Source organism: Halomonas sp. SCS19, assembly GCF_040147015.1.
In the GTDB taxonomy this organism is placed as follows: domain Bacteria; phylum Pseudomonadota; class Gammaproteobacteria; order Pseudomonadales; family Halomonadaceae; genus Halomonas; species Halomonas litopenaei.
Map to the genome: position 1 here is coordinate 4119436 of NZ_JAMSHN010000001.1, position 230686 is coordinate 4350121.

The 230686-nt window shown below is 62.2% G+C and carries 210 protein-coding genes and 6 tRNA genes (2 of these 216 running past the window's edge); 88 read left to right on the forward strand and 128 right to left on the reverse strand.

The features are described 5' to 3' along the window. Positions 1-558 carry the 3' portion of an AI-2E family transporter gene (locus NFH97_RS17835; RefSeq protein ID WP_045992483.1) on the forward strand. Its footprint begins 537 nt before the window's first position, so only the last 558 of its 1095 coding nucleotides appear in the window; the start codon falls outside the window, past its left edge; the stop codon is at positions 556-558. After that, positions 555-1256, forward strand: coding sequence for a DnaA regulatory inactivator Hda (hda, locus tag NFH97_RS17840; RefSeq protein WP_045992482.1), 702 nt, complete (start codon positions 555-557; stop codon positions 1254-1256). Before NFH97_RS17835 ends, hda begins: the two co-directional genes overlap by 4 nt. Before the next feature lie 101 nt (positions 1257-1357). On the opposite strand, the gene NFH97_RS17845 is transcribed toward hda, so the two are convergent. Both NFH97_RS17845 and NFH97_RS17850 read right to left on the reverse strand, forming a co-directional pair. Beyond that, positions 1358-1957, reverse strand: coding sequence for a carboxypeptidase-like regulatory domain-containing protein (locus NFH97_RS17845; protein ID WP_108133089.1), 600 nt, complete (start codon positions 1955-1957; stop codon positions 1358-1360). A gap of 271 nt (positions 1958-2228) precedes the next feature. Next, the gene (locus tag NFH97_RS17850; protein ID WP_045992506.1) at positions 2229-2612 is read right to left on the reverse strand and encodes a phasin family protein; all 384 of its coding nucleotides are present in this window, start codon (positions 2610-2612) and stop codon (positions 2229-2231) included. A gap of 407 nt (positions 2613-3019) precedes the next feature. Between NFH97_RS17850 and NFH97_RS17855 the strand changes: the two genes are divergently transcribed. After that, entirely contained in the window at positions 3020-4399 is a 1380-nt protein-coding gene (locus tag NFH97_RS17855; protein WP_108448791.1) for a class II fumarate hydratase, read from the forward strand. A 189-nt stretch (positions 4400-4588) separates the two neighbouring features. Here NFH97_RS17855 and NFH97_RS17860 read toward each other — a convergent pair whose 3' ends face one another. From NFH97_RS17860 to NFH97_RS17875, 4 genes are all read right to left on the reverse strand, one after another. Then, entirely contained in the window at positions 4589-5665 is a 1077-nt protein-coding gene (locus NFH97_RS17860) for an endonuclease/exonuclease/phosphatase family protein (protein WP_045992479.1), read from the reverse strand. 109 nt (positions 5666-5774) lie between these two features. Then, positions 5775-7403, reverse strand: coding sequence for a glycerol-3-phosphate dehydrogenase/oxidase (locus tag NFH97_RS17865; protein ID WP_286985822.1), 1629 nt, complete (start codon positions 7401-7403; stop codon positions 5775-5777). A gap of 308 nt (positions 7404-7711) precedes the next feature. Further along, positions 7712-9214 carry a glycerol kinase GlpK gene (gene glpK, locus NFH97_RS17870; protein ID WP_108448789.1) on the reverse strand — a complete coding sequence of 501 codons (1503 nt, stop codon included), beginning with the start codon at positions 9212-9214 and terminating at the stop codon, positions 7712-7714. Positions 9215-9620: 406 nt separating this feature from the next. Then, positions 9621-10379 carry a DeoR/GlpR family transcriptional regulator gene (locus NFH97_RS17875; RefSeq protein WP_045992476.1) on the reverse strand — a complete coding sequence of 253 codons (759 nt, stop codon included), beginning with the start codon at positions 10377-10379 and terminating at the stop codon, positions 9621-9623. Positions 10380-10855: 476 nt separating this feature from the next. Here NFH97_RS17875 and NFH97_RS17880 point away from each other — a divergent pair. From NFH97_RS17880 to NFH97_RS17890, 3 genes are all read left to right on the forward strand, one after another. Next, positions 10856-10932, forward strand: a tRNA-Val gene (locus tag NFH97_RS17880). A gap of 24 nt (positions 10933-10956) precedes the next feature. Further along, positions 10957-11033, forward strand: a tRNA-Val gene (locus tag NFH97_RS17885). A gap of 61 nt (positions 11034-11094) precedes the next feature. Beyond that, positions 11095-11171, forward strand: a tRNA-Val gene (locus tag NFH97_RS17890). Between the two features lie 179 nt (positions 11172-11350). On the opposite strand, the gene msrC is transcribed toward NFH97_RS17890, so the two are convergent. From msrC to NFH97_RS17910, 4 genes are all read right to left on the reverse strand, one after another. Further along, a complete protein-coding gene (gene msrC, locus NFH97_RS17895) occupies positions 11351-11815 on the reverse strand; it encodes a free L-methionine (R)-S-oxide reductase MsrC (protein WP_045992475.1) in 465 nt (154 codons plus the stop codon). Between the two features lie 79 nt (positions 11816-11894). After that, the gene (locus NFH97_RS17900) at positions 11895-12689 is read right to left on the reverse strand and encodes a MetQ/NlpA family ABC transporter substrate-binding protein (RefSeq protein WP_045992474.1); all 795 of its coding nucleotides are present in this window, start codon (positions 12687-12689) and stop codon (positions 11895-11897) included. Between the two features lie 104 nt (positions 12690-12793). After that, positions 12794-13447: a methionine ABC transporter permease gene (locus tag NFH97_RS17905; protein WP_045992473.1), complete on the reverse strand. Its 654-nt coding sequence runs from the start codon at positions 13445-13447 to the stop codon at positions 12794-12796. Continuing rightward, positions 13428-14471 (reverse strand): methionine ABC transporter ATP-binding protein, encoded by a 1044-nt coding sequence (locus NFH97_RS17910; protein WP_045992472.1) that lies wholly within the window; start codon positions 14469-14471, stop codon positions 13428-13430. Before NFH97_RS17910 ends, NFH97_RS17905 begins: the two co-directional genes overlap by 20 nt. Before the next feature lie 415 nt (positions 14472-14886). On the opposite strand from NFH97_RS17910, the gene NFH97_RS17915 reads away from it, so the two are divergent. The 15 genes from NFH97_RS17915 to NFH97_RS17985 all read left to right on the forward strand — a co-directional run bounded on the left by NFH97_RS17915 (position 14887) and on the right by NFH97_RS17985 (position 29030). Next, the gene (locus NFH97_RS17915) at positions 14887-15507 is read left to right on the forward strand and encodes a riboflavin synthase subunit alpha (RefSeq protein WP_108133095.1); all 621 of its coding nucleotides are present in this window, start codon (positions 14887-14889) and stop codon (positions 15505-15507) included. 154 nt (positions 15508-15661) lie between these two features. Beyond that, positions 15662-16219 carry a cytochrome P460 family protein gene (locus NFH97_RS17920; protein WP_231498667.1) on the forward strand — a complete coding sequence of 186 codons (558 nt, stop codon included), beginning with the start codon at positions 15662-15664 and terminating at the stop codon, positions 16217-16219. Between the two features lie 318 nt (positions 16220-16537). Further along, on the forward strand, positions 16538-17869 hold the full coding sequence (locus NFH97_RS17925; protein WP_045992468.1) for an NCS2 family permease: 1332 nt from the start codon (positions 16538-16540) through the stop codon (positions 17867-17869). Between the two features lie 133 nt (positions 17870-18002). Further along, a complete protein-coding gene (locus tag NFH97_RS17930) occupies positions 18003-18548 on the forward strand; it encodes an adenine phosphoribosyltransferase (protein WP_108133097.1) in 546 nt (181 codons plus the stop codon). 3 nt (positions 18549-18551) lie between these two features. Further along, positions 18552-19028 (forward strand): xanthine phosphoribosyltransferase, encoded by a 477-nt coding sequence (gene gpt / locus NFH97_RS17935; protein WP_045994212.1) that lies wholly within the window; start codon positions 18552-18554, stop codon positions 19026-19028. Between the two features lie 5 nt (positions 19029-19033). Further along, complete coding sequence (gene ung, locus NFH97_RS17940) at positions 19034-19717, forward strand: uracil-DNA glycosylase (RefSeq protein ID WP_108448865.1); 684 nt, start codon at positions 19034-19036, stop codon at positions 19715-19717. 160 nt (positions 19718-19877) lie between these two features. After that, positions 19878-20507, forward strand: a complete 630-nt coding sequence (gene upp / locus NFH97_RS17945; RefSeq protein WP_045994211.1) for a uracil phosphoribosyltransferase — start codon at positions 19878-19880, stop codon at positions 20505-20507. Positions 20508-20731: 224 nt separating this feature from the next. Beyond that, positions 20732-21082, forward strand: coding sequence for a hypothetical protein (locus NFH97_RS17950; RefSeq protein ID WP_222516519.1), 351 nt, complete (start codon positions 20732-20734; stop codon positions 21080-21082). A 309-nt stretch (positions 21083-21391) separates the two neighbouring features. Next, entirely contained in the window at positions 21392-22546 is a 1155-nt protein-coding gene (locus tag NFH97_RS17955; RefSeq protein ID WP_349625270.1) for an ABC transporter ATP-binding protein, read from the forward strand. 1 nt (position 22547) lies between these two features. Then, entirely contained in the window at positions 22548-23651 is a 1104-nt protein-coding gene (locus tag NFH97_RS17960; protein ID WP_124804855.1) for an ABC transporter ATP-binding protein, read from the forward strand. Further along, positions 23648-24535, forward strand: coding sequence for a carbohydrate ABC transporter permease (locus NFH97_RS17965; protein WP_045994208.1), 888 nt, complete (start codon positions 23648-23650; stop codon positions 24533-24535). The genes NFH97_RS17960 and NFH97_RS17965 overlap by 4 nt, the downstream gene beginning before the upstream one ends. Continuing rightward, positions 24528-25421, forward strand: coding sequence for a carbohydrate ABC transporter permease (locus NFH97_RS17970; protein ID WP_124804854.1), 894 nt, complete (start codon positions 24528-24530; stop codon positions 25419-25421). The genes NFH97_RS17965 and NFH97_RS17970 overlap by 8 nt, the downstream gene beginning before the upstream one ends. 11 nt (positions 25422-25432) lie before the next feature. After that, positions 25433-25705, forward strand: coding sequence for a DUF2160 domain-containing protein (locus NFH97_RS17975; RefSeq protein ID WP_108133102.1), 273 nt, complete (start codon positions 25433-25435; stop codon positions 25703-25705). Between the two features lie 66 nt (positions 25706-25771). Then, the gene (locus NFH97_RS17980; protein WP_287165595.1) at positions 25772-27511 is read left to right on the forward strand and encodes an ABC transporter substrate-binding protein; all 1740 of its coding nucleotides are present in this window, start codon (positions 25772-25774) and stop codon (positions 27509-27511) included. Positions 27512-27776: 265 nt separating this feature from the next. Further along, complete coding sequence (locus NFH97_RS17985) at positions 27777-29030, forward strand: uracil-xanthine permease family protein (RefSeq protein ID WP_124804852.1); 1254 nt, start codon at positions 27777-27779, stop codon at positions 29028-29030. Positions 29031-29253: 223 nt separating this feature from the next. On the opposite strand, the gene NFH97_RS17990 is transcribed toward NFH97_RS17985, so the two are convergent. After that, the gene (locus NFH97_RS17990; RefSeq protein ID WP_045994203.1) at positions 29254-29835 is read right to left on the reverse strand and encodes a cupin domain-containing protein; all 582 of its coding nucleotides are present in this window, start codon (positions 29833-29835) and stop codon (positions 29254-29256) included. A gap of 175 nt (positions 29836-30010) precedes the next feature. Between NFH97_RS17990 and mobA the strand changes: the two genes are divergently transcribed. From mobA to NFH97_RS18025, 7 genes are all read left to right on the forward strand, one after another. Then, the gene (gene mobA, locus NFH97_RS17995; protein WP_045994202.1) at positions 30011-30622 is read left to right on the forward strand and encodes a molybdenum cofactor guanylyltransferase MobA; all 612 of its coding nucleotides are present in this window, start codon (positions 30011-30013) and stop codon (positions 30620-30622) included. After that, positions 30619-31188, forward strand: a complete 570-nt coding sequence (gene mobB / locus NFH97_RS18000) for a molybdopterin-guanine dinucleotide biosynthesis protein B (RefSeq protein WP_108133104.1) — start codon at positions 30619-30621, stop codon at positions 31186-31188. The genes mobA and mobB overlap by 4 nt, the downstream gene beginning before the upstream one ends. After that, positions 31185-32435 carry a molybdopterin molybdotransferase MoeA gene (gene moeA, locus NFH97_RS18005; RefSeq protein WP_349625271.1) on the forward strand — a complete coding sequence of 417 codons (1251 nt, stop codon included), beginning with the start codon at positions 31185-31187 and terminating at the stop codon, positions 32433-32435. Before mobB ends, moeA begins: the two co-directional genes overlap by 4 nt. 9 nt (positions 32436-32444) lie before the next feature. Continuing rightward, positions 32445-33257 carry a cyclic pyranopterin monophosphate synthase MoaC gene (gene moaC, locus NFH97_RS18010; protein ID WP_045994199.1) on the forward strand — a complete coding sequence of 271 codons (813 nt, stop codon included), beginning with the start codon at positions 32445-32447 and terminating at the stop codon, positions 33255-33257. A gap of 3 nt (positions 33258-33260) precedes the next feature. Further along, on the forward strand, positions 33261-33719 hold the full coding sequence (gene moaE / locus NFH97_RS18015; protein WP_108133107.1) for a molybdopterin synthase catalytic subunit MoaE: 459 nt from the start codon (positions 33261-33263) through the stop codon (positions 33717-33719). Further along, positions 33716-34708, forward strand: a complete 993-nt coding sequence (gene moaA, locus NFH97_RS18020) for a GTP 3',8-cyclase MoaA (RefSeq protein WP_287165591.1) — start codon at positions 33716-33718, stop codon at positions 34706-34708. The genes moaE and moaA overlap by 4 nt, the downstream gene beginning before the upstream one ends. Before the next feature lie 303 nt (positions 34709-35011). Next, the gene (locus tag NFH97_RS18025; protein WP_045994196.1) at positions 35012-35296 is read left to right on the forward strand and encodes an H-NS family histone-like protein; all 285 of its coding nucleotides are present in this window, start codon (positions 35012-35014) and stop codon (positions 35294-35296) included. Between the two features lie 216 nt (positions 35297-35512). Here NFH97_RS18025 and NFH97_RS18030 read toward each other — a convergent pair whose 3' ends face one another. Beyond that, entirely contained in the window at positions 35513-37099 is a 1587-nt protein-coding gene (locus NFH97_RS18030) for a ribonuclease J (RefSeq protein ID WP_045994216.1), read from the reverse strand. Between the two features lie 289 nt (positions 37100-37388). Here NFH97_RS18030 and purU point away from each other — a divergent pair, with 289 nt between their 5' ends. After that, complete coding sequence (gene purU / locus NFH97_RS18035; RefSeq protein WP_045994195.1) at positions 37389-38243, forward strand: formyltetrahydrofolate deformylase; 855 nt, start codon at positions 37389-37391, stop codon at positions 38241-38243. A 173-nt stretch (positions 38244-38416) separates the two neighbouring features. After that, positions 38417-39109: an energy-coupling factor ABC transporter permease gene (locus NFH97_RS18040; protein ID WP_045994194.1), complete on the forward strand. Its 693-nt coding sequence runs from the start codon at positions 38417-38419 to the stop codon at positions 39107-39109. 25 nt (positions 39110-39134) lie between these two features. On the opposite strand, the gene nadB is transcribed toward NFH97_RS18040, so the two are convergent. From nadB to NFH97_RS18055, 3 genes are all read right to left on the reverse strand, one after another. Beyond that, a complete protein-coding gene (gene nadB, locus NFH97_RS18045; protein ID WP_213227046.1) occupies positions 39135-40706 on the reverse strand; it encodes an L-aspartate oxidase in 1572 nt (523 codons plus the stop codon). Continuing rightward, on the reverse strand, positions 40687-41832 hold the full coding sequence (locus NFH97_RS18050) for an FUSC family protein (protein WP_045994192.1): 1146 nt from the start codon (positions 41830-41832) through the stop codon (positions 40687-40689). The genes nadB and NFH97_RS18050 overlap by 20 nt, the downstream gene beginning before the upstream one ends. Positions 41833-42188: 356 nt before the next feature. Next, a complete protein-coding gene (locus NFH97_RS18055; protein ID WP_045994191.1) occupies positions 42189-42407 on the reverse strand; it encodes a hypothetical protein in 219 nt (72 codons plus the stop codon). 1386 nt (positions 42408-43793) lie between these two features. Between NFH97_RS18055 and NFH97_RS18060 the strand changes: the two genes are divergently transcribed. The 3 genes from NFH97_RS18060 to NFH97_RS18070 are packed head-to-tail and all read left to right on the forward strand — an operon-like array spanning position 43794 to position 44879. Beyond that, positions 43794-44063, forward strand: a complete 270-nt coding sequence (locus NFH97_RS18060; protein ID WP_349625272.1) for a hypothetical protein — start codon at positions 43794-43796, stop codon at positions 44061-44063. Continuing rightward, a complete protein-coding gene (locus NFH97_RS18065; RefSeq protein WP_349625273.1) occupies positions 44063-44356 on the forward strand; it encodes a hypothetical protein in 294 nt (97 codons plus the stop codon). Before NFH97_RS18060 ends, NFH97_RS18065 begins: the two co-directional genes overlap by 1 nt. Before the next feature lie 22 nt (positions 44357-44378). Continuing rightward, positions 44379-44879, forward strand: coding sequence for a hypothetical protein (locus NFH97_RS18070; protein ID WP_349625274.1), 501 nt, complete (start codon positions 44379-44381; stop codon positions 44877-44879). Positions 44880-44919: 40 nt separating this feature from the next. Here NFH97_RS18070 and NFH97_RS18075 read toward each other — a convergent pair whose 3' ends face one another. The 25 genes from NFH97_RS18075 to NFH97_RS18195 form a co-directional block, all read right to left on the reverse strand. Beyond that, entirely contained in the window at positions 44920-45432 is a 513-nt protein-coding gene (locus NFH97_RS18075; protein WP_349625275.1) for an HI_1402-related protein, read from the reverse strand. A 10-nt stretch (positions 45433-45442) separates the two neighbouring features. Further along, on the reverse strand, positions 45443-47167 hold the full coding sequence (locus tag NFH97_RS18080) for a prophage tail fiber N-terminal domain-containing protein (protein WP_349625276.1): 1725 nt from the start codon (positions 47165-47167) through the stop codon (positions 45443-45445). A 39-nt stretch (positions 47168-47206) separates the two neighbouring features. After that, positions 47207-47566: a hypothetical protein gene (locus NFH97_RS18085; RefSeq protein WP_349625277.1), complete on the reverse strand. Its 360-nt coding sequence runs from the start codon at positions 47564-47566 to the stop codon at positions 47207-47209. Continuing rightward, a complete protein-coding gene (locus NFH97_RS18090; protein ID WP_349625278.1) occupies positions 47559-47945 on the reverse strand; it encodes a hypothetical protein in 387 nt (128 codons plus the stop codon). The genes NFH97_RS18085 and NFH97_RS18090 overlap by 8 nt, the downstream gene beginning before the upstream one ends. Further along, positions 47942-51244: a TipJ family phage tail tip protein gene (locus NFH97_RS18095; protein ID WP_349625279.1), complete on the reverse strand. Its 3303-nt coding sequence runs from the start codon at positions 51242-51244 to the stop codon at positions 47942-47944. Before NFH97_RS18095 ends, NFH97_RS18090 begins: the two co-directional genes overlap by 4 nt. Further along, the gene (locus NFH97_RS18100; RefSeq protein ID WP_349625280.1) at positions 51241-51813 is read right to left on the reverse strand and encodes a tail assembly protein; all 573 of its coding nucleotides are present in this window, start codon (positions 51811-51813) and stop codon (positions 51241-51243) included. Before NFH97_RS18100 ends, NFH97_RS18095 begins: the two co-directional genes overlap by 4 nt. Then, positions 51813-52532 (reverse strand): NlpC/P60 family protein, encoded by a 720-nt coding sequence (locus NFH97_RS18105; protein ID WP_349625281.1) that lies wholly within the window; start codon positions 52530-52532, stop codon positions 51813-51815. Before NFH97_RS18105 ends, NFH97_RS18100 begins: the two co-directional genes overlap by 1 nt. Then, positions 52532-53242, reverse strand: a complete 711-nt coding sequence (locus NFH97_RS18110; RefSeq protein ID WP_349625283.1) for a phage minor tail protein L — start codon at positions 53240-53242, stop codon at positions 52532-52534. The genes NFH97_RS18105 and NFH97_RS18110 overlap by 1 nt, the downstream gene beginning before the upstream one ends. After that, positions 53239-53595, reverse strand: coding sequence for a phage tail protein (locus NFH97_RS18115; protein WP_349625284.1), 357 nt, complete (start codon positions 53593-53595; stop codon positions 53239-53241). Before NFH97_RS18115 ends, NFH97_RS18110 begins: the two co-directional genes overlap by 4 nt. 3 nt (positions 53596-53598) lie before the next feature. Then, positions 53599-56112: a hypothetical protein gene (locus NFH97_RS18120; RefSeq protein ID WP_349625285.1), complete on the reverse strand. Its 2514-nt coding sequence runs from the start codon at positions 56110-56112 to the stop codon at positions 53599-53601. Between the two features lie 793 nt (positions 56113-56905). Beyond that, complete coding sequence (locus NFH97_RS18125) at positions 56906-57301, reverse strand: phage-derived protein YdaY family protein (RefSeq protein ID WP_213227016.1); 396 nt, start codon at positions 57299-57301, stop codon at positions 56906-56908. Between the two features lie 10 nt (positions 57302-57311). After that, the gene (locus tag NFH97_RS18130) at positions 57312-58226 is read right to left on the reverse strand and encodes a phage tail tube protein (RefSeq protein WP_349625286.1); all 915 of its coding nucleotides are present in this window, start codon (positions 58224-58226) and stop codon (positions 57312-57314) included. A gap of 61 nt (positions 58227-58287) precedes the next feature. Next, positions 58288-58686 (reverse strand): phage tail terminator-like protein, encoded by a 399-nt coding sequence (locus tag NFH97_RS18135; protein ID WP_349625287.1) that lies wholly within the window; start codon positions 58684-58686, stop codon positions 58288-58290. Beyond that, positions 58683-59078, reverse strand: coding sequence for a hypothetical protein (locus NFH97_RS18140; protein WP_052704536.1), 396 nt, complete (start codon positions 59076-59078; stop codon positions 58683-58685). Before NFH97_RS18140 ends, NFH97_RS18135 begins: the two co-directional genes overlap by 4 nt. Before the next feature lie 55 nt (positions 59079-59133). Further along, positions 59134-59514, reverse strand: a complete 381-nt coding sequence (locus tag NFH97_RS18145) for a helix-hairpin-helix domain-containing protein (RefSeq protein WP_349625289.1) — start codon at positions 59512-59514, stop codon at positions 59134-59136. Between the two features lie 57 nt (positions 59515-59571). After that, positions 59572-59949 (reverse strand): hypothetical protein, encoded by a 378-nt coding sequence (locus NFH97_RS18150; protein WP_349625290.1) that lies wholly within the window; start codon positions 59947-59949, stop codon positions 59572-59574. Further along, positions 59949-60323 (reverse strand): DnaT-like ssDNA-binding protein, encoded by a 375-nt coding sequence (locus tag NFH97_RS18155; RefSeq protein WP_108448750.1) that lies wholly within the window; start codon positions 60321-60323, stop codon positions 59949-59951. Before NFH97_RS18155 ends, NFH97_RS18150 begins: the two co-directional genes overlap by 1 nt. A gap of 3 nt (positions 60324-60326) precedes the next feature. Then, positions 60327-60680 (reverse strand): hypothetical protein, encoded by a 354-nt coding sequence (locus tag NFH97_RS18160; protein ID WP_349625291.1) that lies wholly within the window; start codon positions 60678-60680, stop codon positions 60327-60329. A 53-nt stretch (positions 60681-60733) separates the two neighbouring features. Further along, entirely contained in the window at positions 60734-61693 is a 960-nt protein-coding gene (locus NFH97_RS18165; RefSeq protein WP_108448748.1) for a major capsid protein, read from the reverse strand. Positions 61694-61704: 11 nt separating this feature from the next. Beyond that, a complete protein-coding gene (locus NFH97_RS18170) occupies positions 61705-62430 on the reverse strand; it encodes a hypothetical protein (protein ID WP_045994880.1) in 726 nt (241 codons plus the stop codon). Between the two features lie 95 nt (positions 62431-62525). Continuing rightward, the gene (locus tag NFH97_RS18175) at positions 62526-62678 is read right to left on the reverse strand and encodes a hypothetical protein (RefSeq protein WP_157033133.1); all 153 of its coding nucleotides are present in this window, start codon (positions 62676-62678) and stop codon (positions 62526-62528) included. 14 nt (positions 62679-62692) lie between these two features. Next, on the reverse strand, positions 62693-63853 hold the full coding sequence (locus NFH97_RS18180; protein WP_349625292.1) for a phage minor head protein: 1161 nt from the start codon (positions 63851-63853) through the stop codon (positions 62693-62695). After that, positions 63846-65228 (reverse strand): DUF4055 domain-containing protein, encoded by a 1383-nt coding sequence (locus NFH97_RS18185; protein ID WP_349625293.1) that lies wholly within the window; start codon positions 65226-65228, stop codon positions 63846-63848. Before NFH97_RS18185 ends, NFH97_RS18180 begins: the two co-directional genes overlap by 8 nt. Before the next feature lies 1 nt (position 65229). Next, positions 65230-66555: a terminase large subunit domain-containing protein gene (locus NFH97_RS18190; RefSeq protein WP_108448744.1), complete on the reverse strand. Its 1326-nt coding sequence runs from the start codon at positions 66553-66555 to the stop codon at positions 65230-65232. Then, complete coding sequence (locus NFH97_RS18195) at positions 66518-66976, reverse strand: hypothetical protein (RefSeq protein WP_222516476.1); 459 nt, start codon at positions 66974-66976, stop codon at positions 66518-66520. The genes NFH97_RS18190 and NFH97_RS18195 overlap by 38 nt, the downstream gene beginning before the upstream one ends. Positions 66977-67012: 36 nt before the next feature. On the opposite strand from NFH97_RS18195, the gene NFH97_RS18200 reads away from it, so the two are divergent. Beyond that, positions 67013-67297 (forward strand): hypothetical protein, encoded by a 285-nt coding sequence (locus tag NFH97_RS18200; RefSeq protein WP_222561336.1) that lies wholly within the window; start codon positions 67013-67015, stop codon positions 67295-67297. 128 nt (positions 67298-67425) lie between these two features. On the opposite strand, the gene NFH97_RS18205 is transcribed toward NFH97_RS18200, so the two are convergent. Then, positions 67426-67692, reverse strand: a complete 267-nt coding sequence (locus NFH97_RS18205) for a hypothetical protein (RefSeq protein ID WP_253029454.1) — start codon at positions 67690-67692, stop codon at positions 67426-67428. A 448-nt stretch (positions 67693-68140) separates the two neighbouring features. Here NFH97_RS18205 and NFH97_RS18210 point away from each other — a divergent pair, with 448 nt between their 5' ends. Continuing rightward, positions 68141-68314 carry a hypothetical protein gene (locus NFH97_RS18210; protein ID WP_349625294.1) on the forward strand — a complete coding sequence of 58 codons (174 nt, stop codon included), beginning with the start codon at positions 68141-68143 and terminating at the stop codon, positions 68312-68314. A 172-nt stretch (positions 68315-68486) separates the two neighbouring features. Here NFH97_RS18210 and NFH97_RS18215 read toward each other — a convergent pair whose 3' ends face one another. From NFH97_RS18215 to NFH97_RS18300, 18 genes are all read right to left on the reverse strand, one after another. Beyond that, entirely contained in the window at positions 68487-68948 is a 462-nt protein-coding gene (locus tag NFH97_RS18215) for a YfjT/YkfB family phage-associated protein (protein ID WP_349590711.1), read from the reverse strand. 128 nt (positions 68949-69076) lie between these two features. Further along, entirely contained in the window at positions 69077-69664 is a 588-nt protein-coding gene (locus NFH97_RS18220) for a hypothetical protein (RefSeq protein ID WP_349625296.1), read from the reverse strand. After that, positions 69664-69978, reverse strand: coding sequence for a hypothetical protein (locus NFH97_RS18225; protein WP_222516472.1), 315 nt, complete (start codon positions 69976-69978; stop codon positions 69664-69666). The genes NFH97_RS18220 and NFH97_RS18225 overlap by 1 nt, the downstream gene beginning before the upstream one ends. A 37-nt stretch (positions 69979-70015) precedes the next feature. Continuing rightward, entirely contained in the window at positions 70016-70519 is a 504-nt protein-coding gene (locus tag NFH97_RS18230; RefSeq protein ID WP_349625297.1) for a lysozyme, read from the reverse strand. A 270-nt stretch (positions 70520-70789) separates the two neighbouring features. Further along, entirely contained in the window at positions 70790-71722 is a 933-nt protein-coding gene (locus NFH97_RS18235) for a sensor domain-containing diguanylate cyclase (RefSeq protein ID WP_222516470.1), read from the reverse strand. A 318-nt stretch (positions 71723-72040) separates the two neighbouring features. After that, on the reverse strand, positions 72041-72655 hold the full coding sequence (locus tag NFH97_RS18240; RefSeq protein ID WP_289105743.1) for a hypothetical protein: 615 nt from the start codon (positions 72653-72655) through the stop codon (positions 72041-72043). 231 nt (positions 72656-72886) lie between these two features. Next, complete coding sequence (locus NFH97_RS18245) at positions 72887-73228, reverse strand: DUF1064 domain-containing protein (RefSeq protein WP_108133142.1); 342 nt, start codon at positions 73226-73228, stop codon at positions 72887-72889. Beyond that, positions 73225-73527, reverse strand: coding sequence for a hypothetical protein (locus tag NFH97_RS18250; RefSeq protein WP_204249012.1), 303 nt, complete (start codon positions 73525-73527; stop codon positions 73225-73227). The genes NFH97_RS18245 and NFH97_RS18250 overlap by 4 nt, the downstream gene beginning before the upstream one ends. Beyond that, the gene (locus NFH97_RS18255) at positions 73520-73963 is read right to left on the reverse strand and encodes a DUF968 domain-containing protein (RefSeq protein ID WP_349625298.1); all 444 of its coding nucleotides are present in this window, start codon (positions 73961-73963) and stop codon (positions 73520-73522) included. Before NFH97_RS18255 ends, NFH97_RS18250 begins: the two co-directional genes overlap by 8 nt. Then, positions 73960-74109: a hypothetical protein gene (locus NFH97_RS18260; protein ID WP_213226978.1), complete on the reverse strand. Its 150-nt coding sequence runs from the start codon at positions 74107-74109 to the stop codon at positions 73960-73962. Before NFH97_RS18260 ends, NFH97_RS18255 begins: the two co-directional genes overlap by 4 nt. Continuing rightward, positions 74106-74309 (reverse strand): hypothetical protein, encoded by a 204-nt coding sequence (locus NFH97_RS18265; protein ID WP_045993450.1) that lies wholly within the window; start codon positions 74307-74309, stop codon positions 74106-74108. The genes NFH97_RS18260 and NFH97_RS18265 overlap by 4 nt, the downstream gene beginning before the upstream one ends. Beyond that, complete coding sequence (locus NFH97_RS18270) at positions 74306-74749, reverse strand: recombination protein NinB (RefSeq protein WP_249742709.1); 444 nt, start codon at positions 74747-74749, stop codon at positions 74306-74308. Before NFH97_RS18270 ends, NFH97_RS18265 begins: the two co-directional genes overlap by 4 nt. Continuing rightward, positions 74746-74976, reverse strand: coding sequence for a hypothetical protein (locus NFH97_RS18275; protein ID WP_108133147.1), 231 nt, complete (start codon positions 74974-74976; stop codon positions 74746-74748). Before NFH97_RS18275 ends, NFH97_RS18270 begins: the two co-directional genes overlap by 4 nt. Further along, positions 74973-75536, reverse strand: coding sequence for a hypothetical protein (locus NFH97_RS18280; RefSeq protein WP_349625299.1), 564 nt, complete (start codon positions 75534-75536; stop codon positions 74973-74975). The genes NFH97_RS18275 and NFH97_RS18280 overlap by 4 nt, the downstream gene beginning before the upstream one ends. Next, on the reverse strand, positions 75533-76138 hold the full coding sequence (locus tag NFH97_RS18285; RefSeq protein ID WP_348814329.1) for a hypothetical protein: 606 nt from the start codon (positions 76136-76138) through the stop codon (positions 75533-75535). Before NFH97_RS18285 ends, NFH97_RS18280 begins: the two co-directional genes overlap by 4 nt. Beyond that, on the reverse strand, positions 76029-77126 hold the full coding sequence (locus tag NFH97_RS18290; RefSeq protein WP_349625301.1) for a replication protein: 1098 nt from the start codon (positions 77124-77126) through the stop codon (positions 76029-76031). Before NFH97_RS18290 ends, NFH97_RS18285 begins: the two co-directional genes overlap by 110 nt. A 64-nt stretch (positions 77127-77190) precedes the next feature. Further along, positions 77191-77655, reverse strand: a complete 465-nt coding sequence (locus NFH97_RS18295; protein ID WP_349625302.1) for a phage regulatory CII family protein — start codon at positions 77653-77655, stop codon at positions 77191-77193. Positions 77656-77743: 88 nt separating this feature from the next. Next, positions 77744-77953: a transcriptional regulator gene (locus NFH97_RS18300; RefSeq protein WP_213226967.1), complete on the reverse strand. Its 210-nt coding sequence runs from the start codon at positions 77951-77953 to the stop codon at positions 77744-77746. Here NFH97_RS18300 and NFH97_RS18305 point away from each other — a divergent pair. From NFH97_RS18305 to NFH97_RS18365, 13 genes are all read left to right on the forward strand, one after another. After that, positions 77952-78770, forward strand: coding sequence for an XRE family transcriptional regulator (locus tag NFH97_RS18305; RefSeq protein ID WP_349625303.1), 819 nt, complete (start codon positions 77952-77954; stop codon positions 78768-78770). The genes NFH97_RS18300 and NFH97_RS18305 overlap by 2 nt on opposite strands. 106 nt (positions 78771-78876) lie before the next feature. Continuing rightward, entirely contained in the window at positions 78877-79962 is a 1086-nt protein-coding gene (locus NFH97_RS18310) for an SDH family Clp fold serine proteinase (RefSeq protein ID WP_349625304.1), read from the forward strand. Positions 79963-80495: 533 nt separating this feature from the next. Then, the gene (locus NFH97_RS18315; RefSeq protein WP_349625305.1) at positions 80496-80774 is read left to right on the forward strand and encodes a hypothetical protein; all 279 of its coding nucleotides are present in this window, start codon (positions 80496-80498) and stop codon (positions 80772-80774) included. 476 nt (positions 80775-81250) lie between these two features. Then, positions 81251-81433, forward strand: coding sequence for a hypothetical protein (locus tag NFH97_RS18320; RefSeq protein ID WP_349590762.1), 183 nt, complete (start codon positions 81251-81253; stop codon positions 81431-81433). Positions 81434-81518: 85 nt separating this feature from the next. Further along, a complete protein-coding gene (locus NFH97_RS18325; RefSeq protein WP_349625306.1) occupies positions 81519-81770 on the forward strand; it encodes a hypothetical protein in 252 nt (83 codons plus the stop codon). After that, a complete protein-coding gene (locus NFH97_RS18330) occupies positions 81767-82018 on the forward strand; it encodes a hypothetical protein (RefSeq protein WP_349625307.1) in 252 nt (83 codons plus the stop codon). Before NFH97_RS18325 ends, NFH97_RS18330 begins: the two co-directional genes overlap by 4 nt. A 10-nt stretch (positions 82019-82028) precedes the next feature. After that, positions 82029-82175 (forward strand): hypothetical protein, encoded by a 147-nt coding sequence (locus tag NFH97_RS18335; protein WP_289105172.1) that lies wholly within the window; start codon positions 82029-82031, stop codon positions 82173-82175. A gap of 68 nt (positions 82176-82243) precedes the next feature. Next, positions 82244-82984 (forward strand): recombinase RecT, encoded by a 741-nt coding sequence (locus NFH97_RS18340; RefSeq protein WP_222569937.1) that lies wholly within the window; start codon positions 82244-82246, stop codon positions 82982-82984. Further along, on the forward strand, positions 82981-84600 hold the full coding sequence (locus NFH97_RS18345; RefSeq protein ID WP_349625308.1) for a YqaJ viral recombinase family protein: 1620 nt from the start codon (positions 82981-82983) through the stop codon (positions 84598-84600). Before NFH97_RS18340 ends, NFH97_RS18345 begins: the two co-directional genes overlap by 4 nt. An 84-nt stretch (positions 84601-84684) precedes the next feature. Next, positions 84685-85059: a hypothetical protein gene (locus NFH97_RS18350; RefSeq protein ID WP_348826623.1), complete on the forward strand. Its 375-nt coding sequence runs from the start codon at positions 84685-84687 to the stop codon at positions 85057-85059. A 228-nt stretch (positions 85060-85287) separates the two neighbouring features. Beyond that, on the forward strand, positions 85288-86244 hold the full coding sequence (locus NFH97_RS18355) for a recombination-associated protein RdgC (protein WP_349625309.1): 957 nt from the start codon (positions 85288-85290) through the stop codon (positions 86242-86244). A 97-nt stretch (positions 86245-86341) separates the two neighbouring features. Further along, positions 86342-86587, forward strand: coding sequence for a hypothetical protein (locus NFH97_RS18360; protein WP_108133166.1), 246 nt, complete (start codon positions 86342-86344; stop codon positions 86585-86587). Positions 86588-86680: 93 nt separating this feature from the next. Next, positions 86681-86887 (forward strand): hypothetical protein, encoded by a 207-nt coding sequence (locus NFH97_RS18365; RefSeq protein ID WP_157033157.1) that lies wholly within the window; start codon positions 86681-86683, stop codon positions 86885-86887. 194 nt (positions 86888-87081) lie between these two features. On the opposite strand, the gene NFH97_RS18370 is transcribed toward NFH97_RS18365, so the two are convergent. Then, positions 87082-87429: a hypothetical protein gene (locus tag NFH97_RS18370; protein ID WP_349625310.1), complete on the reverse strand. Its 348-nt coding sequence runs from the start codon at positions 87427-87429 to the stop codon at positions 87082-87084. On the opposite strand from NFH97_RS18370, the gene NFH97_RS21250 reads away from it, so the two are divergent. From NFH97_RS21250 to NFH97_RS18410, 9 genes are all read left to right on the forward strand, one after another. Further along, the gene (locus tag NFH97_RS21250) at positions 87350-87703 is read left to right on the forward strand and encodes a Lar family restriction alleviation protein (protein ID WP_502878704.1); all 354 of its coding nucleotides are present in this window, start codon (positions 87350-87352) and stop codon (positions 87701-87703) included. The genes NFH97_RS18370 and NFH97_RS21250 overlap by 80 nt on opposite strands. 139 nt (positions 87704-87842) lie before the next feature. Further along, the gene (locus NFH97_RS21255) at positions 87843-88115 is read left to right on the forward strand and encodes an ArsR/SmtB family transcription factor (protein ID WP_222516441.1); all 273 of its coding nucleotides are present in this window, start codon (positions 87843-87845) and stop codon (positions 88113-88115) included. A 62-nt stretch (positions 88116-88177) separates the two neighbouring features. Beyond that, on the forward strand, positions 88178-88501 hold the full coding sequence (locus NFH97_RS18380; RefSeq protein WP_162816551.1) for a helix-turn-helix domain-containing protein: 324 nt from the start codon (positions 88178-88180) through the stop codon (positions 88499-88501). A 50-nt stretch (positions 88502-88551) separates the two neighbouring features. Then, positions 88552-89394 carry a tyrosine-type recombinase/integrase gene (locus tag NFH97_RS18385; protein ID WP_349625312.1) on the forward strand — a complete coding sequence of 281 codons (843 nt, stop codon included), beginning with the start codon at positions 88552-88554 and terminating at the stop codon, positions 89392-89394. A 280-nt stretch (positions 89395-89674) separates the two neighbouring features. Beyond that, positions 89675-91315: a tyrosine-type recombinase/integrase gene (locus tag NFH97_RS18390; RefSeq protein WP_349625313.1), complete on the forward strand. Its 1641-nt coding sequence runs from the start codon at positions 89675-89677 to the stop codon at positions 91313-91315. Between the two features lie 101 nt (positions 91316-91416). Continuing rightward, positions 91417-92622, forward strand: a complete 1206-nt coding sequence (locus NFH97_RS18395; RefSeq protein WP_349625315.1) for a DNA cytosine methyltransferase — start codon at positions 91417-91419, stop codon at positions 92620-92622. Positions 92623-92626: 4 nt separating this feature from the next. Continuing rightward, the gene (locus NFH97_RS18400) at positions 92627-93541 is read left to right on the forward strand and encodes a NotI family restriction endonuclease (protein ID WP_349625316.1); all 915 of its coding nucleotides are present in this window, start codon (positions 92627-92629) and stop codon (positions 93539-93541) included. 424 nt (positions 93542-93965) lie between these two features. Beyond that, the gene (locus NFH97_RS18405) at positions 93966-96305 is read left to right on the forward strand and encodes a hypothetical protein (protein ID WP_349625317.1); all 2340 of its coding nucleotides are present in this window, start codon (positions 93966-93968) and stop codon (positions 96303-96305) included. Positions 96306-96663: 358 nt separating this feature from the next. Next, entirely contained in the window at positions 96664-97806 is a 1143-nt protein-coding gene (locus NFH97_RS18410; RefSeq protein ID WP_349625319.1) for a DUF2971 domain-containing protein, read from the forward strand. 52 nt (positions 97807-97858) lie between these two features. Here NFH97_RS18410 and NFH97_RS18415 read toward each other — a convergent pair whose 3' ends face one another. Next, positions 97859-98974, reverse strand: coding sequence for a site-specific integrase (locus NFH97_RS18415; RefSeq protein ID WP_349625320.1), 1116 nt, complete (start codon positions 98972-98974; stop codon positions 97859-97861). A gap of 1549 nt (positions 98975-100523) precedes the next feature. Here NFH97_RS18415 and NFH97_RS18420 point away from each other — a divergent pair. The 3 genes from NFH97_RS18420 (at position 100524) to NFH97_RS18430 (ending at position 103965) form a co-directional block, all read left to right on the forward strand. Continuing rightward, positions 100524-100811 carry a hypothetical protein gene (locus NFH97_RS18420; RefSeq protein WP_349625321.1) on the forward strand — a complete coding sequence of 96 codons (288 nt, stop codon included), beginning with the start codon at positions 100524-100526 and terminating at the stop codon, positions 100809-100811. A 179-nt stretch (positions 100812-100990) separates the two neighbouring features. Further along, complete coding sequence (locus tag NFH97_RS18425; protein WP_349625322.1) at positions 100991-101317, forward strand: hypothetical protein; 327 nt, start codon at positions 100991-100993, stop codon at positions 101315-101317. Between the two features lie 1796 nt (positions 101318-103113). Continuing rightward, a complete protein-coding gene (locus NFH97_RS18430) occupies positions 103114-103965 on the forward strand; it encodes a hypothetical protein (RefSeq protein ID WP_349625323.1) in 852 nt (283 codons plus the stop codon). Positions 103966-105710: 1745 nt separating this feature from the next. On the opposite strand, the gene NFH97_RS18435 is transcribed toward NFH97_RS18430, so the two are convergent. The 6 genes from NFH97_RS18435 to NFH97_RS18460 form a co-directional block, all read right to left on the reverse strand. Next, a tRNA-Leu gene (locus NFH97_RS18435) sits at positions 105711-105796 on the reverse strand. A gap of 390 nt (positions 105797-106186) precedes the next feature. Beyond that, positions 106187-106260: transfer RNA gene (locus tag NFH97_RS18440), tRNA-Cys, on the reverse strand. A 25-nt stretch (positions 106261-106285) separates the two neighbouring features. Next, positions 106286-106360 (reverse strand) — tRNA-Gly (locus tag NFH97_RS18445). A 92-nt stretch (positions 106361-106452) separates the two neighbouring features. Continuing rightward, positions 106453-107001, reverse strand: a complete 549-nt coding sequence (gene pgsA / locus NFH97_RS18450; protein ID WP_045994190.1) for a CDP-diacylglycerol--glycerol-3-phosphate 3-phosphatidyltransferase — start codon at positions 106999-107001, stop codon at positions 106453-106455. Positions 107002-107095: 94 nt separating this feature from the next. Continuing rightward, on the reverse strand, positions 107096-108910 hold the full coding sequence (gene uvrC / locus NFH97_RS18455; RefSeq protein WP_045994189.1) for an excinuclease ABC subunit UvrC: 1815 nt from the start codon (positions 108908-108910) through the stop codon (positions 107096-107098). A gap of 112 nt (positions 108911-109022) precedes the next feature. After that, positions 109023-109667, reverse strand: a complete 645-nt coding sequence (locus NFH97_RS18460) for a response regulator (protein ID WP_045994188.1) — start codon at positions 109665-109667, stop codon at positions 109023-109025. 537 nt (positions 109668-110204) lie between these two features. Between NFH97_RS18460 and NFH97_RS18465 the strand changes: the two genes are divergently transcribed. Continuing rightward, positions 110205-110954 (forward strand): hypothetical protein, encoded by a 750-nt coding sequence (locus NFH97_RS18465; RefSeq protein ID WP_052704470.1) that lies wholly within the window; start codon positions 110205-110207, stop codon positions 110952-110954. Between the two features lie 14 nt (positions 110955-110968). On the opposite strand, the gene NFH97_RS18470 is transcribed toward NFH97_RS18465, so the two are convergent. The 3 genes from NFH97_RS18470 to NFH97_RS18480 are packed head-to-tail and all read right to left on the reverse strand — an operon-like array spanning position 110969 to position 118769. Continuing rightward, positions 110969-116395, reverse strand: coding sequence for an ankyrin repeat domain-containing protein (locus tag NFH97_RS18470; RefSeq protein WP_349625324.1), 5427 nt, complete (start codon positions 116393-116395; stop codon positions 110969-110971). 22 nt (positions 116396-116417) lie between these two features. Continuing rightward, a complete protein-coding gene (locus NFH97_RS18475) occupies positions 116418-117890 on the reverse strand; it encodes a type IV secretory system conjugative DNA transfer family protein (RefSeq protein ID WP_045994186.1) in 1473 nt (490 codons plus the stop codon). A gap of 51 nt (positions 117891-117941) precedes the next feature. After that, positions 117942-118769 (reverse strand): hypothetical protein, encoded by an 828-nt coding sequence (locus NFH97_RS18480; protein WP_045994185.1) that lies wholly within the window; start codon positions 118767-118769, stop codon positions 117942-117944. Between the two features lie 229 nt (positions 118770-118998). Here NFH97_RS18480 and NFH97_RS18485 point away from each other — a divergent pair, with 229 nt between their 5' ends. The 3 genes from NFH97_RS18485 to NFH97_RS18495 all read left to right on the forward strand — a co-directional run bounded on the left by NFH97_RS18485 (position 118999) and on the right by NFH97_RS18495 (position 127525). After that, entirely contained in the window at positions 118999-122340 is a 3342-nt protein-coding gene (locus tag NFH97_RS18485) for an NAD-binding protein (protein ID WP_349625325.1), read from the forward strand. Between the two features lie 248 nt (positions 122341-122588). After that, positions 122589-126854: an ankyrin repeat domain-containing protein gene (locus NFH97_RS18490; protein WP_349625326.1), complete on the forward strand. Its 4266-nt coding sequence runs from the start codon at positions 122589-122591 to the stop codon at positions 126852-126854. 2 nt (positions 126855-126856) lie between these two features. Further along, positions 126857-127525, forward strand: coding sequence for a hypothetical protein (locus NFH97_RS18495; RefSeq protein ID WP_213226920.1), 669 nt, complete (start codon positions 126857-126859; stop codon positions 127523-127525). Positions 127526-127775: 250 nt separating this feature from the next. On the opposite strand, the gene NFH97_RS18500 is transcribed toward NFH97_RS18495, so the two are convergent. Next, the gene (locus NFH97_RS18500) at positions 127776-129635 is read right to left on the reverse strand and encodes a DUF4231 domain-containing protein (RefSeq protein WP_222516435.1); all 1860 of its coding nucleotides are present in this window, start codon (positions 129633-129635) and stop codon (positions 127776-127778) included. A gap of 441 nt (positions 129636-130076) precedes the next feature. Between NFH97_RS18500 and NFH97_RS18505 the strand changes: the two genes are divergently transcribed. The 5 genes from NFH97_RS18505 to NFH97_RS18525 all read left to right on the forward strand — a co-directional run bounded on the left by NFH97_RS18505 (position 130077) and on the right by NFH97_RS18525 (position 135147). After that, positions 130077-131075: a sialic acid TRAP transporter substrate-binding protein SiaP gene (locus NFH97_RS18505; RefSeq protein ID WP_045995038.1), complete on the forward strand. Its 999-nt coding sequence runs from the start codon at positions 130077-130079 to the stop codon at positions 131073-131075. A 46-nt stretch (positions 131076-131121) separates the two neighbouring features. Beyond that, positions 131122-131688: a TRAP transporter small permease gene (locus NFH97_RS18510; RefSeq protein WP_108133178.1), complete on the forward strand. Its 567-nt coding sequence runs from the start codon at positions 131122-131124 to the stop codon at positions 131686-131688. Positions 131689-131712: 24 nt separating this feature from the next. After that, the gene (locus tag NFH97_RS18515) at positions 131713-133092 is read left to right on the forward strand and encodes a TRAP transporter large permease (RefSeq protein WP_045995039.1); all 1380 of its coding nucleotides are present in this window, start codon (positions 131713-131715) and stop codon (positions 133090-133092) included. A gap of 105 nt (positions 133093-133197) precedes the next feature. After that, positions 133198-134274 (forward strand): Ldh family oxidoreductase, encoded by a 1077-nt coding sequence (locus tag NFH97_RS18520; protein ID WP_349625327.1) that lies wholly within the window; start codon positions 133198-133200, stop codon positions 134272-134274. Positions 134275-134415: 141 nt separating this feature from the next. Next, complete coding sequence (locus tag NFH97_RS18525) at positions 134416-135147, forward strand: FCD domain-containing protein (protein WP_349625328.1); 732 nt, start codon at positions 134416-134418, stop codon at positions 135145-135147. Positions 135148-135308: 161 nt separating this feature from the next. On the opposite strand, the gene NFH97_RS18530 is transcribed toward NFH97_RS18525, so the two are convergent. From NFH97_RS18530 to NFH97_RS18585, 12 genes are all read right to left on the reverse strand, one after another. Then, positions 135309-136457, reverse strand: a complete 1149-nt coding sequence (locus NFH97_RS18530; RefSeq protein ID WP_349625329.1) for a mannitol dehydrogenase family protein — start codon at positions 136455-136457, stop codon at positions 135309-135311. A 97-nt stretch (positions 136458-136554) separates the two neighbouring features. Beyond that, positions 136555-138255 (reverse strand): UxaA family hydrolase, encoded by a 1701-nt coding sequence (locus NFH97_RS18535; protein ID WP_349625330.1) that lies wholly within the window; start codon positions 138253-138255, stop codon positions 136555-136557. A 144-nt stretch (positions 138256-138399) separates the two neighbouring features. Beyond that, the gene (locus NFH97_RS18540) at positions 138400-139455 is read right to left on the reverse strand and encodes a zinc-binding alcohol dehydrogenase family protein (protein ID WP_349625331.1); all 1056 of its coding nucleotides are present in this window, start codon (positions 139453-139455) and stop codon (positions 138400-138402) included. Then, positions 139452-140303, reverse strand: coding sequence for a fumarylacetoacetate hydrolase family protein (locus tag NFH97_RS18545; RefSeq protein ID WP_108133184.1), 852 nt, complete (start codon positions 140301-140303; stop codon positions 139452-139454). The genes NFH97_RS18540 and NFH97_RS18545 overlap by 4 nt, the downstream gene beginning before the upstream one ends. A 183-nt stretch (positions 140304-140486) precedes the next feature. Beyond that, on the reverse strand, positions 140487-141236 hold the full coding sequence (locus tag NFH97_RS18550) for an SDR family oxidoreductase (protein ID WP_108133185.1): 750 nt from the start codon (positions 141234-141236) through the stop codon (positions 140487-140489). A gap of 743 nt (positions 141237-141979) precedes the next feature. Next, complete coding sequence (locus NFH97_RS18555; RefSeq protein ID WP_349625333.1) at positions 141980-142591, reverse strand: cytochrome P460 family protein; 612 nt, start codon at positions 142589-142591, stop codon at positions 141980-141982. A gap of 501 nt (positions 142592-143092) precedes the next feature. Further along, complete coding sequence (locus tag NFH97_RS18560; protein WP_108133187.1) at positions 143093-144253, reverse strand: fumarylacetoacetate hydrolase family protein; 1161 nt, start codon at positions 144251-144253, stop codon at positions 143093-143095. 39 nt (positions 144254-144292) lie between these two features. Further along, positions 144293-145714 carry an FAD-binding oxidoreductase gene (locus NFH97_RS18565; RefSeq protein ID WP_349625334.1) on the reverse strand — a complete coding sequence of 474 codons (1422 nt, stop codon included), beginning with the start codon at positions 145712-145714 and terminating at the stop codon, positions 144293-144295. Positions 145715-145772: 58 nt separating this feature from the next. Beyond that, positions 145773-147029, reverse strand: coding sequence for a TRAP transporter large permease (locus NFH97_RS18570; protein WP_124804836.1), 1257 nt, complete (start codon positions 147027-147029; stop codon positions 145773-145775). Then, positions 147026-147517 carry a TRAP transporter small permease gene (locus NFH97_RS18575; RefSeq protein ID WP_045995049.1) on the reverse strand — a complete coding sequence of 164 codons (492 nt, stop codon included), beginning with the start codon at positions 147515-147517 and terminating at the stop codon, positions 147026-147028. The genes NFH97_RS18570 and NFH97_RS18575 overlap by 4 nt, the downstream gene beginning before the upstream one ends. Positions 147518-147576: 59 nt before the next feature. Continuing rightward, positions 147577-148665, reverse strand: a complete 1089-nt coding sequence (locus NFH97_RS18580) for a TRAP transporter substrate-binding protein (RefSeq protein ID WP_349625335.1) — start codon at positions 148663-148665, stop codon at positions 147577-147579. A 119-nt stretch (positions 148666-148784) separates the two neighbouring features. Further along, the gene (locus tag NFH97_RS18585; protein ID WP_349625515.1) at positions 148785-150098 is read right to left on the reverse strand and encodes an L-fuconate dehydratase; all 1314 of its coding nucleotides are present in this window, start codon (positions 150096-150098) and stop codon (positions 148785-148787) included. Positions 150099-150329: 231 nt separating this feature from the next. Here NFH97_RS18585 and NFH97_RS18590 point away from each other — a divergent pair, with 231 nt between their 5' ends. After that, entirely contained in the window at positions 150330-151295 is a 966-nt protein-coding gene (locus tag NFH97_RS18590) for a LysR family transcriptional regulator (protein WP_349625336.1), read from the forward strand. A gap of 562 nt (positions 151296-151857) precedes the next feature. On the opposite strand, the gene NFH97_RS18595 is transcribed toward NFH97_RS18590, so the two are convergent. The 5 genes from NFH97_RS18595 to NFH97_RS18615 form a co-directional block, all read right to left on the reverse strand. After that, on the reverse strand, positions 151858-153435 hold the full coding sequence (locus tag NFH97_RS18595; protein ID WP_349622673.1) for an aldehyde dehydrogenase (NADP(+)): 1578 nt from the start codon (positions 153433-153435) through the stop codon (positions 151858-151860). Between the two features lie 131 nt (positions 153436-153566). Next, a complete protein-coding gene (gene araD1 / locus NFH97_RS18600) occupies positions 153567-154583 on the reverse strand; it encodes an AraD1 family protein (protein WP_349625337.1) in 1017 nt (338 codons plus the stop codon). Between the two features lie 176 nt (positions 154584-154759). Further along, a complete protein-coding gene (locus tag NFH97_RS18605; protein WP_349625338.1) occupies positions 154760-156064 on the reverse strand; it encodes a TRAP transporter large permease in 1305 nt (434 codons plus the stop codon). Next, positions 156064-156771, reverse strand: a complete 708-nt coding sequence (locus NFH97_RS18610) for a TRAP transporter small permease subunit (RefSeq protein ID WP_222516728.1) — start codon at positions 156769-156771, stop codon at positions 156064-156066. The genes NFH97_RS18605 and NFH97_RS18610 overlap by 1 nt, the downstream gene beginning before the upstream one ends. A 150-nt stretch (positions 156772-156921) precedes the next feature. Further along, complete coding sequence (locus tag NFH97_RS18615) at positions 156922-157956, reverse strand: TRAP transporter substrate-binding protein (RefSeq protein ID WP_108133327.1); 1035 nt, start codon at positions 157954-157956, stop codon at positions 156922-156924. A gap of 241 nt (positions 157957-158197) precedes the next feature. On the opposite strand from NFH97_RS18615, the gene NFH97_RS18620 reads away from it, so the two are divergent. From NFH97_RS18620 to NFH97_RS18635, 4 genes are all read left to right on the forward strand, one after another. Then, on the forward strand, positions 158198-160009 hold the full coding sequence (locus tag NFH97_RS18620) for an IlvD/Edd family dehydratase (RefSeq protein WP_253029530.1): 1812 nt from the start codon (positions 158198-158200) through the stop codon (positions 160007-160009). Positions 160010-160080: 71 nt separating this feature from the next. Continuing rightward, positions 160081-161883: an IlvD/Edd family dehydratase gene (locus NFH97_RS18625; protein ID WP_349625339.1), complete on the forward strand. Its 1803-nt coding sequence runs from the start codon at positions 160081-160083 to the stop codon at positions 161881-161883. A 514-nt stretch (positions 161884-162397) separates the two neighbouring features. After that, complete coding sequence (locus NFH97_RS18630; RefSeq protein ID WP_222516730.1) at positions 162398-163327, forward strand: LysR substrate-binding domain-containing protein; 930 nt, start codon at positions 162398-162400, stop codon at positions 163325-163327. A 261-nt stretch (positions 163328-163588) separates the two neighbouring features. Beyond that, a complete protein-coding gene (locus NFH97_RS18635; RefSeq protein ID WP_349625340.1) occupies positions 163589-164545 on the forward strand; it encodes a Gfo/Idh/MocA family protein in 957 nt (318 codons plus the stop codon). Between the two features lie 83 nt (positions 164546-164628). Here the strand turns inward: NFH97_RS18635 and NFH97_RS18640 are convergent, their stop codons facing one another. Continuing rightward, positions 164629-165855, reverse strand: a complete 1227-nt coding sequence (locus tag NFH97_RS18640; RefSeq protein ID WP_349625341.1) for an ROK family protein — start codon at positions 165853-165855, stop codon at positions 164629-164631. 727 nt (positions 165856-166582) lie between these two features. Here NFH97_RS18640 and xylB point away from each other — a divergent pair. Then, entirely contained in the window at positions 166583-167356 is a 774-nt protein-coding gene (gene xylB / locus NFH97_RS18645) for a D-xylose 1-dehydrogenase (RefSeq protein ID WP_349625342.1), read from the forward strand. A 45-nt stretch (positions 167357-167401) separates the two neighbouring features. Next, complete coding sequence (locus NFH97_RS18650) at positions 167402-168826, forward strand: sugar porter family MFS transporter (RefSeq protein ID WP_045994536.1); 1425 nt, start codon at positions 167402-167404, stop codon at positions 168824-168826. 103 nt (positions 168827-168929) lie between these two features. On the opposite strand, the gene NFH97_RS18655 is transcribed toward NFH97_RS18650, so the two are convergent. From NFH97_RS18655 to tmpA, 17 genes are all read right to left on the reverse strand, one after another. Further along, positions 168930-169559: a CDP-alcohol phosphatidyltransferase family protein gene (locus NFH97_RS18655; protein WP_213228006.1), complete on the reverse strand. Its 630-nt coding sequence runs from the start codon at positions 169557-169559 to the stop codon at positions 168930-168932. 104 nt (positions 169560-169663) lie between these two features. Further along, positions 169664-170428 carry a FadR/GntR family transcriptional regulator gene (locus NFH97_RS18660; protein WP_231498686.1) on the reverse strand — a complete coding sequence of 255 codons (765 nt, stop codon included), beginning with the start codon at positions 170426-170428 and terminating at the stop codon, positions 169664-169666. A gap of 168 nt (positions 170429-170596) precedes the next feature. Then, positions 170597-172822 (reverse strand): site-2 protease family protein, encoded by a 2226-nt coding sequence (locus NFH97_RS18665; RefSeq protein ID WP_349625343.1) that lies wholly within the window; start codon positions 172820-172822, stop codon positions 170597-170599. Positions 172823-172824: 2 nt separating this feature from the next. Next, positions 172825-174255, reverse strand: coding sequence for an efflux RND transporter periplasmic adaptor subunit (locus tag NFH97_RS18670; RefSeq protein ID WP_349625344.1), 1431 nt, complete (start codon positions 174253-174255; stop codon positions 172825-172827). Beyond that, positions 174252-175100: an efflux RND transporter periplasmic adaptor subunit gene (locus NFH97_RS18675; protein WP_349625345.1), complete on the reverse strand. Its 849-nt coding sequence runs from the start codon at positions 175098-175100 to the stop codon at positions 174252-174254. Before NFH97_RS18675 ends, NFH97_RS18670 begins: the two co-directional genes overlap by 4 nt. Beyond that, entirely contained in the window at positions 175090-176685 is a 1596-nt protein-coding gene (locus tag NFH97_RS18680) for a TolC family protein (RefSeq protein ID WP_349625346.1), read from the reverse strand. Before NFH97_RS18680 ends, NFH97_RS18675 begins: the two co-directional genes overlap by 11 nt. A gap of 23 nt (positions 176686-176708) precedes the next feature. Continuing rightward, a complete protein-coding gene (locus NFH97_RS18685; RefSeq protein ID WP_349625347.1) occupies positions 176709-186629 on the reverse strand; it encodes a VCBS domain-containing protein in 9921 nt (3306 codons plus the stop codon). Between the two features lie 461 nt (positions 186630-187090). After that, positions 187091-187831 carry an ABC transporter permease gene (locus NFH97_RS18690; RefSeq protein ID WP_253029240.1) on the reverse strand — a complete coding sequence of 247 codons (741 nt, stop codon included), beginning with the start codon at positions 187829-187831 and terminating at the stop codon, positions 187091-187093. 189 nt (positions 187832-188020) lie between these two features. Then, a complete protein-coding gene (locus NFH97_RS18695) occupies positions 188021-188734 on the reverse strand; it encodes an ABC transporter permease (protein ID WP_222516740.1) in 714 nt (237 codons plus the stop codon). Between the two features lie 138 nt (positions 188735-188872). Then, complete coding sequence (locus NFH97_RS18700; RefSeq protein ID WP_124804820.1) at positions 188873-189715, reverse strand: transporter substrate-binding domain-containing protein; 843 nt, start codon at positions 189713-189715, stop codon at positions 188873-188875. Positions 189716-189745: 30 nt separating this feature from the next. Then, positions 189746-190558, reverse strand: coding sequence for an amino acid ABC transporter ATP-binding protein (locus NFH97_RS18705; protein WP_349625348.1), 813 nt, complete (start codon positions 190556-190558; stop codon positions 189746-189748). Positions 190559-190565: 7 nt separating this feature from the next. After that, positions 190566-191750 carry a pyridoxal phosphate-dependent aminotransferase gene (locus tag NFH97_RS18710; RefSeq protein WP_349625349.1) on the reverse strand — a complete coding sequence of 395 codons (1185 nt, stop codon included), beginning with the start codon at positions 191748-191750 and terminating at the stop codon, positions 190566-190568. Next, complete coding sequence (locus NFH97_RS18715; RefSeq protein WP_349625350.1) at positions 191747-192502, reverse strand: class II aldolase/adducin family protein; 756 nt, start codon at positions 192500-192502, stop codon at positions 191747-191749. The genes NFH97_RS18710 and NFH97_RS18715 overlap by 4 nt, the downstream gene beginning before the upstream one ends. Further along, positions 192499-193449, reverse strand: a complete 951-nt coding sequence (locus NFH97_RS18720) for an ABC transporter substrate-binding protein (RefSeq protein WP_052704501.1) — start codon at positions 193447-193449, stop codon at positions 192499-192501. Before NFH97_RS18720 ends, NFH97_RS18715 begins: the two co-directional genes overlap by 4 nt. Before the next feature lie 94 nt (positions 193450-193543). Continuing rightward, on the reverse strand, positions 193544-195250 hold the full coding sequence (locus tag NFH97_RS18725) for a 5-guanidino-2-oxopentanoate decarboxylase (protein WP_349625351.1): 1707 nt from the start codon (positions 195248-195250) through the stop codon (positions 193544-193546). Next, entirely contained in the window at positions 195247-195870 is a 624-nt protein-coding gene (locus NFH97_RS18730; RefSeq protein WP_181248663.1) for an HD domain-containing protein, read from the reverse strand. Before NFH97_RS18730 ends, NFH97_RS18725 begins: the two co-directional genes overlap by 4 nt. Before the next feature lie 17 nt (positions 195871-195887). After that, positions 195888-197069, reverse strand: coding sequence for a 2-trimethylaminoethylphosphonate dioxygenase (tmpA, locus tag NFH97_RS18735; protein WP_349625352.1), 1182 nt, complete (start codon positions 197067-197069; stop codon positions 195888-195890). 163 nt (positions 197070-197232) lie between these two features. Between tmpA and NFH97_RS18740 the strand changes: the two genes are divergently transcribed. After that, the gene (locus tag NFH97_RS18740; RefSeq protein ID WP_349625353.1) at positions 197233-198426 is read left to right on the forward strand and encodes a GlxA family transcriptional regulator; all 1194 of its coding nucleotides are present in this window, start codon (positions 197233-197235) and stop codon (positions 198424-198426) included. 18 nt (positions 198427-198444) lie between these two features. On the opposite strand, the gene NFH97_RS18745 is transcribed toward NFH97_RS18740, so the two are convergent. Both NFH97_RS18745 and NFH97_RS18750 read right to left on the reverse strand, forming a co-directional pair. Then, complete coding sequence (locus NFH97_RS18745) at positions 198445-199713, reverse strand: TauD/TfdA family dioxygenase (RefSeq protein ID WP_349625354.1); 1269 nt, start codon at positions 199711-199713, stop codon at positions 198445-198447. A gap of 384 nt (positions 199714-200097) precedes the next feature. Beyond that, positions 200098-201057, reverse strand: coding sequence for a GlxA family transcriptional regulator (locus tag NFH97_RS18750; RefSeq protein ID WP_108450130.1), 960 nt, complete (start codon positions 201055-201057; stop codon positions 200098-200100). Positions 201058-201334: 277 nt separating this feature from the next. On the opposite strand from NFH97_RS18750, the gene NFH97_RS18755 reads away from it, so the two are divergent. Next, positions 201335-202330: a GlxA family transcriptional regulator gene (locus tag NFH97_RS18755; protein ID WP_045994548.1), complete on the forward strand. Its 996-nt coding sequence runs from the start codon at positions 201335-201337 to the stop codon at positions 202328-202330. Positions 202331-202342: 12 nt separating this feature from the next. Here the strand turns inward: NFH97_RS18755 and NFH97_RS18760 are convergent, their stop codons facing one another. Continuing rightward, positions 202343-203017 (reverse strand): Fe2+-dependent dioxygenase, encoded by a 675-nt coding sequence (locus tag NFH97_RS18760; protein WP_124804812.1) that lies wholly within the window; start codon positions 203015-203017, stop codon positions 202343-202345. 218 nt (positions 203018-203235) lie between these two features. Here NFH97_RS18760 and NFH97_RS18765 point away from each other — a divergent pair, with 218 nt between their 5' ends. Beyond that, positions 203236-204537, forward strand: a complete 1302-nt coding sequence (locus NFH97_RS18765; RefSeq protein ID WP_349625355.1) for a 4-helix bundle domain-containing protein — start codon at positions 203236-203238, stop codon at positions 204535-204537. A 168-nt stretch (positions 204538-204705) separates the two neighbouring features. Here NFH97_RS18765 and NFH97_RS18770 read toward each other — a convergent pair whose 3' ends face one another. From NFH97_RS18770 to NFH97_RS18790, 5 genes are all read right to left on the reverse strand, one after another. Continuing rightward, entirely contained in the window at positions 204706-206097 is a 1392-nt protein-coding gene (locus tag NFH97_RS18770; protein ID WP_349625356.1) for a BCCT family transporter, read from the reverse strand. 130 nt (positions 206098-206227) lie between these two features. After that, on the reverse strand, positions 206228-207046 hold the full coding sequence (locus NFH97_RS18775) for an alpha/beta hydrolase fold domain-containing protein (protein ID WP_349625357.1): 819 nt from the start codon (positions 207044-207046) through the stop codon (positions 206228-206230). A gap of 40 nt (positions 207047-207086) precedes the next feature. After that, entirely contained in the window at positions 207087-207539 is a 453-nt protein-coding gene (locus NFH97_RS18780; RefSeq protein WP_349625358.1) for a thioesterase family protein, read from the reverse strand. Beyond that, on the reverse strand, positions 207539-208492 hold the full coding sequence (locus tag NFH97_RS18785; RefSeq protein WP_349625359.1) for an L-carnitine dehydrogenase: 954 nt from the start codon (positions 208490-208492) through the stop codon (positions 207539-207541). Before NFH97_RS18785 ends, NFH97_RS18780 begins: the two co-directional genes overlap by 1 nt. Further along, complete coding sequence (locus NFH97_RS18790) at positions 208489-209409, reverse strand: beta-keto acid cleavage family enzyme (RefSeq protein ID WP_349625360.1); 921 nt, start codon at positions 209407-209409, stop codon at positions 208489-208491. The genes NFH97_RS18785 and NFH97_RS18790 overlap by 4 nt, the downstream gene beginning before the upstream one ends. A 234-nt stretch (positions 209410-209643) precedes the next feature. Between NFH97_RS18790 and NFH97_RS18795 the strand changes: the two genes are divergently transcribed. Beyond that, positions 209644-210219: a carboxymuconolactone decarboxylase family protein gene (locus tag NFH97_RS18795; RefSeq protein WP_349625361.1), complete on the forward strand. Its 576-nt coding sequence runs from the start codon at positions 209644-209646 to the stop codon at positions 210217-210219. Positions 210220-210545: 326 nt separating this feature from the next. Here NFH97_RS18795 and NFH97_RS18800 read toward each other — a convergent pair whose 3' ends face one another. Both NFH97_RS18800 and argF read right to left on the reverse strand, forming a co-directional pair. After that, entirely contained in the window at positions 210546-210848 is a 303-nt protein-coding gene (locus tag NFH97_RS18800; protein ID WP_349625362.1) for a hypothetical protein, read from the reverse strand. Positions 210849-210932: 84 nt separating this feature from the next. Next, the gene (gene argF / locus NFH97_RS18805) at positions 210933-211853 is read right to left on the reverse strand and encodes an ornithine carbamoyltransferase (protein WP_045994793.1); all 921 of its coding nucleotides are present in this window, start codon (positions 211851-211853) and stop codon (positions 210933-210935) included. Between the two features lie 237 nt (positions 211854-212090). Here argF and grxD point away from each other — a divergent pair, with 237 nt between their 5' ends. Next, positions 212091-212441, forward strand: coding sequence for a Grx4 family monothiol glutaredoxin (gene grxD, locus NFH97_RS18810; RefSeq protein WP_045994792.1), 351 nt, complete (start codon positions 212091-212093; stop codon positions 212439-212441). 172 nt (positions 212442-212613) lie between these two features. On the opposite strand, the gene rnt is transcribed toward grxD, so the two are convergent. Next, entirely contained in the window at positions 212614-213279 is a 666-nt protein-coding gene (rnt, locus tag NFH97_RS18815) for a ribonuclease T (RefSeq protein WP_349625363.1), read from the reverse strand. Between the two features lie 207 nt (positions 213280-213486). Between rnt and NFH97_RS18820 the strand changes: the two genes are divergently transcribed. The 6 genes from NFH97_RS18820 to NFH97_RS18845 all read left to right on the forward strand — a co-directional run bounded on the left by NFH97_RS18820 (position 213487) and on the right by NFH97_RS18845 (position 218843). Next, entirely contained in the window at positions 213487-214704 is a 1218-nt protein-coding gene (locus tag NFH97_RS18820; RefSeq protein WP_045994790.1) for an argininosuccinate synthase, read from the forward strand. Positions 214705-214739: 35 nt separating this feature from the next. Next, complete coding sequence (locus NFH97_RS18825; protein ID WP_349625364.1) at positions 214740-215042, forward strand: HlyU family transcriptional regulator; 303 nt, start codon at positions 214740-214742, stop codon at positions 215040-215042. Between the two features lie 194 nt (positions 215043-215236). Continuing rightward, complete coding sequence (locus tag NFH97_RS18830; protein WP_348814276.1) at positions 215237-215911, forward strand: glutathione S-transferase family protein; 675 nt, start codon at positions 215237-215239, stop codon at positions 215909-215911. A 314-nt stretch (positions 215912-216225) separates the two neighbouring features. Next, entirely contained in the window at positions 216226-217191 is a 966-nt protein-coding gene (locus NFH97_RS18835) for a sulfurtransferase (RefSeq protein WP_108449419.1), read from the forward strand. A 210-nt stretch (positions 217192-217401) separates the two neighbouring features. Further along, complete coding sequence (locus tag NFH97_RS18840) at positions 217402-218610, forward strand: YeeE/YedE family protein (RefSeq protein ID WP_349625365.1); 1209 nt, start codon at positions 217402-217404, stop codon at positions 218608-218610. A 38-nt stretch (positions 218611-218648) separates the two neighbouring features. After that, positions 218649-218843 carry a hypothetical protein gene (locus NFH97_RS18845; protein ID WP_045994785.1) on the forward strand — a complete coding sequence of 65 codons (195 nt, stop codon included), beginning with the start codon at positions 218649-218651 and terminating at the stop codon, positions 218841-218843. A 177-nt stretch (positions 218844-219020) separates the two neighbouring features. Here NFH97_RS18845 and NFH97_RS18850 read toward each other — a convergent pair whose 3' ends face one another. The 11 genes from NFH97_RS18850 to NFH97_RS18900 all read right to left on the reverse strand — a co-directional run bounded on the left by NFH97_RS18850 (position 219021) and on the right by NFH97_RS18900 (position 229657). Continuing rightward, on the reverse strand, positions 219021-219314 hold the full coding sequence (locus tag NFH97_RS18850; RefSeq protein WP_045994784.1) for a hypothetical protein: 294 nt from the start codon (positions 219312-219314) through the stop codon (positions 219021-219023). 238 nt (positions 219315-219552) lie between these two features. Next, the gene (nth, locus tag NFH97_RS18855) at positions 219553-220188 is read right to left on the reverse strand and encodes an endonuclease III (protein ID WP_124804801.1); all 636 of its coding nucleotides are present in this window, start codon (positions 220186-220188) and stop codon (positions 219553-219555) included. A gap of 62 nt (positions 220189-220250) precedes the next feature. Then, positions 220251-220958 carry an electron transport complex subunit E gene (locus NFH97_RS18860; protein ID WP_349625366.1) on the reverse strand — a complete coding sequence of 236 codons (708 nt, stop codon included), beginning with the start codon at positions 220956-220958 and terminating at the stop codon, positions 220251-220253. After that, entirely contained in the window at positions 220955-221497 is a 543-nt protein-coding gene (locus tag NFH97_RS18865) for an RnfABCDGE type electron transport complex subunit G (RefSeq protein WP_349625367.1), read from the reverse strand. The genes NFH97_RS18860 and NFH97_RS18865 overlap by 4 nt, the downstream gene beginning before the upstream one ends. 118 nt (positions 221498-221615) lie before the next feature. Then, the gene (locus NFH97_RS18870) at positions 221616-222638 is read right to left on the reverse strand and encodes an RnfABCDGE type electron transport complex subunit D (RefSeq protein WP_349625368.1); all 1023 of its coding nucleotides are present in this window, start codon (positions 222636-222638) and stop codon (positions 221616-221618) included. Further along, complete coding sequence (rsxC, locus tag NFH97_RS18875; RefSeq protein ID WP_349625369.1) at positions 222635-224389, reverse strand: electron transport complex subunit RsxC; 1755 nt, start codon at positions 224387-224389, stop codon at positions 222635-222637. The genes NFH97_RS18870 and rsxC overlap by 4 nt, the downstream gene beginning before the upstream one ends. Further along, positions 224376-224942, reverse strand: coding sequence for an electron transport complex subunit RsxB (rsxB, locus tag NFH97_RS18880; RefSeq protein WP_349625371.1), 567 nt, complete (start codon positions 224940-224942; stop codon positions 224376-224378). The genes rsxC and rsxB overlap by 14 nt, the downstream gene beginning before the upstream one ends. Then, positions 224939-225529, reverse strand: a complete 591-nt coding sequence (gene rsxA, locus NFH97_RS18885) for an electron transport complex subunit RsxA (protein ID WP_045994778.1) — start codon at positions 225527-225529, stop codon at positions 224939-224941. Before rsxA ends, rsxB begins: the two co-directional genes overlap by 4 nt. 63 nt (positions 225530-225592) lie before the next feature. Further along, positions 225593-227635, reverse strand: coding sequence for a methionine--tRNA ligase (metG, locus tag NFH97_RS18890; RefSeq protein WP_045994777.1), 2043 nt, complete (start codon positions 227633-227635; stop codon positions 225593-225595). A 120-nt stretch (positions 227636-227755) separates the two neighbouring features. Continuing rightward, complete coding sequence (thiI, locus tag NFH97_RS18895; RefSeq protein ID WP_349625372.1) at positions 227756-229243, reverse strand: tRNA uracil 4-sulfurtransferase ThiI; 1488 nt, start codon at positions 229241-229243, stop codon at positions 227756-227758. A gap of 132 nt (positions 229244-229375) precedes the next feature. Beyond that, entirely contained in the window at positions 229376-229657 is a 282-nt protein-coding gene (locus NFH97_RS18900; RefSeq protein ID WP_045994775.1) for a hypothetical protein, read from the reverse strand. Between the two features lie 398 nt (positions 229658-230055). Between NFH97_RS18900 and NFH97_RS18905 the strand changes: the two genes are divergently transcribed. Next, positions 230056-230686: the start of a TolC family outer membrane protein gene (locus tag NFH97_RS18905; protein ID WP_249742783.1), read on the forward strand. Its footprint extends 1313 nt past the window's final position; only the first 631 of its 1944 coding nucleotides appear in the window; its start codon is at positions 230056-230058; its stop codon lies off the right edge, out of view.

Genomic DNA, 230686 nt, shown 5'->3' on the forward strand with positions numbered 1-230686 from the left:
CTGCTGCCGCGTCAGTGGGAGCCGACGGCCGTTCGGCTGGCCAAGGAGTGCGACGAGGTGCTGGCGGCCTTCCTGCGTGGCCAGTTGATCGTGATGCTGTGTCTCGGCGTCATCTATGCCATCGGACTGACGCTGCTGGGTGTTCGCTTTGGCCTGCTGATCGGGCTGCTCTCAGGACTTGCCAGCATCGTGCCCTATCTGGGCGTGATCGTGGGGATCTCGGTGGCCGGTGTGGTGGCCTTCTTCCAGTTCGGCGACTGGCTGGTACTGCTGGGCGTGGGGCTGGTGTTCGGCTTCGGGCAACTGGTGGAAAGCACCCTGCTGCAGCCGAAGCTGCTGGGGGACAAGATTGGCCTGCATCCTGTCGCGGTCATCTTTGCGGTGCTGGCCGGCGGCCAGCTGTTCGGCTTCACCGGTGTGCTGCTGGCGCTGCCGGTGGCGGCCATGGTGATGGTCATCTTGCGCTACCTGCATGATACGTATAAGAATTCGTCGCTCTATGACGCGGAGCATGAATCCGACAAGGAGCCCTCCGCCGCCAACGAGGAGTCCTCATGAGTCGAGCCCCCGCGCAGTTGCCTCTGGGCGTCGGACTGCGCGACGACGCGACCTTCGACAACTACCATCCGGGAGCCAACGCCACCCTGGTGGAGTGCCTGAGCCATCAGTTCGATGACAACGGCGAGCCCTTTCTGTACCTGTGGGGGGGCGACGGCGTCGGTCGTAGCCACCTGTTGCAGGCGGCCTGCCACCAGGCCTCCGCGCGGGACCTGCGAACCCTCTATCTACCACTGGAGGAGCTGGGCCACTTCCCGCCGTTGATGCTCGAGGATGTGGAGCGTCTCGACCTGGTGGCCATCGATGATCTGGATCGAGTGGTGGGGCGCAAGCGCTGGGAGGAGGCGCTGTTCCATGCCTTCAACCGGCTGCGAGACAGCGGCAAGCGATTGTTGATCGCCGCGGATCGCCCGCCCCGGCAGCTCGATATCAAGCTGGCGGACCTGGCGTCACGGCTGACCTGGGGCATGACCTTCCACCTCAGGCAGCTGTCCGACGAGGACCGCATGCAAGCGTTGAAGCTGCGTGCCCACCTGCGTGGCATGGAGTTGCCCGACGAGGTGGCACGCTACATCCTGCATCGTGGTGCACGCGAGCTCAGTGAGCTGTTTCGCTCGCTCGAGGTGCTGGACAACGCCTCGCTGTCGGCGCAGCGCAAGTTGACCATCCCCTTCGTCAAGAAGGCACTGGACTGGTAGCGGTCTGGGCATCTCCAGGAAAGCTCTCCAGGAAAGCAAGACGGCGACCCGCAATGGGTCGCCGTCCTGTTGTCAGGGCCAGGTCGAATCGGTACGCGGTATCAGCGGCTGAGCTGAATCTCGCTGTGGCCACCATTTCTTAGCGTGACTTCCTTGATCACGATCTGGCGGCTGCCACTGGCCGGATCGACCACCGTGCCCGAAACGTAGAAGTCGCCGGGGGGCAGGTCGCGTAGCTGAAAGTAGCCGTTGGTGTCGGTGCGGGTGGTGTGGGTGTATTCGCGGGCCCGTGGGTCGGCGCGTTCCACCGCCCGGCCGGCCAGCGCCTGGGCCGCCGCCTCGGCGGAGTACTTGGTGATCGGTGCGACCGATACCGTCTCGCCACCGCCGATGACCGGGCCTGCGGGGGTGTTCAGGGTGAGTCTGCCGGACAGCACGGCGCTGCCGCTCTTCGGCAGCTGGGCGTAGACGTCGGCGGGGAAGGGGATCTCCCTGGGGACCCTGGCTTGATCGGCGGTGGGCTGGTCGTCTCTCGGGCCCGGCTGTTCGATCGGGGTGTCGGGTTCGCCGATATCGATGACCTCCGGGGCGCGGGACGTGCCGGTGGTGCTGACGCTCTGACAGCCGGTGATCAGCAAGGCGAGGATGGCGATTACCGCCAGGCGGAATCGGCGTGACAACAGCGGGTAGGGTGCCTTCATGGCGCGGTCTCCTTGCAACGAATGTCGTTGGGCCCTGTGTGCTGTCAGCTTATGGAATCGGCGTCGGAATTGCCACGCGTGGCGTGTGCGTGGCCGGACAGGCGTCTGCCCGAGCCAGTCATGATGACTTGGCGTTGGCGCTAGCCTTGGTGGCGGTGTCACAAGGCAGCGCCTTGATTGACGCTGGCTGCAGACGCAAAACGGCCCCCGATTGAAATCGGGGGCCGCTTGGTGAACGACCTGAGTCGTTCAGGCGTCTGCCGTAGCCAGATTACTTGGCGTTGGCGGTAGCCTTGGTGGCGGTGTCGGTGGCCTGCTTGACGTTCTCTTCGGCCAGCTTCTGGCTCTTGGAGACGAAGTCCTGCTGCAGGGCCACGACCTTCTCGGCGTCGCCTTTCAGGCGCTCGGTCAGGTCCTTGGCGACCTTCTGCTGGCCTTCCATGTAGGAGCGCAGACCTTCGACGTCCTTGACGGAAGTGAAGGCGCGAGCCTGGGCCAGACCGGTCTCGGTGTAGGCCTTGGCGGCTTCCAGCTGGGCGCTGGTCAGCTTCTCGGCGAAGTCGACGGTCAGGCTTGCGTAAGCGCGGGCCGGGCCGAAGAACAGGTTTTCGACTTGCTCGTTGTTGAACAGTGCTTTGGTATCGATAGTGCGCATCATGTGAACCTCCTGGGGTTTCGAACTACTTGTCGGCGATGACCGTGGGACCATTCCCAGTGGTCGATGCCGTTGCGTCGTCTGTTGCAGTGCACAATAGCAGAGGGTTTTGTGCATCGCAACATGGATTGGGTCGAGAATCGGGGGAAAAGGGGTTTGGATCCAAAGAATGCTTGAAACAGCGAAAAAACGACGAAAAGTCCGTTATCTAGCCTTCTTCGCCCTTTGATGGGATACCGGCGTGCAAGTTCACCGTGCCCCTGGATCGCCTTCAGCCTAGTGTGGAGACATGACAGCGATGTGATCCCTGCAAGCCTTGCAAGCAGGAAGTCTCGCCACCATGGTATTCAAGAGAAAACGAAGGACCGTACCTTTAACCCTTTGCCTTTGACGATCAGGAGTGATCCATGACGCAGACCCGTATCGAACGCGACAGCATGGGGGAGCTCGAGGTTCCCGCCAATGCGCTCTATGGCGCCCAGACGCAGCGTGCGGTCAACAACTTCCCGGTGTCGGGCCAGCAGATGCCGTCAGCCTTTATCCACGCCATTGCTCGCATCAAGCGAGCGGCGGCGGTGGTCAACGGCGACCTGGGATTGCTGGACGACGATCGTCGTCGTGCCATCGTCGAGGCGGCAGACGCGATCATCGCGGGTCAGCACGATGATCAGTTCCCCATCGATGTGTTTCAGACCGGGTCCGGCACCTCGAGCAACATGAACGTCAACGAGGTGATCGCCCACCTGGCGAGCTCCGATGACTTGAGCGTCGGACCCAACGACCACGTCAACATGGGGCAGTCGAGCAACGATGTCATTCCCACCGCCCTGCACCTGTCGGCGGCGCTGGAAGTTACCGGTACGCTACGCCCGGCGCTCGAGCACCTCAGAGGTGTCATCGACGCCAGGGCAGAAGAGCTGGACGAGGTGGTCAAGACCGGACGCACTCACCTGATGGATGCCATGCCACTGCGTCTTGGTCAGGAACTCGGTGGCTGGTCGAGCCAGGTGGGGCAGGCCATCGAGCGTCTCGACAGCGCCATGGTGCGGCTGTGTCGGCTGGCCCAAGGGGGGACTGCGGTCGGCACCGGTATCAATGCCCATCCGGAGTTTGCCGAGCGCATGGCCGCCGAGCTCTCCGCCCGCACCGGGCTCGCTCTGACGCCCAATGACAGCTTCTTTGCCAGCCTTGGCTCCCAGGACGCAGCGGTGGAACTGTCGGGTCAGCTCAAGGGTCTGGCGTGTGTGGTGATGAAGATCGCCAATGATCTGCGCTGGATGAACTCCGGCCCGCTGGCGGGGCTTGGCGAGATCGAGCTTGAAGCCTTGCAGCCGGGCAGTTCGATCATGCCGGGCAAGGTCAATCCGGTGATACCCGAATCCGCCGCCCAGGCCGCCGCTCAGGTGATCGGTCTGGACACCGCCGTGACCGTCGCCGGACAGAGCGGCAACTTCCAGCTCAACGTGATGCTGCCACTAGTGGCAAGCAACCTGCTGACGTCGATCACCCTGATGAGCCAGACATCGCGGCTGCTGGCGGACAAGGCGATCGCGACCTTCAAGGTGCGCGAGGACAACCTGAGTGAGCCACTGGCGCGCAATCCCATCCTGGTGACGGCATTGAACTCGGTGATCGGCTATAACGCCGCGGCGGCCATCGCCAAGAAGGCCTACCAGGCCGGCCGGCCGATCATCGACGTGGCCGAGGAGGAGACCGACCTCGGACGCGATGAGCTCGAACGCCTGCTGGATCCCGCCTCCCTGACCCGTGGCGGTATTCCCGAATAGAGGTGGCGAGGGCGCGGCCGACATGGCGCCTCTTGGAATAACGCCCCTTGGAGTAACGCCCCTTGAAGAAGAAGAGCCTTGCCACGACGGCAAGGCTCTTCTTTTCTACTGCTACCCGTCTTTTCTATTGCTGCGAGTCCATCGCCACACTTGTTACCACGACATGGACATCGCCTGGAAGGCGGGAACTCAACTCGACTGATCGCGCTCCCTGGCTTCCTCGACGGTTTCACGGGCGTCGTGATGCTCTTCGTTGTCGGCGTCCGGGGTGTCGTGCTCGTCGGCTCTGGAGGGGCGATAACAGACGGTGGCAAGGATCGGGAAATGGTCTGAGCCAAAGGCCCGCAGCCGATCCATCTTGGCAAGGGTGAAGTGCTCGCTGACGAAGACATGGTCCAGCGGCCAGCGCAGGAACGGATAGCCGGCGTGGAAGCTCGAGAACATGCCGCGGCCGCGCCGCAGGTCCAGCATGCCGCTGACGCGGCAGAACAGGCGCGTGCTGCGTGACCAGGCCACGTCATTGAGGTCGCCCGCGACCAGCGTCGGTACCGGGTTCTGGTGGATCTCTTCGGCGACCAGCGAAAGCTCCGCGTCCCGCCACAGCGATTCCTCGCTCTCGCTCGGTGCCGGTGGCCTGGGGTGAAGGGCGCGAAAGCGGATGTGATCTCCGCTTTCGAGTTCCACCTCACAGTGGATCGAGGGGATGTCATCCTGGATCAGCCACTTGACCTCGGGGTCGATCAGCGGGCGACGGGAATACAGGTGCATGCCGTAGAGGTTGTCCAGCGGGACCCGCACGGCGTAGGGGTAGCCGTCTGCCAGGCCGGCATCGAGCTTGTCGCCCCACCATTGGTCGGATTCCAGCGTCAGCACCATGTCCGGGTCGCGCTCGGCGATGATCTCCAGCAGGTCGTCGCTGCGCCGGTTCGGCGTGAGTACATTGGCGATCAAGAGCGTCAGGCAACGCTCCGGGGCGTCGCCCTTGGCGGCCATGACCTGCACCGGCCACAGCGGTGTCCAGGGCAGTACATAGAAAGCCTGGATGGCGAAGACGACCAGGCCGGCCGTGGCAATCCAGAGTGTCAGGGAGTCGCTCGCCAGCGGGCTTGCCAAAGCACAGAACAACCCGATGAGTCCGATCTGGACACGGGGGAACTCACAGGCCCTGAGCCACCACCAGTGGGACGGAATCCTGGCGATCAGGGTAGCGCCGGCGACGATGGTCACCACCGCGATCAGAAGGGTATCGATGACAAGTGAGAGCATGCAGGGGTCCCTTTTCGGTCCGGCGCACCGGCTCGGCGCAACAATGATGATGACGAGCCTAACGGTCCTCGGCCTTTAACGATAGAGCCAAGGAGCGCCGTTGAGGACCTCAGGCCCGTTCGCGCGATGTCGGTGTGGCACTCGCAAAGTATTCCTCGAGCCGTTCTTGGGCCTCGTCGCCGAACAGGATTCGGGCGGCCTCATCGAGGCCAGGTGACCCGTGCAGGGTCTGAGTGTCCACCACCAGGGCGATCTTGGAGCGGCGGCGCAGGAAGTCCTCGAGTCGTGTGATCATCTCTCGCCGGGCGGCGTGCTCGAGCTCGCAGCGCAGGTATTCGGTACCCTCGATCAACAGCTCTCCCTGTCGCGGGTCCTGGCGGATCTGCTCCAGCATGTCGAAGGCGTTGAGGCCGTAGCGACGCCACAGGCGCTTGCTCAGAGGTTCACTGGACGAGGAGGGGGTGCGCTCATCGAGGCCCAGCAGGCTTGCCTGGTGCAGGAATTCTCGCCTGTCCGTGTCCGAAGGTTCGCCGTACCAGCGGGCGCGCGGCTGTGGCAGCTCGAGGCCTAATCGTTGCACCTCTCTGACGATCTCCTCGCCGACGTTGAGGCAGTCGGTGAGCTTGCCGCCAAAGATGCTGATATGGCGCTCCGTGGCGTTGATGTCGATGGCATGCTTGCGCGACATCTGGAGAAAGTCGCGGCCATTGCCGGCGTTGGCCTTGACCGCCAGCGGGCGCACGCCGCAGCGGGTGGCGATGATGTCCGAACGGTCGAGCGGGCGTTTCAGACTCAGGCGCTTGTTGATGTTGTCCAGCACGAAATCGATGTCGGCGTCGCTGATCGCGACCTCCGGGCGCTCTTCCTTGGTGTCGGTGGTGCCGATGCAGGTGCGCGGCCCCATGGGAATGGCGAAGAACAGCCGCCCGTCGTCGGCAAAAAAGGCCAGCACGCGCTGGCGCTCCGACAGCCGTGGCACGATCAGGTGGATGCCCTTGGAATAGGCGTGGTGGTGATCGGTGGTCTGTCGGCTCAAGGCGTTATGGTCGTCCACCCAGGGGCCGGTGGCATTGATGATGATTCCGGCGCGCAGGCTGAAGGTCTCGCCGCTCTGGTTGTCCCGGGCGTCAACGACCCAGCCGTTGTCGCTGCGTCGTGCACCCCGCGACTCGACGTAGTTGGCCGCCGCCGCGCCGTAGTCCAGCGCCGAGCGTACGAAGCTGTAGACGAAGCGGGCATCGTTGTCATGCAGGTAGGCGTCGGAGTACTCGAAGCCACCGATCGCCGCACGCGTATCGACCAGTGGCTCGCGTCGGTTGATGCCTTTTGGCGTCAAGTAGCGCGGCAGTCGGGTGAAGGCGTTGCCCATCAGCCAGTACAGCCAGGTGCCCGCCCAGAGCATGCGAGGGTGATAGCGAAAGCCCCTGTCGATGGTGGTCAGAAAGCGAATTTCCTGGACCGTCGACGGAAAGCTCCTGATCAGGTGGTTGCGGCTCTTGCATAGCTTGCGCACCAGCGAAAAGTCATAGCTTTCCATGTACTTGATGCCGCCCCACACCAGATTGGACGAGTGCTGACTGGTCTCGCCGGCGAAGTCGCCACGGTCGATCAAGGCCACCCGGGCGCCCTTGCCGGCCAGCGCGGCGGCGCTGGCGGCGCCGTTGATGCCGGCGCCGATGATCAGTACATCGAAGTGCTCCTCCTTCAGGCGCTGAAGGTTGGCGTCACGTAGTTGCATGCATGTCCCCCGCGGTTCCTGAAGGAGTCGGGACGCAAGGCCCCGGTGTGGTCAGTCTTCGTCGCGCTCCCGGTTCTTGGGCCATAATTGCACGGCCTTCTTCTCAGTCTTCGTCGCGCTCCCGGTTCATGGGCCACAATTGCACGGCCTTCTTTTCAGTCTTCGTCGCGCTCCCGGTTCATGGGCCACAATTGCACGGCCTTCTTTTCAGTCTTCGTCGCGCTCCCGGTTCATGGGCCATAATTGCCCGGCCTTCTTTTCAGTCTTCGTCGCGCTCCCGGTTCATGGGCCGTTGTACTGCCTTCTTTTCACTCTTCGTCGCGCTCCCAGTTCATGGTCCGTCGCACGGCCTTTTTCCAGCCCTTGTAGCGTCGTTCCCGTTCGGCGTCTTCCATGGCGGGCGTAAAGGTGCGTTCGATGTCGCCCCGGGTGGCGAGCTCCGGCAGGTTCCACATGCCCACCGCGATCCCCGCCAGGTAGGCCGCCCCCAGGGCGGTGCTCTCGATGACCCTGGGGCGTTCGACGTCGACCGCCAGCATGTCAGCCTGGAATTGCATCATGATGTTATTGGCGACGGCGCCGCCGTCGACCCGCAGGGCCTTGAGGGTGATCCCCGAGTCCTTCTGCATGGCGTCGATGATGTCTCGCGTCTGGTAGGCCAGGGCGTCCAGGGTGGCGCGGGTGATATGCTCCTTGCCGGAGCCTCGGGTCAGGCCGAAGATCGCTCCACGGGCGTACATGTCCCAGTAAGGAGCGCCGAGACCGGCGAAGGCGGGGACCACGTAGACACCACCGGCATCCTCGACCTTGCTGGCGTAGTATTCGGAGTCTTCTGCCGAGTCGATCATCTTGAGTTCGTCGCGCAGCCACTGCACCGCCGCGCCGGCGATGAAGATCGATCCTTCCAGCGCATAGGTGACCTTGCCGTCGAGCCCCCAGGCGATGGTGGTCAGCAGGCCCGAGGTCGAAGGCACCGGGGTCTCGCCGGTATTCATCAGCAGAAAACAGCCGGTACCGTAGGTGTTCTTGACCATGCCCTTGTCGAAGCAGGCCTGGCCGAACAGGGCGGCTTGCTGGTCACCGGCGATACCGGCGATGGGGATCTGGGCGCCACCGAACATTTCCTTGGCGGTGGTGCCGTAGACCTCGCTGGATGGCCTGACCTCGGGCAGCATCGCCCGGGGAATATCGAGGGCCTCGAGCAGTCGGTCGTCCCAGTCGAGCCGTTTGATGTCGAACAGCATGGTGCGCGAGGCGTTGGAGACATCGGTCAGGTGGCGTTCGCCGCGGGTCAGGTTCCACACCAGCCAGCTGTCCATGGTGCCAAACAGCAGATCGCCGGCCTCGGCGCGCTGCTGAGCACCGTCCACCTGGTCGAGGATCCAGCGAATCTTGGTGGCGGAGAAGTAGGCGTCGACCACCAGACCGGTGGTGTCGCGGATATGGGTTTCCAGCCCCTGGGCCTTGAGCTCGTCGCATAGCGGTGCGGTGCGTCGATCCTGCCAGACGATGGCGTTGTGGATCGGTTTGCCGGTGTGCCGGTCCCAGATCAGGGTGGTCTCGCGCTGGTTGGTGATGCCGATGGCGGCTACCTGGGACGGCTTGACGCCCTGGGTTTCCAGCACTTCTCGTGCGACTCCCATCTGGCTGCCCCAGATCTCCATGGCATCGTGTTCCACCTGGCCTGGCTTGGGGTAGTGCTGGGTGAATTCCTTCTGCGCGATGCCGACGATGCGGGTGTCCTGGTCGAACAGGATGGCCCGGCAGCTGGTGGTGCCCTGATCAAAGGCGAGAATATAGCGTGTTGGCATGTTCCGGTGTCCTGACGGTTGTTGTGGTCGAGCGATACCTTCACCTTCGGTGAGCAGACGGTTTCCGTCTAGTGCTGCCGGCAGGGACATGGCCAGATGCAGCGACGTCGGGTGCCCCTATGCAACGTCGCCGCCGCGGGTGATCAATGGTCGTACGAGGCCACAACAAGTTCGTTATCGAAAATAAAGGTAGCGTTGAGGTCGTGAACGAACAACCAGAGCGCGAAAGTTTTCGCTAGCACTTTGGTCGTGGCGTCTGGAGAGCAGGCGAAGAACGTTGCCTCGGCTGGGTTGGTGCGCCAAGGCGTCCACGGGACCGAAGAGGAGTCGGGAGGGCCTGGCGTTTTCGCAAGATGACACAGAGCGGCTGTGGCAGGCCAGGTGCAGGGTCAGGCCAGGCGCAGGATCACGCAAGGTGCAGGGCGACCCCGTGGTCCTGCAGTAGCCGTGCGATGGCCTCCGGTGGCTCGCGATCGGTGAACAGGGCGTCGAGTTGGGATACGTTGCCCTGGCGCACCACCGGGTTGCGGTGAAACTTGGAGTGATCGGCGACCAGAAACACCTGACGTGAGTTCTCGATAATCGCCTGAGCGACGCGGACTTCCTGATAGTCGAACTCCAGCAGGGAGCCGTCCTGATCGATGCCGCTGATCCCGATCAGCCCAATGTCCACCTTGAACTGATGGATGAAGTCGATGGTCGCCTCGCCGATGATCCCGCCGTCACGGGGTCTGACCTGGCCGCCGGCGACGATCACCTTGAAGTCTTCCTTGTGATGCAGGATGGACGCCACATTGAGGTTGTTGGTGATGATCTCCAGGCCCTGATGCTCAAGCAGTGCCTCGGCCACCAGTTCGTTGCTGGTGCCGATATTGATGAACAGCGAGGCGTGGTGCGGCACCTGGCGCGCCACGGCATCGGCGATGCGTCGTTTGGCGTCGAGGTTGAGCGTCTTGCGGGTGGCGTAGGCGGTATTGACGGTGCTCGACTCGAGGCCCGCGCCACCGTGGACTCGGCGCAAGCGGCCTTCGCTTGCCAGTGTGTTGAGGTCGCGGCGGATGGTCTGAGGGGTCACCGCGAAGTGATCGGTCAACTGCTCGATGCTGGCGTATCCCTGGCGACTGACCAGTGCAATGATGGCGTCCTGACGCTGCTGCTGGTTCATCCCGATTGCCCTTGTGCTTGGAAGGCCTTGAAAGATGGAAAGCCCTTGTGCCTGAAAGGCCCCTGATAGACGGAAGGCCTCGATAGAAGAAAAGCCCTTGTGTCTGAAAGGCCCTGGTAGATGAAAGGCCTCGATAGATGGAAAGCCCTTGTGCATCGATGCCCTTGGAACAGGCAGGCCCTGGTGCATGGAACGTCCTGGTACATTGCAGGCGAGGACGTCGCTTTGGAGACGCCGATGAGGCTGTCGTGGATCTCGCTTCACCAGACGCATTCCCGATGATCGTAAACGAACGCGACCGGATTTGGCGATGGTGGAATCGCGCTGCGGTGAAGGCGTTCGAGACGCCGAACGCGACCCACGAAGGAAAAAATCATTCGGTGAACTCAAGGGCTTGCAAAATTCTGCCGAAGGCGTAGAATTCGCATCCGTTGTCAGCAGCGAGGGTGGTGACTCCCTCGTTTCGGCAGCCGTGTAGGACCATAGCTCAGTTGGTTAGAGCGCCACGTTGACATCGTGGAGGTCGGCGGTTCAAATCCGCCTGGTCCTACCAGCTAGATCGCACATCGAGTGATGCAGGACCATAGCTCAGTTGGTTAGAGCGCCACGTTGACATCGTGGAGGTCGGCGGTTCAAATCCGCCTGGTCCTACCAGCACTACCTCGCAGTGCCATTGCAAGGCGTATTGCGACGTGCCATCTCGCTTTCCTGCTTCAGGACCATAGCTCAGTTGGTTAGAGCGCCACGTTGACATCGTGGAGGTCGGCGGTTCAAATCCGCCTGGTCCTACCAGATTACAGACAAAAGCCCCGCGGCCTCGCCTCGGGGCTTTTGTCGTTTCTAGGGTCGTCGCCGTCGCCGGTGTTTGGCAACTGCTGCCATCGCCTGATCAACGCAGTGGCCAAGCCGCGGGTGGGCATTGAAGTGAGTGCGCCGCCTCTGGGGCGGCGCGATTCATCCGTTCGGACGGTTCAGGCGTCGCCGAGCCCGCTCAAGCGGCGGAAGGTGGCCACCAGGCGCTCGATGCCGGCCTGGTCGTCTTCGCTGAAGCGCCCCTGGTCGGGGCTGTCCAGGTCGAGCACGCCCCATAGTTCACCGTCCTTGTCGAGCACCGGTACCACCAGCTCGGAGCGCGAGGCGCTGTCGCAGGCGATATGGTCCGCGACCGCGTGGACGTCGTCGACGCGTTGGGTCTGGCGGCTGCGGGCGGCGGCGCCACAGACACCCTTGTCGAAGGGGATCGGATGGCAGGCTGGCTTGCCCTGAAAGGGGCCCAGGGACAGCATGCGCGGCTGGCGCTGCAGATAGAAGCCGACCCAGTTGAGGCGCGGGACTTCCTGCATGATGAAGGCCGAGGTCTGGGCGGCGTTGGTCAGCCAGTCGCCGGAGTCGAGCAGGGCGGTGAGCTGGCGGTCGAGAAGATCGTAGGAAGACATGTCGAGTGTGGCAGTGTCCGCGGGTGAAAACGGCGAGGCCGGCCCTGGGGCCGGCCTCGAGAGGGAGCGCGCGTCAGGCTTACTTCCAGCCAGGAACGGCGGCGCCCTTGAACAGCTCTTCTGCCTTGGCGGCGACTTCGTCGCTCTGGTAGGCGTCGACCAGCTGCTGGATCTCCTCGCGATCCTCGTCGCCACCGCGCACGGCGATGATGTTGACGTAGGGCGACTCGGGGCCTTCCTTGACCAGGGCGTCGTCCAGGGTCAGGCCGGCCGGCTGGGCGAAGGTATTGTTGATGAAGGCCATATCCACGTCGGGCAATACGCGCGGCAGCTGGGCCGCCTCGATCTCGCGGAAGTCGAAGTCGTGGGGGTTTTCCACGATATTCAGCGGCGTGGCTTCCAGATTTTCGGGGTCGTCCAGAGTGATCAGGCCCTCGTTGTGGAGCAGGATCAGTGAGCGGCCTTCGTTGGACGGGTCGTTGGGCAGCGCGATGGTGGCGCCCTCGGGCAGGTCCTCGATGCTCTCGTACTTCTCGGAGTAGGCGCCGATCGGGTAGACGAAGGTGCGCCCGGCGATGGCGAAGTCGTAGCCGCGGTCGTTGACCATGGCGTTCATGTAGGGCTCGTGCTGGTAGGCGTTGGCGTCGAGGCTGCCGTCGGCCAGGGCGGCGTTGGGCGTCACGTAGTCGGTGAACTCGATGATCTCGATCTCCAGACCATAGCGCTCCTCGGCCAGATCGGCGGCGACCTGCATGACGTCGGTCTCGGGGCCGGCGACGGTGCCCACCTTCAGGCTGTGCTCATCGGCGTTGGCCTGGCTGATCGCCAGTGACAGGGTGGAAAGCGCCAGGGCGCCCAGCAGTGTCTTGCGCATCTTCAGTGTCTCCCGAAACGGTGTGTGACGTGTGTGGCGATGTTAATGGAATAACACGTCTTTCGCTAATGCAATTTGGTTATTAAGGCCATGCAGGGTGCATGTCACTTGTGGTCACTCTTGCGCACCAGATAGTCACCCAGGCTCTGGAAGGCCTGAACCATGACCACCAGGATGGCAACGGTGATCAGCATGATGGTCGGATTGAAGCGGTTGTAGCCGTAGCGAATGCCCAGGTCGCCAAGACCACCTCCGCCCACGGCGCCGGCCATGGCCGAGTAGCTGACCAGGGTCACCGCGGTGACGGTCAGGGCGGTGAAGATGCCCCCACGGGCCTCCGGCAGCAGTACCTTGGTGATGATCTGCCAAGGGGTGGCGCCCATGGACTGGGCGGCTTCCACCAGCCCGGGAGAAATCTCGTTCAGCGCGCCCTCGACCAGGCGTGCGATAAACGGAATCGCGGCGATGGTCAGCGGCACGGCGGCAGCGTTGGTGCCGATGGACGACCCCACCAGCATGCGCGTGAACGGAATGATCGCCACCATCAGGATGATGAAGGGGATCGAGCGGCCGATGTTGGTGATGATGCCGAGGACCGACTGCAGCACCGGCTGGGCCAGGATCTGGCCCGGGCGAGTGACATACAGAAGCACGCCCAGAGGGATGCCGACCAGGGCCGCGATCACACCGGACACCGCCACCATATAGAGAGTGTCGAGGGTGGCTTCGAGGATGAGGTTAAACATCGCGCTGGACATGGCCAAGCACCTCCACTGTCAGGTCGTGAGATTGCAGGTAGGCGAGGGCGCGCCGGGTGTCCTCGGCATCCCCCATCAGTTCGGCGATCATCAGGCCCAGGGTTCGCTCCTGGATGGACTCGACCTTGGCCTGCAGGATGCTGACGTCCACGCCGCACTCCCGCGCCAGCCGCGAGATCAGCGGGGTGGACACGGCGTCGCCGGAAAACGCCAGGCGTACCACCGGATGCGAATTCGGCCCGGGTGTCTGCTCGAGGCGGTCGATCAGCTCCCTGGGCGGTTCGAGTTCGAGGAATTCGTTGAGGAAGTCGCGGCCGAGCTGAGTGCGCGGGGCGGTGAAGAAGTCACCGACATCGGCTTCCTCGACCAGCCTGCCACCGGAGATCAGGCTGACGCGATGGCAGATCGACTTGACCACCTCCATCTCGTGGGTGATCAGCAGAATGGTCAACCCGAGCTTCTGGTTGATGTCCTTGAGCAGTTCGAGGATCGAGGCGGTGGTGTGGGGGTCCAGCGCCGAGGTGGCCTCGTCGCACAGCAGTACCTGAGGACGGCTGGCCAGGGCGCGGGCGATGGCCACGCGCTGCTTCTGACCGCCGGACAGCTGTGCCGGATACTGCTGGGCCTTGTCGGCCAGGCCGACAAGCTCCAGCAGAGGCGTGACGCGCTTGGTGATCTCGTCGCGCTTGACGCCCATCAGTTCCAGCGGCAGGGCGACGTTGGCGAATACCGTGCGCGAGGTCAGCAGGTTGAAGTGCTGGAAGATCATGCCGATACGGTGGCGCGCCTGATTGAGGGCGGGGCCGGAGAGGCTGGTCAACGTCTGGCCATCCACCTCCACGGTGCCGGAGGTAGGCCGCTCGAGCAGGTTGACGCAGCGAATCAGCGTCGACTTGCCGGCGCCGGACAGGCCGATGACGCCGTGAATCTGCCCCTGGGGTACGTGCAGGTCGACGTCGGCTAGCGCCTTGACGGCGCGTGAGCCGGCACCAAAGGTCTTGGAAAGGTTGGTCAGTCGTATCATCTCAGCTACCGGGTGGGCACCGAGGGACCTGGGCGGGCAAGAGAACGGCAATGGGCAGGCATAAAAAAAGGCCACCCTGACGGGTGGCCATCAACGCTGGACACACCCTTTTAGCTGCACTTCATGCACCGACGCCTTGTGAGCGTCGCGGCACGGGCGCCCGCAATCCGGGTACAAATCGGCGCCTAAAAATGTAGCGGGCAAGGATAGGGCGAGCGAAGGACCCTGTCAATCGTTTACGCATAGCCACTGGCAAGGTCTTTCGAGGTAGGCGCCACGTCGTAGTGGAACCGCCCGCCGGACGCCGTGACTGGCGATAGGTTTTCTGAACAATAGCGCAAGCGTGGACCTTTGGAGGCGCGGCTTCTAGACTGGGCCGGTTCGGGGAAGGCCCCGTGATGGCAAGGAGACAAAGATGTTCACCGGTATCGTTCAGGGCACCGCCGAGGTGGTCGAGATCAAGGAAGCGGAGGCCTTTCGCAGCCATCTGGTGCGGATGCCGCGTCACCTGTGTGAAGGCTTGGAGCTGGGCGCATCGGTGGCCCACAACGGGGTCTGTCTGACCGTCACCGATATCGATGGGGATCTGGTCAGCTTCGACCTGATGCGCGAAACCCTGCGGGTCACCAATCTCGGCGGTCTGAGCGTCGGTGATCGCGTCAACGTCGAGCGGGCGGCGCGCTTCGGTGACGAGATCGGCGGGCACGCCATGTCCGGTCACGTCATGGGGCAGGCGGAGCTGGTGGAGCTCGACGAGGCACCCAACAACCGTCGCCTGTGGTTCCTGTTGCCGCAAGGGCTCGAGCGCTTTGTCTTTGCCAAGGGCTACATCGGCGTGGACGGCATCAGCCTGACCATTGGTGAGTTGCGCAACGATACCCGGGGGCCGGCCTTTTGCGTCGACCTGATCCCCGAAACGCTGGCCCGTACCACACTGGCCGACCGTCGCCCGGGAGACAGGGTCAATCTCGAGATCGATCCCCAGACCCAGGCCATCGTCGAGACGGTAGAGCGGGTCATGGCGGCCAGGGGCTGAGCGTCGACAAGTACCTTTGCAGCCAAGTGCTGTAGCTTTGTGCCGCAGCGCCCGGACGGGCGTCGGCGGTGGTCTCCCTCGCTTGAGAAGCTGCTAACTTAACCGGATGTAACATTCCTTTAAGTGCACCGACCGTGATCAGCGAGGGACTACCATGAAAATGACAGCCAAGGCATTGGCGACAGGCGTGTGCGCCGCAGCGGCGTTGGGAATTGCCACGGCTGCCGTGGCCCAGGATCTGTCTCCCTGGGTGGACAGCGAGGGCACCATCTCCTTGCCGGACAACTTCCGCACCGAGATGGCGCATCTGGGCTCCTGGTTCGTACCCGAAGGGGACGCCAGTGGCTTCCATAACGTCTATACCGAGCCCGAGAGCGTCGCGTCCTTCCGCGAGAACGGGGTCTTCCCCGACGGCGCCGTGCTGGTCAAGGAGTTGCGGGCACACAGCACCGGCGACTACACCACCGGCGCCGGGGTGAGCTACGAGAACGAGACCATCAAGCAATGGTTCGTGATGGTCAAGGACTCCACCGACCGCTTTGCCGACAGCAATGGCAGTTGGGGCGATGGCTGGGGTTGGGCGCTGTTCAAGACCGATGATCCTTCCACCAACGTTTCGGCCGACTACAAGGCCGACTGTCTTGGCTGTCATGTCCCGGCCCAGGACAAGGACTGGATCTATACCGAAGCCTATCCGATTCTGGTAGAGTAGCGCGCCTTCGAGAGTCGCCGACATCGGGCGCGGTACGGCGGACTCGCCGTACCGCGCCCGATGTGCGTTTGGCCCCGGCCGATCGTCGAGGGCTGGGATGCCGCTTTATGGGGCGGGCAGCCTTGCTTGACGTGGTGGCGCTGGAGGTCGCGCGGACGACCCTGCGTGCTCCCTGTGCGTTGGCCAGGTTGTGCAGGATCGTCGTGATTCCCTGGACGGCCTGCTATATGGTGTCACTAGTCGCAGGGTGGCAGGGCGCGTTCGGCGAACTCTCGTCCTGGACACTCCCCTATTGACTCCACGTGCAGGACCCAGCGCATGTCCAACCAGCAGCCTGAACCGAGCTCCGGCAAGAGCCCGCTCGATCGCTTCTTCAAGCTCAGTGAGCACCGCACCACCGTCAAGACGGAGGTGATCGCCGGGATCACCACCTTCCTGACCATGGCGTACATCATCTTTGTCAACCCGAGCATCCTGTCCGAGGCGGGCATGGACTACGGGGCGGTCTTCGTGGCGACCTGTGTCGCCGCCGCGGTGGGCTGTCTGGTAATGGGGCTGTGGGCCAACTATCCCATCGCCCTGGCGCCAGGCATGGGTCTGAACGCCTTTTTTACCTACGGTGTGGTGCTGGGCATGGGCTACACCTGGGAGGCAGCGCTGGGAGCGGTCTTCCTGTCCGGTGTTACCTTCTTTCTGCTCAGCATCTTTCGCATCCGCGAGTGGATCATCAACTCGATTCCGATCACCTTGAGACTCGGCATCGCGGCGGGTATCGGTCTGTTTCTGGCCATGGTCGCGATGAAGAATGCCGGCATCATCGTCGACAACCCGGCCACCCTGGTGTCGGTGGGCGATCTGTCCGAGCCGGCCCCGCTGTACGCCCTGGCCGGGTTCTTCGTGATTACCGCGCTGGCCCATCTGCGCGTCACCGGGGCGGTGATGATCGGTATTCTGGGGGTGACCCTGGTGGCCATGCTGCTGGGCCACAATGAATTCAGCGGGGTGGTGTCGATGCCGCCGTCGATCGCGCCGACCTTGATGTCCATGGACCTGGCCGGTGCCTTCGATGTGGCCATGATCAGCGTGGTCTTTGCCTTCCTGTTCGTAGATCTGTTCGACACCTCCGGTACCCTGGTGGGCGTTGCCCATCGCGGTGGCCTGCTCGACAAGGACGGCAAGCTGCCGCGCCTGGGTCGTGCGTTGATGGCGGACTCCACCGCCTCCATGGCCGGTGCTGCCCTCGGCACCTCGACCACCACCAGCTATGTGGAAAGCACCGCCGGCATCGCCGCCGGTGGGCGTACCGGTCTGACCGCCGTGGTGGTCGCGGTACTGTTTCTGGCCAGCCTTTTCTTCGCTCCGCTGGCGGGCTCCATTCCGGCCTATGCCACCGCGGGGGCGCTCCTGTACGTGGCGTCGCTGATGGCGGGAAGCCTTGCCCATGCCGACTGGGACGACGCCACCGAGGCGGCGCCGGTATTGATCGCCGCCCTGGCCATGCCGCTGACCTTCTCCATCGCCGAAGGTATCGCCTTCGGCTTCGTCAGCTACGTGGCGATCAAGGCCCTGTCCGGTCGCTTCAAGGACCTGAACGCCGCCGTGGTGATCCTCGGTGTGCTGTTCGCGATCAAGATGATCTACCTCGATTGAGCCCATCGGGCTGACCGGGGCTGGCTGGCCAGGACCGGCTGAGCCGGCAGGTTGGCCAGCCCCGCCGTGCGGCGCCGAGACAAGGCGCCGCATGTGTCATGCATTCTTCTTTCGACCCCTAGCGAGAACCGCCATGAGTATCTACGGCGACTACATCAAGTCCGTCATTCGCACCGTTCCCGACTGGCCCCAGCCGGGTGTCAACTTTCGTGACATCACCCCGCTGCTGCAGAACAGTGCGGCCTTTCGCAAGCTGATCGACAGCTTCGTGCACCGCTATCAGGAGATGGATCTGGACGCCATCGCCGCCATCGACGCCCGCGGTTTCATCGTCGGCGCGCCGGTGGCCTACGAGCTGGGCTGCAGTTTTGTGCCGGTACGCAAGAAGGGCAAACTGCCGTTCAAGACCATCAGTCAGACCTACACCCTGGAATACGGCCAGGCCGAGGTAGAGCTGCACTCCGATGCCTTCCGTGATGGCGACCGTATCCTGGTGGTGGACGACCTGATTGCCACCGGTGGCACCATGCTGGCCGCGGCCGAACTGATCAGCCGCAGCGGGGGACATGTGGTGGAGACGTCTGCCATCGTCGATCTGCCGGATCTTGGCGGCTCCCAGAGAATCCGTGACGCTGGCCACAGCGTGTTCGCCGTGTGTTCCTTCACCGAGGACGAGTGACCCATGAGCAGTCAACGCTACCATCGCCATTTCGTGGTGTCCTGGGACCAGCTTCATCGCGACGTGCGCGAGCTGTGTCATCGCCTGATCGAGCGCGATACCAAGGGCATCATTGCGATCACCCGGGGCGGGCTGATTCCCGCCGCGCTGATCGCTCGGGAGCTCAATGTTCGCCTGATCGACACCGTCTGCATCAAGAGCTACGACCATATGGAGCAGGACAGCCTCGAGGTGCTCAAGGGCGTGGATCACGACGGCGAAGGATGGCTGCTGGTCGATGATCTGGTGGACACCGGCAAGACCGCGCGCAAGGTGCGCGAGATGCTGCCCAAGGCGCACTTTGTGACCATCTACGCCAAGCCCGAGGGTCGTCCGCTGGTGGATCAGTACCTCACCGAGGTCGCCCAGGACTGCTGGATCCAGTTCCCCTGGGACATGGGCGTGGCCTACGTCGAGCCCCTGGCGGACCAGCGGCGGTGAGCGACATGGTTCAGGTATTGCCCGACAGCTGGGAGCGCTGGCTCGGAGCCGAGTTCCAGGCGCCCTACATGCAGCAGCTCAAGGCGTTTCTGGCGGCAGAGAAGGCCGCCAGGAAGACCATCTATCCGCACTCGTCGGACTGGTTTCGGGCCTTCGAGCTGACGCCGCTGGACGAGGTACGAGTGGTGATCCTGGGGCAAGATCCCTACCACGGTCCTGGCCAGGCTCATGGGTTGTGCTTTTCGGTGCGCGAGGGCATCAAGCCGCCGCCGTCACTGGTCAATATCTACAAGGAGCTGGCCCAGGACCTGGGGGTGACGCCGGTCAACCACGGCCACCTCGAGGCCTGGGCGCGCCAGGGGGTGTTGCTGCTCAACACCTCCTTGACGGTGGAGGAGGGCAACGCCGGCTCCCACCGGGGCAAGGGATGGGAGACCTTCACCGACCGCGCCATCGAGACCGTCAACGCCGAGGCGCCGCCCTGTGTCTTTCTGCTGTGGGGCAGCCACGCCCGCCAGAAGAAGGCGCTGGTGGATCAGGAGCGTCATCTGGTGCTGGAGTCGCCGCACCCGTCGCCGTTGTCGGCCCACCGCGGCTTTTTCGGCAATCACCATTTCTCTCGGGCCAACGCCTTTCTCGCCGAGCACGGGAGATCCACGGTGGATTGGCAGCTGCCGCCGACTCCCTGAACGTGTTGGGCGGACGGCCTGGACGTCCGCCGGCTTTCGGTGCACGCAGCGGGTTAACCTGACGCGGCGTTGCAGGTAGAATGGCGCGCAATTTGTCGCCCGCGTCCATGCGACGAAGGTCGTCCAAGCACCACCTCCCGTTATCAAAGAGGACTCGCCAATGAGCGTCCATGCCATCGATCACCCCCTGGTCCAGCACAAACTCGGTCTGATGCGTGAAGCCGGCATCAGCACCAAGAGCTTCCGTGAACTGGCCGGCGAGGTGGCAAAACTGCTCACCTACGAGGCGACCCAGGACCTGGAGTTGCAGGACTATGACATCGATGGCTGGAGTGGCGAGACCATCACCGTCAAGCAGCTCAAGGGCAAGAAGGTCACCATCGTACCGATCCTGCGAGCGGGACTAGGCATGCTGGAAGGTGTCACCGACCTGATTCCCAGTGCACGGGTCAGCGTGGTCGGTCTCTACCGCGATGAAGAGACCCTCGAGCCAGTGCCCTATTTCTCCAAGTTCGCCAACGACCTGGACGAGCGCATGGCGGTGGTCATCGATCCGATGCTGGCCACCGGAGGTTCCATGGTGGCCACCCTGGACATGCTGCGCGACCGTGGCTGCCAGTTGATGCGAGTGATCGTGCTGGTGGCAGCTCCCGAAGGCATCCGCCGCGTTCAGGAAGCCTACCCGGATATCGAGATCTACACCGCCTCGGTGGACGAGCGCCTCGACGAAAACGGTTATATCGTGCCGGGACTGGGCGACGCCGGGGACAAGATCTTCGGTACCCGCTAAGCACGCGATATCCCGCCAATGCCACGGCCAGACTATCCAGCGGTGGCATTTTACCCAGTGGTTTCATGCCTATGATCGAAAGCAGACATTTCAGGTGAAATGTCTGCTTTGCTGTGTCCGCAAGTCAGTTGGGCGGGAACGCAGTTCAGCCATTGTCCGTCTGGACAGACGCCGCGCTCTCGTTGTGGCTGTCGGTGGTTGATTCAAGAATCAAGGAGGCATGGATGAAGTTGTTGCGTGTGGCAGCTAGTGCTGCAGTAATTCTGAGTCTGGCGGCAAGCGTTCAAGCTGGGGTGATACGCCCCGACTGCGATGCTGAAAAGGTCGCCAAGAATGCGGCACTCGAGGCCACGGTGGGGGTGTCTGGTCGTTGCACCGCAGATCGCGCCGTGGAAAACGCCAAGGACAACGTCAATGATCGTGTCGATGACGCCCGGGACGGGGTCGCGGATCACGTCGACGATGCTCGGGGTGGGGTTTCCGATCGGGTGGATGCTGCACACGACAGCGTCGAGCGAGCGGGCGGGAAGGTCGATGATGCGCTGGATAAGCCAGTGCGTACGCTGTTGAACTGACGTCAGCGGGTTCTCCCGCCTCCGTCGTGCGCCCAATGTTCCTTTGCGAACATTGGGCGCTTTTTTTTTCTGGAAACAACATCTGCACCGAGGCTCAGCTATCAGGGCGGTGGCTTTTCGCATTAGACAAAAGTTGATGACATGGGAGAAGTAAAGCAAAAACAGAAAGATGGGAAATAAAAAGGGTGTCTTCTGGCGCGTGGTGGGCCCTTTCGTTTAAAAACATCACGGGCGAGTAGAGATTCTCTACTACCGTACAGATGACGCCCCTCGGAGACGAGGGGAACCTCTGCGCGAAAGAGTACGCCCATGTCCCTGATCCTCGACGGCGTCACCCGCAAGGTGGCGAGCGAGACCCACATCGATGACATCAGCCTGACCCTGGAGCCGGGTTCCTTCAATGTCCTGCTGGGCCGCACCCTGGCCGGCAAGACCAGCCTGATGCGCCTGATGGCCGGGCTGGACCAGCCGACCCGCGGGCGCATCCTGATGCAGGGTGAAGACGTGACCGGCAAGGGGGTTCGCCAACGCAACGTGGCGATGGTCTACCAGCAGTTCATCAACTACCCCCACCAGAGTGTCTTCGACAATATTGCCTCTCCGCTGAAGCTGGCCCGTGTCGCCAAGAGCGAGATCCAGCGACGTGTCCACGAGATCGCTGAGCTGCTGCACATCGAAGGCCTGCTCGACCGCCAGCCACTGGACCTGTCCGGTGGCCAGCAGCAGCGCACCGCCATGGCACGGGCGCTGGTCAAGGACGCGGACCTGGTGCTGTTCGATGAGCCTCTGGTCAACCTCGACTACAAGCTGCGCGAGGAGTTTCGCGAGGAGTTGAGTGCCTTGTTCGCCCGGCGTGACTGCATCGCGGTCTACGCCACCACCGAACCGGCGGAAGCGCTGGCGCTGGGTGGCAATACGGCAATTCTGCACGAGGGGCGCCTGGTTCAGCATGGCCCGACCACTACGGTGTTCCGCCAGCCGGCCTCCCTGACCGCGGCGGAGATGTTCTCCGAACCCCCCATCAATGTGCTGGAAGGGCGCATCCGCGACGGTGAGGTCAGCTTCGACGACGAGGTGCACTTCCCGCTCGATGAAGCTCTGGCGGCGCTTGACGAGGGCGGCTACCGCTTCGGTGTGCGGCCGGCTCATCTGGCCATGCAGCCCCGGGCAGACGATGACCTGGCGCTTGACGTCAAGGTCGAGCTGGCCGAGATCAGTGGCTCCGAGACCTTCCTGCACGTGGGCAACGAGAGGATGTCGCTGGTGGCGCATCTTTCCGGTGTTCACAGCTTTCGTGTGGATGAGCCGATCACACTCTATGTACCGGTGCATCGCCTGTTCGTGTTCGACATGGATGGCAAGACCCTGCACGTGCCGCCGGAAGCCGGTGACGGAGGGGTGCGTCCGCCGCTTCCGTCTTCACGGCAGGCACCGCCGGCGTCGGCGTCAGGGGAGGAGCGCTAGCATGGCCGAGATTCGCCTTTCACAGTTGGCGCACAGCTATTCGGCGTCGCCTTCGAAGCGCAGCGACTACGCCATCGAACAGATGGAGCACGTGTGGGAGCAGGGTGGTGCCTATGCCCTGCTGGGGCCATCCGGCTGCGGCAAGTCGACCCTGCTCAATATCATCTCCGGGCTGCTGGTACCTTCCCAGGGCGAGGTGCGCTTCGACGGGGTCATGGTCAACGAGCTGCCGCCGGAAGAGCGCAACATCGCTCAGGTGTTTCAGTTCCCGGTGGTCTACGACACCATGACGGTCTACGACAACCTGGCCTTCCCGCTGCGCAACGTGAAGACCCCGGAGGAGCGGGTTCGCGAGAGGGTCGAGGAGGTCGCGGACATCCTCGACCTGACCGACCGCCTGGCCAGCAAGGCGCGCAACCTCAGTGCCGACGAGAAACAGAAGGTGTCCATGGGGCGTGGCCTGGTCCGTGATGATGTGGCGGCCATCCTGTTCGACGAGCCACTGACGGTGATCGACCCGCAGCTCAAGTGGAAGCTGCGGCGCAAGCTGAAGGAGATCCATCAGCGCTTCGCCATCACCATGATCTACGTGACCCACGATCAACTCGAAGCCTCGACCTTTGCCGACAAGATTGCGGTGATGTACGACGGTCGAATCGTCCAGTTCGGTACCCCGCGCGAGCTGTTCGAAAGCCCCGCCCACACCTTCGTCGGCTACTTCATCGGTAGTCCCGGCATGAACTTCTTCACGCCATGCATCGATGGCGACAACATCCTGATCGACGGCCAGCGCCTCGAACTGTCCGCCGCGATGCACCGCTCGCTGCTTGATGCTCGTGAACGCAGCGACAACCTCAAGCTGGGCATTCGTCCGGAATTCATCGAGCTTGCCGAGGACGGCACGAGCGGGACCCTCAGCGCCGTGGTGGACCACTGCCAGGATCTCGGGACCTACTCGATCTTGACGCTGGCGCTAGACCAGGCGCGCTTCAAGGTGCGCGTGGAGGAGGGCGGGCTCGCGCTTTCCGGGCGCGTGTCGGTGCGTTTCCCAGAAAGATGGCTGACTTTGTACGTAGATGAATCCCGTGTAGAGGTGGCGTCATGAACAAGGTCCCCAACAATCGCGCCTGGTGGCTGGTGCTGCCGATGCTGGCGCTGGTCGCCTTTTCCGCCATCGTGCCGCTGATGACGGTGGTCAACTACTCGGTGCAGGACGTCTTCGACGCCAATACCCGGTTCTTCACCGGCACCGAATGGTTCGTCAAGATGCTCAACGATCCGGCGCTGCAGGCGGCGCTGGCCCGGCAGTTTGCGTTTTCGCTGACCATTCTGGCGATTCAGGTGCCGCTGGGGGTGGGAATCGCGCTGTTGATGCCCAAGCGTGGCTGGCGGGCGTCGCTGGTGTTGATCCTGGTGACCTTGCCCTTGTTGATCCCGTGGAACGTGGTGGGCAGCATCTGGCAGATATTCACCCGTGGCGACATCGGTCTGATGGGCTGGAGCCTGCGCCAGATCGGCTATCCCTACAACATCACCTCGAGTCCGCTGGACGCCTGGGTAACCATCGTGCTGATGGATGTCTGGCACTGGACCTCGCTGATCGCACTGCTCTGCTACAGCGGTCTGCAGGCGATTCCCGAGGCCTACTATCAGGCGGCGCGCATCGATCGCGCTTCACGCTGGGCGGTGTTTCGCTATATCCAGCTACCCAAGCTCACCAACGTACTGGTGATCGGGGTGCTGCTGCGTTTCATGCACTCCTTCATGATCTACGCCGAACCCTTCGTGTTGACCGGCGGCGGGCCGGGAAGCGCGACCACCTTCCTCAGTCAATCGCTGGCGATCATGGCCACCGCCCAGTTCGATGTAGGGCCTTCGGCGGCCTTTTCGCTGATCTACTTCCTGATCATCCTGCTGGTCTGCTGGGTGTTCTATACCGCCATCATGAATCTGCAGAAGGACCGGCAGGGAGGGGCTCGCCATGACTGATTCCACGCCATCCAGTCCCGACCAGGTGCGAAAGCGCGCGGAAAAGGAGGCGGCCCGCCGCCGTCGACAGGGCCGTTCGACAGGACGACGCTTTCGCAGTGGCTTCTTGATGCTGGCCTACATCGTGTTTGTACTGCTGCCGATCTACTGGCTGGTCAACATGTCGCTGCAGACCAATAGCGAGATCCTCGGCGAGCTGACCCTATGGCCGCAATCGCTGACCTTGGCCAACTACGCCAAAATATTCACCGACCCGAGCTGGTACATGGGTTACGTCAACTCGATCACCTATGTGTTGATGAACATGGCGATCAGCATGAGCGTGGCGCTGCCGGCGGCCTATGCCTTCAGTCGCTACCGTTTCATCGGTGACAAGCACCTGTTCTTCTGGCTGTTGACCAACATGATGGCGCCACCGGCGGTGTTCCTGCTGCCGTACTTTCAGCTCTACTACACGGTGGGCCTGTTCGATACCCACATCGCCGTGGCGCTGGCCCACTGTCTGTTCAATATTCCGCTGGCGGTATGGATCCTCGAAGGCTTCATGTCCAGCGTGCCCAAGGAGATCGACGAGACCGCCTTTATTGATGGTTACAGCTTCCCGCGCTTCTTCGTCCAGGTGTTCATTCCGATGATTCGCTCCGGCATCGGCGTGACGCTGTTCTTCCTGTTCATGTTCTCCTGGGTCGAGCTGTTGCTGGCACGCACTCTGACCTCCACCGAGGCCCAGCCCATCGCCTCGGTGATGACGCGAACCTCGACCGCCTCGGGCATCGACTGGGGCACCCTGGCGGCGGCCGGGGTACTGACCATCGTGCCAGGCATCGTGGTGGTGTTCTTCGTGCGCCATCACATCGCCAAGGGCTTTGCCCTGGGCCGGACCTGAGGAGCACCGACATGGACTGGATGGTATGGACCCTGCCCACGGCGATCTTCTTTGGTGTCATTGCGCTGTTGCTGGTGGTCATGACGACCTGGGAGCTGGTATCGCCGACGCGGGAACGGCGCGGTTTTCTGCCGATCAGCACCACCCGGGGGGACCGTTTCTTCATCGGCATGCTGTCGGCGGCCTACATCCATCTGGCGGTCGTGGGCTTCACCAGCCTGAGTCTGTGGCTGGCGCTGGGCGTATCGGTGGTGTGGATGCTGGTCCTGCTGCGATGGGGCTAGCGGGGGCCAGGCTCCCTTCGACGACAACGATCGACCTGACGGTCGACGACAACAATAGAGGTGACCATGAACGCTAGACTCAAGCTGACCAGACTAGGTGCTGTGGGGCTATTGCTGCTCAGCGGCGGCGCCCTGGCCCAGGACGATCGAACGGCGGTGATCGAGCGCTTGGCCGACGAGGTGTTCAAGGACTCGACCCTGAGCCGCGAGGAACGCATCGCTGAACTGGAATGGTTTGCCAAGGCTGCCGAGCCGTTTGAAGGCATGGAGATCAACACCGTCGCCGAGGGCCTGACCACCCACACCTGGGAGCGTGACGTGCTGGCGCCGGCCTTTACCGAGCTGACCGGTATCGAGGTAACCCACAACATCATCGGCGAAGGTGATGTGGTGCAGAACATGCAGACCCAGATGCAGTCGGGGCGCAATATCTATGACGCCTACGTCAACGACTCGGACGCCATCGGTACCCACATTCGCTACGGCTCGACCATCAACCTGAGCGAGGCCATGGCCAACGAGTGGAAGGACCTGACGCTGCCGACCCTCGATCTGGACGACTTTATCGGCATTCAGTACACCACCGGGCCCGACGGTAGCATCTACCAGCTGCCCGACCAGCAGTTCGCCAACCTCTACTGGTTCCGCTATGACTGGTTCCAGCGCGATGATCTGAAGGCAGAGTTCAAGGACATCTACGGCTATGATCTGGGTGTGCCCACCAACTGGACCGCCTATCAGGACATCGCCGAGTTCTTCAGCGAGCACGTCGGCGAGATCGACGGTCAGAAGGTCTACGGCCACATGGACTACGGCCGTCGGGATCCGTCGCTGGGGTGGCGCTTCCATGACTCCTGGCTGTCCATGGCCGGCATGGGCAGTCCCGGGGTGCCGTTCGGCAACCCGGTAGACGACTGGGGCATTCGGGTCGATGAAGAGAGCCACCCGGTGGGGGCCAGCGTCAGCCGTGGCGGCGCCACCAATTCACCGGCCTCGGTGTTCGCCGTCACCAAGATGGTGGAGTGGCTTCGAGACTATGCGCCGCCCGAAGCCCAGGGCATGACCTTCGGCGAGGCCGGGCCGGTGCCGGCCCAGGGCAACGTGGCCCAGCAGATGTTCTGGTACACCGCCTTTACCGCCGACATGGTCAGTCCCGATGTGGCGGTGACCGACGATGAGGGCAATCCCAAGTGGCGCATGGCGCCGTCTCCCACCGGCCCGTACTGGGAAGAGGGGATGAAAGTCGGCTATCAGGACGTGGGGGCCTGGACCTTCTTCGATTCGACGCCGGAGGATCGGCGCAGCGCAGCCTGGCTGTTTGCCCAGTTCACCGTGTCCAAGACCGTCTCGCTGGAGAAGCTGATGGCGGGGCTGACGCCGATCCGCCGGTCCGACATCTTCTCCGACCAGATGACCGAGATGGCGCCGAAGCTGGGTGGCCTGGTGGAATTCTACCGCAGTCCCAACGAGTCCAACTGGACGCCTACCGGCACCAACGTGCCTGACTATCCGCGCATGGCGCCGCTGTGGTGGCAGAATCTGGCCCCTGCGGTCAATGGCGACATCTCGGCCCAGGAGGCGCTGGATAATCTGGCCGGTGACCTCGACAACATCATGGCGCGTCTGGCGCGGGCCAAGGTGTTTGCCACCTACGCGCCGGTGCTCAATGAACCCAAGGATCCCGAAGAATGGTTGAGCCAGCCCGGCGCGCCCAAGGCCAAGCTGGACAACGAGATGCCCCAGGGCACCACAGTGCCCTACGAGCAGATGATGGAGGAATGGATGTCGGCCGGTACCCGTGAGTAGGACGGGGACTTGTGCGCAGGTGACGGCGCTTAGCAGGTCGCCTTTCGTGCATGGCCCCTGATGTGCAGGACGCCGGGCCCTCGCTGGAGACAGCGGGGGCCCGGTGCCTTGTGGGCAATACATGGCGCCGGGTGGATAGCACAGTCTGGATGAGAGGAGCGTCTGCCAAGCGTTGGCGGTGGCGTCGAAAGACGCGCAAAATTTTGCCGAAACGTTGCGCGTGCGTTGGTACCATAGCCGGCGTTTGTCCACCGCGGAGCCCTCCATGTCAGACCCCTCGTCCTCTTCCTCGCCCGTCGAAGCAACGACGGATTCCTTGCCTCGGCTGGTGCTGGTCGGTGCCCAGATGCTGTTCGTGGCGTTCGGCGCCCTGGTGCTGGTGCCATTGCTGACCGGCCTCGATCCCAACGTCGCCATGTTCACCGCCGGTATCGGCACCCTGGTGTTCCATCTGACCACGCGTCTGACGGTTCCGGTGTTTCTGGCGTCGTCCTTTGCCTTTATTGCCCCTATTCAGGGCTCCATCGCCCACTTTGGTGTCTCCGCCACCCTGGGCGGGCTGATCGCTGCCGGTTTCGTCTACGTGGCGATCTCCCAGGCGGTTCGGCTGAAGGGGACGGGGTGGCTGCATCGGCTGCTGCCGCCGGTGGTGGTAGGACCGGTGATCATGGTCATCGGTCTTGCCCTGGCACCAGTCGCGGTGAGCATGGCCACCGGCGAGAACAGCGAGACCATCGGTTACACCCAGGCCATGGTGCTGTCCATGTCGAGCCTGCTGGTGACGCTGATCCTGGCGGTCTTCGGGCGCGGTCTGTTGCGCCTGGTGCCGATCATGGGGGGGATCGTCACCGGCTATCTGATGGCATTGCTGATGGGAGTGGTCGACTTCAGCCCGGTACGTGAGGCGGCCTGGCTGGCGTTGCCATCCTTCACCGCGCCGAGCTTTCACTGGGCGGCGGTCCTGTTCATGATCCCCGTCGCCATCGCGCCGGCGGTGGAGCATATCGGTGATATGGTGGCGATCGGCTCGGTGACCCGACGCAACTACCTGGAGAAACCAGGCCTTCACCGCACCCTGTTGGGCGACGGCCTGGCGACCATTTCGGCGGCGCTGTTCGGTGGGCCGCCCAACACCACTTACTCGGAGGTCACCGGGGCGGTCACCCTGACCCGCGCCTTCAATCCGATGTTCATGGTGTCCGCCGCACTGGTAGCCATCACCTTGGCCTTCGTCGCCAAGCTGGGGGCAGTATTGCAGACCATTCCTACCCCGGTGATGGGCGGGATCATGACCCTGCTGTTCGGCTCCATCGCGGTGGTCGGCATGAATACCCTGGTGCGCGCCGGCAAACCCCTGACCGCCCCGCGTAACCTGGTGGTGGTCTCGCTGATCCTGGTGTTCGGCATCGGTGGTATGCAGTTCGGCGATGGCCAGTTCGCCCTGCAGGGGGTCAGCCTCGCCGCCTTGATCGGCATCGCCCTCAACCTGGTGTTGCCCCGGGCCAGCGAGGACGAATGAACCCTGCTATTACCATGGCCCGGCGTGACAGCCGGGCCATCGGCTGTTGGCGACCGGGCACTGACGATCATGCCCTGTCGTCGTCTTTGATCAATGATGTAGCTGCTCTCCGCCATCGGAAAAGGTGGGGGGAATTAATGGTGCAACTTCTCGCCACCACCGGAAAAGGTGGGGGCAATCAATGGTGCAGTTGCTCTCCGCCATCGGAGACGGTGGGGGGCAATCAATGGTGCAGTTGCTCTCCGCCATCGGAAAAGGTGGGGGGAGTGTTCGCACTGACAATCACGCATTCCTGATCCCCCAGGTTGCGAAACCGATGGGGCAGGCGTGAGTCGAAGTAGTAGGCGTCGCCGGGGCCGAGCAGACCTGTCTCGCCGTTGACGGTGATCTCGATCTCGCCGGCGATGATGACGCCGCCTTCCTCGCCGTCGTGTTCAAGCATCTCTTCGCCGGTATCGGCTCCGGGCGGATAGCGCTCGTGGAGCACCGACATGCGTCGGTCCGGGCGTCTGGCCGCGACAAGCCGCCAGGACAGATGGCCATCACCGATCTCGGTGAGCTCCGCGGCGCGATAGAAGGGGCTGGGGTGGTTCGGTTCGTCACCCGCGAAGAAAGCGCTGATCGATACCGGCAAGGCGTCAAGAATCTTCTTAAGCGAGCTGACCGATGGGCTCACATTGTTAAGCTCAATCAGCGAAATGGTGCTGTTGGTCACACCGGCTCTTTTCGCCAGTTCGCGTTGAGAAAGCTGCTTTTCCTGTCGTAGTTGGCGCAATCTGGCGCCGACGTCGAAACTGTCTTCCATCCTGTTTCCCGTCTCGGCAAAGCCGATGTTGTGCATAATGATGGACACATGATACCCGCTAACGCCGCTGTCCGACATCCCTGGCGTCTACTGTCTACCCCGATACGCTCATGGCAGCCTGCGGGTGGCTAAGGCATCATGGAGGATGCTGTCGACGACCAATAAAAGAGGTGCAATGGTGGCGAGGCTGGACGCGAAGGAGATAAGCGGCGTGGTTCTGGCGGGAGGCCAGGGGCGACGCATGGGGGGAGTCGACAAGGGGCTGGTGCCGTTCGACGGCAAGCCGCTGGCGGCGCACGCCGTTGCCTGTCTGAAGCCCCATGTGGCTAGCGTGATGATCAATGCCAATCGCCATCTGGACGAGTACGCGGCTCTTGCCGATCGAGTGGTCGAGGATCACCAGGCGGGCTACCACGGACCCTTGATGGGCATCTACAGTGGTCTGGTCGCGTCCTCTACGCCCTGGGTGGTGGTGGTGCCCTGTGACAGCCCGGCGCTGCCCGCCGATCTGGTGCCCCGGCTGGTGGCTGGCTGGCGCGATGGGCTGGATATTGTCGTCGCCCATGACGGCGAGCGGCTGCACCCCGTGGTGGCGTTGCTGTCCCGTCACCTGCATGAGGATCTGGCGGCGGTACTGGAGCAGGGCGAACGCAAGATCGACCGCTGGTACGATCGCCACCGCTGGGATCGGGTCGACGTCAGCGACTGCGCTGCCGCCTTCGCCAATCTCAACACCGAAGAGGAAAGACGACGGCTGGAGGCGTGTCGCCAGGAGCGTGACTCATGACGCAGGCGCTGAGCTTGCGCCCCGATCAGCCGCTGTTGGGCATCGCCGCCTGGAGCGGGACCGGCAAGACCACCCTGCTGGAACGTCTGGTACCGATGTTGAAGGGTGCCGGGCTCAAGGTGGCGGTGATCAAGCACGCCCACCACCGCTTCGAGGTAGACCAGCCTGGCAAGGACAGTCATCGCCTGCGTATGGCGGGGGCCGAACCTATCCTGATCGCCTCCCGCGCCCGGCTGGCATTGATGATGGAGACGCCGGGGGGCGAAGAGGCCGATCTGGCAACCCTGCTGGCCATGGTCGCGCCGCTGGAACCGCAACTGGTGCTGGTCGAGGGCTTCAAGGACTGGCCTTTGCCCAAGCTGGAGCTCCATCGGCCGGCGCTGGAAAAGCCGCTGATGGTGGAAGACGATCCATGGATTCAGGCCGTCGCCAGTGACGCGCCCCTGGCGACAAGGGGCGATGTGCTCGATCTCAATGATCATGACGCCATCGCCGCCTGGGTCCAGGCCTGGGTGAGGCGTTGGCCCGAGTGGATTGTCGCGCACCAGGGAGGAGAACCGTCATGACAACGCTCTCCTGTTTCGATCTTGGTGAGCGCATGCTCGGCGTCGAGGAGGCGCGCGATGCCCTGTTGACGCTGGTAGCTGGTCGCCTGGCGGCGGAAAAGGTGCCCCTGGCCAGGGCCCACGGCCGAGTGCTGGCCGAGGCGGTAGAAGCGCCTTTCGATGTGCCCGGGCATACCAACTCCGCGATGGATGGGGTGGCGCTCAACTGGTCGACCGAGGACCCCGGCGAGGTCTTTCTCCAGGTGGGAGAAGCCCTGGCGGGGCAGCCTTTTCAGGGTCGCCTGGGCGAAGGTGAGTGTATTGCCATCACCACGGGGGCGCCCTTGCCGCCAGGGGCCGACACCGTGGTCATGCTCGAACAGCTCGAGCGAGATGGCGATCGTGTGAGGGTGACACGCGCCGACCGCGTCAAGCAGGGGCAGAACGTGCGCCAGGCGGGCGAGGATCTGCGTGCCGGCCAGGTGGCCATTGCAGCAGGCAGGCGCCTCGAAGCCGCCGCGCTTGGCCTGTTGGCGTCTCTCGGGCAGGCCGAGGTCCGGGTGCGGCGACGTCCTCGGGTAGCCGTGTTCTCCACCGGCGATGAGGTCACGGCACCCGGTGAGGCACGCGCCCAGGCGGCGATCTATGATGCCAACCGCTATTCTCTGATGGGGTTGTTGCAGGAGCATGGCGCCGAGGTAATCGATCTCGGCATCGTCGCCGATGACACCGACGCCCTGGTCGAACAGCTCGCTGACGCCGCCCGGACCGCGGATCTGGTGGTCTCCAGTGGCGGAGTGTCGGTGGGGCAGGCCGACCACACCCGGGATGCGGTGGAGCGTCTTGGCAGGTTGACCCTGTGGCGGATCGCCATGCGGCCAGGCCGGCCCATGGCATGTGGGGTGATTGGCCCCGACGAGACACCCTTGCTGGGACTTCCGGGTAACCCGGTGGCCTGCATGGTGACCTGTCTGGTGTTTGTGGTGCCGATGCTGGCGGCTCTGGAAGGGCGCTCACCCACTCAGCCACGCTGGAAGGCCGTGGCCGGTAGCGCCTTTCGCAGCAGGGTCGGACGTACGGACTACAGTCGCGGTGTCTTTCACTGTGATGCGGACGGGACCTTGCGGGTGGTCAATACAGGCAATCAGGGTTCCGGTATTCTGTCGTCCATGGTCTCGGCCAATTGCTTGGTCGAGATTCCCGAGGATACGGACTCGGCGTCCATCGATGATATCGTGATGGTACTCCCTCTCTTTCGATTTTCCTGAGGCTTGAACATGACGCTTTCCCATCTCAACGCACGCGGCGAAGCCAACATGGTCGATGTCGGCGACAAGGCAGCGACCCGACGGGAGGCGACGGCGACCGGAAGCATCTCCATGGCGCCGGAGACTCTGGCGCTGTTGAGCGATGGCAAGTTGCCCAAGGGCGACGTGCTGGCGACCGCCAGGATTGCCGGTATTCAGGCCGCGAAACGCACCCACGAGCTGATCCCGCTTTGCCACCAGCTGGCGTTGTCCAAGGTCAGCGTCGACTTCGAGATCGACGCCGAATCCAGTTGTGTCAGGGTGTCCGCCACCTGCCGTCTGACCGGACGGACCGGGGTCGAGATGGAAGCCCTGACGGCCGTATCGGTGGCCTGTCTCACCCTTTACGACATGTGCAAGGCGGTGGACAAGGAGATGGAGATCGGCGAAATCCACGTGGATGCAAAACAGGGTGGCAAGTCCGGTGACTATCTGCGTCGGAGCGCGACCGCTGCGACGGCAACGCCGATCGTGACCAGCCCCGAGAACAGCCCGGCGTTGACCCTGGGGCTTGCGTCCGCCGCGGAGCAGTGTGTCAGGGTGAAGTGCCTGGCTGAACTGCGCGAAAGGCTTGGCGTCGGTGAAGCATCGGTGCCACTGGACAGGTTGCCCAGTGCCGATGTTGCCGGTCTCAAGCAGGCACTGAAGACCCTGGATGATCGCTTCAAGGGGCTGGATGAAGGGCGCGTGCTGTGCGCCGTCAATCAGGTGATGGCGAGTGACGGTACCCGTCTGACCTGTGAGGACGAGGTGGCCTTCTTCCCGCCGGTGACAGGAGGCTGATCGATGATACGCGTGCAGCATGAGACCTTCGATGCAGGTCATGAACAGCGCCGGATGCTCGAACATCGCACCGACATCGGAGCGGTGGTCAGCTTCACCGGACTGGTCAGGGACTTCAATGAACGCCCGGACGTCACGGCGCTGACGCTTGAGCATTATCCCGGCATGACCGAAGCGTCGCTGGCCGAGATCGAAGCTGAGGCGCGACAGCGCTGGCCGCTCGATGAGGTAACCCTGATCCACCGGATCGGTCGTCTGGAGCCCGGTGATCCCATCGTACTGGTGGTGGTGGCCAGCGCCCATCGGCGTGCCGCCTTCGAAGCCTGCGAATTCTTGATGGACCATCTGAAGACCCGGGCGCCATTCTGGAAGAAGGAGCACACCGAAAGCGGCGATTACTGGGTATCTGAACGTCGTCAGGATCATGATGACGCCAAGCGCTGGGAGGTCGCTTCGCAATGACACAACAGTTGATCGATAGTTTCGGTCGCCGGGTGACCTACGTCCGATTGTCTGTCACCGACCGCTGCGACTTTCGCTGCGTCTACTGCATGAGCGAGGAGATGACCTTCCTGCCACGTGCCCAGGTGCTGACGCTGGAGGAAATCGCTCAGGTGGCGCAAGCCTTCACCGAGCTCGGCGTGGAAAAGATTCGTTTGACCGGGGGGGAGCCGCTGGTCCGTCGCAATATCGAGCAACTGGTGTCCAGTATAGGGGCCTTGCCGGGGCTTCGGGACTTTGCCATGACCACCAACGGGGCGGGCCTGAGGCGGCATGCCGAGGCGCTGCGCCAGGGCGGCATGAAGCGTCTCAACATCAGCCTGGATTCGCTGGATCCCGAGCGCTTTCGACGGCTGACACGTACCGGTGACCTCGACAAGGTGCTGGACGGCATCAGCGCCGCTCGGCAGGCCGGCTTTGAGCGCATCAAGCTCAATGCGGTGGTGCTCAAGGGGCGCAACGAAGACGAGGTGCTGGATCTTGTCGAGTTCTCCAGGGCAGAGGGGCTGGATATCAGCTTTATCGAGGAGATGCCGCTGGGCGATGTGTCCGACCATTCCCGTGCCGAGACCTATTGTTCAAGTGACGAGGTGCGCGAAAGGATCGAGCAGCGCTACCCCCTGATGGCCACGACGGAAGCCACCGCAGGGCCTTCTCGCTACTACCGTATGGAGGATAGCGAGACGCGGGTCGGATTCATCTCGCCCCATAGCCATAACTTCTGTGCTTCCTGCAATCGTGTTCGGGTCACGGTGGAAGGGCGTCTGCTGCTGTGCCTTGGCAACGAGCATTCGGTGGATCTCAGGGCGGTATTGAGGCGCTACCCCGGTGACACGGAGAAGCTCAAGGCCGCCATCGTGGAGGCGATGCCGCTAAAGCCTGAGCGGCACCATTTCACCACCGATGGGGATGTTCAGGTGGTTCGCTTCATGAACATGACCGGTGGCTGACAGCGCTTTCGCCAAGTGACCGCTTGTCTCCTTACCTGCGCGGGCGCCTTGGGCGCCCGCTCTTTGTATCCTGGCCGCTGTCTTTTTTCCTCGAGGTGTCAGCGTTTCAACCAATATTGACCGGTCAAGGGGTGACTGGGCTCGTCCAATGAGCTCGCTGTTGACGTATAAAGACCGCCAATATTTCGGTAATTGACAAGGAAAAATCTCCAGCATTTCTTGCCAAGAGTGGCCGGTTGCATATACTTTTCTTCAAGTGAATTGCGGCGTGCGCCGCTTGGTGTCAAAGCTATGGAGTGAGCTATGTCCAGCGAATCATTGGAACGTATTGCGAGAAACAAGAACGTGGCACGGGCAGCGGCTCGTCAACTGAGCATGGAACAGCTGCAAAAACTGGCGGAAGTGGTCGAGGAGGTCATCGATCAGAAGCGCGACGAGGAGCGCCAGCGCCAGGAAGAAGAGATGCAGAAGGCCCAGAAGCTGGCGGAGATCCGTGAGCAGATCACCGAAGCCGGCCTGTCGCTGGATGATCTCGTATCGGAGCAGCCCAAGCGCAAGCGTGGACGTCCGCCCAAGAACGCCAAGTGATTCTGCTGGCGCAGGTGTGGTCACGCGAGTTCGGTTGACCTGACCTTGCACGGACGTGTCGCGTCGCCAGTGCAGCTTGGCCGCTGTGTCACCAAGGCGCGTGCATGACGCAAAGCGCGTGAATGGTGACGGCACGGCCACAAGTACGGCGAACGTCGAGCCGCGACCGGCCCTGGAAACGTCCAGGGCCGGTTGTTTTGTTTATAGGGGGGAGGCTCAGACGTCGCCGGCGATGCCTTCGATATCGCTCGCCATCAACTGGAGTTCGACCTGTGGCAGACGCTGTAAGTGTTCGCCCAGCCAGGCCTGAATACGAGGGTAGAGGCCACGACGGAGCGCCGACAGGGTATCGACGGCCAGGTCGTCGAGTTGTTCGTCGAGCCAGTCGATGAAATTGTCCTCGTCCAGGGGGCTGGTCTGGCTTGAGTCGATCATCAGCCGGCCAATTCTGGCCCAGCCGGTGTCGGTCGCTACCAGGCTGATGGCGAGGAAGAGTACGCCGTGGCGATTGCGCGCATGTGCCGGAGATTGACGCCGGTCGATGCCCCCGCGTTCGATGATGCACTGAGACAGAGGGAAGCTTTCCTCGCGGGTCAGGCCGCCCTGGTCGAACCGGATCAGATCGCCGTTGCGAGGTGCCAGCGGAGCCTCGATGCCCAGGCGACAGGCCAGTTCCTGATGAGCTGACTGATGGTTTTCCTCGCCATGGACCGGCAGCAGTCTGGTCGGCTGGAGCCAGCGATAGAAGCGTTCCAGTTCCTGCTGTGCGGGGTGCCCGGAGGCATGCAGTTCGGGGTGGCTGGCATCATCGATGATGGTGACCTGAAAGCGCGCCAGGCCGCGCTTGAGCCGCTCGATAAGGTGCTCGTTGCCGGGAATGGCCTTGGCCGAGAAGATGACGGTGTCGCCAGTGGTCAGCTCGAAGTGAGGATGCCTTCCCTGGGCAAGGCGCGACAGCGCGGCGCGGGGTTCGCCCTGGCTCCCCGTGGCAATGACCAGCACTTCCTCGGGTGGTAGATAGCCCAGGTCGCTGACGGGCACCAGCGCAGGAAAGTCGTCGAGATAGCCCAGTTGCCTGGCATGGCCCACCATGCGCTCCATGGAGCGCCCGAGCAGGCTGACCCGGCGTCCGCAACGAGCAGCGGCGCGGCCGATGGCCAGGACCCGTGCCAGATTGCTGGCGAAGCAGGAAACGACAACGCGGCCCTGGCAGCGGGAGATGGTAGACACCATGGCCCTTGCGACCTCGCCTTCACTTCGTGAATGGCCGGCCACGTTGGCATTGGTGGAATCACCCACCACCAGATCGACCGGCGCGAGAGCGCGAAACAGATCTTCGTTCACCGGTTGGCCGATCAGCGGCTCTGGGTCCAGTTTCCAGTCGCCGGTATGCAGGATGCGCGAGTTGCCTGCCTGAATGAGCAGAGCGCAGCTTTCCGGGATGGAATGGGTCAGCGGCAGGAAACGAAGGGAAAACCCTGCGATGTCCCTGGCGTCCCCGGGTTCGATGACGTCTATCGCGTCGGTGGGAAGTCCCCGTTCGCTGAACTTGACGCGCAACATGGCGGCGACCAGAGGGGTCGCCAGAATAGGGCAGGCCCAGCGTGGCCATAGCCAGGCGGCGGCACCGATATGATCTTCGTGGCCATGGGTAATGAGCAGCGCCTGCGGACGGATGCCGCGGGTATCCAGTATCGAGGTGTCTGGCACCTGGAGCGGCTCACCTGGAAGGTCCTGGCGAATAAGCATGCCACAGTCGACGGCAATCCAGGCGTCCTGATAGCCGTACAGGCTTAGATTCATGCCGATCTCGCCACAGCCTCCCAGGGGCAGAAAATGCACCGGTGGGCGGCGTCGTGGTCGAATCTGGGCTCGCGGAATCGGCATCATGCTCGGCATCGTGGACGGTGTTCATTTCACTATACGGGATCGACCGCGCACGACTCAACGCGAGAGGTCAAAGGACCCGTGCAGCGGTCGTTCGCCATCTCACTTTTCGCTACAATGCATGCCCCGAATGGGCGTGCTCATCGCCCCTCCCCATGGTGGTGCAAGGTTGGTCACCGAGAGTTGGTCCAAGGATACAGGTGTTATGTCCCATTTCTATCGTCTGGTCGTGTCGTGTCCCGATCGACTGGGTATTGTCGCCAGGGTGTCGAACTTCATTGCTGGCCACGGTGGTTCCATCACCGAGGCCAATCAGCACTCGGACCTGGCCTCTGGTCGCTTCTTCATGCGCTACGAAATCCTGGCCGACTCCATCGGCATGTCGAAGGAAGCCCTGTGCGAGGCCTTTGCGCCGGTAGCGCGTGAATTCGAGATGGACTGGGCGCTGCGCGACACTCGTCAGAAGCGGCGCGTCGTGCTGATGGTTTCCAGGGAATCTCATTGCCTGGTGGATCTGTTGTATCGATGGACCGCTGGAGAGCTCGATTGCGAGATCGCGGCGGTGATTTCGAACCATGACGACATGCGCAAGATGGTCGAGTGGCACGGTATTCCCTACCATCATGTGCCGGTTTCGGCAGACGACAAGAGTGCCGCCTTCGCCGAGGTCGAGCGTCTGGTCGAGGCGTCCGAGGCCGACAGTATCGTGCTGGCGCGCTATATGCAGATTCTTCCACCTGATCTGTGCGAGCGCTACAGTGGGCGAGTCATCAACATTCACCATAGCTTCCTGCCATCCTTTGCCGGGGCCAAGCCTTATCACCAGGCTTACCAGCGCGGCGTCAAGCTGATTGGTGCGACCTGCCACTACGTCACCGAGGAACTCGACGCCGGGCCGATCATCGAGCAGGATATTCACAGGGTCAGTCACTGTCATACGCCGGATGATCTGGTGCGTTTCGGGCGCGATGTAGAAAAGACCGTGCTGGCACGGGGGCTGCGTTGGCACCTCGAAGATCGGGTGCTGATCCACGACAACAAGACCGTCGTCTTTGCCTGAGTCGGCATCAAGGGCGCCGGCCGTTCTTTCGACGCCCGGCGCCTGGGCGGGAGTGGGTGAGCGCGGGAATGGGTGATCGAGGGGGTGTCGAAAGCCTGGTCCGGTCACTCACCCAGGCATGCCAACCGAGCCGGAATCGCCCGTACAGGTAGGCAGCAGGAAGAGGAGGGGTCATGTCCTTTGCTCAGGTGATCCTTGCCCCCTGGCTGATCTGGGTTTGCGCGGGGGTGGCGCTGTCGGCCCTGGTGCTTGCCCTTTTCCAGCGTCCCTGGCGCGCCCTCTTTCAAGATACTGGCCTGCAGCATCGCTGGCTGGCGGCAACGCTGATGGTGGCGATGCTGTGGCAACTAAGGGCCCAGGCGGTCGATTGGCTCAGTCTGCATCTGCTGTTCACCACTCTGATGACGCTGGTCTTTCGAGGCCCCCTGGCGCTCTTGAGCTGTCTGCTGGTCAATCTGTCACTGGTGCTGACCGGGCGCGTCGCCTGGCCACTGCTGGGCGTCAATCTGGTGGTCACCGGCCTGGTGCCGATGCTGGTGACGGTGCTGATCTGGCGCCTGGTCGATCGACGGCTGCCATCTCATCCCATGGTTTTCCTGTTTATCGGCGGGTTCTGGTGCGCGGCGTTGTCGGCACTGGCTTCGGGGCTCGCGGTGCTGGGGTTGACGCGGCTCGGCGCCAGTGACCCGTCAGCGTTATTCCAGGCCAGTGAGTACGCGCGTTTCCTGCCGCTGCTGATGCCGTCGGAGGCCTTTATCAGCGGCATGCTGCTGAGCATTCTGATGTTCTACCACCCACACTGGGTCGCCACCTTCAACGACAGCCGTTACCTGGACGACGATGGTCGCGGCGGCCGGGGCCCGTGAGCTGAGCAGGGCCGGCGACCTTGCCTCAGGCGGGTTTGATCTGGCGTGACGGTTGCGGTGTCGGGTCCGCGTGGCGGGCGCAGTCCGGATTGTAGTGCAGCCCCCGGGATTCTCGCCTTGTGCAGGCGCTGGCGACCGTCAGACTGGCCAGAGTGAGCGCCTGGCGACAGGCGTGCAGCTCGACACTCGCGGCGCCGCTCCGAGTCAGGTCATGAAACTCCGATTCCAGTTGCTCGAGGGTCGTGCGTGCCTCGGCCAGCCCTTCGTCCTGGCGCACGATGGCGACCCTCGCGCTCATGATCTGGCGGACGCGCTGGCGCAACGAGGCGAGTCTCTCGCTGGAAACCTGTCGATCTCCGGTTGTTGCGCTCGGCCGTGGTGTCAAGGTGCGTCCCGGCGCCGGCTCACTCAGGTGGCGAGCGGCGGATCTGGCGTAGACCAGGCACTCGAGCAAGGAGTTGCTGGCCATGCGATTGGCTCCGTGCAGTCCGGTGCAGGCGACTTCGCCGATGGCGTAGAGCCCCACCACGCGCGTGGCTCCCCGATGGTCGGTGGCGACGCCGCCGCAGCTATAGTGGGCCGCCGGCACCACCGGGATGGCCTGGGTGGTGATATCCAGGCCGCGCGCGAGGCAGTGGGCGTGGATGGTGGGGAAGTGGTGACGTATGGCGGCGTCGCCGAGGTGGCGGATGTCCAGCAGCACATGGTCGCTCGAGGTGCGCTGCATCTCGGCGTCGATGGCGCGGGCGACCACGTCTCGCGGGGCCAGTTCGGCGCGCTCATCGATGGCGGGCATGAACCGCTCGCCACGCACGTTCAGCAGCAGGCCGCCTTCGCCTCTTACCGCCTCGCTGACCAGAAAGGGCGGTCCCTGTGGATCGAACAGGCAGGTGGGGTGGAACTGCTGGAACTCCAGGTTCATCAGTTCGGCGCCGATCTCCCAGGCCATGACCATGCCCTCGCCACTGGCCGGGGCGGGGCTGGTGGTATGCAGGTAGAGCCCGCTGGCGCCGCCGGTAGCCAGGACGGTGTCCTGGGCGACAAGGTCGTGAGGACGCTGGTGGGCGTCCAGGCAACGAGCACCGCAGCAGGCACCCAGGTCATCGGTGAGCAGTTCGACCGCGATCAGGTCGTCGCGCAGCGCGATCTGCGGATGGGCGCGCACTCGGGCCAGCAGGGTGTCGGTCACGGCCCGGCCGGTGGCGTCGTCGGCGTGGATGATTCGGCGAGCGTTGTGGCCGCCCTCCCGCGTGAGGTGGTAGGGGTAGCCACTGGCCGCCTCGGGATCCGGTGTGAAGGGCACGCCAAGACTCAACAGCCAGGCGATGGCGTCGGGGCCGTTTTCCACGGTGAAGCGCACCGCCGCTTCATCGCACAGCCCGTCCCCGGCAATCAGGGTATCCTGGATGTGGGCCTCGATGTCGTCCTGAGGCGACAGCACCGCGGCAATACCACCCTGGGCCCAGCGACTGGCACCTTGCGCCTCGACACCGGGGCGCAGCAGGGTGACCGGCCGGCGATCGGCGATCTCCAGGGCCATCGCCAGACCGGCGACGCCGCCACCGATGATGAGGACGTCAAGAGGGGCGTTTGCCATGCGTGGTTCCTTCCTTGCGGTCGAAAGAGGGGGCTCGGTGGAGCCCGTGTCGGGGGGCGCGGCGGCGCAGGCGCCTGCTGGGTAGCCGCTCGAGTCCGCCCAGGCGGCGGGCGGTCGCTTCGGTCAGGCGGGCCAGCTCCCGGTTCAGCCAGAGATAGCCGCTGGGGCTGAACAGCATTCTGCCATCCTCGGCGCGTGCCGTGGAGGCGAGGTCGGCGAAATCGTCCAGCGCGAAGGGCGTGACCTCGAGCGTGACCGGGCGTCCGGTGCGCACCTCGAAGGCGAGGGTGCCGAGATCCCGCGCCAGGGCGTGCTGCTGATCGCGCAGCCCTGCCATGGCATCGATCTGTTCGTGACCGGCGCGCGTGGTCCAGTGGGTCTCGAGCAATAGCTCCAGGGTGGACAGCATGCGTCGCTGGTAGGAGATCAGCTCGTCGACCTCGCCGCGGGTCAGGCGTCCTTCGCGGTGGACCGCGTCGGTCAGTCCGCGCTGCTTGACCAGCAATTGGCTGGCGGCCTTGAACAGTGCCTGGGTATCGATGCCCGGTGCCGATGTGGCACTGGTGTGGGTGTGATACAACCGCGCCATGCGATCCAGACAGTCGGCCAGCAGGAAGCGCAGCATGTCGGTGGCCTTGTGTGGCAGGAAGACCAGGGTGGCGCCGATGCCGACCAGGGTGCCGAGCAGTACGTCGGCGCTTCGCCAGAGTGCCACGCTGAGCTGTTGCGAGCCGTCGCCGATCACCAGCAGCAGGCTGATGGCGAACATCAGTCCGCTGTAGGCCTGGCGACCGCCGAAGACCACCCAGGTGGCGATGGCGATGCCGATCAGCGCGCCGAGTTGTACGCCCCAGCCTGGCAGCGGGAGGATGATCAGCGCCAGGCCGAGGGCTGCGCCGATCAGGGTGCCGGCCAGGCGCTGGCGCCCCTTGTCCAGTACGCCCCCGATATGGGGAAGGTTGCCCATCACCATGACCGTGCTCACCAGCGCCCAGCCACTGTGCTGGAAGGGGAACGTCTGGACGATGGCAAAGGTCACGATCAGTGCCAGACTGACCCGGAGTACGTGGAAGAGGCGGCGATGGCGGTGATTGATGAAAGGGTCGCGCAGGCGTCCGAGCAGCATGGTTCAGCCTCTCTGTCGGCCTGGGGCCGGCTCTCGAGCCGGTTGAGGGTGGGCGGTGGGAGGCGCCGTCATACGCTGTCCGAGATCGTCGGGCAGGGGATCTCGGGGTAGAGAAGCATTGTCGCTCAAGATGCTGAAGACCGTGCAGTGCTGATGAAAATGGGGGTGAAGTTTACCACGCAGGCTCGCGTGCCGTCCCGAGCCAAATGATGTCTCGAGGGGCGGTGTCCAGGTGGCTGACAACGGAAAGGGGCCCCGTCCCTGGGGCCCCTTTCATCATGGTGAGTCATCGTGGTGGGTCATGGTCGCACGTTATGGCCGCACGTCATGACTTGGCAGGACTCAGCGCCAAAGGCTCAGGCGGCAGCGTCCTCTTCCATCATCTTGTGAATGAGCTCCTTGAGGTCCTCGACCTGTTGCTCGAGGGCTTCCACCCGGTCCTCTTCGCTGTTCTGCTGAGCTTTTTCCTCGATTTCCTGCATGTGCTCCTGCAGGGCTTCCGAATCCATGGCGAAGGTGCTGCCCGCCATCACAAATGCGGCGATCATGGTCGATCCGACTAGCGTGCGTTTCATGTGGCATCTCCTGGAAGTCGTCCCTGAACCCTGTGAAGGCCCGCGCTCACTCCATCGAGGCGATATGGCGCTCTGCCGTCCGTGAACTGAACCGGCACAATTCACTATAGGAGGTATTTCTTTATTCGCCATTATTGATATTTCGGCGCAAGCGATGAGCAAGGATGTGGGGAACGATGAGAAGGCGATGCGAAAGCGACAAGAGGGCGACCAGAACGCGACCAGAACACCACCACAAGGCAGGTCGTCGAGGGAGTGGGTCACGTAAGACATCGATAGGGTTGGTGCCCGGAGCCGGGCTCGAACCGGCACGGTGTTGCCACCGAGGGATTTTAAGTTCGATCTGATCTATTTGGCGGCCGCGCTTGCAATGCGGTTTTCATGAAAATCAGTCACTTAAAATTACGCAATGTTGGACACAACTGCCTGACAGGCAATATGCGTGCGACCAAATTGCGACCACCTACCAGCACAACGCGCCATGGGACACCTATGGCAGGTCGTGTTGCGTAGACCGCTTCCTGTGCAGCTCTGTTCTACGCTGAAACCTATCGCTTCGTTTATAGGGGACAGGGATGGTCACGCAGATGATCAGTTATCAAGTGGTGGAGAGCGGGCTGGAAATGCGGTGCTTGGTTTGCCAAGCCGTCGAATTTCAGGAGACAGGGCGGCAAGGCTGGAAGCACTTCGAAGTGGTGCCAGACGGCCCTTGGGGAAGATGCTTCATCATTACGTGCAGGGCCTGTGGCCACAAGAACCTGCGCGCCTCTATGCAGCCTGACTGGTATGGCTGAGGTGGGCAGTCAGCTACGACATCATGCTGTGACGCCATCTCAATGAGCCCCGGTGCTCGTGAGCCTGGTGTCTTTGGTAGTCAGCAGGCAGACGGCTGAGCCTGCACAGACTTACTCGGCTAGTACCGCTTCGGCACAGAAGCTGACATCATGTTCTACGCTAAGCACTAGGAGGCTAGACGTAGGATAGTCATGTTGGACATGCCGATGATCAATTTTGCGACCGTGGAAGGCGGCTGGGAAATGTACTGCCTGAAATGCCACTCTGCCGAGTTCAACGTCACCGATCGCTCACCGTGGAGCCAGTTCGAGATCCGGCCGGGTGCCCCGCATGGGAGGTGCTACATCATAAAATGCCGTTCATGTGGCCACGAGGCTCTCCGAAATACACTGCAGCCTGATTGATGGTCCCCTCTGCAGGACTGATACATGCCCGTGGTTACTGGGATGGCAGGAAGAAATGTGCTCTACCATACACCAGGCCATACACGGTGCCGTCGGCTAGGCTTGGGTGGGAGGCCGTTCCAGAGGAAATGGGAGCACGCCATGGACTACCCTATGTACTTCACCAAATGGCGATGGAGCTCAGGGCATGGCTGTATACGACATCATCTATTGGGGCTGGGACGACGGCGAGAAGCACCGGGGGCGTGACGCGATCAAGGTACAGTTGACCAGCCCGCTCGTTGTGGATCAAGAGGTACAGCCAGGACTGATCCCTGAGCTCGACAGAAAGCTGCTGAATAGGCCGGTGGTAGTTTTCGATGAGAGCCCCGCCGAGAATGCAGGTAGTGAGAAGGCTTTTCATGTGATCGAGAGCAAGCCGAAGCAGAGATATCCAGGCATTCCCAGTCGATCTTGATGCCCCATAGCCAGTACGAAATTACCCAGTGGCGCAAACGCCTCGAGCGGAAGGGCTGGCTCGGCCTGAGCCGGTCATCGCCGCCGATCGACAGGCTGGTCGAGTACCACCTCGTGTGGCAGGGTTGGCTGATCAGCGGGCGCTGCATCCTTGGCAATGAGGTCAAGGACGACTGGTGGGAGCCAGGCACGCCGCAGTATCTGCTTTCCCGCAAGCACGGCATCAGCGATGGCGTATGGCGGCTGGCGAAGGATCAGGGTGCCGAGGTAGGGCAGGTGAGGTGGAAGATGTAAAGTGAAGGGGGGGGGCAGATAGATGGAAAATTATTTTGCTGGGATAGCAGCGACCATTGCGGCTATTGTTAGTTTAATGAATTATTATCAATCAATCTCTATGCATAAAGATAATATACGAGTATCTTTATGGACTAGAAGATTTGAGGTTAGACCAGAGAAATTTCTTCATATAATAAACAGGAGAGGACACAAAACAGTTGTTGTTGATTACGGTTTCATTGATGTAGATGGTTATCTGCACTCAATGGTTGTCATAGATGAGCTAGATGATATGACAGGCGATACAATAGTATCTAGTGGCTCAACGGTGATGGAACAGCCCTCGGATTTTTTTGAGGCAGGATTTAATGGCGAACCCGATTACGTCGTGCGAGGTGCATTTGCTGTAACATCAAGTCGTGAAAAAATATTTATAATGATAGATTCCACAATTCCTTTGCACAGTAGAATTGTAGTCCATTTGAAGATTTTAAAAAATAGAATAAATAGGTTTTTTACAGGTGCTATAATTTATAGGTGATACTTTATCTTAGCGGCATGCCTTCCCTGGCCCCTTTGCCTCACTCCCAGCCTATCGACTCAACCGCTTCCACCGTCTCGGCGGCTTTCACCTGGTCCTCAAGAGCCTGGCGCTTCCCTGTAGCCAGGCCGCTTGCCTGCATCCAGGCATCGGCCTTGGCGATGATCCGCGTCGCTAGCTCGGTCTTATCCATGCCGCGACCAGTGGCCATGGCATCCAGTAAGGGCGTGGCAGTGCCAGAGTCAGCCAGGAATGCCCGCGCCTCGCGCTCCTGCTTGTCCCAGGTCATCTGTTCCGACTCGGGGTACTCGCTGCGGATGCTGGCCAGCTCGGCCTCGTAGGCCGCGTTGATGCGGCGCATGGCAGAATTTCTGGCTTGACTGAGGGCCTTCTGTTCATCCACGCGTACTTCACCTGCCTCATAGTCGATAATCCAGGCCTCTATCGGGGCCAAGGGCAGCTCGACTTTCTTCAGCAGTTCTTCCTCGGTGTCAACTTCGACGTTATCTTCGTAGGAGTAAATTTCTAAGTTTGGTGATATATAGCTTTTCATTATTGACTCCCTATCGCAGCTCGTACCAAGCAAAAATACTGCCTGCATATAGATTTAGCCTGTACGTACTCCCCTCAGGAACAACCGTGACCACCGGCACTCGGTGATTCCCGCTGCCGATGTCTATACGAGGGGGGCACACGGGTATGTCGTCAACAAGAAAACCTACGTCAACAGGGCCAGAGGCCCGCACGTCCACAGAGACCACTAGAGGTGCCCCCGATGTATTGGTGTACGTAACGCCGGATGTCCGGCTAGCGGTCACATCGCCCCATGCCCGCGTCGGGCCGGCGAGTGTTTTGAAGGCCTCGACTAAAGACTTACCGGCAACACTAGGCATCGTGTCGAAATCGTTAGATCCCGCCATGCGGGCATACCGTGCATCAGCCTGCGACGTCTTGGGAACGTCATCCGCACCTGTACCCACATTTACCGCTGCCGCCGTCCCGGCATCCGAGATAGTGCTCAGCGGCTGAGTGCCGGTGTGGTTGGCGCGCTGTACGGCGTAGGCCTGAGCCTCGCTAGCCTTGGTGTCAGCGTGGTCTTTGGCGGCTTGCTCGGCACTGGCGGCTGACCCCGCAGGGTCGGCGCCGACCTGTGCGGGAGTATGAGCAGAGCTTTTTGCCTCGTGCGCGGCGACGGCAGATGAAGCTGTTCCAGCGGGGTCTGCGCCAACGTCGCCCGGTACGAGGGTGACTGCGCCAGTTTTGCCGGCAACGCTGGCTACGCTGTCGGTGTTGTCGATCTTCGACCAGGTGCCACCGCCACCGCTCTCGTTGGGCGTCCAGAGCAGCATGTCCTTGTTGCGGTACTCGACACCGCCGATGGTCTCGCCATTCGCCGCGCCAGTGACCAGCCAGTAGCTGGCCCCGGTCGGCTCGGGCGGCAGGGAGCCGGTGCTCGCATCCCAGGCGCCTTGGGCGACCATGGCGTTAACAGCACGCTGCCGGGAAACTTCCGCCCAATGAGCGGCGGAAAACTGGGAGCCGTCACCCTCTGGCACCGGTGTGTCGTTCGGGTATTGGGCCCAGTGTTGGGCCTCTAGGGCGGAGTCATCTGCGGCGCTTTCTGACCCCGCAGCGTTTGACTCGCTGGCCGCAGCGGCGCTCGCAGAGTCCGCCGCGTTCGAGGCAGAGGTGGCCGCACTGCCCTCGCTCGCTGCTGCTGCACTGGCTGAACTGGCGGCATTCGCCTCGCTGGTCGACGCGGCGCCGGCACTGTCGGAGGCGCTGGATGCCGATGCGCTGGCAGCGCTGGCCGAGCTGGCGGCATTCTGCTCACTCGTGGCCGCATTTGAGGCTGATTCGCTGGCCGCCGTAGCACTGTCGGCAGCGCTGGATTCGCTTGCGGCCGCCTCACCGGCAGAGGCTCCCGCCTCATCCCGGTACCCGCGGGCTTCGTCCACCAATGCCCGGAACTCGATCACGATGCCAGGCGTCAGGTCCTGTTCGCCTTGCCACTCGACCACCAGCTCGTTCAGATCGGTGGCGGTGGAGTCAGCACGCACCTCCAGATTCTTGGCGAGCTCGAGGAATGACCGGCCCTGCATCACGCGCACGTCGTAACGACCCACCTCGACGGAGATGGAGTAGTCGCCCTGGGCGTCGGTGATCGCCTCGGCACGAATGTGGTTCAGGACGGTGGCGGATGTCCTGACGGCGTCAAAGCGAATGGTCGCCCCGGGCAGCGGATGCCCATAGGGGTCTTTCAGTACGCCGGTAAGCGTCACTGCCATGGTGTGTCTCCCACAAAAAAGCCCGCGCTTGGCGGGCTGTTAGAGTGCGTTTCGAAAGCGGGTCAGGGCCCGATGCATGTCGGCGGGTGTGCTTGATCGTCGAATATCGGCTTTGGCGGTGATACGCGCCTCCTCAATGGTGCCGGCGCGCTTTTCCCATCGGGTGCGAGCGCGCTTGATGCGCTGACATACGGTGGTCACGTCAGCGTTCGTGGCGTTGGCCTCGGCGTCGACCATTGGCCCCGAGCCTTGGGCCGCCTCGGCCAGCTTGAGCTGGTAGACGGCCTCTTGGGCGGGTGAGACGTAGCGGGCCGCCTCGGCCTCATTGTCCACCAATGCCAGATAGTGCCTCTCAGCCTCAGCCCGCGAGGAGAACCGGCGAACGCTCAACCTATCCATCGATCGTCACCTCCAGGGTTTCATCGAGGCGCCAGGCGGGACCGACCAGCTTGATCTGGTAGGTGCCCGGCACATCGACATCGAGCTGGGCGCTGTCGCTGGTGGTGACCATCTGGTGGCCGTTCATCGCCAGCAGGGTGCCAGGCTCCAGCCCAGTGATGGTGGCCGTTAAGCCCTCGACGGCAACCCGAGCATCCCGGTGCTGCTTTGGCTTGATCTGGCCGTCTGCCAGGTCCACGTAGTGGGCAGCGTCGTCGAAGCCTGCCTCGACCTCGACATAGCCTTCGTGCTCACCACACTGCATCTCGACATGGTCTTCGGGGCAGTCTGTGACGCGCAGGATGGCACCGGTCAGTTCGCAGTAGATTGCGACGATCATCGCTTTTTGCCCTCTGCTGTCAGGGTGGATTGTGTGGAATTGACGGTGCCGGCACCGCGACACTCAATGGCAATAGTGACGCCATGGCGGTTGCCGACATCGAGGGTGCAGGCGTGGTTGAGCTCGCCGGTGCCCGTGGGAATTTCGAACCAGACACTGCCATCGACCTTCCACCGGAAGTAGGGCCGGCCGCCGCCGCCTGTTGCATTCGTTGCTGCGAAGTTGGCGAAAACTCGGCCGCCTTCAGCATTGAGGTACACCGATAGCCAGCTGACCCAGCTCCCGTTGCTGCTTCTTCCAGAGGTTCGTGACGTGCCGACTGGGATGGTCACCGCCTGCCCGGCAATCTGCAGCGTGTCGACCTGTGCGTCTCCGATCTTGGCTCGCGTGATCGCTGCATTGCCGATCTTGGCGTTGGTGATGGCGCCATTGCGGATGTGGGCGTTCTGCACGTCGATGTTGAACAGCTTGCCGTAATCCACATGGAGCTCATCGGCCTGGATGTAGCTGGCCTTGACCTTGCCGTTCTCGACGATGAAAGAGCCATCGGACGCCTTGAGCTTGGTGAACGTCAGGTATTGGATCAGCGCTTCTTTCAGGTACAGCGCGCCATCGGTGAAGATGAACGGGATCGCCTCGGCGGCGCCGTCACCTGGCTGGGCGATGTAGAACCGGTCCGCCAGCACACCGAAGTCGAAGATGTCCTGATCTTCGTCGTAGGCCGTGCCAAAGCCCGCCACTCGACCGCCGCCGGTCACGTTCAGCACATAGCTGGAGTTGAGCCCGTCGATGTTCTGGCTCAGGTCCGTGAACAGATCCGTCTGTTTGATCTGGCCGCTGATCACCGACATGATCTTGTCGGGGTCGTTCTCGGTGGTGGCCTGCACCGGGTACCAACTCGAGACGCCGTAGGCGTTGGTGCCGCGCACGTAGTAGTAATAGGTGGTGTCGGGTTCGAGGTCGGTGTCGGTCAGGGTAGGCGCCACGCCGACGCGCACTGCATTCGACTCGATCAGTCCTGTGTCGAGTGCGACGTTGGAGCGCCAGAATTCCCACATCTGCCCAGGGTAGAGGCCATTCGGGATCAGCGTGATCTCGAAGGTTCCCGCTCGGATGTCCACGCTATCCGGCGGCGTCGGCAGCAGCAGGCCGGCCACGTTGGTGGTCCGGTACGCCCAGGGCGACGCGGAGCCGGTACCGGTGATGCCACGGACACGGATCTGCCATTCACCCGGCTCTGCATCGAGGATGTCGAACGACGTGCCCGGGCCTGTGAAGGCCTCACCCCATGACACGTCATTCGGCCCCTGCACCTCGGCAATGTAACGGACGACTCGAGCGTCATCGCTGGGCGTCCAACTGACGGTGATCTTCTGGTGCTCGGTGCCGCCGGCCAGGTACTTGGACGCCTCGACGGTAATGGAGTAGGGCGCCGCCACCGGGCCGGTCGGGATCAGCGTGTAATCCTCGTCCGGCAGGTTGAGGCCCTGCTCGACGCGATCGTACTTCGTCGGGTCATGCTCAACGGCGGTGATCTGGTATATCGCTGTCTCCTGCTCAGCAACGGACAGCACCCGGAACTTGCGCGGCTCTACGTCCTGGCTCGACAGCATCCAAATGGCGCCACGGATCGGCTCAGCTGAGAGCGGGCTGACCAGCTCGACATGATCACCGGCGAACCGGTCGACCTGCCGGCGCTCAATCCCCCCGGTGGGCAGCAGCACGTCCAGATACCAGTCGCTGCCGCTGACCTGCTCGGGCACCTGGTCAAGCACCAGGGCAGAGAGCCCCGGGCGAACGATCCGGCCAGAAAGCCGGGCGCCGGCCGTGGTCGGGTCATTCACTGCGATGATGTCGCCCGGACGCAGGTCGGCATGGTCGACGCTTGCCTGGTAGGTGATCGTCTCGGTTTCAGCGCGCTCGCTGTAGAGCATCCACTTGCCAAGGCGGTGTGCCTGGCCGCGACTGGTGCAGCCTACGGCGGTGACGTCGATCTGCTTCCAGCCGAATTGCTGGACGGCATCGGCATCCTCAACGACCTCGACCTGGAGGCGGTAGTTGTCGCCAGGGTCGTTCCAGCTCACCAGAGCGACCGAGTGCCTGGCCTTGAGCGCGGTACCGCTGTACTCGAATTCACCGTCGACGACATTGGCCGGTGACACCAACTTGACCGGGTCGGCCGGCATGTCAGCTGTCGCCATGACGGTATTGGCGCCCCAGTAGGTCATGCCGCGGAACGCAGTCGCCAGCGTATCGAGCGCCTTGATGGCTTCCTCTCGACTCGACAGCACGGTGTTGAAGGTAAAGCGAGGCTCTTGGCCGCCGAAGCCATCAGGGATCAGCTCATCGCAGTATTGGGCGATCTGGTAGAGACCCCACTTGTCGACGTTCTCCAGCCCGGCGCCGTAGCGCTCACTGGTAGCCAGATCGAGAAAACACCATGCGGGGTTGTCGGTCCAAGCCAGCTTGAACGAGCCATTCCACAGGCCGGTGTATTCGCGAGTCTCGGGGTTGTAGTTGGTCGGCACCCGGACGATCAAGCCCTTGACGTCGTAGCTCCGCGAGGGGGTCTGGCTGCCAAAGTCCTGGGCATCGACCTCGAGCCCGACCAGTGCGGTATCGGGATACTGCAGCTTGGCGTCGATGATCTCGGTGTAAGTGGCCCAGTACGTCGCGTTGCGCAGGGTGGCGCTGCCGTTGTCGGGCGTCACTCGGCGCACGCGGATGTCCCAGGGGCCATCGCCGGTGAGCGGCACACGATAGGACCGCTGGTAGGGGCTGGTGGTCTTGCCCTTGATGATGTCGTAGCGCTTCTCGGACCAGCTGCCTCCATTGGGGCGAACATCGACGGCCACCGCCACCTCGGTGGGCAGCAGATCGCCATTCTCGACGTTCTGATAGCTGAGCGCCTGCATCTGGACGGTAACGCGAGCGGCATCGGCCTCCGGGTTGGTGACGGTGCGAACGACTGGTGTGGCGTTGGTCACCTCGGTCGATACATCGTTGGCAGTCTCCACCGCAGGGAAGCCGGCGATGTGCGACTGATCAGGCTCACCAGTGCGGGTGTGAACGGTCACGCCTTGGAAGTTGAAGTCACCGCCCTCGTCCTGCAGCGGCGTCTCATCCAGATAGATGCTCTTGAGGCCATTGGTCAGGCCGACAATCGGCCCCTCGCCCAGCACGTCGATGATCCTGGCCTTGGAGGTGGAGCGAAGGGTGTTGGGCGCCTCGCGGGGCGTGCGGGCTTCATCGCCGCCGCCCTTGCCGCCCTTCGCGCCATAGACAACCAGATCGGTCATTCGTCCAGCTCCTCAGCAGTCATGCCGGCAGATGCCACTACGCTGCCGACCTTCACGCGGCCGTAGATCACCGGCACCGGAAGGCCCTGGGTGCTGGTGTTGGTGGGTCCATCGAACAGGAAAGAAGGGCGCTCGTCGGGGCGCTCTCGCTCGCCGTAGTCGCCTGTCTGCGGGGTGGGCGACAGCATCTGTGAGACGCCGCCGAGTGCTAGGGCCAACCCCGCATTGAAGACCGCTGTCTGGAAAGGCCCGGCCCAGAAGCTGGCAACCATCAGGACGGCGCCCGCAATGGTCTGCCACACGCCATCGCCCCCAGCCCCGGCGACTGCCGGGAGTAGGTGAATCTCGGTGGCATCATCCATGCCAACCATCAGCCCTTCTTCGTCGAGCGACACGCCGTCATCGAGGGGGCCGCGCACGACATGCCAGTCGCCATCACGGATGACAGCCTCGAAGCCGGGAATCTGGATCAGCAGCGCACGGATGGCCTCGGCAGGATCACGGACGTCCAACGAAAAGGACTCGCCGAAGCGAGCCCCAAGAAAGCCATGCAGATAGAGCGTTTTCATCAGTCCCTCGACGTGTGTCGGAGCCAGTGGGTGATGTAGGGGAGCCAGCGGGTAGCAGGGTCTCGGCGCGAGAGGCGGGAGGGATCGACAGGCTGCCGGCCAGACGGGTGGTGGAGGCATAACCCGTTCTCCACCAAGACGCCGCCATGGTTGGGTACGTCGCTGCGAAGCTGGGCGAACCACATATCGCCGGGCATGGCCTCGTCCGCCTCAATGACGCGGAATCCCGCCTGTTCAAAGCCCTGGCGGTAGAGGTCTTGCCCCTTGAGCCACCATTCCCATGAGCGAGGAAACTCAGGGAGGTCGACGCCCAGTTCTATCGCGTAGTAGTCGCGGATCAGGGCGTAGCAGTCGGTCACGCCGTGGACGAAGCCCCGGCCGACCAGGTCAGGCCGGTCGCCGCCGCCCCACCAGCGAATGGGTGTCGTGGTGTTGCCATCGGTGGCCACGATCCCCCACGGAACGCCAGATGCAAGCTGGCCGCGCATGTCGGCCTCGCTGGGGCAGTCCGGATAGTCCGGGTGTGAGTGAACAATGGCCCGCAGGCCCTGGGCGGTGGCCGCTGCCATGTCGCGCTTGGCGATGGCGAAGGTGGACCGGGGGGCGTCTGCCACATTGGCTACCTTCCGGCAGCCGTGATCGGTGATCAACCACACAGCCTCATCGGGATAGGCGGCCAGGGCCTCGGCCCGGATCTGGTCGGTGTGCTGCTCGAACATCAGCGAACCCTCCCGACGCCGGGGAAGGCTCGCGTCGGGAGAACGCCCGCTTGCCCGAACCTCAACCGGCAGTCGCTCAACCGCTTGCCGCACACATCGCGTCCCATGCCGGGCAGGGCATCTGACCCATCAGCCTCCCACTCGCCGGAGCCAGAGTAGGGGCAGGTCACGCCCTCGTAGCGGTACTGGGTGCCATCCCACCAGCGGTAACGATGCGTGCACGAGTCCCGCAGGATCTGCCGGTGGGGAATCATCCGGCCCTCCTGATCCATCTGTACCGACAGCTCAAACTGGATCTGCCGGCGGTTCTGCGAGGCCTTGCGTTCGATCACGTAGTAGTCGATCGGGAACAAGGCCTCGGGGTCGGGCGCTGTGCCGTCATCCAGGTGCCGGCGGTAGGTGCGCAGTCGCTTGACCGGGGCGCCGACCAGGTCGTCGGCGCTGATCACCAGCGACAGAAACGCGAGCTCCATGGCGGTGACCGTGAGCGTCGGCCGGGGCAGGGTGCCCTGGCCGTTCCACTCGAAGCCATCGGCCTTGATCGGCACCGGCTGGTACTCGTAGCCATTGAACCGAACTGGACCGCCGTCGACCGGGTAGGGCGCGAAGCGCAGAATTCCGTCGCCATAGTTGCGAGCATCAAGCTCGAACATGGTAACGATCGCGTCCTGCTCCAGGCGCTGGGTGTCGGAAGCGATGACCTGGCTCATAGCCCGAAGTCCTCGATGAAAGTGGCTGTCAGGGTGTGCCGCTTAAAGGTGTCCTCGGTGACCTTTGGGTGCTCTTTGCAGGCCACGCGCCATGCCTCGGGCTCTCCGGAGACCTGCCACAGGAAGGCGTAAGCACCCCGGCGCTCCACCAGGAAGTCCCGCAAGCGCTCCATCTGCTCTTGGGTGATGAGGCTCCACGTCACGGTCCACTCTCGCCTGGACGAGTTGATACCGGCGGGGCGACGCTGCTCATACCCGTCACCAAAGCTCACCGCATCCACAGCAAACGAGCCGCCGCCGATCAGCCCATAGTCAGGCTCCCGGCCAATATCGGGGAGGAAGTCGATCTCCATGGATTACCTCTTGGCGAGCAGCCCGCCGGGGCGCTGCTGCTCGATGATGAACTGAGCGAACTGGGCCTTGTTGGCGCGCTTGAAGGCATCAGCCTGGCGTTCTGCATCTTGCTGTGTGGCGCCTGGCTGGGCTTCAACTGTGATCTGCGGGGCGTAGGTGATCTGCGGGGCCATCGAGGACGATGCACTACCGCCCACCAGGCCGCCATTGGCGTAGCCGGGCATGTTGTTGAGGCGCTCGAGCATAGGTAGGACACCTGGCTGATCGACCACCGACTTTTTCACCACGTACTCACCGGCATGCACGATGCCCGCCGGGTCATTCTTGCCGCCCGGCCCGGTGTAGCCGCCGTCAGCGTACAAGCCGCCAACAGTGCCACCGCTGTACGTACCGGCTGAGCCGCCGCCGTAGGCCGCCATGCCTGCAGAAACGGCAGTTCCAAGCCAGTCCACCGCCGGCTCGGTGATGCTCTTGCGAACCGCAAGGCGAGCAATGTCCTCGGCAATGCCAGCCAGGACGTCCCGGAAACCTTCTCCGCCCACGATGGCGTCCTCAAACGCGCTGGAGAAGGTCAGGCCGAGATCCCGAGTGAGGTCGTCAGTCTCCTTGACCTTCTCCGCCAGCCCGCCGGTGGCGATCTGTTCCATGAAGCCGCCGGTCAGCTCTACCGAATACTGTGTGCGCAGTCGCTCCTGGGCCTCAGCAAGGCGAAATGTGTTGTCAGCGGCAGCTTTGAGGTCGAGAAGATCCATTTCCTCCCGAAACTGCCGGTGGGCAGCTTCAAGGGGGAATAAGCGATCGATCAGGCGCTGCTGGGACTCGGCGAGCTCTTTTGTGGCTTTGTCTGCTTCATCTGTGCTCTCAGCCAGGGCTCTTAAGCTGTTGGTGGGCTTTATGCTGCTTTCGCCCAGCGATTCCAGGCGATTCTCAAGCTGGACAACAGCCTCGTCGTAGCTGGCAATCTCTGTTTCGATTTGCCGCACGGCTTCCACTGCTTGATTCCGCCCCGGGCCAGCGCCTGGGCCGATGCCGACATAGCCCGGCCCAGGGCCTTGCATCTGGATGGCGTCTCGTTCCGCTCGCGCTGTCTGCGCAGCTCGCTGTAGGTCCGCGATATCAGCCGAGAGCTTGGATATGCCGTTCTTGAGCGCTGCTTCGCTGTTCATGTTGATTGAGTCTGTCAGCGCATCAACAGTGGAGGTGACTGACTCAATTCTAGGCTGCACTAGGCCCAGTTCTTCTCGGAAGTAGTAGATGCTTCCAGCCGCCACAACGGCTGCACCTACGGGCCCGCCAAGGAGGGCTACAGCGCCGGACAGACCACGAGCCGCAATGCTGGCTCGCCCCATTGCCGCTGCCGCTGCGTTTGTCGCAGCCGTGTGAGCTCCTGCTGCCTCTGCAGCTCGAACTCTTGACGCAGAAAGAGCGTCAAGAGCGAATCTGTGAGCTGCTGTGCCTCGAGTAGCTTGCTCTTCGATACGGTTGGAACTCAGCATGACTTTTGCTGCTGCCAGCTCAGCAGCCGTGCGACGGGTCACAGACTGCGCCGCCAGAGCATCAGCCTTGGCGCTGGAGAGAGCTGCAGCCGCCTGGGTGGCCGAGGCAGCTGCTGATGCAGATAGGGCCCCGATCAGGCGCCCTCCGATAACTATGGCCACGCCTCCCGCAGTATCGGCCATGACGTCCAGGTTGCTGACCAGTGTTGCTACGCCTTCACCGACAGTTCCAAGGACGTCACTCAGCTCGTCTCCATAGCCAGCGATCTGGCGAGATATCGATGTTGAGATAATGCGCTCAAGCTGTTGAAACTCCCCTCTCAGGTCGGCCAAGGCTTGTAGGTCGCTTTCAGAAAGGACGGCATTTAGTCGATCGGCTTCATCGGCCATAGCCTTGAAGCCTTCGCCACCATTGCGAAGAAGTGGGATGAGCTCTGTGGTGTCGCTGGCCAGCGCCTCCAGATAGAAGGTTGTCTCTGACGCTGAGAGATTCGCCTTCTCAAGGCCATTGTAAATCGCTTGCAGGGCCTGCGGGCCGGACATGCGGGCCAGCTCGTCCACAGTCAGGCCGATCTTTGGCGCAATGCCTTCAAAGAAGTCCGCGAATTCGCCAGCACCAGTCTGGAGGAAATCCCCGATGCGGTCCTGCGTGTCACGGAGAATATCTGCGAGCTTCTCCTGCTCCACGCCATAGGCTTCTGCGCCATAGGCTAGGCGCTGAAACTGCTCCGAGCTGGTGTCTGAGATGCGTGCAAGATTTTGGATTTGCCGAGCGGAATCAGACGCCTGCCTTGCGACCGCTCCAAAGGCAGCACCGCCAGCAGCAATGCTCGCGAGAGCTCCACTCGCAGCGAGAGCCGCTGCTTTTACGCGAGCAGCTGATTCAGTGACATCATTTAGCGAACCGGATGCCCTGTCACCAGCCCGATCGACATCGACCAGCCCACGTTCCACGCGCTTTAACGACCGCTCACCGCTACGGCTGTCGATCACCAACTCAAGGCGGCTGGAATAAGGCATCACAATCTCCGGGCATTAAAAAACCCGCACTATGGCGGGCTTCGTGTCGTGGTCTTGATTTATTCGATTGCGCTTTAGTGGCATGTCCGAGAAAGGCCTAAAACGCAGTGCGCGATAAATCGAGGGAACCGCTGGCGTCCATCGAAATCCGATATCGTTTGGTCTCGCCCGATTCCAAATCCGCCCCAAGCTCTTGAACAAGGCTGGCACAGATACCTCCTCCGGTTGTAATGCCCAGAACGCTATCACCAGGGGCAACGTAGAAGGAAGCCGTCTCTTCGGGTTCGAACTCGGCGACTTTCTTACCATCGACGTGCAAGCTGACGTTACACATCGAAAAGTTGATTCCCGAGTCTCTCGTCACTTGAACCGTCGCGTATGGGGAAGCCGGTACTGACTGGAGGCCGAAGAGCCTACTATCCGGAACTTGGTCGGCTTGCTCTGCTGGAATCGGTGAGGTTGCGCATCCCGTCAGAAGCGCAGCGGCCGCGAGTGACAGCCATCCCTTCATGTTGTTATCCCCTGCTTTCCATGTATGCCCAGTCCATCTCCCGAATGACAGAGATGAACTCGTCCGCTGAGCAGGGTAGCACCATCATCTGGCGCAAGGCAGCCATCTCAGACAACGGTATGGGTTGGATGGTACCGGAGCCGGCAGGCCTTGAAGGGGAGAGAAGGTCAAACAGATGCAGCCAGAAGGCGCAGCGCTCGTCGATCTCAGGCGGCTCAACCTGTCTAGAGAGATTGAGCGCCTTTGCAATCGTGGCGAGCTTGGTTTCTCGTCCGGCTGTTGTCAGGCGGTATTTGAGCGCTGCCGCGGCTTTTTTCCTTGGTCCTCAATGTCTTCACGACGAAAGTTGGACAGGTCGTTGGCCTGACTGAGAATGCGCGCCACCAGATCAGGATTGTCCAGCATCACCTCAACTGCATTTTCGATGCTGTAGGGGATCGGCTCGCCGCTGTCGTCTTCGACACCGCTCCAGTCTCGAAGAACGCCGGTGGCGATGGCCGTGTACAGGGCGCGCTCTTTCTCAGCAGGCTCGATCTTCTTCCGATAACCGGATTCCTCCAGCGCCTGCTCGTAAATGGGGTTGCCAGCTCGGGCGACCTTGAACTGGCCGCCCATGATTGCTAGCCAAACGCCCTGAGTGAAGGCGTCAGGTGAGTATCGTTTTGCATTGAAAGCCATCGAGGATTCCTTATGCCAGCACGCGGGTGACTTTGATGGGGGTGTTCTTGGCGGTGTAGTTGAGCGACACCTGCACGATGTCCTCGTTACCGCCGTCAGGCAGCTCGCCATCGATCTCGATCTCGGGCAGCTCGAAGGTGTAGCTGTTGCCAGCGGCATCGGTCAGAGGGAAGGACACAGCTATAGCTTCGCGGGTCAGCATCTTCTTCCACTGGTTCCAGGCCGCCTTACTCCAGGCCATGGTGAGCGACCCGGAGACGTTGGCCGATGTGGCAATCAGGGCGCCGGGACCGGTCTTGCCGAGGCAGCGCTGGGTTTTCATCGTGCTGTCGATCGACATGGACAGGGCGCTGATACAGGCCTCGCCGGCCAAGGTGGCGCCGTCGACCAGAATGTCGCCAACACTGGTGGCCGAGCCCATCGCCACGGTGGTTGTTTGAGGATTCACGGTGCCTGCTGCAGTCGGGTCGGTCTCGCCGTCCTCATAGCCGAGGCCCATGCCGGTGAAGCTGCAGGTCACCTTGCCTTCTTCGGGGATGTCGAGCTGCATGGCACCGATGTGCACGCCCTTGAAGGTTGAGTAGACGCCGATGTCCTTGAATGCCTTCACGATGGTGAAGGTGTGGCGGTCAGCACCAATCTCCAGCACATCAGTCGCCCAGGTGCCGTAGAAGGCTGCCTCGAGCAGCTTGTCGAACGTGCCCGCGCTCATCTCGCCAGCCAGGTCGCCGGAGTAGTCGAGGCTGGTGATGATGCTGCCGCCCTGCATGCGCGTCTCGCGGATCTCAGCAGAGACCTCGGTGGAGACGTTGGGCGTCAGGGTATTGCCGGTGAGGCGCAGAGTGTCCCAGGTCGCCGGATCGGGCGTTTCCCCGGGCGTGGACTCGGGAGCGAGGTAGGTTGCGATCTGAGAACCTGAGCTCATGATTTTCTCCAGGCATGAAAAAAGCCGCTCAAGGCGGCTCGGAGGTGGGCGGTGGGGCGGTTTAGCCGACGCGGAAGGGCGTCGATACGTTCAGTTGATACCAGCCGTCAGAGGGGCCTACGCGCTGCACTGAGGAGGCGAGAGTCTCAAGGTGCCCGGTACGCCAGAATTGTAGATGCGCGGCCAGGGAGTCGGCGATCTGGTACGCCTGCCGGCTGCCCTGATTGTCCTTGGTGAACACCTGGCACATGATCAGCCCGGGGCGGCGAACGCAGGGTTCGGAGCCGAGACCAGCGACGAAGCTGTCGCCGTGCTGGATGGTCAGCCTCACCCAGGGCTCTTGGTTGGCGATGGCCGCATCTACGTTCGGTCCGCTGGGGGCGCCGTCATAGGCCACGGGCACGCCATCCCACGCCACCATGCGCGACTCGATAGCGATGCGGATCTCGTCGAAGGTCAATTGATATACCTCGCACGCAAGGATTCGAAGGCAATGGAATAGACGCCTAGAGGCGCCTGCTGTGAATGCCCATGTTCCAGGCTCTCGCCGTAGATTATGTTTGACTGAAGGATCACAGCTTTGAAGGGCTTGCCCCGGGCGGCTGACAAAACAGCCTCGGCATCTCGCCGGACTCGGGCGCCTGACTTGTCCGGCTCGGGCACCGCTGAGTTGTCACTGCCATTCACGGTAACCAGATGACTCCCCTTGTAGGCTCCTGTGTCGACAGGTGAGTGAAGAATGAGCTGCTGCAGAGCGAACAGCACCATTTCACCCTGCTGTTTGTCCAGGGCGTACTCCACTTCTCGCGCAAAGCCGGAAAGTGATTTGGACCATCCCTTGCGCGTCGTCATTTTTTCTCCAGGCGTAAAAAACCCAGCACGTCGGCTGGGCAAGTAGCGGCAGGCCCTAGCGTGATCGCAGGCCACCGTAGGGTTTCAAAGCTTGCTGCAAATCTTCAATGAGGGCTGGACCAACCCCTTCCGTTCTGCGCAGCTCCTGAAGGGATAGCTTCATGGCTTGAGCAACGGTGGATATGCCAAAGTGACGCAGGAAAGACTTGGTCTTTGCGCGTTTGACGAGGTCGTGAACATTGACTGCAGACCATTCCTGCTCTTTGTGAGCCAATTCTCGCTCTTTCAACATCTCCGCCGCGATGCTGTACGCGGTTCTTGCGATCGCTGCCCGATGCCGGGTGTCGGTGTTGAGAAGCTCTACGCCCTCGGCCGTGACCAGAGACTTCATCGCCTCAACAGCAAATTGATCCAGTAAGTCGTTGTCATTGCCCATTCTATAACCGTCGGGTTTGGGAGGTGTAGCTATTGTAGCCGCTTGTTCCAACTCAGTTTACGGTCTCCTGAGCTGCAGAGTCCAAGTGGCTTTGGCTGGATCCTGCCCAACGTTAACCACCAGCATGCCGTCGATGGTGTCATCGACCTTGGGCGTGGCCGGGGCCTGCTCAGCGTCCAAGATCAGTTCATTCTGGAGTACGCCGGAGAGTTTCACGTCGGTACGCCTGATGTGCTGATCGTCGACCTCTTGGACCGAGTATCCGCTGAATACCCCTCGGCCAGAGTAGGCTACCGTTGTCGTACTGCTGCCAGTCACTGGATCGTACTCGCCGGCTATCTCGCGGGAGCCAGTGAAGGGCCGCACGGCGTCACTCAGCTTGCCGTCGAACGCCTTGGGCACCTTGGCGTTGATCTTATCCTGGATGTAGCCCATCACAACCTCTTGAGGATGGTGACCCCGTTGGTCTTCGGAAGGTACGGGGCCAGCAGGTCGGAGATCATCGACAGCGCGCCGGTCTGCGCCTGGGCGCCGTCCTGGTACTCGGTCTCCACCTCGACGGTGTCGGCCCTTACCCGCTCGCGCTTCACGGCGCCGTCGGTGTCGGCGTAGAGCCGGCCATTCGCCGCCTCCTGGGCCAGCAGGGCGCCGGCCATGACCACGTCATCGTCGACAGGATCGGCGAGCCGGGCCCGCTTGGCGGTGAGCCAGGTGTTGGCCTCCAGCACGGCGCGCGTCTTGTCGCCCGAGCCTTCCCAGCCGGCGCCCAGTTTGGTGTCGACATCGTCAACGGTGACGTAGGTGGCCATGGGTTACTCCTGCCCGTCTTCGTCCTGGCTGCCGGACTCGATCTCGGCCATCCGCTGTTCCAGGGTCTCGGTCTTGGTGTTGGCACCGGGGCGCTTGCCGGTGGCGTGCTCGATGGCGTTCATTAGCTCGGCGCGGCGGGCCCGCTCGTCGGACTCGGCATCGTCCGGACGCGGTTCTTCGGCGCCGATCACCTCGACCTCGATGCCGGCGGCCTCGTAGGCGGCGACCACGTCGGGGTGATGGCCCTCGACGGTGACGCTGGTGGCGGCCTTGTCGGCGCCGGCGAAGAAGCGGGGATTGCGGTACTGCCGCCCGGGCTCGAAGCCGCGGCGGCGCGTGGTGTAGATCAGGTGCATGGCTGACTCCTATCAGCTGGCCAGCGGGCGACCCGTAGGCCGCCCGCCAGGGATCACAGAGAGGTCACGATGACGCCGGCGGTGTCCTTAACATCGCTGGCGATCTGCGACCAGTTCCCGCCGGTGCCGATGGTGGCGTCGTCGGGCGACTTGGTGCCGCCATAGGAGTAGCCCTTGAGGCCGAGGTTGTAGGTGTACTCGGCCTGGAAGATCCGGCGGATGTTCTCGTCGCCGGTCTTCTCCTCGACGGTGGCGTAGTAGTCGTTGTTGTCCTCGACAACCGCGGCGCCTTCGGCCAGACCAAGGGTGTGGTAGTGGTCGGTGCCAGCACCGCCACCATCGGCCTCGTACAGCGCAGGAGAGTCGGTCATCACGAACCGGCGGCCGAACCCATCCTGGGTGACGCGCACGGTGCCGAATTCGAACAGCTGATTGCCGTTGGTCAGGGCGCCGTCGAACAGGTCGGTCATCGGCTTGGAGTGGAGCACCCAGACCATGATGTCCATCATGCGATCGCCGAACTTGCCGGCGCCCTTGTTGAGGGCGTTCAGATTCAGAGTGCCAGCAGTGGCGTCGTGTGCCACGGCGGAGTTGCCGATCATCGCGGTCTGCAGGGCCAGGATGGCGGTGTTCACCTCATCGGCGATGACGCCTCGAGCGACCTGCTCGCCGATCACCACACCGGCCTCTTCGGGCTGACGCTGAATCCACTGAAACTGCTGGGGCTGGAACTCCACCGGGGAGGTGCCGCCAGCGATCTTCACCGCCACATGGTCCATCTGGGCCAGAGTGGTCGGGGTGACGGCGCCGGTGCCGTAGGCGTTGCGACGACGCATCAGGTTGGCGATGGCCTTGTAGGAGGCCTCGTGAGCGAAATCGCCCACGTTGCCCGCCTGCTGGAGCTGCAGAGCACCGCCGGTGGCGGCGTTGAACAGTTCGATCTGCTGGCGGATGGTCTCGGTGGCTGCCGAGTACAGGAAGTCGTTGAAGACTTTCATATCAGAGAGTGCCATAGGGCGCTACCTCATTGGTTTTGCTTGCGTTTCAGGATTTCCACCTTTTCGGCGGTAGACTTCGCGTCCTTCCACGCCCTTGGCGCTGAGGAACCACCTCCGCCACCCGGCGCCCCCGACCCCTTGGGCTGCGGGAACCAGTGCGGAGCTTTCTCGCGCATGGACTCAAGCCATGCGGAAGGGGTGAGAGGCTTGCCGTCTGCATCCAGACCGGCCTCCTCTCGGGGCACAACGTTGCCCTCGTCATCGACTTCGAACAGCGAACTTGCGCGGTAGACTGCGTCTTGAACAGCCGAGTCCACGATGCCGACTTCGGCGGCCGCAGTTCGGATCTCGTCGCTCATGACCCGGCCGCGGAACTTGTCGGCGAACGCCTTGGCGCTCTCTGCGGTCTGCTGAGCCTCGCTCAGCTGGCGGTCATAGCCTTCCCGCATCCGCTCTGTGCGCTTGTTCAGCACCTCGTCGAGCTTGCCGTCGGCGATCAGCTGGGCCTCCTCGTTCTCGGCCAGCTGCTGCTCGAGCCTGCGGGCCCGCTCGGGGTCCAGCCCCTCGAATTGCTTGAGCTGAGACTTGAGCGTTTTCTGTGATTCGAGCAGTTGGTCGCGCTTTGACTTGAGGCCGCTGACCTCGCTGTTGAGCGCTTCCTCATGTTTGGCGTCCAGCGCCTCCTTGAGAGCCTTGGCCTTGTCTTCTTCCAGCTCGATGCCGAGTTCAGAGAAGTCGATTTCCAGTGGCATGGTGTTGTGCTCCTTGAGCGCGTTGAGGCCGCCCGCCTGGCGAGCAGCCATTAAAAAACCCCGCTCAATGGCGGGGCTTTGAATAAAATTGTTGGTCAGTCTTCGAAATCGCCTAGGCGGCGTCGAACCTCGAAAGAGAGGTTCCAGCAGAGGCGGGCCTGGAGTTGGTCGGCGAGCGTTCCGCTGCCGGACTGCAGCAGGCGCCATAGTCGCCACCAGGTGATGAAATCGGGATCGGCTGGGGTCATGCTGTCAGCCTACCTCATGCCGCCTCGCCAAACACCTCGGCGAATGTCTCGCGGTCGCGTGCTCTCAACTCGTCCAGCGTGTACTCGCGTTGCCGAGGATCGGTGAATCGGTCCAGGCTGTAGCCGCCCTCTTTGTAGAGTCGGTAGCGCCGGTCTCCCAGCCATTCGCGCTGATACCGGGCGCTCTGGCTCGCGAACCAGTCGGCGTATGTGGTGCCTGCGCTAACCTGACCAACCTCAAGGCCGGCAGCTTCGCGCTGCTTCTTGGTCATGTTGCCGATGCTGCGGAACTTGGCCTGGTCGTCGCGCCCCTTGACCTTAAGGGCGCGCACGTAGGGCCGCTGGCCCATGAAGTCGCCGTCGAGGGAGGGCGCCAGGCTGCATCGGCATCGGTGATGAAGCGGCGGTTCCGGGTGCGGCTCGTCGATCTTCCAGCGCCGACCGTCCAGCGGGGCACAGCGGCGACAGGTCCGGCCCTCAAGCTGAGCCACCCAGACCACATGCGTGACGCCCAGGGCGTTGTAGGTCTCCCGGTAGGCCTCGTTGCTCATGTGCTGCCGGGCCGTGCGAACCACGTTGTCGACGTTGTTGCGCGTCGTCTGCAGCACGCCGTCGCGGTACTTGAGCGCCGGTGTCCCGCGCAGGGCCCGGATGATCTGGCTGTTGCTCTGGCCCTCGCTGACGCCTTGGCGGATGGTGCTGTAGACCCGGTTGCGGGTGGCCGGCCCGATGTCGGCCAGCATGTCCTCGACGAACTCCCCCATCACCGGTCGGGAGAGAGCGGCCGATGCCACAGCAGGAGCCGGCGGGATCTCGCCCTCTACCGCCTGGGCGATGAGGTCGCGGACGTATCCCGCCTCCTGATCGGCTAGGGCCGCCAGCTCCTTGAGACTCATGGACTTGATGCGCTCGCCAAGCGTCGAGACCCAGCGGTCGATTGCGTCGCGCAACCCCTTGAGCCGAGTCGTGTGGTAGCGGCCCCGGGCGAACGCCTGGAGCTCGGCAGGCGTCAGGTTGTCGAGGCGCTCGCCGATCTCCCGAGGAAGCTCGGCGCTCATTTCGTCGATGATCGCCAGCGCCTTATTGACGTGCGCTGTGCCGGTGCGGTGCAGGTATGAGACATGCTGCGCCAGAGCGGTGACGATCCGGCGCTGTGCGTCCTCACGATCACTCATCGTCGGTTACCTGACCATCGAGCAGGGCCAACAGGTCCTGGTCGGCGAGATTGGTGACCCCGGCCTTGCGCAACGACTCGAACAGCACCGCCTGCGGCACCTCGTCGGCCAGGCGCAGATCGCGAACGATGCCCATCATTGCGGCATCGATCTCGGCCTTGGTGAATTCGGGCTCGACCTTGAACGCGATGGCATCGATGTCGGCCTGCGGCAGGTTCAGCCAGCGGCCGAAGTAGCGAAGCAGCTGCTCAATGCCCTCGGCCGCGGTAACCACGACGCTGTACAGGCTGGTGTGTTGATCGCTCTGGCGGGCCTTGCGGGCCTCGCCGGACTCGTCGGCCCCTGCATCAATCACTCTGGCCCCAGCCTCCAACGCGGTGTTTCGCTGGTCCTGCATCGCTGTGCGGTTGGCCTCGATGCCAGCACCCTGGAATTCCAGATACCCGACCTTGCCGTCCTTGCCCACATTCCAGGCGGCCATGGGGCCGCTGACACTGAATTGCTCGTCCTCGCCCAGGTCCGCGGCGATCCACGGTTGGGGATGCGAGGTGTAGTGGAGGCTGGTGTAGTAGTCTGCCGAGAGTTGGTAGCTCTTGAGCGCCGCCTTCGCCATGGTCAGCAGAGGAATCTCGTCGGTGTCGGCGTTGTTGTCGGTGCTGCCCAAGAAGACCAGGGGGATGAAGTCGAGCGGCGCCTGGTTAGTGCCCGGCATGTCTTCCTCGCCGACTGCTTCGCCATGCTCATCCAGCAGACGCACCCGGTATCGACCCTCGTTGAGGTCGAGCGCTCGGTAGCGGGCCTCACTGTCGTGACTGAACTCGTCACCCTGGTGCACGGCCTCGCGCAGCACGCTCAGCACCAGGTCGCGGCGTCCGTCGACATCAGCCTCGCGCCAGTTGATGGCGTCGAGAGCGCCGTAGGCGGCTACGTAGGGGCGGCCGCCGCCATCCCAGTCTGCGAGCAGCGGCTGCCGGCCGTAGGCCAGCAAGTCCCGCACGGCGCGCAGGAACAGTGTCTTGAGCGGGAAGCCGTCGGCCGTGGCCTCGTCCTGAAGGGAGGCTAGGGAGGTCGGTAGGTTTATCTCGGGTTCCTGGCGAGACACAAGCCCCATCATCGTGCGCAGCGAGTCCTTCACCCACAGCGGGTATTGGGCGCGCCGCTTATAGGACTGGTAGATCTCCCGGGCCTCGTCGAGCGACAGCATCGCGCTTTCGTCGGTTTTCGCCTGGTGCTCGAGGGCCAGCTGACCGCTGGTCTTCGGCAGGTAGCCGATGCCAGCACCCTTGATAGCGCCTTCCCCTTCGATGCTGTCGCGCATCAGCTCCCAATCGGTGAGCTTGTCGTCGTATTGGGGGTGTGTCGTGGTGACAGGCATATCAGGCGAGTCCTCGAATGCGTTTCATGCCGACCTTCGGCTTGTTGACCAAGTAATCCTTCACAATGAAGTACCCGGCAGCGTCGTTGGGGTGATCCTTGTCGTTCTCTTTGTCAGGTTCGCCTTGTTTGTTCCATGCCTGCTGCTCTAACGCGTCGGTATAGGCTGGGCATGCATAGGGGTTTACCTTGTAACGGCGCTCGCCCTTGGCGTTGCAAAACGCCGCATTCATCGAGTTGACGCGGTCCTTGACGGGTGGGTTGCTGGCGTTCACCACCACCCGAAAGCCGGCGTCACGCAATTGAGCAATGTCCGTTGTCGACGCATTCACTGACCGGCGCGAGTCGCCCGAGGCGTCGGGGTATACGTGGATTTCGCAGGTCTTGATGTAATCGTCGCCGTCATAGCGCCAATAGCGCTCTTTGATGCGGCGGATCATGTCGGGGGTGTCGTGCCCCCCCATGATTTCGTCCACCGCGCGAGGATCGCCGTCACGCTTCACATGGGTCACCGCCGCCATCTTGCCGACGTTGAAGTCCATGCCGATAAACAGCGGTTCGCCCTGCTGCACGGTGTCCATGCAAGCATTCAGCGCCCGATCGAACTGACGGTAGACCGTGCCAGTGGTCAGGTTGACGAATAGGCCACGCAGGTAGGCATCGATCAGCTGCGGCGGATAGGCCTCCAGCAGAGCGTCGATGTAGTCATCTGGCAGGTTCGCCTCGTTGTCATAGGTCGATGCCTGAACCAGACCGTAGCGTTGTGCCATAGACGGCTTATCACGCAACGCTTTGACGAACTGCTGGTGGACGAACTTGAACCCCTCGGGCGTCGTCGTCACGTCGATGCCGTTCTTGAGCCCGTCGACTTTGTAGCGCATCCGCGCCATGATCTTGCGCCAGGCCATTTCGGCCTTGGCAGTAGCCATCAGGTCGAGTTCGTCAACCAGGGCATGCCCGATCTTGAAGCCGACGATGCTGCCAGGCTTGTCCATCGAGCGGCATATCACCGTGGAGCGGTACTGCCGGCCGCTATACAGGTGGACCTCGCGGTTTGCCTCTCGCACCTCAGCGCGCAAGGCGAGTGAGTGTGCGACCTCCTCGATGGTCGGGTAGAAGATGTCCCGGATCTGAGGATAGGTCGGGGCGAAGTACCCCATGTTGATGCGCGGGTGCTGCCAAGCATGGGCGCCGATCCCGCTACAGCCGACCCAGGTCTTTCCAGAGCCAAAGCCGGCAACATAGGCCCGGAACTTCTGCTGCATCGCCAGGAACTGACCTTGCGGGCGATTAAGCGTCGCCTCGGTTTCGATCGGGGTCGCTGGCATCCTGCACCTTGAAGACGACGTTGACCGGTTGAGGCGCGTCGTCCTGTCCGTCTGGTTCGGGTTTGTTGCGCCACCTGTCTGGCTTGCGGTTGTTCAGCCATATGGCGGCGGCGGTAGTGTCAGGCGGGTAGTGCTTAGTCGTCTGGTGGGTGACGATCTCGCCCTGGTTGTTGAACACTTTCTCCTCGGGGTGGCTATAGCCGAGAGCTCTCTCATAGAGGCGAGTGGCTACCTCCGCATCTGCCATCACCTTTCCGCTTTTTATGGACTCCGAAAACCCCTTGTGATTGAGCTTCCACTTATTGATAGTGGATTCTGCCACTCCAAAAAAGTCAGCGAGTTCGGCGTCTGTGGCGCCCAGCAAGCACAGCTTGCGGGCCTGCTCGGCGAACTCCGCTTTGTACTTGGTGGGTCTGGCCATTATTGATATCCAACATTTTATTAGGCAGGAGGGAAAATGGCCCAGCTAGCTTTTAAGCAAATAAAATTGCCAAACGAACAAGCGCCTGATATTCCGCAAAATTTTTCTCTCCCCGTCGCGGAGATACTCGGCTTTACGTACGACGTAGGTTCTACAGCTGGCTATATCCACTACCGGTACATCGATGACTCGGCTAAACAGCTTTATGCCTTCGTCGTGAGACGGGCAGATAGCAAAGCATCTATGGTCGGTGAAGAGTTGATGGGCTCTTTTTACTTCGGGCGAGAAGGAATTCCATACCTTGTGTTTCGAACGAGATGAGGAGCGATGCTCCGATTTCGTCACCATCGCATAGAGGCCGCCTGAGAGTCGTCGGCGGCTACGGAGTGCAGTGCTTCACAGCGTCCGCACTTGGTAGTTGGGGACCACCTCCGGGTGCTGCAGGGTGTTCAGTCAGGCGTGAACACGACTTCGTTCATCTGCTCGTCAGTCATGCCTTCGGCTACACGGATGTTCTCGTCCTGGCTAAGGGCATGCGTCATGACCATCACTGTGTCGAGCAGGTCGCGGCGATCCCAGTGGCCTCGCTCATCCACTGCGCTGTTCTTCCAGCAGTGGGTGAACCTATCACCAGGCACCACCCGATCCTGCGGTCGGTTGTAGCCAACGCAGAGAAACGAACTGCCATCATCAGCCATCTGGCTGGATAGCGGCATGCAGTCGTCTCGCCCTCTCGGGCATTCGGCACATTGCATCTCTTACCTCGTCACGATCACGTGTGAACCTGCGGCCCCCTCACCGATCTCGAGCGTAGTGACTCGCTCCTAGTCGCAGGCATAAATTAGAAAGCGTTGATAGATCGATGATTAGCCTGTTGCCAGCAGCTCGTTCTGAGAATATTCTGCGACCGCTTTTGTCAACCACTAGGAGTGGTCGAGGTGAACAAGTATTTGGTTGAGAGCTACCTGACATCCAAACGTCGTCAGGTCAGGTGGGCGGTGGTCAAGTTGAGCCGGCACTACAATGAAGAATCCAGGGTGATCGTCTCGCGACATTCCCGCGAGGCAGAAGCCCGTGCCGAAGCGGCAGCTCTATCGTTCAATGTGGAGCCTGCCACCTAGGCTATGCTAGGGGTGACCCTTGTGATTGCGAGGTAGCTCCACAATGCCTGCCAGATTCCAAGTTCGCTCAGTGCTCACTGACCCCGACAGCACCAAGGTCGATTACTGGCAGGTGGTCGATACGCATCTGAACGACGATGTGATTGCTTCCTACCACGACTGCGAAGCAGCGGAGCGAGAAGCCGAAAAGCTCAACCGCGATACTGACTCTTACTGAGTGAACACGAATTCACTTCGTAGCTGACAAGTCCATGAATGCGAGGAATTTCGGACGCACGCAACGCCCCAATGCCCTAGGGTGGGGCGCAACCCGCTATCGTCTCAGTAACTTCGAGAACGGTTTCGAAAACGCCCTACAAGACATAGGGCGTGAAAGGCCAACCGGTCGGCTATAGATCGAACCCAGTGGTGCAAGGGAACGCCGGGCTTTCGGTCGAATCGAGTGCTTTTGCTGACCCATTGATAGGAAGCTCAACACGGGTTCCGTCTGCTGTCACAGCAATGATGGTTTGCGCTTTTCTTAGTGCTTCCCAGGCATAGTAGAAAGTATCTGAGCCGACCCTAGAGTCAGTTTCGTAGGGGTGCTGAATTTCTTGCCCGTCGATAAGCAGTGAGAATCCGCCGCCGCTGTTAGCGCCATAGCTCCGTTCGCCCACTGTTAGGCTCATGGAAACGGGAGAGTATGGGTCACAAGCAATGTAAAGCTCATCGCCGTTGGAGTTCACCGCCACGTACTCGGTCACCCCTTGGCCCCAGCCCGTGGACCAGCTATTGAGTTCACCGAAGGCCTGGACATACGTAGCGCTCAGCAAGGCGGCCATGGCCGTGAGAGTAATTGCGGACTTCTTCATTCTGGTTCCTAAAGTGTGCTGGAGCTATACCCATCGGCCTATAGCCGCATTACTTTAGCCAAAATGGCACTGAAAAGTGGATCCTACTAGGTATCATTGCACACCCTACGTACGGCTTGGATTTTCCACTACCTCTTCTGGATCGCGTCCATGAACGTGCGGGGCGCTTGGCTCTCTTGCCGCTGTCGGCGCCCGAGGAAGAATCCGGTAACGCTACTGATCAAGCCTGCGGCAATACCCGTCACCGCGATGTCGGCATACCGTTCCCCGGTGGGCGTCAGCTCGACGAACGTCACCGCGCCGATGTAGGCGAACACTGCGACGATCACCAGAGTGCCGAGCAGGTACACGAAGTTGCGGGCCAGCCAGCCAGCTTTGTCAGCCTGGAGCGTGGCGATCTGCATTGCTCGTGCGTCTTGCTGATCCTGCAGGTAGAGCCGGGTCAGTTCGATGTCGAGTTCGCGCAGCTTGGCCTTGGCCGCTTCCTGGTCAGTCTGTACTTGTCTCACTACCGCCTGCGGCGTGGCCTCAGTGCCCAGAGCGTCAGCGACGCGCTTACCCAGAGCAGCACCGACCAGGCCACCAGCGCCAGGTACAACGGCATTGCCAGCCGCGGCGCCTGCGACCTGAACCATGCCAGGGGCAGCCTCTTTGAGCGCTTGGCCAACGCTCGGTGCGATCTCTGATAGGAATCCACCAACTTCGCTCCAGTTCATCACCGGTTCTCCAAGCGCGACACCCTGGCGCCCAGGGCATCGATGCGGCTGTTGATCTGATCGCGGTACATGGCTGCGTCGTTGATCGTCATGTAGTCGTTGCCGACCTCTCGCAGGTCAGCGCGAAGCTGTTCGGTCAATGTGATCAGCTGGGATATGCGCTCGTCCTGGCGCGCTGATGTCTCGATCAGAGTCAGGGTGGTGTTTCCTGACCAGGCGAGCAGGCCGACGACGAGGGCTAAGAGCACGGTTTGGACGTGCCTCTCGAGAATAGGCTTGGCCTTCAAGGCAGTATCGGGACTCGTTTCAGACATCCCGCCTCCTGGGTGGGCCTGCGTAGACAATACGGATTTACGGCTTTGAAACTCTGACGGTCTCGTCAAGCCAGTGAAACTGGACGCTCTCAGGCGTCAGGAATAACTCGCGCTCAGCCTTGCGGCGTCGGGTCAGCCCAGCCAATACGCGACCACCAGCCTTGTTCCAGCGCGGCAGCTCGTCCGCGGCGCCACGGTAGTCGCCGGTATTAATCTTGCGCAGGAGGGTAGAGGTCTCGAGAGCTGTAGGGCCGACGTTGTAGGTGAACGAGACCAGGGCGTCGAACTGGTTCTGGTTGAGCGGTACAACCACCAGGCGCTCGACGTCATCTTCGAACCGGGCAACGTCATGACAAAGGAAGGCGAATGCCTCATCCTCGGTGATCGTGTCGCCGGGCTGAACGGGGGAGCCATCGGGGTAACGAGTTGTGCCCCGTCCGATGGTCCAAGGATGGCCGCCGGTCCCAGGATCGGGGTATGCCTCAAGCTCGAGGCCCTCGAACTCGGCGACCAGGTTCAGTCCGCGCTGGCTGGTCTGCATGGCAACACCTCGGGGAATAAAACAGCCCGCAGGAACGGGCAAAGACACCAGGTGGCGGCGTCAATCACGGAAAAGGGTGCCGCCCGACCAGGGCGAGGGAAGGCTCGCAGGGCGGCATAACGAACTACGCCCCGGCGGGAGGCCAGGGCGCAGGAAAGAACAAGTCTGCCTGAACTAACGGATCGAGTATCAAGGACGGTATGCGGTTACTAACTTCGAGGGATCATTGAGTCGTGCAACAGCCTGCTGCGCCGAATGAAGAGTTTAGAATCACACCTCATTCGAGGAGTAGACCTCCACGCGATCTCGCCCGTTTCTTTTAGCTTGATACATAGCAATATCAGCTTCTCTTAATAGTCGGGAGAGGCTCGAAGCTTCCTGTCCATTCGTGCCAGAAATTCCAAAGCTTGCAGTGACAGTAATGGAAAAATCTTTGTAATTAATAGGTGAGCTTTTGAGATTTTTTCGTAACCTGTCAGCCAATAATAAAGCTTCGTCTGTAGACGCCCCAGGCACCGCAAGGGCAAATTCTTCGCCTCCAAAACGACAAATGATGTCTGACGATCGCGTTAGACTTTTTAGGCGTTGAGCAGCAGCATGCAAGACATGGTCTCCTGCTGGGTGACCATAGGTATCATTAACAGCCTTGAAGCTATCCAGATCAATCATTACTAGAGAAAACGGGGCATTATCACCACTGGATGTAAGTACGTTGTCGCACTCAGCTAGAAAGGATCGGCGATTAGGAAGATGGGTCAACTCATCCTGTAATGCGAGCCTTTGTGCAGCCTTTTTAGATACACGAAGCTTCTCCTCAAGGTCCTTCTGCGCAGTAATGTCGATGGCTATTTCGATGCGAACCAGTCGGCCGTCAGGCCACACGGTTGCAATATCTCGGCATTGATACCACCGGTTATCTCTAGTGTTTCTAAACTCCCACACAACTGGATCTAGCGAGGGTTTGTTCCCTGGCGCTATCAGAGAATTTGTGCAGAAATTGCACGGACCGACTTGGTCTTGTTGTAAATATTGCCAACACTTTTTACCTAAAGGCTCTCCAAATTTACTTTGGAGTGCTTTGTTGACGAAGATAAGTTCGTGGGTATCTAGATCGCTGACGTAAATGAGCGCATCAAGACTCTGGAAAATGCAGCGTATCTCGTTCTCGCTGAGCTGATCTTCGTTTTTTGCAGATTCCCGCATGGCTCATCCCGGCATCAGTCTCTTTGACTTCTGTCTATATTGTACAACTTTCTTAACATTCGTATTAGATTTTCGTGAAGAATGCAGAATAGTGTCGAGCTGGTGTATTGGCCAAGAGTACAATTTCCGTGGCCTTCGGTATGAGGCAGAAGTATGTCGTTGTTTGAGCGGCCTGAATAGCTAAGCTATCGTGCAGCTTAGTGAAATACGAAAAAACCCCGCCGGAGAGGGCGAGGCTTTGATATGTGCTAGCTGTTTGGGCGTACGCTGTCCAGCTTACAGATAACGTACAACATCGGGGCTTAGAAATCCAGCACTTTATGCAGCCTTCCTGATATTTCTCACCATATCGCCGATCGTCTCGCTGATTGGCTCCATGGCTTCGCCCTCCCAGTGGTTGATCGACGCCTGGATCACGGACCACACCGGCATCCAGTCCTGGTGCCACTTCCGGGTGGTGATCGCCACGCCGTACCACTCGGCCATAGTGGCGCCGATACGCTCAGGGCCCCATGCCGGCTGCTCGTTCGACAGATTGCGCTGCCGCTCCAGTAGGGCGACGTGGATCAGGTAGTGCACGCGCTCTTTCTTCGCGGGGCGCCAGGCTCGACCATCGCCCCAGTTCGGGATGCTGGCGATCACCTTGCCCTCGACGGCTTCTACAGCGTCATCCAGATAGGCGTTCGCCTGCTCGGTCGAGGGATGGCACAGCACATGCCCGATTGCAGCCAGGGTGGGCTGCTCACGCTCCAGACGGCAGATGCGGGCGTAGACCGGCCCGTACTCAATGCCGTGGGCAGCGCCGGTGCCGCCTTTCTTCGTGAACTGCACGCCGCCACCGCTTTCCAGCTCCTCGAGGATGGGGCCCATCTGAGAGCGAACACCGGTGTCGAGTGCCATGGCCCATGCCAGTTTCGGATCAGTCGTAATCATGCCGCGCTCTCCCGTTTTGCTCGTGCCTTGGCCTCGTCGGCGGTGCCGCAGATGCCGATTGCTTCTGATTGCCGCCACAGGGTGAAAAGATCCTTCCCTTCATGGCGTGTCCTGCTGATCGTCCACTCGCCGCTCTGGATGCTGTGCGAGCTGCGCCGTGACCACTTCACGACCGGCGCCTCGGGTCGTTGTGGTAGCGCCGATCTGGCGGGCGCTCGCTCTGCTTGTCGCTCACTCGAACACCTCCTCGGACCAGCCGCCGCCATCCTTCTTGCGGCGCTTCATGACCGCGATGAACCGGAAGGGGTAGAGGTCGGCGGCAATCTTGATCTTTGCCCGGGCATCGTCCCGCCAGAAGCCCTTCACCTCGTGACACTCCATCAGCCCATCAGCTCGCATTACCGCGAAGTCTGGTGAGTAGAAGGTGTTGTCTGCGAGGCGCAGCTTGAGCCCTTCGAAGCGGTACCAGGCAATCTCGCCGGCGACGCGCTGCTGTTCGAGCAGGGCGGCATAGGCCGCCTCTGTCTGGTTCATCCTTCCGGCCTTCATGCGGCCCAGGGCTAGATCGCTCATTGCTCCAGCTCCTGGGCGCGCTTGGCGCTCGCCACGATGTCGGCCAGATCCTGCTCGCGGGTCTTGTGGCCCCGCTCGCCGGGCTGCAATGCCTTCTTGATCAGGTGTTGCAGCGCTGGATTGTCGACGGCCCAGGCGGCGAGGACGTCGTAGACATCAACCCACACGCCAGGCTTGATCTCGCGGTGGTACTTGTTGCGCGGCTTCTCGTCACCCATGCGGATTGGCCGGGCCAGATCCCTGACGCTGACGAGCGTCTCCTCGTGGCGGAGCAGGGCGTTGTCGATGTGGTCAGCCATGGGCATCCTCCTTGGCGGCGATGAACTCGAGGGCGTCGGCCAGGGCGCCGACGATGGGCTCGTCAGTGAAGTGGTCGAGGCCACGGTTGATGGTGTCGATCAGCCACCAAGGCTGTCGGGCCTGCATCTCGGGGCTGGCATGGATCGCCTGATGGCAGCCGCCGGGGCCGTCGCAGACAGGCATCGCCAGGGAATCGGGCGCCTTCAGGCCCATACCGCTGGCGTGCCAAATGCCGATCACGTGGTGCGCTGAATGCGCTTGGCCGCCGCACGCACAGCAGGGCAGGGACCGGACGAACGCCAGGTACCGCTCGCTACGCCACCGCGTGTCGCTCGACGCCTTCTGTGCCGCCTTGCGGCGCTTCTGCAAAGGCTTGCGGGCCATCGGCGCCCGGTTGCGGAGCGGTGTCTTCCGCTGGAGGGCTGAGCGCTTCATGAATCCCTCCTGTCGATCCTGTCCAACAGCTCCTGGATGGACTCGCGGGCCCGGCGCTTCTCCTCGCGCTGCGCCCAAGCCAGGGCGGCACAGGCGCCGAGGCAGGACACGATGGCTACGGCGAATAGGGCGAATGTCGGGTTCATGCGGTTTCCCCAAACAGGTCGAATTGCTCCTCGCGGGCTGGCCGATCGATCTCGCCGTTCATCCAGCGCTCCCAAGTCTTCTGCTCGATCAGCTGGCCCTGGTATTCATGGCCCCTGCATGTATGACAGAAGGTGTGACGCCGATCCTTCTGGCTGAAATCGCTTGTATTGCTCGATCCACATAACGCGCATCCGTTCATGCGGCCTCCCGGTATTCATCGAGCACTCGCAGGGCGGGGTCGCTCCACTGGACACCATGCTCGGCCCCGAAGGCATCGATCAGGGTCAGCAGGTCGGCGAAACGCTGCTTGGTCATCTTCGAGGTGCGGCCGCCGATCATGACGAAGCCGCCTTCCAGTCCCGGCACCACGTCCTGACGCTCCAGGGCGGCTGAAAAAATGTCCTTCCAGGCCTCCTTGGAGAGGTGCCGGCCATACCACTCAACCTGTCGGCTGACGTCGGACAGCACGGCCCACAGACGGCGGTTCTGGTCGAGGCTCCGCTGGTTCTTGGGCCGGCGAAGCACCAGCTCGACAGGGCCTGCTTCCAGGCCCCGGCCAGCCATTCGGGCCGCCATCTGGATGACGCCGCCCAGGTCCCGCAGGGTGGCGATCTGGTAGGTCAGCTCTTTGCTGCTCATACCACCTCCTCGCGGTACGCTTTGTCGTAGCTCCAGGAGGGCGTGATGATCTCCAGGGCGCTTTGAGGGCGGCCCTTGACGCGGCGGACACGAAACTTGCCCTCTCCGCATGAGAAAACGCCGTATCGCCTCCCGCTGATCTCGGCACGGTTCACAGCCATGTGCACGGCGTGCGCTGGGCAGTCAGTCATGGTTGATCGGTAGTTGCACTTGATGGCGGCGTTCATGCGGCGGCCCTCCTGCGCATACTCATGATCAGGGAGCGGCGGCGCTTGGCGTTCTCCCTGGCCCAACGGCGGTAGTTAGGGCCCAGCACGCCGATCTGCTTGTGGACCCACGAATTGCTGACCTCGTAGCCGATGGCATTGAGGTAGGCAGTGCACTCGGAGCAGTTCATGCCCTTGAAGTCGATGCAGTCGCCCAGGATGTCGTGGATCTCGGCCACCAGGGCTACGTCTTTCCGGCGAAAGGCCCCGACCCGCTCCGGGTTGCACAGCCCCATGTCGGCGGCCTTGCCCCGCACCGAAATGCGGGAGCGCCCCAGTTTGTCGGCTGCCTGTTGGTAGGTGGCACCGCTGGCAATGATCTGCTCGAGCCTGTCCAGCTCCTGGCGTGTCCAGGGTTGGCGGGGGCCGGCCTGGCGAGTCAGGCCCAAGTCCCACGCCTTGTGGTTGACAGAGCTCTTGGTCAGGCCAAGCTCCTCGGCAATGGCTCGGTGGGTAACGCCTTCGGCCAGGCGCTGGCGAAGGGTGGTCAACTCGGCCTCGGTCCAGATGCGCCCGCTCATGCATCACCCCCTTCGGCGAGAATCCCTTTGATTCGAGCGATGGTTTCTTCGGTGCTCTTCGGCGGCTCTTCGCCACGGGTTCGCCAGAAATCCTCCGCCTCCTGCTGAGCCTTTCGCTCACTGGCCTCTTGGGCCTTGCGGATATCGCTTTTCATCTCATCGCTTTCGAGAAGGGCTACCCGGTCATCCAGCTCGCCGCCTTCGAGGAGTCGATTGCACAGCGCCTCGTACTCGGCAAAGAACACCTTGCGCAGCCGGTATCGCTCGCCTTCGCTGGAGCAGTGGCGAAGATCCCAGGAGCCGGTGGCAGTGGTGGCGTCCATGACGGCCTGGTGGCTCCAGTGGTGCTCCATGATCCGGCCTGCGTAGGTGCAAGCCTCGCGGAAGGCGATCTCGGGTTCCGGCAGCCCGAAGTCTTTCAGGCTCGGTTTGAAGATTCGGCAGAGCTCAGCGATGGATGGCGGCCAGTTCCCGCCCTCGAGCTTGATTTCTTCAATGGCCATGTCGAGCGATTCCATCGTCGGCAGTGATGACCACCTCGCCATCGAAAATCCGAGCTCCCGCTTGGCCAGTTGAAGCATCTCGTTCGTCGAGAACGACATCCGCCAGGTCCTCGGAAAAATCGCCTCCAGCCGAGTAAACGCCCGGTTCACCAGCGCCTGAATCTCCTCCTTGCGCTCCTCCTTCGTCGAACAGGCCTTCCGCCCAGGAGGTGTCGTAGGGGTCTGCGAGGCTCGCTGCGACACGATCCTGCTCTGCGCGACGGTTGCCAGCTGAGATGCGGTTTTCATGACGAGACTCCTTGAGCTTCTTGACCTGGATTTCGAGCTGATCCCACTTGGCGCGCAGCTTGGCGGGGCTGAGGATGACGCCTGACCAGAACTGGTGTTGGGCAGTCCAGGTGATCAGGTAGCGGATTTGTTCGACGGTGCGCTCGTCACGGGTTCGCATCAGGCGAAACTCGTTTGCCCAGGAGCTCATGTTCGGACGCTTGGGGTTGGTCAGGTCGGCACTGATGGCGGCGAACATTTGCTCGGCCATCTCGTGGTCAACGGGGTCACCCCATTTCTTCGGCGAGGATTTCTTCGAGGACTTTCTAGAACCTTTAGGTTCTAGAGTGTCTGTATTTGTGTCCCCATCTTGGGGACGTTTTTCGTCCCCATTTTGGGGTCGGTGTCCCCAAGTTGGATCGGGCTTCCGTTTTGGGGACACCCGGGACTTTTGAGCCGAGAAATCCCACTCGCTGATGCGGGTATTGATGCCGATCGGTGCCTGCGAGCCGCCATCGCGACGAAGAACCTTCTTGGCCAACAGGCCGTTCACGGCTTCGCTGCAACGCTTCGACGTCAGGCCGGTCATCTTGGCCAGTACGCTTTGCGAGAGGCGTGCTGAGGAGCGATCCCACCCGAAGGTGGCTCGCTCTACTGCACGGACGACACGGGCCTCTCTACTCGTCAATGGCGCCTTGCAAAGCGCCTCGACGATAGCGTTGGCAGTACGGACATATCCGTCTTCCAACTGCGCACCTCTCTTTTCCCTGGGCGCCTCGGGCGCGCTTGGGAACTGGAATATCTGAGCGGTATCTGTCATGATTTACCTACTGTTTGTGATGAAGCCCGGTCCTTGCTCCCCAGCACGCCGGGCTTTGTTACGTTCACTGCCCGACTGAACGCAGGGCGGGTCTCTTCATCGACGCCAGGTCGGCTTTCAACTTGGCTGTCGCTGCCTCGATAGCGCGGAACTGCGCATCCAGGCTTGCTGCTTCGTCTTCGTCCACCTCGCCATCGGCGATCACTTGGTGGATCAGGCCGGCCAGGCGACCGGATTCTGTCTGGCTGTCCAGCACCGAACCCAGCACGTCGCCACGGCCTACGCCTTCCTCTGTGCGTTTCACAGCGACCATCCCCATGTCATCCAGGAACGGCTGGATCATTTCCTTGCGCGACTCGTAGTCGACACTCCAGAAGATCGACACGAAGTCCACGAAGCGCAGTGGCATCGCGTCGTTGTCGTCCAGGCGGCGATAAAGGCTCTTGGCAGACATGCCGACGTTTACGGCAAGGGCCTTGATGCAGTTGTTGAACGCCGCGTCGTGTACCGGATCGATGAAGGCGTCCATGTCGCGTACTGGTTGTTTATCCATGGGGAAATTCTCCTGATCGATACCGTGCCGCTCGCGGGCTTCGTTGGTTAATCTGTTGGTGTGGTTAGGCGGCGGATGCCAGGCGGGGGCAAAGCTCGACAGCCGTAACGGCCCCGCCCGTGAGTCGCTCAGCCTTCAATGCGTGAAGCTCGGAAATGCCGTGCTTTCCACTGGACCAGCCGGAAACGCTTGCCTGACTGACCCCGAGCGCCTCAGCGGTTCGCTCTTGGGTACCGAAGTGCTTGATGAGTCGAGAAATAGGAGTTTCCATCATGCCGGCCTTGGAAAAAAGGAATGCCTATATAGTAGATACAGGAAATCCTTTTTGCAACGGTATAGGTGCGCCTATATCTTTCTCTGGTATGAACATCGGAGATCGGGTTCGCCGCGCCCGGAAAAACGCAGGCTTAACGCAGAAACAGCTTGGGGACGCGGTAGGGGTTCGGCAGGCCACTATCTCTGATCTTGAGAAGGGGGAATCCCGCTCAAGCGCATACCTCGTCCAGATCGCTGACGTGTGCTCTGTCAGCGCTGAATGGCTGGCGACGGGCAAAGGTGAAATGCTCGGTGCCAGCAACGTTTCGAACTTACGCCCGCGCCGCCCAGCAGAAGGCAATGCGGAGCTGATTGATCACGAGATCATCGAGGGTAGCGAGCCGCTGCGTTCTGACGAGGTGATGTTGCCAGTGTTCAGAGAGGTGGAGTTTGCCGCTGGCGATGGCTGTGCCACCCAGGTCATCGAGAATCACGGGGCGGAGGAGCGCTTTAGCCTGCCGCGCCTGTCGAGGGCTGGAGTGCAGCCTGAGAACGCCGCTCTCGCTATCGTTAAGGGTGACTCCATGTTCCCGGCCATCAACGATGGCGCCACTATCGGCATCGACAAGGGAAGCCGAAGCATCGTAGATGGAAAGATCTACGCCCTCGACCATGACGGCATGCTGCGCGTGAAGCGCCTCTACCGCATGCCTCTGAACCGCGTGCGCGTGGTCAGCGAGAATAGCGTTGAGTACCCGGAGGAGGTGTACAGCCTTGCCGATCCGGATGCCCCGAAGATCCTAGGCAGGGTCTTCTGGTGGGAGAACTTTGACTGATCGGCATTGCTGGTCAGTGAGCCAGGGCAGATGAATCCGAGACTAGCTTTCAGGTAATGCAAGCCAGACAAAAATACAAAAGCCATTGATTTCAAGGAATTGAAACATGAATTCGCAGGCAGTCACTAATCTCGAGCCGCTTCTTAGACTTGAAGCCCACAACAATCAGAGCGATCCTTCCGAACAAGAGGGTGGTGCCTCGGAAGACGCTCCTTTCCCGGTTACAGCGGCTGTCTTGGAGCGTCTAGATTGTGATGTTTTCGTGTTTTCGGGAGGCATTGAGCAGGGGCTTGAACGGGTTGTGGCCAAGCTTCTAGGTGAGAATGAGAATAGACCGAATGAAGCAATTCTTTGGCTCACCACCCCTGGCGGTAGCCCAGATGCAGCTTACTTGGTAGCTCGAGCATTTCAAAGGCAGTACAAGAAATTTTCCATTTTTATCAATAGCTTTTGCAAAAGTTCAGGAACGCTCATGTGCCTAGGGGCCGATGAGCTGATCATGGATCAAAATGGTCATCTTGGACCGCTTGATATACAGATTCTGAATAGAGAAGAGTTTGGCGAGCACCATTCGGGGCTCAATCCGCTCGAAGCTCTCAACTCTCTCGGCACTCAAGCAACAGAATTCTTGAAGCAGCAGTTTCTAGATGTTCGGTTTGGGGGCGGGTTGAGCACGCGCCAAGCCTTAGAGGTTTCGACAAATTTAGCTGGACATTTGTTCAGTCCTATTACGGCTCAGCTTGACTTCATGAAGTACGGGCAGTTTACCCGATCAATGCGCATTGGTTTGGAGTATGGCAATCGATTAACCAAGCACCGTAAGTTTAAGAATTTAAAGACAAATGCGGTCTCGCGACTTGCTATGGAATACCCGTCACATGGCTTTGTAGTTGATCGCGAGGAAGCGCGCGCCGAGCTCTTCACATCAGTAGTGGATGCCCCCCGGCCTATCCAGATGCTGGCCGATGAGCTACAGCCACACATTGACAAAGCGTTGCTTAGCGCAGAAAATTCGCCGCTCCTCTTGGATTTGCGTCAGGCTTTGGGAGTCACTATACCTAAAGATGCTAGTGATGCTGGCCATCAACCAGGAGAAGCAGACCTGGAAACGGCCGTGCACGCCACTCCAGCTGAGGCGACCAACACCACTGAGGATGGACCCGATGAAAGCCATGACCTTGAAGACAAGTAGCAGCCATATCGACAGGATGCAGATTCCATCCATCGTCTCTGACGCTGTGCTTAGGAAGAATAGCGATATGGTTCGTCGAGCATCCCAAGCTTCTCGCATCCAGGCTCGTGGCACCCCCGTGTTTCATAAGGTTAATGGACGCGAGGAGATAGGTCTCTAACCTAGCCAGCCTCGGATAGCAAAAGCCCGCCCTCGAGGCGGGTTTTTTGTGCCCGCCTGTAGCGCCCCCGCCCGATAGCCTCCCTTGAGGCGGCTTTTCTTTGCGCGTTCCACATAGGGAAAACAATGAGATATAGGTGTTTGTGATAAAATATAGGGAAAGCTGTTGACGCGACAAATAGGTATACCTATATTTGGAAGCTTGGACAGGGCAGCAGCCCACCACCCGAGCTACCGGATGTAGCCGACCCGGAGACCCAGCGAAGTCGGAGCTGGCGAGGCGAGGCCCCAACAGAGGGCGAGCCGCGACCCTAAAGGGTTATCCACCAGCCTTCTCGCCGAGAGGGCTGACGGATGACAACGGGAGAGTCGAGATGCACATCACCGAAGACATGATCACCCCGCACCACCTGCTCGCCGCCGAGCGCTGGATCAGCGAGAACGGCATGCCGGAGACCGATGCGGAAATGGCCCGGATGGGTCGGGAAGTGGCGCAAGAGGCGCAGCGGGTCGTCGAGCACATGGCGTGCAAGGCCTTCGAAGCGCTGGATGCCCACAAGGAAGATCAGAAGGCGGGCGTCGAGACGCTGGCTGGAATGCAGGGCCGGGAGTTCATGCAGGACATCTACAGCGAGCTGCGCCGCAGGGCGTGACGACGGAGCCTCCGGGCGAGGGGGAGTGATGCATATCGAAGGACCAGAGGACATGCCGGTATGCCCCGGCTGCGACAACCCAATTGAGGCGCACGAGCCAGCCGAGGTCATCGTCGCTTTTGGGTACCAGGCGCTGGCTTGCCAGAGCTGCATAGACGAGATGGAAGAAGGCGACTGAGCACCACGCGATCCGCTGCGCAGTGCGGCCCAGTGCCCCGCCCCGGGCCAAAGTACGGGGCCATCGAAGAGGGTCTGGAGCGGTAGAGCGGAAAGCCACGCCGAGAAGCCAGGCGGAGTTCGAGGCCTGGGCTCTCTTCGATGCGGTGCAAGCGCCGGCTCGCTAAGCCGGAAATGCTGGTGGCAACACGGGATCAGGCCAAATGTCCCCGTGCCGCTGGAGGCATCCAGCCACCGCATCACCATCTGTTCCCTGCATTTGCCCGCCACCGGCGGGCTTTTTTATTCCAGGAGGTCGCATGACCGCAGACACAGCACGCCGTCGCCTCGGGCTGCGGCCTCTCATCGGCGAGCAATGGGCCGACAAGATCATCACGAGCGAGCACCGCAAGCGGTGGTTGCGCAAAGAGCGCTGGCAGCGTCGCAAGGCCATGGCGGCCCAGGGTGTGACGCCGCCGATCGAGATTTGGAGGGCGGTATGAGCCCTGATCACTGCTGGGTCGCGGTGGCGGCCCTTCTCTACGCCCTGGCATTCATCGGCGCCGCTTGGTGCGGCAGGAGGTAGGTATGTGCACGAGTGGATGGAGCAAACACTCGAGGGACATTGAGGCCCTGCGAGAAGCTGGCCGAGAGCCGGGGGCGCACCCGATCGATGACGACATCAAGGCCATTCTGCTGGCCGACCCGCTGTCGATGGATCGGTTGGTCATGGCCGCTGTCGAGGCGTTTTTGACCAACGGGTACCGGGGCGGCTCGGAGGTCAATCGAGCGATCGAGATCGCCCTGGATCAGCACTACCGGAGGAGGGCGGCGGCATGACGTTCACGACCACCGTTGCCGGTATTCCGTGCCGGTGCCGGGTGACGTTCTACAGCCATGGGGCGCCGATGCGCACCACCGGCTGGGGATACGGTGACGCCGATCCGCCGGAGCCGGAGGAATTCGAGTTCGACATCCTCGACCGCCGCGGTTATCCGGCGGCGTGGCTCGAGCGGAAATTGACCGACAACGATTACGACCGGCTGCTCAGCGAATACCGCGAGAAGCGGGACGCCTGGGCGGCATGAGGAGGAAAGCATGCGAGCACTGATCTTGATCACCGCCCTGGCCTTGGCCGGCTGTAGCAGCCAGCCGATCGACCGGGAATTCGGACATCGCCACGGCTACGACGCCATGCGGTCGATGATCCAGTCCACCGGAACGATCCATCACGGGGTTGACTGACGAGAAGCCCCAGCCGATGGCGGTCGGACTGGGGCGGATACCAACAGTATCGAGGAGAGGGTAGCAGCATGAATGCAATTACACGACCCAAGGGCGGCGGCTTTGCCCTGCAGCCAAACAGTATGAGCGAGGCCATGGAGATGGCTCAGATGCTGGCTAGCAGCCAGATGGTCCCGCAGGCCTACCAGCAGAAGCCGCAGGACACTTTGGTGGCCATGATGATGGGGTCGGAGTTGGGCCTAAACCCGATTCAGGCGCTGCAGAACATCGCAGTCATCAACGGCAAGCCGGCGATCTACGGGGACGCACTGCTCGCTCTGGTTCAGAGCCATCCAGCTTTCGGTGGGCACGAGGAGTCATTCGACGATGCCAGCATGGCCGCCACCTGCACCGTTTGGCGCAAGGGTGACGCCAAGCCGCACACGGTCACCTTCAGCCAGGCAGACGCCGAGCGCGCCAAGCTGTGGGGTAAAGCCGGTCCCTGGCAGACCTACCCCAAGCGGATGCTCATGTGGCGCGCCCGCGGCTATGCGTTGCGAGACAAGTTCGCCGACGCCCTGGGCGGCCTGATCACCGTCGAGGAGGCTCAGGACATTCCTACCGAGCGGGAAATCTATCCGGCAGGCAGCGAGCCGGCACGACCAGCGCTTGAGCATTATCCCGCCGACTCCTTTAACGCGAACTTCCCCAAGTGGCGAGACGCCATCGAAGCCGGCAAGCGCACGCCTGAGCAGATCATCAACATGGTCAGCAGCAAAGCCGAGCTGAGCGAAGAACAGAAACAGCAGATCTTGGAGGTGGCGGCATGAAGATCATCGACTTGGTTCAGGGCAGCGACGAGTGGTGCGCCTACCGCTCCCGCTATTTCACTGCCAGCGAGGCCTCGATCATGATGGCCTGCTCGAAGAACGTGAAGCGCAACGAGCTGCTTCACATGAAGGCTACCGGCTCAGAGCAGGAGTTCAGTGCGTGGTTCCAGAAGAACGTGCTCGAAAAAGGCCACCGCATCGAGGCCGCGGCTCGCCCCATCGCGGAACGCATCGTTGGTGAGGAGCTTTACCCGGTCACCGCGGTGTCTGATGACGGCACTCTGCTGGCCTCGTTCGATGGCATCACGATGCTTGAGGATGTTGGCTGGGAGTGCAAGCAGTGGAACGCTTCGAAGGCTGAGGAAGTGAGAGCGGGCGAGGTGCCGCAAGAGGACTACTGGCAGGTGGTTCAGCAGCTGGTAGTGAGCGGTGCAGACAAGTGGCTCTACATGGTCACGGACGGTACCGAGGAAAACACGGTCAGCACCTGGGTCGCTCTCGATGATTTCCATGCCAGCCAGCTTGTCGCCGGCTGGGAGCAGTTCAGCGCAGATCTCGAAGCCTACCAACCTACCGAGCAGACTGTCGCGCCCCAGGGCGAGGCGCCCGAAGCACTGCCGGCGCTCAAGATCAACCTCACCGGGGCGGTTCAGGCGAGTAACTTGCCCGACTTCAAGGCCCGTGCCATGGGCATGATCGAAGGTATCCGCACCAAGCTGACTACCGATCAGCACTTCGCCGATGCCGCCGAGACTGTGAAGTTCCTGCAGAAGGGCGAGAAGCAGCTTGAGGCCAGCAAGAAGGCCGCTCTGGAACAGACGGCAAGCATCTCTGAGCTGTTCAGCACCATCGACGAGTTGCGCGAGACCATGCGCCAGAAGCGCCTGCATCTCGACAAGCTGGTGAAGGCCGAGAAAGAGAACCGCCGACTAGAGATCCAGCAGAAGGCGCACCAGGCCTTTGACGACTTCTTGGCCAAGCTGGATTGCCCGGTTGAGCCCCGGCACAGCCTCAACGTAGCCGGCGCCATGAAGGGCAAGAAAACCATCGCCACCCTGCAGTCTGCGGCCGATGACGAGGTGGCCCGGGCCAAGGTCGAGTGCCAGCAGCTCGCCAACCAGATCAGCGAGAACAAGGCGCTGATCGAGAAGCACCAGGGCGACTACGGCTTCCTGTTTAGCGACTGGCGCGACCTAATCCAGCGGGATGCCGAGTTCATCAAGCTCCAGGTCGAGAACCGCATCGCGCACCACAAGCAGGAGGAGCAGAAGCGGCTCGAGGCGGAGCGGGAGAAGATCCGGAAGGAGGAAGAAGCCAAGGCGAAGGCACAGGCGGCCAACAAGGAAGCCATCGACAAGTCCATCGCCGCCGGCAAGGACGAGCCCGCTACCGAGGAGCGCCGCCCCCTCGACACCAGCAAGATCGCTGCCGCTGCCGAACGTGGTGCCGCACTCAAGCCAGCCCGCGAAGTCGAGCAGCCTGACACGGTGACGATCAGTCGCAAGGAGTACGAGGCGCTACTGGCTGCTCGGGACAAGCTGGATGCGCTGGAAGCCGCCGGCGTCGATAACTGGAGCGGGTATGACGATGCCATGGAGCATCTTCGCGCCGCTTGAGCAAACAGGCCCCACACCGGGGCCTTTTTTGTGGGAGGCGGTATGCCACGCAAATACCACCGCTGGCCTCGCGAGGATCTCGACATGCTCGAGCGCCTTGTGCTGGCAGGCTGGCATGACGAAGACATCGCTGACGAGATGCAGCGGGAACTGTTGTCTGTGCGCGGCGCCATTCAGCGCATTGGCCTATCCAAAGCCCGGCCTGCCAGCTTCTGGAACCGGCGAGACGACTGGCCAGAGATCGACACCATCATCGTCGATTGTCTCGAGGCCAGCTTGATGACGGTGCCTCAAGTCGCTGAGCACTTGGCCCGCATTGGGAGAAGGGTCTCGGTTCAAAGCGTGTACCGGCGAATCGCCAGTATGCCAACAGAGGTACAGAACCGAGCCAAGCGCAATGGCAGCCGGCGTCGCGCCGCTGTCTGCTCACGGATCAAAGGCCGCCGCAGGGCGGCATGAATAAACGCGCCGTGCCCGGTGGCGCCAATGACCGGAGCCGAGGCCAGGCCACCGTGTCTCAAAACGGAGTCAGCCCGCTGGCCGCCGTCTCCTCAGCTCCACCCGTGCTGAGCGCGGGCGAGCTCACTGCACAGCAGTAGGCGGCAGGGCGGGCCGGGTGCCGCACGTGAAGCGGCAATTTCTTTCCAGCCTCGGCACGCGCCGGGGCTTTTTCATGGGAGCACGATCATGTGGTTCAAAAATCTCCATCTCTACCGCGTTCACAGCGCCCATATCTCAAGCCTGGAGTGGCTCGAGCAAGCGCTGGGCGAGCAGGCGTTGCGCCCCCTCAGTGGCAGCGAAGCACGTCGCGTTGGCTGGGTGCCGCCGGTCGGGCGCGGCGGTGATCGCCACCTGCATGAGCTCCAGGGGCATCACCTCATGAGCATGTGCCGGCAAGAGCGAATCCTTCCCGCCTCAGTAGTGCGAGAGGAGGTCGAGGAGCGAGTCGATGTGATCGAGGCGGAGGAGTGCAGAAAGCTGCGTCGCCAAGAGAAGCAGGCAATCAAGGAGCAGGTTTACGAGGAACTGCTGCCGCGGGCATTAGTGCGGACGCAGCGAATCGACGTGTGGTGGGACGTGAGTCGCAACCTGATCGGCGTGGCCACCTCGAGCCGCAAGCGTGCAGAGGAAGCCCTGGACCTGATGCGCGAGACGCTGGGCAGCCTCAAGGTCACGCCGCTTGCTACGCAGACCCTTCCGATGCGCGCCATGACGACTTGGCTTACGGACCCCGGCAGTCGGCCGGCCGACATGCAGATCGGGGATCAGGTCGAGCTCAAGGCAAAAGGTGATGACGGAGTCGTGCGCGGCCGCCAGGTGGACTTGGACAGCGATGACATGCAGCACCTGCTGGAGAGCGGGCGCCAGGCAAGCAAGCTCGCCCTGGGGCTCGAGGGGCGTATGGCCTTCGTGCTCCACGACGACCTGGCAATCAAGGCAATTCGCTTCGATGACACGCTGATTGACGAGGCGAACGAGGCTGATGACGGCGATGACGCGGTAGCCCGCCTCGAGACCGACTTCCTGCTGATGGCGAAGGCCCTGGGCGAAAGCGTGGAGCGCGTCGTGGGGTGGATGGGCGGCGAAGCCCAGCAGTATGGCGCGGGCCACAAGGATGACTTGCTGAGGCAGGGCGCCGCATGACACCAGCCGAGTGGGTCGAAGACATCGAGGTCTGGGGCGAGGTCGGCGCCAGAGCTGTCGAGCAGGCGCTGGCCGATCAGATGTGGAGGGAGTGGGTATGCAGCGAGTAGACAGGCTGCGCGGCCTGGTGTCCGTGCAGCAGGAGATCAGGGTGAGGGAAGGGCTGCCGGTGCGTTTCAGCGCCCGGCATGTGGCGGCGGGCCTCGGTGCCGTGATGGGCCAGTACCGGTTGGTGAAAGCGCCAGAGGCGGCCCAAGAGGCGATACGGCAGTGGCACGAGCACGGGCGGATTCAGCGCGACGGCACGCTCGACGGAATCCCAGCATGGAGGAAGGCGGGGTGATCGCGGCCATCATTCTCGGCCTGCTGATCATGGCCGGCGGGGCGTTGGTCCTGAGAGAAGCGAGGCGGGCGCACAGAGAGCAGGAGAGTCGACATGGGTAGGTGCATCGAGAAGGCGCGGATGCCAGAGGGCGAGCTGGACCCCGATGGCAAGAGCGAACGGGAGCGGGTGCTGGAGCGGCAGCTCTGGCGGCTGCGTGAGGACGTCAGAGCGGCACGGGAATGGGCGGGCGACAACCTGCCGGCCAATGTCGGGCTGACGATGGTCGGCAAGCTGGAGAAAGCGCTGGAGGATCGGTGATGGCCACATTGCAATGCAGCCGCTGCGGCGGGGCGCGATACGACACCAGCCACAGATGCGAGAAGGGGTGCGGGGTGATGACAGCGAGTAATGAGGTGGAAAGTCTGTGGGAGCGGCTGGAGCAGGTGGAAGCCGAGAGGGATGCGCTGCGGTACGTGGCGTCCGAGGCGAGGGCCATGGGCTTCCTCACGCCATCAGCGGAAAGCGGAGCAGATCACCGCGCCTTGTGCGAATTTGCAAGAGATTTGCCCACCAGCCTCGCCCGCCGCGATGCCGAGCTTCTGAGCAGGCCGTTTGAAGGATTGCCAGGCTGTACCGATGGAGACTGCGTTGTGAAAAAGCCCAACGGCATGCACACAAACGGTGGCTGTCAGTGCATCAAGCACCAGACTGCCAGCACCATCGTTCAGCGTCTTGCGCACCTTCGCGACCAGCGCCGGCGTGAGGCCGAGGGAGGTGGCGATGAATAAGCTCTTGCCCTGTCCGTTCTGCGGAGGAGAAGCCGAGTTCGAGCGCATAGGCACGCCACGACAGTCCTGCATCGTGGCCTGCACTGACTGCGGTGGACGGCTCGAGTCCAACGAGGAGGGTGGCGCGTGCGGCTTTCAGTGGAACGATCGCCACGTGCCAGACGGCTGGCAGTGCGTACCAGCAGCGCCGACGCTGGAGATGCAAAAGGCCTACTTCGATTCCATCGATGAAAACATGCAGCGAGTGAAAGCCGATCTTAGGTTTGGGCGGTTCGATAATCAGCGCCTTGGCTACCAGCGCATGCTCGGAGCGGCGCCGAAGCCGGGAGGAGGCGATGAACCTTAGCTGGTGCGGTTCCTGGTATGCCAGGTATAGATTCAGCGGCGCCCGTGGAAAACAGAGTGAGCCTGGTGAGCATCATTGTGCCCACCCGAGCAAGGGTCGCGGGGTATAGTAGGTGAAACGCAAAAACTGGAAGCCATTCATGTCCTTCGATGTCGACGAGCTACTGTATCTAGCCGCTTTCCCTACTCGTGCCGAAATTCTTAATGTAGTCCAAAAATTCGATCCGATCTGTGTGTCTAGGATTTCTGAGGTGCTATCTCTGACCCAGAATCAGACCAGCAAGCATCTCACCAAAATGCGCGAAGCAGGTCTTGTAAAGGCGGATCGGTCAGGCCGTACCGTGTACTACCGCCTTGCAGATGAACCTTGTTTACGCGACTTCCTTGAATGGCGGCGACGATACCGCCAGTGAACTGCCGATCATCATGCCGCCCACCGAGACGGCTTTCTTTTGCCCTGAAGGAGAGCTTGATCATGACACCCCTGATGCCGCCGAGCGAGGTGGCGGAACTCTTGGCCATCAGTGAGCGCAAGGTCTACGCGATCAAGCACCTGATTGGCTATGTCGCCCTGGGCGGCAACGTACGGTTTGAGCGAGAGGCGGTCGACGCTTACATTGAGAGCTGCAAGCGCGGCCCCTCACGAGAGGAGCAACAAAAATGGGTATCACGGTTCGATACCGCGCATCTCGGAACAGGTGGGTCGTCACCGAGTCGGGTGAGCGCGGCAGATATCAGCGAACGTTTATCACGGAAAAGGAAGCAAGGCAGTTCGCCACGAAGCGAGAGGCTGAACTAAACGAGGCTCAATTCAATGGCCTCATGGGTCGGCAGGAGAGGAGGACCTTCATGGAGGGTCTTCTGCGCTGGGTCGACGAGTACGACACGAACAGCCAGGGCGCGAGCATTCGTGCAGTCGCCCGCTGGTTCGACGAGAACGCGCAAGACGTGCTTCTTGGTCAAGAGGTGTTGGATGCCGCCCGGTCGATGCAGAAAGATATGCGCAGGAAGCGGCTCAGCCAAAGCACAATCAATAACCGGACCCAGGTGGTCAAGCGAGTGCTGAGCCTGGCGTATCGGGAGTGGGATTGGCTGGATCAGCCGCTGGACGGCAAGCTGCGCAAGCCTACCCCGAAAAACGAGCGCCACGTCTACCTGACCGCAGGGGATATTCGGCGTCTGGTTGAGGCTGTGCCGGAAGAGTATCCGGAGGAGCGGCGAATCATCACGCTGGCTGCTTTGACGGGGCTGCGCCGCGGCGAACTTCTGGCGCTGGACCCTGGCAACATCCAGGGTGGTCGCATCGTGTTGCGACCAGGGCAGACCAAGAGTGGCAAGGCCAGGGTTGTGCCGCTGCCGGAGGATGGTGCGGCATTGGTGGCCAACCTGCCGTTTGCATCTGACGCTCATCAATTGCGTAAGGCGTTTGAAGCTGCCCGGCGGGCTATAAAGCGTGATGATCTGCGCTTTCATGACCTTCGCCACACCTACGCCAGCCTGCTGGCTGAGGCGGGGGAGGTGATGACGACGGTGCAGGCGCTACTTGGCCACAGCAGCTTGGTGGTGACCAGCCGGTACGCGCATATGTTCGACTCTCGTCTGGATCAAGTGGTTGGCAGGCTGCCGAAGCTTTGCGACCAAATTGCGACCAGAGAGGAGGGCGTCGAGGGACTAGGTAGCGTAAGGCATTGAAACTATTGGTGCCCGGAGCCGGGCTCGAACCGGCACGGTGTTGCCACCGAGGGATTTTAAGTAACTCGATAGAGATTCTTCTCCCTTTGTAAGAGCGAGAGATGTGGAGAATCACATTAGTACAAGTCATTGAAAAACAACAAAAATAACTTCCAATGGCAAGATCCAGCGACAGTATTATGTATAATAGAATATAAAATAATGTCGCTAAATCACCGCTCGATGTGTATGATCAGGGCATTTAGCGACAGCTTAGCGACTGCCCCACGAGGCCCAGAACATGCCCAAAAATGCCCATCTCTACAAGCGAACCTCGACCGGCCTGGTGCCAGCGACTGGGGTGCCACGCAATCCCATTATTGACACAGAGCTGAATGAGTACTTTCACAAGCGCTTGAGAGCTGAGCTGTCTGACAGAGATCCCGTGTACTCACTTTTTAGCTCAGTCACGTACAGAGAGACCCGCAGCGGGATGGCACAGGTCTGCGTCCGAGTGACGAGCAAGCATAAAGCAACGTGGATGATCTTCTACCGCCCCCAGCCGGGAGCCAGCGAGAACAAACACAAGCTCGCTGAGTATCGCGACATCAATCATGATCAAGCTGTGAAGCTCGCTGTAGAAGCACGTAACGCAGTCAGCGAAGGCATGCACCCGAGAGACGCCCACCGCCAGAAAGTCGCTTCAGAAGGCCCGACCCTAGCCGAGTGCCTCGAAGACAAAATCCAAGATCGCGGTATGAGACCCGAAAGGCCCAAAGGGCTTGCGCAAGCTACAGTCGATACACACAGAAAGCATATGCGTCTTCTCCGGCACTACAGCTTGGCTGACAAGCTGATGTCGCAAATTACTAGCTTCGAAGTCAGTGAGCTGTATAAGAAAATCCCCCAAGACATTCAAAAACGCGGAGCAAAGAGGGGCGACGGATACGCTACAGCATCTAAGTGTATTAATCTTATAAATGAGATGTATCTGTTCGCACATAAGCGTTATGAGACAGAAGATATACCGCCTCAAAAAATCATTACACATAACCCTTGCGATCCGCTCAAAGCTACTAAGATTGTTGGGTCAGATCATCGCGTTAAGAAAGCCAGCGACCGGAGCATACGACAAGCCGAGCTGGCAAGATTCTGGTCTGCACTCGACTCTCTGAAAGACTATGAGCCCGACCGCCACAACAAAAATGTACAGTCGCACATTGTTGGACAAGCTTACCTAAAGTTTATGCTATTAACCGGCATGCGTGGCGGCGCGCTGTCAAATCTAAAGTTCCGCATGCACGATGAAAAGACGAAAGTACTCTATATAGTCGGCGACGATAAGTTCTTAATGAAAGCAAAGAACGACTTCATGCTGCCGCTCAGTAATGAAGCTGAAGAAATAATTAGAGAGATGAAACAGCGCCACGGGAGTTTTTCTGAGTTTATTTTTCCGGACATGAGCGGAAAGAAAGGTGCAGCAATTGGCGTCCCGCCTTGGGTTCAGAAAGTCCGCGAGAGAGTCGACATAGACTTTACAGCGCACGGTTTGAGATCGACTTTTATTACATGTGCTGAGTCATGCGGTGTAGAAGTAAACATCTACAAGCAGCTTGTTGACCATGGTGAACAGCCGCAAGACGTCACGAGCGGTTATACGCGAACTGAGATTGAGCACATGCGTAGCGAGACTCAGCGTGTTACTGACTTTATCTTAGAAAATGCAGGCGTTAAGAAAAAGAAGAAAGAGACTATATTTACTGGTGCGGAAAATCTCCTCGATATTAAAGATGAACTTCACGAAGAGATAGAGCGGCTAGCAAATGAGAAGGATAAGGGCGTCAAAGAGATGTATGAGATATGCCTTAAGCTAGGATCTCTTGTATATCAGTTCCCGGAGGTCAAAGCGGAAAAACTAATTAACATGATGCGTCTTCTATAGCGTGCGCTACTGATTCGCAGCCTGTACCATTGCGCGGGGCGGCGAAGCAGACTATCATAACGCGCATTGGCTGTATATAAACACAGTGTGAGAGGCACAAAATGGCGAAGCTGACAATGATCGACCTGTTCGCGGGGGCTGGCGGGCTGTCTGAGGGGCTGCGCGAAGCGGGGTTTACGAGCTTATATGCGAATGAAGTGATGAAGCGCTACGCGGAAACCTACGCGCTGAATCACCCCGAGACCCTAGTCGAACAGAACGACATTCGGACAGTGTCAGCCGAGCGAGTCCGCGAGCAAGTCGACCTCAAGCGCGGTGAGCTGGACCTTCTGGCGGGAGGCCCACCGTGTCAGGGATTCTCCATCTACGCCCCCAAGCGCTCTAGCGAGGATGATAGGAACCACCTTTTCAAAGACTTCCTGCGCTTCGTTGATGAGTTCCAGCCCAAAGCGGTACTCATCGAAAATGTGCCTGGCATGCTATCTTTTGAAGGTGGTGCGACCCTACAAGCCATTTTGGAAACACTGAAAGAGCACGGCTACAACGCTGACGTTCGGATTCTGTACGCTCCGCACTACGGTGTCCCGCAAACCCGGTGGCGAACAATCATCATCGGTATGCGCGATGGCCAGGATCCCAGCGGTATTTTCCCAGAGCCCGTGCGTCAAGCCCCGATCCGAGTTAACTTTACGTCGAGCTTTGGTGGGCGCAACATCGTTGCCCTGCCTGGCTCCGTTGAGCTTCCGCAACATACTTCCGTCCGCGACGCCATCGACGACCTTCCCAAGCTTGTGAACGGAGAGGAGGGCGAGGATATTAAGCAATACCGTACCGCCCCCCAAAACGACTTCCAGTTGGCTATGCGAACAGGCTCAGAGGGTGTGGCTAATCACCAAGCTCCGAAGCTGGGAAAGATCAACATGGAGCGCTTGAAGCACATCCCTGTGGGTGGTAACTGGACCAATATCCCGCATGACCTCTTACCTAAAGGTATGAAACGTGCCCGTCGTTCAGACCACACTAAGCGTTACGGCAGGGTGAACCCCGAAGGACTGGCAAGCACAATACTGACAAAGTGCGATCCCCACTGGGGAGCCTACTTCCACTACTCACAGGATCGTTCATTTACTGTCAGAGAAGCAGCCCGAATTCAGACCTTCCCCGATACGTTCCATTTTGTGGGGTCACGGGTAGAGCAGTACGAACAGGTAGGCAATGCCGTTCCTCCGCTTTTAGCTGCCGCTATTGGCCGATCCATCGCTACTGCGTTAGGCTTCAAGGATCAGGAGCTAACCAGAGCAGTGTAAAGAAATGGCATCTATTTATGAGTTCTTCGGATACCGCGCTGACGATAAATCTAAAGCAGCACAAGGGGCAGTGACGGCTGAGACCTGCCCCTTTTTGCAAGGCGGTGAAAAATGTGAGAAAAAATTCAGGGACGGCATAGTCTCAGGCGTATGTGCGGTTAAGCCTGCGACCTCCAGCCCTGTAATATGTTGCCCAATCCGTTTGTACGCTGAAGACTACAAAATATTACGAGATGTCTCCGATAAGGCGTTCAAGCCCGGCCTTGAGATTGTTAATGGGCGCAATGCTGTTATGCACGCAAAACGTGGCCAGAAGTCTTGCGTAGCTGTATTTGGGCAAAGGTGGGGGGGCGAGCTGTACGTTCCAAAAAAGGAAGGGCAGGGTAGTTATTTCGTCGACTGGATTTTAGCACTGCTGAATAAAGATGGAGAACTTGAAGAATTCGTTGCCATTGAAGTTCAGACAATTGACACAACTGGTACATACCGCAACGGCTTTGAGGAATTGAAAAAAACAGGCGAAGTGATCAATACAACAGCCGGTCTTAATTGGGAAAATGTAAACAAGCGGATTCTTCCCCAGCTGGTTTATAAGGGACAGTTGCTTCAGCGTGAAGAGATGTGTAGAAAAGGTCTATTTTTCGTTTGCCCGGAGCCCGTTTATCAAAAGATAATGGCGCGCCTTGGTGGTGAGGAAAAGCTTGTAAAGTATACCCTACAGCCCGCCTCAATAACTTTCTTTATTTACGATTATGACAAGAACGATCCACAAACTGCTGGTACGGATATAAAACTATCCCGCGTCGTCGATCATACTACTACTGTTTACAAGCTCCAGGAAGCGTTTAACAACGTTACTCTCCCAGAAGAGAATGTTTACAAAAGAGCGATTTTGCGCGCACTGTCGCCAATTTATTGAGTGTGTTATTTGTTGATAAAAGAAAAGCGCCCTTTAAGTAGAGGCGCTTTTTTGTTGGAAAATCTAAGTACCTGAGGATCCTGGGCATCATTTTCTTGCTTTCGCAGGCTTGATTGCAGTTCATTGAGTGGTAATAAAAATAATCATTTAAAGAATACTTAAGGCGTTGCTTCCTAGTGGTATCATTTTGTAGAAAATTTCAAAGGCGGTTAACTTAAACTTTACATATGATATTGATATACAAGTGTAATTGCATCCATTAATAAGTAATTGCTAAGTCATTAAAATTTTAAAAAATACTTTTCAAGTAAGATGATATCTGACCCCCGCCTCTCTCCCAAGACACACTAAAATTATTTTTCGGTAAACATATTGCAGTTTATGTAAAAATCTGTGATAACAATAAGAACGACGAGATAAAAGAATGAAATCCATCTATAAGACGCAACTACCACAAACTCAGATAAGAGAACAAGGTCTAGAAGAAAAGAAACTTATTATATCTGCTATAGTCAATGATCAGGCACACGTTGCAGCTCACCCATCTAGCCTGTCTGACGTCCTAGATTTTCACTTAGACCTGCGCTCAGCATCTGGCATGCACGTGCTTGCTGAGTCATCAGAAGATGCGCTAGAAGCTCTATCCCGAAAAATCAATTTCACAATAGATGGCGTTGACTACAAGCCATCTACACTAATATCTTCTGAGATTCAACTTCTCAAGCTTAAGTTCGAAACTGTTGATGTCAATGCTGCTGCCCGCTCGTATATTGCAAAAGAGAATGCAGTGCATGGTATCTTCAAAACTGCTGAGCAGATCACTGACGAAGTCGTGAAAGCAAACCCCAGCGTTGCTGAGTCGAGCAAAACTCTAGCGTCTCGCTCTCGCTACGCTATCTCAAAGCGTGCTGAAAGTATTCTAACCGTTAAGACACAAGTGGGCGTCAAGACGAGATGGGTAAAATCAGGAGATGAAGTTGATGTCGATGAAATGCTAAAGAAGGGCGGTGTATATGCGAATTCCCTAGCTACAGGCGGCTTAAAAACTGTCAAGGGAACAGAGCTTCTCTCAAAAGTTGAGCGCGGTATCTACGTCGCTCACAGACGCTCCATCATTAAGTCCAATATCCCTTTTGCTCAGCATTACGAGAACATCGCTGTGGGCTCTGAGCAGTATGTGAAACACCTGAAGACCTGCATTAACTCTATTTCAAAAGGCAACATTCAAGAGATCATACATACTGACAAAGTCGATGTGCTATTTATTGATGAGATCTCGCAAGTACTAGTGCACATCTTCACTGGCTCTTTCGATGCTAAGCGCAATACACGTAAAGAAGCGTACTACAAGCTAAAGCAGCTAGTCGCTAAAGCTCGCGTCGTTTACGTTGCTGATGCAGACATGAATGACTTTGTGATTGAGTTTTTGAGAAGTGCCCGCAACGATAAAATTACTTTATTCAAGAGCCATAGAAACCTATGCGTCGAAGCTGTACTAGACACATATGAATCTACTGAAGCCGCCGCGATCAAAGAGATGCAGGTCGGCAGGGCGTTCGTAGCAGTCGACAATGCAAAGTTTGTTACTACGATAACTGAAGAGCTAAAGAGGGCGGGTAAAGAAGTGGTTGGACTAACTTCGAAGAACATTCTTGATCACGAAGAGCTTATTGAAAACCCAGCAAAGCTCAGAGACATGGGGTCGTTCATATTCTCTCCTGTAGTGACCAGCTCTGTCTCTATAGTCGATGGCGGCTATCAAAATCATTTTGGGCTCTTCAGCGCTAACGTGACTCCAACCGATGCTGTACAGATGTTGAGAAGAGAGCGGACAGCCAAGAGATTTCAGGTGGGGATAAAAACAGCAAAAGAAAAAAAGATTGATAACGCTGAAGCACTACTGTCGCAGAGCGGGGCGGACAGAAGCGATGAATTCGAGATTTTCTCAGCTAGAGTTGAAGCAGACGTTAACTTCATGAAGAACAATATCATGCTAGTAATGAAAAAAGCCCTAGAAGTTGCGGGGTTTTCTACTAGCATCGCTAAGCGCGAGAATGATCTAGACAAAAAATCGGCTCGCAGAATCAAGAAAAAGGCAGTCGCTCACTACAATGATGACCGTCTCGAAGCGCTAATGACTGCTACACCCGCCACAAAATCAGAAGCAAGCAAGCTCAGGGAATTAGATGAAAGCTCAGCAGATCTAGATATCCGCGTCGAGCGACAAGCTATCGAGAAGGCGACAGGCAAGACCTCGCTGACTCGTAACGACATAGAGCTGGGATGGAAGCAGGGTGCTTTAGCAAAGCAAGTTAGATTGATCGAGATCGCTAGATTGAGCACTGCAAAAGCTGGTGTTATGACATACAACGAGCAGAAAAAGTCTATAGCCGCTCGCGACAGATTCGACTATATAAGTCACAACGAAAATATCTTGGAGATTCTAGCGTCTCTCAACATCGATCTTGAAACTCTGACAGGATCTTTTACAACTGAAGACGCAAATGAACTTGGTAAAATGCTTTTCGAGTCAAGAGACGCATTCAACAAGCTTAGCTTCTTCAAAAAAATCCCCGCAAAGGCACCGAAAAGCTTCACGAGAGCCGCGAAAGACCTGCTCAAAGAACTAGGCCTTGAGACAGACAAGGGCGTCACAACCCGCCGAGGTAGTAAAATGGTAAACACATTTACTGTCACTGAAGCATCAGCAGATAGAATGAGAACATATCTCAACAATAGAAAAGATAAAGGTCTTGCACTTTAATATAACGAAAAATATACTGACTCCCAGGCTATAGTAGCAGACTGGGGGTCGGTGGTCGTTGCTATGATGAAAATCATTTTAGAGAGAGCGGGCGCGGACCTCGTGGTGTCGCATGCTGACTGCCAGATGTGTGTCGATGACTATTATCTCGGCGGCGTGAGAGGCCTTCTGAAGCGCCGGAGAAAGCGCTATGAGCTTCAGCATGCGCTTGTACGACTAACGACGCACTTGTCACTAGCTCAAAAAGTTGATGAATTCATATCTGCTGCTGACAAGCTTAGAGATGGTGAAAGTGCTGTCGGCACTGTTGAACTATAGAAACGCGGGGTTTTGGTGAGATATGCATATTTATAGGTACATGCGTCCGGGATTGCTATCAAAAAAGTCAGTCCTTTATGATGAAATTTTCTTTGCTTCACGCGATGAATTAAATGATCCAATCGATATGCAGTCTAGATACGAGTTTCCATGTAATAGCGATAAGACATGGGGTATGCTATTTGACCAAATAATTGAAGATAAGTCGTTAGTAGAAAGTGTAGCTAAATATTTTGCTGAAATCTGCCCAATATCAATAGATGATTTGTTAAAAAATTTTGAGACTCACAAAAACAATGTGTTTAACAAAACTTTTTACGGAAAAAGTTTGATTTTGCCGCAGTTCAAAAGCTTCGAAAGATCGATGGAAAATTTCCAGTCATTATTATCTTTGTACGCGCCTAGCGCTGGATATTCAGTATCTTTGTCGGAGACAAATGATGAAATGCTCATGTGGTCACATTATGCACAAAGCCACACAGGATTTTGCCTAGTATTTAGACCAATTGATAAATGTATAAGGCAGTGCCCAAAGAGAGCGAGGACAAGTATATCTCCCGTCAGCGGGCATGAGTGTAGTGTAGCTAGTCAATTTTATGTTGAAAAAGTAAACTACGATAATGTACTGTCTACTATAGATGCATTCAACCTCTTACCTGCAAAATATACTGGGTACAAGATTGAAGGAGAGAGTGAGCGAGAGAATTATTTTGAAAGCGCAAAAAAACAGTTACTGACTAAAAATAGCTGCTGGAACTACGAGAGGGAAGTTAGACTATTTTTGACACAGCCAAGTAAGTGGATATCCGGCGCCACAGATTTCACTAATAATCAAAGGTTGTTCTATTATGATTTTAGTCAAGTGGTTGGTGTAATTTTTGGCGCAAGAATGGAGGAAACTGAAAAAAAATCTATGAAGGAAATGCTTAAGCAAAAATTAGAACATAGATTTTCTTCAGAAAGTTTTAGCCAAACACAACAGTATGTGTTTGATTTTTTATTTCAGCAAGCTGAGATATGTGCATCATCTAGAGCTGTAAAGATAGTAGACGAAGAGTTGGTTTCAATGGGAGAGGCTATACCACCAGGCTCAGAATACTATGAAAGGCGGATTGATGGGTGGAAAAAGAGTCGAGGATTTATTAAAACTGGGTCCGAGATGGATCACAGAAATATCCCGTAAGTTTTATATTGCCACATTAACAAGCAAACATTTCTGCTTGTTGATGTGGCATCTAGTAGTAATTTACTGAAAGGGAATCGTCATACTCATTTTCATACGCACGACTTCTGATCGCTTCACCGATATCGAAATTTTCCCCGCGATCTCTGCCGAATCTTTTACTAACGTCGTCTACAACTTTCTTCACTGTCATATCATCAACGACGGGGATATCAGCGCCGAGAACACCCGATCTATAATGCCCATAACTTGATATGCTCGACGTGTTCTTGTGACCCATGATTGCTGCTGCCAGCACTCTGCCCATCTCATATCTGTACAGATTTTTTTTCAGATTTGACCCGAAAGTATATCTTAAAGAGTATAGGCAAAAGTGCTTTTCGGATGTCGGTTTTAGCTTTCTAGATAGTCTGTTAATACGCTGTTGAGCGCTCTCTAACTCGTTTATCGTCATCCCCTGTAAATTTCTAAGAGCGTTTAATAGTGCTGGCGTTGACTCGACTGTGAGCGTTCTATCGATGCCCCGAGAATGACTTTTTAGCTCTTTACCTTTTAGTGTTTTTTTTGCACCTTGCACATGTAATGTTATTGTCTCATCGTTATGGGACACGATTTTAGTAGTCAAAATCTCGATAGGCCGCATGCCGAACGTACTGACAAGAGTGATAAGATCCAGAGCTTTCTGATCTTTTTTCTCTTCTAGAGCTTCAATGAATTCAGTTAGATATTTGTCGCTGACTTTACTAATCCTGAGCGATTTTTTTGTGTGTTGTGGACGGTCGGATGGCGGAAGTGGGTTAGTAGAGTACTTGATCTGATCTGACATTCTACTGAGTCCTGCCGCTCGATAAGCGATGTCTAGAGTCTTTCTGAGCTTCCCCCAGCCGCCTGTTGTTCGACGATTCGCTTCTGACTTTAGTGCCATGATGATGAGTTCATGATTTTCTTCGAGTATTGCTTTAGCCGATTTTTTTGACTTTACTGAAGAAAGGTTTTCGTTTGTCACCGAGCTAATAAAAGAACATGCGTCAGAAAGAGCATTGTAATAAGTATTTTCTTCAAATTTATACCCGCGGGAACTGTTATTGAAATGGTCTTTTGCAAACTTGCTGTAAGATTTGAATATGTCTGTTCTAGCTATGCTAGTAGTGCCGAATTTTCTGCTCATTATTATTCTCATTTGTACTTATATTATAGCACAGACTGCCTTTAATAAATATAGTAAGATAAGACACCACTGTGGGAAGTAAAGAACAAATAAAAAACAAAAGAAGTTAGCTCGTCTGACCCAGATTGGACCAGGTTGGTCCAGCAGTGACCCAAGCATATGCTTAAACAGAAAAAAACCGCGTAAACACTGACTTTTCTCGCACTCGTGTAGTGCGACACTTTCGACCTACCACACTCATGCTTTGCGATCCGTGTTGCTTGTCGCACTCAGTGAGTGCGACATGGTCGATGGCTCGCACTCGATGCTTGCAGCTGTGCCAGCAGATCGCTCTCTACCCCTGCGACCTCTCATGACCTTCACTCTATGCAAGAGCGCAAAACCCCGCGCTATGCCTAGAGTTTCAAGTCATTCCAGCTCGCGCGGGAGGCTGCGATTAGATGACTCGCTCGGGCTCGCATACGAATCTTGTAGCTTGTCGCTTTTTTTCTCGATAAATCTATCGACTCGCAAGCTCGCGCTATATTTTTCAAGAAAAAGAAGCTAAAGCTAAGACCCCCCGCCATACTCCCACTCTAGGCATTGTATGACTCTTCCTTATTTTATTCGTCGTCATACACTACCTAGATTTGGAGTATAGTACTCATCACCCCTTGTGCCGCTCGCACCTCTATCTCAATCGCTTCTCTCGTTCGACAGCATGCTCACTACACGCGCTTCGCATATCACTCGTTTCGCTCTTGAGACACTCAAAAGCATAGCGCGCTCGATCATTCGCAAAGCTCATGAACTCTCACATGCAGTGCATGCTATAATATCCTGATATAACAATCTTTTTTTTGCCACTACAAGTACCACTTCCACCAGCAGTAGCACTAGGGCAGAGAGAGGGTGGTCGCGTCAGCTGATCGCACTTTTTTTATCACCAAAAAATGTTTTAAGGACAAAATCCTGTGGCCCTCATGCGAATAATTGATACACGGGGTTGCGATCACCGTGGAATGGTCAAAACCATGGAGTGGGTGCTGATGTCAGAATCGCGGAGTCAAAAGTTAGTATAGTGACCTTAATATCGCGAACATGTCGATTGAAAGTTGTGTTATAATATAGAAAATAGAATAAACAACGATATTTGAAGATGAAAATTATAAGTTTTTGTATGGGAATTTGCTTAACTTATGTTTTAAGCTTTCAAAATTAAGTGCGGTACTTGAAGAGCTAGATAGGCTTGATATAAAGCATAATGTGAGTCTAGACGAATGTAAAATATTAATGAAGAAGGCTAGTAATGATGACATCGATTCGCTTAAATTATTTTACTATGCAATCAGAGCTACGGCAAAGTCTGCAAGGATTTATATATCTAAGAATCCAACTTATGCTAGAATGCTAAAGCTGATCGCAGAAGAAAAAGTTCTAGCAAGCGATATGTCATATGAGGATTATATGGCGCTTAAACCGCTCGCAAATAGATCTTACGAGAAGTGACGTATAGATTAAAAAAGGAATTCGTAATTAAATATAACTATGACAGACCGTTTTTAATTAGATGTTCTTAGTCTACCTCTACCTCTACCTCTACCTCTACCTCTACCTCTACCTCTACCTCTACCTCTACCTCTACCTCTACCTCTACCTCTACCTCTACCTCTACCTCTACCTCTACCTCTACCTCTACCTCTACCTCTACCTCTACCTCTACCTCTACCTCTACCTCTACCTCTACCTCTACCTCTACCTCTACCTCTACCTCTACCTCTACCTGTGTCTGCTATTTGAAAAATCATTTTCACACGGCATCACGCCCGAGTCAGCTTGCTGTTACCAATGTTTTTGAATATGTTTCTAATCGATTGAGAAAAATCCCAAAAAATTAATCTGTGAAAACCCTGTGCTCATGCCGGTTCCAGCGATTATATAAAAAAGTAGATTAATAAAAAGCAAAATATCTATTGCATGATTTTAGCCGAGTTGATACGTTATGTGTATAGGTCAACAAATAATTGAGAGGTGTCTATGAACAAGTTAAACAGGCATTATGAGAAGATTAAAGATCTTGGCTTTGATATTGAATTAAGGTCTAATAGGAATGGGTATAACACTATATATGTGGTGGATATATATAATAAAAGAGTTATAGATGGTGTTTTATTCTTGCACAACAAAAGAGATCATAAAGTTGATGTTCTTTTCAGTGCAAGAGAAGATACCCATAAAGATGCTGGTCTTCGAGAAGCACTAGAAAAGCTAAATGATTTTCTACAAACTGAGAATGATACAATATCAAGTAAAACTATTAAAAGTGAGAGTTCGGAATTGCCAACGGTGAGTTGTTGGTCTTAATGGGCTTTTGACATCGCGTATTTCTATGCGGTGTCAATGAACGTAAAATATTCAAAAGATAGTTCACTGTTCTATTTATAGAATATGATTTTCGTTTGTCATGAATTACTTTTTGTTTTTAAAAGTAATGTACACTACGGCGGTGGGCTGTCAACAGTCATCGCCGTGAGCATGTTCGTCATTATATCGCTTGTCGGAGTAATATCTTCAGAGGCTCTATTATTGGAAATATCGTAGAAATACGATGAATATAGATAATATCGAATGCGAAAATTATATTAACGGAAAATAATACTAATCGATTTTATGAAAAACTCTTGGAGAGAATGTAAGAGATGAGAGCGTTGATAATTATAAATACTCGTAATATACAAGTTGATGTTATAGACGTAAGAAGGTCTACCGCATCCATAAATGTAAGAATAGAAAACATAATGTTGAAAATCTCTGACATTGAAGTGCAGAGAGAGGATGGTGAAGTATGGCTAAAGTATAAAGGGATTAAAACCATATTAAATGTGCTTAATGAAAATCTAAATATACACTCAGATCTACAGAAAATGAATATAGTGATGGTTATACTAAAAAAGTTAAAAAAAGAAATGAATGATCGTTAGATGTATTATTTTACATAGATTTAAGCGCTCATTCTGGCTTCGAAAGGTTTCGTACTAATTAGCCTACTCGCACTGTGCCAGCGCTGTCGGTTGTAGTCAATCTCCATATACTTTAACACTTAGCGTCGCATGGCATCCCGGATCTCGAATCGCTCACCATAGATCGCCTATACCTTGAGGCTGTGGAAGAAGCTCGCGGCACAGGCATTATTGTAGCAGTTGTCTCTTGCATTTACGCTGCATCTGAGCTGGTGCCGAGCAAGCAGCGACTGTCGGCCGCACGGTGTACTATGCACGACCTATCCTTGGGGCATTATATAGCACCACGGACCGTCTTCAGGGCATCGCCGACCAAGCTGGCAGTCATTCACTCGCTCACCGACCAGCCGAACATCTTTGTGAAAGTACAGATCGATCAATAGCGGCAGATGGAGCGACGTTCTCTGGTATCCAGGCGCATAATGTCAATTACCCGCTTAAGTTTAGGCGCCGTCAAGGCGAAGTCCTGCTCCAGCAAGTTCGATGCCACGTGCAGCGTTTGGTGAGAGTTCGCCGTGGCCTTGAACTTTCGGGCTACCTTGGCACGTAGGTTTTTTGCGCCGGAGGCTGGCGACAACAGCCTAGCGGTCAACATCGTAACGTTAGTCTAGAGCCAATCTAGGAGGCTTGAGGGCCCATTTAGATTGTAATATGCCTCTGCCACACGTTGATCGAAAATCGCCTGCTGGCGGGCGGCATATTATCGCGCTGTCGTAAGACGTACTAGTCGCTGCGGGCGATGCCGAGAAACATCCATATCCTTTGAATACCCAAGGCCTGCTAGCGAGCGGAGGCACACTGCTGGTGTTGAGCCTTGGCACGCCATTGTTAGAGCCGGCTGGGCCGAGCCCTCAGAGCACGCCCGGTGGCACTGGGCTAACATGGTCAGCGAGAGCCTGGGCCCCACCCCTGTAGGCCTGGGGGGCCACATAGACGTGGCTTCTTCATCGCCATTGCTTGCCGTTCCATAGGCCACCTGGTTCAGTGTGCTGCCTTAAAGGTATGTCCACCGTTCTTAGGCAAGATCACATTGGGTCGAATGCTACTGAAATAGCTAGCGATGCTGGCCTTTTTTTGTGCTCATAGAATTTATAACAGGTAAAATATCACGATTCGACAGGCAGGTAAGGGGGGGCAGCAGTGACTGAACATCGTGATGGACCTAGCGCTAATGCTGGAAGGCCCAAGCTGACAGAGTTGGAGAAACTCAGGCGCAGGGCTTTACGTGAAGAGCTGCGCTATCGAGAGCTAAGAGAGCGGCTGCGGGAAGAGGGCCCTGACCCGATTGGTGTCAGCCATGGCCCAGGTCGACCACCGAAACCCATTCAAGAGAAGGTCTATGATGCTCTCATAAAGCTCAGAAATACTCTTCGAGCAGTGCGTTCACTCGAAAAAAAGGAGGGCGAACCGCACAAGAGCTTGAGTGAGATTCGCGATCCTCTTGTTGAGAACAAAACTTATAAAGCTGTTGGGCGAAAAGCTGCGACACGGCTGACATCAAATGATGCGGAGATTTTTCGAACATTAACTACGTTTGAGAATATACTTGACGAAATTGACACTCAAAAAACGATCTTTCCTCCTAAACCTAAGCTTGGTAGAACGCCGAAAAATAGGTTGGAGCGGCTTACGTATCAGTATGAGAAGCTCGTAGAGCAGATAGATTTCATGGTTCGAGAAGAGTCTAGGATGACTTACGCGGAAACATTAGAGCGGCAGGTTAAGTTTCTTTTTGATGAGCGACGTGAGTGCAAGCGTAATTTTAGGTTTGAGAAGTCACTAAGAATGATGGATTACTATGAATGCCGAATTAGTGATATTGAAAGTCTTATTGATAATTACAAACATATCATTATGAAAGAAAAAGAGTCAGGTGGGAGAGAGTTTCTGAATATGGGGAAGAAAAAGCATAAAATAGCGAGGCCTTTTGATAGAAGGCTAGAGATGGCACATAATAGCTATAGAAGAATTATAAACGAGTATAGTTCTTAACTACGATCAGTGCGCGGCCCGTTAATAGGTTACTTTGAACGAGGCGACCTCATGGTAAAGCCAGAAACTTCCATGAAGAAGACGAGTAGACATTTCTTTTAAATCTAGAAGGACATGGTCTTGCCTCTTGTTGACCGTGTCGGAATTAGTGCCGATCTTGGAGAGTTTGGGCTTCACCCCAGCCAACTCTACCAATAGTGAGCCATGAACCAAAAGCACTAAACCGTCTCAAGTCGCGAAAAATCGTTTTTGTCGAGATCACCTAGACGAGAAGTCTAAGCAACTAAAAATCGCAAAAGCATCGGTGCAATTAGGAATGAGCCTTAAGATCGATGCGATCTATGACGAACTTGTTGAGAACCAGGACGCCAGGCGGTGTACATCGAGGTGGACTACAAGTAGTTGCTCAGGGGCAGTGCTGGTATGGTGATCTCTCCTGAGGTGTTCGAGGCCCGGACAATTTCTTAGACCATTGCCGCTGAGTAAGATTGGAAAAATCCAGCGACGAACCTACTTGTGACAGGGACGCTCGCTTTGGTTTTGATGAGCTAATCCCCGCATCCTAGTCAATAAATAACTATCAGCAAATCAATTGTTGAATATCTAATATTGTGGAGTTTTCAGAATTTTTATTCTTAACAAGAATTATTAAATCGTCCACATCTCGTGTGTATTTTATGATTTTATCCAGACGAGTTGTAGTGTTTTCTAGTAGAATTGTAAAACGCCATTTTTTATTATTCCTTTATGTGCCAGGATTGTTGCTGTAGTTTTTAGAAAGAAATTTCTCACTTGGAGAGAAAGCTAGTGAAATATTTGAATTTCGCGCCAGATGGTGGCTTTGTATTTTTGTAAAGTCACACGATAGATCAAGGTTTTATTAGTCTGACCTTTAATCCATATGGATACTCCATGCATGCATCTCTGTCCAGTCACAGGGCTGCTCGCTATTAGCGATATTGTTAACTACGCTAAGTACGGAGGTGGCTCACTAATTTTTAAAGTATCTATACGCTAGGCCACTGATACAAGCAACGAAAAACCATTGCACAAGTAATGTCGCTATATCAATCTTCGCTCCTCTGGATGGCGGAGTAAATATAAATCCGTATCCTTGACCAAATGTTCCGCCAGAGAGTTGTAAATGGAATGGAGGAAATATAAACATCAAGAGCATGATAACCCCTGTGAATAGCAGAACTTCTTTTTGATTTTCATTCATGTTATATAATAGACCGGAATAAAATAATTTTAATTCTATCGTCTTTTAATGTTTATTTAACAACCGTGGGTTTTATGCAAATTTTTGTTAACTTGGATTTTGGTTTTAAAGTTTTTAATAGTCTTGAAATCGACTTGTTGGACGTGGCGAATTTACTGCTTGGAAACTTTTCATTAGTCGTCAGTTGTTTGATACTGGGCCTTACTATATGTTGCAATTTGCCGTTAAATTCCTAGTGACCAATCATACCGAAGGGCAGGGAGGGAGTATGAGCCAATTTCTACCACCTGTAGCGAAACCATTTCCGTAATTTTTCAAGTTAAAGTGCATAAGGCTGGCTTACTATAGCTTTAAAGAAAAAACGGCGTCGAGTTTTTGGTTGCAAGGTGGTGTCATTGTATGTGCTGACTTCTTTGCCATGAAAAAGGGCCAGTGGAGTCACCCTTGGCCCTTTATTGCAAGCCTATTAGAGCTAAAGAGGCATTTTCAGTGCTTTTAGGTTGGCACAGAGCTACGTATGTCTTGGTGCGGGTAGTCGGACTCGAACCGACACGACCTGAGGTCTTCAGATTTTAAGTCTGATGTGTCTACCAATTCCACCATACCCGCTTGAATCCGCAGTATTTTACAGCAGCAGGGCCAATGGTCAAGAGCGAATATGTCTCGCTAACGATAGTGTCCTTTGGCCTGTATTTCTTAACTGAAGGCTTTCGATGTCCCATCTCATGCATAATAAGACATAAAATATCTATCGCTGAATCGTCGCTCACAATGAGCGACAGGTGGTAGATGCTAAGCTATCGCTCTGCGCAAGTCGTTGATAAGTAATGCTAAAAATGACCATCGCTACAGAAATGTGATCGTACGCAAGAGAGCTTTTAAGTCCCTTGCGTCTACCAATTTCGCCATCCGGGCAGGAACGTCGCCAGAGGTAAGGCGATAGGGTCCGAAGGGATCGGACACGGCTTCTGGGAAGCGGGGCACACCTGAAAGGAAAAATGGAGGCTGGAGTCGGAATCGAACCGGCGTACACGGAGTTGCAGTCCGCTGCATAACCACTCTGCCATCCAGCCTCATGAGTCATCCATCGTCTGATGATGGAGCGGGAAACGAGATTCGAACTCGCGACCCCAACCTTGGCAAGGTTGTGCTCTACCACTGAGCTATTCCCGCCTGACTCGAGGACGTATTATACGGATAAGTCGGTGACTGTCAAACGCTTTTCCCTGAATTTTCGAATAGGCCCCGGATCGCCAGAGCACTGCCTACAGCGAGCGGCTCAGGTGCGGCCAGGCGGCCCGCAGGTACTGGATCATCGACCACAGCGTCAGTATGGCGGCGGCGTACAGGGTGACAACGCCCAGTTCGGCGATCAGGTGGCCGGGAGGGAAGGCCAGCAGCAGCAGCAGGGCGACCATCTGCAGGGTGGTCTTTACCTTGCCGATCCAGGACACCGCGACCGAACCGCGCTTGCCCATCTCCGCCATCCACTCGCGCAGTGCCGAGATGACGATCTCGCGGCCGATGATCACCAGCGCCGGCAACGTCAGCCAGGCGGCGTCGTAGCGCTCGATCAGCAGTGCCAGCGCCACTGCCACCATCAGCTTGTCCGCCACCGGGTCGAGGAAGGCGCCAAATGGCGTCGACTGGTCCCACCTGCGCGCCAGATAGCCATCCAGCCAGTCGGTGATGGAGGCCAGGCCGAACAGGGCGGCGGCGGTCAGCATGCTGTATTCGAAGGGCAGGTAGAACAGCACCACCAGCAGGGGGATGAAGACGATGCGTGCCAGGGTCAGAATGTTGGGAATGTTCATCGATACCGCTGTCCTTGCTGGAGGGGGGCGACAAGAAGCGACGGACGACGTTGGCGCCCGTCAAAGTGGTTCATTCTATCCGTGATACCTCAACTCATCCATGCAGGGCACGATGAATTGTGTCTGCCATGGTGGCGCTGATGCCGGGAACCCGAGCCAGTTCATCGCGGGTGGCCTGCTTGATGCCCTGGAGTCCGCCGAAGAAGCGCAGCAGTTCACGTCGGCGTTTGGGGCCGACGCCCGGGATATCCTGAAGCGTCGAGGTGCGCCTGGCCTTGTCTCGCTTGGCACGGTGGCCAGCGATAGCGAATCGGTGCGATTCGTCGCGGATGTGCTGGATAAGGTGAAGACCCGGCGAGGTCGGTGGCAGCGCCAGAGAGCGATCCACGGTCTCGACAAAGAGGGTCTCTAGGCCAGCCTTGCGGGTGGTGCCCTTGGCCACCCCGAGCAGGATCACGCCGTTGATGGCGAGCTCGGCGAGCACCTCCCGCGCCATGTTCAACTGGCCCTTGCCGCCGTCCACGACCAGGATGTCGGGTAACACGCCTTCCCCTTCGTTGAAGCGCTTGAAGCGACGAGTCAGCGCCTGCTGCATCGCTGCGTAGTCATCGCCGGCGGCGACTCCCTTGATGTTGAAACGCCGATAGTCGCTCTTGCGCGGGCCGTCCTGGTCGAACACGACGCAGGATGCCACCGTGGCCTCGCCGTGGCTGTGACTGATATCGAAGCATTCGAGCCGTTGCGGCGTCTCGTCGAGCTCGAGTGCCTGGCGAAGATCTTCGAAACGTTTGGCGAGCTGGGTCTGGTTGGCCAGTTGGCCGGCCAGTTGCTGCTCGGCGTTGGTGCGGGCGAGTTCACGCCACTGGGCGCGGTGACCGCGGACCTTGTCGGTCATGCGTACCCGGCGTCCGGCATGCTCGCTCAGCGCCCGGGCGATCAGTTCGGCGTCGGGTACGGCGTGGCTGGTCAGCACTTCAGTGGGGATCTCCCGGGCCTGTCCGAGGTAGTACTGGCTGACGAAGTCACCCAGCAGTTCCGGCTCCCCGAGATCGAGGCTGTTGGCGGGGCTGTAGTGCCGCGCCCCCAGCAGACGCCCCTGACGAATCGACAGCACCGAGATGCACAGGGCACCCGGCTGGGAGGCCAGGGCAAAGGCGTCGGCGTCTCCGCTGCCGGTATCCACCACCTGGCGCTGCTGCAGACGGCGCAGATCCTGCAACTGGTCGCGCAGACGTGCCGCTTCCTCGAAGTCGAGGGCCTGGCTTGCGGCCTCCATGTCGCGGGTCAGCTCCTGGCTGACCGATTCGCTGCGTCCTTCCAGGCACTGGATGGCGTGTTCGATATCGCGGCGGTAGTCTTCTTCGCTGATGTAGCCCACGCAGGGGGCGCTGCAGCGCTGAATCTGATACTGCAGGCAGGGCCGGGTGCGGTGTGCGAAGACGCCGTCCTCGCAGTTGCGGATACGGAACACCTTCTGCATCAGTGATAGCGTTTCGCGCACGGCGCCGCTGGAGGGATAGGGCCCGAAATAGCGGCCGTCATCGTGGCGGGTCCGTGCGCGCTTGTGTTCCAGAGCCGGGAAGGGATGACGGTCGGTGACAAACACGAAGGGGTAGGACTTGTCGTCACGCAACAGGATGTTGTAGGGCGGTCTGAGCTGCTTTATCAGGGTCTGTTCGAGCAGCAGCGCCTCGGTCTCGCTGTTGGTCACCGTGACCTGGATGTCGTGGATGCGAGCGACCAGCGCCTGAGTCTTGGTATTGAGTGCGCCGCGGAAATAGCTCGCCAGGCGAGCCTTCAGGCGACGAGCCTTGCCGATATAGAGGGTATTGGACTGGTCATCGAACATCCGGTAGATACCGGGTGATTCGCTGACGGTCTCGAGAAAGCGTCGGGCATCGAAGGTCATGGTCTGGTAAGGCTCACCCTGTCACATCACGTCAGGGAGCTCATGCTACCAGAGCCTGGCGGGGGACGTATCGTCCCCGACGGCACATTGGGTAAGAGCCTCAGGCTGGCTTCTAGTCTTCCTTGAAGCCTTCGACAAGCCCATGCCGCAGCCCCAGGTGGGTCAGGGCGACATCGGAATTGACGCCGAGCTTTTCGAAGATGCGATAGCGGTAGGTGTTGACCGTCTTCGGGCTCAGGAACATGCGATCGGCGATGTCGGCGACGCGTTGGGCGTTGACGATCATCATCGCGACCTGAAGCTCGCGCTGGGACAACTGATCGAACGGATTTTCCTCGTGGTCGATGCGCGACAGTACCAGCCGTTGAGCGATCTCCGGGCTGACGAAGCGCTGTCCGGCGAACACCGCGCGGATGGCCTTGACCATCTCGTCGTGCTGGGAACCCTTGCTGATGAAGCCGTGGGCACCGGCCTCCAGCAGCCGCTGGGCAAAGGCTTCCTCGATAAAGGCCGTCAGCACAAGAATACGGATGTCCGAGGTCAGTCGGCGGATCTTGCGAGTGGCCTCGAGCCCGCCGATGCCCGGCATGCGAATGTCCATCACCACCACGTCGGGATTGAGGCGGCGAGTCTGAGCAATGGCCTCTTCTCCGTCCGCGGCTTCCCCGACGACATTGATGTCCTTCTCTGCATTGAGCAGATGAACGATGCTGGTGCGTACCAGGTGATGATCGTCAGCGACAAGAACCCTGATCAATGCCGATACTCCTGGAAAAGGTGAAAACTGGGATCATGGATTTGACCGAGGCGAGCCAATGCTCATTGCGGGGTCTTCTCATGATGATTCGCAGTAGACTGTCACAAATTGATCCTAAGGGGAATTGGGTCTCCGGGAGGCGACGGCGTTTTCAGCATAGCTGCATTGATAGTGTGCTATATCTCTGATAGCGGCGCGCCGCGGTATCGGGCGCTTGTCGCCCGGGACTGCTGCATGAGCCCCAACGTCTAGGTTGGCTTGATGTGATGCCGCCTGTCGCGTCATTTCATGTTACCAGCCGCAGGGCGGGTGTGCAGTGTCGTAGGCGTGAACCGGGCGCCGCCAAGGCGAGACCATGGCGATGGACGGGCGAAACCGTCATGCGGACGCGCCGGCAGGCTATGCTGATTTTGACCGGCGTCAATGAAAGCACGATTGCGTCCACGACACGCCTTGATCTGGTGCGCACTGGCTGCGTAGTGCGGCCCCGTGTCCCGATCGAGTCCTCTGGATGGCCAGTCTGGCCAAGGTTGCGCCATGTCCTGTCCCCTGTCTGAACAAGACTCCCTGCTCGCCGACAAGTTGCGTTTTCGCCTGGCGCGTCCCACCAGCGCCTATGACGTCCTTGGCTATCGTTGCACGGGGATACCTTGCACCCCGCCAGGCGCGCGCGAAGCGGTCTGGGCCAGGGACGACTACCGTTGTCGCTTTTGTGGCTTTCGCAGCGCCAAGTATCAGCAGGCGGTGACCCTGGGGACTGACAGTCGCAATGTCGATGATATCGTGACGGCCTGTCTGTTCTGTGATCAGGTGAATCGCCTGGATCTGGTGCCTTCCATGCGTTCCGGTGTACTGGTGTGGCTGCCCGGCGTGACCCAGGCGGACCTCAATCGGCTGGCCCCCGTCATTTTTGCTGCGCGCCTCGACAGGCGGCTGCAACTGCGAGCACGCGTCCTGCTGGAGCGTGTGATGGAGGCGCGAGCCGCCGCCAGAGAACGCTTCGGTAGCGACGATCCACTGACCCTGGTCGAGTTGCTGAGAGCGAGGGGAGAGGGGCGAGCGGACGGCCTGATGCAGCAAGGCTTGCGCCTTTTTCCGCTGGATCGGCGGGTCGTCAGTCAACAGGGGCTTTGCTTCAATCAGTTCCCGCAGATTCTGGCGTACTGGCGCTCGAGGAAGGGCCCGCTAGGGGGCGAGCGAATCGCCGAAGCGCTGGCGATGAGCGAATCGCGGCTGATGGCCGGGGGCGGTTCAGATGCCACCGCCTCTTCGGTTCCGTCGTCCTGACGTCCGTAGCTTGGTCAGTCCAGCGGCGCGTGGATGCGCTCGGGCAATCCGGCAGCGATGGGTTCGTCATCGAGCATCTCGATGTTGCCGCTGGCGCTCAGCATGAAGCGGGCGAGAAAAAAGGCGTCGGCATAGTAGAGCGTCGCCAGGTAGCGATAGACGTCTTCGTCATCGGCCGGGTCCTGGCGCGGCGCGTGACAGCTTCCGGCGACGATGGCCTGAATATCGGGATGGACCGGGAGCAGCGGATCCTCGAGCGAATCGACAATATAGAAGGGACCGTCCGGCCCCCTGACGAAGAAGCAGAAGAAGCGCAGGTAGCCGAGCGCATTGGCAGCGCAAAGCTGGATCGGCTGGCGAGCGTTCAACTCGTGGATCGGCGGTGCAGTACCGGTCAGCCGGGTCAGCGGGCGCGGCACGTGGTCTCCAGCAGCGCCTTCCTCGACGAAGTACAGCGCCAGGCCCTGCATCCAGTCGGGATGTTGCAGGCGTATCAGGGTGGCGTCGGGGTACCAGGGCAGTCGGCAGGCGTCGGCCACCAGTCTGTTGTCGGCGAGATGCTTTCCATCAATACGGCTGCCGCAGGGCCAGTGGGACTCGACAAATGCCGGCCTGCAGCGCCGCCAGGGGTACTGCCAGGGGTTGCCTTCCAGGGTCGGGGCGAGAGCGCCGCGGGCAATCGCTGGATCGGGGCCCATGTCGTTGGGCGAGGTGCCTGCGCACTGTTCCTGGTCCCCATCCGCCGCAGGGGCGCGCAAGGCCGCCACCGCTTTCTCGATAACCGCGGTGGACTGACCCGCGCCTTCGAGCCAGGCAAGTATCCTGGGGTCGGCCACCGGGCCGTCCTCGAGGGCGCGTCCAGCGTCGTCGCGAGTGCATGTCCGGGTCAGACGTTCAGCGTATACCTGGGCGACGCTGCGTCCGTCGCGAGTTCGCATGGCCGCATCGGCGTTTCGCTGAATCAAGGCCAGCGCCAGTGGAAACTGGCCTAGTGACAGCGCGATCAGCACCGGTGCATCGCGGTCACGAGTGGCCATGTCAATATCGGCTCCGGCGTCTGCCAGCACGATAGCGATGTCCTTGTAACCGCCTTCGGCGGCCAGTTGCAAGGCGGTGACGCCTGGCTGTTCTGCGCAGGCATCGACCTCTGCGCCGGCGGCTACAAGCCGTTCGACCAGGGTTTGGTGATTGAACTGTACGGCCAGGTGCAGAGGGTGCCAGCCCTCGGCGTCGCTGGCGTCACAGTCTGCCCCCGCCATGATAAGCGTCTCGACCAGGTCCAGCGCTCCGCCGACACAGGCCAGGTGGAGCAGAGTGGGGGCTAGGGGCGCCTTGGCGCTTCCTCTTGTGGCAACGCCTGGCTCGGTTGCCTGCTCGATGTCCGCCTGCTCGATGACCCCCTGCCCGATGAGCAGGACCTTGGCCGCCTCGCTCGCGCCCTTGAGGCAGGCGAGCTGCAGGGCGCTCATGGCGTGCTTGTCGAGGACATCCACCGATACGCCGCCGAGATCCAGCAATGCCGTGACGACCTCGGCTCGATTGGCCAGGGCGGCCAGGTGAAGCGCCGTGCGGCCATCCGGGGTGGTGGCCTGCATGTCGGCCCCGTGGCGAGCCAGCAGCCTGATTGGCTCGGCATGTCCCTGATCGGCGCACAGGTGCACCAGGTTCCAGCCGGCAAAGGGGCTGCGACCAGGCCAGTGCAATTGGGTGTTCGGGTCGCTGCCGGCGCGTAGCAGTACCTCGGCACAGGCGACATGACCACCGGTCACCGATGCCTGCAGCGCGGTCTGATGGATCGGTTGCTCTGCCTTGGTGTCTTCTCGATGGTCTCTGGCGTCGAGTGTGGCAGTTGTATGGCAGAGCAGGGCCAGGGTATCCGGGTGGCCGTGCTCGGCGGCCAGGTGCAGCGCTGTGCGGCCGTCGCCGATCGCCGCGGCGGGATCGGCCCCGTGCTCGAGCAACAGCTCGGCCACCCTGGTGGCTCCGCGGGCGGCGGCGATGTGCAAGGGGGTGTGTTCGAAGTCGCCGAGCTTGCCTGACGGGACTCCCTTTGCGCCTTCCTTGCGCCAGGCATCCTGCCGTTCCCGGGCGCTGCTTTCCTTGCCCCAGTCCGCGGCGAGCGCGAGGGCACCGAGGTCGGCGCCGCGTTCAATCAGCCAGCGGGCTATTTCCGGATGATCATTGTAGGCGGCCAGGTGCAACGGCGTGGCGTCGTTGGCCAACCTGGCGTCGATCTCGAGTCCTTGGGCCACCAGCGCCTCGGCGGCCTTCACATGATTGCCGCGGGCGGCGAAGTGCAGATAGCTCCAGTGCGTCTGATGGGGGGCTGCCGGGTCAGCCCCGAGGGCAATCAGGTGGCTGATGGTGTCGGCTCGATCGTTGGCGATCGCCTGTTCCAGCGGGGTCTGACGGTTGGCGTTGGTGAGGTCGGGGCTCTGGCCGCGTTGCTGTATCAGGTAGTCGAGCACCCTGTGCTGGCCGGCGAGCGCGGCCAGGTGCATCGGTGTCTGGCCGTGGGGCGCTTGCTGTGCGTCCAGGCTGGCCCCTGCTTCCACCAGACGCTGCAGGCAGTCGACGGCTCCTGCCTGTGCCGCCAGGTGTACGGGGCGCCAGTGGTCCTCATCGGCGTGGTCAGGATCGGCACCGGCCGCCAGCAGCGGTTGCAACAGGTCGAGGCGGTTTTTCCAGACCGCCCAGAAGGTCGCGGTGCGGCCATCCTGGCGCGGTAGATCGACCGCCTCGGGCCTTCTGGCCACCATTGCCGCGATGATATCGGCGCGCTGGTAGAAGGTGGCCAGGATCAGGTGTGTCGGCTTGCGAGGGCTCTGGGTGACCACCGCTGCAGGATCGGCTTCCAGCAGCAGCAGGGTGAGGCAGAACTCCCGCAGGCGGGCAAGCTCCTTGGTCGTTGGCGGGCCTTCGCCGAGCACATCATGCCAGATCGCCAGCACCCGGGCCGCGCGATCCAGGTAGAGCAGGCGATAGGCGTTCCAGCGCGCGGCGTCCGGCGGGCTGGCAAGACAGTGCTCGGCTTCCCCCACCAGTTGGCGGACGCATTCGCGTACCGGGCGCTCCCGTTCCAGCCACTCGCTGGCCTGGGGCCAGTGGTGGAGTACCGCTTCGTGGACCAGGCGGACACGCCCGTGGCGTTCATCGATCAGCAGGCGCCGCTCGCGCAACGCCCGGGCCAATTGAAAGGCGTCTGTGGCATCCGCCGCGGGGAAGACCGTGGCGGGTAGCGTAAAATGCTTTTCGCCGACCTGGCGCCAATCCACCAGGCGACGCAGCAGGTCACCGACGACGCTATCCGACCACAGTGCGCCGGACGCCGCCTTGGCCTGCTCGAAGGCCTCATTGGCGAGTTGGGTGATGGCGCCTTCGATACTGTCGTGGCCCTCGGCGTTGGCGGTGTCCAGTACCCACAGGGGGGGCTCCCGCTGGCGGTCGCCCCCGTCGGGGGTACGAAGGTGACCGGTGGTCTGGAAGGCCTCGGAGCCAGACGCGCTCTCGGTGAAACCTGCTCTGGCGCTGGTGCCGAGCTCTTGGGTGTCGTCGTCGGCCTGGCGGTCCCCACTGCGGCCAAAGCTCGTGGTGATAGCGTCACCCAGGGACGCCGAGTCAGCGATGGTGGCTTCTTCGGCGAGCCGCAGGCCGTGCTCGTAGAGATTGCGCAGCGCCAGTGACAACAGCGGCAGCAGGCTGTCCTGGGCGTCGCCTCGACCATGATGGCCGCGAATCCGCTGGATATTGTCCTTGAGCCGGGCCACCAGTGCGTCGCTGATGGCCAGGCGTCCGGTCAGCCGAAAGGGCTTGCGAATAATTTCGTCGAGACTGTTGTCAGGAGGAAACGACATCCTCGTTACCTGGCCAGTGGCATGGAGTTCGTTGAGCAGACTGTCGCGCTCCACCAGCTCCTGACGGTTTCCCTGGAGGGTGACAAAGATGCCCAGACGCGGGGCCAGGGCGCGGCATGAATGGGCCGCGTGGAGCCACTGCACCAGCGGATCCCAGAACTCGGCTTCCTGCTGTTCGCCATACAGAGCGTCGACGATCTCCTCGAACTGGTCGAAGCCCAGCAGTAGACGAGGAGGTCGAGCCAGGCGCGTGGCGGCGGCGTCCAGCAGTAGACACAACTCCTCGTTCAGGGCTTCGATACGCAGGTCCGTTGACGTCCTTCCCAGCAGACGGCGAGCTCTACTGGCAGTTGGTTCATCGCACCAGCCGGCGCCTTCCAGGCGTTTCACGATGGCGTCGAAGAGCATCGTCAGCACGCATCTGTCGCCGCTTGCTGCGTCCGTGGCTCGGCTATCCGGGGCCAGGTCGGAAGGGCGCAATATGCCGTCAAGGCAGCGATGATCGGCGCTGTCCGCTACCAGGGCTCCGATGATGCCGGCACGCAGGAACGACGACTTGCCCGAGCCGCTTCCGCCCTCGACCCAGACCACGGGGACCCGGTCCTGCTGGTTCCAGCGCTGCTTGAGTTCCTCTCTCAAGGTGCTTCGCTGGTCGGATCGCCCGCAGAAAAGCGCGTGGTCCCCGACGTCGTAGGACTCCAGACCCTTGAAGGGGTCTCTGTCCGACGCCGTCAGGGCCAGGTTCAGGTCCCGCTCCATGAAACGTCGCAATTCACCGATAAAGGCGTCCTGAGAATCGATGACACGAATGACGTGGCCGCGACGTTGCACGAAGGCCACCAGATTGATCAGTTGCTTGAGCTGCTGGGTGCGGTCTTCCAGTCGCCTGGTGATGCAGGCCGAATCCGTTCCGCACTTGTCCTGGCATTCATGAAAGTGACGATAGTTGCCCCAGGCGGCTTTCAGTGGCTCGGTGGTGTCCAGCAGGTCCCTCGGCCCGACCAGACACAGCAGCAGTGGCAGTGGGCGAGATCCGGCCGATGCCTCCTGACGCTGTCGCTCGCGGTAGGCCAGGGTGGCCAGCAGTTCAAAGGTGGAACCGGTAAGGGCGAATCCACCACGGTCGGCCCAGGCGTTGTCCCAGGGAATCACCAAGCCTGGGGTATCGCCGCCGTCGTCGGGCTTCATGGGATCGAGGACCCGCAGGTCATCGATGGGGTGATGGCTTGCCAGAGGGCTACCGACCTTTTCACCGAAAAGGCAGATCACCCCTCTGCAGAGGGGATCCGAGGGGTGGGGAATCTGCTGCTGGGCCGGCACCGCATCATCGAAACCGTCTTCGGCGGTATCGACCTCCCAGGCGTAGAGCCGAAGGCCGTGATCGTCGGCGGCCTGGTGATGCAGCGTCTCGATCTCGTCCCTGCAGGCGCGGCGCAGGTAGGCCACGTCACCGGGTGACGCAAGAAAGATGCTGGGGTGTTCCAGCGACGGAAAGGTGTTTCCAGATGAACCGGATGAACCGGCTGTCCCGGGAGGGGGGAGGTCGGTCGCTGTGGCGTTCGGGGGCTCGCGGGAGACGTCGCTCATGGGCTGGGTCCTGTCCCGGGCGTCAGGCCCACTGCGCCAGCAGTCGATCCAGGAAGGCAGGATCGACCACCGGTGGTGGCGTAGGCTTTGGCCGTGCCGGACTGACTCTGCGCAGACGACGTTGCGGACGCAGCGCCTGGGGCATGATCTCTCGGCTGCTGTCGTGCAAGGGGTTGCGGTCGAACTGGCCACGAAACAGCGGGTCGCTGCGGTATTCCGGTCGCCTGGCCAGGCGTGCCTCGTCGCCGGCGATCAGCAAAAGCATCTCGTCGAAATCCAGGTCGAGCAGCTCCTCCGGGCGCGGGAAGCCGGTCAGGGTCGCCAGGTCCATCGCCGCGTTCATGTTGGGTACGCCAAAGGACTGCACCACCCGACAGTTGTTGAGCATGGTCTGCCAGTCCTGGGGATACAGCTGTCGCAACTGGCTCATGTCCTGCCAGAAGCTCCAGGTCTGCAGGCCGTAGCCGCGCAGCAGGGTGATGGCCTGTCGCAGCTGCGGCAGAGGACCGAGCTGGGGTGCCTCGTCGAGCAGGAACAGGGTACGCAGCGCTGGCGCCCGGCGTCGGCGCACCACCGCCGCGATCAGTACGCCGATCCACAGTCTCAGCAGGCGGCCGTGGGATTCGAGCTTCTCGGGGGGAATCACCAGGTAGATCGATAACAGTTCCCCGCGGGTGACGTCGTCCAGCGAAAAGGTGGAGTCCTGGGTAGCCTCCAGTACCGCTTCACCGCGCAGGAAGCCGAGACTGTTCTGGGCGAAGGCCATGTAGCCGGCCAGGGTGGTCTCGGCCGGCAGAGTCAGACTGGCGGCGGTGGCTTCCAGGTCCGGATCCTGCATCTGGCGCATGCGCTCGGCCAGCTTGGCCAGCTCTTCGGTATCCTGGCTGACCATCTTGCGTAGCTTGCCGAGCAGCCCCTTGCGCTGTTCCGGCTGGCTGCGGATCAGGTAGAGCAGCAGACCATTGAGCACCTGCTGGGCGCGCTGCAGCCAGAAGCGGTCACGGCCGTCGAAGCCGTGTGACTCCATCATCAGCTCCGACAGCATGGCGATGTCATCGAGCTCGGTGCGTGAATTGGGGATGACGATGTCGGTGGGGTCCAGCCGATCTGCCGGCAGGTCGGTGATGCCCATGGGGTCGAGCACGATGACCCTGTGGCCCATCTGGCGGCGGCGACGGGCGGTCACCGCCGCATTCTCGCCCTTGGGGTCGACCACGATCACCGGCCCCGGATAACGCAGCAGGGTGGGGATGATGCAGCCGGTTCCCTTGCCCGAGCCGGTGGGGGCAATGGTCATCAGATGGCCGCTGCCCTCGAACAGGATCGGATCGAGCTGCTCCTGGTTCGCGTTGGTGCTTGGCGCACCGATGCGGAAACCGAACGGCTGATGAGGCTGACCCTGCTCCAGCGACCAGCCCACCAGCAGACCGTCCCCCTCCACCGATGACGGCAGGCGACGAGGGGGCAGAGGCGAATCATCCGGTACCAGGGTCATGGTGTGGGGTCCTCGTGGGCAGGCAAGGGGGCTCAGCGCAGGTAAGCTGATTCAGGGCAGGCGCACCGCGCCGATAAAGCGTTCCAGTCGCAGCGGCAGATCGTCGAGCAGGGTGCGGTCCTCCTCCATGTGGACCTCGCCGTCGCGCAGCACCGTGAAGTCGCAGTCCCACAGCGAGCGCCCGTAGACCACCGGTACCTGGATGTGCCAGGCGACGACCGGACTGTCGACGTCGCTGTTGAGGGAGCGCTGTTCAGCCAGATCCCCGCTGTGCAAGGTCATGGGGGCTGGCGCGTCGGCTTCGTCGTTGGCGCATACCACACGGGGGGGATAGCTTACCTTGGACAGCGCCTGACGGACCGCATCGAGCGCCTGAGGCGGCGGATCGGCATCGACCCAGGGAAAATAGTCAGCGGATTCCAGCACACGAAAACGGCCGCTCTCGGCACCTCCGATGATGAACCCGGTGAACAGGTGCAGGTATTCCAGCGCCGCGGCTGGGGAAGTGGCAGGATCGCCATAGACACTGTTCAGTCGAAACAGCGCCTTGCTGGTCAGGTCCAGCGGCCAGACACCGCTCTGGCCATAGATGAAGGCGAACAGGCCGGGGCCTTCTTCGGTCTCCAGCAGGACGTCGCAGAGCAGATGGCGGCGATAGCACAACAGTGGCATGGCGCGGATCGCCAGGGCGGTAAAGCACTCGCAGGTGGGCCGGATATCGTCGGCGAGCTGGGCCTGGGTCAGGTCCAGCAACAGCGGCAGACTGTCCTCGGGGGACAGCGTCTTCCAGTCCCCCGGGACGGGCGGCACGCTGGGAAAGGCCTGGTCTGCAGGCGTGAGGTGCTTCTCGAGAAATGTCTCCCAGCGATCTCGGTCCATGCAGGCCTCCGCCTGTATTGGGGCTACCGCTTCAGAAGCCCCGGTGGTGCAGCAGGGGCCGGGGGGCTGTCTTCACCCTAGATAGGCGCTGTCGTCTTGGCAACGGCTTCGGCGCCAAACTGAGCGTCAAAAAACTGGTTCTTCGTGATCATGAATTCCGTGCCAAGGCGGAGCAAGTCAGCCGCTATCTTCTTATAGATAGGAGAGGTGAGGCGGGAGGCCATCGACGATGGCGTGTGACCCTGAATCGAAACAGTGCCTGAGCGAGCGCGAGCCCGCCGGCTTCGGTGGCGGGGAGAACCTGTATCAGGTGCTGGAGACCTGGGGCACGCTGAGCGCTCTGTTGCTGGTGCTGCTGTTGTTGGTGCTGGTGCTGCAATATCGCAGGCGCTGGCTTGGTCGTGTTCCGCAGTTTGCTGCGGCAATGGTGCTGATACTCGGCAGTTATCTCGCGACTCACGTGGATGACGGCCCGGGGTTGACCAACGTCTATCGCACCTTGCAGCTGTTCGCCGGCCAAGCGGATTGGACGAGCACTCTGTTGGCGCGTGCTCACGGTGAGGGTCCGCCAGACAGGCTAATACATGGGGTTCGACTGCTCGGCCTGTTGGCCACGCTGTCGCTGGTGTTGGCGCTGTTTCGCAATTGCCACGGGGTCCTGTTGGAGGCTACCGCCAGAATCGTCCATGGCAAGGGGCGCGTCGTTGTCTGTGGTCTGGGTGAGCTAGGAATGCAGTTTGTCGAATCCTACCACCGCCAGGGACAGGCATTGCCCTTGTTGCAGCGCTTGCGACACCGCAGCGGGCTGGTGGTGATCGAGCAGGATGCCTCGAATCCCGGTATCGACTGGTGCCTCGATCGCGGCTATCTGGTGTTGGTGCGCGACGTCTTTGATAGCAAGATTCACCAGCGCGCCTGCATGGGGCGTGCTCGAACCATTCTGCTGACCCTGCCCGATGATACCCGCAATATCGAGCTGGCCATTGCCATTCGCAATGGGTGCTTCACACAACGGCCATCGTCGAACGATCCCAATGACAGCCGCACCATACTGATGGTGCACGTGGACGATATTGCCCTGGCGCGTCGGGCTGAAGATGCCAGTCGGCTGTCGCTGCAACAGAGCGTCAGCCTGCGTTTCTTCAATCTGTTCGAATCCAGCGCGCGTCAGGTGTTGGCGAAGCACGGACCGGACATCTACGCTCGGGTCGCCGACGCCGATCGAATCCACATCGCCCTGTACGGCGACAATCCCATGGCCGAGGCGTTGATCATTCACCTCTTGCAGCTGTCTGCCGCGATGCGGCATGGCGGTGCCTCGCTGTGCATCAGCCGTTTTACGCGAGAACCAGGAGACGCCTGGCCGGATTCACTGGCCGAACTGCCGGCGCGCGAGGAGCTTGCCTCCTGGGTGGAGTTTCGACGCTACCCTCTGGAGGATGCGTGTCGGGTACCGAGGGCAGGCCTCACCGAATGCGCGCGTTTCGCCGGGACTCCTCCGACACAGCACTTTGTGTGCATCGATGATGACAGCCTGTCGGCACGGCTTGCCCTGGCACTAAGGGGCGAATTGCTATCCCGTGAGCCGCTTTGCGTCAACGCAGAGATCCGCCCATGGAACGCCCCCGTCTTTGTCAGGCTCAAGAGGCGTCAAGGACTCGCCAGGTTGTTTGATGTCATGACTCGGTGTCAGGCAGGGACTCGTCAGGGCGACGCCAGGCGCTACGAGATACCCGATGGCCTGACGCCCTTTGGCATGCTCGACGAGGTCATGAAGTGGGAAGCGCTGGTCAATGAGCGCCGCGACAATCTGGCTCGAACCTTCCATGAACAGAGCTACAGCCCGATGGCAGCAGCGCCAGGCAATGTCTGGAAAAAGCAGACCAAGGTGGGGTGGGAGGAGCTTAAGATATTCTTCAAACGCTCCAATCGAGCCCAGGCCGACCACGTACCGGTCAAGCTGCGGGCACTCCACTGCGTCGCCTCAGAGCCTTCGGTGGTACTGACACCTGACGACGATGGTCACAGGCAACAAGGGCGGAGCGAGGCAAAGAGCATGATCGAGAGGGCCGAAAAGGACGCCCGGATCAGCTCGGAGCCGGTCTGGGGCCTGGCGTTTGAGCCTGAGCATCGTCGCCTGCTGGTGGCCTTCGGTAGCGAGGGCGAGGCCTTGCCGAGCAATGTCATGCAGTGGGATCTGCCCCACGGGCAAAAGCACCAGGCAAACTCCTCGCTCAAACCGTGCGAGGACTGGAAGTCGGACGGTGAGCAACGAGTCGAGGCAGGGACAGATCTTCGTCTCGATCGACTTGCGGAATCCTGGGTATCAGCCTGCTTTGGCCTTGGCGTGGTGGACAAGGGTGGCCGGCTATCGTCGCCACGCGAGGGAGAGCTGCAGGTGGAGACTCCCGATGGTGGACAACAGTGCATCGTGCTGGAGCAGGGGGCGCGGCTGACGGCGCTGGCGCTGCTGGTGGAAGAAGGTGGCGATTGGTGGGTAGCCATTGGTCGAGCGAGCGGTGCTGTAGAAATCGAGCGTGGGCCATCGCGACCCGCCCACCTGATACTGGGCAGCCCCTGGCAGCGCTTGCTGCTTTCGAGGCGCCCACAGCCGGTGGACCACCAGGATGCGACGGAGACGGCCTTGACGCCCTGGGAGCGACTGTCGCGAGTCGAGCATGATCGCTGGAACCTCTTTCACTATCTGAATGGCTGGCGAGGCGGGAGCCCGCGCGTCGATCCGGCCCGTGTCCACGACAACCTGGTCTCCTGGGACGACTTGTCGGATCAGACCCGGGGTTACGATCGCAAGGGCATCGTCCAACTGCCGATGCTGCTGGCCGAAGCCACAGGTCACCAGCAGACGGTATGTCGCTGTATCCGAATCGGTGTGACGGGAGGTTTTCGTCACCCCCGGGATCGTCTGACCCAGGACAGTGACGTCAGACGCCAGTGGTGCGAGCGACTCGGCAAGGCGACCCTTGATCGGGAAGAACGCCGTCAGCGACGCAAGCAGTCGGGGAAGACATCAGTTGTCGATCTCAAGCCGTTGTTGGATCGAGCCGCCTCGATTGCCGCTGGTATGCCGATCCGTTACGAGATCCATAGTGCACTCACCGAGGGACCAGAGCGTGAGTTGACCGGCTATCTGATCGACGCTTTGGACGCTGATCTGATGCTGGTGCTGCCGCTGCCCTTCGACATTCTGTACCAGGACTTCGCCGAGGATGACAAGCAGCGCCTGGAGTCGGTGGAAGAGTATTGCGCCATGGCGGCCAGGGCGACGCGTCATCTGGAAATGCCACTGCGCTTTGGCAATCTTGAACGGTTGGGTCATCGCCGTGATAAGGAGGAGCAAAGGTGCCCGTTGTACCAACAGTACCAATTGGCGGATGCCTGGCTACTTCAGTATTGCGACATGGTGGTGGTAGCAGATGACGACCGCTGGGCCAGGCTGGAATCGCTCTCTAGCGATTTGCCCGGGAAGGCTCAATGGAAAAGCCCACAATCGATTTTACATGGTGGTCTTTTGCACGAAAGCAATCTTCTCAAGATGAGGTTGCTTGAATAAGTAATGAGCGGTCGAGAGAGGTAAAGAATTTTTGGATATATCGAATCGCTAAATTTACTGCGTTTGTCGACATGGAGGCTCGTGTGTGTTTAGCGAGCCATGATTGATGGGTGGTGTCGACAAGAAAGAGAGGAAATACAAAATTTCCAACAGGAAGATTTGTTACAACAGTCGCATTCTAGAATGTATTTTGTTCTGAAGTGTATGGCGACAGATATAAGATGGCAAAAAATCGGGAAGGAGGAGGTATGCCAATTCAAAACATCATGCCGAGAGAGGCAGGACGTTCTCGGGCGGATAACGATCAGCTTTTCATTTCTTATTCCCGAGATATGAAAGACTATATGGAAAGGGTGCGCGACACGTCCAGTGCGAAACTGCAGCGGGCGGCGCGGCATAATTTTATCGAAGCTATGGAATGGCGAACCTGGATCGAGGAACAGGGGATTGATCAACTAAAGACCTATCAGGAAAATATTCTACGTCCCTCCGATCCGCGATGTATAGGCGTTATCTGTCTGCTTGGCGAAAGGATTGGTGAACCGTTATCGAATTTCCAGTGCCAGCCCATGCCTGATTTTACGTTATGGACAGAGACCAATAATGTATATCGCTACCGACTCAAAATGCCGGGTGATTGGCCTTCCGAACCCAAAGAGCAACAAGATCTCGTAGATCAAGGGTGGTATCCGCTCACAGGTCCTGTCTTTGAGGTTCTCGACGCTTGGCAGAGTTTTAAAGACAAGCCAAATGAAGAAATAAGCCGACTATTTGTCTGTTATTTTAGTGATTCTCCTGTATCCTGCGACAAAGATGAAGGAGTGTGCCTTAATGGTAGAAGTTGGTACAGCGAAGAAAGTAAGGAAATACTCGATAAAACAGATGATCATGAAAAGCAGATTAAGTGGACAAAAGATGTTTATATGGTTCAGACTGGTGCTTTGATCAATTTTATCAAGGCATTTTCTGAAAGAAGTCTTCCTCTACATTGTTTTCAAAGCTTTGATGAGGCTGGTGGGGAAATCAGCAAATTCGTCAAGCGATTGACCCCCGAGTCAGCATCATTTGAAAATCCCTATCGAGGACTGGACTACTATGATATGGATGATCCTTGTCCACTGCCGGGTAGAAGCCATAGGGCCGTCGATGAGGCATTAAAGATTAGATGTTTTTTAGACGATGGTAGAGCCTATTCGGTTCGCATTGTAGGAGAAAGTGGTTGCGGCAAGTCTTCTTTTCTCCGTCGAGGGCTACTGGCGGAACTGGCAGGCAACGGAAAGGACAGGAGGAACCCTTTTCCTGTCGTAGCGGTACGCCCAGGCGATCTTCATGATAGTACGGGTCGCCCCGATGCCAACGTGCTTGAGAAATTCCTGGACCAGGTCACAATCAGATACCCGTTATTTGGAGGACAGCTTGCGGAAGCGAGACTTGAGGGACGCCTTGTGGGGCCTAGAGCACCAACGGTAGTGACGAATATTATCGAAGAGGCGATTAAACATAATTTTGGCGGAAAACCTCTGGTCGTTGGGCTGGATCAGTTTGAAGAAATTGTCGATGATCTGGCAAATGCGGAAAGGCGGCCTTATGCTGATTTTTGGGGTCCTTTTCTGGCTTTTATCGAAGAGGCAACGAAGCGCGGAGTGGTCTGTTGCCTCTACACCATCGAGAAATTGAAAGTAGACTATCTTGATTCTGAAGCGAACATTAGTCATTCACCCAGTTTAATATCAATTCCGACGGTATTTTTGAAGCCCGGAGCGACTATCCGTTTATCAAGCGGTGACGAATTCCTGACGGAAGTCATAGAGAGCCCGTTTCTTCCAGATATTCAGTTGGATGGAAAAATAACACGGAGCCTGATTGATTCGTTTGGAAACTACAATCAGAAGCATGGCCATCTATCGTCACCACTTCCTTTGCTATCGCTGCTGCTTGAGCAACTTTATGAAAGGGCGCAGTCGTTGGTCGGAGCCGGGTTGGTCGAGCAAAAAAACACCGAAAATGAAGGCGGAGCGTCTCCGTCATTGTGGAGCCGATTTCACGGTGCGGACCACTTTATTAGCTATGAGGAAGTAAAGGATTACCTGGACCTTGACAATGAAGTTGGGCTGTTGGTTGAGCAGGCATTGCCCGGTGAAGCCAAGTCTTTTAACGCCGAGTTGGTAGAAGATGAGAAGGTTCAGCGACTCGCTGACCTGAATTTCCTGTTCAAACCACTTGTCGGCCTATCGAACTCCGTCGAAGAATCAATAACGCTGCGCGCCGTGGGCGACGGAGGTAGCAGGGATTTTCGCGACAGGATCAAGGCGCTCGCAGATGTCAGACTCGTCGTCAATGAAAGCAACGGTCTGAAACGCTTCATTCATCAGTCAGTTATCCGGCAATGGCCGCTGGCAAACGAATGGCTGAAAAGCTATGCAGACGAACTTGAACTGGACAGGCGGTTTCGTAGGGATTCACTGACCTGGCGGGAAACCCGAGGAGATAAAAAAAATCCGCAAGATCGTGAATCCATTCATGAAGCCGCTGTTGTTCTATACGGTTATATACGATACTGGCCGTTTATCTTAGATGATGATATGACGGAAGAAGATCGTGCATTGAAGAACTACTGCCAATCGCTTCTGTCCAGAAGTGATGCGCCAAAGACGCCGGTCGAAAGGGGCGGGAAGGTCTTTGCAACTTACGCACATATCGCAGCAATGTACGGAATGGACGACACCCTGGAAGAATTTATACGAAGGTGCCCAGAATGTATAGAATGCCGATCGTGGAAAGGGCGAAAGGCACTGGATGCCGCCGCCTGGACGAGTAGCAGCACTGTCAGGATGTTGCTAAGACATGATCACCATCCATTAAATACTGACGTGAATGGATGGCCGACAATAGCGGCCCCCATATGGCAAAAAAATCTGGATATCTTTGAGTTACTTTTACCCAATTATGAAAATGCGGGGTGGGACAGTCTTTCAGGGCCGGATGGTACGACGATGCTTCATATTGCCGCTCTGAGGGGGGCATCAAGAATCTGTAAACGACTCATGAGCATTCAGGGATTCGATCCTGAAAAGCTTCGTGATCGCAAGGGTTTTACACCGTTGCATTACGCAGCCATGACAGACAAGACTGACACTTTCGAGATTTTTTGTCACTGTTTGCCCATTAATGCTATTTCAAACTTTGATGATACCGTGCTTCATATGGCAGCGGCACATGGATCTATTAAAGTTGTTGAAAGAATAAAGAGATTCCCGAGCTTTAGCGGCCAGTTCGAGGCCAAGAATAAAGCGGGGAAAACGCCTTTGATGCTTGCCGCCGAAAATCGTCATGCGGCGGTGGTTGCCTTGCTCGCTCCGGCCTGTGATGTCAATCGACAGAACAGTAATGCGGTCAACATTCAAGAGAAGGATTGGACCGCATTGCATTATGCCTTGGCAGGTGCGAATCGAGAATTTTACACGGAGAAAAGAGTAGCGTCAGGTCAGGATGTAAACAAGGAACCCGAAACCAGAGCCTCACGACAAGCGGCATTGCGTACTGTAAAGGCTTTGTTGGATTCATGTCCAGATATAGATTTTAGCATAAGAACAGAAGATGGCATCCATGTCTTGGAAAGAGCAAAGTTCCTTCCGCTCGTTCGGCGGTATCTTATGACGAAGATAGTAGGGGCATTGCCAGACGGTAGTTCGGTATTCAACCATATGATCACGACGGGTGATCGAAGGGGGGTCGAATCTCTTCTGGCAGGAGGAGAGGTCACGGATGGAGCTTCGGGAGAGAATAAACAACTTTCATTGGAATTGCTGATTCAACATGGAATGGGTGATATTGCCGTTAGACTTATGAAGCTGTCTAAATTTGACCCTTGGGAAAGGTATGGCGTAAGGTCCAATGGCCTTGTCGCGGCGATCTACGCGAGATCATCCTGTATATTCGATCTGATCGTTGATAAATGGAAAGAGAAAGAACATCCCGGTAAAGGCGGGTTTAGCCATCTATTGAATCAGGCGGTCATAGCCACTATCCGCACCGGTCAAACATCACGCTATTTATCGGTGCTGTTGGAAATGGGCGCGCGCCCTCTCTATAAGCAAAAAAATACCAAACGTACGTTGCTGCATACCGCTGCCATGTATGGAGACCTCATTGCCTATCAACAACTGGTGGAGGCTTGCGACAAGGAGGCACCGACCGACGAATGGGGGTTGACGCCGGGTGATCTTGCGCCTGAGACATTGCAGCACGAATTTGAACGCGCTCCTGATCCTGTCGACCTTCCCGTGGAGCAGAATGATGAATTGCATGAGGCTAAATCCCTGTTCGAGGAATTGGCCGATCTGGCAAGGCGAGGTAACGTCGAGGCGCTGCGAGTGGAACTTGAGAAACTGAGTGAAATCGAGGTCGATGACCTCGTCGATGAGTATGGGAGGAGGTTGACAGACCTCGCGCCAGAGAGCTGCATTGATGTTATCGAATCCATGATGAAATATCCAAGGTCTAGAGGAACATAATAATGTCGCTATTGTTCTGTAATGAGGACTCATGGAAGAAGGTTGGCTCAGATATCGTTGACAGTATCCTGGAGAAGGAGGCGCCTATCGATCTTTTGCCTTGGCGTGACTCACAAATTACCTGTTGGCGAAGGCAGTTACCATTTTATGATGACATGTTTCTGCTAAGCCTTGTCTGTGACGACTGGAAAGACCAGACAAGAGTCTGCTTTCTGGAGCATGCGGGTGGTGCGAGGCTCAGGCTGAACGGAGATTCGGCACCGATTCATCAAGCCAATGCCGAGGCCAGCCTGCGTCTTGACGAGGCAAATGTGGCGGACTATCTGTCATTTTTCTGCTTCTTTGTTCGAGGCGATGCCGGGCCCTTCTATGTGCTAGAGCGCAAAGACGATCCCCTGCTGCCAGCGGACTTCTGGTCAGCCACCAAGGAAGGGCGAGGGGAAGGTCCGACTCCAGATGCGCTCTACCGGCCTCCCCGTCTCCATCGATCCGATGAGGCGACCAGCAGTTTTTTGCTGTCCACTCTGATCTTTTACGGAAACGCGCTGTTCGCTGCTGATATGAAAGTATTTTTTCGCGGAAACATCGAGATGATCAATGACGACCCATTGATCGAGAAACTGCCGGTCGCTTGCAACTTTCCGCTGAAGGTAGTGCCGACCGTTCATTGAATTGACGGTTCAGGAGTGGCGGAGCGCCGCAAAGTGGGTGCCCGCCACTGAAAAGCCTCAAGGTGCTGGAAGCGAGGGCTAGAACTCGTGCCTAGGCGCTGTCCGAAAAGTCGACGAGCGAAGGTTAGACAAGGCAAAAATCGGTGAGAAAGCGCAGTTTACGGGGTGTAAATGAGCATTTTGACCGGGCTGGCGCACCAGCCGATTTTTAACGCCGTATTACCGAGTGCAGGCACTTTTCAGACAAGTCCTAGAACCCGGGCACCAGCTCCCGCTCGCTGTAGATCATGCTCCAGACCTTGAGGTCGTCGGCCATCGTCAGCTGCAGCTGACCGAGCAGACGACGGACCACGGGGCGCTCCGGTGTGTTCAGGCGAGAGGTCAGCTTGCTGCCCAGGCGCTTCAGGCGTTGACTCATGCGCCGGGACTGCTGAGCGGCGGCACGTAGATCGCCGGTGGCGCGGATGCCGAAGATGGCCGCGCCCAGCACCGGCAGAAAGCCGCCGAGCAGGGTGGCTACGGGCTTGTAGAGCTCCGCCGGAAGTGCCGGACCGTTGAGGTAGACCAGATAGCACACCAGATACAGGACGCCACTGGCCAGCGTCAGCCAGAGCGCCCCCTTCGCCAGGTACTCGAGGCGATCGTCCTGAGTCTCCAGGCGCTCGGCGGTTTTTTGGTGATAGCCGATCTGGCCGTCGATCTCTTCGTGCAGGGCCACGTCCAGGGCCCGCCTGAGGCTATCACCGGAGACGACGGCGTCGGGTGGGCCGATTTCCCGCAGTGAGCAGCGCACGTACCAGGGAATCCAGTCGAAGCGACCGTTGTCCACCGGCGGCTCGGCGGCGCCGACGGGTGAGGTACCGATCAGCAGCGATAGCCGTGCCGGGCGGATCGCCTCGGCCAGGCTGCGGTAGGCCAGCCAGCGGCTCTGCCACTGCCCACGACGCCCGAGCCAGGTGATGAGCAGGATGCTGGCGATGATCGCAAGCTCCATGCTGACCAGCAGCGCCTTGACGCCCTTGCTGTCCCACGCCAGCACCGCCAGCAGACCCACCAGCACGGCGAGCGCTGCCAGCAGGAAGTTGGTGGTGTAGGCGCTGCGAAAGCGGTGAGCGTAGTCGATGGCGCGATTATCTGCGGCGATCCAGCGTTGTCGCAGGCGCTGGTCCAGGGTCGCCTCGTAGCTATCACCGCCAAGATGGTGTGCGGCTCTGAGTGTTTCCTTCCAGGCTCCGCTGCGTTCACGTTCAAGCCCCAGGTCGACCGATGCGGCGAAGGGTATGTCGCGTACCAGCAGGGCACGCAGCCACTCATGAACACAGTGACGGGTGCGCGGCCGTAGGGTCTGGCGGGCAAAGTCGCCAAGGCCCTTGAGCGGGCAGCTGGCGTCGTCGGGGCCGCGGCCCAGCAACAGCAGCTGTTCGAGTCGGTCGTTCAGTAGCTGGCTGATGTCACCTGGCGTCAGGGCTTTCCAGTCGCCGTCTTCCAGGGGCTCGACGACGTGCTCTCGGGGGACCCACAGGTGCAACTGGCCCTGCAGGTCGAGCCACAGTGTGATCAGGCCACGCAGGCGTGCCTCGTCGATGATCTCGGCGGTACCTCCACGCCCTCGGGAGGGCTTGCCGTCCCATACCGCCAGTAATACGTCGGAATGCGCCAGCACCAGATGGCCGGCCGCCTCGTAGCCGGCTTCCCGCTGATCGCCGGGCTCGCCGAGGTCGAGTTCGGTACAGCTGGTCACCGCCGGATGCTCGAACCAGCGCCAGTAGTCGGCCAGGGCGTCGCCATTGAAGTCGTCGGCGTATTGCCGACGTCGAAAGGGCAGGATCAGGTTGATCTCGTAGCCACGTGAGGCCGCCGCCTCGGCGACCAGCCGGTCGGCTCCCTCGGCGATGGCGCTGGCCAGTCGCATGCAGGCAGGCTCATCGGCATAGAGGCCGGGTTCGGCCTGTGCTCCCAGCCGGCGCGTCTCGGTGGCGAGGCGTTCGAGTATGTCCTGAGCCGCCTTGCCCAGCGCATCATGGTCGGCCTCCGCCAGGTCCTTGGGGCGGTGCCCGGTCACGCCCACGCGCAGGGTGAGTCGAGGGGCAAGATAGGCATTGTCGGTCACGGCGTGTCTCCGGGCTCGTCGAAGGGATCCTCTGGGGATCGCGTCGTGGCTTACTGGAGCATAGGTGAGGTCGCCTCGTTTCGCCGGCCAGCGAGTCTGACGGCAGGCTGCTGGCGTCCAGGGCGAGCGTCTGCGGGACCAGGCTCAGGCCGGTGATGTCAGGGCGATGCAGGATAAGTCCCAGGTCCTGTGGGTAGGCGCCATGATCTTCCGCACACGCCTGCAAAGCTCCCTTGCACTGGTGCCTCTTCATGGTCGACGTTGGTGGAGCATCGACCAAAGTCTCGTCGTCACTTCCTTGCATGGGCCAGTGGGGACAACTAGATTCAGTCTCGGTGGTATGACACGTATACAGTCGCCCAGGCATGGAGCCTGTCGATTCGATTGCGTGCATCCACCTTGCACACTCCACACGCCACAAGAGCCCGGGAGAACAACAAGATGCGCCCCAATCACTGCCAGCCGCCCGCCCGCTTCATTCGTCGTAGCCTGATCGCCGCCATGGTCGGCGTCAGCCTGTCGGCGGCCGCCCAGGCGGAAACGCTGACCTTCGCCCACGTCTACGAGACCTCGGAGCCTTACCACGAGTGGGCCGTCTGGGCCGGCGAAGAGATCGAGAAACGCACCGATGGCCGCTACTCGGTGGAGGTGCACCCAGCCTCTTCACTGGGCAAGGAAGCCGACATCAACGAGGGGCTGAGCCTCGGCACCGTCGACCTCATCTTTACCGGCAATCAGTTCGCCGGCCGTTCTTACGGTCCCATCGGCATCGCCGGTGCGCCCTACATGTTCCGTGACTTCGATCACTGGCAGGCCTACGTCGACAGCGACCTGTTCGCCGAGATCGCCCAGGGCTATGAGGACGCCACCGGCAACGTGCCGCTGGCGATGAACTACTACGGCAAGCGCCACACCACGTCCAACGAGCCGATCAATACGCCGGAGGACATGCAGGACCTGAAGATCCGCGTCCCCAACGCGCCGATGTACATGATGTTCCCCGAGCAGGTCGACGCCAATCCCACGCCGATCGCCTTCGCCGAGGTCTATCTGGCCCTGCAGCAGGGTGTCGTCGACGCCCAGGAAAACCCGCTGCCCACGATCAAGGCCAAGGCCTTCTACGAGGTGCAGGACGTCATCAACCTGACCGGTCATATCACCGACTCCCTGATCACGATTGCCGGCGGTCCGCTGTGGAATCGCCTGTCCGAAGAGGATCGGCAGATCTTCCGCGACGTCTATGAAGAGGCCGGCGAGAAGATCACCGCCGACATCGTGCAGCAGGAGCAGGACCTGGTGGCCTGGTTCGAGGAGCAGGGCGTCACCGTCAACGAGGTCGACACCGCACCGTTCCGCGAGGCGGTGATGCCGGCTCACAACGGTGACGCGGCGACCTGGGACCAGGAAACCTACGATCGCCTCCAGGCTATCGGCCAGTAAACGACGGAGGGGAGGGCGCCGTGCGCCCTCCCTCGGGAGATCCTTCATGACCCGATCTGACGTGAGTGACCCTGGCGTCGAACACGAGACCACCAGCGCCTTCGAGGTGCCCGATGACGACGACCGGATCCGACCGGGTGACTACGGCATCGAGGACTATCTGACGCTGGTGGTCTTCTGGCTGCTGGCGTTGGACGTCTTTGTTCAGTTCTTCAGTCGCTACGTGCTCGGCAACTCCATCGCCTGGACCGAGGAGATCGCCCGCTACCTGCTGGTAGCGGTGGGTTTTCTCGGCAGCGCCATGGCCGCCCGCAAGGGCTCGCATATCGCCGTGGAATTCTTCTATCGCTACCTGTCGGAGCCCACCGCCCGGGTCATGTGGACCCTGGTGGATCTGGTGCGTATCGCCTTTCTCGGCATGCTGGCCTGGATCACCTGGCAGCTGGCCCAGCGCACCAACTCGATGATGGTGTCGGTGGACCTGCCCAAGAGTCTGCTCTATTACGTGGTGCTCTTCGGGGTGGTGCTGATGCTGGTGCGCTCGATCCAACTGGCGGTGCGTCACTGGCGCACCGGCGAGAGTGAATTGATGTGTCGCGATGAAGACGACTGAGCGCCTCGAACAAGGAACAACCCCATGACTGAAGCAATGATCAGTGCCCGGCGCGGATCGCCAGTGCCCCCGGTGGTGGCGGCACTGGCGGTCGTCGGCTGCATCGCGCTGGCGTTTTTCGAGAACTACCTTTCGTTTCTGTTTGCCGCCCTGTTCACCCTGCTGGTCTGCGGGGTGCCCATCGCCATCAGCCTGGCCGGCTCTTGCCTGATGTACGTTCTGCTGACAGGACGCGTGCCCGACGTGGTCGTGGTGCACCGCATGGTCAATGGCATCGACAGCTTCCCGCTGCTGGCGATCCCTTTCTTTATCCTCGCCGGCAACCTGATGAACAACGGCGGCATCACCACCCGCATCTTTGACTTCGCCAAGGCGCTGATGGGCTGGATGCGTGGGGGCTTGGGCCACGTCAACGTCGGTGCCAGCATCGTCTTCTCGGGGATGTCCGGTGCCGCCGTGGCCGATGCCGGTGGCCTCGGCACCATCGAGATCAAGGCCATGCGCGACGCCGGCTATGATCAGGAGTTTGCCGTAGGCATCACCGCAGCGTCCTCGACCATCGGCCCGATCATTCCGCCAAGCCTGCCCATGGTGATCTACGGGGTGATGGCGTCGGTCTCGGTGGGGCAGTTGTTCGCCGCCGGCCTGGTGCCGGGCCTGCTGATGGGTCTGACGCTGATGGTGATGATCACCTGGCTGTCGCGGCGTCGCGGCTACAAGCGTGACGCGCGGTTCTCGGTCTCGGTGCTGGGCAAGACGTTCTCGCGGGCCTTCCTGTCGCTGCTGACCCCGGTGATCATCGTCGGCGGCATCGTCACCGGTGCCTTTACCCCGACCGAGGCGGCGATCGCGGCGGTGGTCTATGCGCTGATTCTGGGGGGACTGGTCTACCGTACCCTGACCTGGCGGCGACTGTTGAAGGTCAGCATGGAAACCATCGAGACCACCGCGGTGATCCTGTTCATCGTTGCCGGCGCCTCGATCTTCGCCTGGATCCTGACCAGCAACCAGGTCACCCAGCACGTCATGGGGCTGCTGGGACCCTTCCAGGACAATCCCATCGCCGTGCTCCTGATCATCAATCTGGTGCTGATCGTGGTGGGCTGCTTCATGGAGACCATCGCCGCCATTACCATCCTGGTGCCGGTGCTGCTGCCGGTAGCGGTGGCCTCCGGGGTGGACCCGGTGCACTTTGGTGTGATCATGGTGCTCAACCTGATGATCGGCCTGTTGACCCCGCCGGTGGGCATGGTGCTCTACGTGCTGTCGCGGGTGTCGCATATCTCCTTCGAGAAGTGCATGCGCGGCACCCTGCCTTTCCTGATCCCTCTGGTGGTGGCGCTGTTGCTGGTGACCTTCATTCCGGCGATTTCGCTGTGGTTGCCGACGCTGGTCTACCGCTGAGTCCCGGGTCGCCGCTGCGGCGGTGACGCGGTATGGCCGAGTCAAGGCGGCGCCGAGCGATCGGCGCGCGCCTTGCGGCCCTTATCCCCCTCACAAGGAATCCCCATGAGTGCCAGTCAATACGAGGCCTGTCGGGTCGATTACAAGGATCTGCATCGCTTTATCGAACAGGCGCTGGCGGCTGCCGGCGCCGATCAGGCCTCCCGGGAAGCGGTGGCCAAGGCGTTGGTCACGGCCTCGCTGATGGGCACCGACAGCCACGGCCTGAGGCTATTGCCGCACTACCTCAACGCCCTGCAAGGCGGGCGGATCAAGGGCAGCCCGACGCCGAGCATCAAGCAGCGTCTGGCCGGCACTGCGGTACTGGACGCCGATGATGGCTTCGGCCACCTGGCCGGGTATCGGGCCATCGATCATGCCGTCAGCATGGCCCGGGAGGTCGGCATCGGTGCGGTGGCGGTCGGCAACTCGTCGCACTTCGGTGCCGCCGGCTGCTACGCCCTCGCCGCGGCAGAGCAGGGCATGCTCGGCATGGCCTTTTGCAATTCCGATCCGTTCGTCCTGCTCCACGGTAGCCAGCGGGCCTTCCACGGCACCAATCCGATCGCCTTCGCTGCACCGGTGGCCGGCGAGGATCCGTATCTGCTGGACATGGCCACCAGCTCGGTGCCCATGAATCGGGTGAAGCAGTATGCGGCCATCGGACGGCCCTTGCCGGCGGACATCGCCGCGACCAGCGACGGCAGCACGACCACCGACGCCCGCCAGGTCAGCGCCTTGTTGCCGGTAGGTGGCGCCGGCTTCGGTTTCAAGGGGGCCGGGCTTGGCGGCATGGTCGAGGTGCTGAGTTCGACCCTGGCCAACATGGTCCACGGTTTTCGCCTGCTGCCGATGGGCGGGCCGGACATGTCGACTCCCCGCGGCGTCGGCCACTTCTTTCTGGTGATGGACCCGGGCGCCTTCGAGGAGCGCAGCGCCTTCGAGCGTCGCCTGGCCGAGTACCTCAAGGATCTGCGCGAGATGACGCCGGTAGAGGGTCAGCGGGTGCTGGCGCCGGGGGATCGCGAGTGGCAGACCCGCGACGAGCGCAAGCAGACCGGCATTCCCCTGGACCATGCCCAGCTCGATCAGTATCGCCAGATCGCCGAGCGCTTTGCGCTGACGGCGCTGACCGAGCATTGATCGAGCGCCGTCGAGGTTTGGCCTGGCCCGGGGCGAGTGTGCCGCAGTGACGCCTTGCTGCCCAGGGGGTGCGCCTTGCAGTACCATGTGCGCCGTGTCCCGGAGACGCTCCGGGTGATGGATCGAGGGAGACCCGCGTCGATGAGCAAATATCGGGTGGAGCGCAAGACGCTGTCCGAGCAGGTGGCCGAACAACTGGAGGCTGAAATCCTCGAAGGGCGGCTGGGCGAGAATGATCAATTGCCGTCCGAACGTGAATTGATGGAGCAGTTCGGGGTCGGGCGCCCGGCCGTGCGGGAGGCGCTGTTCTACCTGCAGCAGCTAGGCTTGATCGCGATAAACAGCGGCACTCGGGCACGGGTTATCCGGCCCACCGCCGAGGCCGTGATGGCGAGGCTGTCCGGGGTCACCCGGCAGTTGTTGGCCAAACCCGAAGGGCAGCAGTACTTTCAGGAGGCCCGGGCGCTTTTCGAGGTCGCGCTGGCCCGTCAGGCGGCGCTGCACGCAAGCGATGAGGAGATCCAGGCGTTGCGTGACGCTCTGGCGCATCAGCGTTCGGTGATCGGCGATGATGCCGCCGTCAAGCGGGCCGATAACGACTTTCATGGCGTCCTGGCGAGTATCGGGCACAACCCCATCTACGACGCCATCCATCAGGCACTATCCGAGTGGCTCGATGACCGTCGCGCCCTGGCGCTGCAGCAGCCCGGGGAGGACCTGGCTGCCCTGGAGGCCCACACCGAGATCGTCGAGGCCATCGCCGCCCGGGACCCGGAAGCCGCCGAGGCCGCCATGCGACGGCACCTCGATCGTCACTACGGCACCTATATGCAGCTCAAGCAACGCCTCAAGAGTCGCCAGGACGACGCCTGAGCTGAGGGAGCGGAAGCACCCGTGCTGCACCGGGCAACGAGAACGGCCTTGGGCCAAGGGCGTGAGCCGAAGCCATACGCCGCCGCCGGATGACATCCGGCGGCGGCGTGTTATTGAAGGGTGCCTTGTTTGAGTGATCCGCCAGTTTGCCCAGGACGTTGTCAGGTCGAGGACAGGGACGAGGTCGACGCGGAAGCCGTCGAGGGGAAAGCGCTGGCCAGGCGTGGTACGTCCCGACCCTGGCGGGCGGCCATCTGTACCACCGGCGCCAGCCTTCGCTCCAGCTTCTGGGGATGATTCTGGGCGATATCTCCCAGTCGGTGGTCCAGCCATGGATTGCGGAAACGATCCAGAATGCTGTCGACGTAGTCCTCGAGTTCCATGCCCGGAAGTTCCTGATCGAGCACCGGCACCACCTCCTGGCGCAGCATCTTCTCCAGTTCGTCTCCCAGGCGGGGGTCGTCTATCGCCTGGCGAACCAGTGTCACTTCCTCGCCGAGACCGAGATCCAGGACGCGAGCGACCAGCCAGGTATGAGCCAGGTTCAAGAGGTGCAGCTTGCGCCGCTCGAAGGGACGGATATCGTCGACCAGATGTACGTCCGGGTGGGAGAACGGCATCACCAGCCCGGGCGTTTGCTGAATCGCCCAGAGGCCATAGGGCTCGGCGACGGCGCCCACCGGATCCAGCTCGGCGGAGACGATGCGGTCCACCAGGGTCACCGCCCACACGCAGTCCCGCTCGAGCCATGCCATGAAGCCATCGTCGTCGTAGTGGGCCTGTGCCAATTCCAGGATGACGTCCTTGAGCTTGAGGGCGTTGTCGGTCAGAAGCTCGCATGGCAGCAGGGTGACGCCGGGACGGCCGGCGTCGAAGCGTGTCTTCAACAGGTGCGTCAGCTTGGCGGGGAAGCTCTCGGGGCAGTCCCGCCGTGGGCCATCGCCCGCCGGGACCTGATAGCCCGCCTCGGAGGTGTTGGAGACCACGTGAGTTACCTCATCGCGAAAACGCCGCTCCACTTCGGCCCAGGCTTCGCTGGCAACCAGCGCGGTGGTGATGCTGTCGACCTGATGGGTGGTATCGATCAATTCGCCATCACGTCGGCCGCGCATCCTGACCGGGTAGACCGGGTTCCGGGCCAGGGCGTGGGCCTTGGTTCGCCCGGCCGCACGGTCCGAGCTCTGTACCGCAATGATACGGATATCACTGCCGTGTTCGTCCCGCGCCTGGCTGGCGAACAGGTCGACGTGGGCCAGCAGAAAACGGCCGATGCCGAACTGCATCAGGGTGACGGTGGTTGCGTTTTGCATGTTGCCAGTCTCTCTCAAGCGAAGCTCACAGGCTCTCTCACGGGGACGCTCACAGGCTCTCTCACAGGGACGCTCACAGGCTCTTTCACAGGAACGCTCACAAGGACACCCCACGCTTCCAGGGAATGAAGTCGTGCTGGGCCAGCCCCACGGCGCGGGTGGTGTAGCGCCCAGACGCGGTCTCGATGCACAGCGCCAGCAGGTCATCGGCGAGCTCGTCGATGGAGGCCTCGCCCCGGATCACCGCTCCGCTATCGAAGTCGATGATGTCCGCCATGCGGCGGGCCAGGTCCGAGTTGCTGGCGACCTTGAGGGTCGGTGCCACCGGGTTACCCGTGGGCGTGCCGAGCCCGGTGGTGAAGATCACCAGGTTGGCGCCGGAGCCGACCAGAGCGGTAGTGGACTCGACATCGTTGCCGGGACTGCACAGCAGCGCCAGGCCGGGTCGCGTGGCGGTCTCGGTGTAGTCGAGGACCTCGACCACCGGGCTGTCGCCGCCTTTCTTGGCGGCCCCGGCGGACTTCATGGCATCGGTGATCAGACCATCGCGGATATTGCCCGGCGAGGGGTTCATCGAGAAACTCGCGCCGACGGCGTCGGCGTGGCGCTGGTAGGCCTGCATCAGCGACGAGAAACGTTCGGCGGTGGCGTCGTCGACGCAGCGCGACAGCAGTTCGTGCTCGACTCCGCAGAGCTCGGGAAATTCGCTGAGGATGCCGCTGCCGCCGAGGGCAACCAGGCGATCGATGACACCGCCCACCACCGGGTTGGCCGACAGACCCGAGAAGCCGTCGGACCCGCCGCACTCCACCCCGATACGCAGGGCCGATAGCGGCGCCGGCTGGCGGGTTACCTGGTTGGCCTCGCGCAGGCCATCGAAGATGGTGCCCAGGGCCTGTTCGATCAAGGCGTCTTCGCTGGTGCTGGCCTGTTGCTCGAGGTAGTGCACCGGGCGCAGGCCCTGCGGGTCCTTGCTTGCCACCGCCTGCTTGAGCATGGCGATCTGGGCCTTCTGGCAGCCAAGGCTCAGCACCGTGGCGCCGGCCACGTTGGGGTGGGTGATGTAGCCCGCCAGCAGGTTACACAGCGCCTGGGCATCGTCGTCGGTGCCACCGCAGCCCAGGGTATGGGTCAGAAAACGCACGCCGTCCACGTTGGGAAAGGGCGAGGAGGGAGGCTCGGTCACATGGCTCGGGCTATCGCCATGAAGCATCTGGCGTGCCATCCGCTTGTAGTCGCGGAAGGGGTCGTCACCCAGGGCGTCCGCCACACACTGGCGAAGCACCTCGATATTGCGGTTCTCGCAGAACACCAGCGGCACCACCAGCCACAGGTTGGCGGTGCCCACGCCACCGTCCGGACGATGGAAGCCATCGAAGGTGTGATCTTCGAAGGCGGAAACGTCCGGTGCCTGCCAGTGCTCCCGGCGGGTGACCGGGGTATCCGAGTGGGTGAAGTGCTCCAGGTTGTCGGTGCGGATCACGCTGCCACGGGCGATCGCCCGGGTGGCCCGGCCGACGGTGACGCCGTACATGGTGACGGTGTCACCGACGGCCAGATCCTCGAGGGCGAACTTGTGCTTGTGGCGGATGGCTTCCACCAGCGTCAGGGTGTCGGCACCCTCGTCGATGCGGTGCCCCTGGGGCAGGTCGCGCAGGGCGACACGCACATTGTCGGCAGGATGGACCCGCAGGCTTTCCTGGGCGGGCTGGTCGCTGGCGATGGTCGCGTTGGACGACGCTGCCTTGTTCGATGCAGCGGTGGTCGATGACGTGGTGGTCGATGACTGTGTGGACATGGGACGGTCCTCGGCAAAGGCGTTGACGTTGTTATCGTGACGGCCTGGTGATCGGGTGCAGCAGATGACGGTGGGTGCCGTACGCCGCCTGGTGAAAGAGTGTTCGGTGCCCGTCGAAGGGGGCTCGCTGGTCCTGGCGCCGACTTATCGATCGAGGTGAATCATCGCCTTGATCACGCCGGCCTCGCCGCCGCACCACACCGGCATGGTCTCCGGCAGGGCCTCGAGCTTGGCACGATGGGTGATCATCGGGCGCACCTGGATACGGCCTTCTTCCAGCAGTTCGGTGACGCAGTCGAAGTCTTCGCGGGTGGCGTTGCGGCTGGCGAGCAGGGTCAGTTCGCGGCCGTGAAAGCTCGGGTCGTCAAAGCGAATGTCTGACTTGACGATGCTGACCAACACGTAGCGTCCGCCGTGTCCGGCCAGGCCGAAGCCGGCCTCCATGGCGCTCGGATTGCCGGTGGCGTCGAACACCACGTCGGCCAGGGCGCCGTCGTTGAGACTGGCCAGGCGCGCCTGCGGATCGTCCTCGCCCACTACCAGGGTCTGCTCGAAGCCGAGCGCTTCGCGGCAGAAGGCCAGGCGTTCGGCGCTGGTATCGAGCAGCAGTACCCGTGCACCGCGGGCGCGGGCGACCTGGGCGACGCCGATGCCGATGGGTCCGGCGCCGACCACCGCCACCAGTTCGTCCGCATCCACCGCGGCCCGGCGCACCGCGTGGGCACCGATGGCCTGGCACTCGATCAGTGCCAACTCGTCTGGTTCCAGTGCCGGGCAGGCCACCAGATGATCGACCGGAACCTTCAGCCACTCGGCCATGCCGCCGTCGCGATGGACGCCGATCACCTGCATCGCCTGACAGCAGTTGGTCTTGCCGCGTCGGCAGGCACGACACTCGCCACAGTGCAGGTAGGGGATCACGTACACCGGCTGGTGCTCGAGGCGGGCACGGGTCGCCTCGTCCACGTCGTCGGCAAGGGCCTCCACCGTACCGGCCAGTTCGTGCCCCAGCACCCGGGGGTATTCGAAGTAGGGCTGGTTGCCGCCGAAGGCGTGGATATCGGTGCCGCAGACCCCGATGCGCGAAATGCGCACCAGGGCCTCGCCGCCGGCAAGCTCGGGGCGGGGGCGCTGTTCCAGGGCCATCTGCCCTGGTTCGACGCAGACCGCCACGGTCATTGGCTGGTCGGACTGGCTCATGCGTCGGAGTCCGCCACGACCTTCTGGGTCTGTACCCCGAGGCCCTCGATGCCCAGGCGCATGGTCTGACCCGGACGCAGGAACACCGGCGGATTCTGGCCCAGGCCGACACCAGGCGGCGTGCCGGTGGAGATGACGTCACCAGGCTGCAGGCTCATGAAGCGGCTCAGGTAGCTGATCAGGTAGGCCACCTGATAGACCATGGTGCGGGTATTGCCGTCCTGGTAGCGCTTGCCGTCGACCTCGAGCCACAGGTTCAGCGCCTGGGGATCTTCCACCTCGTCCGGGGTCACCAGCCAGGGGCCGAGGGGCCCGAAGGTGTCGCAACCCTTGCCCTTGTCCCAGGTACCGCTTCGCTCCAGCTGGAATTCCCGCTCAGATACGTCGTTGATCACGCAGTAGCCCGCCACGTGCTCGAGGGCGTCGGCTTCGTCGATATAGCGACCACCCTTGCCGATGACCACGCCGAGTTCGACCTCCCAGTCGGTCTTGGAGGAGTCGCGGGGAATGATGACGTCGTCGTCGGGGCCGCAGATGGCGCTGGTCCACTTGTTGAAGATCACCGGCTCCGGCGGCACCTCGGCGCCACTCTCTGCGGCGTGATCGGCGTAGTTGAGGCCGATGCAAATGAACTTGCCGACCTGGCCGACGCAGGGGCCGATACGGGTGTCGGCGGGGACCTCGGGCAGGCTTTCCAGGTCGAGGCCGGCGATGCGCGCCAGGCTGTCACGTCCGAGGGCCTCTCCGGCAACGTCGTCGATGACGCCGGACAGGTCACGGACACGTCCGTTGGCGTCGAGAATACCGGGAGCTTCCTGGCCGGGGGCGCCGAATCGCAGCAGTTTCATGGGGTGTCCTTTGTCGTTGATTGGATGGATGTTTTTGCTGAATTGATGGTGTTATATCGCGCCGACGTCATGGCATTGCCGTCGATCAGTGTCTTCACGCCAGCCAGCCGCCATCGATGATCTGGCTGGTGCCGGTGACGTTATATCGCGCCGACGTCATGGCATTGCCGTCGATCAGTGTCTTCACGCCAGCCAGCCACCGTCGATGATCTGGCTGGTGCCTGTGGTATACGCCGATTCATCGGAGGCCAGATAGACGGCCAGTGCGGCGATCTCCTCTGGCCTGCCCAGGCGTCCCATTGGCTGGCGGTCGAGGAAGGCCTGGCGCACCTGGGCTTCGTCCTGTCCCTGAGCCTCGGCCTGGGCGCGAATACGCTGCGCCAGGGAGGGCGACTCCACGGTACCCGGACAGATGGCGTTGCAGCGGATGCCGTGGGTCACGTAGTCCGCCGCCACCGAGCGCGTCAGACCGATGACGGCGGCCTTGCTGGTGCCGTAGGCAAAGCGTCCGGCAACACCTTTCAGGCTGCTGGCGACCGACGCCATGTTGATGATGCTGCCACCACCGGCCTCCAGCATACCGGGAAGAAAGGTCGAGATGGTGTGGTACATGGCGGTGACGTTGATCGCCATGGAGCGATCGAAGTCCTCGATGGAGCACTCCAGCAGGCTGCCGCTATGCACGTAACCGGCACAGTTGAACAGGATGGTCGGTGTCGGAATCTTCGCCCCCAGCTCGGCGATCGCCGCAGGGTCGGTCACATCCAGGGTGTGGCAGCGGACACCCCGGCGATCTGCCAGATCCTCGAGCTTGGCCGGATCGAGGTCGGTGGCGTGGACCTCCGCGCCCTCGGCGATAAAGCGCTCGACGGTGGCGCGACCGATGCCCTGGCCGGCGGCGGTGATCAAGGCGGTCTTTCCTGACAGACGCATGATGTCTCCTGTTGGCAGGGGCGACGAGGTTGTTATGGCGGCGAAACATCAGGTGTCGTAGTGACGAAGGCCTGGTGCTCTCCGTCTAACTGAAGCCTGCTCGTGTCGCGGTTTTCGCTAGGTGGTATGACAGGCTGCTAGCATGACGTTATCCGTAGTATGGCGCAGGTTGGCTGGATTGCAATTGGCGCCAAGGGCCGACTTTGGTCGTAAAGGATCAAGAGAGCCGGGGCAGCGGAATATGGCCGATAGCAAAGAGCTGGGACGGATATCGCTGGTCCGCGGGAAGAGGGCGCCGAGAACATAAAAAAAGGCGGCCGGGGAGGGCCGCCAGGAGGGCAGGGAACGCAAGAAGGATGGCGGATATCGCTGCCGAGAGACATCCTTCTCTCGGGGCAGCCCCTATGCCACTTCTGGACTCCGGGGCGAATCCAGTGGCTCGCCGGTAGACGTACCCTGCAAGGCCATAGGGTGACGCAGGGTCACCGCCATCGCTTCATGCTCGGTGGTGCCAGGTGCTTGTCTTGCCGGCCTTCGTGCTACTGGGTATCGGGTGTTTATATGTCTATACGGCCGGCTGCGGTTCGCATGTGCACGTACCGCACGTTTCTACATAGCACCTTTCATTGGCACCTTTCATTGGCACCTTTAGGCACCATATTCCAGATGGTCCCCGTTCCTGACTCTGACTCCCTGGCCGATGGTTCAGGCCCTGGACTGTCGGAACGGGGCCAGACAGGCGATCAGCCGTCGTTGCCAAGCTGGGACTGGGTGCCGCCACCGGCGTCGTCGCCGGCGCCCTTGCCGGCGGTCAGTACCGGGTAGTACTGGGTAAAGACGAAGTCATCGGCAGCCGCCGCCGCGTGGCAGGCGTTGCAGGCTGCGGTGGGGAAGGGCGCCGCAGTCTCCTTGAGGCTCGAGTGGTCCGGCGTCGAGAAGCTGTAGTAGGCCCAGTTGCCGGGCTCGTTCGGGAAGTGCTCGCTGCTCTTGATGGTCGCCTCGAGGCCGATGTATTCGCCCATGAAGTAGCCGTTGCCGCTGGCCGCCTGCTTGCTGCCGACGCTGATCAGCTCCTTGATCATGATGGCGCCATCGCGGAATTCACCGGTTTCCTTCCAGTGGTCCCAGCTTTCCGGATCGATGTAGACGGCGTGGAACTCGGGGAACGGCGCCTTGCCGTTGTTCATGTCATTGGGCGTGAGCGGGGTGCCGACGAACACCCATTCGCGGAAGCCGGTGGGGCGCGTGAGCTCCCCGTCGGTGATCTCGAAGTAGGTCTCGGCGACCGCGTCAAAGGCGATCAGGCTGGCGCCCATGGCGGCGGCGATGGCGGTGAGACGGGAAATCCTGAGCATGGTCTGTCCTCCTTGGTCACCGAGGCGCACCTGGACGCATCCATCCACGGGTGCTGCGCTGACGGCGACGAGTCACGGCAAGGGCGGCGCAGGCTTCTTGGGTGGCCTTTGGCTTGCTCCCTGTCCTTTATCCGGGCCTTGAGGCCCTTGTCTGATGATGGTCGATGTTCCTTGGTCCCCTCGCTCGCGCGATTGCAGCGATGACGTTGCCGGTCTTGTTCCTGACCTTGCGTTGTTCCTGACCTTGCATTCGCGATGTAACGCGCCTTGCGCAAGAACAACCGTCATATGTCGATTCACTGACTGACATCGGCGGGAGGGGTCTTGAAGGTATATGTCAGGCCCATGTCACTCGCCATGTCCGGCGCGGGAACTCGCATACCGCATGCGCGAATGCTTGAGTAGCAGCGCGTAATGGCACAGTTGGCGGCCTGAAACAAAAAAGCCTCGCCGAGGGCGAGGCAGAAGGGAGATGTCGGTTCGTGCGGGTCTTGCGTGGTGTCAGCCGCGCTGGTGGGCGAGCCAGGCGCGGATACCGTAGGTCCAGGGGGGCAGCTGGTCGGAGCGTTCGACGCGATTGACCAGAGCGCCCAGGCTAGGCGTCGAGATGGTGACCACATCACCCAGGTGATGGGTAAAGCCCTGGCCGGGCCCGTCGCGGTCCTGAATCGGCGAGAACATGGTGCCGAGGAACAGCATGAAGCCATCGGGGTACTGGTGATGCGCGCCGATGGTCTGGCCCACCAGGTCCAGCGGGTCGCGACTGATCTCGCGCATGTCGCTCTGGTCCTCGAGCAGGAAGTCGTCGTCGTTGCCTTCGATGCGCAGGCTGACCATGGCCGAGCGCACGTCGTCGATCGAGAAGTGGTCATCGAACAGGCGAATGAAGGGCCCGATGGCACAGGAGGCGTTGTTATCCTTGGCCTTGCCAAGCAGCAGGGCACTGCGTCCTTCGACATCGCGCAGATTGACGTCATTGCCCAGCGTCGCGCCGCGGGCGTTGCCTTGTGCATCCACCGCCAGCACGATCTCGGGCTCGGGGTTGTTCCAGCGCGATGACGGGTGCAGCCCCACCGCCGCGCCCTGGCCCACCGCGGACAGCGGCTGCGACTTGGTGAAGACCTCGGCGTCGGGACCGATGCCGACCTCCATGTACTGGGACCAGGCGCCACGGGACTGAAGCTCGGCCTTGAGCGCCATGGCCTCGTCGGAGCCGGGGCGGATCTTCGACAGGTCACCGCCGATCACGCGCTTGAGTTCCTCGCGCAGCTCGCCGGCGCGGGCGGCGTCGCCACCGGCCTGCTCCTCGATGACGCGTTCCAGCAGGCTGACCGCGAAGGTCACTCCACAGGCCTTGATCGCCTGGACGTCGCAGGGCGCGAGCAGGTGCGGGGCGCGCTGGGGTGTCTGGCAGGAATTTTCCAGCAGGCTGTCCAGGCTACCCAGGGACTCGCCCTCGGCGTTGGCGATAAGCTCGGCGGCGTCGTCGCGTTCGAGCAGGTCGGCCATGACATTGATGGTGGCCGACAGGTCGATAAGCTGGCCATCGCGAACGGTTACCAGGACGGGGCCTTGCTGGTCGTCGCGCCACACTCGGCCGACCAGCAGGGCACGGTCGGCGTCGTCGGGCAGGATGTCGCGGGCGGTAAGGCGGGGACTCATGTTAGGACCTCTATCTGTTGAAAAGGGGAAGTCGATGGCTCAGCGCTGCATTCTCGGCAGGATACGCCCGGGGCTCATCAGGCCGCGGGGGTCCAGCAGGCGCTTCAGGCCACGCATGATGTCGTGCTCCGGCGCCGACAGGCTTTCGAGGAAGTAGGGCTGCTTGACGCGACCGATGCCGTGCTCGGCGCTGATGCTGCCGTCGAACTCGGCGACAATGGCAAACAGCTGCTCTTCCAGCTCATGCAGCAGACTGCGCTTGTCGTCGTCGTCCAGATGCGCCGGCGGCAGGATATTGAAGTGCAGGTTGCCATCGCCGACGTGGCCGTAGGCGATGACCTGAGAGTCTGGCGAGGCCTCGGTGATCGCCGCCTCCGCCTGGTCATGGAAGGCGGTAAGCTGGGAGATCGGCAGCGAGACGTCGGTACGCAGGTGCTCGCCGCGGCGCTGCTGGCCTTCCAGCATGGCCTCGCGCAGCTGCCATAGCTGGGCCGCCTGGGTATCGCTTGTGGCCAGCACACCATCCTCCAGCAGGCCTTCCTCGAGTCCTCGCTCGAATAGCGACTCGATCATGCTGTCGAGATCGGCAGGCCCGCTGGCGGCGACTTCCATCAGCACGTACACCGGGTGGGGTGCATCCAGCGGGTCCGGCAGTGAGGGATCGGCCTCCAGGGCAAGCTCCATGCAGGCCCGCGGAATCAGCTCGAAGGCGGTCAGCAGGTCGCAGCAGCTGCGTCTTGCCTGGGCGTAGAGTTTCAGCACCGAGGCCACGTCGGGGCAGCCGATCAGCGCCGTGCGTGTCACCTGGGGGCGGGGGTAGAGCTTGAGTACCGCGCCGGTGACGATGCCCAGGGTACCCTCGGCACCGATGAACAGCTGCTTCAGGTCGTAGCCGGTGTTGTTCTTGTGCAGTGCCTTCATGTCGTCGAGCAGACGGCCGTCCGGCAGTGCTACCTCGATACCCAGTACCAGCTGGCGCATCATGCCGTAGCGCAGCACGTTAAGGCCGCCGGCGTTGGTGGCGATATTGCCGCCGATCTGGCAGCTGCCCTGGGCGCCGAGGGCCAGCGGAAAGGTGCAATCCACGGCCTCGGCGGCGTCCTTGATGGTCTGCAGAACGCAGCCGGCGTCGACGCTCACGGTGAAGTTGATCGGATCGATGGAGCGAATTTTATTAAGCCGCTCCAGGCTGATGACCAGCTCCGGTGTCTGGCTGTCCGGCAGGGCGCCTTCGACCAGACCGCTGCCGCCGCCCTGGGGGACCACCGGAATATCGTGGCGATGGCAGTAGCCGAGTACCTGCGCCACCTGCTCAGACTTCGCCGGGCGAGCCACCGCCAACGGCAGACCGCCGCGGGCGCCGGCCCAGTCGACCCGATAACGCTCGAGGTCGTCTGTCAGCACGCCGGTGCTGCCCAGGGTCTCTCGCAGAAAGGTCAGCAGGTCGTCGTTGGCGCTCATCGGGGGCTTCTCCGCTCGGCGGGCGGCCAGGGGCCGCCCAGGTTGTTCAAGTTCGGGGTTATCGGAACCACAGCACCACTCCCGGGAACAGCAGGAACACGACCAGCAGTGCCACCAGGGTGAAGTAGAAGGGCAGCAGGCTCTTGACCAGGCTTTCCATGCCGACCTTGCCGACGCCACAGCCGACATAGAGCACGGTGCCCACCGGCGGGGTGATCAGGCCGATTCCCAGGATGAAGGACATCAGCACGCCGAAGTACACCGGGTCGATGCCAAGCTTGACCACCACCGGCGTCATCAGCGGTGCCAGGATCACCATGGCCGGGGTCAGGTCCATGAAGAAGCCCACCACCAGCAGGAAGGCCGACAGGATCAGCAGCAGCAGGAGCTTGTTTTCGGTGATGGCCGACAGGCTCACTACCAGTTGCTGGGGAATCATGTTGGCGGTCAGAAGCCAGGCCAGCACGCTGGCGAAGGCCAGCAGCAGCATGACCACACCTGTCAGTCGACCGGTGCTCACGCACAGCTCGAAGAAGCGCTTGAGCGACAGGCTGCGATAGACGAAGAAGGACACCGCAAAGGCATACACCAGCGCGATGGCGGCGCTCTCGGTGGGGGTGAAGACCCCGGTGAGGATGCCCCCGACGATGATCACCGGCAGCAGCAGCGCCAGGATGGCGTCCTTGAGGGCACTGGCGAGCTCCGGGAAGGAGAAGGCCTGGCCCTTGCCGTTCTTGCGTGACTGCACGTAGGTGGTGGCCGCCAGTCCCAGGGTGATCAGGATGCCGGGCACGATACCGGCCAGGAACAGCTGGGAGATCGAGGTGTTGGTGACCACGCCGAACAGGATCATCGGGATCGACGGCGGGATGATGATGCCGACCACCGAGGCCGCGACCACGATGGCGGTGGCCATGGGCGCGCTGTAGCGATGCTGCTTCATCGGCTCGATCATCATGCTGCCGACCGCCGAGGCGTCGGCCACGGCGGAGCCGCTGATGCCGCCGAAGAACATCGAGGTCATCACCGCCACCTGACCCAGACCGCCGGCGACGAAGCCGACCATGGCGCTGGCCAGTCGGACCAGGCGGGTGGCGATGCCGCCTTCGCTCATCACCTCGCCGACCAGGATGAACAGCGGAATGGCCAGCAGCGGAAAGGAGTCCAGGCCGTTGACTGCCTGGGCGACGATGGGCGATAGCGAATAGTCGGAATAGAAGAAGATGAACAGACTGATGGCGCCGAGGCCAAACGAGATCGGCATGCCAATGACGATGCAGATGGCAAGCCCGATAAGGATGCTCCACAGGATCATGGTTCGGACCTCCTGAGCAGGGCCACCAGGGCCAGGGTGTTGGCGATCAGGGTCAGCCCTGCCATCACCGGCATGGCGCTATAGAGCCAGGTCTTGGGGATGCCGAGCATGGGGGTGGCGCTGGTATAGCCGGAGATCAGCTCCTTGAAGCCGAGCAGGATGCAGATGCAGACGAGGTAGATCACCGCCACGGCGGTCAGTCCCAGCACGCGGCGCAGCCCGGCCGGGGCCAGGTCCTTGAAGTAGGTCACCGCCACGTGTTCCTTCTCGAGGCTGCCGAGCCCGGCGCCAAGCAGTACCAGCCAGATGAACAGCACCCGGGACAGCTCCTCGGCCCAGGCGTAGGAGGTATTGAGCACGAAGCGACCGAAGACGTTGGCGGTCACGCAGAACACCACGCCGAGCACCAGCAATCCGACGGCGATGCGCAGCGTGGTAATCAACCACCCCAGGAGTCCCGGGGTGGAAGTGGAGGATAGGGTGGTCATGGGTCACCTCCGTGGTGACGACGACCCCGCCGCCGACAGCGGCGGGGTCGGGCTAGGGCTTACTGGGAAACAGCGCGGATATCGTCGATCAGCTCTCCGCCGATCTTCTCGCGCCACTCGTCATAGACCGGCGACAGGGTCTGCTGGAAGGTGGCCACCTGTTCCGGGGTCAGCTCGGTGATGTTCATGCCCTCGTCCATCAGCTCCTGCTTGATCTGGTCGTTGAGGGTGCGGCTGACTTCACGCTGGTAGTCGCCCATCTGCTTGGCGGCGTCGGACAGCAGATCCTGATAACCCTCGGGCAGACGGCTCCAGAAGCGCTCGGAGACCAGGGTGATAAAGGGCGTGTAGACGTGGTTGGACTCGGTGGCGTAGTCCTGCACTTCGTTGAACTTGGACGATTGAATGGTGATCCAGGGGTTCTCCTGGCCGTCGACCACGCCCTGCTCGAGGGCGGTGAACAGCTCGGCGAAGGACATCGGCGTCGGGTTGGCGCCCAGGGTCTTCCAGATATCCAGGTGGATCGGGTTCTGCATGGTCCTGACCTTGAGGCCATCCAGATCCTCGGGCGAGGCCACCGCGTTCTGGCTGTTGGTCAGCTGGCGATAGCCGTTCTCGGCCCAGCCGAGGGCCTTGAGGCCATTGGTGCTGGCGGTTTCCAGCATGCGATCACCGATCTCGCCGTCGAGCACCTCGTCGGCCACTTCCGGAGTGGGGAACAGGAACGGCAGGTCGAAGACCGCGAACTCCGGGAACATGTTGACCAGCGGCGACGTGGACGGCGCGGTCATCTCCAGGGTGCCGGACTGCAGCGCGCTGACCGCCTGGAGGTCATCGCCAAGCTGTGCGCTGTGGAACAGCTCGACCTGGATATGGCCGTCACTGCGTGCCTCGACGATGTCCTCGAAGTACTCGAGGCCACGGTACTGGGCGCCGGACTGGGTGGTGCCGATGCTGAACTTGAGGGTGTAGTCGTTGCCGTCACCTTCGGCCACGGGTCCGTCGACCTCGGGGATCGGCGGCATCTCGCTGGCGGCCTGGGCGGTGGCAACACCACCCAGCGTCAGGCTGCCGATGGTCAGGGCGGCGATGGCCGCGCCCAGGCGGCGACGGGTGAAGGGGGCGACGGACGTTGTGATTGTTGTCATGCTTCTCTCCAATTTGCGTGGCGTGCTGGCCATTGCGTAGCGCTCTGGCCCTTGCTTGGCGTGCTGGCCAGCGGCCCCGGGAAGCGTTTCATCCCGGGGCCGCTGGCCGGTGGAGCGGCTCAGGCGTCTTGCCAGGCCGCGCCTTCGGGGTAGCGATGCATCTCGAGGGACTCGGGCTTCATGGTGATGCTGTAGCCCGGCGCCTCGGGCACCAGGTAGCGACCCTGACGGATACGCACCGGGTCGACAAAGTGCTCGTGCAGGTGGTCGACGTACTCCAGCAGGCGACCTTCCAGCGAACCGGAGACGGCGATGTAGTCGAACAGGGAGATGTGCTGGGTGTATTCGCACAGGCCCACGCCGCCGCCGTGGGGGCAGATCGGCACGCCGTACTTGGCCGCCAGCAGCACCACGATGATGACCTCGTTGAGCCCGCCCAGACGCGCCGCGTCGAGCTGACAGAAGTCGATGGCGCCTGCCTGCAGCAGCTGCTTGAACATCACCCGGTTGTGACAGTGCTCGCCGGTGGCGACGCCGATGCCACCTTCCAGGCCGCCCCTGAGGCGACGACGGATCTCGGCGTGACCGAGGATGTCGTCGGGGCTGGTGGGCTCCTCGATCCAGTGAGGATTGAACTCGGCCAGACGGCGCATGTTGACGATGGTCTCGTCCACATCCCACATCTGGTTGGCGTCCATCATCAGGGTGCGTTGTTCGCCGATCTCCTCGCGCAGGATCGCCGCGCGCCGGCGATCTTCCTCGATGTCGCCACCGACCTTCTGCTTGAAGTGCTGCCAGCCCTCGGCCAGGGCTTCGCGGCACAGTCGACGCATCTTTTCCTCGGAATAGCCAAGCCAGCCTGCGGAGGTGGTATAGCCGGGGTAGCCCTCGGCCTTCATCTCGGCCTCGCGCTCGCCCTTGGTGCCGGCCTTGCGACGCAGCAGGGCGATGGCCTCCTCGGGGGTGATGGCGTCGGTGACGAAGCGGAAGTCCAGGCAGCGCACCAGCTGTTCCGGGCTCATGTCGGTAAGCAGCTTCCAGATCGGCTTGCCTTCACGCTTGGCCCACAGGTCCCAGATAGCATTGACCAGGGCGGCGCTGGCCAGGTGCATCACGCCCTTTTCCGGACCCAGCCAGCGCAGCTGGCTATCGCCACTGGTCAGCTCGCGCCAGAAGGTGCCCATGTTCGCGGTGATGTCCTCGAGCTTGCGGCCCACCAGGGTGGGTGTCAGGGCATTGACCGCAGCGACGCAGAGATCATTGCCGCGGCCGATGGTGAAACTCAGACCGTGGCCCTCGTCTTCCTGATCGGTGTGCAGGATGACGTAGGTGGCCGAGTAGTCCGGTGCCTCGTTCATGGCATCGGAGCCATCGAGCTGGCGTGAGGTGGGGAAGCGGATATCGCGGGCGTCGACCCGAGTGATGGTGGTCATGCTGGCGGCCTTGTGGTGAATATTGTTGGTTGTCCGACGAGTGGCCAGGGAAAGCATCATGGGCGTCGATCAGCGGTTGGCTGCTTGCGGAAAGCGCCTGCCTCTCTGGTTGCTCTCCCGTTACTCTCTTGCTGCTGTCTCGTCGTTCTATTGTCAGTGAGGGCAGTCTAAACAGAGCGCTAAAAGAACGGCCAATCCAAGTTTTTGGCCATTTGATAACCTCAGGTTATCATGTGTTTTTCAATCATCGGGATGATGCGCTACATGCCCCATGACAGCGGTATTCACGCCAAGACGTGGCTGCGGATCAGGCATATGGTATTGCTGGTCGCCTTGGACGAAAGTCGTAACATGCACGCGGCTGCAAGGCAGCTGAACATCAGCCAGCCGGCGGCCAGCAAGATGCTCAAGGACATCGAGGGATTTCTCGGAATACCGCTGTTTCTGCGTGAGCCCGGGCGGATGGAACCGACCGACGCCGGTGTGACGGTATTGCGCTATGCACGGCGTCTGCTCAACGACACCGATCGGCTGGTCGAAGAACTGGCTTCACTGCGCGAAGGTGGCCACGGTCGGCTGGCGCTTGGCTCGGTACCCGGTGCCGCCCCGGTGATGTTGCCAAGGGCCATGGCGGAGTTGAAGTCGCACCGGCCGCGGCTCGCCATCTCGTTGATCGAGAACTCCAGCGATCGACTGCTGGTGGATCTCGAATACAAGCTGCTCGACGCCGTCATCGGCCGCTACACCGAGCCGTCCCAGCGTCATCTGTTTGACTTTCTGCCGCTCAAGGAGGAGCCGGTGTCGGTGGTGGCGCGACCCGACCATCCGTTGTGTCAGGGGGCGCCTGAGTTGGCCGAGGTGGTGCGCTGGCCCTGGGTGCTGCACCCCATGGCGAGCCCCATGCGCGGGTTGTTCGAGGCGGCCCTGGCCGAGGCCGGCGTCGCCTCGCCGCGCAACGTCATCGAGACCACCTCCACCCAGGCTTCGCTTCAGCTGGTGGCGAGTACCGATACCCTGTCGCTGTTGCCAAGCTCGGTGGTCAAGACCACCTTCTCTCAAGGCCGTTTCGCGGTACTGCCGCTGACCATCGGTGAGCCGCTGGGCTACTACGGCGTGCTCACGCGCAAGGGCGAGCCCTGGCCTGAACTGCTGACCGAATTTGTCGCCAGCCTGGTCGGAGAAGAGGATGCGCCCTGAGCAATATCGTGGGCAGGAATGATCGTGGGCGTGAAAGGATGTTTCGGGGATGTATTGGCCAATAAGTTGGGCGTTTCATGCCGGCAATAATGACCAGAATATTCGCCGAATAAGCGTGAAACGTCACCGATTATGGATCGGATGTGATTGCAAAGGCAGGAGGGAACGGTAGCGGGAGGATGTCTGGATAGGTGTCTGGGTAGATGTCTCGATGACTGTCTTCAAGGCAATCTTGATAAGCGACGTGATGTGGGGGTAAGTGTGCCAATAGCCGTCGTTGAATCATGAGCCAAGGCCATCGTTCCCTGCAGGTCTTTATCAGGCGATACGGACCGAAGGACGATGACAGAAAGACGGGGCCAGAAAGACCAGGGCAGAAAGACCGGGGCAGAATGACAAGAACAAGAAGACGAGACAGGAGGCGCCGATGATCGGCGCCTCCGTCCGTTCGCTTCAACCATGGCTTCAGCTACGTGTTCAGCCATGTCTTCAGCCATGTTTTCAGCGATGTCTTCAACTACGTCGGTTCAAGACCCTTGGTTGAAGACGTGTGCCAGGCGGTTTACGCCTCGCGCTTGCCGTCCACCAGGCGGCTGACGTTCAGCGGGTTGCCATCCTTGAGCGCCTGCGGCAGCAGGGCGTCCGGCAGGTTCTGATAGCACACCGGGCGCAGGAAGCGGTGGATGGCGGCGCTGCCGACCGAGGTGGTGCGCGAGTCAGAGGTGGCCGGATAGGGGCCACCGTGGACCATGGCGTGGCACACCTCGACCCCGGTGGGCCAGCCATTGGCCATCACCCGACCGGCACGCCGCTCGAGGATCGGCAGCAGGCCACGGGCCGAGTCGATGTCGCCGTCGTCCATCTGCAGGGTCGCGGTCAGCTGGCCCTCGAGCCCTTCGGCCAGTGCCTTGACCTCGTCCAGGTCAGCACACTCGACCACCAGCGAGGTCGAACCGAACACCTCGGCCTGCAGCGCCTCATCATTGAGGAAGTCGCTGGCCTTGGCCACGAACAGGCCGGCCTGGCACTGGTTGGGGCCGTCGCCCTGGGGGCCGCGCGCCACTTCACGGGCCTTGTCGCTGCCACCCAGGGTGTTGACGCCCTGGGTGTAGGCGTCGTGGATGCCCGGCGTCAGCATGGTCTGTGCGCCGGCACCCTTGACCGCTTCGGCGGCGGCCTCGACGAAGCCGTCGAGCGCCTCGCCCTTGACCGCGATCACCAGCCCCGGGTTGGTGCAGAACTGACCGGCCCCCATGGTCAGCGAGCCGACGAAGGCCTCGCCCAGCTCCTTGCCACGGGCCTTGAGCGCCTCGGGCAGCAGGAACACCGGATTGATCGAGCTCATTTCGGCGTACACCGGGATCGGCTCGGGACGCGCCTGGGCGGTCTTCATCAGGGCGGTGCCACCGCTGCGCGAGCCGGTGAAGCCCACCGCCTTGATCCGCGCGTCGCTGACCAGGCCCTGGCCGACCTCGCGACCGGAACCGAACAGCAGCGAGAACACGCCTTCCGGCAGTTCACAGCGGGCCACCGCCTTCTGCAGCGCGCGGCCGACCAGCTCCGAGGTGCCGGGGTGGGCCGAGTGGGCCTTGACCACGACCGGACAGCCGGCGGCCAGGGCGGAGGCGGTGTCGCCACCGGCCACCGAGAACGCCAGCGGGAAGTTGGAGGCGCCGAACACCGCCACCGGACCCAGCGCGATATGGCGCTGGCGCAGGTCGACCCGCGGCATCGGTTCACGGTCCGGCAGGGCCGGATCGTGCCGCACGTCGAGCCATTCGCCGGCGCGCACCACCGAGGCGAACAGGCGCAGCTGGCCGCAGGTACGGCCGCGCTCGCCCTGCAGACGTGCCTGGGGCAGGCCGGACTCCTGCATGGCGCGCTCGATCAGGGCATCACCGAGCGCCTCGATCTCGTCGGCGATGGTCTCGAGAAAGGTCGCACGGGCCTCGAGGCCAGTCTCGCGGTAGCTATCGAAGGCCGCCCAGGCCAGTTCGCAGGCGCGCTCGACCTCGGCCTTGGAACCTGCCTTGTAGCCAGGCTCGAGGGTCTCACCGGTGGCCGGATTGACGGCGTGGATGGGCTCGCCCTTGGCCTCGACGGCCTGGCTGCCGATCAGCTGCTTTCCTTCCAGAGTCATGTTGGCTCCTTTTCGCTTGCGGGGATGGGGTTGTCGGTTTGCTGTCTGGTACCAGTGTCAACGCCGGCTCGACCTGCGTTCAATGCTCGTGTCGTCATTGTTCGGGACAGTCGAAGCCTGTCTCCGGTCGATTACATCGGCGTGACGCTGGTCTGTTCTTCGTCCTCGGTGGGCGGCGCCAGCGGATTACGCAGTGGACGCCCGAAGGCCGGTAGCTCGATCTCGTAGCGCTCGCCCGGTTTGACACTGACACCGTCGGCGAAGCTCAGGGTGGCGGTGCCGAAAAAATGGACGTGGACGTCACCGGGCCGACGGAAACCTGGGTACTTGAAGTGGTGGTGCTCCAGGTTGGCGATGCTGTGCGCCATGTTGTCCTCGCCGGTCAAGAACGGCTTCTCCCACAGGGTCTCGCCGTCTCTGGTGATACGCGAAGTACCCTCCAGATGAGAGGGTAGTTCACCGATCAGCAGTTCGGGGCCGAAACTGCAGGCGCGAAGCTTCGAGTGGGCCAGCCACAGGTAGTTGTAGCGTTCGGTGATGTGATCCGAGAATTCGTTGCCGATGGCGAAGCCCAGCCGATGGGGGCGGCCCTGATCATCGATGAGGTAGAGCCCGGCGAGTTCCGGCTCTTCGCCTGCATCCTCGGCAAAGGATGGCCAGGGCAGCGGCGCCTCGGGGGCCACCACGCAGTCGCCATCCCCCTTGTAGAACCACTCGGGCTGGGCGCCCACCTGGCCTTCGGCGGGCTTGCCGCCCTCGACGCCGAGCCTGAACATGCGCATGGAATCGGTCAGCTGGGCGTCGTCGGTTTCGGACGAGTCGGCGTGCATGGCGCTGCGGGTATCGGCGCTGCCCAGATGGGTCAGGCCGGTGCCGGTGACCAGGCAGTGCGCGGGATCCGGATGGGTCAGCGGCGGCAGTAGCTGACCGCTCGCGACCAGATCGGCGTAGTCGAGGGTCTCGTCACCGAGGCTTGCCTTGACCGTGGTCGCCAGGCCCTTGCCCTCGGCCAGCGCACGGCGTGCCAGGGTATAGGTGTCGGCGTCGGTCAGTCGCACACGGTCCGGTCCTTCGACCAGGGCGGCCCTGACGCTGCCCTGGTGGCGGCACTGGATGATGCGAAGGGTCTCGGGGGTGTCATGATGCATGGCAATATCCTTGCGTGACGTGGGCGCCTTGTCCCGGTTCACGGTTGGCCCCAGAGGCATCTTACGCCTCTGGGGTGGTGTATGGTCAACATACAAAGGTATGGGTTGACGTTATGGAAAGGTGGCTTTGCTGGCGTCTAGCCTGGCGCCTGGTCCCGGAGAGGGGCCGATTCGCGTCATTGCACCAGCCACATGGCCATCTCGGGCCACACCAGCAGCGCCGCGAGTACACATAGCTGCAGGGCGATAAAGGGCAGCACCGCGACGAAGATGTCCTTGAGGCTGATCTCCGGTGGCGCCACGCCCTTCAGGTAGAAGGCCGCGGGTCCGAACGGCGGCGACAGGAAGGACACCTGCATGTTCACCGCGAACAGGATGCCGAACCAGATCGGGCTGTAGCCCAGCTGCACGATGATCGGCACGAAGATCGGCAGGGTCAGCATGGCCACCCCGATCCAGTCGAGGAACATGCCAAGCACGATCAGGATCGCCATCATCACCAGAATGATCACGATGGGCGAGACGTCCAGATCCATGATCATGCCGGAGATGAAGCGGTTGCCGCCCATCAGGTTGTAGACCCCGACCAGGGCGGCGGCACCGATGCCGATCCAGATGATCATGCCGCAGGTCACCAGGGTCTGGGACAGGCTCTGGTGCATCATCGAGAACGAGAACTCGCCCCGGGCCAGCACCGCCAGCAGCACGCCGAACACGCCCATGGCCGCCGCCTCGGTGACCGAGGCCACGCCACCGTAGATCGAGCCCAGCACCATGAAGGCGATCAGCGCCGGCACGATGATCGAGCGCAGCGCGGCACCCTTGGAGGCGAAGCCGGCGTTGCGGTCCTCCTCGCTCATCGGCGGGCCCATGGCGGGGTTGCGCAGGCAGCGCACCAGCACATAACCGATGTAGGACAGCATCAGGATCACCGCCGGGGTGATCGCCGCGGTAAACAGGTCGGCGATGGAGACGCTGGCGATCAGGCCGTAGATGATCAGCACGATGGACGGCGGCATCATGGTACCGAGCGCCCCGCCGGCGCAGACCACGCCGATCGACAGGTGCTTGTCGTAGCCGAGGCGGAGCATCTGCGGCAGCGCCAGGATGCCGAGCAGCACGATCTCGCCGCCGATGATGCCGGACAGCGCGGCCAGGAAGAACGCCACCACCACGGTCTGCACGGCGACGCCCCCAGGCAGTCGCCCGGCGAACACCCGCATGGCGTTGAACAGATCCTTGGCGATGCCCGATCGGTCGAGCAGCGAGGCCATCAGCACGAACATCGGCACCGCCACCAGCGAGTACTCGGTGACGAAGCCGTAGACCCGGCTGGTCACCAGCGGCAGGGCGTTGGGGCCAAACCAGCCGAAGGTAAAGGCCAGCGCCACCAGGCCGGTGATAAAGGCCAGCGGCAGGCCGGTGACCAGCAGCGCGAAGATGGCGCCGACCAGCAGCAGGGTTCCGTCTGCGATGCTCATCAGTCAGCGCCTCCTTCGGGTGCATCGGGGGCGGGCTTGCCCTTGATCGACTGGATCAGGTGAATCAGCGCCTGGACGCACATGATCGCCACCGCGGCGAGGATCATGCCCTTGACCAAGGCGGGGAACGGCGGGTTCCAGGAGGTGCCGGAGCGCTCCAGCTGCCACTCGCCGAGGGGGTTGTGGGAGGCGCCGTAGAACATCACCCAGGCGGCGTAGGTCATGCCCAGGCAGAAGCCGAAGGTGACCAGGTCATTGAAGCGGTCGAGCCACAGCCGGAACCTCGGGCCCACGGCGTCATAGAGCACCTTGACCCGGATATGGCGGTTGGAGGCCAGCGCGGCCGGGCCGCCGAGACAGAAGCTGACCGCCACCAGCATGACCACGGTCTCGTGGACCCAGGAGGTGGGCGCGCCGAAGCCGTAGCGCATGATCACCTCATAGACGCTGATGGCCATGGCGATAAACACCAGCCAGGCGGCGAACTGGGCCACCCGGACCACGCCACGGTCGAACCGGCTGCGCACCACATCGGGGGCACGCTCGGGCGTCCTGTCCGCCGACGGGTCGGGGTTCGGGCCGTGAGAAGGCTCGGGTGAAGGATCATGCGAAGGCTCGTGCGAAGGCTCTTGTGACGGATCAGGCGGCCGCCCGGCGCCGTCATGTGGCGATCCGGCGGGGGTGTTGTGGGAGGAGGGAGGCGTCATGGTTGCTCCAGGCCGCTGGCGGCGTTGGTCAACAGGTTGAAGGTCACGACCACGGGTGCGGTCAGCAAGTCGTCACGGAGCTGCCCCCCGGTGTCAGCAGGCTGGACCGGGGGGCAGGGCCCCCATCGGGGGCAGGACGGCTGGCGATGCTTACAGTTGGCCGCGGGCGGTCAGGAAGCCGGTGGCGGCGTCGTAGACCTTCTGGGTCATCTCGTTCTTGCCGGCCCACTCCTGCCATTCCTGTTCAGCCGCCTGACGGAAGGCCTTGCGTTCTTCGTCGGGCAGGTCGAACGGGTGAACCTCCGGGTCCGCCTGGAGACGGGCAAGCGCTTCGATGTCCTGGGCCTTGAGTCGGGCGATCAGGTCGTAGGCCATGGCGTCGAAGGCGGTCTCGAGGGTGGTCTGAAGGTCTTCGGGCAGGCCGTCCCAGATATCCTTGTTCACCGATACCGCGATCATCGGCATGGAGTGGAAGCCCGGGTACAGCGGGTAGGGCGCAAAGGCGTGGAGGCCCTGGGCGTCGTTGTTCGACAGCACCGTGGAGTCGGCGGCGTCGATCACGCCCTTCTCAAGGCCGGTGTAGACCTCGGAGCCGGGCAGGTTGACCGGCGTGGCGCCGATGCGCTCGAAGATGTTGTAGACCATGCCCTGGGGCGCACGAATCTTGAGTCCCTCGAAGTCTTCCAGCGACTCGATGGCCACCGTGGACGGGATCGACTCCAGCGGGAAGGTCGCCGCCGCCACCAGATGGGCGCCGTAGGGCTCCACCAGCTCGTTGTAGAGATCCTCGCCGCCGGCGTTGTTCATGAACTCGAGGAAGTCATAGGGGTCGTTCCAGGCGCCCACCAGGTTGCCGAGCATGCCGAAGGCCGGGTTCTGGCCGGAGAAGTAGCTGGGGTCGGTCATATGGCCCTGCAGGATGCCGGAACTCACCGCCTGCAGGGTTTCGGTGGGACCTACCACCGAGTTGATCGGCAACACCTCGATGGCCACACGGCCATCGGTCATGGTCTCGATGCGCTCGGCCCACTCCTGCTTGATCTTGAAGCTCGGCTCGCCGGCGGTCTCGGAGGCCTGGAAGGTCCACTCGTATTCAGCGGCCTGGGCACTGGCGGCAGCAGTGATGGCGATGGATGCCGCACCGATGGAGGCGGCAAGACGGGAAAGCCTGGGGATAGCTCGCATGGTCGATCTCCCTGATGAGAGCGTGATCGTTATTGGTGTGGCGGCAAGTCTTGACCGAGTTGCGAGTATGTTCAACATATACTTTCGTATGTGTGTACTTTGTGGCGCCCGCGACGTAGGCTTGCCCAGGACCCGACGAGCGGGTCGGTATTCTCCATGACGTCAAAGGCCAGCGATTGGCCCGAGACAGCAGGCAGACCGGTTGCCGCTCGCCCCGTGACAGAGTTGAAGGAGCCAGGCAATGGCCGATAGTGATCAGGATTCCCCAAGCGTGGGTGTCGAGGCAGCAAGCGACGAAGCGGCGACCGAAGTGCCCCAGAAGGCACGCTTTCGTAGCGCCGAGTGGTTCGGCAGTGCGGACAAGAACGGCTTCATGTACCGCAGCTGGATGAAGAATCAGGGGATTCCTGACCACGAATTCGATGGCCGCCCGATCATCGGTATCTGCAACACCTTCTCCGAGCTCACGCCGTGCAACGCCCACTTCCGCAAGCTGGCCGAGCACGTCAAGAAGGGCGTGCTGGAGGCGGGCGGCTACCCGGTGGAGTTCCCGGTGTTCTCCAACGGCGAATCCAATCTGCGTCCCACCGCCATGTTCACCCGCAACCTGGCGAGCATGGACGTGGAAGAGGCCATTCGCGGCAATCCGCTGGACGGCGTGGTGTTATTGACCGGCTGCGACAAGACCACTCCGGCGCTGTTGATGGGGGCGGCCAGTTGCGACATCCCGGCCATCGTGGTCACCGGCGGGCCGATGCTCAACGGCAAGCACAAGGGCCGGGATATCGGCTCCGGCACCGTGGTCTGGCAGCTGTCCGAGGAGGTCAAGGCAGGCAAGATCTCGATCCACGACTTCATGGCCGCAGAGGCCGGCATGTCACGCTCCGCCGGCACCTGCAACACCATGGGCACGGCCTCCACCATGGCCTGCATGGCGGAATCGCTGGGCGTTTCACTGCCCCACAATGCGGCGATTCCTGCGGTGGACTCGCGCCGCTATGTGCTGGCACACCTGTCGGGCAATCGCATCGTCGACATGGTCAAGGAGGACCTGCGGTTGTCTCGGGTCTTGACCCGGGAGGCCTTCGAGAATGCCATTCGCACCAACGCCGCCATCGGTGGCTCGACCAATGCGGTGATCCACCTCAAGGCGATCGCCGGACGCATGGGCGTCGAGCTCGAGCTCGATGACTGGAACCGGGTAGGGCGCGGCACCCCGACCATCGTCGACCTGCAGCCGTCAGGGCGCTTTCTGATGGAGGAGTTCTACTACGCCGGCGGGCTTCCGGCGGTGCTGCGGCGCCTCGGTGAGGCAGACCGCCTGCCCCACAAGGAGGCGCTGACGGTCAACGGCCAGACCCTGTGGGACAACGTCAAGGATGCGCCGCTCTACAACGATCAGGTGATTCGTGAGCTGGACAACCCGCTGGTGGACGACGGTGGCATGTGCGTGCTGCGCGGCAACCTGGCGCCTAAGGGCGCGGTGCTCAAGCCCTCGGCGGCCAGCCCCGAGCTGATGCGTCACCGTGGTCGCGCGGTGGTGTTCGAGAACTTCGACGACTACAAGGCGCGGATCAATGACCCGGATCTGGAGGTCGATGCCGACAGCGTGCTGGTGATGAAGCACTGCGGTCCCAAGGGCTACCACGGCATGGCCGAGGTAGGCAACATGGGCCTGCCGGCGAAGCTCCTGGCCCAGGGCGTGACCGACATGGTGCGGATCTCGGACGCTCGCATGAGTGGTACCGCCTATGGCACCGTGGTCCTGCATGTGGCGCCGGAGGCGGCGGCCGGCGGTCCCCTGGCGGCGGTAGAGAACGGCGACTGGATCGAGCTGGATGCCTACGACGGGCGCCTGCATCTGGACGTCGACGAGGCCGAGCTCGAGCGGCGCCTGTCCGCCAGCGATCCCACCGAGGCGTCGCGCCGTATCGCCTCCAGCGGTGGCTACCGTCAGCTCTACATCGAGCACGTGCTGCAGGCCGATGAAGGCTGCGACTTCGACTTTCTGGTGGGCTGTCGTGGCGCGGACGTTCCGCGACACTCCCACTGAGCGCCCCGACCTTCGCACCCAATGGCAGACCGTTGCCGCTCGCATGCCGGCGGCAACCGCAGGAGAACACCATGACCCAGCGCCCCCGCCTTACTCCCGACCAGCTGCGTTCCCGCTGGTGGTTCGACAACCCCGACCACCCGGGCACCACCGCGCTGTGCATCGAGCGCTACCTCAACTACGGGGTGACCCTCGATGAGCTGACCTCGGGCAAGCCGATCATCGGCATCGCCCAGTCCGGTTCCGACCTGACCCCCTGCAATCGTCACCACATCGAGCTGGTCAAGCGGGTCAAGGATGGCATTCGCGCCGCCGGCGGGGTGCCCTTCGAGTTCCCCCTGCATCCGATCCACGAGAACGTGCGCCGGCCCACCGCAGCACTGGACCGCAACCTGGCCTACCTGGGCCTGGTGGAAGTGCTGCACGGCTACCCGCTGGACGGCGTGGTGCTGACCACCGGCTGTGACAAGACCACCCCGGCCTGTTTGATGGCGGCGGCGACGGTCAACATTCCGGCCATCGTGCTGTCCGGCGGCCCCATGCTCAACGGCTGGCGGGGCAACGAGCGGGTCGGCTCCGGCACCATCATCTGGGAGCTGAGAAAGCGTCTGGCCGCCGGCGACATCGACTACGCCGAGTTTCTTGCCCGGGCCAGCGACTCGGCGCCTTCGGTGGGCCACTGCAACACCATGGGCACCGCCTCCACCATGAATTCCATGGCCGAGGCGCTGGGCATGAGCCTGCCGGGGTCGGCGATGATTCCCGGGCCCTACAAGGAACGCGCGATGGTCGCCTACGACACCGGCGAGCGCGCGGTCGAGATGGTGTGGCAGGACCTGCGTCCGCTCGACATCCTGACGCGCGAGGCGTTCGAGAACGCGGTGGTGGTGTGTTCGGCGCTGGGTGGATCGTCCAATGCGCCGATTCACGTCAACGCCATCGCCCGCCATGCAGGCGTTGCGCTCGACAACGACGACTGGCAGCGGCTGGGCCACCGGATTCCGCTGCTGGCCAACGTGATGCCGGCCGGTGCCTATCTGGGCGAGGAGTTCCATCGTGCCGGCGGGGTGCCGGCGGTACAGCACGAGCTGCTCGAGCGCGGACTGCTGCACGGCGACGTCACCGGCGTCGACGGTCGTCGCCTGGCCGACAGCATCGCGGGCCGCGAGACCCTGGACGAGGAGGTCATTCGACGCTTCGACAATCCGCTGGTCGAACACGCCGGCTTCCTGAACCTCAAGGGCAACCTGTTCGACTCGGCGCTGATGAAGACCAGCGTGATCTCACCGGACTTCCGCCGGCGTTTTCTCGAGAACCCCGACGACCCGGAGGCCTTCGAGGGCCGGGTGGTGGTGTTCGACGGCTCCGAGGACTACCACGCCCGCATCGACGATCCCGAACTCGGCATCGACGCCAGCACCATCCTGATCATGCGAGGGGCGGGGCCGGTGGGCCACCCTGGCGGTGCCGAGGTGGTCAACATGCAACCGCCGGAGGCGCTGATTCGCCAGGGGATCGAGTCGCTGCCGTGTCTGGGCGACGGACGCCAGTCGGGGACGTCGGGGTCGCCCTCGATCCTCAACGCCTCGCCGGAAGCCGCCACCGGCGGGCCGCTGGCGCTGGTCCAGACCGGCGATCGACTACGCGTGGATCTGGGACGCTGCGAGGTCCGCCTGCTGGTGGACGATGACGAAATCACCCAGCGTCGACAGCGTCTCGACGCCCAGGGCGGCTATCCCTATCCGGCCCACCAGACGCCGTGGCAGGAGATCCAGCGCACCCTGATCGAACCACTGGATCGCGGCATGACCCTGCGCGGCGCCGACGCCTACCGTGACGTGGCGCGCCAGAGTCCGCCCAGGGACAATCACTGAACGACGCACGTCAACCCGTGCTGATCCCCCCAGCCAGCCCGCCCCCGTCGTTGACGGGGGCGGGCTGTTTTGTCGGTGGGTGCCCGGGCAAGTTGACGGGCAGGGTGTCGGATCAGGTTCGTTCGTCATGCCGGCGCAAGGCTCGCCTGACCCAGCGCTCCAGGGTCGAGATCAAGCCCAGCGGCGGAGAGCATGGCAGCACGATCTCGGGTAGCCGAGTCGAACGTCTGCGTCTGCGATCATGCTGGTGCAGGGGAGGATCAAAAGGGCGCATGGTCTACCTCCAGAGTGTGGTTCAACCACCGTCTGCACGGGGTGGCCAGTTCGCAACGTTGGCGCGCGGGCAGGCGGTGAGACGTCGTCGCTGTTCGCGCTCGCAGGAAGCGCATGGCGCACCTCCTTGCGTCCTTTCCCGATCAGTATCGGGATGTCTGCCAGCATGGTCGTCCTCTCTGGTTCATTCCAGCGAAAGTCTCTACACTTTATTTTCAGATAAATTGAAAATAGTAGTGACATGCACAGCGACCATTTGAGCGCACGTCCGTTGCCGCTGCTGGATCTCGACATCGTCCGCAACTTCGTTGCCATCGTGGAACATGGCAGCTTTTCCCGTGCGGCAAAACAGGTGCATCGCACACCCTCTGCCCTGAGCATGCAGGTCAAGACCCTCGAGGCGACTCTCGAACAGCGGCTGCTGCTGCGCCATGCGCGTCGAGTGGTGCCGACGCCCGAGGGCGAAAAGCTTTTGGGCTATGCCCGGCGTCTGTTGCAGCTCAACCACGAGACGGTCTCCCAGTTTCTGCAGGCGCCGCTGCAGGGCGGCGTTCGCCTGGGCACCTCTGACGACGTCGGGACCCGGGTACTGCCGTGGGTGCTTTCGCGGTTTGCGCGGAGCTTTCCCGAGGTCCAGGTGGACGTGACCGTGGCACCGAGCGAGGATCTGGTGGCGCGGCTGGACGCTGGCGAGGTCGACGTGGCGCTGATCACCGCCGGCACGCAAGGCCTGGCTGGCGCCCGGGGTGAGGTGGTCCACCGGGAAGCGCTGGCATGGGTCGGACGCGGAGGAGGGGCGGCGCACCAGCGGCGACCGCTGCCGCTGGCGGTGGCCAACGCCGGCTGTGCCTGGCGAAAGCTTGCCCTGTCGGCGCTGGATGGGGCCAATGTCGACTATCGCATCGCCTACGTCAGCGAGAACTGCGCCGGCCATCTGGCGATACTCGACGCCGACCTGGCGGTGTCCGCCTTGCCTCGCAGCCTGGTGGAGCCGCCACTGGTCACCCTGGCAGAGCCCGAAGGGCTGCCGCCCCTGGGGCACTATCAACTGGTGCTGTTGCGAACACCAGGGGCAACCGCTGCGGTCGACGCCCTGGCCGAAGAAGTGGCCTCGGCGTTCAAGCAGTGGTCAAGCTCCGGCGCCCACCGCCCCGGCCTCCTGGGTGGCTGAAATCCCTGGTCCGGCGGCAGACCGTCTGGCCTGGCCCTGGCCCTGGCCCTGGCCCTGGCACCTGCTCTTGCCCTTGTTCTTGCGATAAGCTGGCGGCCTTTCGTCGGCCCGCCTGACGGTGGCGTGCGTCGACGGGAGGAAGGCAAGAGAGGGGGGAGAGGAAAGAGAGGAAAGAGAGCCAAGAGAGGCAGGAAAGAAGACGGGGGCGCTGATGGAGATGGAAGAGATGGATGAGGGGAAAAGTTGGAGGAGAGGGGAGAGATGGAGCAGATGAAAGCGAAGCCGTTTCGACTGGGCGTGGCCGGCGCCGGCAAGATCGTCCGAGACCAGCATGTGGACGCCATCCGTGCCACCGAAGGACTTGAGCTGGTGGCGTCGGCGGACCCTCATTCGCGCCTGGAGGGCGTGGCGTCCTACGCCAGTCTCGAGGAGATGCTCGACGCCGCGCCGGATATCGACGCCGTGGCGATCTGCACCCCTGCCCATCTGCGCCACAGGCTCGCCAGTCATGCGCTGGCCCGTGGCAAGGCGGTGCTGCTGGAAAAGCCGCCGGGTGCCACCCTGGCCGAGGTGCAGGACCTCAAGGCACAGGCCGAAAAGGCGGGACTTACGCTGTTCGCCGCCTGGCACTCGCGCTTTGCCCCGGGCATCGCCGCGGCCGCTGACTGGCTCGCTGGACGCCGGGTCGAGGGCGTCGATATTCGCTGGCACGAGGACGTGCGGGTGTGGCATCCAGGCCAGGCCTGGCTGTGGGAAGCCGGCGGCATGGGGGTGTTCGATCCGGGCATCAACGCCCTGTCCATCGTTACCGCACTGCTGCCCGATCCGTTCTTCTTGAAGCGGGCCAATCTGGTGGTGCCCGCCAACGCCCAGACACCCATCGCGGCGACGCTTGAATGGCGTACCGCCGATGGCGTCCTGCTGAGCGGTGACTTCGACTTCCGTCACGAGGACCCGCCGTGCTGGGAGATGACCTTCGTCACCGATGGGGGAAGCTTGACCCTGGAGGCGGGGGGCGCCCGCCTGATCGTCGATGGAAAGACGCTGATCGATGAGCCGGAGCGCGAATACCAGGGCGTCTACGCGCACTTCCACAGCTTGCTCGAGACTGGCCACAGCGATATGGACATCACGCCGCTGCAGCAGGTGGCCGACGCCCTGATGCTGGGGCATCGTCAGGCCACCGAGGCCTTCGTCGACGATGATGGCAGCGCGTGAACACGACACTTCGCGTCGATCTCTCGATGACCCACGACGTCGTCGCTCAATTGGTGTGAGCTGAACCTTTCAGAAACAGCGGGTTATTCGTCAGTGGCGAATTCGTCGTGGCGAGCCAGCAGCTGGCACAGTACCTGGGCGGCAGCGCCGCGGGCGGCGGTCGCGAGGCTGTCGTCGAGGATGCGCACCGGAATCGGCGGCGCCTGTGGCAGCAGATGGTTCTGATGACGAGTGAAGAACGCAAGCGCCGGGTCCAGCAGCAGTGCGCCCAGCTTCACCAGCGAGCCACCGATGACGATGCGCTCTGGATTCAGGGTGAGGTGGAGATTGAGCAGCAGCAGGCCCAGGGCTTCCCCTGCCTGGTTGAGGGTCTCGGCCACCAGGTCGGGGTCGCGGTGATGCTTGATGCCTTCGCTCAAGGAGGCGCCGGCCTCGATACCCAGGGCATCACGCAGGGCCCAGCCACTGACCAGGGTCTCGGCGCAGCCGTGGTTGCCGCAGTGACACGGCTTGCCCCCCGGCGCCAGGAGTGTGTGGCCGATCTCGCCGGCCAGCCCATGCACGCCGCGAATCACCCGGGGCGGCGTGCCTTGCACTACCAGCCCGCTGCCGATCCCGGTAGCCGCGCTGACGTACAACAGTGACGACGGCGTCGCGGCCTCCTGGCCGCTGGACGGGCTGCAATAGAGCTCGCCAAAGGCCGCTGCCTTGGCCTCGTTGTCCATGCACCAGAATCGTCTCGAATCATCGTCGAGTTCCGGCAGGCGCTGCCTGAGCATCTCGAGCAGCGGGACGTCTCGCCAGCCCAGGTTGGGCGCCAGGCTAAGCCGCGACTGCTCCGGCGACGTCGGCCCCGGCACCGCCAGTCCCACACCGAGCAGTGTCCTGTGTGAAAGCGCCGTCCGGATAAGCTCGCGCACCATGGGCACGATCTGATCCAGGGTATCGTCTGGCCGGGTCGGCACCGCGGCCTGGTGTCGCTGGGCCAGGATCTGGCCATGAAAGTTGATGGCCAGCACGTGCAGGCCATGGACCCCGATCTCGATGCCCAGGATGGCATGGCTGTCGGGATTGAGGGACAGCGCCCGTCCGGGGCGGCCGCTACCCCCACGCAGCAGATCGCCTTCGACCAGCCAGCCCTGGTCCAGCAGCGTCTGTACGGCGGCGCCGACGGTTACCTTGGTCAGGGCGGTGCGCTGGGCAAGCTCGGCACGGGTCAGCCCGGGTTGGCGGCGCAGCCACTCCAGCAGAGAGGCGCGGTTGCGTGACTTGAGCGCACCGAGGTCGCCGGCGGTGGAAGAGGCGGTCATGAACGAAAGTCTCCGACCCTGTCAGGGATGGGGAAGGTCGCGTCGAGTGTATCAAGGCGGGCGACGGGCCGCAGCGCCGGACTTTAGGGCTTGTCTGAAAAGTGCCTGCGCTCGGTAATACGGCGTTAAAAATCGGATCAAAATGCTCATTTACACCCCGTAAACTGCGCTTTCTCACCGATTTTTGCCTTGTCTAACCTTCGCTCGTCGACTTTTCGGACAGCGCCTAGCGCCGTACAGTAGCGCCCGACTGCAGCGCCCGACTGCATCGCCCGACTGCATCTCCCGGCTACATCGGCCGAACAAGGATCCTGAGTGAATCCGTGCGACGCCTGTGCCGCTTTTCAGAAGAGCACTGGATTTCAGAAGAGCACCGGGCGCCATCAAGCACCTTTCCGCTGGGAGGCTTCTGTTCGACATAAGTGCAATGGCACATGGCGTCCGACTCGACAAGACTGTGCACTTAGTTAGGACTAATTACTAACGAGATATTAGTAAAGAGAAGTAAAAAACATCTCTCGTCGAACGAACGGATCTCGCCAGACGAAAGGCTTCGCCAATCGAAAGACTTCGCCAATCGAAAGACTTCGCCGATCGAAAGGCGAAAGCGGTGACGCGCGCCGCCTCCAACAGGCCAAGCCGATACGTCGACGAGCGCAGGCGCTTCCAGGCAAGTCCTGGATGGCTTAGGTACAACCCCTACAACAGCAACGGGAGTCACGCTGACATGACGAAGGAATCTCGAGCGCCGGTGGCGCTTTATCCAGGCCTTGCGGACAGGCGGGTGGTCATCACCGGTGGCGGCTCGGGAATCGGAGAGGGGCTGGTGGAGGCGTTTGTCGAGCAGGGCGCCGAAGTGCACTTTCTCGACCTCGCCGAGGCGCCATCCCAGGCGCTGGTAGCGCGTCTGACCGAGCAGGGTGCCGGCAGCGATCGGCTGCAATTCCATCACTGTGACCTGACCGATCTAGCGCGTCTCGACGAGGTGCTGAGCGCGATCGGTGATGTCGATGTGCTGGTCAACAACGCGGCCAATGACGATCGCCATCGTCTGGCGGACATCACCCCGGCCTATTTCGACGAACGCATCGCCGTGAACCTCCGCCACCTGGTGTTCGCCACCCAGGCGGTGGCGCCGGGCATGGCCAGGCGTGGCGGCGGTGCGGTGATCAACCTCGGTTCGATCAGCTGGCACTTGGGCCAGGCAGGCCTGGCGCTCTACGAGACGGCCAAGGCCGGTATCGAGGGGCTGACCCGGGCGCTGGCCCAGGAACTGGGTGAACAGGGCATCCGGGTCAACTGCGTGATCCCCGGCAACATCAAGACTCCACGCCAGTCCCGCTGGTACAGCGCCGAACAGGAGGCCCAGATCGTCGCCGAACAGAAGCTTAAGGTGCGCCTCGAGCCTCATCACGTCGCGGCGATGGTGGTGTTTCTCGCCTCCGACGCGGCCAGCGGCTGTACCGCGCACAACCACTGGGTGGACGCCGGCTGGCTGTGACCCAGCTTTTTTCCATCGCGATATCACAACAACAAGGAGTTCAGCATGCCTATCGTATCCTCACCGGCGGACGCCGCCTCGCTAAAGCGACAACGCTATGTGTTCGCCATCTGCTGTATCGCCGCCATCGGCGGTTTTCTGTTCGGCTTTGACAGCGGCGTGATCAACGGCACCGTCGATGGTCTGCAGACGGCCTTCGACTCCGACAGCGTCGGCACCGGCTTCAACGTGGCCTCGATGCTGCTGGGCTGCGCCATCGGTGCCTTCTTCGCCGGCCGCCTGGCCGATCGCTACGGCCGTCGTGCGCTGCTGATCGTGTCGGCGGTGTTCTTTCTGGTCAGCGCCTGGGGCTCCGGGGTGGCGACCGGCTCGCTGGAGTTCGTGATCTACCGGGTGCTCGGCGGCATGGCGGTGGGCGCGGCCAGCGTGATGACGCCGGCCTACATCAGCGAGGTGGCGCCGGCCGAGCGGCGCGGACGGCTGGCCACGATCCAGCAGGTGGCGATCATCTCGGGGCTGTTTATCGCCTTCGTCAGCAACTATGTGCTGGCCAAGATCGCCGGCGCCTCCACCGCCAGTCTGTGGTTCGGCTTCGACGCCTGGCGCTGGATGTTCTGGATCGAGATGCTGCCGGCGGCGATCTTTCTGCTGGCACTGCTGGGTATCCCGGAGAGCCCGCGTTTCTTGATCAGTCGCGGACGCGACGACAAGGCGACACGGGTGCTGGTCACCCTGCTCGGCGAGCAGGCGGGGCAGGCCAAGGTCGCCGAGATCAAGGCGTCGCTGAACGCCGACCATGTGCCGAGCCTCAGGGACCTGATCAACGCCACCAGTGGCAAGGTGCACGGCATCGTCTGGGTCGGTATCGGGCTGGCGGTGTTCCAGCAGCTGGTCGGGATCAACGTGGTGTTCTACTACGGTGCGGTGCTGTGGCAGGCGGTGGGCTTCTCCGAGGGTGATGCCCTGCTGATCAACGTGATCAGCGGTGCGGTGTCGATCGGCGCCTGTCTGATCGCCATCGCGCTGATCGACCGCATCGGTCGCAAGCCGCTCTTGTGGGCAGGTTCAGTGGGTATGGCGCTGACCCTGTGCCTGTTGGCCTACGCCTTCTCCACCGCCAGCATGGTCGACGGAAAGCTGGCCTTGGCCGGTGACATGGGGGTGCTGGCGCTGCTGGCGGCCAACGCCTATGTGCTGTTCTTCAATGTGTCCTGGGGGCCGGTGATGTGGGTGATGCTCGGTGAGATGTTCCCCAACCAGGTGCGCGGTTCGGGACTGGCGGTCTCGGGGCTGTTCCAGTGGCTGGCCAACTTCGCCATCACCATGACCTTCCCGATCATGCTGGCGGGAATCGGCCTTGCCGGGGCCTACGGTGTCTACGCCTTCTTCGCGGCCTGCTCGGTGGTGTTCGTGATGAAGTGGGTCAAGGAGACCCGTGGACGGGAGCTTGAGCAGATGGCCTACGAGTAACCCATGCGTTCGGGTTGGGCAGCAGGCGGGTTGCCCATGGTGAACGGGGCTGTCGTCCTGCATCTTAGGTGCCACGCCTGCTGATGGTGGGACCCCGGCGAGATCAAGGCGCCGGGGTCTTGTCGTCTCCAGTGGCCTCGGCGATGCCACGCTGGACGCGATGGTACAGCGAGACCAGCATCAGCACCGCCATCAGCCAGAATACCGCTGCGATAAACCAGCCTGCCGCCAGGCCCACCGCCACCACCAGGGCGAGTATGCCGATGACCAGGGCGCGATCGCTCTTGCCCATGGGGCCGTCGTAGCGTCGGGTCGCCCCGACAAGGGGGCCCATGACGCCGGCGTACTCGACGATGATCGCCAGCACCATGGCGATAAGGACGGCGCCGGGGCCTGTATCGGGCAGCAGCGCGAAGGGGACGAACAGGGCGGCGTCCGAGACCACGTCGCACAGCTCGTTGAGGTAGCCGCCCAGGGCCGTCTGCTGGCCGTGTTCACGGGCGAGCATGCCGTCGATGGCGTTGAGCGCCATGCGTAGGGGGAGCCACAGTGCGATCAGTACGAACCAGAGCTGCGTCTGCACGTTGAGGCCAACCACTGCCGCCACCAGCAGTGACAGCACGGCGGCCAATAGGGTGACCTGATTGGCGCTGACGCCACGCTGGTGAAGGCGGCCCACCAAGGGACGCAGCAGGGCTTGAAAACGAGGCTTGAAATCATACACGGAGGCCATGTCAAAGATCCTTTTTGACGGGCTAGGCGAGGGGGACGGGGCTGGCGGGTGCGTGGGCTGCGCCAGGCCGCCAGCATAGCATGGCGGCTCCCACAGGGCCTTGACTAGCCGGTAGGAGGCAACTCCAGGTCGCTGCCGAGCACCGAGTCGCCGGGCTTGATGCCCAGGGCATCGGCGGTACCGGCGAGCACCGCCTGGGCGGCGCGAAAGGCGTCCTGGGGACGCCGCGTGCGTATCGCCTCCATCAGCTCGCGGTGACGCTCGAGGCTGTCCTCGGGGTCGCTGGCGCTTTCGTTGGAGGTCTCGATCAGCAGGTAGATCGAGGGGCGCAGGATATGCGAGAGCTGGGACCAGACGATATTGCGGGTGGCCTTGAAGATGGCCACATGGAAGGCGATGTCGTGATCGCTGTGCAAGCGCTTGGCGTCGCCCTCGGCGGCGTTCATGGCGCTTTCCATGCCCTCGAAGGCCTCCTCGATGGCGACCAGATCGCGGGCCGTCGCGCGGCGGGCTGCGGTCATCGCCACGTAGGGCTCGACGTCGAGGCGGAAGCTCAGGATCTCGCGCTGGATCTCGGGATTGGGAGCCGCGTAGCGGGTCATCCAGTCGGTGACCGACGGGTCGAGGATGTTCCAGGCCTCGACCTCGCGCACCTTGGAGCCGTGGCCGGAAATGCGTTCGATGATGCCCACGTCCACCAGCTGGCGCAGGTCGCTCCTGACCGCCGAACGGTTCAGCGCAAACTGTTCGGCCAGGTCGACCTCCTTGGGCACGAAGTCGCCGGGGCGATAGCGTCCGCCGAAGATGGCCTCGGCCAGGTAGTCGGCCACGCTGGGGCGTTTGCTGTTGCTGCGAGATGGGACGGCCACTGACTTGCTCCTGGCGAATGCAGTGACGATGCTAGCGAATGTGCAACATAGTGACAATGCGCCTTAGTGACAACGCGGCACAGCGACAACGGGGCATAGCGACAATAGGGCACAGTGGCAGCGCTGATGGGCTCGCGGGCAGGCAAGTCCAGAGCGGGGCGAGCCTCCTTAGAAGCCACTCTCGCGGATCACCACCGAAGCGAGCCAGGTAGTGAACTGGCCGACCAGGCTCTGACGCTCGGCGTCGATGTGCAATTGGCCAGCGGCCTGCCTGCCGCCTGTCCAGGGGCTGTCCAGGCGGGCTTCGATCGCGATCAGCGCGCGTTCAAGACGCAACTTGCCGCGCTCCTCCGGGTCCTCGTAGGTGGACAACGGGCCGCCGTGACGTGCCGCCAGCAGGGTGTGACTCAGGTGCTCGGCGCGGGTGGCACCGATGCTGGTGACGTGTCCGGCCAGTGGTCGGGTGTGCCCTTCCACCAGAAAGCGCACCCGAGCGCCAGGACTCAGGCGGTGGACCTCGTCCTGAGGCACGTAGGCATCGATGACCCAGGTCGAGGGGTCCACCAGTACGCCCAGCGGCTCTCGGGTCGCGACCCATTGCCCCGGCGTCTGTTGTCGATCGAAGCGCTGCCATTCGCCGGCGAAGGGGGCGTTGATGACCAGTCGCTGCTGCTCCCGCCGGGCGGCCTGGCGTCCACTTTCGCTGACGCGGTGTAGCGCCAGGGTAGCGCTGTCGCGATTACGCCCATCGTCGGCGTCGAGCAGCCCCGCGAGTTCGGCCTCCAGCAGGTCGAGCTCGTTTTCCTGGGCCAGCTCGCGACGTCGGATATCCGGCTCGCTCAGCCGCACCAGGGCCGCCTCTCGCTCGACCCGCCCGGAGGCGGCGATGGTCTCCAGGCGTGCGGGAAACGGCGAGTACAGGGTCAGCTCGCGCTCGGCGTGGAGCACGCCAGGCCCGCTGACGCGGGTCTGCAGGGGCAGGCAGGCCAGCAACAGCAGGGTGCCGAGGGCCAACAGCCAGGCCAGGCGAAAGCGCCCGGGGACGGCGCGGCGATGGGACCACCAGTGCTGCAGTTCTCGGGTGACGGGCATCAGGATGAACCAGGCAATTTCCACGGCGAACAGGACGATGCCCAGCGCCTTGAAGAACAGATGATAGACGGCCAGGGCGATGCCGAGGAACAGCACCAGCCGATACAGCCAGGTGGCGAAGGCGAACAGCACCAGCGAACGTCGCTGGTGACGGGGGAAGGGTTCCGGCCAGGCCTCGTCGAGCCCCAGCAGTCGCCGGCGCAGCCACACGCGGGCCTGGGCGCCGGCGCGCTCGTGCAGGTTGGGGAAGTCGAGCAGATCGGTCAGCACGAAGTAGCCGTCGAAGCGCATGAAGGGACTTGCGTTGATCGCCAGGCTCAGCACCCAGCTGGTGGTGGCCAGATACAGAAGTGCCGAGTTGACGGCGCCCGGCTCGGTCAGCACCCAGCCGAGGGTCGCCAGGCCTGCCAGGCCAAGCTCCACCAGCATGCCCGCCGACGAGATCGCCAACCGCGATCGGCTGCGCCTGAGTTTCCAGCTCTCGCCGGTGTCGGTGTAGAGCATCGGCCACAGCACGATAAAGGCGACCCCCATATGCGCCACCTTTACCCCCAGCCGGGTCGCCACCAGGGCATGGCCGAGCTCGTGGCAGGCCTTGGCGACCACCAGTGCACAGGCGAAGCTGAGCATGCCCGACATCGAGAAGGCGTCCATCACCGCGTGGGTAAAGTGGTCCCAGCGGCGCACCACCAGCACCAGCCCGAGCAGTCCGAGCAACAGCACCGCCGTGACCATGCCACGGCTGAACAGCCAGGGCAGGGCGCGCACCACGGCGCCAAGAAAGCGCTGCGGGCGCACCAGCGGCAGGCGAAAGAACAGATAGTGATGCAGCCACCAGGACAGCTTGCGCCAGGCGGCGCCTGTGGCGGCCTCGCGGGCCAATCGGTCGGTAGCGTCGGGCCCGGCCCGCAAGAGACGGTGATGCTCGAGAAAGTCGACCAGTTCCAGCACCTGCTCGAGCGACGGCTGCATCGGCGTCTGGGCGGCGATCTCGTCGCGAATCCGCGCGGGGCTCGCCCCCCAGCGCGCCAGACACTCGAACTCGAGCCAGCCGATCCGGTAGAAGCGATTGGTCACCGGGTCCTGGATCGACCACTGGGGCTCGCCATGGCGATCACGACCTGCATCCACCAGCACCAGGTCCTCGCGCAGCGGTGGCGGCGGACGATCCGCCCGTTCATCGACGCCGGCGGTGTGATGGTCCATCGTCGCGGTAAAGGGACTGGCGTTGGCTTCCGTGGGTGAGGCAGCCGCACTATGGGAAGCCCCCGGGCCATGGCGTGCGGGTGTCGCTGAGGCCATGGCTACCACCCCGTCCAGGCGCGCAGGGCCGACAGCGGCCGGCGCAGCAGGTAGTAGCCGAGACTGACCTCTTCGCCGTAGACCTTGGCGGTGCCGTGCAGCCCCAGGCGTACCTGGTTCGCTGTCGAGTCGGTCTGGGTATCGGTCCCCTGGTCGAGGCTCTGTCCGGCGCTGTCTTTCACCTCGGTCGGCGCAAGCTCGGCCAGCAGGCGATAGGCGGCGACGCCATCTGCGTCGGTCGAGGCTTCGTAGCTGGTCTGGGTGAGGCGCGCACCGATCGGTTCCAGCGGCCGGGCGCTGAGGAACACCTTGACCTCGGCCCCGGGTGCCAGGGTGATGGCATCGGCGGCGGCCAGCTGGATCTCCACCGCCGGCTGATCGGGGTCGGCCAGGCGCAGGATGCGCTCGCCGGTGGCGACGGGGCGTCCTTCCCAGTCGTCGGGGTCGCTGTAGACCGCGACTCCCGTCGTCGGAGCCGTCACCAGGGTGCGTTCGAGCCTCGCCTCCAGTGCCTCCAGCTCGGCCAGGCGCTGTGCCTGCTGGCGCCTCAGGCGACTTATGTCGGCGAGCCGTGAGCGGTCGTCGAAGGCCAGGTTGCCGGCGGCGTCGAGCTCGGCGCTGGCCACCTCGAGCTGACGCCTGAGTACCTCGGCGCGGCCTTCGAGTTCGCTACGATCCAGGCGAAACAGGGGGGTGCCGGCCTCGACGCGTGAGTTGGGTTCCACCAGCATCTCGGCCACCACACCGTCCAGCGGGCTGGTGATGGCGGCGCTGTCCAGCGACACGATCTCGGCCGGGGCCAGGGCCGACTGGCTCACCGGCAGGAACATCGCGGCGATCACTGCAACCAATAACAGCCAGCCGAGCCGACGACGCGGTAGCTGCCAGGCGCGTCGGCGTGGCGCCAGGGCCTGCCAGCAGTAGCGCCAGGTGGCGGCCAGGCCACCGAGCTGCTGGCGCAGCGCCTGGGGCGGTGGCTGCTCGAGCAGAAACAGCGCCCAGGCATGGTCGGTGGTCGACTTTCGGTCGACGTCGGCGCCGCCGGGACCCAGCGGCACCAGCCACAGCACCTCTGGCCACCACTGGGCCCAGCCCTCGGCCAGGTCATCGGGGAGTTCCAGTTGATCGCGCAGCAGCAGCCTGGGGCCATCGACGTCGTGTTGATCGAGTAGCCAGGCGCTGAGCCTTTCCACCCAGTTGACGAAGGGGGTGCGCTCGGTGGGCGTGGCCAGCCCCGAGACACAGCGCAGCCTGAGCGCGCCCCGGGCACGGCCCTCCAGTACCAGGGCCTGACGAAAGCGCAGCAGCGGATAGGGGTCGTTGGCGATGGAGAAGGCCAGGGTGGTGCGTGAGTCGGCGTCCAGCGCGCGATCTCGCAGGGCCAGGCTCAATGACGCCAGCGACGCCGGGCGTGGGTGTTCGCTGGCGCTCATGGCGTGCCTTCGTCGCTGTCCTCTGTGGTGGGCGATTCGGCCACCAGGGTGGCACGCCCGGTCATGCCGGGCATCAGCTCGTCATGGGCCTGGTCGAGGCGTGCCTCGAGCTCGACGGTCTGGGCCACCGCATCGATGCGGGCACTCACCGCGCTGAGCGTGGCGGCGTAGCGCTTGCCGGTCTCGCTGACGTCAAGACTGACTGGCTGGCCTTCACCGAGTTCGGCCAGGTGCGCCGAGGGGGCATTGAGCCGGACCTTGAGAGGGCCATCACCGACCAGATCGACGATCGGCGTACCGGCGGCCATGGTCTGGAACGGCTTGACGTGAACCGCGGCGATGCGCCCGGCGAAGGGCGCCTTCAAGGTACAGCGATCGCGCTGGACGGCGGCAAGGTTCAAGGCGCTCTGGGCCTTGTCGACCTCCGCCCGGGCCAGCGCCACCTCGAGATCGCCCACCGCGTCCAGGCGGCGCAGGCGGTCCTTGGCCTGGCTGTTGAGCCGGGCCACGCCGAGTTCGGTATTGGCCACGTTGACCCGGGCCTGCTCGATTCGGCAGTCGAAGCGGGCCAGCACATCGCCCTCGGCCACCGTAGCACCCAGCGACACGGCCAGCTCGTCCAGGGTGCCTTCCATGCGGCTGGACAGGGTCGCCTCCTGCTGCGGGGCCAGCAGGGCGCGCATGGTCAGCTCGCTCCGGTTCTCCTGTATCGGCTGCTGGATCGATTGCTGTGTCGATTGAGGTGCCGACTGCTGGGCCGATGCCAGCGCCGAAAGCCCGAGCAGGGGCAGGGCGAGGCCGAGGAGCATCCCGGCCGAGCGCGTACGAAGACGACTAGACGGCATCGGTTCCCCCCTTATCGGCGCCCGTCCCAGGCTGCGGGCGACGCGGCTCCAGGGTGGGCCCGCCGGCTGGCGCCGGTGGCTGGCCCGGGTGAGGCGCAATGATGCCCTGGCGCTCGTGGGTGGTCATGATCCGCTCGATCTCGCCGGCCAGGGTCTGTACATCGTGCTGGGCGACGGTCTCGGGCAGCACGTCCAGGCCAACCGAGTTGAACAACCGGCCCCAGGCGGCCTGGGCGCGGGAGTAGGCCGCCTCGCGCTGGTACTGGGACAGCAGATAGCGGCTCTCGGCGCGAATCACCTCAAGCTCCGAGCCGATGGAAGAGGAGGCCGCGGCCTTGGCGTAGGCCAGCAGGTCCTCGTCCACCTCGAGGCTCTCGTCGCTGTACTCGAGCTCCTCGCGGGCCAGGTGGTAGCGCAGGGCGCCCACCCGAACCTGGGTCAGTACCGCCATGGACAGGGCGGTACGGCGCAGGTCGTCGGCGTCACCCTGGGTGTCCTGGGCTTCGTTCAGATCGGGATAGGACAACAGCTTCAACAGGTTCAGGGACACGTTGACGCCGGTCTCGGTCCAGTCGTTGTTGTACAGGTAGTCGTTGGAGTCGTACTCGATGCCCGCGCTGACTGTGACGTTGGGCCACAGCCTGAGCTTGGCGGCTTCCAGGTCGTTCTGGTTGACCCGCTTGCGGTACCACTCCTCCATGATCTCCGGGCGGTGCTGCAGCGCCAGCTGTTCCAGGCGCTCGATATCGCTGACGTCCGGGGGAAGATCCGGTTCCGGTTCGTCGGCCAGGATCAGGCGGGTACCGGGGGGCAGCGACATCAGTGCGGCCAGTTCGGTCTTGGCCAGCTCCAGATCCTGGCGGCGCGCGGTCAGCAGGGTGGTGGAGTCGAGCAGGGCGCGCTGGTAGGCCAGTACCTCCTGGCGTGGCAGCAATCCCTGGCGCTGGGCCTCACGGGCGGCGTCCAGCGCTACCTCGGTGCGCGCCAGCAGTACATTGAGGCGAGGAATCAGGCGTTGGGCGGCGAGTGCGCGCCAGTAGGCGTTGCGCACGTCGCGCAGCACGTTCTGGGCGACCTTGCGCCGACGTTCCTCGGCCATCAGCATCTGGTCGGCCTTCTGCTGGTTCTCGTAGTAGGCCAGGCCGAAGTCGAGCAGGCTCCAGGACAGGCCAAGGCCCGCGGTGGAACGGTAGCGCTGCTCCGAGGTGGAAGGACGCAGGCTTTCCTCGCCGTCCTCGATACCGATGGAGGTGCCGCCGGAGTCGTTGCTGCGATCGCTGTAGCCGGCCTCGGCGACGATGCGTGGCAGCAGTTCATGGCGCGAGACGTCACGCAGGTTCGAGGCCAGGGCGCTTTCCATCAGCTTCAGGCGATAGTCGAGGTTGTACTTGAGTGCCCGGGCGGCGGCCTCGTAGAAGGTGACCGGCTGATTGAGCGGCTCCTGCAGGCGATACATCTGGGCCTGGTCGCTGATCGCCCGCTGACGGATCTCGGTGGCGGCGAAGGGCTGGGGCTCGAGGCTGGAGCAGGCACTCAGGGTCAGGCCGGCGGTGACCGCCAGCGTGGTGAGCGGTAGTCGATGCATGCGGTGTCCTTGTCGTTCGAATCTCACAGGTCGTGCTCCCCTCGCAGCGGCGCGGTGGAGCCGGCCATGGCCGTCAGTTGTGCGCGAAAGCCTGCAGCGACCCTGGGAGAGGCGCCGGAGGTCTCATCTGGCCCGCGCCAGCCGCCCTGGGCCAGCGCTGCTGGCTCGAGGCGATCGTCCTGGTCACCATCGGCGATCCATTCGGCCCCCGGCGGCAGCACAGGCCGGCCGTCATCTGCCGCGTCGCGGTTCGGCGCCTCGGCCGAGCCAGGTTGAGCGTCGCCCGGCGTCGAGCTTCGCGTCGGAATCGTCGGTTCGCCATCGGCACCAGCGGCGTTGTTCAGCAATTGTTCGCGGGTGGGAGCGTAGAGGGAGGGATCGGCCAGCAGGCCATCCGCCGTCAGGTCGGTGCGGCCGTGGCGGCCCAGCATCAGCAATTGATCCTGCTCGGCGTACAGGCGACTCAAGGCTACGCCGCGTAGCACGTACTGGCCTGGCACCTCACCCAGGCCGTTGGCCAGCGACGGGATCTGCGTCTCCAGCGGCCGGACCAGCCAGGGCTGGGCGCCGTGGGACAGGCGCAGGTAATCGAAGACCTGGCGGCTGTTGCGCTCGACTTCCGGGGTGACATAGACCACCGGGTCGACATCGCCAAGGGTGGCGCGCGACTGGCGCCCATCGTCCGGGCGCAGGAAGTGGGGGCCGGCGCCATCCCTGATCGGAATATAGGGTGCGGCGATATCCAGGGTCAGGGTCAGGGTGGCGGTGTCGCTGGCGCCGGCCTGGTCGGTCAGGGTGTAGACGAAGACCTCCTGCAACAGCGGACCCAGGCCGCTGGCGCGCAGCACCTCGCTGTTGGTGCGGTCGATAAAGTAGCGGTAGCTGCCGTCCGCCTCGATGATCAGGGTGCCGTAGCGGCCCGCCAGGCGCTCGCCGGGCGCCGCGCTGACGCCGTCCTGTGCCACCAGGGTGACCCTCTGGGTCTCGCCGTAGCGCTCGGCGTCGACGTCGGTGTCGTTGGGCAGCACATTGCCGGTGGCATCGGGGCGGCTCGCGCCTCCGCCGATGTCCACGGCGTCGCCGCTGTCGTCGCGGGCCGTCGGTGTATCGTTGCGCCCATCGATGGTGATCGTCAGGCTGGCACTGGCGGGGCCGCCCCAGCGGTCCTCCAGCGCATAGGTGAAGACGTCGACCAGGGTCTGGCCGCTTTGACGCAACGCCTGGACCTCCGGGTTGTCGTCATCGACCTGGTAGCGGTAGCTGCCGTCGGCCTCCATCACCAGGCTGCCGTAGCGGCCCTTGAGTGCCTTGCCGAGGGTGCCTTCGGTGCCGGCGCTTGGGTCATCGCCGGTGCGAACGCCGGTCACCGTCAGGTTGGGGCCGAGCAGGTTGACGCCGAGGTTGATGTCGCCATCGACGTCGCTGTCGTTGTCGAGCACGTTACCCACGGCGTCCGCCCCGGGCGTGGCGTTGTCGCGGCCACCGGCCTCCACCGCCAGGCCATCGTCGGTGCCGGGCACCGGCGCCTGGTTCTGGCCGCGCACGAACACCGTCAGTTCGGCCAGGTCCACCAGTCCCGCCAGATCACGGGCCTCGTAGGTAAAGACGTCACGGCGGAACTCCAGGGGGCCAAGCCCGAGGATCTCGGCGTTGGACTGGTCGACCGCGTAGCTGTAGCTGCCGTCGGTAGCAAGCGTCAGGGTGCCGTACTGGCCTGTCAGGGTTATCGTGCCGGCGCTGGGGGTGGACAGGGCCCCGCCTGCGGCCTCGGTGCCGGGGCGGGCGCCACTCACGGCCAGTTGGTCACCGGCGTCGATATCACTGTCGTTGTCGAGCACATTGCCGCTGGGATCACGGCCGGTGCCCTGATCGCTGTCGGCCACCGCCAGGGCGACGTTGTCGGCGGCCACCGGGGCATCGTCGCGTCCCTCGATGGTCACGGTCAGACGCGCCGTGGTGCTGGCACCCAGGGGATCGACGCTGCGGTAGACGAAGACCTCGGTGAGGGTATCGTTGGCGGTTCTTAGGGCCTCCACCGCCGGATTGCTGTTATCGACCACATAGGAAAAGCTGCCGTCGGCGTTCAGGGTCAGGGTGCCGTAGCGCCCGGCCAGCGGCTGGCCGGCGTTTACCGTGGTGGTGTTGAAGCGGACCTGATCGACACTCAGTGTCTGTCCATCCACGTCGTCGTCGTTGGTCAGGACATTGCCACTGGGGTCGTCACCTGGGGTGGCGTTGGCGGTACCCCCGGCTTCCACCGCGATGGCCTGGTCGGCCACCGGGCTCGGCGGATCGTTGGCGCCGGTGACGGTGACGACCAGCTCGGCCAGGTCCGGATTGCCGGCGGTGTCGATCAGCCGATAGGTGAAGGTCTCGCTCAGGGTGGCGCCTGCCGCCAGTGCCTGGACGGCGGCGTTGTCGCCGTCGACCACGTAGCGGTAGCTGCCGTCGGCGTCTACCGTGAGCCGCCCGTACTGACCATCGACGCTGGCGCTGACGCCACCGAGGCCGGTCATGGCGCCGCCGGCCGCCTCGCTGCCGGGGCGAATGGCGCCGATGGAGAGCGCACCCTGGTCGATGGTATCCACGTCACTATCGACCATGTCGCCGTCGTCATCAGCGATCAGATTGCCGGTGCCGTCCACCGCCGGCGTGGCGCCGTCGGAGGATGGCGCCTGGGCGCTGGTGGTGTTGTCGGTGGCGACGGGGTTGTCCTGGGCGCCTTCGATGGTGATGGTCAGCACCGCGATGTCATCGAGGCCCTCTGCGTCGGTGACCAGGTAGCTGAAGGTCTCGCTCAGGGTATCGCCCACCGCCAGGGCTTCGACGTCTGCGTTGTCGTCAGCGATGACGTAGGTATAGCTGCCATCCGGATTGATGGTCAGGGTGCCGTAGCTGCCGTCTACGGCGGTGGCGCCGGTGACCTCATCGAAACTGCCGAGGAGCTCATCGCCAACACGGATCCCGGACACCGCCTTGGTCTCGCCGTTGAGGTCGACGTCGGTATCGTTGGTCAGCACATTGCCGCTGGCGTCCTGGCCGGCGGTGGCATTGCCGATACCGCCCGCCTCGATGGCCACGCCGCTGTCGTCGACGCCCACCGGGGCGTCGTTGGCGCCTTCGATGGTGATGGTGATGGTGGCCTGGGAGGTGGCGCCCGCGCGATCGCCGATCTCATAGACAAAGGTCTCGGTCAGCGTATTGCCGCTCAGCCTCAGCGCCTCGACGTCAGCGTCGTCGTTGTCGAGCTGGTACTCCGCCGAGCCGCTCGAGGAGATCAGCAGGGTGCCGTAGCTGCCCTGGATACGGGTGGGCGAGGCGGGGTCGCTGTTGACCGCCTGCAGTGAGCCCGCGGTGGTGCCCGCCCGGACTACCGTCAGCACGTCGGGGTCGGCGTCACCTTTGTCGGGGTCTTTGTCGTTGCCGAAGACCAGGCCGTTGGGGTCGATGCCGCCGATATTGAAGCGCCCCCCGGCCTCCACGGCGGTGGCGCTGTCGTCGATGGCGACAGGGTCGTCGTTGACCGCGATGACCTCGATGGCCAGTGTATCGCGGTCGGTCAGGGCGTCGTCGATCTCCTCGCCGGGGATGCCGTTGCCGTTGTCCGGGTGATCGCCGAAGTTGCCGTTGTCGCTGGTGACGATGGTCAGGGTATCGTTGCCGTTGAAGTTGGCGTTGCCTTTATAGTGGAGGGTGGCGAGGGCGGCGTTGATCTCGGCGACGCTGCCGGTGAGGATCAGCTCGCCGGTGCCGCTGCCTGACACACTGGCGCCACCGGCGCTGGAAGCGTTCAGGGTGCCGTTGTTCACACTCAGGGTGGTGGTCAGGTCCTGGGCGGCGGGGGCGCTTGGGGCGCCGGGCGTCAGGGCGTCGGGGTCGGCAATCGAGATGCCGGTGATGGCAAATTCGGTGTCTTCGTTGCCGGAGGCCGGCGAGGCCGGCAAGGCGTGCACCGGGGCGTCGTTGAGTTCGACATAGCCGATATCGGCGTCGAAGTTGGTGGCGCCGTCGACGTTGCCGGTGATCAACGACAGGCTGCCGTCGCCGAAGGTGCCGCCGTCGGTGTCGATACGCGCCTTCAGCTCGCCGGCATCGGCGTCGGTGAGGCTTTCGCTGGCCGAGATGCGATAGCTGCCCTTGGGCAGCACGCCGAAGGAGTAGTTGCCGTTTGCGTCGGTGACGGTGGTGTAGCTGACGTCGTCGGCGTTACCGAAGGTATCATCGCTGCCTGCCCAGGTCAGGGTCACACTGACGCCGGCCAGGCCATCGCCATCGGGTGCGGTAATGTCGTCGGCGCTGAGGGTGTCATTCCACAGGGTGCCTTCGATCAGCCCGAGACTCGCCCCGGCGGTCAATACATAGTCATTGAGCCCGCCGCTTCCGTCGGTATCGGTACGCTCGCCCGCTGGTGTGCCGTCGTCGCCAACATCGCTGCCAGCAAAGCCATCGAAGCTGCCGTCGTCGGGCAGGCTGGACCAGGCAAGACGGGCCTCGGCATCATCGGCCGCCACCGGCGCGTTGTTGGGTACCTCGACGCTATAGGTGAGACTGACCTGGGTGCCCGGGTCGAGCCGCTCGAACGAGATGGTGAGCGCGTCGGCATCCGGGGCGGATACCGTCACCCCGGAGGGCAATCCGCTGTAGCTGCCGCTGCCGTCATCGAAGGTGGGGGTGTAGGTGGTGCCACCGATAGTAAGGCTGTCGAGGCGATAGTCATCGCCGTCGTCGAAGGCGTCGGTCAGCACCACATCGTAGGCGGGCATGCCTCCGTTCTGAGTAAAGGCAACGGTGACGCTGGCGGTGCCGGTGGTGTCATCCGGGGCAGGATCGAAGTCCACCACCGTCTTGGTCATTTCTTCGAAGGACGGCTCGACGATTCGTTCGTAGATTTCCTCGCTCTGGAAACTGGTGCCGTCGCGGCTTTCGGTCACGACCATGCCAAGCTCTGTCCCTGCCTGGTTGGTCGAGACGTTGTCGACCCGCACATTGAACTCGAGCGAAATGCCTTCCTTGTCGAGGTCGTTGTTGGTGTTGGTGATGGTGCCCAGGTCGATGGTCAGGGTGCGTCCATCGCCGCTGATGGTGTAGCGGGCAGGGTCGAGCACACCCTCCGGTCTGCCGCTCAGGTCGCTCTGGATGTACCCGGCCTCGGGGGACTGGCCATTGCCATCGACGGAATTGGCGCCGGTGTTAAGGTTGCTTGTCAGACCGCCACCGTTGGCGATGAAGGCCATCTTGATCTGGTTGGCCGTCTCCGGGAGAATGGTGAGACCTTCATCGACCTGAATCGTCAGTTGATAGTTGTCCGTAGTGCCTTCGGGCAGCAGCGCCACCACCCTGTAGCGGATGATTTCACCCACCGCGACGTCTTCGCGGGTGTCGCCGGTCGGGTCTGCAGCTGCGGTGCTGTCCAGCCCGCCGACGCGGGACACCTGCAGTGTCTGAGCGATCGGGATCGCCTGGATATCGATCTGACGATAGTCGTTGAGGGAGCCATCCCCCAGTTCCCCGTTGGCCCCTGTACGTTCGGTACCATTGCTGGAGCTGGTCTCGTCGAGACTGGTCCAGTCGACCCGGGCCTCGGAGGTGAGGTTCGCCAGATCCGCGGCAGTGGCGCCCACGGTGCCTCCGATGGTCAGGGTGATGGAATGGTCGGTACGCAGGTCGAGATCGAATCCACTCTTGAGGCTGAGTTGATAGCCGTCGGTGTCGTTGCCGGTGATCTCGAAGTCACCCACGGCGGGCCCGTTGGCGTCGCTGAAACTCACCGCCTCAAGGCTGACGCCGTCGAGTTCAGCAGGTAGCTGGACAGACAGCCCCAGGTCGAAGGCGTCGACCCCCGAGGTGTTCGAAAAGGTGACGGCGTACTCGATGGCGTCACCAGAGTCGACTCCGAGACCCGGGTCGGAGGGAGTGGTCAGCGCCTGTTCGATGCTGACCGTGGGTTCCACCAGGGTGGTGGTCGGGCCCGTACCGGGCTGACTGACGTCGCGATCCACGGCGGTGCTGCCGTTGACCTCATCACCGTCGACGTCCTGATAGGTCAGGCCCGCCTTGTGTTCGTGTTCGGTGCCTTGCTGGTTGTTGAGGGTGTTGGTGGCAATCAGGCGGACGCGCAGAACAAAGGTATTGTTGCCGGTGTCGTTGTCGCCGGTGGCGCCGGCGGCGCTGAAGGTGAACTGGCCATCGACGCCATCGACGCCATCGACGCCTAGGGGGCCGCCACTGCCGGCAAGGCCTGAGACGGAGACGCTGCCTGCGAAGTCGGCGCTCAGGTTGTCGCTGCCGGCGGCCAGGGTGATCAGTTTATAACCCGAGCCATTGTAGGAGGTATCCAGCGCCATGCCCGGCGGTATCAGGTCATTGACCCTGAGTTCCTGGGTAGTGCCTTCTGGCAGGGTCACCACGATGTCGTAGGGCATCGACTCGCCGACCACCAGGTCGGCGCCGTCGGTGTGGGTCTCGCTTGAATCGTCGTCAGTGGCGTCGCCGCCGACGGCGAAGGTGGTGGTGATGGTTGGCGCCGCCACCTGCTGGGTCGCGTCGTCATCGAGATCCGTCGGGGTAAAGTCGGTGCCGCCGTCGACGCTGGCGTAGTTGGTGAGCGTTGCCTTGGTGCCTAGGGTGCGACTGGCGCTGACCGTCGCGGCCACGGTCACGTCGTATGTGATGACGATGATGTTGGTGCCGGCGGCGTCGCTGGCGCTGCCATCCCGCCCGGCCTGCAGGGTGGCCTGGCCGCTGTCGTCGAGCAGGGTGATGGTGTTGCCACTGACGCTGTAGTCGGTGCCCTCGATCAGCACGCTGCCGTCACCGAGCGTCAGGGTCAGGTTGGCACTGCCCAGGCTGTCGCCGACGAAGACCAGGTCAGCGGGCAGCTCGACAACCGTCGTCACGTCGAAGGCGCCGCCGCCGCCGGTGTTCTCGAGCAGGGTGGCCAGGCGCAGGGTGTCGCCGGCGTCGATGTCGGTGACGTCGCCGTCCACCGCCGCCGGGTCGGTAATGCTGCCGGTGAAGGGCGCACCTGTCGTGTCGGGCGCATTCCAGCTGCCGCTGGTGCCGCTGACGCTGCCGTTGGTCGAGGACACCACCCCATGGGTGATGGTGACGACCGGCTCGGCCACCGACTGCACCTTGACCACGTCCTGGGTCACCAGTTCGGTCTTGTCGAGGGTGGTGGTCTGGCGCGATTCGGCCAGCACGTCCAGCGAGCGACCATCGGCGAAGGGCTGATCCCCCACCGTCATGGTAAAGCTCAGGGCGATGGTGCTGGCCTCTGTCGTGGTCAGGTCTGCCAGGGTAAAGACGATGGCGTTGCCGGGACCGCTCGCTACGCTGGTGATATCGCCCGCCCAGCTGTTGTCCGCTGCCAGGGACCACTGGCCGGGGCCAGTACCTTCCGTCCAGCTGATGCCCGAGGTGTCGAGCAGCGGCAGCGGCAGGTAGGCGATCAACTGGAAGTTTTCGTGGTCGCCGGTGACCAGCTCATAGCGCAGGGTGAAGGTCACCTCGTCGCCGGGGGCCAGTTCGCTGACGCCTCCTTCGATGGCGATGTCCACCTGGCTGGTGGGCACCGTCAGTTCGGTGCTGGAGTCGTCGGTCTCGCTATCGCCGGTCAGGTTGTTCGGGTTGAGCAGCAGGGTGGCATCGACCTCGGCGGCATTGCCTAGGCTGTCGCCTTCGTTGATGGTAGGGTGGTCGGTCACGTCCTCGTCTGCATAGGCGTCGTCGATGACCGCGCGATAGCTGATCAGCGCACGGGTGGCGCCGGCGTCGATCACCCCATCGAAGGCGGCGTCGCCGGCGAGCCAGGCCTGGTCACCCAGAGCGTTCTGGATCGACAGGGCGATATCGAAGCCAAGGGTGGTGGTGCCATCGGCATTGACGCTGGTGGTGACCACCAGATCGATGGTGGTGGCGTCATCACCGCTGTAGAGGATCAGCGTCGGGGTGCCCTCGAGGGTCTGGCCGTCGCCGAGGGTATCGGTGACGACAAACTGACCCTCGAGCTGGGTGTCCTCGCCAAAGGCGAAGTAGTCCGACAGCGCCATCTCCAGCTGGTATTCCAGGGTGTCACCCGGAGTCAGGCCGCTGGTGCCGGTATCGATGGCCAGGGTGGCGGTCTTTTCCAGGGTGATCGACTTGGCAACGAAGCTCAGCTCATCGCCGGTACCCTCGAAGCTGACCTTGCCGTCGGGATCGTCGGGATTGCGGTCGCGATCGTCCAGCGGCAGCCAGACGCCGCTGCCGGTGGGGGCGCCGAACTTGATCGTGGTGTCGTTGCCAGTCACCGGGTCGAGGACAGGGGCGCCGTTGGCATCGGTCTCCGGCACATAGAAGTCGACCCGGCTGGACTGGGCCTCGGTGAGGTTGTCGTAGGTCACCGTGTAGGAGGTGATGAAGGCATCGCTGTCGATCAGCGCCTGTATGGTCAGGTCACCGGTGTAGGTGTTGCCGCTGGCCAGGGTGATGGAGGTCAGGGTGCCGTTGCCGGGATCGATGGCGGTGACCTGAACGTTGTCCGGAACCGGCTGGGTGATGACTACGTCGGTCAGGGTCTGGGCGGTGGCCCCGGCGCCTGCCGGGCGCACCGTGGTGACCAGGCTGTGGGGGTAGTTCTCGCCGGTGGTGGTGTCGCCCTCGCTCATGTCGAGGCTCTGCTCCACCGCGATGACCGTGGGGGTGATGGTGAAGGCGACCGCGCTACCGAGCAGGCTGGGGTCCTGCTCCGGGTTGGACAGGGCATCGTTGCCGAGCTCGAAGCCGGCCATGGCCTGGATGACCAGGTCCGGGCTGCCGTTGGTCTGGGAGGTGTCAGCCAGCTCACTGAGCTGGCCGGTAAAGGTGACGTCGATGCTTGGCTGGTCGCTGGTCAGGCTGGCGAAGGGCAGCGCCGCCACCACCAGGGTGTCGCCGGCCTGGGCCCCATAGTTCGAGGCCAGCACGGTGATCGGTTCGCCATTGGCGTCCTTTGCCAGGGGATGCACCGCCTCGCCGTTGGCGTCGAAGGTCACCTGGTAGAGGTCGAGTTGCCCTCCCAGGTAGCTTGCCGAGGTGATGACAATGCCATCGTCGACCTCGGCGCCGGCGCCGTCCTTGCCGGTAGCGGGCACGATCAACTGGACAAAGGGGGCGTAGCCCTCCTGGGCGGTGGAGGCATTGGACACGCTGACGGTGAACTGAAATTCCTCGCCCAGCGGCACCTCCGCGGCAGATTCGCCGAGCGACGCCGTCGGCTCGGCGTCGGCCAGCAGGCCATCCAAGGGTGCCAGGGCGGCGAGTGCCACGCCACGGTCGTCAGCCAGTTGCCCCTGTTGACGCTCCAGTTCCCAGTCGCCGCCCAGGCCACTGTGGCCGGTATCATCGGTGGAGGCGCCCACGTCCATGCCGGTGGCGCTGGCGAGACCTTGCACCAGTTCGAGCCCTGCGTCGGTGGCGCCGATGCGACAGCCGTAGAGCAGCAGGTCGGCGTCGGCCGTCAGTGCCTCGCGCCACTGGCCGAGGCTCGCCGTCAGGCTCGTGAGAGTGTCGTTGCCGACCAGGGTATCGCCGAGCTGAAACTGGCCTGAGGCGCCGTGGCTGAAGATCTCCACGCTCTCGACCTGGTCCATGCCGGCCAGGGCAGCGGTGATGGCCTCGATACCGTTCTCGTCGGCGTCGACCTCGAGCAGTTCGGCGTCGTCGGCAAGACCCTCGCGGATCGTCTGGCGCTGGGCGTCGGAGAGGCGGGCGTCCACCACCACCAGATGGCGAGCCGGCGCTCCGCTACCACGGGGGCTGTCGCTGTCGCCCTGGGTGGCCGGTGCCTGGCCGTCGCCGTCCGTTGGCTGCTGGTTGGGTTTCCCACCGTCGCCATCGCTGGCGGGGTCGGGGGTGGCCGCCATGGCGCCATCGAACAGCAGGCGTGGCTCCAGCGCGATCAGCCGTGAACGAGTTCCCTTCATACCGACTCCTGCCTTTCCTTGTTGTCACTGTATCGATGGCAGATGACGCTTTTAATGCCATTTCTGCACAATACCCTAAACATAGACGTTGATTCTCATTCTGTGCCGAAAAAGTGGAGGAGTGGCTACGCGGATCAGGACGGTAGTGACAAGGCTATGGTAGGCGGCTGACGCCAAGGCCCCAGCCCTTCACTCGAGGGCTGGCAGGGCCCTTTTTTGGGGGAGGGCGAACGTCAGGAATGCCCGCTGAAGCAAATAACGTGAGGGTTAACGCTGAAAACGATGTGGAACCACTGACGTTTCCGGGGAGGAATGCCGGTGGGGGCGAGCCGAGCAGGCGCGTGAGGAAAAGAGGAAAAAGCGGCCTGTGCCGGCGGTCGATCGACATTGGCCGGCACAGGGAAAGGCGGGAAGGTCACATCGACATGGGCGTCGATGTCGGTGCGGATGGCGAAGCGACGTTACACCCGACGTGGTTGTCCAAAGGGGCGCCAGGCGCGACGTACCGGTTGTACCCCCGGGAAGTGGTGTTCGACCTGACGCAGGCACAGCGTCAGCACGATGGTCAGCAGCAGATAGACGGCGGCGATCAGCAGCAGTGGTTCGTAGGTCAGGAAGGTCTCGTCGCGAATGATGTTGGCCGCCTGGAGCAGATCCATCATGGCGATGGTCGAGACCAGCGGGATCGACTTCAGCAGCAGGATCATCTCGCCGGTGAGGGTGGGCAGACACAACTGTACCGCGCGGGGTAGCCACAGACGCCAGAATACCTGGAACGGGCTGAGGCCGAAGGCCCGCCCGGCCTCGCGCTCGCCTGGCGGTACGCTGAGCAGGGCGCCGCGCAGGATCTCGCCGCTGTAGGCGCCGACCGAGAGGGTGAAGGTCAGGGTGGCGTAGAAGAACGGGTCGCGCAGCAAGCCCCAGAAGATGCTGTCCTGGATGCCGGGGATGCCTTCCAGCAGTCGACCCACGCCGTAGTAGAAGAAGAACAGCTGCACCAGCAATGGGGTGCCGCGAATGACCGAGGTCACCGCCGTGGCCGTCCAGGCCAGCGGTCGGGGGCCCCTGATGCGTGCCATGGCCATGCCGACGGCCAGGGTGAGGCCGGCGATGGCCGATACCAGCAGCAGCCACAGGGTATTGATCAGGCCTTCGATGAGGTATTCCTGATAGAAAGGGTCGCTCAACCAGCTGAAGTCCATGTCAGGTCTCCCGGGGCTGGAGGTGAGAGTGGGGCTGGCCGCGTTTGACATGCCGTGAACGACCAAAGGGCGCAATGAAATGACACCAGCGCATATCAGGTCTCCCGGGGCTGGAGGTGAGAGTGGGGCTGGCCGCGTTTGACATGCCGTGAACGTCCAAAGGGCGCAATGAAATGACACCAGCGCATATCAGGTCTCCCGGCTCTGGGGCTGTCCACGCCTGACCCGGCGCTCGATCAGCGCGAAGACCAGGTTGGACGACAGCGTCATCATCAGATAGAGCACACCGGCGGCGGCGTAGAACAGAAAATGCGCACGGGTGCTGGCGGCGGCCTGTTGGATGGTGAAGAACAGTTCGCTGTAGCCGATCACGCTGATCAGGGCGGTGTCCTTGATCAGGATCAGCCAGAGGTTCGACATCCCTGGCAGGGCGTTGGGCAGCATCGCCGGCAGGGTGATGTGGAGAAAGCGTGCCCAGGGGGAAAAGCCGAAGGCGTCGGCGGCCTCGAGCTGGCCCTTGGGAATGGCGGAGATGGCGCCGCGGAACACCTCTGTCATGTAGGCGCCCTGGACGAAGGCCAGCACCCCCACGGCGGTGACGAAGCCGTTGATGGCGACCTGCCCGGGCAGACCCAGGGCGTTGGTCAGGGCGGTCAGAGCCTGGGAGCCGGCGTAGTAAAGCAGGATGATCAGCAAAAGCTCCGGCACCGCACGCACGCCGGTGGAATAAGCGCCGCCGATTCCGCGCAGCCAGGCGTGTCGAGACAGCCGGCAGGCGGCACCGACAAAGCCAAGCAGCACGCCGATGGCGTAGGCCAGGCAGGCGATCTGCAGGGTGGTGAGGGCGCCGTCGAGGATCGGTCCGGCCCAGTCGGCCAGCCCCTCCTGAGAAGCGTTGTTCATGGGGCATTCTCGTCGTGGGTGAAAGTCGCGATGGCAGGGGGCCTGGTGCGCATCCGGCGTCTGTTGCCGGCGTTCGACCAGGCCACGGCCTCAGGCAGAAGCGTCGTTCACACGAGCGCAGACATTTTCGTACAGGCCCTAGCCCACGCAGACGTCGGTGCCGAAGTAGCGCTCGGACAGCTCGCTGCAGATGCCCTGCTGATTGACCGCCTCGATGGCGGCGTTGACGTCCTCGGTCAGGGCGTCGTCCTCCTGGCGCAGGCCGATGCCGACGCCTTCACCGTAGGCCTCGTGGTGCGGCGCCGTGGCCTTGATCTCGAAGTCGGCGGCTTCATCGCGTTCGACCAGCTCGGTCATGGCGATCTCGTCGGCCAGGATCAGGTCCAGGCGGCCGGAGAGCAGGTCGCGATTGACCTGTTCGGCCTGGTCGTACAGACGGATGTCGACGCCGCTGTCGCGCAGGGCGCGACGGGCGTAGGTGGCGTTGGTGGTGGCGCTCTGCACCCCCAGCACCTTGCCGTCCAGGCCCTCGGGCGGCTCGATGTCCAGTGAGCGGGCGGCGACGTAGGCACCGGGCGTGAAGTAGTAGGGCGAGCTGAAGTCGATGACTCGCAGGCGCTTCTCGGTGATCGACATGGAGTTCATGATCATGTCGATGCGTCCGGCCTTGAGCGAGGGGATGATGCCACTCCAGCCGGTCGGGGTGATCTCGCACTGACGACCCATCTGGTCGCAGATGGCCGATGCCAGTTCCACCTCGAAACCGGTCCAGTCACCGTCGGAGGAGGTGTAGGTGAAGGGCGGATAGGGTTCGGCGGAGATGCCGATCTTGAGGGGCTCGCCAGCGTCCTGGTTGGCTTCCTGGTCGGTCGCATGGGCGCTGCCGATGGTGGCGGCGCCGAGGGTCGTGGCGAGCGCGACGCCCAGGGCAAGGCGACGAGCGAGGTCGGCTGACGGGCGCAGGGGATGGGATACGGTCATGGGAACTCCTGGTTGTTGTGTGACTGGCAGTCAAGCTGCGGGGGCGATGAAGCGCCGGCAGCGTTCGTTGTCGCTGTGTTCGAAGATGCGCTCGGGGGGGCCGGCTTCGCCGACGACGCCGCGGTCGAGAAACACGATCTGGTCGGATACCTCCCGGGCGAAGGCCATCTCGTGGGTCACCATCAGCATGGTGCGCCCCTCGTCGGCCAGGCCGCGGATGACCCCCAGCACCTCGTTGACCCTTTCCGGGTCCAGCGCCGAGGTAGGCTCATCGAACAGCAGGATCTCGGGCTCCATGGCCAGCGCTCGGGCGATGGCCACACGCTGCTGCTGGCCACCGGAGAGAAACGCCGGGTAGGCGTCGGCGCGCTCGGCTATGCCGACGCGCTCCAGATAGTGGGCGGCCAGGGCGTTGGCCTTCCTGCGTGAGATTCCCTTGACCCGCACCGGGGCCTCGCTGACGTTGCCGAGCACGGTCAGGTGCGGCCAGAGGTTGAACTGCTGGAATACCATGGAGACCTTGCCGCGCAGGCGTTGCAGCTGATGGCGACTGAGCGGCATGTCGGTATGGCTGCTGCGGGGGCCCTGCTCGGTGAAGCGGATGCGTTCATCGGCGATGGACAGGCTGCCCTGCTGGGGCCGCTCCAGCAGGTTCATGCAGCGCAGCAGGGTGCTCTTGCCGGAGCCACTGGCGCCGATGATGGTGGTCACGGTGCCTTCGGCGACGCTCAGGGAGACGTCGCGCAGCACGCTGGTGTCCCCGTAGCGCTTGACGAGGTGACGAGCCTCGACCACGGGGGAGGTCGGGCTCAAGTCGTCGCTGGTGGTGACGGATGGTGGCATAGGCGACTCAGGGGCTGGTGACAAGACAGGCATCGGCAAATTCACGAAGCCGTGTTGCGGCGCGCCTCAGGCGCTCCGGGGGCTGGGTCAGGCTCAGCCGTACGAAGCCAGCCGCCGAGGGGCCGAAGGCCTCGCCGGACAGTACCGAGATGCCGCATTCGTCGAGCAGGCCATCGGCGAACTCGGCCGATGACAGACCAGTGGCGCGGATGTCGACCATCACGAACATGCCGGCGTCCGGGCAGATCGCCTTGACCGAGTCGGCACCGTCTAGGGCGCGGCAGACGCTGTCGCGGCGCTCGCGGTAGGCGGCGTGCATGGTGGCAAGCTCGGGGAGGTCGCTGTCGAGCGCGGTGATCGCCGCGTCCTGGATAAAGTCCGGGCAGCCGTACAGCATGCACAGCGCCAGATTGTCCAGGTGCTCGATCAGCGCCTCGGGCGCGACCACCCAGCCCAGCCGCCAGCCGGTCATGGCGTGGGACTTGGACAGGCTCGAGATCACCACGCTGCGATTGGCCATGTCGGGCAGCGCCAGCGGGCTGTGGTGCTCGCCCTCGAAGATCAGCTCGGCGTAGACCTCGTCGGAGATCAGCCAGAGGTCATGGCGGTGACACAGCTCGGCGATCTGCTCCCACTGCTGCCGGGTCATCGACTGGCCGGTGGGGTTGTGGGGGCTGTTGAGCAGGATCGCCTGGGTGTTGTCGGTGATCGCGGCGGCGATATCGGCCACGTCGAGTCGAAAGCCGGCCTCTGGCCGCAGCGGCACTCGGGCCAGTCGTGCACCGGTCGACTGGATCACCGCCTCGTAGGTGACGTAGCTTGGCTCCGGCACGATCACCTCGTCGCCTGGATCGAGCAGGCACTGGGCGGTGGCGTAGAGCCCGCACTGGGCGCCGGCCATCACGATCAGTCGCTCGGGGGACACCTCGACACCCTGATGGCGACGATAGTTGCGGCTGATGGCTTCGCGCAGCTCACCCTTGCCCTGGACGTCGGCATAGTGGGTCGCGCCGCGGTCGAGGCTTTGCTTGGCCGCCTCGATGATCGGGGCGGGGGTGGTGAAGTCGGGATCGCCCACCGACAGTACGGTGATGTCTTCACCGCTGGCCTGGCGCTTCAGCGCACGCACATGGATGTCCCAGGCGGCGGCGCCTTCGCCGGCGATGCGTTGGGTCAGGGCGGAGACTTTCATGGTGAAGGGTCCTTGTTGTCGGAAGCGGCGGGAGCGTCGATGCCGAGGCGGCGCAGTTCCGCCCGCCAGGCAAGCTCGGTGCCCTGGGGGCTCGCGGCCCAGTCGTCGTACTGGCGGGCGACCTTTTCGCAAAGCTCAGGACTGGCGCTGACCAGCGCCGCCCCGGTGGCCTGGGCCGCGAGCTGGGCCTGGCAGGAGCGCTCCAGGTCGCGTATGCGCAGAAAGGCGTCGCCGACGCTTTCGCCGACCACCAGCAGGCCGTGCTGGCGCAGGATCATGCTCATGTGTACGCCGAGGTCACGCACCAGCCGTTCACGCTCGTCCAGGTCGAGGGCGATACCCTCGTAGTCGTGATAGCCGATGCGCCGATAGAACTGCATCGCCCACTGGTTCAGCGGCGCGAGGCCCTGCTCGAGGCAGGACACGGCGACCCCGGCGACGCTGTGGGAGTGCAGTACACAGTGGGCGTCGGGACGCGCCGCATGGATGGCGCTGTGGATGGTAAAGCCGGCCGGGTTGATGCCGAGGCCGGTGGGATCGTCGAGCACCTGGCCGTGCTCGTCGACAGTCACCAGAGAGTCGGCGGTGACCTCCTCGAAGCGCAGACCGAAGGCATTGAGCAGGAAGCGCCCCGGGGCGACTCGCGCCGAGATATGGGTCGAGATGCCATCATCCATGCCATCCATGGCCATCAGCCGGTAGGCGGCGGCCAGGTCACGGCGGATGCGCTGCTGGCGGCTGTCTTCGCTCACAGGCTCGCCTCCAGGGCGGCCAGGGCGTCATCGCCGTCGCGGGTGGTGACGCCTTCGAGGAAGGCAGCGCGCTTGTCGGGATGCTGCTCGAGCCACTCTCGGGCGACCTCATCGAGGTCACGCTCCTCGAGGCTGAAGGCCTTGATGAACTCGCTCTGCTCATGCGCGCTGAACACGAACTGGTCGAGCAGTCGGGTCAGGTTGGGATTGGCCTCGGCGAACTCGCTGGCGACGATGGTCTTGACGTCGCTGCGGCCGTTGTCGGGGCCGAACACGCCTTCGCTGTCGTCGAGAATGTGCACGTCGTACTCGGGGATCATCCAGTGAGGCGTCCAGCCGTAGAAGACGATCCAGCGCTGTTCGTTCACCGCCGCCTTGACTTCGCTGAGCATGCCGGGGGTCGAGGAGGACATGACCTCCCAGTCACCGAGCCCGTGGGTGTCGCTGTCGATGGCGGCGTGGATGAAGTCGGTCACGGTGGAGCCGCTTTCGATCGAGTAGAAGGTGTGCTCGAAACGCTCGGCGTTCTGCGCCTCGCCCAACTGGGAAGCGTCGGTGATACCGGCCTCGGCCACGTAGCCGGGCACGGCGAATCCCATGCGCGCCCCGGTCACGTTGTTGCCTAGATCGACGATGGCGTCCGCCGCCATGGCGGCGTCGTAGCTTTCCTGCTGGGCCGGCAGCCAGCCGGCCAGAAAGGCGTCGCTGTCGCCGGTGGTCAGGGTCTTGTAGCCCACCGTGGAGCTGAGCTCCTGGCGTTCGACCTGGTAGCCCAGGGGCGCGACGAGCTGCGCCAGGATCTCGCTCTTGACGGTGACCCCGGGCCAGGGCGGGACGACCAGGCTCAGCTCATCGTCGCGGTCAGCGGCCTGGGCGGAGGCGGCGGCAAGGCCGAGCGCGGCTGCCAGGGCGATGGAACGGGGCTTGTGCGAGAAACATCGAGTCACGGGGAACTCCTTCGTTATTTTATGGATGCATAACTGATGCATAAGTGATGCTTGGTCGGGACGCCGTCGATCCGCTCGGCGCCGGCGTCCTGCCTCAGTGTTCGAGCTGGCGACACCAGGCCAGGGCGTCGATCTCGACGATCAGCGGTGAACCGGCATCATTCAGGCTTGAAAGCGCCGACGCCAGGTCGTCGGCGCTGGCGGCCTGACGATAGCGGCAGTCGAAGGCCTGGGCGAGAGCGGCGAAGTCCGGGGGAGCCAGATCGACCCCCACGTGAGCCACACCGTCGGCGCTCATGTAACGGCGTATCTCGTCGTAGCCGTCGTTGTTCCAGATCAGGATCGCCAAGGGCCTGGCCAGGGCGGTGTCGGCGCAGGCCGCATCGCTCGAATCACGGTCGATTGACCCCTGCTCGGCGCGAGCGCGGTCGGCCTCCAGGGCGATATCCCGGGCGGTGGCTAGCTCTCCCAGCACGAACTGCAGGCCGCCGTCGCCGACCAGCGCCACCACCGGCAGATCCGGTCTTGCCAGCCCCGCGCCCAGGGCCGCAGGCAGGCCGTAGCCCAGGGTGCCGAAGCCGGTGGCGGCGTTGAACCAGCGACGTGGCGCCGGGCGCCTGGCCACCACGTTGCCGGCGTACACCGGGCCGGTGGAATCGCCGACGATGATCGCCTCGGGCAGTACCTCGTCGAGGGTGGCAAACAGCGGCCGATAGCGCGCGAGCTCCGGGTCGTCGGCGAGGGCCAGCTCGTGGCGCACGCGCTCGCAGCGCTCGCGACCGACTTCTCGTTGTGGCCGGCCTTCATCTTCGCCGCGTTCCAGCGCGCCCAGCAGGGCCTCGGCGGTCAGCCCGATATCGGCCACCAGGGCCAGGTCGGCGATGTGACTGTGCGCCAGCTGCTCGGCGTCCAGATCGACCCGGATCAGGCTGCCTTCGAGCTTGAAACCGTCGTCGAACACCAGGTCGTAGTCGGTCTCGCCGAGTTCGGTGCCAAGGGCCAGGATGACGTCGGCCTGCCGGGCCAGTCGGCGTGTCGCCGGCAGGCTGGCGGTGGCGCCCAGGTCCAGCGGATGGTCGGCACCGAGCAGCCCGCGGGCATTGATGGTGGTCAGGGTGGGGGCGTCCAGGTGTCCGACCAGGGCGGTGACGCTGGTGGCGGCGGCGCAGGCGCCACCTCCCACCAGTACCAGCGGGCGCTGTGCCTCGCCCAGCAGTCGGCTGGCGGCCGCGACGGCCTGGGGCGCTGGCGCCGGGGGAAAGACGCGCATCGCCGCAGGCATCGGTGCCTTGACCGGGGCGGCGAACAGATCGATGGGGATCTCGATATGCACCGGCCCCGGGCGTGCGCCCTGGAACACGGCGAAGGCGCGGGCCAGCACTTCGGGCAGCGCCTCGGGATCGAGCAGGGTATGGCTGAAGCGGGCCACCCCGGCCAGGGTCTGGCCCTGGTGGGGCATCTCGTGGAGACGGCCCTGGCCGCGCCCAAGCGTCGACACGGTATTGACGCTGGAAATCACCAGCATCGGCACCGAATCGGCCAGCGCTTGGCCCATGGCGGTGGCGATATTGGTCATGCCCGGGCCCGTGATGATGAAGCAGGCGGCGGGACGCCCGCTGGCCCGGGCGTAGCCGTCGGCCATGAAACCGGCGCCCTGTTCGTGGCGTGGCGTGACATGGCGAAGTCGCGAATGCTCAAGGCCCCGGTACAGCTCGACGGTGTGCACGCCGGGAATGCCGAAGACGGTGTCGATTCCCTGGGCCTCGAGTAGCTCGATCAGGCGCTGGGCGCAGGTGGTCATCGGGAGGCCTCCTGGGCATTCGCCTGGGGCTCGGGGCTGGAGTCGCTGTCTTCTACCACGCTCGGCAGGCCGCCGAAGGGTTCGCGGCCCATGACGTTTTCGATCATCGGCAGGAAGGCGTCCAGTGGCAGGGTGTCGTAGTCGGGGTCGAAGCTGGTCTGGTCCCAGTCGTCGCAGAAGCGCACCGTGCGGGCGTAGGCCGGGTGGTCGCGATAGGCCTCACGGGCGTGGCGATCCTGGCCGAAGAAGTGGCGGTAGTGGTAGCCCTGAAACAGCTCGTGGTGACGGATCATCCAGACATTGAGCGGGTCGACGAAAGGCTCGAGGATGGCGGCGGCGATCTCGGCGTGATTGGCCGGGGCCAGGTCGTCGCCGATGTCGTGGAGCAGGGCGCAGACCACGGTCTCTTCATCGGCGCCGTCACGCAGCGCGCGGGTGGCGGTCTGCAGACAGTGCTCGTAGCGGTCCACCGGATAGCCGTGGGTGTCGCCCTTGAGTCGCTCGAGGTGGGCGAGCACACGACGGCAGGCGTCGCTCTGGTAGGCACGAAAGTGGCGGTCGATCAGGCGCCACTCTTCGGCGGTGCTCTGGTCAAAGCGCGCGAAGCGGGCCTGGGTCAGTGCGAGATCGCTGGTGCTCATGCGCTGGCCCCCTGGGTGGTTCGTGCGAGGCTGTCGGCGGTACCGGCTTCCGAGTCGTGTGCGGGCTTGAGCCGATCCTTCAGCAACAGGCGTCGACTGGCGGTGCTGTCACGGTCCACGTAGCCCTGGCGCAGGTGGCGTACGCCGCCTTCGAGCTGAAAGGCGGTACGCCCGTGCAGCAGGCGGTAGTTGTCCATGATCAACATCTCGCCAGGGGACAGCTTGAGTTCGAGGGTAAGCTCGGACGAGCGAATCAGTTGGTAGAAGGCCTTGCGGGCGGCGTAGTAGCGGCGCAGCAGGGCGCTGTCCATCAGGTCGATACGCTCGGTGCGGTTGGAGTAGCGTACCCGCGTCACCTCGCCCCGGGCGTCGAGCTCGATCAGCGGACCTTCGCTCTCCAGACGGGTGGTCTCGTCGTGGTAGCGAAAGCGCGGGGTCACTTCGGTCAGGCAGGCGAAGGCGTCGGGATCCTGCTGACGCAGGCGTCGAGCGGCCTCGAAGCCGTCCACCAGGGTGCTGTCGCCACCATCGGCGGCGTTGGTCAGACAGTGCAGCCAGATGTAACCGGGGATAGGATCGCGATAGGGGTTGTCGGTGTGCGGCTCGAGGCCGCGCTGGGTCATGGTCAGGTCGTAGGCGTTGGCCACCGACTTGACGTCGGCGATGCCGCCCCAGTTGGTCCGGCGCAGCGGGCCGATACGGTCGATCAACGGCTGCATGCCGTCTTCGCTGACCGGTACATCCGTGACGCGCACGAAACCGAAGCGATGCAGCTGGTCGAGCAGATCGAGCAGCGCCGGATCGCTTTCCAGTGCTTGCTTGAAGCTGGCCTGCGGGGGTGTGGCGAGCGTCGAGTCCCAGTACACCCGTGAGGCGTTGTCGTCCGAGCGCTGGCAGCGCACGGCATCCTCGAGCTCGTCGATCGTGATGCTGCCTCGATGGCCATCGGAGAAGGCCACGACCAGCCGCTCATCCTGGATGTCTGCCTGGGTGAGGATCAGATCCAGCGGTAGTTCGGCGGCCTCGATCAGACGCTGCCCGGTCTGGGGGTCCAGGGTTTCGGCATCGGGCAGGCGTTCGCGCAGCCACAAGGCATCAAGACGATGATGCCCTTCACCAAGGGTCAGCGCCAGTTGGCGGCCGTCATCGGTCAGTTGCGGGGGCGTCTGCTGGGTCATCGTCGAGGCTCTCTCCGGATTCGATCGGTCTGGCGTTGTAAAAGGCTCACCAGGTCGAGGAAGGGCGGTTCGTCACCTGGCGTCGCTGTCTGGGTTACAGGTTACTGTGCTATTTGGGATACAATTTGATCAAATTCGCCATAGCCTTGATGAAAATCGCCCCATGTCGGACGTTAATCACCACCTGCACAGTGACGTAGACAGCCACGCCAACAGCCACGCCAACCGCCGTGCCAACCGCTCGGAAGACAGCGAGGCCCGCTGGCCCGACAGCCATCCCTATCCGCGTCCGGACTCGCCGCCGCTGTTGTCGCCCGACCAGGCCGAACACACCCTGGACGTGTGGCTGGTGCCCAAGTTTTCGATGCTGACGCTGTTCTGCCTGCTAGAGCCGCTCCGGGTGGCCAACCGTTTTGGTCGGGATCTGTTTGCCTGGCGCCTGCTGTCCGCCGATGGCGAGGCGGTGACGGCCAGCAATGGCGTACGCATCGACGTCGATGGACGTCTATCGGAGGTTACCGAGGCCGACTGGTACCAGGGGCTGGCGTCCAAGGGGCGTCTGATGGTGGTGTCGTCCTATGAGCCGGAAGCCTGTATAGGTGCCGAGGATCTGGCGCTGCTCAAGCGACTGGCGGCCCATGGCGTCTGGCTTGGGGGGGTGGACACCGCCCCCTTTATCCTGGCCAGGGCGGGCGTACTGGAGGGCTATCCGGTGGCGCTGCACTGGGAAAGCGTGCCGGCCTTTCGCGAGGAGTTCCCTGAGCTGGAAGTGCGAGCGGACAGCTATGTGTGGGAAGGCGGACGTCTCACCGGCTCCGGCGGCGCCGCCAGCATCGACATGATGCTCGAGTGGATCGTGACCCTTTATGGTCCTTCGCTGGCCGAGGCGGTGGGGCGACAGATCGTGCATTCGCGGCCAGCGGAGGCGAGCGGAGCCGCAACAGCGCAGCAAGCAGCAGGGAGGGCTGGGGCCAGCACCGGCTGGGTAGCGGATCGGGCTTCGCCCAGGGAGCTGCCGCGTGGGGTGCTGCGCGCACTGGCGGTAATGGAGGCCAATCTCGCCCAGGCGCTGCCGATTCCCGACGTCTGTCGTCTGGCGGGCCTGTCCCAGCGCCAGTTGACCCGGCTATTTGTGCAGGAGTTCGGCGAGACGCCCAAGCAGTGCTATCTGAACATGCGGCTGGACCAGGCCCAGCGCATTCTGGCCGACAGTCGCATTGCGGTGACCGAGGCCGCGGTGGCGGTGGGCTTCAGCCACCTGGCGCACTTCTCCAGGGCCTACCGCAAGCGCTTTGGCGAGGCGCCGAGCGTGACCGCCCGGCGTGGGCTGCGGCCACCGGCGTCGGCGGAAGGCTAGCCGGTGGCCTTGCAGCGCCTAGGCCTGTCCGGCCTCGGCCAGTTCCCGCTCGCGGCGACGGCGCTGGACGATGCGATAGCGTGAGCGCACCTCGTCGCGTTCGAGGTAGCAGCCCTGCAGCCAGCGGTGGCCGGAGTCGCCTTCAAAGGCGTCACGAGCGTGCAGCAGGCGGCGATTGTCGAAGATCACCAGATCGCCGGGGGCGTAGGTGAAGCGCAGGGCGAAACGGGGCTCGCGCAGGCGCTGCTGGAGCGCCATCAGTGCCCGGTAGGCCTCCTCGACCTGGTCGAAATCGGTCATCAGCGGGCCGCGCAGGAAGTCGGCGATGCGCACCTCGAGCAGTTGCTGCTGTTCATCGAGCACGATCATCGGCGAGTGCCAGACGTAGTCGGTGGTCTTGGCGGTATTGGCGTAGCGCCAGTGGACGCGAGTCAGGGTAGAGAAGGCCTCGGGGTCTTCCTCGCGCAGTGCCTCGGCCACCGCGAAACCATCGAGCATTACCGCCTGGCCGCCGGCCACGCTGTTCTCGAGACAGTGCAGGAACTGGAGACCGGGATGGTACTCGCGGGTCGGCAGGTCCACGTGGGGCGGCAGGGCAATCGAGGTGTAGGCGTTGGAGTCCGGGTCCGGCTTGGCGCGAACGTTGAACAGGGTGCCGAAGTTGGTGGCCCGCAACGGCCCGAAGCGCTCGGCGATGTTCTCCAGGGTGCCGGGCTCGGTGGGCAGGCCGCGCAGCCGCACGAGGCCATGGCGCAGCAGCGCGTCAAGCGCCGGGGCCAGGATCGTCTCTTCTTCGGGGCTGTCGGTCTGCGTCGCGGTCCAGCCGCCGGCGTCCAGGGTGACCGGTTCCTTGTCCTGGCCGCCGAGCCAGGTCTCGACCGGTACCAGCGGCGCCAGCGGATCCTCGGTGTTGTCGTAGTCGTGGGCTCTCAACCAGCCGGGGTGAAAGCGCAGGCTGCGCTGTTCCGGCGTCATCAGCAGTTCGACGGCGCCGCTGGCGTCCAGCGTCGCTTGGGCAATTTCCGGCCAGGCGTCCAGGCTCGACAGATCGAGGATGCGCTCCCTTGTCGCTGGATTGATGGTGCTGTCGTCGGCGGCGTTTTCGCGCAGCCAGACGCTGTGATAGCGGCTGACACGGCCGTCCTGCCAGTTCACGGTCAGCACCCTTGGCGTCGAGGCTACGCTTGCGATGGGCACCTCGATGGGCCAGGCGTCATAGTCCGGGGTGCGCGGTAGATCGACCGACGCGGACCGCTGGTGTTCGCTGGTGTGCTGTGGCTGGTTCATCGGGACTCCGTCGAAGCTGGGACGGGCGCGTGGTGCGTCATGGATGGCAGCGCCCGTGCTGTGCGTCATGGATGGCAGCGCCGGCTGGCGCTCAAGTGGCACCAGCTTGCCTGTCAGGCAGCACCGAAGTCGTGCATGACTCGACAGTTATCGTGCAAAATCCGACATCCAGGGCACGCCAGGTATGCCAGGTATACCAACTGGCCAGGGCGAACAGGGCGACAGATGGTGGGCCCGTGTCAAAGGGAGGCGTCGTCTTGGCTCCCCATAGGAGGATGGGCCAGTGTTAAAGGAGCCGTCGTCTTGGCTCCCGGGGACTGGCGCCGTGTTGTTGATGAGTGCGGACGAAAGGCGCGGGTGAAGCTCGAAGATGGTAGGCCCGTGTCAAAGGAGCCGTCGTCTTAGCTCCCGGGGACTGGCGCCGTGGTGCTGGCGAAAGGCGCGGGTGAAGCTCGAGGCGGAGGCGAAGCCGCTGGCCAGGGCGATGTCCATGACGCCGTGACGAGTGCTGGTCACCAGATGGTGGGCCAGCGCCAGGCGACGCTCCAGATACAGCCGGCTCGGGGTACGGGCCAGGTGGTGCTGACAGTCGCGCTCTAGCTGACGCTCCGACAGGCCGATCTGGGCGGCCAGTTCGGCGATGGCCAAGGGGGATTCCAGGTGGCTGTCCATCAGGCCGATGACCCTGGTCAGGCGTTCGGGCAGCCGCTCGAATTCGCTGGCGTCACGCTGGCGACTGGCCGGCAGGCGACGATGGTCGTGCACCAGTTGCTGCTTGACCCGCCGGGTCAGGGCATCGCCGTGGCGGCGGCGGATGGTGTCCAGCGCAAGGTCAATGGAGGCGCTGGCGCCGGCGCCGTAGAAGCCGACCGGGCCGACCTCGTAGAGCGACTCCACCGCTTCGATGTCGGGATGGCGACGGCGAAACTCGGGCAGGCTTTCCCAGTGCAGGGTCACGGTGTCCTCGATCAGCCCGGCGTCGGCCAGGCAGAAGACACCGGTGTCCAGCGCGCCCAGACAGGCGCCCTGTGCCCGGCGTTGCGCCAGCCAGTCCCTGAGCGGCTGGTCCACCGCGGCCATCGGCTCGAAGCTTGCGCACACCGCCAGACTAGGGAGCCAGGGGGCATTGTCCAGGTCATGCTCGACGCTCAGGGGAATGCCGTTGCTGGCGGTGACCGGCTCGCCGTCGCGGCTGATCAGGTGCCAGCGAAACAGCGGCTGTCCGGCCAGACGATTGGCGATTCGCAAGGGGTCGATGGCCGAGAACAGCGCCACCATGGAGAAACGCGGCAGCAGCAGAAAGCCGATGGGTTCCGGGACAGGGCCCTGGTAGGTCAGACGCATGGTGGCCTCATGGATGGCGGGGGCGGGACGGCGCTGGCCGCGCCAGGATCGGTGGTTCGGGTATCGGCGCACCAGCGACAGCGGATTCAGGATCGGCCCGGTCCGCACCGCGCTGCAAGGGTGCCACCCTCGTACGCTGCTCTCAACTCAGGGCGCAGGCGAGACACGGCCAGCCAGGAGGCGCGGCCCCACTCTACTCAGCCTTTCGACGTTATCGTCGATATCCTCATGCTATGCTGCGCCGCAGTCACGGGCGTCGGTAAGGAGGCGGACAGCGATGGTAGAGCTCAGTGGTCAACGCCTGGAGGCGAGCGCCGGTGAAATCGAGCAGGCCGAACAGCGGCTGGGTTTTCTGCTGCTGCCGCAGTTCTCGATGATGGCGTTTTTCTCGGCGGTGGAGCCGCTGCGCATCGCCAACCGCATCGCCGGTCGCGCTCTTTATGACTGGACGCTGATCGGGCTGGGCGGAGGGCCGGTGACCGCCAGCAACGGCATGACCCTGCTGGTGGACCACCCCATGGAAGACGTCCGCAATCTGCCGTGGCTGGCGGTATGCAGCGGCTTCGATCCGGAATTGTGGATCGGCCACGGGCTCAGCGCCTGGCTCAACCGGCTCGACCAGGGTGGCTGCTGCATCGGCGCGCTGGACACCGGCGCGGTGGTGCTGGCGGAGGCCGGCTTGCTCAGGGGGCATACGGTGACCCTGCACTGGGAGACGCTGCCCACCTTCAACGAACGCTATCCCTCGATTCGCACCTGCGACGAGCTGTTCCTGCTGGAGGAGCGGCGCTTCTTCTGTGCCGGCGGCGCGGCGGCCATGGATATGACCCTGGAGATGATCGCCCGTCGCCACGGTATGGCGCTGGCGGTGGACGTGTCCGAACAATTGATTCACGACCGCCTGCGCTCGCGCACCGACCAGCAGCGAATGAGCCTGGTCAGGCGTCTTGGCACCCACCAGCCGCGGCTGGTCGATGCGGTAGCGCTGATGGAGTCGCACCTGGAAACGCCCCTGCCGTTGGCCGAGATCGCACGCCGCAGCCGCGTGTCGAGTCGCCAGCTACAGCGCTTGTTTGCCGATGTGCTGGGCACCTCTCCCAGTGCCTACTACCTGTCGCTGCGCCTCAAACGTGCCGCCCAATTGCTCAAGGATACCGACCTCGATGTGCTGGCGATCGGGCTCAGCTGTGGATTCGGCTCGGCGTCGAGTTTCAGTCGCGCCTTCCGCAGGGCGTTCGGAACCGCGCCGCAGGCCTTTCGACACCACGGCTGACCGGCACTCAAGTCAGATCTCGGCCCACATCCGCAGCAGATTGGCCAGGCTCTTGGAGATGCTGTCGAACTCGGCGGTCTTGCCGTCGCGCTCGAAGATCTGGCGGCGAGTGGTGTCGAGGTCGAACAGCACTTCACGTTGTTCAGGCTGGCGTACCTGGCTCTGCAGCCAGCCCACCGCGGCCAGTCGTTGCCCCTGGGTGACCGGGTCGACGCGATGCAGCGTCGAGGACGGGTACAGGATCATCGAACCCGCCGGCAGCTTGAAGCGCTGTTCGCCCTGGGTGGTCTCGGTGACCAGCTCTCCGCCCTCGTAGCTGTCCGGATCCCCAAGGAAGATGGTGAAGGACAGGTCGGTGCGCATCGGCCCCTGGGGGGTGGGCATCACCGCGTCGTCGACGTGATTGCCGTAGGTCATGCCTTGCTGGTAGCGACTGAACATGACCGGCTTCATTCGGCGCGGGCGCGCGGCGATCTGGAACAGGGTGTGTGCGGACAGGGTCTGCATGACCTCGTCACGCAGGGCGGCGATGGCGGGCTCCTGGCTGCTCGCCTGCTGATTGCGCTTGACCGTGCGCGCATGCCAGCCGGCGGTCTCCCGTCCGTCACGAAAGTCGCTGGCGTCCAGTGTCTGGCGAATACGCTGGAGCTGGTCGTCGGTCAGCACCTTGTCGATACACAGAATCATCGGAGGCTCCCGCAAATGGCCGTCAGTATACCCGACTGTTAATCGTTTGCATTACACTTCGTGACACGCCAGTCTAGTGGGCAGGCACCCGATGGTTTGACTGGCGCAGACATTGCCAGATCGGACATGGGTTTGCGGCAAGTGGACCCTAGTTCCATCGAGCGCGAGCCCTGAACAAGAAATTGGCCCCAAGTAGACGTAGAAGGAAGGAGCACCCCATGACGCAAGAGACCCGTACCAAGCTGTGGATTGGCGTTGGCGCCAGCATCCTGCTCGGATCCAGCGCCGCCTGGGCCGACCATCACGGCGATGGCGACGATATGCACAAGGACGACACTGCCTACGAACAGAGCCACGGCGGTGAAGGTGGCGAAGGTGGTGAAGCCGGCCACGGTGGTGAAGGTGGCGAAGGTGGTGAATCCGGCCACGGCGGTGAAGGAGGCGAAGGCGGCGAAGGTGGTGAGAAGGGCCACGGTGGTGAAGGTGGCGAAGGTGGCGAGAAGGGCCACGGCGGCGAAGGCGGTGAAGGTGGCGAGAAGGGCCACGGCGGTGAAGGTGGTGAAGGTGGTGAAGGTGGTGAAGCCGGCCACGGCGGCGAAGGCGGTGAAGGTGGCGAGAAGGGCCACGGCGGCGAAGGCGGTGAAGGTGGCGAGCACGGCCACGGCGGCGAAGGCGGCGAAGGCGGTGAAAGTGCCTCCCTCGCCAGCGATCCCTATGCGGTCTTTGCCTATCTGACGGCGTCTTCCGGTGGTGAAGGTGGCGAAGGTGGCGAAGGTGGCGAAGGCGGTGAAGGCGGCGAAGGCGGTGAAGGCGGTGAAGGCGGCGAAGGTGGTGAAGGCGGTGAAGGCGGTGAAGGTGGCGAAGGCGGCGAAGGTGGCCACGTCGACGCGGCCAACCCTGGCGTCTATACCACTGAGCTTGCGCTGATGCTTGGCCACCTTGAGGTCGCCAGAGAGCTCTACACCGAGGGTGCCAAGACCGCGTCCTACCCCCACTTTGGCCATCCCTACCATGAGGTGTACCCCGGCATCGCGCCGGCGCTGGAAAGCCGTGGCATCGACGCTTTCGATACTGAGCTGGAAGCCTTCTCCGGCAAGGTGCAGCAGGGCGGTGACTGGAGCGAGGTCGAACAGGATTACGCATCGCTTCGCGAGACCATCCTCTCGGCCATGGCCGACGTCGACGATGGCCTCGAGCAGGATGCGGGCTTTCAGGCCAAGGTCCAGCTGGCGCTGTTGAAGACCGCGCTGCACGAGTACGAAGAAGCCGTGGATGACGGCGAGTTCAAGAACGTGGTCGAGTATCAGGACGGTCGTGGCTTTGTGCTGACCGCCCGGGAGTCGCTGGAGCGCCACGCCGACATGTTCCGTCAGGCGGGTGCCTACGATGCCCTGGTCGAGGGCTACGACGGGCTGCTCGAGGCCTGGCCAACGGCCAAGGCGCCGGAGTCTCCGGTGATGACGGTAGGCGAGCTGTCGGCGGCGATGTTCCCGCTGGAGGCCGAATTGGGCAAGTTCTGATGGAACTGCCCTTGAGCTAGCGTCCCAGAGCTAGCGTGAAGGGGCCGGCGTCTGCCGACGCTGGCCCCTGGACGGAAGTCCGCCAACAACACTCACTCATGACGCAGACAGGGCCTGTTTACAGGCCCTGTCTGCGTTGGTCGTTGGGGTGGCACTCGACAATGCGGCTCAGGAGTCCTGGCCCTGCCTGTCGCTCAGATCATCGTGCCTGCCTCGGATACGCACCAGGAAGGCGGCGACCAGGGCGAAGATTCCGAAGGCGACAGGCACGGCGGCGACCGAGATCAGGGTCAGAATGACCTTGAAGATGTCGCCTTCCAACCAGTTGATCACCACCGCCAGGGCGGCCATGGCAACGATCCAGAAGGCCCGTGAGCGGCGCACCGTCAGCATCTCGCAGACCAGTCCCGCCGAGTCGGCGCTGGTGACGAAGAACAGCAGGATGTTGAGCGCCAGGACGGCCGACAGCACGCCATGGCTGTCGAGGGTCGCCATCAGGGCGAAGACGTCCTCGGAGCCGGTCTCGAGTCCGCCGAGGCCGAAGGTGGTAAACCACAGGCAGGAGAACAGACTCGGCACCAGCATCACCCCCAGTACCAGCTGGCGCAGGGTGCGGCCCTTCGAGATACGCGCGATGAATACGCCGGTGAACACAAACCAGCCGTACCAGGCGGCTTCGAAGGCGTACAGCCAGTCCGCCAGCCAGGCCTTGTGCTCGGGATCGCCGAGGCCGATATCGGTCGCCATCGCCGGGTACTTCACCAGGTATTCCGGCAACAGTCGGGTGAAGGTGCCGAGGATGTCCAGCGGTGAGGTCAGCACGAAGACGCTGACCATCAGAAACAGGGCGAACAGCGTGTTGTAGTTGCTCAGCCACTTGATGCCACGCTGGAGCCCCGAGGCGCTGGAGGCGATCGCGAACAGCGACAGCACCAGTATGATCAGGGTGGGGCTGGCGTCGATGCCGAAGAACTGCTCGAGGCTCTGATTGAGCGGATCGGTGGCGTAGGAGAAGGTCAGCGACAGGCCGATGACGGTAGACACCACCAGGCTGACCAGGTTGAGCTTGCTGAGAAAGCCGCCACCAAGCAGCGTCTCGGCGGGCTTGTCGATGTTCAGGTTGTACATGGCGTGAGCGAAGATCACGCCGATCGCCAGATAGCCGGCCCAGGCCAGCAGGCCCCAGTGGTTGAAGGCGTACAGCAGGGCCTGGTCGGTGCTGTGGCCGGCATCGACGTGGTAGCGCGGTTCCAGCACGCCCCAGGTCACCAGGCCGATGCCCATGCCGGTGGCGAACAGCATGCCGAGCCAGGCCAGGGTGGAGAATTCGGGATCTCCCTGGCCGAACCGGAGCCGCCCCAGGGGGGTGAACATCAGCACGGTAAAGACGATGGAGGCGGCGAAGGCCGGGTAGGTGAAGATGAAACCGAAGTTGCCGATGACGTTGACCTTGATGGCGTCAAGCAGCGTCTGGAAGGGGCCTGGGGCGAGGGCGGCAAAGGAGATCAGGGCGATGACGGTGGCCACGGTGGCGACCGAAGTGGTGATGTTCTGGTTCATTGGCGTCTCGTTGTCGTTTTGGAGGGGCGGGCGGTCGGCGGTGTCCTCGGTTGGGCAGGGTAAAGGCGACGAAAATGTGCCGGTTAGTCGATTCAAGCACTTGAAAAACAAGGTGTTTAGAGAAAAGACTCTAGTCAAGATGTGCGGCAAGCGCACGGCAGAATGCTCGCCAGGCAGCCTCCATGGCAGGCAGTGACGAGCGCGCGTGCAGGGCGCCGTGCAACATGCCCTCGGCCATATGCACACCGATCTGGTGGTGGCAGCGGCGCCATTCATCCAGTGTTGCCAGCAAGGGGGGCGTCAGCGGGTCATGCTCCACGGCCAGGCACTCGATGGCCCGGCTGGCGGGCAGGTCGTCGCCGATCCGGCGAGCCTGTTCGGCGATCATTGACCAGGCTGCCAACACGTCCTGACGGCTGAGCAGCGGCGCGTCCGGTCCGAGGCTTGTGTCGCTTGGCGTGCCGAGCAGCGGGTAGACCAGGCCCAGGGGGCTGTCGTCGGCAGCACGCCTGGCGGCGTCCAGCACCAGCCGGGCACCGGCGCTGTCGCCGACCAGGGCAACCGGCGCAAGCCGCTGACGGACCACCTCGACGTCGTTGAGCAGCGCGAGATAGCACGCCTCGGGCATCAGCCGGTAGTTCAGGCTGACGACCTCTCGCCCGAGGGCCTGGGCAAGACCGGCGGCGACACCTTGGTGGCTCTCTACCGAACCGATGGTGAAGCCGCCGCCGTGGGCGTAGAGCACGACGCCTTCGGCGCCGAGGTGCGGTCGATAGCGGCGCACGCCGACGCCGTCGATGACCTCGTCGGTAACTGCGATCGTGGCCGGTACGGGGCCGGCGAAGCTGGCGCAGAGCTCGTCGTAGTGGCGCCTCGCCTGGTTCATCGGCATCGTCGCCATGGCGTCGAGCCCGGCCTGGAAACGTTCGGCGAAGTCATCGATGGTCATGGTCTGGTGTTCCCTGGCCGAATCTGCGCTGATGGCGCCGTCAGCGTCGGACGATGCCGATACGCCGCCCGAGTCCCTCGGGAGCGGGCGATGAGATGACCGGCAGCGCAGCGATGGCGGTGTCCACCGCCTCGGGGAAAGGTCCCGGTCGACCGCTGTCGAGGTCGATGCCCATCAACATCTGTTCGCTGGTGGCCAGCAGCTGTTCGCCGCTGTACAGCTCGAACCACAGATGCAGGCGCTTGGCGTCACGATCGACCAGCGCGACCTCGACCTGAAGGGGCTGCCCCTGGTGGACCTCGCGCAGGTAGCGCAGATGGGTCTCCAGGGTGTAGAGGGTGTAGCCGTGCCGGTGGCGCCCGGCCTCGTCGAGGCCGATGCGCTCCATCAGGGTGTCGACCGCCAGGGAAAACACCCTGGCGTACTCGGCGTCGTTCATATGGCCGTTGTAGTCGACCCAGTCAGGCTTGACGTCGGTGTCGAGCAGCGCCATCAGATGCGCCCCTCGAGGCCTTCCGCCTCCGGCCAGTACTTCTGGACCAGCCCGAGCAGCTCGACCAGAAAGTCGTCACGACGGCGATCCAGCTCGGACACGCTGCGACCCGCGGCCTGGTGCTCGCAGCCCTCGACCACCCGATCGATCAGCTCGTCGGTCAGCTCCGGGGCCTCGAGCTTGGTCCAGGGCAGCTTCAGGGCGGGGCCGAACTGTTCCAGCATGTGGCGCATGCCCTGATCGCCGCCGGCCAGATGGAAGGTCAGGAAGGTGCCCATCAGTGACCAGCGCAGGCCGCAGCCGTAGACCACGGCGGCGTCGATCTCTTCGGTGGTGGCGACACCGTCGTTGACCAGATGCAGGGACTCCCGCCACAGCGCCTCCATCAGGCGATCGGCGATATGCCCTTCGATCTCGCGACGCACCACCAGCGGGCGCATGTCGAGTGCCTGGTACAGCGCCTGGGCCCGCTCGGTGTGCTCGGCCTGGGTGGCCTCGCCGCCGACCAGCTCGACCAGCGGCAGCAGATACACCGGGTTGAAGGGGTGGGCGACGATGACCCGGCCGGGCACGTGCTGACAGCCCTGTTGCAGGTCGCTGGGCTTGAAGCCCGAGGTCGAGGAGCCGATCAGCACCTCAGGCGGCGCCGCGGCGTCGATCTGGGCCAGGATGCTGCGCTTGAGCTCGAGGCGCTCGGGCACGTTTTCCTGGATCAGGTCGGCGCCGTCCACTGCGGCTTCCAGCGACGTCGCAAAGCGCAGGTTGTCGGGGCTTGCGCCCTCGGCCAGGCCCCGTTTTTCCAGTGACGGCCAGGCATTGTCGACGAAGGCACGGGTGCGTGCCTCGGCCTTGGGGTCGGGGTCAAAGGCGGCAACACGCCAGCCGTTGGCCAGGGCGCGAGCGATCCAGCCGTTGCCGATGACGCCGGTACCGATGACGGATAGCTGTTTCATGCATCACCTCCAGCGCTGTCGCCGGCGATCTGACCGGTGGACGGGTCGCGCAGCTTGAGGAACTTGCGGGTTTCGGCCGGGGTCATCACGTTGGCGCCAAGGTGGTTGATCATCCGACCGGCCTTCTCGACCAGCTGGGCGTTGGAGGCCAGTACTCCCTTTTCCAGGTAGAGGTTGTCCTCGAGGCCGACGCGGGCGTGGCCGCCGAGCAGTACCGCCTGGGCGGCCATGGGCATCTGGTGGCGACCGATGCCGAAGGCCGCCCAGTTGGCGTTGGTCGGCAGCTTGTTGCGCATGGCCAGCATGGTCTCGGTGTCGGCCTCGGCGCCCCAGGGGATGCCCAGGCAAAGCTGGTAGAGCGGGTCACCGTCGATCAGGCCTTCGGCCTGGAGCTGGCGGGCGAACCATACATGGCCCAGGTCGAAGCACTCGAGCTCCGGCTTGACCCCGGCGGCCTGCACCAGGCGGGCGTGTTCACGCAGCCAGTCGGCGGAGTTGACGTAGATCATGTCGCCAAAGTTGAGGCTGCCGCAGTCCAGGGTGCACAGCTCAGGCAGCAGCTCGCCCACCGGCTCATGGCGCTGGGCCGGGGTCTGGATGTCGGTGCCGGGGCCGCCACGGGTCGGATCCTGGCTGTCCGGAATCCAGTCCCCGCCACCGCCGGCGGTGATGTTCATGACGATGTCGGTGTCGGCCTCGCGCACCCGCTCCATCACCTCGCGGAAGTGATCCAGCGAGTGGCTGACGCCACCGGTCTCGGGGTCGCGCACGTGGATGTGGGCGATGCTGGCGCCGGCCTTGGCGGCCTCGATGCAGTCGTTGGCGATCTGCTCGGGGGTGACCGGTACCTTGTCGCTCTTGCCGGTGGTGTCGCCGGCGCCGGTCACGGCGCAGGTCAGAATGACGTTGCGGTTCATGATGCTCTCCTCGTCGTGAATGGGCGCAGTGTGGCGAAGATGACGGCCTGTAACTTGGCACTAACCGTCGTTTTGTTGACGTCATGCGACATCCTTGGTGTCGCTGCCAACCTGTGCCAGAACGGGCGTGATGAGGAGGGTAGGGAGAGTGCGGGGAAAGGATTCGGCAACGAGCGCCACCAAGTAGCACGTTCATCGACGTATCCCTTCACCTCTGTATTGGAATAGAGACCCATGACCGACTTTACTCAGCACGATCTGTCCAGCGCCCCCGAAAAAAGCCGCCCCCTGCTCGAGAAGGCGCAGAAGGAGATGGGCATGATCCCGGCCCTGTATAGCGTGATGGCCGAAGCGCCAGGCGTGCTGGAGGCCTACCAGCGACTGCATGAGCTGTTTCTCGCCTCGAGTTTCGATGCCGCCGAGAAGACGGTGGTTTGGCAGGCGATCAACGTCGAGCATGATTGCGAGTACTGTGTGGCCGTGCACACGGCGGTGGCCGGCATGATGAAGGTGGACCCCGCCATCACCCAGGCGCTGCGCGACCAGAAGCCGCTGGAAGACGCTCGTCTGGAACTGCTGCGCCAGACCACGCTGGCCATCGTGCGTGATCGCGGACGTCCGGATCCGGCCGTGGTGGAGCACTTCCTCGAGGCGGGTTTCAGCCGGCAGCAGCTGCTGGATATCGTGCTGGGGGTGAGCCAGAAGATTCTGTCGAACTACGTGAATCACCTGGCGGACACGCCCATCGACGACGCCTTCAAGCGCCACGCCTGGACGAAGGGGGCTGCAGGTACCGACGCGGCGGCCTGATCGAGAGGGCCTTTAGGGGGCCTTCACCGGCGACGCAGTGGCAGGCTGCCAAGTTGCAGACTGCCGTTTGCACAGGCCGTAGGTAGCAACGACCGCCGCTGGAAAAGGCCAAGGGTAAAAACGGATATTGGCTAGAACCGCTACTGGTAAAAACGAATAGTGGCAAGAAACGATACGGCCAAGAAACGATAGTAGAAGCACCAAGGGCGCCCGCTGGGCGCCCTTGGCATATCTGGCCGGTGTCAGAAGACCGCCTTGCTATTTATCGCCTGGCTGTTGATGGCTGGCGACACCCAGACAGCACCGTCGGTCGCTCGCTTTAGACCTCAGGCGCTGGCGTGAAGGTCGGCGGCGCCGACACCATAGAGATCAAAGGCCAGTTCACGTCCGGTGGCGGTGAGCACCAGCCGCCCCTGGCTGTTGTGGGCCACCAGCGCCTGGCGCAATAGGCGGCGCAGACGCGAGGCCTGGGAACGTGAGCGGGCCAGGGAATCGAGCCGCTCGGCGCTGAGTCCGCGACTGGGCTGGGTGATCGCCTCCAGCACCTCGCCATCGCGGTAGAGATCCTCGATGAAGGCGGTGAGGTCGATGCGCTGGGCGGTGTCGTTGTGATCAGCGGTGAGGGCCATGGTCCCATCCCGAATAAGAAGATGGGACCAGTATACGACAATCGTCGAGTTAGACCAAAGTCTATAAGTGCGTCGACCAGGATCTCAGCCGTTGACCTGACCCAGCATCAAGAACTCCAGCAGCGCCTTCTGGGCGTGCAGGCGGTTGCCGGCTTCCTGCCAGACGACCGCGCGGGGATCGTCGAGCAGGGTCTCGCTGATCTCCTCACCGCGGTGGGCCGGCAGGCAATGCAGGAACAGCACGTCCTTGGCGGCGGCGTCGAGCATCGCTTCTGTGACCTGGAAACCGGCAAAGTCCGCCTCGCGACGAGCCTGCTCTTCCTCTTGGCCCATGGAGGCCCAGACGTCGGTGGTGACGAGGTCGGCGCCGGCCACGGCGGTCATCGGGTCGCGCTCGATCACCACCCGATCACCGGCGGCGGCCAGGATATCCTCGCGGGGGTCGTAGCCCTCGGGGCAGCAGATACGCAGCTTGAAGTCGAACTGGCGCGCGGCGTTGATCCAGGAGTGGCACATGTTGTTGCCGTCGCCGATCCACACCGCGGTGCGGCCCTTGACGCTGCCGCGCAGCTCGGTCCAGGTCATGACATCGGCCAGCAGCTGGCACGGATGGTAGTCGTCGGTCAGGGCGTTGATCACCGGTACGTCACTGGCGGCGGCGAATTCCTCGAGACCCTGGTGGGAAAAGGTGCGGATCATCACCGCATCGACCATCTCCGAGAGCACCCGCGCGGTGTCACCGATGGGCTCGCCGCGCCCCAGCTGGGTGTCGCGCGGTGACAGAAACAGGGCGTGCCCGCCAAACTGCGCCATGGCGGTCTCGAAGGACACCCGGGTACGGGTCGAGGATTTCTCGAAGATCATCGCCAGGGTGCGGTTGGTAAACGGCGTGTAGGTGGGGCCGTGGGCCTTGAGGCCGTTCTTGATGGTGATGGCGCGCTGGATGAGGTAGCGCAGTTCATCCTGGCTCAGGTCCAGTAGGGTCAGGAAGTGGCGGGTGGCCATGGCATCTCTCCAACGAGGTAAAAAACGACCATCCTAGCCAGCCCCGAGGGGATGCGCAACGCGCCGCCGGGCCGTACAATGCGGCCATGCAAAGGCCGAGTGTGGCCATCGGGTATTGCCTCCTGCGAGGTAGTCCGCCGGGGCCGCATTGAAAATGGGGCGGGATGCCCCCATTGTCCCGGTCTGCGTCACTTAGCAAGGGCGAGCAAGCCAAGCCCGTTTCAACGAGGAGCCGTGATGAGTACCACCGTCGAGAATATTCAGCGCCAGATCAGCGAAAATCCCATCCTGATCTACATGAAGGGGTCTCCGCAGCTGCCGCAGTGCGGCTTCTCCGCCCAGACCGTGCAGGCGCTGATGGCCTGTGGCGAGCGCTTTGCCTTCGTCAACGTGCTGGACAACCCCGACATCCGCGCGGAGCTGCCCAAGGTGGCCAACTGGCCGACCTTCCCGCAGCTGTGGGTGGAAGGCGAGCTGGTCGGCGGCTGCGACATCGTCGTCGAGATGCACAACAACGGCGAACTCGAGCCGCTGGTCAAGCAGGCCGCCGAGCGTGCCCGTCAGAACGAGGAAGGCGCTGCAGACTAAAGAGCGCTGTTGGCGGCCGTGCGCCCGCCAGGCCAACGCCTTTCCATAAGGCGTTGTCCGGTGGGACCGCGTCGACCGGCTGCCGCGAAAGCTTCGCACCTACGATAAAGGCCCCGATGGTCATCGACCATCGGAGCCTTTATCGTCTTGAGACTTTAGTGGCCGAAGGGGATCAATCCTCTTCCATGCCTTGCTCCTGCTGGGCCAGCCGCCATCCTCCCAGGTCTTTGTAGCGATTGACCATGGCGCAGAACAGCTCGGCGGTGCGCTCGGTGTCGTAGCGGGCCGAGTGCGCGGCGTTGTTGTCGAACTCGATACCGGCGGCGCGACAGGCTCGGGCGAGCACGGTCTGGCCGTAGACCAGGCCGGCAAGCGAGGCGGTGTCGAAGCTCGAGAAGGGGTGGAAGGGATTGCGCTTGATCTCGGAGCGATTGACCGCGGCGTTGAGAAAGCCGTGGTCGAAGGCGGCGTTATGGCCCACCAGGATGGCTCTGGTACAGCCGTGGGCCTTGATCGCCTTGCGCACCGGTCGAAATATCTCGCCAAGCGCCTCGGACTCGCTGACCGCCACCTGCTTGCGCAGCGGGTCATCGAGGCGGATGCCGGTGAAATCCAGCGCTGCCTGCTCCACATTGGCACCGGCAAAGGGTTCGATGTGGTAGGCGAAGGTGGCGTCGGGCAACAGGTTGCCTTCCGGGTCCATGGTCAGGGTGACGGCGGCGATCTCCAGCAGGGCGTCGGATTCCGGGTTGAAGCCGCCGGTCTCGATATCCACCACCACCGGCAGAAAACTGCGAAAACGTTGCGCCATGAGTTCGCGGGCGATCAGCTCGCTCATGCACCTCTCCTTAGTCGGGCCGTGTGGGGTCAGGGGGCCTGCTGTTGGCAGGCCGAAACGGCGAAAGTCTAGCAGTTTGGGGCAGCGGCGTCCCGTGGCCGGTATTCGGCACCCCAGATGCACGCTATAATCGGCGCTCTTCGGGCGTTATTCGCGCCGCGAATGCGTTGGTCACACCATGGTTGGTTACAAGAAGGAGCCCCTAGCATGTCCGATGTAAAGAAGGTCGTGCTCGCCTATTCCGGCGGACTGGACACATCCGTCATCGTCAAGTGGTTGCAGGAAACGTACGACTGCGAGGTGGTGACCTTCACCGCTGACATCGGTCAGGGCGAGGAAGTCGAGCCTGCCCGTGCCAAGGCCGAGGCCCTGGGCGTCAAGGAAATCTACATCGAGGACCTGCGCGAAGAATTCGTGCGCGACTACGTGTATCCGATGTTCCGCGCCAACACCATCTACGAGGGCGAGTACCTGCTGGGCACCTCCATCGCCCGTCCGCTGATCGCTCGCCGCCTGATCGAGATCGCCAACCAGACCGGTGCCGACGCGATTTCTCACGGCGCCACCGGCAAGGGCAACGATCAGGTGCGTTTCGAGCTTGGCGGCTATGCGCTCAAGCCCGGCGTCAAGGTGATCGCCCCGTGGCGTGAGTGGGACCTCAACTCCCGCGAGAAGCTGATGGCCTACTGCCAGCAGCACGATATTCCGGTGGACTTCAGCAAGAAGAAGAAGTCGCCGTACTCCATGGACGCCAACCTGCTGCATATCTCCTACGAGGGCGGCATCCTCGAGGATCCCTGGGCCGAGGCCGAGGAAGACATGTGGCGCTGGAGCGTGTCGCCGGAGGCCGCTCCCGATACCCCGACCTACGTCGAGCTGACCTTCGACAAGGGTGACATCGTGGCCATCGACGGCGAGCCGATGAAGCCCCACGAGGTGCTCGAGAAGCTCAACAAGCTGGGTGGCGACAATGGTATCGGCCGTCTCGACATCGTCGAGAACCGCTACGTCGGCATGAAGTCCCGCGGCTGCTACGAAACGCCCGGGGGCACCATCATGCTGCGTGCTCACCGCGCCATCGAGTCGCTGACACTCGACCGCGAAGAGGCCCACCTGAAAGACGAGCTGATGCCGAAGTACGCCGAGGTGATCTACAACGGCTACTGGTGGAGCCCCGAGCGCCGCATGCTGCAGGCGGCCATCGACGAGACCCAGAAGAACGTCTCCGGTGTGGTGCGCATGAAGCTCTACAAGGGCAACGCCATCGTCGCCGGTCGCCGCTCCGACGAGTCGCTGTTCGACGAGTCCATCGCCACCTTCGAGGACGACCAGGGCGCCTACGATCAGAAGGACGCCGAAGGCTTCATCAAGCTCAACGCCCTGCGTCTGCGCATCGCTGCCGGCAAGGGTCGTCGTCAGGACTGAGTGGTAACGTCGCGCGACAGGCCAAAGGAGTTCCCATGCTGAAGCAACTGTTCGGAGCGCTGTTCAAGGGGGACGGCAAGTCGTCGTCCCGGGCCGCGCCCGAGGCCGAAGCGGTCGAGCACCGTGGTTACCTGATCATCTCGCAACCCGAGGAGCAGGGCGGTCAGTTCCGCGTCAGCGGTGTCATCCGCAAGCCCATCGAGGGCGGCGAGACCCTGGAGCATCGGTTCGAGCGATCCGACCTGGTGCCGGGACGCGAAGCCTGTGACGCCCTGATGCGGCAGAAGGCCGAACGCTACATCGATGAAGTCGGCGACGAGATGTTCGAACCGCGCTGATTGCTCACCGCGACAACGGCGCCCTCCGGGGCGCCGTTTGTGTCTGTGGGGCGGTTGTTTCAGGCAGGTCGTCGCCGCGCCCGTCAGCCCATTCAATACGCCCCGGCCCATGCCGGAGAGAGCCACACCTCAGGCCATTGCCTGTCTCAGGGAAAGACCCGCCTCAAGGCATGACTCGTTCCAAGGAGAGCTCCATGATCGTCGTGCACCATCTGGAAAATTCGCGTTCGCTGCGTATCGTCTGGCTGCTGGAAGAGCTGGGCGTGGACTACGAGATCCGCCAGTACGCCAGAGATCCGAAGACCATGCTGGCACCCGCCGCACTCAAGCAGGTGCACCCGCTGGGCAAGTCCCCGGTGATCACCGATGAAGACGCAGGTAGCCGCGTGGTGGCGGAGAGCGGCGCCATCATCGACTACCTGCTCAGGCGTTTCGATACCGAGCATCGACTGTGGCCGGAGCCGTCAAGCGCCGATACCACCGACTTCGTGTTCTGGATGCACCACGCCGAGGCCTCTGCCATGCCGCCACTGGTCATGAATCTGGTGTTCAGCCGACTCGGCAAACCGCCGGTGCCGGCGCTGATGCGGCCCCTGGGCCGGCTCTTTGCCGAGGGCGTGCGCAAGCAGTATCTGGGGCCGGAGATCCGCCGTCTGATGGACTTCTGGGAGCATAGCCTGGAAGGGCGAGAATGGTTCGCGGGCGAGCGCTTCAGTGCCGCCGACATACAGATGAGCTTCCCGCTGCTGGCGCTGGAAGGTCGTGGCCAGCTGGGCGACCACCCGCAGCTTGGCGCCTTTGTCGAGCGCTGTCGCCAACGGCCCGGCTATGCCCGCGCCGTCGAACGGGGAGGCGAACTGTCACTGTAACCTGGTGCGGAAGGCCGCTCGCGCATCGCCTGGTAGAAAGGATCCTGTGGGAATGGCCGAAGGACCTTATGGCAAGCACCTTGTGGGAAGGACATTGCATGAGGAGCGTGACAGTAGGAGCGTGCACGAGGGATGTGCTACCAAGCGCCTTGCCTGACAAGGCATTGCGCCTGCTCCGTTGCTCGGCATTCGCTGGAGCGAATATTCATGTCGGCAAGTTATGAGCGTGAAAATTATTATTCATTGCAAGCATATTGAGTTTGCTGCTCCGAGCGGGATAATGGGCGTCAACACCCACCTAGGAGGTCAAGATCATGCTGAGGTCCCTGACATTTGCCGGTGCCTTGCTGGTGGCAGGCTCCGCCCAGGCGCTTGAGGTCGATCCGCTGGTCAGCCCCGCCTGGCTGAGCGAGCATCTGGACAACGACAATCTGGTGGTGCTGGACATTCGCTCCAGCATCGACAATGGCGGCGATCGCTCGAGCTTCGAGGACGCCCATATCCCAGGCAGCCTGTACTCGAGCTATACCGAAGACGGCTGGCGCGAGAGCCGTGACGGCGTCACCGGGGTGATGCCGCCGGTGTCGAGTCTACAGCGGCTGATCGGTGGGCTCGGTATCGACAACGACGATACCGTGGTGCTGGTGCCGGCGGGCACGGGCGCCACCGACTTCGGCAGTGCGGCGCGGGTCTACTGGACCTTCAAGGTACTCAGCCATGACCAGGTGGCGATCCTCGACGGTGGCTTTGCGGGCTGGAAGGAACAGGGGCTGGAGGTCGCCAGTGGCCCCGTCGAATATCCCGACCCGGTGCGCTTCGAGGGCGAACTGGACGAGTCGCTGCTGGCCACCACCGAAGAGGTCGAGGCCGCACGGGAGTCCCAGGGACAGCTGGTCGACGCTCGCCCCGAGGATTACTTCAAGGGGGACAATCAATCGCCGGCGGCGGCGGCCCCTGGCACCATCCCGGGTGCCTTGAACCTGCCTCACCAGAGCCTGCTGGCCAACGATGGCGGCGCCTGGCGTCTTGACACCGCCCAGGTGACCTCGCGGATACAGGCGGCCGAGCTGGACGCCAGCGCCAAGACCGTGGCCTTCTGCAACACCGGCCACTGGGCCGCCACCGACTGGTTCGTGCTCAGCGAAATCGCCGGCTTCGACAATGTGGCACTGTATGACGGCTCCATGGCCGAGTGGACCCAGGACGAGTCACGCCCGTTGGCGGTGGCCAAGCAGGGACTGGGCAAGGTGCTCGACGCCCTGGGCCTTGGCGACGACTGATCGCCCTGAGGCTCCGGTTGCCCTGAGGCTCCGGTTGGCGCCTTGTTAAAGCGTCGATTTCGCGCAATTGCTGCGCCTTTGCTACGTTATCGTTGCCTCGCTTCTGCGTCCGTGCCGGACCTGTTGCTGGGTGGCAGGGTTTGACGCTATCGCCACGCCGCCGACCCCGGGTCGCCGGCGTGGCCCTCTCATCACGAGTAGATCACTACCATGACACAGACTTCCGCTGCGGCCCCCGTCCAGGGCCGCCTTCCTGTCGATCGTTTCGTCGTCGGCGTGGCCCTGGCCGGGATGCTGATCCTGGGCGGGCTGGTGTGGCTCGAGACCGCTCCTTTCCTGGTGGCGCTGTTCGGCGTCGGTATCGCGCTGGGGATGGCGCTCTACCATGGGGCCTTTGGCTTTACCGCCGGCTGGCGCAACCTGGTCACCAAGCGTCGTGGCGCCGGCATGCGTGCCCAGTTGATCCTGTTTGCACTGACCTCTGCGCTGATGATTCCGCTGCTCGGCAGCGGTGAGCCCGGCATGGTGGGGGCGGTGGCGCCCATCGGCACCTCGCTGGTGGTGGGCTCCTTCGTATTCGGCCTGGGCATGCAGTTGGGTGGAGGCTGTGGCTCAGGCACGCTGTTTACCGTCGGCGCCGGCAACCTGCGCATGCTGGTGACACTTGCGTTCTTCATCATCGGTGCGGTGGTCGGTTCGATCCACCTGCCGTGGTGGCTCGACCTGCCGAGCCTGGATCCGATCAGCCTGATCGACAGTGTCGGTGTCATCGGCGCCATCGCGCTACAGTGGGCGGGACTGGCGCTGGTGATGCTGTGGGTCAATCGCGTGGAACGCCGCGCCCACGGTTCGCTGGAACGTTCCGAGCTGCGCCTGGCACCTGCCGAAGGCGGGGTGCTGCGCACCCTGGTGCAGGGACGCTGGCCCTTCGTCTGGGCGATCCTGGTGCTGGCGATCGGCAACACCCTGACCCTGGCCATCGGCGGGGCGCCCTGGGGCATCACCTTCGCCTTCAACCTTTGGGGTGCCAAGGCGTTGCAGGCCATCGGCGTGGACATGAGTCAGTTCGAGTTCTGGACCTGGGACTACCCGGCCATGGCGCTGGCCGATTCGGTGCTGGTGAACATCACCTCGGTGATGAACTTCGGTCTGCTGCTGGGTGCCATGCTGGCGGCGGGTCTGGCCAATCGCTTCAATGAAGCCAGTCGCAAGCCCATCGAGGGACGTCAGTTCCTGGCGGCGATCATCGGCGGCCTGCTGCTGGGCTACGGTGCCCGCCTGGGCTTCGGCTGCAATATCGGCGCGCTGTTTTCGGGACTGGCCTCGGGCAGCCTGCACGCCTGGGTGTGGTTCGCCTGCGCCTTCGTCGGCTCGCTGGTGGGGATTCGCCTGCGCCCTTGGTTCCGGCTGCCCAACTGATCGACCGACCCACTGATCCATTGTTCAAGGTGATTCCCATGAAAGCCGCCTATCATCGAAGCCGCGTCATCGGTCTGTTGCTGGCGATTCTGGTATTGATCATGGCCGACCACCTGGCCAGTCCCACCTTCGCCTTCAACATGGGCGACGGCCACGCTCGGACCTCGCTGAACCAGCGTGACGCCAGCGCGTGTGCGCCCTGTGGGGCGCCGTGCCCGTCCACTCGCCAATAGGGCTTGCATGAAGAGTGCCTGCGCTCGCCGACTTTTCGTAGAAAGCCTGGAATTATGCCTGCGCTCGGTGACGTTCTAACGTTCAGGCACTGTTCGTCGGACAGTATTGGCCAACAAAGAGGCGCCCCTGCCATGGCAGGGGCGCCTCTTGTGGTCGCCAGTCTGACGGGGAGACGATCATTCTCGTGGGTCCTGTTCCCGGCGGGGGATCTTCGGACCCAGCGGCCCGAGCCACAGCCAGACCTGGAGCACCACCAGGATCGGTAACAGCCAGGTCGGCGCGCCCACCGTCCACACCAGCACCTGGTGGATCATGAAGGCGGTCAGGCCGCCGAGCAGGCCAAGCACCGGGAACATCAGTGGCCGCTCGGAGCCCGGACGGCCACTTAGCCGGAACAGCGAGCCGGTGAAGGCGCCGAAGCTCACGGCCATGGCCAGCGGAATCCAGAGTTGCTGTAGCACTTCCTGCATCGTTAACCGCTCATGTTGAGACTTGGGTCCTCAGGCTAACGCGTCTGGCCGCCGGCTGCGCTTGAACTTTGGCGTAATTCGCCTGGCTTTCGGCTTTCGGCTTCCGGCTTTCGGCTTTCGGCTTCCGGCAAGCATCCTTGGTGATGGGCGCTTTCGTCGGTGAGCGCTTTCGTCTGTGGTGCTGGGGGCCAGAACGGGCGAAAACCGTCGCTGGGTGCAGTCGCGGCCCATGCAAGGTCTAGATGTCGGTCTTGTCCTTGAACTCGCACAGATCCTCGATGACACAGCTGCCGCAACGTGGCTTGCGTGCCACGCAGGTATAGCGACCATGGAGGATCAACCAGTGGTGGGCGTCCTGGCGAAATTCGCGGGGGACGTGGCGCACCAGCCGTTCCTCGACCTCCACCACGTTCTTGCCCTTGGCGATGCCGGTGCGGTTGGAGACCCGGAAGATGTGGGTGTCCACGGCGATGGTGGGCTGGCCGAAGGCGGTGTTGAGGATCACGTTGGCGGTCTTGCGTCCGACCCCGGGCAGGGCCTCCAGCGCCGGACGGGTGGCCGGTACCTCGCCATCATGGCGCTCGATCAGCAGATGGCAGGTCTTCATCAGGTTTTCGGCCTTGGTGTTGAAAAGGCCGATGGTCTTGATGTGTTCCTTGAGCGCGTCGATCCCGATATCGATGATCGCCTGGGGTGTGTTGGCCACCGGGAACAGGCGAGCGGTAGCCTTGTTGACGCCGACGTCGGTGGCCTGCGCCGACAGCAGTACCGCGGCCAAGAGCTCAAACGGTGTGCTCCAGTTGAGCTCGGTGGTCGGCTCGGGATTGTGGGCCCGCAGGCGGGTAAAGATCTCGTGGCGTTTGGCAGCGTTCATGCTCGTCTCTTTGGTTGGCAAGCCAGGGGCTGAATCGACAGCGGGCCAGGCCGGGCGGATCTTCAGCGCACGACTCCGGTAACCCGCACCCGGCGTTCGTCCCTGGGCGTCCGGGTCGGCGCCGGGCGGCGGCGCTTCACGGCGTCGTCGATGGCGTTCTTCGCGGCGATCAGCAGCCCGGTGACCAGAAAGGCCCCCGGGGGCAGCACCAGAAACAGCATGCCGCCATCACCCGGCAGGTGCAGTGTCCAGTCACCGGCTGCGTCGCCCAGCAGCAGGTCCATGCCGGCGAACAGGGTGCCTTGCCCCAGCAGTTCGCGGATACCCCCGATCAACACCAGCACCAGAGAGAAGCCGAGGCCGTTCATCAGGGCGTCGAACAGCGCCGGCTTGAGCGGTTGGCGGGAGGCAAAGGCCTCGACCCGAGCCAGGATGGCGCAATTGGTGACGATCAGCGGCAGGAAGATGCCGAGCACCTGGTAGAGCTCGTAGGTCAGCGCCGCCATGGCCAGTTCGACGCAGGTCACGAAGGCAGCAATGATCAACACGAAGGCCGGCAGGCGTACCTCTGGGCGTACCTGGTGGCGCAGCGCCGAGGCCGAGGCGCTGGCGCCGAGCATCACCCCCAGGGTGGCGATCCCGAGCCCCAGGCCATTGACCACACTGCCGGTGACGGCCAGTAGCGGACACAGGCCGAGCAACTGGACCAGGGCGGGATTGTTGCTCCACAGCCCCTTGATGGCGATGTCGCGAGCGTCGCTGCGGGTCATGGGCTGGGCTCCTGGTTACTGGCGTCTGGCGTATCACGCGGCGACCCGGCAGTCATCATCGCTTCGTTCACCGCCTGGATGACGGCGCGAGAGGTGATGGTGGCACCGGTCAGGGCTTCGATGGCGCCCTGCGGGGCCAGGTCCAGCTGGTGGCGCGCGAGGCCTTCGAACTGATCGATCCAGGGGCCCTTGCGGCGCTCGATGGCGTCGCCAAGCCCCGGCGTCTCGCGGTGATCGACGACGCGCACTGCCGTGACACGCCGCTGCGGTGTCAGTGCCACCAGCACCTCGACGGGGCCTGCGTAGCCGAGCGCTGAAGAGGGTTGCAGGGTGGCGAGCAGCGTGCCGCTTTCGTCCAGCGCCTGCCAGCCTTGGTCACCGGCCGGCGCCGGCACCAGCCTGGCGGTGCCCTGAGGCGCCAGGCTTTGCAGTAGGGCGTCCTGGTGGGCCTGGCGATTGGCCTCGATACGCCCCTCGCTGAGCGCCTGGGTCAGGCTGACCGCACCCAGGGTCACCAGGGCGAACAGGGCAAGTTTCACGGCCAGTGTTCGCGGAGCCGACGTGTTGCTATCAGGGCTATTCATCAGCGCAGTCTATCAGTGCTTTCCAAGTGAGGCGGTCGTCCATCAGCGTTCTTGACCAGGGCGGTGTCGCTGGCTAGCCGTCATCGTTGTGCCTCCGGGTGGCTCGAGCATTCGATGACCGGTCGGGCACCAGCTGGTCGAGCAGGGGGGCGGCCAGGTTCATCAGCAGCACGGCGAAGGCCACGGCGTCAGGGTAGCCGCCGTAGGCACGGATGATCATCGTCAGGGCGCCGATGCCGGCACCATAGGCCAGGCGTGCACGACGACCGCTGGCGGCACTGACCGGGTCGGTGACGATAAAGAAGGCGCCGAACATGGCCGCGCCCCCGAGCAGGTGGAAGCCGACTCCGCCGCTGGCCGACAGTTGATCGAACAGCCAGGCGAGCAAGGCCATGGAGGCGAGCATGGACAGCGGCAGGCGCCAGTCGATCAGCCGGCGGTAGAGCAGGTAAAGACCTCCGGCCAGCCAGGCCAGGGCGACGTTGCGCCAGGCCTCCAGCGCCGCTGGTGCCACTAGCTCGGCTGCGGCGCGATGGCGGTAGGCGTCCAGCGGTGTGGCACCGCTCAGCGCATCCAGTGCGGCTGCTGGGTGCTGGCCCAGCCAGCGTGCCAGCCAGGTTGAGGGCCCGACGGCGTCGGGGCCGAATAGCCCCGAGGGTGCGGGCCACAGGCTCATCTGGGTGGGGAAGGACACCAGCAGCAGGGCGTAGCCCACCATGGCGGGGTTGAACAGGTTTTGGCCGAGCCCGCCGTAAAGGTGCTTGGCCACCGCCACGGCGGCAAGCGAGCCGATCAGGATCAGCCACAGGCTGGTGCCCGCCGGCAGCGCCGCACCCAGCAGTACCCCGGTCAACAGGGCGCTGCCATCAGCGATGGTCGGCGAGACGGGCCGCCGACGCGCCACCAGCATCATCGCCTCGATCAGCACACAGCAGGCCGCTGCGGTGATGACGTTGGTGACGACGCCAAGGCCGAAGAACCAGCTCTGGGTGATGAGTCCGGGCAGGCAGGCCAGCGTCACCCGACGCATCAAGGTAGCGCTGTCGTGTCCACGGCGAGCGCTGTCTGCGCTGGTGTGGCGGTGAAGGTGGCTCATGGCCGGGTTTCCTCCTGACGGGCGGCCTTGAGTCGTGCATCGGCGGCGGCGAGGTGCTGTCTGGCGGTATCCAGCTGAGTCTCGAGGTCGGCGAGGACATCCGCCGATTGCTGCTGCTGGGCGGCGCGCTCCAGCGCCTTCTCAGCCTTGCGTGCCGCGGCCTTGGCGGCTGCCTGGGCGATGCGCAGGCCACGCACGTCCGGGGCGCTGGCAGCGCCTTTTGCACCGGCTGAGCTATCCTCGGCGCTGCTTGCGTCACGCTCCTGGCCGCGCCGGGTGGCGGCCTGACGACGGGCCTGGCGACGTGCTTCACGCTCGGCCGCCTCGCGCTGCTCGCGGGCCTGGCGTGCCTCGAAGCGGTGGCGGGCCTGGTCGGCCCGGGCGCTCTCGGTGCGCGCGGTGCGCAGGCGCTGCTTGGCCTCGCCGAAGCCGTTGGCCAGCGGCAGATGGCTGGGGCAGACGTAGTCGCAGGCGCCGCACTCGATGCAGTCGAACAGGCCGTTTGCCTCGGCCTTGTGGTCTTCGCCTGCCTGGGCGTGCCACCACAGCTGCTGAGGGGCAAGGCCCGCCGGGCAGGCCGGCTGGCAGTCGCCGCAACGGATGCAGGGGCGTGCGGGGGGCGGCGTCGGCAGTTCTGCCGCGTCAGCGGCGATCAGGCCGTTGGTGGTCTGGGTGATGGGTTGGTCAAGCGATTCGATCGCCTGGCCCATCATCGGCCCGCCTTCGATCACCCGAGACAATCTGGCGCGATCGAGGCCGGCGTCCTGCAGCAGGTAGTCGATGGCGGTGCCCAGGCGCGCGGTGACATTGCCGGGGCGTGCCAGTGCTCGGCCCGCCAGGGTCAGGGTGCGCTCGATCATCGGCTTGCCGAGCGCCACCGCGTCGTGGATGGCCGCCAGGGTCCCGGGATTGTGACACAGCACGCCGGCGTCCACCGGCAGCTGGTCCGAGGTGAGACGGCGGCCCAGCAGGCGCTCGATCAGCTGGCGCTCGCCGCCGCTGGGGTAGCGGGTGGGGATCACCTCGAGTCGTGCCGGACAGGGCAACTCGTTTAGCCGGGCCCGCACGGCGCTGGCCGCCTCGGGCTTGTCGTCTTCGATGCCGATGACAATAGAGGCGGCCCCGGTGGCATGGGCCACCATTGCTGCACCGAGCAGCACCCGGTCGGTGTGCTGGCGCAGTGTCTGGTCATCGGCGCTCAGGTAGGGTTCGCACTCGGCGGCGTTGACCACCAGGGTATCGATGCCCGCCTGGCGTGCCGCGCGGACCTTGAGATGGGCCGGAAATCCGCCGCCGCCCATGCCGGCGATGCCGGCGTCGGCAATCCGTTGGATGATCTCGTCGGGGGCCGCGCCTTGCCAGTCGAGCGGCGGCAGCCAGTGGTGCTGTGAAGCGCCGTCGGCCTCGATCACCACGGCGGGCGGGTGTTGTCCGCCGGCGTCCGCCTCGTCGTGCATGAACAGCGCGCTGACGTGGCCCGAGATGCTGGCGTGCACCGGCAGCGCCAGGTGGCCGACGGCGCGTGCCACTGGCTCGCCGGCACGCATGTACTGGCCTGGCTTGACGATGGGCTGGACCTCTCGCCAGGGCTGGTCGCGGCCATCTTCCAGCAACAATGTCACCCTGGCCGGTAGCGGCGGCGTGCGTATGCCCAGGTCACGGGTCTGCGACTTGCGGGTAGGAGGCAGCACGCCGCCAGCGGGCCGGGTACCCGTCGCCAGTGATCGCCAGAGCCGCTCAAGTACTGCCATGAAGCGTCTCCGTGGTGCGGTCGCTGGCGATGATGCCGGCGGTCCATTGGGGTTGTGGCTCTCTTGGCAGCATGTCGATGCAGTCCACCGGACAGGGAGCGATACACAGATCACAGCCGGTGCATTCGTGTGCGATGACCGTGTGCATCATCTTCGAGGCACCGAGGATGGCGTCCACCGGGCAGGCCTGGATGCACTTGGTGCAGCCGATGCATTCATCTTCCCGAATAAAGGCCACCCGGGGGGTATCGTCGGCGTCGCCGTCGAGCGCCAGGGGTCCCCGACCAAGCAGTTCGGCCAACTCGAGGATGGTTGCCTCGCCGCCCGGTGGACAGCGATTGATGGCCTCTCCCTGCTCGACGGCTTCGGCGTAGGGCCGACAGCCGGGATAGCCACACTGGCCACATTGGGTCTGGGGCAAAAGGGCGTCGATCTGCTCCACCAGGCCATCCTCGCCGTCCTTGAAGCGACGGTTCAGCCAGCCCAGCAGTCCGCCGCAGACACCGATCAGTGCGACCATCAGGACCACGCCGACAAGACTCGTCAGGCTCATGGCGAGCCCCCGGTGGCAAGTCCGGTGAAGCCCATGAAGGCCAGCGACATCAGGCTGGCGGTGATCATGGCGATGGCCGCACCGCGAAACGGGCGCGGTACATCGGCGCCCGCCAGGCGTTCGCGCATGGCCGCCAGCAGGATCAACACCAGCGAGAAGCCCAGAGCGGCGCTGAATCCGTACAGCAGCGCATCGAAGAAGCCGCCGTCGCGACCCAGGCTCAACAGCGCCACGCCCAGCACCGCGCAGTTGGTGGTAATCAGCGGCAGGAAGATGCCGAGCACCCGATGCAGCAGGGGGCTCAGGTGGCGCACCATGACCTCGGTGGCCTGGACTACCACGGCGATCACCACGATAAAGGCGATGGTGCGCAGGTACTCAAGATCCAGCGGCACCAGCAGATAACGGTGCAGCAGGTGACTGGCCGCCGATGACAGGGTCAGTACGAAGGTGGTGGCAAGGGACATGCCCAGCGCCGATTCCAGCTTCGAGGACACCCCCAGGAAAGGGCATAACCCGAGAAACTGCACCAGCACGAAGTTGTTGACCAGGGCGGTACTGACGAGGACGAGAAGAACGTCGGTCATGGAATGCACGAGGTAACGGCCGGCGGGCAGGGCCCCGCCGGCGCATGGGCTTGATGGAACCCCTTAGCTGACCCGCTGGCCGGGTTCTGCGCCACTGTGGGGTTCGAGCAGATAGATGCCGTCGTCGTTGCCAGCCGCCAGCACCATGCCTTCGGAAACACCAAAGCGCATCTTGCGCGGTGCCAGGTTGGCCACCATGACGGTCAGCTTGCCTTCGAGAGCCTCCGGCGAATAGGCGCGACGGATGCCGGCGAAGACCTGGCGGCTTTCGCCGCCGAGATCCAGCGACAGCTTGAGCAGCTTGTCGGCCCCTTCGACGTATTCCGCCTTGGCGATGCGGGCGATACGCAGGTCCACCTTGGCGAAGTCGTCGAAGCTGATCTCGTCGGCGATCGGCGTCTCGGCCAGCGGTCCCTTGGGCGTTTCCTTGAGCTTCTGTTCTTCCACCAGATCCTCCTTCGATGCTTCGATCATGGCATCGATACGATCGTTCTCGACCCGGGTCATCAGCGGCTTGAACTTGTTGACGGGGTGATCGCCCAGCCAGGTCTCGCGGCTGTTCCAGTCGAGGGTGTCGAGATTCATGAACAGTCTGGCCTGTTCGGCCATGGCCGGTACCACCGGGGCCAGGTAGACCATCAGCTGACGGAACAGGTTGATTCCCATGGAGCAGATGTCGAGCACTTCCTGCTCGCGGCCTGCCTCCTTGGCCAGCACCCAGGGCGCCTGGTCGGCGATGTAGCTGTTGGCCTCGTCGGCCAGCTCCATGACCTTGCGCATGGCGCGGCCGAACTCCCGCTGTTCATAGTAGTCGGCGATCTCGTCACCGGCGGCGATGAAGCGCGCCAGCATGTCCGGCTCGGCGCAGTGAGTCGACAGCTGCCCACCTCCGAGCTTCTTGACGAAACCGGCGCAGCGGCTGGCGATGTTGACCACCTTGCCCACCAGGTCGGCATTGACCCTGAGCGCGAAGTCCTCGAGGTTCAGGTCGAGGTCATCGACCCGGGAGGTGAGCTTGGCGGCGAAGTAGTAGCGCAGGTACTCGGGATTGAGATGCTCGGCGTAGGTCGCCGCCTTGATGAAGGTGCCGCGTGACTTGGACATCTTGGCGCCGTTGACCGTGACGAAGCCGTGGCAGTTGACTGCGGTGGGGGTGCGCATCTCGGCCCCGTGCAGCATCGCCGGCCAGAACAGGGCGTGGAAGTAGACGATGTCCTTGCCGATGAAATGGTAGACCTCGGCCTTTGAATCGCGCTCCCAGTAGCTGTCGAAGTCCAGCCCCTCACGCTCGCACAGGTTCTTGAAGCTCGCCAGGTAGCCGATCGGAGCGTCCAGCCAGACATAGAAGTACTTGCCTGGCGCGTCAGGAATCTCGAAGCCGAAGTAGGGCGCGTCGCGGCTGATGTCCCACTCGTTGAAGCCGGACTCGAACCATTCCATCAGCTTGTTGCGGATCTGCGGCTGGACATGGTCGTCCTTGATCCAGGCACTGAGGAAGTCGGCGAAGTCAGGCAGCTTGAAGAAGTAGTGGGTGGAGCTGCGGACTTCCGGGGTGGCGCCGGAAATAGCCGATACCGGATCGATCAACTCGGCAGGGGTATAGGTGGCGCCGCAAGCCTCGCAGTTGTCGCCGTACTGATCCGCGGTGTGGCACTTGGGGCAAGTGCCCTTGATGAAACGATCGGCCAGGAACAGACCCTTGACCGGATCGTACATCTGCTCGATGTCACGGGTGGCGATGTGCCCCTTGTCGCGCAGGCGCTTATAGATAAGCTCGCTGAAGTGGCGGTTTTCCTCGGAGTGGGTCGAGTGGTAGTTGTCGAAGGCCACGCCGAAACGGGCGAAGTCCTGCTGGTGTTCGCGGGATACGCGGTCGATCAGCGCCTCGGAGGTGATGCCCTCCTGCTCGGCACGCAGCATGATCGCGGTGCCGTGGGCGTCATCGGCGCAGACGTAGTGGCACTGGTGGCCGCGACTCTTCTGGAACCGCACCCAGATATCCGTCTGGATGTACTCCAGCAGGTGGCCCAGGTGAATGGCGCCGTTGGCGTAGGGCAAGGCGCTGGTGACCAGAATCTGGCGCTTGTCGGGTGCGGTGATGGACATGGTGTGACGTGATATCCCGTTGAAAATCAGGCGACGATTGTAGCTAGGATCGAGGTCGTGTGCATCCGCTATCGTGCTTGGGCGCAGCCATGAATAAGCCGTTGCGCAGACGGTGCATTGTCAGGAGGACGCCACCAGCAGGCCGACATGCTCAAGGCCTCGGTCCTTGAGGTGCAGCGCCTGGAGGCGGCTCATGACACCCTGGTCACAATAGAGGAGATAGCGGGTGTCGGGATCAAGCGCATCGCTGCGGGTCGCCAGTTCATAGAAGGGAATATGATCGACGGGGCAGGCGAGTGGCCCAAGCGGACGGCGCTCGACGTCGTCCGGGGGCCGCACATCGATGACCCGGGTCGCCGTTCGGGCGAACTCGTGGAGCCCTCCAAAGGAGACTTCTGCCAGAGGCTCCTGGGAGGGTGCGCTGACGCCTTTGGATACTGGCGCATCGACAGGCTGGCGAGTGGCGCTGGCCAGGGCGCGATCCAGCAGGTCGGCCGGTAGTCCGGCCTCTGCCACCTGAAGTTCCTTCAGCGACGCCTTGACCCTGGGGCGGCTGGACATCCCGCCGCAGTACTCGGGCATTCGGCTCGACGCCTCAGCGGTAGCGATCCGGTGGGCTTCATCGATGATGGTCTGCTTGTCATCGGTCAGCAGCGGTCGCAACACCGGCAGGTGGCTGGCGCGGTCGATCAGGCCGAGATTGGTCAGTGTCTGGCTCGATACCTGGGCGATCGCCTCTCCTGTCACCAGGGCGGGGATGCGCGCGCGTTGCGCGACTCTTGCGGCGGCCTCGATCATCAAGCGCTTGAGCACCAGCGACACCAGGCCATCAGGTACCTCGCGACGCAGTGTCTCGACCACTTCCTCGAAGGGAACGGTGATGAAGTTGGCCTTATGGGAGGCGCTGTATCGTTGCCACAGGTCTCGGGTCAGCGCCTTGACCGCGCTTTCCTGTTCCTGTCCGCCAAAACGAAAGAGGACAAACTGACACTTGATGCCGCGCCTGAGCATCCGATAGGCCGCCACCGGGGAGTCATAACCCCCGGACATCAGTACCAGTGCCTCTCCCTGGGTGCCTAGTGGAAAGCCACCGAGGCCCGGCCCAAGGTCGACTTCCTCGATCAAGGTGTCGCCATCGATCCGCAGTGGCATCACTAACTCGGGGGTGCTCAGGTCGACCCTGGCATCAGCAGCGTGGGCGAGCAGCGCTGCGCCCAGCGCACGCTCTACCTCCACCGAACCGAAGTCGTGATGTCCCTTGCGCTTGACCTTGACCTTGAAGCGCTTGCCTTCGATGTCCGATGCCCGTTCGCACGCCAGTTGTTCGATGGTGTTCCGCCAGTCCCCAAGCGGCCTGTTACGTGTCCTGGCCGCGCGCTGAACGCCCGGTATCCGGGTCATGCTCGCTTCCAGTGCCAGACGATCGCCGCGAGAAAGCTCCCGCGGAAGTCTTACGACCAGATGGTCCCATTGGGCAACGACCTTGGTCTTGGGCTCCTGGCGCCTGAGTGCATTGCGCAGATTGGTGGCCAGGCAGCGACCCATGTGGCGTCTCACCGAGGCGGACTTGGTGGCGATGTCGGCAGAAAGGGAAAGACGATATTCCATGGTGTGAACGCCGAAACTACGATGTAAGAATAGTAACCTTGATCCAGATCAAGTTTGATGGAGATCTTCGAGATTCCGCCGACGGCAGGGGGGCGATCGGCGGGGGGCAGGAAAAAAAGAGGAAAAAATGCGTCAGTACAGCGCTTTTTCTTCCTGTACGACCTCTTTGAGAAGCTCCAGGAAGAGCCGGTCGGCTTCGGAGTGCTCCTCGGCGCTGTCAGGGATATGAATACTGGTGGTGTCCGAGATTTCGTTGGCAATGTCGGCCATGACGCCACTATCGCTGCCACTTTCCAGGTGCCGGCGGGCGATCTCTAGAGAGGTCTCCAGGACCTTGGGGTCCTGCAGCAACTTTTTGATAAAGCCGGTCAATTCATTGATGACACGGGTTTTTTGAATTTCGGATGAGGCCATCGGTGACTCCTTGGCTAGGCGCTTGATCCAAGGGATTACGATAGCATGTTTGTGGACTGCTACGGGACAGGTTTGCTGTAGGGTGATGTTGTGGATTCTGTCAAGTGGTGCCTTGCCTGACCATGATGACATTGAATGACGAGATGTTACCGAATGTGTTCGAATGTGAGAGGATTGTAGTTGTAACAGTAGTTGTGGCTGGATGGGATGTTAGCAGCGTTGGGGAAGCGCTCGACAATCGGCGCTACAGGGAAACTGCTCGCCCATCCCGGGGATGATGAGAATGGTAGCGCCGAAGCAGCACGGCTGGTCCTGCAGAATCCGGGGTTGTTGGGCTAGTTCGTTGGTACTAGATTCAACTGTACTGGCTGCGGCCATTGATAATTAAGGGAACACGAATGAAAACGATCCGCCGAGAACCTCGCTCTTCCATGGTGCGGCCGCTGGTCAGTGCCATCGCATTGGCCTCTACGTCAATGCTGATGGGGTCAGGAGTCATGGCCCAGGACGCGCAGACATTGCCGCCTGGCACGACATCGCCCGGTGCGGCGACCCTGCGTGACGTCGTGGAGCAGACCATCAATACCAATCCTGAGGTGCTAGCGGCCTGGAATGGCTTCCAGGCGGCGGGCCACGATGAGCGGGTGGCCTTTGGGGGCTATCTGCCTCAGATTGACGTCAATGCAGGCGTCGGCCTCGAGGATCGTCAGAACGATCAACAGGGCAGCTACGACACCGACTATGTCGAGGTGACGCTGAACCAGATGATCTATGACGGCTTCGCCACCGCCAGTGAGGTCGAGCGTCTGAGCCGGGCAGAACTGGTACGCTACTACGAGCTGCTGGGGGCGAGTCAGGACGCGGCGTTGGACGCAACTAATGCCTATCTTGATGTTCAGCGTTACCGTCGCCTGGTGGGCCTGGCCCAGGACAACTATCAGAAGCACCTGGAGGTCTACCAGCAGATCGAGGCCCGCGCTCTGTCAGGTGCCGGTCGTCGTGTCGACCTCGAGCAGATCAGCGGTCGTC

Coding starts and splice junctions, on each gene's coding strand:
- hda (WP_045992482.1), top strand. CDS start 555: ATGAGTCGAGCCCCCGCGCAGTTGCCTCTGGGCGTCGGACTGCGCGAC.
- NFH97_RS17845 (WP_108133089.1), bottom strand. CDS start 1,957: ATGAAGGCACCCTACCCGCTGTTGTCACGCCGATTCCGCCTGGCGGTA.
- NFH97_RS17850 (WP_045992506.1), bottom strand. CDS start 2,612: ATGCGCACTATCGATACCAAAGCACTGTTCAACAACGAGCAAGTCGAA.
- NFH97_RS17855 (WP_108448791.1), top strand. CDS start 3,020: ATGACGCAGACCCGTATCGAACGCGACAGCATGGGGGAGCTCGAGGTT.
- NFH97_RS17860 (WP_045992479.1), bottom strand. CDS start 5,665: ATGCTCTCACTTGTCATCGATACCCTTCTGATCGCGGTGGTGACCATC.
- NFH97_RS17865 (WP_286985822.1), bottom strand. CDS start 7,403: ATGCAACTACGTGACGCCAACCTTCAGCGCCTGAAGGAGGAGCACTTC.
- glpK (WP_108448789.1), bottom strand. CDS start 9,214: ATGCCAACACGCTATATTCTCGCCTTTGATCAGGGCACCACCAGCTGC.
- NFH97_RS17875 (WP_045992476.1), bottom strand. CDS start 10,379: ATGAACCAGCAGCAGCGTCAGGACGCCATCATTGCACTGGTCAGTCGC.
- msrC (WP_045992475.1), bottom strand. CDS start 11,815: ATGTCTTCCTACGATCTTCTCGACCGCCAGCTCACCGCCCTGCTCGAC.
- NFH97_RS17900 (WP_045992474.1), bottom strand. CDS start 12,689: ATGCGCAAGACACTGCTGGGCGCCCTGGCGCTTTCCACCCTGTCACTG.
- NFH97_RS17905 (WP_045992473.1), bottom strand. CDS start 13,447: ATGTCCAGCGCGATGTTTAACCTCATCCTCGAAGCCACCCTCGACACT.
- NFH97_RS17910 (WP_045992472.1), bottom strand. CDS start 14,471: ATGATACGACTGACCAACCTTTCCAAGACCTTTGGTGCCGGCTCACGC.
- NFH97_RS17915 (WP_108133095.1), top strand. CDS start 14,887: ATGTTCACCGGTATCGTTCAGGGCACCGCCGAGGTGGTCGAGATCAAG.
- NFH97_RS17920 (WP_231498667.1), top strand. CDS start 15,662: ATGAAAATGACAGCCAAGGCATTGGCGACAGGCGTGTGCGCCGCAGCG.
- NFH97_RS17925 (WP_045992468.1), top strand. CDS start 16,538: ATGTCCAACCAGCAGCCTGAACCGAGCTCCGGCAAGAGCCCGCTCGAT.
- NFH97_RS17930 (WP_108133097.1), top strand. CDS start 18,003: ATGAGTATCTACGGCGACTACATCAAGTCCGTCATTCGCACCGTTCCC.
- gpt (WP_045994212.1), top strand. CDS start 18,552: ATGAGCAGTCAACGCTACCATCGCCATTTCGTGGTGTCCTGGGACCAG.
- ung (WP_108448865.1), top strand. CDS start 19,034: ATGGTTCAGGTATTGCCCGACAGCTGGGAGCGCTGGCTCGGAGCCGAG.
- upp (WP_045994211.1), top strand. CDS start 19,878: ATGAGCGTCCATGCCATCGATCACCCCCTGGTCCAGCACAAACTCGGT.
- NFH97_RS17950 (WP_222516519.1), top strand. CDS start 20,732: ATGAAGTTGTTGCGTGTGGCAGCTAGTGCTGCAGTAATTCTGAGTCTG.
- NFH97_RS17955 (WP_349625270.1), top strand. CDS start 21,392: ATGTCCCTGATCCTCGACGGCGTCACCCGCAAGGTGGCGAGCGAGACC.
- NFH97_RS17960 (WP_124804855.1), top strand. CDS start 22,548: ATGGCCGAGATTCGCCTTTCACAGTTGGCGCACAGCTATTCGGCGTCG.
- NFH97_RS17965 (WP_045994208.1), top strand. CDS start 23,648: ATGAACAAGGTCCCCAACAATCGCGCCTGGTGGCTGGTGCTGCCGATG.
- NFH97_RS17970 (WP_124804854.1), top strand. CDS start 24,528: ATGACTGATTCCACGCCATCCAGTCCCGACCAGGTGCGAAAGCGCGCG.
- NFH97_RS17975 (WP_108133102.1), top strand. CDS start 25,433: ATGGACTGGATGGTATGGACCCTGCCCACGGCGATCTTCTTTGGTGTC.
- NFH97_RS17980 (WP_287165595.1), top strand. CDS start 25,772: ATGAACGCTAGACTCAAGCTGACCAGACTAGGTGCTGTGGGGCTATTG.
- NFH97_RS17985 (WP_124804852.1), top strand. CDS start 27,777: ATGTCAGACCCCTCGTCCTCTTCCTCGCCCGTCGAAGCAACGACGGAT.
- NFH97_RS17990 (WP_045994203.1), bottom strand. CDS start 29,835: ATGGAAGACAGTTTCGACGTCGGCGCCAGATTGCGCCAACTACGACAG.
- mobA (WP_045994202.1), top strand. CDS start 30,011: ATGGTGGCGAGGCTGGACGCGAAGGAGATAAGCGGCGTGGTTCTGGCG.
- mobB (WP_108133104.1), top strand. CDS start 30,619: ATGACGCAGGCGCTGAGCTTGCGCCCCGATCAGCCGCTGTTGGGCATC.
- moeA (WP_349625271.1), top strand. CDS start 31,185: ATGACAACGCTCTCCTGTTTCGATCTTGGTGAGCGCATGCTCGGCGTC.
- moaC (WP_045994199.1), top strand. CDS start 32,445: ATGACGCTTTCCCATCTCAACGCACGCGGCGAAGCCAACATGGTCGAT.
- moaE (WP_108133107.1), top strand. CDS start 33,261: ATGATACGCGTGCAGCATGAGACCTTCGATGCAGGTCATGAACAGCGC.
- moaA (WP_287165591.1), top strand. CDS start 33,716: ATGACACAACAGTTGATCGATAGTTTCGGTCGCCGGGTGACCTACGTC.
- NFH97_RS18025 (WP_045994196.1), top strand. CDS start 35,012: ATGTCCAGCGAATCATTGGAACGTATTGCGAGAAACAAGAACGTGGCA.
- NFH97_RS18030 (WP_045994216.1), bottom strand. CDS start 37,099: ATGAATCTAAGCCTGTACGGCTATCAGGACGCCTGGATTGCCGTCGAC.
- purU (WP_045994195.1), top strand. CDS start 37,389: ATGTCCCATTTCTATCGTCTGGTCGTGTCGTGTCCCGATCGACTGGGT.
- NFH97_RS18040 (WP_045994194.1), top strand. CDS start 38,417: ATGTCCTTTGCTCAGGTGATCCTTGCCCCCTGGCTGATCTGGGTTTGC.
- nadB (WP_213227046.1), bottom strand. CDS start 40,706: ATGGCAAACGCCCCTCTTGACGTCCTCATCATCGGTGGCGGCGTCGCC.
- NFH97_RS18050 (WP_045994192.1), bottom strand. CDS start 41,832: ATGCTGCTCGGACGCCTGCGCGACCCTTTCATCAATCACCGCCATCGC.
- NFH97_RS18055 (WP_045994191.1), bottom strand. CDS start 42,407: ATGAAACGCACGCTAGTCGGATCGACCATGATCGCCGCATTTGTGATG.
- NFH97_RS18060 (WP_349625272.1), top strand. CDS start 43,794: ATGGCTGTATACGACATCATCTATTGGGGCTGGGACGACGGCGAGAAG.
- NFH97_RS18065 (WP_349625273.1), top strand. CDS start 44,063: ATGCCCCATAGCCAGTACGAAATTACCCAGTGGCGCAAACGCCTCGAG.
- NFH97_RS18070 (WP_349625274.1), top strand. CDS start 44,379: ATGGAAAATTATTTTGCTGGGATAGCAGCGACCATTGCGGCTATTGTT.
- NFH97_RS18075 (WP_349625275.1), bottom strand. CDS start 45,432: ATGAAAAGCTATATATCACCAAACTTAGAAATTTACTCCTACGAAGAT.
- NFH97_RS18080 (WP_349625276.1), bottom strand. CDS start 47,167: ATGGCAGTGACGCTTACCGGCGTACTGAAAGACCCCTATGGGCATCCG.
- NFH97_RS18085 (WP_349625277.1), bottom strand. CDS start 47,566: ATGGATAGGTTGAGCGTTCGCCGGTTCTCCTCGCGGGCTGAGGCTGAG.
- NFH97_RS18090 (WP_349625278.1), bottom strand. CDS start 47,945: ATGATCGTCGCAATCTACTGCGAACTGACCGGTGCCATCCTGCGCGTC.
- NFH97_RS18095 (WP_349625279.1), bottom strand. CDS start 51,244: ATGACCGATCTGGTTGTCTATGGCGCGAAGGGCGGCAAGGGCGGCGGC.
- NFH97_RS18100 (WP_349625280.1), bottom strand. CDS start 51,813: ATGAAAACGCTCTATCTGCATGGCTTTCTTGGGGCTCGCTTCGGCGAG.
- NFH97_RS18105 (WP_349625281.1), bottom strand. CDS start 52,532: ATGTTCGAGCAGCACACCGACCAGATCCGGGCCGAGGCCCTGGCCGCC.
- NFH97_RS18110 (WP_349625283.1), bottom strand. CDS start 53,242: ATGAGCCAGGTCATCGCTTCCGACACCCAGCGCCTGGAGCAGGACGCG.
- NFH97_RS18115 (WP_349625284.1), bottom strand. CDS start 53,595: ATGGAGATCGACTTCCTCCCCGATATTGGCCGGGAGCCTGACTATGGG.
- NFH97_RS18120 (WP_349625285.1), bottom strand. CDS start 56,112: ATGCCTTATTCCAGCCGCCTTGAGTTGGTGATCGACAGCCGTAGCGGT.
- NFH97_RS18125 (WP_213227016.1), bottom strand. CDS start 57,301: ATGGCTTTCAATGCAAAACGATACTCACCTGACGCCTTCACTCAGGGC.
- NFH97_RS18130 (WP_349625286.1), bottom strand. CDS start 58,226: ATGAGCTCAGGTTCTCAGATCGCAACCTACCTCGCTCCCGAGTCCACG.
- NFH97_RS18140 (WP_052704536.1), bottom strand. CDS start 59,078: ATGACGACGCGCAAGGGATGGTCCAAATCACTTTCCGGCTTTGCGCGA.
- NFH97_RS18145 (WP_349625289.1), bottom strand. CDS start 59,514: ATGGGCAATGACAACGACTTACTGGATCAATTTGCTGTTGAGGCGATG.
- NFH97_RS18150 (WP_349625290.1), bottom strand. CDS start 59,949: ATGGGCTACATCCAGGATAAGATCAACGCCAAGGTGCCCAAGGCGTTC.
- NFH97_RS18155 (WP_108448750.1), bottom strand. CDS start 60,323: ATGGCCACCTACGTCACCGTTGACGATGTCGACACCAAACTGGGCGCC.
- NFH97_RS18160 (WP_349625291.1), bottom strand. CDS start 60,680: ATGCACCTGATCTACACCACGCGCCGCCGCGGCTTCGAGCCCGGGCGG.
- NFH97_RS18165 (WP_108448748.1), bottom strand. CDS start 61,693: ATGGCACTCTCTGATATGAAAGTCTTCAACGACTTCCTGTACTCGGCA.
- NFH97_RS18170 (WP_045994880.1), bottom strand. CDS start 62,430: ATGCCACTGGAAATCGACTTCTCTGAACTCGGCATCGAGCTGGAAGAA.
- NFH97_RS18175 (WP_157033133.1), bottom strand. CDS start 62,678: ATGACCCCAGCCGATCCCGATTTCATCACCTGGTGGCGACTATGGCGC.
- NFH97_RS18180 (WP_349625292.1), bottom strand. CDS start 63,853: ATGAGTGATCGTGAGGACGCACAGCGCCGGATCGTCACCGCTCTGGCG.
- NFH97_RS18185 (WP_349625293.1), bottom strand. CDS start 65,228: ATGCCTGTCACCACGACACACCCCCAATACGACGACAAGCTCACCGAT.
- NFH97_RS18190 (WP_108448744.1), bottom strand. CDS start 66,555: ATGCCAGCGACCCCGATCGAAACCGAGGCGACGCTTAATCGCCCGCAA.
- NFH97_RS18195 (WP_222516476.1), bottom strand. CDS start 66,976: ATGGCCAGACCCACCAAGTACAAAGCGGAGTTCGCCGAGCAGGCCCGC.
- NFH97_RS18200 (WP_222561336.1), top strand. CDS start 67,013: ATGGCCCAGCTAGCTTTTAAGCAAATAAAATTGCCAAACGAACAAGCG.
- NFH97_RS18205 (WP_253029454.1), bottom strand. CDS start 67,692: ATGCCGCTATCCAGCCAGATGGCTGATGATGGCAGTTCGTTTCTCTGC.
- NFH97_RS18210 (WP_349625294.1), top strand. CDS start 68,141: ATGCCTGCCAGATTCCAAGTTCGCTCAGTGCTCACTGACCCCGACAGC.
- NFH97_RS18215 (WP_349590711.1), bottom strand. CDS start 68,948: ATGAAGAAGTCCGCAATTACTCTCACGGCCATGGCCGCCTTGCTGAGC.
- NFH97_RS18220 (WP_349625296.1), bottom strand. CDS start 69,664: ATGAACTGGAGCGAAGTTGGTGGATTCCTATCAGAGATCGCACCGAGC.
- NFH97_RS18225 (WP_222516472.1), bottom strand. CDS start 69,978: ATGTCTGAAACGAGTCCCGATACTGCCTTGAAGGCCAAGCCTATTCTC.
- NFH97_RS18230 (WP_349625297.1), bottom strand. CDS start 70,519: ATGCAGACCAGCCAGCGCGGACTGAACCTGGTCGCCGAGTTCGAGGGC.
- NFH97_RS18235 (WP_222516470.1), bottom strand. CDS start 71,722: ATGCGGGAATCTGCAAAAAACGAAGATCAGCTCAGCGAGAACGAGATA.
- NFH97_RS18240 (WP_289105743.1), bottom strand. CDS start 72,655: ATGATTACGACTGATCCGAAACTGGCATGGGCCATGGCACTCGACACC.
- NFH97_RS18245 (WP_108133142.1), bottom strand. CDS start 73,228: ATGAGCGATCTAGCCCTGGGCCGCATGAAGGCCGGAAGGATGAACCAG.
- NFH97_RS18250 (WP_204249012.1), bottom strand. CDS start 73,527: ATGGCTGACCACATCGACAACGCCCTGCTCCGCCACGAGGAGACGCTC.
- NFH97_RS18255 (WP_349625298.1), bottom strand. CDS start 73,963: ATGAAGCGCTCAGCCCTCCAGCGGAAGACACCGCTCCGCAACCGGGCG.
- NFH97_RS18260 (WP_213226978.1), bottom strand. CDS start 74,109: ATGAACCCGACATTCGCCCTATTCGCCGTAGCCATCGTGTCCTGCCTC.
- NFH97_RS18265 (WP_045993450.1), bottom strand. CDS start 74,309: ATGAACGGATGCGCGTTATGTGGATCGAGCAATACAAGCGATTTCAGC.
- NFH97_RS18270 (WP_249742709.1), bottom strand. CDS start 74,749: ATGAGCAGCAAAGAGCTGACCTACCAGATCGCCACCCTGCGGGACCTG.
- NFH97_RS18275 (WP_108133147.1), bottom strand. CDS start 74,976: ATGAACGCCGCCATCAAGTGCAACTACCGATCAACCATGACTGACTGC.
- NFH97_RS18280 (WP_349625299.1), bottom strand. CDS start 75,536: ATGAGCGGGCGCATCTGGACCGAGGCCGAGTTGACCACCCTTCGCCAG.
- NFH97_RS18285 (WP_348814329.1), bottom strand. CDS start 76,138: ATGTCGTTCTCGACGAACGAGATGCTTCAACTGGCCAAGCGGGAGCTC.
- NFH97_RS18290 (WP_349625301.1), bottom strand. CDS start 77,126: ATGACAGATACCGCTCAGATATTCCAGTTCCCAAGCGCGCCCGAGGCG.
- NFH97_RS18295 (WP_349625302.1), bottom strand. CDS start 77,655: ATGGACGCCTTCATCGATCCGGTACACGACGCGGCGTTCAACAACTGC.
- NFH97_RS18305 (WP_349625303.1), top strand. CDS start 77,952: ATGCCGGCCTTGGAAAAAAGGAATGCCTATATAGTAGATACAGGAAAT.
- NFH97_RS18300 (WP_213226967.1), bottom strand. CDS start 77,953: ATGATGGAAACTCCTATTTCTCGACTCATCAAGCACTTCGGTACCCAA.
- NFH97_RS18310 (WP_349625304.1), top strand. CDS start 78,877: ATGAATTCGCAGGCAGTCACTAATCTCGAGCCGCTTCTTAGACTTGAA.
- NFH97_RS18315 (WP_349625305.1), top strand. CDS start 80,496: ATGCACATCACCGAAGACATGATCACCCCGCACCACCTGCTCGCCGCC.
- NFH97_RS18320 (WP_349590762.1), top strand. CDS start 81,251: ATGACCGCAGACACAGCACGCCGTCGCCTCGGGCTGCGGCCTCTCATC.
- NFH97_RS18325 (WP_349625306.1), top strand. CDS start 81,519: ATGTGCACGAGTGGATGGAGCAAACACTCGAGGGACATTGAGGCCCTG.
- NFH97_RS18330 (WP_349625307.1), top strand. CDS start 81,767: ATGACGTTCACGACCACCGTTGCCGGTATTCCGTGCCGGTGCCGGGTG.
- NFH97_RS18335 (WP_289105172.1), top strand. CDS start 82,029: ATGCGAGCACTGATCTTGATCACCGCCCTGGCCTTGGCCGGCTGTAGC.
- NFH97_RS18340 (WP_222569937.1), top strand. CDS start 82,244: ATGAATGCAATTACACGACCCAAGGGCGGCGGCTTTGCCCTGCAGCCA.
- NFH97_RS18345 (WP_349625308.1), top strand. CDS start 82,981: ATGAAGATCATCGACTTGGTTCAGGGCAGCGACGAGTGGTGCGCCTAC.
- NFH97_RS18350 (WP_348826623.1), top strand. CDS start 84,685: ATGCTCGAGCGCCTTGTGCTGGCAGGCTGGCATGACGAAGACATCGCT.
- NFH97_RS18355 (WP_349625309.1), top strand. CDS start 85,288: ATGTGGTTCAAAAATCTCCATCTCTACCGCGTTCACAGCGCCCATATC.
- NFH97_RS18360 (WP_108133166.1), top strand. CDS start 86,342: ATGCAGCGAGTAGACAGGCTGCGCGGCCTGGTGTCCGTGCAGCAGGAG.
- NFH97_RS18365 (WP_157033157.1), top strand. CDS start 86,681: ATGGGTAGGTGCATCGAGAAGGCGCGGATGCCAGAGGGCGAGCTGGAC.
- NFH97_RS21250 (WP_502878704.1), top strand. CDS start 87,350: ATGAATAAGCTCTTGCCCTGTCCGTTCTGCGGAGGAGAAGCCGAGTTC.
- NFH97_RS18370 (WP_349625310.1), bottom strand. CDS start 87,429: ATGCAGGACTGTCGTGGCGTGCCTATGCGCTCGAACTCGGCTTCTCCT.
- NFH97_RS21255 (WP_222516441.1), top strand. CDS start 87,843: ATGTCCTTCGATGTCGACGAGCTACTGTATCTAGCCGCTTTCCCTACT.
- NFH97_RS18380 (WP_162816551.1), top strand. CDS start 88,178: ATGACACCCCTGATGCCGCCGAGCGAGGTGGCGGAACTCTTGGCCATC.
- NFH97_RS18385 (WP_349625312.1), top strand. CDS start 88,552: ATGGAGGGTCTTCTGCGCTGGGTCGACGAGTACGACACGAACAGCCAG.
- NFH97_RS18390 (WP_349625313.1), top strand. CDS start 89,675: ATGCCCAAAAATGCCCATCTCTACAAGCGAACCTCGACCGGCCTGGTG.
- NFH97_RS18395 (WP_349625315.1), top strand. CDS start 91,417: ATGGCGAAGCTGACAATGATCGACCTGTTCGCGGGGGCTGGCGGGCTG.
- NFH97_RS18400 (WP_349625316.1), top strand. CDS start 92,627: ATGGCATCTATTTATGAGTTCTTCGGATACCGCGCTGACGATAAATCT.
- NFH97_RS18405 (WP_349625317.1), top strand. CDS start 93,966: ATGAAATCCATCTATAAGACGCAACTACCACAAACTCAGATAAGAGAA.
- NFH97_RS18410 (WP_349625319.1), top strand. CDS start 96,664: ATGCGTCCGGGATTGCTATCAAAAAAGTCAGTCCTTTATGATGAAATT.
- NFH97_RS18415 (WP_349625320.1), bottom strand. CDS start 98,974: ATGAGCAGAAAATTCGGCACTACTAGCATAGCTAGAACAGACATATTC.
- NFH97_RS18420 (WP_349625321.1), top strand. CDS start 100,524: ATGTTCTTAGTCTACCTCTACCTCTACCTCTACCTCTACCTCTACCTC.
- NFH97_RS18425 (WP_349625322.1), top strand. CDS start 100,991: ATGAACAAGTTAAACAGGCATTATGAGAAGATTAAAGATCTTGGCTTT.
- pgsA (WP_045994190.1), bottom strand. CDS start 107,001: ATGAACATTCCCAACATTCTGACCCTGGCACGCATCGTCTTCATCCCC.
- uvrC (WP_045994189.1), bottom strand. CDS start 108,910: ATGACCTTCGATGCCCGACGCTTTCTCGAGACCGTCAGCGAATCACCC.
- NFH97_RS18465 (WP_052704470.1), top strand. CDS start 110,205: ATGTCCTGTCCCCTGTCTGAACAAGACTCCCTGCTCGCCGACAAGTTG.
- NFH97_RS18470 (WP_349625324.1), bottom strand. CDS start 116,395: ATGAGCGACGTCTCCCGCGAGCCCCCGAACGCCACAGCGACCGACCTC.
- NFH97_RS18475 (WP_045994186.1), bottom strand. CDS start 117,890: ATGACCCTGGTACCGGATGATTCGCCTCTGCCCCCTCGTCGCCTGCCG.
- NFH97_RS18480 (WP_045994185.1), bottom strand. CDS start 118,769: ATGGACCGAGATCGCTGGGAGACATTTCTCGAGAAGCACCTCACGCCT.
- NFH97_RS18485 (WP_349625325.1), top strand. CDS start 118,999: ATGGCGTGTGACCCTGAATCGAAACAGTGCCTGAGCGAGCGCGAGCCC.
- NFH97_RS18490 (WP_349625326.1), top strand. CDS start 122,589: ATGCCAATTCAAAACATCATGCCGAGAGAGGCAGGACGTTCTCGGGCG.
- NFH97_RS18495 (WP_213226920.1), top strand. CDS start 126,857: ATGTCGCTATTGTTCTGTAATGAGGACTCATGGAAGAAGGTTGGCTCA.
- NFH97_RS18505 (WP_045995038.1), top strand. CDS start 130,077: ATGCGCCCCAATCACTGCCAGCCGCCCGCCCGCTTCATTCGTCGTAGC.
- NFH97_RS18510 (WP_108133178.1), top strand. CDS start 131,122: ATGACCCGATCTGACGTGAGTGACCCTGGCGTCGAACACGAGACCACC.
- NFH97_RS18515 (WP_045995039.1), top strand. CDS start 131,713: ATGACTGAAGCAATGATCAGTGCCCGGCGCGGATCGCCAGTGCCCCCG.
- NFH97_RS18520 (WP_349625327.1), top strand. CDS start 133,198: ATGAGTGCCAGTCAATACGAGGCCTGTCGGGTCGATTACAAGGATCTG.
- NFH97_RS18525 (WP_349625328.1), top strand. CDS start 134,416: ATGAGCAAATATCGGGTGGAGCGCAAGACGCTGTCCGAGCAGGTGGCC.
- NFH97_RS18530 (WP_349625329.1), bottom strand. CDS start 136,457: ATGCAAAACGCAACCACCGTCACCCTGATGCAGTTCGGCATCGGCCGT.
- NFH97_RS18535 (WP_349625330.1), bottom strand. CDS start 138,255: ATGTCCACACAGTCATCGACCACCACGTCATCGACCACCGCTGCATCG.
- NFH97_RS18540 (WP_349625331.1), bottom strand. CDS start 139,455: ATGAGCCAGTCCGACCAGCCAATGACCGTGGCGGTCTGCGTCGAACCA.
- NFH97_RS18545 (WP_108133184.1), bottom strand. CDS start 140,303: ATGAAACTGCTGCGATTCGGCGCCCCCGGCCAGGAAGCTCCCGGTATT.
- NFH97_RS18550 (WP_108133185.1), bottom strand. CDS start 141,236: ATGCGTCTGTCAGGAAAGACCGCCTTGATCACCGCCGCCGGCCAGGGC.
- NFH97_RS18555 (WP_349625333.1), bottom strand. CDS start 142,591: ATGCTCAGGATTTCCCGTCTCACCGCCATCGCCGCCGCCATGGGCGCC.
- NFH97_RS18560 (WP_108133187.1), bottom strand. CDS start 144,253: ATGAGTCCCCGCCTTACCGCCCGCGACATCCTGCCCGACGACGCCGAC.
- NFH97_RS18565 (WP_349625334.1), bottom strand. CDS start 145,714: ATGAGCGCCAACGACGACCTGCTGACCTTTCTGCGAGAGACCCTGGGC.
- NFH97_RS18570 (WP_124804836.1), bottom strand. CDS start 147,029: ATGATCCTGTGGAGCATCCTTATCGGGCTTGCCATCTGCATCGTCATT.
- NFH97_RS18575 (WP_045995049.1), bottom strand. CDS start 147,517: ATGACCACCCTATCCTCCACTTCCACCCCGGGACTCCTGGGGTGGTTG.
- NFH97_RS18580 (WP_349625335.1), bottom strand. CDS start 148,665: ATGACAACAATCACAACGTCCGTCGCCCCCTTCACCCGTCGCCGCCTG.
- NFH97_RS18585 (WP_349625515.1), bottom strand. CDS start 150,098: ATGACCACCATCACTCGGGTCGACGCCCGCGATATCCGCTTCCCCACC.
- NFH97_RS18590 (WP_349625336.1), top strand. CDS start 150,330: ATGTGTTTTTCAATCATCGGGATGATGCGCTACATGCCCCATGACAGC.
- NFH97_RS18595 (WP_349622673.1), bottom strand. CDS start 153,435: ATGACTCTGGAAGGAAAGCAGCTGATCGGCAGCCAGGCCGTCGAGGCC.
- araD1 (WP_349625337.1), bottom strand. CDS start 154,583: ATGCATCATGACACCCCCGAGACCCTTCGCATCATCCAGTGCCGCCAC.
- NFH97_RS18605 (WP_349625338.1), bottom strand. CDS start 156,064: ATGAGCATCGCAGACGGAACCCTGCTGCTGGTCGGCGCCATCTTCGCG.
- NFH97_RS18610 (WP_222516728.1), bottom strand. CDS start 156,771: ATGACGCCTCCCTCCTCCCACAACACCCCCGCCGGATCGCCACATGAC.
- NFH97_RS18615 (WP_108133327.1), bottom strand. CDS start 157,956: ATGCGAGCTATCCCCAGGCTTTCCCGTCTTGCCGCCTCCATCGGTGCG.
- NFH97_RS18620 (WP_253029530.1), top strand. CDS start 158,198: ATGGCCGATAGTGATCAGGATTCCCCAAGCGTGGGTGTCGAGGCAGCA.
- NFH97_RS18625 (WP_349625339.1), top strand. CDS start 160,081: ATGACCCAGCGCCCCCGCCTTACTCCCGACCAGCTGCGTTCCCGCTGG.
- NFH97_RS18630 (WP_222516730.1), top strand. CDS start 162,398: ATGCACAGCGACCATTTGAGCGCACGTCCGTTGCCGCTGCTGGATCTC.
- NFH97_RS18635 (WP_349625340.1), top strand. CDS start 163,589: ATGGAGCAGATGAAAGCGAAGCCGTTTCGACTGGGCGTGGCCGGCGCC.
- NFH97_RS18640 (WP_349625341.1), bottom strand. CDS start 165,855: ATGACCGCCTCTTCCACCGCCGGCGACCTCGGTGCGCTCAAGTCACGC.
- xylB (WP_349625342.1), top strand. CDS start 166,583: ATGACGAAGGAATCTCGAGCGCCGGTGGCGCTTTATCCAGGCCTTGCG.
- NFH97_RS18650 (WP_045994536.1), top strand. CDS start 167,402: ATGCCTATCGTATCCTCACCGGCGGACGCCGCCTCGCTAAAGCGACAA.
- NFH97_RS18655 (WP_213228006.1), bottom strand. CDS start 169,559: ATGGCCTCCGTGTATGATTTCAAGCCTCGTTTTCAAGCCCTGCTGCGT.
- NFH97_RS18665 (WP_349625343.1), bottom strand. CDS start 172,822: ATGGCCTCAGCGACACCCGCACGCCATGGCCCGGGGGCTTCCCATAGT.
- NFH97_RS18670 (WP_349625344.1), bottom strand. CDS start 174,255: ATGAGCGCCAGCGAACACCCACGCCCGGCGTCGCTGGCGTCATTGAGC.
- NFH97_RS18675 (WP_349625345.1), bottom strand. CDS start 175,100: ATGCCGTCTAGTCGTCTTCGTACGCGCTCGGCCGGGATGCTCCTCGGC.
- NFH97_RS18680 (WP_349625346.1), bottom strand. CDS start 176,685: ATGCATCGACTACCGCTCACCACGCTGGCGGTCACCGCCGGCCTGACC.
- NFH97_RS18685 (WP_349625347.1), bottom strand. CDS start 186,629: ATGAAGGGAACTCGTTCACGGCTGATCGCGCTGGAGCCACGCCTGCTG.
- NFH97_RS18690 (WP_253029240.1), bottom strand. CDS start 187,831: ATGGACTTCAGCTGGTTGAGCGACCCTTTCTATCAGGAATACCTCATC.
- NFH97_RS18695 (WP_222516740.1), bottom strand. CDS start 188,734: ATGAACAACGCTTCTCAGGAGGGGCTGGCCGACTGGGCCGGACCGATC.
- NFH97_RS18700 (WP_124804820.1), bottom strand. CDS start 189,715: ATGACCGTATCCCATCCCCTGCGCCCGTCAGCCGACCTCGCTCGTCGC.
- NFH97_RS18705 (WP_349625348.1), bottom strand. CDS start 190,558: ATGCCACCATCCGTCACCACCAGCGACGACTTGAGCCCGACCTCCCCC.
- NFH97_RS18710 (WP_349625349.1), bottom strand. CDS start 191,750: ATGAAAGTCTCCGCCCTGACCCAACGCATCGCCGGCGAAGGCGCCGCC.
- NFH97_RS18725 (WP_349625351.1), bottom strand. CDS start 195,250: ATGACCACCTGCGCCCAGCGCCTGATCGAGCTACTCGAGGCCCAGGGA.
- tmpA (WP_349625352.1), bottom strand. CDS start 197,069: ATGACCCAGCAGACGCCCCCGCAACTGACCGATGACGGCCGCCAACTG.
- NFH97_RS18740 (WP_349625353.1), top strand. CDS start 197,233: ATGTCGGACGTTAATCACCACCTGCACAGTGACGTAGACAGCCACGCC.
- NFH97_RS18745 (WP_349625354.1), bottom strand. CDS start 199,713: ATGAACCAGCCACAGCACACCAGCGAACACCAGCGGTCCGCGTCGGTC.
- NFH97_RS18750 (WP_108450130.1), bottom strand. CDS start 201,057: ATGCGTCTGACCTACCAGGGCCCTGTCCCGGAACCCATCGGCTTTCTG.
- NFH97_RS18755 (WP_045994548.1), top strand. CDS start 201,335: ATGGTAGAGCTCAGTGGTCAACGCCTGGAGGCGAGCGCCGGTGAAATC.
- NFH97_RS18760 (WP_124804812.1), bottom strand. CDS start 203,017: ATGATTCTGTGTATCGACAAGGTGCTGACCGACGACCAGCTCCAGCGT.
- NFH97_RS18765 (WP_349625355.1), top strand. CDS start 203,236: ATGACGCAAGAGACCCGTACCAAGCTGTGGATTGGCGTTGGCGCCAGC.
- NFH97_RS18770 (WP_349625356.1), bottom strand. CDS start 206,097: ATGAACCAGAACATCACCACTTCGGTCGCCACCGTGGCCACCGTCATC.
- NFH97_RS18775 (WP_349625357.1), bottom strand. CDS start 207,046: ATGACCATCGATGACTTCGCCGAACGTTTCCAGGCCGGGCTCGACGCC.
- NFH97_RS18780 (WP_349625358.1), bottom strand. CDS start 207,539: ATGGCGCTGCTCGACACCGACGTCAAGCCTGACTGGGTCGACTACAAC.
- NFH97_RS18785 (WP_349625359.1), bottom strand. CDS start 208,492: ATGAAACAGCTATCCGTCATCGGTACCGGCGTCATCGGCAACGGCTGG.
- NFH97_RS18790 (WP_349625360.1), bottom strand. CDS start 209,409: ATGAACCGCAACGTCATTCTGACCTGCGCCGTGACCGGCGCCGGCGAC.
- NFH97_RS18795 (WP_349625361.1), top strand. CDS start 209,644: ATGACCGACTTTACTCAGCACGATCTGTCCAGCGCCCCCGAAAAAAGC.
- NFH97_RS18800 (WP_349625362.1), bottom strand. CDS start 210,848: ATGGCCCTCACCGCTGATCACAACGACACCGCCCAGCGCATCGACCTC.
- argF (WP_045994793.1), bottom strand. CDS start 211,853: ATGGCCACCCGCCACTTCCTGACCCTACTGGACCTGAGCCAGGATGAA.
- grxD (WP_045994792.1), top strand. CDS start 212,091: ATGAGTACCACCGTCGAGAATATTCAGCGCCAGATCAGCGAAAATCCC.
- rnt (WP_349625363.1), bottom strand. CDS start 213,279: ATGAGCGAGCTGATCGCCCGCGAACTCATGGCGCAACGTTTTCGCAGT.
- NFH97_RS18820 (WP_045994790.1), top strand. CDS start 213,487: ATGTCCGATGTAAAGAAGGTCGTGCTCGCCTATTCCGGCGGACTGGAC.
- NFH97_RS18825 (WP_349625364.1), top strand. CDS start 214,740: ATGCTGAAGCAACTGTTCGGAGCGCTGTTCAAGGGGGACGGCAAGTCG.
- NFH97_RS18830 (WP_348814276.1), top strand. CDS start 215,237: ATGATCGTCGTGCACCATCTGGAAAATTCGCGTTCGCTGCGTATCGTC.
- NFH97_RS18835 (WP_108449419.1), top strand. CDS start 216,226: ATGCTGAGGTCCCTGACATTTGCCGGTGCCTTGCTGGTGGCAGGCTCC.
- NFH97_RS18840 (WP_349625365.1), top strand. CDS start 217,402: ATGACACAGACTTCCGCTGCGGCCCCCGTCCAGGGCCGCCTTCCTGTC.
- NFH97_RS18845 (WP_045994785.1), top strand. CDS start 218,649: ATGAAAGCCGCCTATCATCGAAGCCGCGTCATCGGTCTGTTGCTGGCG.
- NFH97_RS18850 (WP_045994784.1), bottom strand. CDS start 219,314: ATGCAGGAAGTGCTACAGCAACTCTGGATTCCGCTGGCCATGGCCGTG.
- nth (WP_124804801.1), bottom strand. CDS start 220,188: ATGAACGCTGCCAAACGCCACGAGATCTTTACCCGCCTGCGGGCCCAC.
- NFH97_RS18860 (WP_349625366.1), bottom strand. CDS start 220,958: ATGACCCGCAGCGACGCTCGCGACATCGCCATCAAGGGGCTGTGGAGC.
- NFH97_RS18870 (WP_349625368.1), bottom strand. CDS start 222,638: ATGAGCCACCTTCACCGCCACACCAGCGCAGACAGCGCTCGCCGTGGA.
- rsxC (WP_349625369.1), bottom strand. CDS start 224,389: ATGGCAGTACTTGAGCGGCTCTGGCGATCACTGGCGACGGGTACCCGG.
- rsxB (WP_349625371.1), bottom strand. CDS start 224,942: ATGAGCCTGACGAGTCTTGTCGGCGTGGTCCTGATGGTCGCACTGATC.
- rsxA (WP_045994778.1), bottom strand. CDS start 225,529: ATGACCGACGTTCTTCTCGTCCTCGTCAGTACCGCCCTGGTCAACAAC.
- metG (WP_045994777.1), bottom strand. CDS start 227,635: ATGTCCATCACCGCACCCGACAAGCGCCAGATTCTGGTCACCAGCGCC.
- thiI (WP_349625372.1), bottom strand. CDS start 229,243: ATGGAATATCGTCTTTCCCTTTCTGCCGACATCGCCACCAAGTCCGCC.
- NFH97_RS18900 (WP_045994775.1), bottom strand. CDS start 229,657: ATGGCCTCATCCGAAATTCAAAAAACCCGTGTCATCAATGAATTGACC.